Raw genomic sequence first — 164685 nt, forward strand, 5'->3', positions numbered from 1 at the left:
GGCCGGGTCATCGTCAACAACGTTGGCCGGCCGCGCACGGAGCGGCCGACGACGTCACTCCCTTGCCCGCGCTGAACCGCGGCGGGCCGCCGGGCACCCGCCGCAACCACCGACCGGCAGCGCAAAATTTCGCGCGCACCCGCTTGCCCAACCGCAACGACCCGCATACAATGCGCGACCTCGCCCGAATAGCTCAGCCGGTTAGAGCACTTGACTGTTAATCAGGGGGTCGTTGGTTCGAGTCCAACTTCGGGCGCCAAATATTTCAATGACTTAGGGTCGCTTCGGCGGCCCTTAGTTTTTTCCGGCGTAGCCAGAACGTAGCCGGGTGGGGACTCCTGCATTCGTACCTGCTCCGCGTAGCGCTTCAGGTCATCCATCCCGAGGTGCGCGTAGCGTTGCACCATCGCGGGCGTCTGCCATCCGCCAAGCTTCTGGAGGACATGCATCGGGGTTCCCCCCTGTGCATGCCAGCTTGCCCACGTGTGCCGGAGATCGTGCCAGCGGAAGTTCTCGATCCCAGCGCGCTTCAGGGCCTTTCGCCATGCCTTCGTGCTGGTCTTGAACTCGATTGGCCGACCCCGGAACGTGAACACCCACTCAGGGTCCTTTCCCAACTGTTCTTCGATGACCCGCATGGCTTCGGCATTCAGCGGAACAGGAATCGCCTTCTTGCCCTTGGCTTCCGTGGCCTCCACCCAAGCGCTTTGGCGGTCCAGATCGACCTTTGCCCACCGCAGCCCCTTGACGTTGCCCTGACGCAGCCCTGTGGCCAACGAGAAGCGCGCCATGGCCCGCAGGTGCTCCGGTAGCTCTGCCAGCAAGCGCCCGGCCTCCTCACGCGTCAGGTAGCGAACGCGGCCCTGTGGTTCCTTCAACAGCCGGAACCGAGGCACACGGTCGAGCCATTCCCACTCCAAGGCGGCCCGCCTGAGGATTGCGCGTAGCACCTGAAGGCGCCGGTTCGTCGTGGCATCGCTGAGTCCGCTGCGCTGGCTTTCCTGCTTGTACCTGTCCACCACGTCGCGCGTGATCTGGGTCAGGTCCATGCCCTCGAGCCGAGGTTGCCACCACCGAAGATGCAGCTTGTCATCGTTGACTGACTTCTTCTTCACCTCCTCATCCAAGTAGCGAAGAACTGCCTCATCCCACGAGCGGCGCGGCTTTACGCCGAGCCGTTGCTGCTCCCACAGTTCCGCCCGCCGCTTGTCGTGGTACTCCTGAGCTTGCCGCTTACTGGCAGTCCCAGTGCTTTCCGACACGCGATGACCGCTAACCGTGAGCTTGACCCACCAGTACGGTGAGTCCTTGCGTTTGTAGAGTGACATTCTGAAATCTCCGAGCTGTCACCCTGCAACGCTCGCCGTTTGTAGTGTGCCCGAACGTAGTCGATCAGGTCATCCTCGATGAACACCCAGCGCCGGCCAAGCTTGGCGGCGGGAATACGCCCATCGGCTGCACGCTCCGCAACCGTGACCGGGTGCAGCTTCAGAACCTCGGCGGCTTCTTGCAGGGTGAGGGTTTTCACCGCACGTTGTCCTGCGAACCTTTGAGTGCGCCGAGTGGCAGATGCTCGAGACGCTTCGGGGTGCCGGGACGCATGGCCTGCTCGAGGACGGCGAACGGATCGCCACCCTCAACCCCGAGCATCACGTTGAGCGCGGGACCGTATTGGCTCCGCAAGCACTCGACCATTCGGGTGTAGCTGATCTCGGCCGCCTTCGTGAGGGTCCGTACTTTGTCCTGACGCTGCGAGAGGTACGCGAGGCAGGGGTATGCGCCCGCAAGGTAATCGCTGGCCCTCAAGAGGACGTCGTGCGGAATGATCCGGGACTTGCCCCGGAACTCGACCTCGACACGGCACCAAGGACTTTGCGGGTCCCCTAGCTGCTTGCCCTTCTCGTACACCCGACAGAGCTTGCCGTTCTGGCGCTGACCGACGTAAAGCGTTTTGCCCTTGTCCGATCCGAGATCGTCCACCAGTCGCGCATAGGGCGTGCGCCCGCCCGTATTGAACTGCCCCTCATCAAACCATGCCCGCGCCTTGGCGATGCTCACCGTCTGACCTGTGAAATCATCGTGGGCCAGATCGACGCGCGTGATCCTCACGCCATAGGCTTCACACCACACGCGCACCGCGTTCCAATCTTCGATGCGCGCACAGCCATGCGCGTTGAGCTCGAGGTGCACCGTGCCGCGTTGATGCTCACCGCCATGACCGAGTAGCCCGAAGCCACCGAGGTCGATGCGGTGGTCGTAGCCCTGCCACCCGCTTGGACGCTCCTCCCAGTCGGATCGAGGAAGGAGGAAAACGGATTCGACGATTGCCAGTCCCGCACTACCCGGCAGGAACGTGCAGGCGAACCAGTCGATATGCGCTGTTGACTGATCCCGTGAGGGACTTTCGCCCCGTGTTACTGGACGGGGCTCGCACCCGCTAGCGCCGCCGCCCGCGCTCTCGCGCTCGACACGCGCGCCCGCGCAGGCCGCGGCTTGCGGCAAGGGTAAGGTTTGACTCGTTGACATGATCGTGACTCCGGTCTGCGCGGAGGAGTCACGGCAAGGCTTGAGGGCGCCCAAATGACTCCGCCGCATGGCTGCGGGAAATCACAAGGAGGGGGCAGGCCCTGTCAGGAAGGTTATTTGCCGTCTCAGCGCGGACCCTGCCTATTTCTGGTCCGTGCCTGTCTGGGCTGCGGTAGCTCCACATCGACCAAGGCCGGTGGTCCCGCGATTCAACGATCCCTTTCGGAACCGTCCCGACGCCATCTGCCAACGCGCCGGAGACTCAATGCAATGTAACTGCTTGTGTCAGGCGAACTTGCCATGCCAGGTGCTAGGCCGTCAAGCGAGCGTTACCCACCGACTCCGCAGCCTTGCTTCGCTCCGCGAAGCAACCCGCTCGGCGGCTCGGTTCGACGTAGCCGCCGAACCGCCGCCCGGGCTATGGGCTGTGGATTCCGTGGATAACGCCGAACACTTGCTACAACGCAAAAAAAGGGCCCGCCTTTCGGCGGGCCCTTTCAGACGCTCCCTCGATTACTTACCGGCTTTCTTGGGAGGGGGATTGTGCTCTTTGACTGTCGTTGCAGGATGCCGCTTCGCATAGCTCTCGGTTACGAAACGCCCAGTCTTGGCGCTTCTGAAATCCGGTGGGCTCTGTTTTTTGCTCATAACTGCTCCTAGGTTGATCGCCAAAAATGGCCGACCCGGCTATCGCACCGCTTGGGGCGTCGGTTCACCGACGCCCCTCCCCAATTCCATCGTGAGGCACCACCCAAGTTAGGTACTGGGCGGCGAGCGGAAGTGCTGACACACGTATTCCAGCCGGCCCATGCGGACGCGGGTGTATGCGTGGACGAACACTGTCTTGTTGCTGATAGCCATGTTGTCGACCTCGTTAAGAGGCGCAACAGACCGGAAGAGATGAAGCAAGCCGTTTGACAATTGTGGGACCTAAGTCACTAGGCATCCCGCTAACAGTCTTATAGGATACAAAGGTCCGCTCTCAGGACTCTTGTCATTGCTCCAAATCTGGTGTAGTGCGGATCGCCTCTTAGGCCTCCGTCTATCCCGGGCCGGATGTAGCGGTACGTTGGCGCGTACCGCCCCATCTGAATGACTGCTTTAGATTTTGAAAGATCGGTACTACCGAAGCCCCGCCCACAGTGGCGGGGTTTTCTTTTGCCGACGCATCATCATTTCACGCTTGGGGAGCGGTTTCGGCTATTTCGCACTCCGTTCCACAACGTGAAACACTAATTGCGCGCTTGTTCCACGAGATCAACCACTAGATCTAGTGGATTGGCTGAAACGACCATAGCCAGCGCTCTAAACGAAGTCAACGCCAAAAACCTGAAAAATCCGCTTGCATTTGGCCCCTAAGCGGTGACATGCGCTCAGGGCTTAGATTTCACGACACATAGCAGCGTAGCCAGATCGTAGCCAGCAGCGGCTGAAATTGGCTGATTTAGGCAGTCCCGGACTGTTGGCGAGCCTTGCAGGATGCGGGTTGTAGGGTTATCCGGGACAGCTGTTAATCAGGGGGTCGTTGGTTCGAGTCCAACTTCGGGCGCCAAATATTTCAATGACTCAGGGTCGCTTCGGCGGCCCTTAGTTTTTTCCGGCGGAGCCAGAACGTCGGCGGAGATTTTTCCGCAGCCACCCATGGACGTCGGCACGGATTCTCGGGATCCAGGGATCGCCCGGCGACCGCCGGGCCACCCTCATCCCAGCGACAGCGCGAACATGACCTGCGCCGCGTAATACAGCGGCAGTCCGCACGCCTTGTTCGCCGGCCCGGGCGCAACGAAACGGTTGCGGGCGACGGCAACATCGGAGGCGGCGAACGCCAGCGCACCGGCCGCGTAGCGCCAGTCGCCGCCAGCAGCGGTTGCCGAGATCGCTGGCGCCGCCATCGCCACCAACGCCGCAACGTAGGCGGTCACCGCCGGCCGGTAGACCGGCTTCAGGTGCGGCCACAGCCAGCGCAGCATCAACAGGCCGCTGGCAGCCAACGCCACGACCGCAGCCCATAGCGCCGGCATGCGCTGCGGCAGGATCAGGAACGCACCGGCGAACGCGACATGCGCGGCCAGGAAGGCGAACAGGCCGACCAGGAACACACGGCTGCGCGCGGACAGCAGCAGCGCGTCGCCCACCCAGCTCAAGGCGAATGCGGCCAGCAACCAACGGCCGTGGCGACTGGCCGCGGCGTCCAGCTGCCAGGCGATGGCGACGAAGGCGCTGCTGGCAACCAGCTTGGTCAGCGCGCGAACCGGCTGCGACCGGCGGAATTCCGCCCAGACCAGCACCGCAACCGCGAGCAAGCAAATACCGGTCAGCGGGACGACGGCATTCATGGCCGTCCCCGTACCCGGCGATGGACAGGCGGCGCTGGCGATGGCACGAACGAAGGCGTCATTTCTCTCCAATGGATGATTCGCGCCGGCCACGGCGCCGGTCTGCCCGCCGGGATGCGCGGCCAACGCCCGTCCGGCACCACAGCCGGCGCGGACAAAGAACCGCAACGGTAGACGATCCAGCGCGCGGATTCCCTGCCGGTGCGGTCACGCACCGCCGCTGATTTCGCCCCGACTTACCGCAGTCACCATTCACCCGCATACTGGGGATCTGGAATCCAATCCAAGCACGATGCGAACGGAACTCGAAATCACTCTCCTGCACTGCCGCAACCTGCCGTCGCCGCCAAGCGTCGCGATGCAGATCATCGCGCTTGCGCAGGACCCCAATGCCACCCTGGGCGCGGCTGCGCAGTTGATCGGCGTCGATCCGGCGCTGAGCGCGCGCCTGTTGCGGGTCGCCAATTCGCCTCTTTACGCCACCCGCCGGCGCATCGACACGCTCACCCAGGCCATGGCGATGCTGGGCCTCAACGCCACCTTGAGCCTTGCGCTGGGGTTTTCCCTGATCCACGGCCTGCGCGGCCACAACGGCACCGCCGAGCTGCAGGAACGAATCTGGCGGCGCAGCGTACTGGCGGCGATGGCCGCCCGGCAACTGGGACAGCAGACCAGCCTGAAACGCGCCGAAACCCTGATGCTGGCGGGGCTGCTGCAGGACATCGGCAGGCTGGCGCTGCTGCAGGCCATGCCGGAGGAATACGCCGCGCTGTGCGCCGGCACGGAGGACAACGCCACCCTGCTGGCACTGGAGCGCGAGCGTTTCGACGCCGACCACGCCGACGTCGGCGCCTGGCTGGCGCGCAGGTGGAACCTGCCCGACTATCTGGCGGAAGCCATCGCCGCCAGCGAGCTGGCCGACGCCGAAGACCCCTTCCTGCGCTGCATCCAGGCCTCCGGCGCCATTGCCGACCTGTGGTTGGCGCCGCCCGAGGCGGCCGAAGTCGCGCGCGAACTTGCCTGCGCCCGCATCGAATCGAGCATCGGCCGCGGCAAGGAAGTACTGGAAGAGGTGCTTTCGCAGCTCGCGGTCTCGCTGCCGGAAATCAGCACCCTGTTCGAGGTGCGGATCGACCAGCCCTCGCACCTGCAGGCCATCTCGGACGAGGCGCGGGAACTGCTGATCCTGCGCAACCTGCGGCAGATCCAGGATGCCTCGCAGTCGCACCAGGAAGCCCGGATCACCGAAGAGCGCATGCGCCAGCTGAGCGAGCAGGCGCGCCGCGATCCGCTGACCGGCGTCTACAACCGCCTGCACATGGAAGAGGTGCTGGAGCAGGAGTTCGCCGCCGCCGGCGTGCATCCGCTCACCGTGGCGCTGTTGGACCTGGACGATTTCAAGAAGATCAACGACCGGTTCGGCCATCTGGTCGGCGACCAGGTGCTCCGCCAGTTCGCCCAGACCGTGCAGCGCACCCTGCGCAGCACCGACCTGATCGCCCGCTACGGCGGCGAGGAATTCCTGCTGGTGCTCAACTATTCCAGCGAATCCTCCGCGCGGCAGGTGCTGCAGCGGTTGCTGGAAGAGGTTTCGCGCACGCCCATGGCCATTGTCGACGGTCAGCCCGTGTTCACCACCTTCTCCGCCGGCATCGCCACCCACAACGGGGAGCCGGAAAACCGCTTCAACAGCGTCCACGAACTGCTGCAGGCCGCCGACGACGTCCTCTATGGCGCCAAACGCGAAGGCCGCAACCGCGTCCGCCTGCACGGCGCGTGACCGCGGGCCCGTGCGCGGCTGAGCCGGCGCGCCGTTTCCGCTAGAATCCTCGGGTTTTCCATTGCCCGAGGCCTCCATGTCCAATCTCGCTTACCGCCGCGTCCTGCTGAAGCTGTCCGGCGAGGCGCTGATGGGGGACGAGGACTACGGCATCGACCCCAAGGTGTTGAACAGGCTGGCGCGCGAGGTCATCGAAGCCAGCGATGCCGGTGCCGAAATCGCGCTGGTGATCGGCGGCGGCAACATCTTCCGCGGCGCCGGCCTGGCCGCAGGCGGGATGGACCGGGTGACCGGCGACCACATGGGCATGCTGGCGACGGTGATCAACGCGCTGGCGATGCAGGATGCGCTGGAAAAACTCGGCGGCAAGGCGCGGGTGATGAGCGCGCTGAAGGTCAACGACGTGTGCGAGGACTACATCCGCCGCCGTGCCATCCGCCATCTGGAAAAGCGTCGGCTGGTCATCTTCGCGGCCGGCACCGGCAACCCGTTCTTCACCACCGACTCCGGCGCCGCCCTGCGCGCGATCGAGATCGGCGCGGACCTGCTGCTGAAGGCGACCAAGGTCGACGGCGTCTATGACAAGGACCCGAAGAAGCATCCCGATGCGGTCAAGCTGGACACCCTGACCTACGACGAGGTGATTTCGCGCAACCTGCAGGTCATGGACACCGCCGCCTTCGCGCTGTGCCGGGATGCCCGCCTGCCGCTGCGCATCTTCGACATGGCCGAGCCCGGCGTGCTGCTGCGGATCCTCCGCGGCGAACCGATCGGCACCCTGGTCCGCGCCCGCGACTGAGCCGCGCCCGGCGGTACCGGCCCCGCTTATAATCGCGGGTTTGCAGAACACCTCCGGAGCGCCGCATGTTGAACGAGATCAAGAAAGACGCCCAGGCCCGCATGGCCAAGAGCATCGAGGCGCTGCGCCACGCCCTGGTCAAGGTCCGCACCGGTCGCGCCAACGCCGGCCTGGTCGACAGCATCAAGGTCAACTACTACGGCTCCGAGATGCCGCTGTCGCAGGTCGCCAGCGTCTCGGTCGCCGACGCCCGCTCCATCGTCATCACCCCGTGGGAAAAGCAGATGGTGGGCGCGGTGGAAAAGGCCCTGCTCGCCTCCGACCTGGGCCTGACCCCGAACACCGCCGGCACCACCATCCGCCTGAACATCCCGGCGCTGACCGAAGAACGCCGCCGCGACCTGACCAAGGTCGTGCACAGCGAAGGCGAGGACGCCAAGATCGCCGTCCGCAACATCCGTCGCGACGCCAACCACCAGGTCAAGGAACTGCTGAAGGACAAGCAGATCACCGAGGACGAGAGCGCGCGCACCGAGGCCGAGATCCAGAAGATCACCGACGCCGCGATCAAGGACGTGGACGACGTGATCAAGGCGAAGGAAGTCGAGCTGATGTCGGTTTGAGCGACGTGGCAGGCGACCGCAATGCCCCGCCCGTGACCAGGCCGTCCCGTTGAACGGCACGGCCGACCCGCTTGCGCACGCGGGGCTGCCCGCAGCCGCCGGCGTGCCGCGGCACCTTGCCGTCATCATGGACGGCAACGGCCGCTGGGCGCAGCAGCGCCACCGCCCGCGCCTGATCGGCCATCGTGCCGGCGCGCGCGCGGTCAAGCGCAGCGTGGAGTTCTGCCTGGAGCGCGGGATCGGTGCGCTGACCCTGTTCGCGTTTTCCAGCGAAAACTGGAACCGCCCGGCCGAGGAAGTGGGCGGGCTGATGAAGCTGTTCCTCGGCGCACTGGAGCGCGAGGTCGAGGAACTGCACCGGCTGGGCGCGCGGTTGCGCTTCATCGGCGAGCGCAGCCGTTTCGACGGCGCAATCCTCGCCCGCATGCAGGCAGCGGAAACCCTGAGCGCCGGCAATACCCGCCTGCAACTGAACATCGCCGCCAGCTATGGCGGCCGCCAGGACATCGCTGCCGCCGCACGCGCACTGGCCGAGGAGGTGGCCGCCGGCCGCCTGCGTCCGGATCAGATCGACGAGGACGCGCTGGGCGCGCGCGTGGCGCTGGCCGACCTGCCCGCCCCCGACCTGTTCATCCGCACCGGCGGCGAAGTGCGGATCAGCAATTTTCTGCTCTGGCAGCTGGCCTATACCGAACTCTGGTTCACCGACGCCCTGTGGCCCGATGTCGACGCCACGTTGCTGCAGTCCGCGCTGGACGACTACGCCCGCCGCGAACGCCGCTTCGGCCTGACCAGCGCCCAGCTCGGGCAACCCGCCCCTGGAGAAACGATGTGACCAAGACCCGCATTCTGGCCGCCCTGGTCATGGCACCGGCCGTCATCGGCGCCGTCCTGCTGTTGCCCACCGGCTGGCTGATGCTGCTCAGCGCGCTGGTGTTCCTGGCGGCGCTGTGGGAATGGCTGAAGCTGGCCGACATCGAGGACGCGCTGGCGCGCAGCATCCTGCTGGCCTGCAACCTGGCGCTGATGGTGGCACTGGTCTGGGGCTCGCGCTCGCAGCATCCCGGCGCATTGCCGCTGTTCCAGCTGACCGTGGTGCTGGGGGTGGCCTGGTGGCTGCTGGCATTGCTGTGGCTGCGCCATTACGACTTCGCTTCCCGCCACGACGGCAACGCGCGGGTATTCAAGCTCGCCGCCGGCACCGCCGCGGTGGTCCCGGCCTGGTGCGCGCTGGCGGTGATCCATGCCAGCCAGCCCAACGGCCATCGCTGGCTGCTGCTGGCGCTCCTGCTGGTCTGGGCGGCCGACAGCGGCGCCTACTTCACCGGCCGCAAATTCGGCGGGCAATGGTTCGGCGGGCGCAGGCTGGCGCCGCGGATCAGCCCGAACAAGACCCTGGAAGGCGTCGCCGGCGGCGTCGGCCTGGCGATGCTGGTGGCGATCATCGGCGCGCTGCTGATTGGCGCCAAGGCCAGCCAGTTGCCGGCGGTGGCGCTGGCAGCGGCGGTCACGGTGGTGTTCTCGGTAGCCGGCGATCTGTTCGAAAGCCTGCTCAAGCGCCACGTCGGCGCGAAGGACTCCGGCACCCTGATCCCCGGCCACGGCGGCGTGCTGGATCGCGTCGACAGCGTGCTGGCGGCGCTGCCGGTATTCGCGCTGGCCAAGATCTGGCTGGGGTTCTGAACATGCAGCGGGTAGCGGTGCTCGGTGCCACCGGTTCGATCGGCACCTCCGCGCTGGACGTGATTGCGCGCCATCCGGATGCGATGCGCGCCAGCGTGGTGGCGGCCGGCAGCAGGGTCGACGCGCTGCTGGCGCTGTGCCTGGCGCACCGCCCCGAACATGCGGTGATCGCCGACCCGGCCGGCTATGCCGCGCTGCGCGACGGCCTGCGCGAAGCCGGGCTGGCCACCCAGGCACATGCCGGCGGCGAAGCACTGGAGTCTCTGGTCGCCGGCGATGCCTGCGATACCGTGGTCGCCGCGATCGTCGGCGCCGCCGGCCTGCCCTCCACGCTTGCCGCTGCCCGCGCCGGCAAACGCCTGCTGCTGGCCAACAAGGAATCGCTGGTGCTGGCCGGCGAGCTGCTGATGCGCGAAGCCCGCCGGGGCGGCGCCACCATCGTCCCGATCGACAGCGAGCACAACGCCATCTTCCAGTGCCTGGCCGACGGCAACGCGCCGGCGCGGATCACCCTGACCGCCTCCGGTGGCCCGTTCCGCGGCTGGAGCCGCGCCGCGCTCGCCTCCGTGACTCCGGCGCAGGCGGTGGCGCACCCGAAGTGGTCGATGGGGCCGAAGATCTCGGTCGATTCCGCCAGCCTGATGAACAAGGGGCTGGAAGTGATCGAAGCCCACCACCTGTTCGGCGTGCCCGGCGACGCCATCCGCGTGCTGGTGCATCCGCAGTCGCTGGTGCATTCGCTGGTCGATTTCGCCGACGGCAGCAGCCTCGCCCAGCTCGGTCTGCCGGACATGCGCACCGCCCTGGCAGTGGGCCTGGGCTGGCCGCGGCGGATCGCCTCCGGGGTCGGCCCGCTGGATCTGCTGGCGCAGGGCGGCAAGCTGGAGTTCGAGGCACCGGACCTGGACGCCTTCCCCTGCCTGGCGCTGGCATTCGGGGCGCTGGCTGCGGGCGGCACCGCGCCGGCAGTGCTCAACGCCGCCAACGAGGAAGCGGTTTCAGCCTTCCTTCAGGGCCGGATCGGTTTTCTGGGCATCCCCGATACGGTTGCCGCCACCCTCGACGCCATGCCGCCACAGTCCGCCGATTCGATTGATGCGCTGCTGGCCGCCGACGCCGGTGCCCGCGCTGCTGCGCGCGCGCGCATCGCCGCGCTGCCGGCGCACGGGGGCCGCGCATGAGCGATTTCTTCGGCTCGGTGTGGTGGTTGCTGGTCGCGCTGGGGGTGTTGGTCACTTTCCACGAGTTCGGCCATTTCTGGGTCGCCCGCCGCTGCGGGGTGAAGGTGCTCCGCTTCTCGGTGGGCTTTGGCAAACCGCTGTGGTCGAAAATCGGCAAGGACGGCACCGAGTACGTCATCGCCGCGATCCCGCTGGGCGGCTACGTGAAGATGCTGGACGAACGCGAGGGCGATGTCGCCGCGCACGAGCTGGATCGCGCGTTCAACCGCGCGTCGGTATGGCGGCGCATCGCCATCGTGGCTGCCGGGCCGCTGGCCAACCTGCTGCTGGCCTTCGGCCTGCTGTGGGCGATGCTGGTGATCGGCCGTCCCGATTACGCGCCGGTGGTCGGCAGCGCCAATGGCATCGCCGCGCAGGCCGGGCTGCAGCCGGGCGACCGCATCCTGGCGGTGGGCGAACGCGAAACACCCACCTGGAGCGAGCTGAGCATGGCGCTGTCGGTGGCCGCGCTGGATCGCCAGTCGGTGCCGCTGCGGATCCAGCGCGAGGACGGCGGCACCGCCATCCGCTCGCTGCCGCTGCAGAAGCTGCCGGCGCAGGCGGACGAACTGCGCGCGATCGGCGAGATCGGCCTGGTCCCCCGCCACCTGCTGCTGCCGGCGCTGGTCGGCAGCGTGCGCGAGGGCACGCCGGCCTGGGGCGTGCTGGCCGAAGGCGACCGCATCACCGCCATCGACGCCCATCCGGTAGCCAGTTTCGAGGACATCGCCCCGCTGGTGGCCCGGCTGGGCGCGCGCGGGGTGCCGGGCATGGTCGAGGTCGAACGCGACGGCGAGCGGCTGGCGCTGGAGCTGACCCCGCAGCGCATGGCCGGCGACGACGGCCAGCCGCGCTGGATCCTCGGCGTCGGCAACACCGCCCTCGGCCCGGCGCCGCACGACGCCACCCTGCGCTACGGGCTGCTGGCGGCGATCCCCGCCGCCGCGCGCGAGACCGGCTTCCAGGCCCGCCAGCTGGTGGACATGATCGGCCGCGCCTTCACCGGCCGGGTGTCGGTGCAGAACACCGTATCCGGCCCGCTGACCATCGCCCGCGCCGCCAACGACTTCGCCGCCCGCGGCCCGGCCTGGTTCCTGAACTTCCTGGCCCTGTTGTCGGTCAGCCTGGCCTTGATCAACCTGCTTCCGATCCCCGTCTTGGACGGGGGTCACCTGCTGTATTACCTTATCGAGCTTGTCATCCGCCGCCCCGTGGGCGAGCGGGCCATGGCTGTCGGCCATTACATCGGCCTTGCGATGATCGCAGGGCTGATGGGACTGGCCTTCTACAACGACATCCTGCACCTGATGTCGTGACCCCCCCCGGTTGGCGCTGCCCGCGCCGCCGCATTCCCCGCAACAGGGCGCTGCGATACTGCAACGCCGGACCAGGCAGCTCAACAGGATGTTCCGAATGACCCGACCCATGCACCGCCGCCTGCTTACCCTTGCCCTTGCCTCGGCGCTTTCGCTGCCGGCGCTGGCGCAGACGGCGCTCGCGCCCTTCACGGTCAGCGACATCCGCATCGACGGCCTGCAGCGCATCGGCGCCGGCACCGTGTTCACCTACCTGCCGGTGGAACGCGGCGACACCCTCGACCAGGGCAAGGCCGCGGAGGCGCTGCGCGCCCTCTACAAGACCGGCTTCTTCGAGGACGTGCGGCTGGATCGCCAGGGCGGCATCCTGGTGATCAGCGTGGTCGAGCGGCCGGCGATCAACAAGCTGACCCTGTCCGGCAACAAGGACCTCAAGACCGAGGACCTCACCAAGGGCCTGAAGGACATCGGCCTGGCCGAGGGCGAAACCTACAACCCGCTCAACCTGGATCGCGTCACCCAGGAGCTGACCCGCCAGTACAACAACCGCGGCAAGTACGGCGTGCAGATCAGCCCGTCGGTGGAGCGGCTGGACCGCAACCGCATCAACCTGACCATCAACGTCAAGGAAGGCAAGGCGGCCAAGATCCGCCACATCAACCTCATCGGCAACGAGAGGTATGAGGAAGAGGACATCACCAAGGGCTGGGAGTCGCATACCAGCAACTGGATGAGCTGGTACAAGCGCGACGACCAGTATTCGCGCGAGAAGCTGTCCGGCGACATCGAGAAGCTGAACTCCTGGTACCTGGACCGCGGCTTCGTCGACTTCAGCCTGGATTCCACCCAGGTGGCGATCAGCGGCGACCGCAAGGACATGTTCATCACCGCCGGCATGACCGAGGGCGAGGCCTACAATTTCGCCGACATCTCGGTGTCCGGAGACACGGTGCTGCCGAAGTCCGAGGTCGAAACCATCGTCAGCTTCATCAGGCCCGGCAACGTTTTTTCGCGCGGGCTGCTGGAAATGGCCACCAACGCGATCACCGCGCGCCTTTCCAACATCGGCTACGCCTTCGCCCGGGTCAACCCGGTGCCGAGCATCGACCGCGACAAGCGCACCGTGGCGGTCGACTTCCAGGTCCAGCCCGGCCCGCGCGTGAACGTGCGCCGGATCGTGTTCAAGGGCAATACCCGCACCGCCGACCCGGTGCTGCGCCGCGAAATGCGCCAGTTCGAGGGCAGCTGGTATTCGCAGGCGGCGATCGATCGCGGCAAGGTGCGCCTGGACCGGCTCGGCTACTTCGAGGAAGTCAGCGTCGACAGCGAACCGGTGGCCGGCACCGACGACCAGGTGGACGTGGTCTACACGGTCAAGGAAACCACGTCCGGCAGCATTTCGGCCGGCGTCGGCTATTCGCAGCTGTCCGGCCTGAACCTGTCGCTGCAGCTGCAGGAGAACAACTTCCTCGGCACCGGCAACCGCGTCTCCACCGCGATCACCCGCAGCGACTACCAGAAGCGCTACGACTTCTCGTACGTGAATCCCTATTTCACCGACGACGGCATGTCGCTGGGCTACAACCTGTGGTGGCGCGAGTTCGACTACTCCAGCTTCAACGTCGCCTCCTATTCCACCAACAGCGGCTCCTTCCAGGTGTTCATGGGGCTGCCGCTGAGCGAGAGTGACTCGATCTCGTTGATGGTCGGCCTCGACAGCAACGAGATCCTGGCGTTCGAAGGTTCGACCCCGCAACCGCTGGTCGACTACGTCAACGCGGTTGGCCAGCGCACTTTCCACAGCTGGCGCGCGCAGGTGAGCTGGGGCCGCGACACCCGCAACAACTATTTCACCCCGGTGGTGGGCGGCACCCAGAGCCTGTCCGCCGAGGTCGCTCTGCCGGGCTCCACGGTGGAGTACTTCAAGCTGCAGTACGACATCTCCAAGTACTGGCCGCTGCATCCGGCGCTGGTGGTCAAGACCGCGCTGAACCTCGGCTACGGCGATTCCTACGGCAAGGAGTACAACCGCAATATCTGCTTCACCGCGCCCACGCTGGTCGACACCAACAACGACGGCAAGGGCGACACCTGGGTGCCCGGCCCGGTCGGCACGGATCCCTGCCTGGCCACCTCGCCGGACTACGTCAAGTCGGTCCAGGCCAGCGGCCTGCCGTTCTTCGAGAACTTCTACGCCGGCGGCATTGCCTCCAGCGGGCGGGTACGCGGCTTCATGGACAACACCCTCGGCCCGGTCTACACCTCCAGCTTCGGCTACCGCCAGCCGTTGGGTGGCTCGGTGCTGCTGGCCGGTTCGGTGGAAGCGATCTTCCCGAAGCTGTTCGACAGCCCGTCGGCGCGCGTGTCTGCGTTCCTGGACGTCGGCAACGTCTACAACGGCTGGGACAACTTCGATGCCGGCGAACTGCGTGCTTCGGCCGGCGTGGCGCTGCTGTGGCGCTCGCCGATGGGGCCGCTGTCGATCAGCTACGCACTGCCGCTGCGCAAGAAGGACGGTGACCAGATCGAGCGGTTGCAGTTCAACTTCGGCGGCCAGCTCTGACGGCAACGCCGGCATGAACATGCCGACGTTCACCGCCGCCGAGCTCGCCGCGCGCTTCGGCCTGGAGCTGCGCGGGCAAGACCGTACGGTGGCGGGCGTCGGCACCCTGGCCGATGCCTCGCCGTCACAGCTGGGCTTTCTGGCCAATCCGCGTTATCGCAGCCAACTGGCGCAGACCCGCGCCGGCGTGGTGGTGTTGCGCGCCGACGACGCCGATGCCTGCACCGGCACGGCACTGCTGGCACGCGACCCTTACGTCGCGTTCGCGCGCATCGCCGCGCTGTTCGAGCCGCGGCCGGTGCACGCGTCCGGCATCCATCCCACCGCGGCGGTGGATGCCACCGCGCAGGTCGATCCCGGCGCCAGCATCGGCCCGCACGTCAGCATCGGCGCGCGCAGCAGGATCGACGCCGGCGCGATCATCGGCCCCGGCTGCTTGGTCGGCGAGGATTGCGAAGTCGGCGAGGATTGCGAGCTGCAGGCAAGGGTGACCCTGTGGACGCGGGTACGCCTCGGCAAACGCGTGCGCATCCTGCCTGGCGCCGTGCTGGGCGCGGCCGGCTTCGGCATGGCGATGGAAGCCGGACGCTGGATCAACGTGCCGCAGCTGGGCGGCGTGGTGGTCGGTGATGACTGCGAAATCGGCGCCAACACCACCATCGACCGCGGCGCGCTGGGCGATACCGTGCTGGAAGAAGACGTGCGCCTCGACAACCAGATCCAGATCGGCCACAACGTGCGGATCGGCGCGCATACCGCCATGGCCGGCTGCGCCGCGGTGGCCGGCAGCGCCAGAATCGGCCGCCACTGCCTGGTTGGCGGCGGTGCCGGCATCCTCGGCCATCTGGAGGTCTGCGACCGGGTGGTGATCACCGCGATGTCGCTGGTCACCCATTCGATCCGCGAGCCGGGCGAGTATTCTTCCGGCACGCCGTTGATGGACAATCGCAGCTGGCGCAAGAGCGCCGCCCGCTTCAAGCAACTTGACCGCATCGCCCGGCGCAGTCCCGGCGACGCGAAGGACACCGAATGACCGACACTTCCGCAACGCCGGCGCTGCCCGCCACCATCGCCGACATCCAGCGCCTGCTGCCCCACCGCTATCCGTTCCTGCTGGTGGACCGGGTGGTGGAGCTGGAGCCGAACAAGCGCGTGCTGGCGTACAAGAACGTCAGCATCAACGAGCCGTTCTTCCAGGGCCATTTCCCCGGCAAGCCGGTGATGCCCGGCGTGCTGGTGGTGGAGGCGCTGGCGCAGGCCGGTGGGCTGCTGACCCAGTTGTCCAACGCGGCCGGCGATCCGCAGGCGGAAACCTTCTACCTGGTGAAGGTGGACAACGCCAAGTTCAGCCGGATGGTGGTGCCCGGCGACCGCCTCGAGCTCGACGTCGAGCTCAAGCGCCGTATCCGCAACATGGCCCAGTACGTGGGCGTGGCACGAGTCGATGGCGAGCAGGTCGCCTGCGCCGAAATCCTGTGCGCGGCATCGCGCGACTGAACCTGCGGCAGCAACGATGAGCAGCCACGACGCCAGCGCCATCCACCCCACCGCCGTGATCGACCCGCGCGCGCGGATCGGTGCGGGCGTGCAGATTGGTGCCTATGCGGTGATCGGCGCCGAGGTGGAGGTGGGCGACAACACCCGCATCGGCCCGCACTGCCTGATCGAGGGCCCCACCCGGATCGGCCGCGACAACGTGTTCCACGGCCATGCCGCGATCGGCGGCGATCCGCAGGACAAGAAGTACCGCGGCGAGCGGGTGGCGCTGGAGATCGGCGACGGCAATTCGATCCGCGAATTCGTCACCATCAATCGCGGCACCGGCGAAGGCGGCGGCCTGACCCGCATCGGCAACCGCAACTGGATCCTCGCCTACAGCCACATCGCCCACGACTGCATCGTCGGCGACGATTGCGTGTTCTCCAACAACGCCACCCTGGCCGGCCATGTCACCGTCGGCAGCCACGTGATCCTGAGCGGGTTTTCCGGCGTCCACCAGTTCTGCCGGGTCGGCGACCACGCGTTCATCGGCATGGGGGCCTTCGTCAACGGCGACGTGCCCCCGTTCCTGATGATCGCGCAGGAAAAATACGCACGCCCGCGCGGGATCAATGCGGAAGGGCTGAAGCGGCGCGGCTTCGACGCCGGCCGCGTGGCCGCGATCAAGCGTGCCTACCGCGCGCTGTACATGGGCGAGGCGAAATTGGACGAAGCCAAGCTCGAGCTGGCGGAGATCGCCGCAGGCAGCGAAGACGTACGCGCTTTCCTCGATTTCATCGACGCGGGCGAGCGGCCGCTGCTGCGGTGAACATCATCGGCTTCGTCGCGCCTGCGGCGGGGGCGGACTCCAAGTCGCTCCACGTGATTCGCTTTGTTGGAGCCCGCCGCCACCACAGGCGCGACCCGATTTCATCGCAAGCGACAAGAACGCACAACGCTGCAATTCGCGACACAACCAGCGCCGTTGCGGGGGCAGCGGTGTGTCCCGACAAAGCGAGTATCGGGGAGCGACTCGGGATACACCGCTGCCCCCGCAACGGCGCGCCCCAGAAGCAACCAAGACCATGACAACGCGCATCGCCCTCTGCGCCGGCGAGACCTCCGGCGACCAGCTCGGTGCCGGGCTGATCGAAGCGCTGCGCGAACGCTTCCCGGATGCGCAGTTCGCCGGCATCGGCGGCGATGCCATGCGCGCGGCGGGCATGGACACCTGGTTCGATGCCAGCGAACTGGCGGTGATGGGGCTGACGGAAGTGCTGGCGCACCTGCCACGCCTGCTCAAGCTGCGCAAGGCGTTCCGCCGGCGCGTGCTGGATTGGAAGCCCGACGTGTTCATCGGCATCGACGCACCGGACTTCAACCTCGGCGTGGAGCGCTGGCTGAAGCAGCGCGGCGTGCGCACCGTGCACGACGTCAGCCCCTCGGTCTGGGCTTGGCGCGAGAACCGCGCGCTGAAGATCGGCGAAAGCGCCGACCGCGTGCTCTGCCTGTTCCCGATGGAGCCGCCGATCTACGCCCGGCACGGCGTCGATGCCGCCTTCATCGGCCACCCGCTGGCCGACGCCATTGCGCTGCAGCCCGATCGCGCCGGTGCCCGCGCCGCGCTGGGCGAATCCAGCGCTGCGCCGATCCTGGCCCTGTTGCCCGGCAGCCGGCTGGGCGAGATCCGGCGCATGCTGCCCGACTTTGCCGAAGCCGCGCGCCGGCTTGCCGCGGATGTCCCCGGCCTGCGCGTGCTGGTGCCCGCGGCGAATGCGCAGTGCCGCACCGCCATCGATGCGATCCTGGGCGATGCGCCGGCGTTCCGTGTCATCGACGGCCAGGCGCAGCGGATCGTGATCGCCAGCGACGCGGTGCTGCTGGCCTCCGGCACCGCCGCGCTGGAGGCGATGCTGTGCAAGCGGCCGATGGTGGTGGGCCACCGCATCGCGCCGCTGACCTACCGCATCGTCCGGCTGTTCGGCATGCTCAAGTCCGCCCACGTCAGCCTGCCCAACGTGCTGGCCGGCGAGGCGCTGATTCCGGAGCTGCTGCAGGACGACTGCACGCCGGACAACCTGCACGCCGCGCTGCTGCGCTGGTTCCGCGACGAAGAGGCGGTGGCAGCGCTGCAGCCGCGCTTCCTCGCCATCCACGAAACCCTGCGCCGCGACGCCTCGGCGCGCGCCGCCGAGGCGGTGGCGCAGCTCCTGCGGCAGCCATGAACCTGCGCGTTGCCGGCATCGACGAGGCCGGGCGCGGCCCGCTGGCCGGGCCGGTGGTGGTGGCCGCGGTGGTGTTCGCGCCGGGCCGCACCCCGGTGAACGGGCTCGACGACTCCAAGGCGCTGACCGAAAAGAAGCGCGAGCTGCTCTACCCGCGCATCCTCGAACGCGCGCTGGCGTGGAAAATCGTGTTTGTCGAAGCCGACGAGATCGACCGCCGCAACATCTTCCAGGCCACCATGCACGGCATGCGCGAGGCGCTGCTGGGTGTGGCCCACGTCGCCGACTGCGCGCGCATCGACGGCAACCGCCTGCCGAAGGACCTGCCCTGCCCGGCCGAGGCGTGGATCGGCGGCGACGCCCGCGACCGCAGCATCATGGCCGCCTCGATCCTTGCCAAGGTCACGCGCGATGCGCGCATGCGCGAGCTGCACGCCCACTATCCGCAATACGGCTTCGACCGCCACAAGGGTTACCCCAGCCCGCTGCATCTGGCGGCACTGCAGGCGCACGGCCCCTGCCCGCAACATCGGCGCAGCTATGCGCCGGTGCGTGCGGCGCTGGAACCCATGCCGCTGCAGGCGGAACTGCCGGGTTTGCCGCAGCCAGCCTGAGTCACGCACGGATCGCGTACTGTCAAGCCTTGCCCGCCTCCGCTGCGGGCCCTAACCTGCGGCTTCAACACCGCGACCACGCGATGCCCGCACGTTTCGTCCACCTGCACCTGCACACCGAATTCTCGCTCGCGGATTCCACCATCCGCGTGCCCGAGAAGCCGGACTATGCGCGGCCGGAAAAAGCCGGCGACCGGCCCAACCTGCTCAGCCGTGCGGTGGAACTGCAGCTGCCGGCGCTGGCGGTCACCGACCGCAACAACCTGTTCGCGCTGGTCAAGTTCTACAAGGCCGCGGAAAGCGTGGGCATCAAGCCCATCGCCGGTGCCGACGTGCTGGTCGCCGACGGCGGCGATGCGCCTTCGCAACTCACCCTGCTGTGCCGCGACCAGGACGGCTACCTCAGCCTGTCGCGCCTGCTCAGCCGCGCCTGGCTGGAAGGCCAGCGCGGCGACTGCGTGGCGATCGATCCGGAATGGCTGCGCGACGACCATGCCGGCCTGTTCGCGATCGCTGGCCGCACCAGCCTGGCCGGGCGGCTGGTGCAGGCCAATCGCCATGACGTCGCGGAGGCGCAGCTGGCGGAATGGCGGCGGGTATTCGGCGATGGCCTGCATCTGGAGCTGACCCGCACCGGCCGCGACGGCGAAGAAGCGTTCAACCAGTTCGCCCTGCACGCCTCCGGCAAGCTCGGCCTGCCGGTGGTGGCCAGCAACGACGTGCGCTTCCTCGATGCCGCCGGCTTCGGCGCGCACGAGGCGCGGGTGTGCATCTCCAGCGGCCGGGTGCTGGAAGATCCGCGCCGCCCGCGCGACTACAGCGCCCAGCAGTACCTGCGCTCGACCGAGGAAATGGTCGCGCTGTTCGCCGACGTGCCTGACGCGCTGGACAACACGGTGGCGCTGGCGCAGCGCTGCAACCTGCAGCTGAAGCTGGGCACCTACTTCCTGCCGGCCTATCCGGTGCCGTCCGACGAGACGCTGGACAGCTGGATCCGCAGCGAAGCCCGCCGCGGCCTGGAAGCACGGCTGCAGAAAAATCCCCTGGCACCCGGCAAGACCCGCGAGGACTACGAGGCGCGGCTGGAATTCGAGCTGGACACCATCATCAAGATGGGCTTCCCAGGCTACTTCCTGATCGTGGCCGACTTCATCCAGTGGGGCAAGAACCAGGGCATCCCGATCGGGCCCGGCCGCGGTTCCGGCGCCGGCTCGCTGGTGGCGTGGGCGCTGCAGATCACCGACCTCGACCCGCTGCCGTACAACCTGCTGTTCGAACGCTTCCTCAACCCGGAACGCGTGTCGATGCCCGACTTCGACATCGACTTCTGCATGGACCGGCGCGACGAAGTCATCGACTACGTCGCCCGCAAGTACGGGCGCGAGCGCGTTTCGCAGATCATCACCTACGGCACCATGGCCGCCAAGGCGGTGCTGCGCGACACCGGCCGCGTGCTCGGCTTCGGCTACGGCATGGTGGACGGGATCGCCAAGCTGATCCCCAACATCCTCGGCATATCGCTGAAGGATGCGATGGGCCAGGGCAAGGGCGGGATGGACGGCGAAATGGCATCGCCCGAGCTGATCCAGCGCTACGAGAGCGAGGACGACGTCCGCGACCTGATCGACCTGGCGCTGCAGCTGGAGGACCTCACCCGCAACGCCGGCAAGCACGCCGGCGGCGTGGTGATCGCGCCGACGCCGCTGTCGGATTTCTGCCCGCTGTACGCCGAACACGACCACGGCACGCTGGGCAAGAACCCGGTCACCCAGTTCGACAAGGACGACGTGGAAGCGGTGGGGCTGGTGAAGTTCGACTTCCTCGGCCTGCGCACGCTGACCATCATCGACTGGGCGGTGAAGGCGATCAACGTGCGCCGCGCGAAGGATGGCGCCGAACCGGTCGATATCGCCACGATCCCGCTCGACGACGCCAGCGTCTATCGCAACGTGTTCGCCAACGGCAACACCGGCTCGGTGTTCCAGTTCGAATCCTCCGGCATGCGCCGCGCGCTGAAGGACGCGAAGCCGGATCGCTTCGAGGACCTGATCGCGCTGAACGCGCTGTACCGCCCCGGCCCGATGGAGATGATCCCGTCGTTCGTGGCGCGCAAGCACGGCACCGAGACGTTCGAGTACCCCGACCCGCGCACCCGGGCCATGCTGCAGGAGACCTACGGCATCATGGTCTACCAGGAGCAGGTCATGCAGATGGCGCAGATCGTCGGCGGCTACTCGCTGGGCGGCGCCGACCTGCTGCGCCGTGCGATGGGCAAGAAGGTGCCGGCCGAAATGGCCAAGCACCGCGAGATCTTCCGCGAGGGCGCGGCCAAGGGCGATGTCAGCGCGGCCAAGGCCGACGAAATCTTCGACCTGATGGAGAAGTTCGCCGGCTACGGCTTCAACAAGTCGCACGCCGCCGCGTACTCGCTGGTCGCCTACCAGACCGCCTGGCTGAAGCAGCATTACCCGGCCGAGTTCATGGCCGCCACCCTGTCCAGCGACATGGACAAGACCGACAAGGTGGTGGCCTTCCTGGATGAGGCGCGCGGCCTCGGCCTGACCGTGCTGCCGCCGGACGTCAACGCGTCCAGCTACATGTTCGATGCCACCACCCCGGACACCATCCGCTATGGCCTCGGCGCGGTGAAGGGCGTGGGCCAGGGCGTCTGCGAGGCCATCGTCACCGCCCGCAATGGCGACGGCGTGTTCCGCGACCTGCTCGACTTCTGCCAGCGCGTCTCCGCCGCCGGCCTCAACAAACGCACGCTGGAAGCGCTGATCCACGCCGGTGCGATGGATGCGCTGGCGGTCAACCGCGCCTCCCTGATGCTGCAGCTGCCGGAGGCGATGAAAGCCACCGACCAGATGGCGAAGAACCGCGAAGCCGGCATGTTCGACATGTTCGGCAGCGGCGGCAGCAGCGACATCCGGATTGAACTGCCGGAAACCACCGAGTGGCCGCTGGCGCAGCTGCTGCAGGGCGAACACGACACGCTGGGCCACTACCTCAGCGGCCATCCGATGGACCCTTACCGCGACGACGTGCAGAAGCTGGTCGGCCACGACCTGTCGGCACTGGCGGAAATCTGGGAACGCGCCGCGCGCAACAGCCGCCCGCAGGAAGGCCGCAGCTGGCGCCCGATGGTGCAGACGGTGGTGGCTGGCCAGGTGATCGGCATGCGCAAGCGCGGCGAATCGCAGGCCTTCGTGCAGCTGGAGGACGGCCGCGGCCGGATCGAATGCGGCTTCTTCAACGAGCAGTGGCAGGAATTCGCCCCGCTGCTCACCCGCGACCGCATCCTGGTGGTCGAGGGCGGCCTGCGCGAGGACGAATTCAACGGCGGCTATTCGCTGCGCGCCGGCCGTTGCTGGGATTTCGCGCAGATCTGCGGCCAGCAGGCGCAGCGCATTTCCATCCGCATCGACCTGCGCGTGGCCGGCGCGCAGCAGCAGCTGGAACACGTGCTGAAGGCCCACGCCGGGCCGACCCCGGTGCTGCTGGAAGCCACCACCGTCGCCGGCATCGGCCGGCTGACCCTCGGCGGCGGTCGCGGCCTGCAGGTGGACGCCAGCCTGCCCGGCCTGCTGCGCAGCCTGCCGGGCGTCGGCACGGTGCAGGTGCAGCTGGCGCGGCCGTGGGCAACGCCAAAGTCCGAATGACGCCAGCGGCCGCCTTCTCCCCCTGCTCCGCGAGCAGGGACGGCAGCACCGTCCGGTTCGGTACGGCGACCCCGCTGGGATAAACTCCGCAGGATGAATCCGAATTACCTCGACTTCGAGCAGCCGATCGCCGACCTGGAAACCAAGATCCAGGAACTGCGACAGGCCAGCAACGGCCCGGCGCTCAACATCGACAAGGAAGTGCAGGCGCTGCGGGACAAGCTGCGCAAGCGCACCGCGACGATCTTCCGCGACCTCACCCCGTGGCAGGTGTCGCAGCTGTCGCGCCACCCGCAGCGGCCCTACACGCTGGATTACCTGCGGGTGATCTGCGACGAGTTCCAGGAACTGGCCGGCGATCGCGCGTTTGCCGATGACCAGGCCATCGTCGGCGGCCTGGCCCGCATCGACGGCCGCCCGCTGATGGTGATCGGCCACGAGAAGGGCCGCGACACCAAGACCAAGGTCCGCCGCAACTTCGGCATGCCCAAGCCTGAGGGCTACCGCAAGGCGCTGCGGCTGATGAAGATGGCGGAGCGCTTCGACCTGCCCGTCCTCACCTTCATCGATACCGCCGGCGCCTGGCCCGGCATCGACGCGGAAGAGCGCGGCCAGTCCGAGGCGATTGCCCGCAACCTGCTGGAAATGGCCGAGCTGCGCGTGCCGATCGTGTGCACGGTGATCGGCGAAGGCGGCAGCGGCGGCGCATTGGCGATCGGCGTGGGCGACCGCACGATCATGCTGGAATACAGCACCTATTCGGTCATCACCCCGGAAGGCTGCGCCTCGATCCTGTGGCGCGATTCCGCCAAGGCCAAGGACGCCGCGGAACAGCTGGGCATGACCGCCAGGCGCCTGCACGGGCTCGGGTTGGTGGACAAGGTGGTGCGCGAACCAACCGGTGGCGCCCACCGCAATCCGGTGCAGATGGCCAAGCGCCTGAAGGCGGTGTTGCTGCGCGAGCTGGACGCACTGGAAGGCCTGCCGGCAGAAGAGCTGCTGGAACGCCGATACCGCCGCCTGCGGGCCCTCGGCGCCTACGACCTCGCCTCCTGATTCCGCAACGCGGCGCCGGCCGCCCGCCGCGCAGGCGCGGCCCTACACTTGCGGCATGCGCCTGCCCGCCCCGCCACTGCCGTCCCCGATCCTGCTGGGTTTCAGCGGCGGCCTGGATTCCACCGTGTTGCTGCACCTGCTTGCGGCGGACGAAGGCATCCGCCAGCGCGGGCTGCGCGCGCTGCATGTCCACCACGGCCTGCACCCGGAGGCCGACGCCTGGGCCGCGCTTTGCCGGCGCGCCTGCGACGCGCTGGATGTGCCGCTGGAAATCGTCCGCGTCGAAGTCGACCTGACCGCCGGACTCGGCATCGAAGGCGCCGCCCGCGTTGCCCGCCACGCCGCCTTTGCCGCAGCGCTGGGCGAAGACGAAATCCTGACCCTCGCCCATCATCGCGACGATCAGGCCGAAACCTTCCTGCTGCGCGCACTGCGCGGCGCCGGCAGCGACGGGCTGGCGGCGATGCGGCGGTGGCGTCGCCACGCGCACGGCTGGTTGTGGCGGCCGCTGCTGGACGTTGCGCGCACGACGCTGCACGACTACGCCACGTCGCAGCGCCTGCACTGGCTCGACGACCCCGCCAACGCCAACACCGACTTCGACCGCAACTTCCTGCGCAACGCGGTGCTGCCGCTGCTGCGCCAGCGCTGGCCGGACGCCGCCGCCAGCTTCGCCCGCAGCGCCGCGCTATGCGCGCAGGCCGGCGAGCTGCTGGACGCCGAAGACGCAGCGGCGCTTGCCACCGCGCGTCGCGACCTGCGGACGCTGCTGGTTCCGCAGCTGCATGCGCTGCCAGCCGCGCGCCGGGCGCGCGTGCTGCGCCGCTGGATCGCGGATTTGCGGCTGCCGCCGCTACCCGGCAACGGCATTGCCCGGATCGAGCGCGAACTGCTGGCCGCGCGCCACGACGCCAGCCCGCGCTTCGACTGGCAGGGCGCGCGCGTCTGGCGCTGGCGCGGGCTGCTGCACGCGGACGTGCTGCACGAACCGCTGCCCGCCGGCTGGAGCCAGTCATGGGATGGCCGCGCGGCACTTGTGTTGCCGGGCGGCGGACGCCTGCAGCTGGTGCACGCAGCAGGCTTCGACGCGCCGCTGCGCGTGCATGCGCGGCAAGGCGGCGAACGCATCGTGTTGCCGGGCCGCAGCCATTCGCATGCGCTCAAGCACGTGCTGCAGGACAGCGGCATGCCGCCGTGGCAGCGCGCGCACCTGCCGCTGCTGTCCGACCCCGACGGCAGGCTGCTGGCAGCGGGCGATGCCATCGTGTCCGCACCACTGGCGGCATGGCTCGCGGCGCGGGATGCGCAGCTGCAGCAGCTTTCCCCTGCTCCCGATACGGATGGGGAGAGTGGCGCGGCCGCGCTGGCGTAAACTGCGCGCATGGCCAAGAAACCCGCCCCCGACATTTCCCCCGTTGCCGATTTCGAGCAGTCGATGCTGGCGCTGGAAGACCTGGTTGGCCGGATGGAAACCGGCGACATGACGCTGGAAGAATCGCTGGCCGCCTACGAGCGCGGCGTCGGTCTGTACCGCCGCTGCCAGGGTGCGCTGGAGCAGGCCGAGCTGCGCGTGCGCCTGCTCGATGACCCCGCCAACCCTGGCGATGCGCGCGAGTTCGATGCCGGCGACGATGGCAGCGCCTGACTTCGCGCCCTGGCGCGCGCGCGCGGAAGCCGCGCTGGAACATGCCCTGCCCGACCCCGCCACCGCCCCGCAACGCCTGCACGCGGCGATGCGCCACGGCGTCCTCAACGGCGGCAAGCGCATGCGCCCGCTGCTGGTGTATGCCACCGGCACCGCGTTGGGCGCATGCGAAGCCGATCTGGACGCCGCCGCCGCCGCGGTGGAACTGGTGCACTGTTATTCGCTGATCCATGACGATCTGCCGGCGATGGACGACGACGACCTGCGTCGCGGCCAGCCCACCGTGCATGTCGCCTTCGACGAAGCCACCGCGATCCTCGCCGGCGATGCGCTGCAAACGCTGGCATTCGAATTGCTGACCACTGCGCCGCAGCCAGCCGAACGGCGCGTCGCGATGCTGGCCGAACTGGCGCGCGCCTCCGGCGTGGCCGGCATGTGCGGCGGGCAGGCGCTGGATATCGATGCCACCGGAAAAGGGGGTCAGAGTGGCTTTTCACAAGTTAAAAGCCACTCTGACCCCCTTTTCCGCCTTGCCGACCTGGAGCGCCTGCACGCGCTGAAAACCGGTGCGCTGCTGCGCTGCGCGGTGCGGCTGGGTGCGTTGGCCGGCAACGCCACGCCGGCGCAGGCCGCGTTGCTGGACCGCTACGCCGATGCGCTGGGCCTGGCCTTCCAGATCCGCGATGACCTGCTGGACATCGAGGGCGATGCCGCCACCCTCGGCAAGACCGCCGGCAAGGACGCGGCGCAGGCCAAGGCGACCTTCCCGGCGCTGCTCGGCGCCGATGCCAGCCGCGCGCGGCTTGGAGAACTGTCTGCAGTCATGCAGCAGGCGCTGGCGGAACTGGATGCCGATACCGGTGCACTGCACGCGCTGGCGCGGCAGGTCGTCGAACGCAGCCACTGAACCGCGCCGCGGGTTCGGCATCGCACGCCCGCGCTAGGCCCGGTGCAGCCATGCCGGTCGCAGCAGTTTGCCGCGCCGATGCACCGACCGCAGCACCAGCACCACCGCGACCGCCACAGCCGCGATCACCAGCAGGGAATTCTCCGGGCCGAACATCCCGCCGGTCAGCCAGCCGGGGCCGGCAAGGCGGGTCTCGAGCGGCGCCAGCCCGCGCCAGTCCCCGATACCGGACAGCGGTACGCCGCTGAGCAGGATGGTGAAGTTCCACGCCGCATGGTGTGCAGCCGACACCCACAGGTTGCGGGTCAGCACGAACACCCCGCCCCACAGCAGTCCCAGCAAGGTGACCGAGACCAGCATGGCCCCCGCGTCGGCGCTGCTGCCGTCCTGCACGTTGGCCAGATGCGGCAGGGCGAACACCAGCGCCTGCACCGCCAGCGCAACACCGGTGCCCCAGGCTCGCTCCAGCACCTGCAGCACCAGGCAGCGGTACAGCAACTCTTCCAGGGTGGCGGCGATGCCGATCACCGCGGCAGCGCCAAGCAATCCCGACGTTGCCGGCCGCTGCTGCACCAACTCGTATGCGCCCAGCCCGAACAACGCCGCGATCGGCAGCGCCACCAACGCCGCCCCCGCGATGCCGCCCAGCGCCAGTGCCAGCGGCCGCAGCCGCAGCTCGCCCGCATCGCGCCTGTCGTGGACGCGCACGTAGGCCCAATAGCCCAGCAACGCGGCCAGGAAGATGCCGGCGCGCCGGATCGCGCTGAGTGGACCGGGGCCGGGCTGGAACATCGCATCGATCCACGGCAACAGCCCCTGCCGGAACGCGAACATCGCCCCCACCACCGCCGCACCGCCCAGCAGGAGCGCCCACAGCATCCGACCGTTGGCGCGCAGGTGGCGGCGGCCGGTCGTTCGTGCCGACCCGGTGTCCGTCGCCGCGGTATCGATGCCATCGACGGTCAAGCCGGCCACGGCCTTGGCCATGGCCGGCCCGCTCCGCCCGGTGTCCGTTCCGGTCAGGTCACTGCGCATGCCCGCCTCACAGCAGCCGCAGGGTGAACGGATAGCGATAGCTTTCGCCGTTCAAGGCCTTGAACGTGGCGATGACGCTGCACACCAGCCAGCTCACGGCCACCGCCCCCGCCAGCAGCAACAGCACCAGCCCGGCCGGCAGGGTAACGATGGCGCCCAGCCCCAGCGTCAGCACGGTGGCGCCCACCAGCACCACGCCGATGATCGCCAGCGCGCAGGTCAGCAGGAACATGGTCAGGTTGAAGTTGAACGCTTCGCGGGCGTGTTCGGCGACGAAGGCCGAATCGCTCTTCTTCAGGAAAAAGATCGCCAGGCCCGCCAGCATGCCGGCCACGCCGGCGCTCCAGCTGGTCATGAAGGCCAGCAGCAGGGCGCCCGCATGCGCGCCAGCGGCCCAGCCGCGCTCGCCCTGGGCGGTCGACATCGTCTGCATCTGCACGGTTTCCATCGTCGTCTCCTGCCGGAACCATCCCGGTCTGGATCGATGATGGCGGCGGCCGCCGGCCGCACAAGCCGGCGTGCGACGAAATCCGCGGCAGCGGCGACGGAAACCCATGCCGGAGCGGCGAATGCAGCCCGGAAACGGACGAGCCCGGGCATGCCCGGGCTCGTGGTCGTGCACTGTTGCCGCCGGCGCTTACTTGACCAGGCGGATCGTCAGCGGGTAGCGGTAGGCCACGCCCTCGTTGGCCTTGATCGCTGCCAGGATCACCAGCACCAGTGCACCGATGCCGACCACAAGCGCCACCGGAATCGTCAGCAGCGCGCCGATGCCGATGGTGAGGATGGTGAAGATCAGCAGCAGCAGGAAGATCGCCGACACGGTGATGTTGAAGTTCAGCGCTTCCTTGGCCTGGTCGGCCACGAACGGCATCTCGTCCTTCTTCATCAGCCAGATCACCAGCGGGCCGATGAAGAAGCCCCAGCCGCCCAGCGCCGACGTCAGCAGGCCGCCTACCAGCGCGGACAGATGGGCGAACATCGCCCACTGGCGCTCTTCCTTGGAAGGCCCGACGGGCGGCGGTGGCGGCGTGGCGACGGTATCGTTCTGGTCCATGAATATTCCCCGATTGGTCAAGACGGCATCAATTGCCGCGTTGCGGAGGATAACGCGAACCGATGACACATTCGGCCATCGCCAAAGCAATCAGCCCTCGCCCGCCACCGTCATCCGCCCGACCAGGATCGAGCCGGTGCGCACATGCGAACGCGGGTCCACGTCGCTGCCCACCGCTTCGATGCCGGCGAACATCGCCTTGAGGTTGCCGGCGATGGTGATGCCGTCGACTGGATAGGCGAGCTCGCCGTTCTCCACCCAGAAACCGGCCGCGCCGCGCGAGTAGTCGCCGGTGATCGCGTTGACGCCCTGGCCCATCAGCTCGGTCACCAGCAAGCCTGTGCCCATGCCACGCAGCATCGATGCCAGGTCGCCGGCATTGGCGCGCACGTTGAGGTTGTGCACGCCGCCGGCGTTGGCGGTGGTCGCCAGCCCCAGCTTGCGCGCCGAATAGCTGCCCAGCACGTAGCGCTGGACGATGCCGTCCTCCACCAGCATCGATTTACGGGTTGTCACGCCTTCGGCGTCGAACGCGGCGGAGCGGAAGCCGCGCGGCAGGAACGGATCCTCCTCGATCGCGAACCAGTCCGGGAACACCCGCGTGCCCGCGCTGTCGAGCAGGAAGCTGGCGCGGCGGTACAGGGCGCCGCCGGACACCGCGCCGATGAAGCTGCCCACCAGCGACCGGGCCATCTCCGCGGCGAACAGCACCGGCACCTGTCCGGTCGGCAGCCGGCGCGGATCCAGCCGCTCCAGCGTGCGCCGGGCGGCCCTGCGGCCGATGGCCTCGGGCGATTCCAGGTCACCCTGCGCCAGCGCCACGCTGTACCAGCCGTCGCGTTGCATCGCCTCGCCTTCGCCGGCGATCAGCGCGCAGCCGATGCTGTACGAGGTGGCGCGCTCGGCGCCCAGGAGGCCGTGCGAGTTGGCATACACGCTGAGCGAAGCGTTGGCGTTCATCGACGCGCCGTCGGAATTGCCGATGCGCGCATCCACCTCGCGCCCGGCCGCCTCGCAGGCGAGCGCGATGTCGATGGCGCGGTCGGCATCGAACGGCGCCGGGTGCCAGGTATCGAATTCGCGCAGCACCTGCGCCATCAGCGCGGCATCGGCCAGCCCGGCCGCCGGATCCTCCTCGGTATGGCGGGCGATCGCGCAGGCCTGCGCCACGGTGGCGGCAAGGCTGTCCTCGCGCAGGTCGGCGGTGCTGGCGCTGCCCTTGCGCTTGCCGAAGTAGACGGTCATCGACACCCCGCGGTCGCGGGTGGCCTCCACTGTCTCCACTTCGCCGAGGCGCACGTTGACCGCAAGGCCGGCGTCCTCGTCACAGGTGACTTCGCACTGGTCGGCGCCGGCGGCGCGGGCGCGGTCCAGCAACTGGCGGGCGACGGCGGACAGCTGTTCCAGCCGTTGCCGGCTGTCGTCGGCGGGCGCGGCAAGATCGACGGACGGGTTCAATGACCTGCTGTTCAATGGATTATCCTGTTGCAATGCGAGGACGTGACGAAGACACCGGTGAATTTCTCAGCCCCAGCCGCAGCGAGCAGCGTCGCGCGGCGCTGGACGTGCTGGAGCTGGGCGAACAACTGACGGCGATGACCGCCACCCAGTTGGGCAGGCTGCCGATTCCGGAGGAGCTGATGCCGCACATCCGCGAGACCCAGCGCATCACTTCGCACGGTGCGCGCAAGCGGCAGCACGCCTATCTGGCCAAGCAGATGCGCAAGCTGGACGACGACGAGCTGGAGGCGATCCGCGATGCGATGAGCAAGGACGGCGAGGCCGCGCGCCGCGAAACCGCCGCGCTGCACCGGGTGGAAGCGCTGCGCGACGCACTGCTGGGCGACGACGGCGACGCCGCGCTGACCGATCTGCTGGCCGCGCATCCGCACGCCGACCGCCAGCAGCTGCGCCAGCTGCTGCGCAACGTCCGCGAGGAGCGGGCGAAGAACAAACCGCCGCGCGCGTTCCGCGAGCTGTTCCGGGTGCTGCGGGAGCTGCAGGCGGAAGCCGGCGACGCCACCGGCGACGACGACGCGACGCTGGACGACGACAGCGACGCCTGAGCGCGGCATCACGCCTGCGTCCCGCCCACGGTCAATGCCGAAACCAGCAGGGACGGCTGGCCCACGCCGACCGGCACGCTCTGGCCGTCCTTGCCGCAGATGCCGACGCCGTCGTCCAGCGCCAGGTCATGGCCGATCATCGCCACCTTCTGCATGGTTTCCGGACCGTTGCCGATCAGGGTGGCGCCCTTCACCGGCGCGGTGATCTTCCCGTCCTCGATGAGATAGGCCTCGGTGGCGGAGAACACGTATTTGCCGCTGGTGATGTCCACCTGGCCGCCGCCGAAGTTGACCGCGTACAGGCCCTTCTTCACCGAGCGGATCATTTCCTCCGGGTCATGGCTGCCGGCGCGCATGTAGGTATTGGTCATGCGCGGCATCACCAGGTGGGCGAAGGACTCGCGGCGGCCGTTGCCGGTGGGCGCCATGCCCATCAGCCGCGCGTTGAGCGTGTCCTGCATGTAACCGACCAGGATGCCGTCCTCGATCAGGGTAGTGCAGGACGTGGGCGTGCCCTCGTCGTCGATGTTGAGTGAACCGCGGCGGCCATCGAGGGTGCCGTCATCGACGATCGTCACGCCCTTCGACGCCACCTGCTGCCCCATCCGCCCGGCGAAGGTGCTGGTGCCCTTGCGGTTGAAGTCGCCTTCCAGCCCGTGGCCCACCGCTTCGTGCAGCAGCACGCCCGGCCAGCCGTGGCCCAGCACCACCGGCATCACCCCGGCCGGCGCATCGATCGCGTCGAGATTCACCAGCGCCTGCCGCAGCGCCTCGCGGGCGAATTTCTCCGGTTTGTCGTCGGCCAGCAACTGCTCATAGGAATAGCGCCCGCCGAAGCCGGCGTAGCCCGATTCGCGGCGACCGTTCTGCTCCACGATCACCTGCACGTTCATCCGCACCAGCGGGCGCACGTCGCCGGCCAGCACGCCGTCGCTGCGCGCCACCAGCACGGTGTCCACGCCGCCGGACAGGCTCACCATCACCTGCTGCACGCGCGGGTCCAGCGCGCGCACCAGCGCATCCACGCGGCGCAGCGCCTCCACCTTGGTGGCGTTGTCGAGCACATCGATCGGATCGAGCGCGGGATACAGCGCTCGCCCATTGCTGCGCTGCAAGGCATGCGCACCGTGCGCGCGGCCATCGCGGGCGATGGCGCGGGCCGACTGTGCCGCGGCGAGCAGCGCCGGCGCATCCAGCTCGTCGGAATAGGCGAAGCCGGTCTTCTCACCGGAGATCGCGCGCACCCCGACGCCCTGCTCGATGCTGTGCGAACCGTCCTTGACGATGCCGTCCTCCATGCTCCAGCCCTCGCGGCGGGCGTGCTGGAAATACAGGTCGCCGAAGTCGATGCCGGGGCCCAGCAGGGTGCCGAACGCGCGCTCCAGCGCGGCGGTATCCAGCCCGGTGGGCAGCAGCAGGCGGGATTCGGCGAGGGAAAGATGGGGCATGGGGTTGTCCTGGTGCTGCGTGGATGGAGCATCGCGTGCGCGATGTGTGCCCGCCGGGGCAGGCAGGCGCATCAAGTTTGGATGCGCGCGCGCCGACGACATCGAGGAAATCAATGTCGTGGCGTTTGCGTCGAAATCAATCGCCGGGGGCTCGCCCGGCGGCGGCCTGCGCCGCGTTTTCGCGGGCGATGGCTTCCACCTTGGGCTCGGCCCACGGCCCGGTGACCCGGTAGGTCTTGGCGCCGATGCCGCGCATCGGCTTGTCCAGCACCGCATTGGCCACCGCGCCCACCGCCGCGCCGACCGGGCCGCCGGCCAGCGCGCCCACCGCAGTGAGCAGGCTGCCGGACTTCGGCCGCACTTCCACGGTCTGGTCGAAGCGGCGGTTGCGCAGGTCGGTGCTGCCGCGCACGTGGATCTCGGCGGCGGGACCGCGCACGGCCAGATCGTCGGTGCGCAGCTGGCCCTGCGCCAGCGTGGCATCGCCCTGGATGCGGTCGAAGGCGAAGCCCTTGCTGAAGAAGTCGCTGAAATCCAGGGTCAGCCGGCGGCGCAACTGGGCCACGCCGAGCAGACCCAGCACGCGGCCGGCGCCCGGCTCGATTTCCAGCAGCTGGCCGTCGCGCACATCGGTGCTCAGGCGCGCCTCCACGCTGGTGAGGCCGAACTCGCCCGGACCGCCGCGCCAGCTGGCTTCGGCGCCGAGCCTGCCCTTGCCGCCCGCCACCTGACCGCCGAAGCCGAACCCGTCCAGCAGCGCGCCGATGTCGTCGCTGGCCACGTCCAGCTTGAACTGGGTGCGCGCGGAACCGCCGCGCCCCAGCCAGCTGCCGCTGGCGCTGAGCCGCTGCTTGCCGCCGGCGGTGGTGAATTCGTCCATGCGCAATCCGCCCGCCACCGGCGTGCTGCGGAAGCGCGCGCGGCCCATCGCGGTCCTGCCGATGCGCAGGTCGGCCACGTCCAGCAGCAGCGGCGGCACCGCCGCGGGATCGGCAGCGCTGGCCGGTGCATTCGCCGGCGCGGGCGCCGCGTCCTTGTCGGCCACCGGCAGCGACCAGTGCAGGCGTTCGAAACGGCCGGCGATGGTGGCGCCGCCCTGCGTCGGCACCAGCAGCGCGCCGGAAATGCCCGCGCCCTGCACCTGCACCGAGGTGCCGCGCGGGGCCGGTACCACCACCATCCGCGCCGTGCCGACATCCGAACCCAGTACCTGCAGATGCGCGGCTTCCAGCTCGATCCGCCGCAGCGGCAGGTCGGCATTGCCGCTGCCGCCGGCAGCGATGCCGACCCAGTCCAGCGCATCCAATTGCTCCACCCGCCCACCGACCAGCAGGCCCGAGGCAGGTGGCGCGCCCGCGGGACCGCCGCCCAGCTGCAGGCGCAGGCCGGTGCGGCCGTTGCTGGTGCGGCTGCGCAGCGACAGCAGGTTGCCGAGGGTGGCTTCCACTTCGCCGCTTTCCAGCGGCAGGCGGATCTCGATTTCAGTCGCCAGCGCCTGCGCGGCGGGCTTGCGCAGCGGCGCCGGCAGGTCCAGCGCAGTGCCGACGAGGCTGGAGCGCAGCCGCAGCCGCGCCGGCTGCGATCCGGGGGTTGCAACGCGCGGCACAGCCAACTCGGTGGTCCAGCTGGAACTGCCGCGCACATGCGGTTTGAGCCAGTCCAGATTGCCGGCCTTGGCCAGCAGGCCGTCGATATCGGAAGCCGCCTGCAGTGTCGCCTCGAACGCATGCGCAGGATCGCGCACATGCGGCCCCGCACGCAGCGACAGCAACCCCGGCGCGCCGTCCTGGCGCACCTGCAGGTCGCTGGCATCGAAACCGCCGCGATCGAAACGGGCCTGTCCGCGCACCTGCTCGAACGCCACCTTCCAGCGCTGTTCGGCCAGACGCACGCCGCCCAGCGCCACCGTGCCTTCGATCCGCGAAGACGGCGGCTGCTGGTGGTGCAGCGGCAGCAGCAGCTGCACGCGCGCCTGCGCCGGCCCGGCCGCGCGCAGGTTGTCGAGGATGTCGCGGTGTTCCTTGTGCAGTGGGCTGGCGCGCAGCATGGCGAGGAAATTGCCGGCATCGCCGCCGGCTGCCGCATCCACCTGCAGCTCGGCCCTGCCGAAGCGGGCGATGCCGGCCTTGAGCGCGCTGACCGGCACGCCGGCCAGGTTGGCGCTGCCGGTCAGACTGAAGCCATCGGCCACGAAGCTGACGTCGGCATTCATGCGCTGCGCCGCCGGCCAGTCCGGCTGGAACTTCACCGTGCCGGTGTCGATATGCGCATCGGCGCGGAACACGCCGGCGCCGGCCATGCCCGGCTCGTTGCGGAACGGCCAGTCGTCGAGGTCGCCGGCCACCACCGCGTGGACGTTGCGCAGGACGCCGCCCTGCAGCGCCGCGTCCAGCCACTGCACCGTCGCTTTCGGCATCAGGTGGTGGACCCAGAAGCCATGCGCGGCCGACACCGGCACGTCGCCGATGTCCACCGCAAGGTCGAGCTGCGGGCGGCTGCCGTCGCCCTGGAAACCGATGCCGCCACGCGCCTGCAGCCGCAGCGGATCGCCGTCGAGGGCCAGCCCCGGCGTGCGCACCGTCCAGCCGTTGCCATCGCGCCAGAGCACGGCTTCGCCGTCCAGGGTGAACGCATGCACCACGCCGAATCCGGCCGGCCAGTCGAAGGCCACCTGCGCGGCGCGGTCGAAGCGCAGCCGCAGCCCGTCCTGGTCGGCCTGCAACCAGCCGCTGACCCCGCGCATGCCGGGCGCATGCCCGACCGGATCGAAGCGGAAGCCGTCGATGCGCGCACTGGCGCGCAGCCGGCCACCGCGTTCGCCGGCCAGCACGATGTCCTGCACCAGCGCGCCCGGCGCGGTGGTCCGCAACCAGTGCCGCAGCGACGGCGCCAGCGCATCGCTCAGCGCCGCCAGCTGCAGAAGCGGGGCCACGTCCACCCGCTGCGCGCGCAACGCGTAGCGGCGCTCGCCGCCGGCCAGCGCCAGCCCGTCCAGCGTCTGCCGGCGCGCGCCGTCGCCGATGCGCAGGCGCGGCAGGCGCAGCTGCCAGTCCTGCAGGCTGCCGGCCCAGCTGGCATCCAGCACCAGCTCGCCCAGCGCCTGCGTGGGCGCGGCGGCACCGGCCGCGGCACTGCCGCGCAGGCGCACGTCCAGCAGCCCGGCGTCGGCGCGCACCGCGACCACCCGATGTCCGCGCAGCTGGGCCCACCCGCGCAGGCGGCCGCGTCCCGACAGCGGCGAGACGCCTGCCACGTCGAACGTGCCGGCCAGCGCCGCCAGATCCGCCTGGCGGGTGCCGGCGTAGACGCGGCCATTGCCGGTGGCGCGGTCGAGTTCACCGGCGATATCGAAGGGCTGGGCACCTTCGCGCAGCCAGGCACGCGCACCGGCGCGCACCCGCTCGCCCTCCACGCGCAGACGCAGGTCGATGCGCGGCAGGCGCAGGTCGAGCCCGAGTTCCGGCGCCAGCACGTGCAGGCGCGCCTGCGCCAGCTGCAGTTCGCCCAGGTTCGACAGCGCCTCCAGCGGATCGCCGCCGGCCTGCTGGCCGGGCAGGCCGCGCACCTGCCACTGGCCGTCGGCGCTGCGTTGCAGGGTCAGGTCGACCCCGCGCAGGCGCAATTCGGTGAACGAACGGCCTGGCAGCAGGCCGGCGTACTGCGCCACCAGCACCTCGGCATCGCCGATCCGCAGCGGGTTGGCGGAATCACCGATGCGCAGGTTGTCCAACCGCAGCAGCGGCCCGCGCCGGGTCCACCGGGTGGTCACGTGGTCGAATGCGACCGGCCGGCCGGCGCGTTCGCCCAGCCATGCCGCGATGCGTTCCGGATGACGCTCCGCCAGCGGCAGCAGCTGGCTGCCGACGCCGTTGCCCAGCGCCGCCAGCACCAGCATCGCCGCCAGCGCGTACCAGGCGCCGCGGCGCAGCAACCGCAGGCGATGGCGCCAAGGCATGGTCACGGCGGCCTGCCCGTCATGCCCCCACGGGGCACCAGCCTAGGACAGGGAACGGCTGCCTTCATCAGAGCAGCACCACATCGAACTGCTCCTGCAGGTACTGCGCATCGGCCTGGAAGCGGATCGACTTGCCGATGAACTCCTCCAGCTCCGCCACCGCGTTGGATTCCTCGTCGGTGATCCGCGTCACCACGCTGGGCGATGCGATCACCAGCAGCCGCGCTGCGTCGAACTGGCGCACCGCGCGCACGATTTCGCGGAAGATCTCGTAGGTCACGGTTTCCGCGGTCTTGAGCATGCCGCGCCCGCCGCATTCGTGGCAGGGCTCGCACAGCTGGCGCTCCAGCGACTCCACCGTGCGCTTGCGGGTCATCTCCACGAGGCCCAGCGGCGAGAAGTCGTAGACCGTGGTCTTGGCGTGATCCTTGACCAGCGACTTCTCCAGCGTGCGCAGCACCTGCCGGCGGTGCTCGGCATCGTGCATGTCGATGAAGTCGATGATGATGATGCCGCCCAGGTTGCGCAGCCGCAGCTGGCGCGCCACCGCCTGCGCGGCTTCGAGGTTGGTGCGGTACACGGTTTCCTCGAGGTTGCGCTGGCCAAGGAAGCTGCCGGTGTTCACGTCGACCGTGGTCATCGCCTCGGTCTGGTCGATGACGAGGTAGCCGCCGGACTTCAGCGGCACCTCTTTTTCCAGCGCGTGCTGGATCTCGTCCTCGACCCCGTACATGTCGAACACCGGGCGCGCGCCGGTGTAGTGCTCCACCTTGTCCGCCAGCGCGGGCATGTAGCGCGCGGCGAACTCGCGCAGGCGCTCGCAGGTCTCGCGCGAATCCACCTTGACCTTGTCGACGTCGCGGCGGATCAGGTCGCGCACCGCGCGCAGCGGCAGGCTCAGGTCCTCGTAAACGCGGCTGCCGACCTTCGCCTCGGCGGCATTGCGCTCGATCAGCTCCCACACCCGGCCGAGGTAGGCGATGTCCTCGGCCAGCGCCTCGGCCGGCTGGCCCTCGGCATTGGTGCGGACGATGTAGCCATGCCCGGCGCCACCGGCGGTCAGCTCGGCCATCAGGGTCTTGAGGCGGGCGCGCTCGGCCTCGTCCTCGATGCGCGCGGAGATGCCGACCACTTTCGAGCGCGGCAGCAGCACCAGGTAGCGCGACGGAATGCTGATCTGCGTGGTCAGCCGCGCGCCCTTGCTGCCGATCGGGTCCTTGACCACCTGCACCACCACCTCGGCGCCGTCGCGCAGCAGGTCGGCGATGGGGATCTGCATCTGCGGCGGCGGCGCGGCCGGGGCGTCGTCGCCGGCCACCGCGTCCAGCGGCGCGCTGCGGAAGATGTCGTTGGCGTGCAGGAAGGCGGCCCGCTCCAGGCCGATGTCCACGAACGCCGCCTGCATGCCGGGCATCACCCGCTGCACCTTGCCCTTGTAGATGTTGCCGACCACGCCGCGCTGGCTGCCGCGCTCGATGTGCAGCTCCTGCAGCATGCCGTTCTCGACCACCGCGACGCGGGTTTCGCGCGGGGTCACGTTGACCAGCAACTCCTCGCTCATGGCAGCAGCCCGAACTGGCGCAGCAGGCCGGCGGTTTCGTGCAGCGGCAGGCCCATGACCCCGGAATAGCTGCCGTCCAGCCGCTGCACATGCGCCTCGAAGCGGCCCTGGATGGCGTAGGCGCCGGCCTTGCCCTGCCATTCGCCACAGGCCAGGTAGCGGGCGATGGCATCGTCCGACATCGTCTCCACGGCCACCCGGGTCAGCACCGCGGCCTGCGCTTCGCGCCCGGCCGAGACCAGCGACACGGCGGTCAGCACCTCGTGGCTGCGGCCGGACAGCGCGCGCAGCATCTCCGCCGCATCGGCAGCATCGGCCGGCTTGCCGAACACGCGGTCGCCGAGGATGACCTCGGTATCGGAGCCCAATACCACCGCGCCCGGCACCGCCACCACTTCCAGCAGCCCGGCGCCGGCCTTTTCGCGCGCCACCCGGCGCACGTAGTCGGCCGCGGGCTCGCCTGCCCCGCGCTGTTCGGGGACATCGAGGTCGAGGAGGCCGAATTCCAGCCCGAGGCGGGCCAGCAGTTCGGCGCGGCGGGGCGAACGCGAGGCAAGATGCAGCATCCCGGAAGTCTAACCCGTGGCTGACTGCGCACCGTACCGGCGCAGGCGCGCAACCCCGTTGCGGCTCACCGGCCGTTCACCCCCGGCAGGTACATCCTTTCCACCATCATCCACGGGAGTCCATCATGACCCTGCGTCCGCTGTTCCTCGCCCTCGCCCTTGCCACGGCCCTGCCCATGACCGCCAACGCACAGACCCCTGCCGATGTCGGCGCCGCCGCGCAGGCGGGCACGCTGCTGTCGGTTGCCGCCAGCGCCGAGGCCAGCCGCACGCCGGACATCGCCACCATTTCCACCGGCGTGGTGACGCAGGCCGGCGACGCCAACGGGGCGATGCGCGACAACGCCACCCAGATGGACAAGGTGATGGCGGCGCTGCGTGCGGCCGGGATCGCGGCGCGCGACATCCAGACCAGCGGGATCAACCTCAACCCGCAGTACAAGTACGTGGAGAACATGCCGCCGGCGATCGTCGGCTACCAGGCCAGCAACACGGTCAACGTCAAGGTGCGCGAGCTGGCCAAACTGGGCAAGGTGCTGGACGCGCTGGTGGCGCAGGGCGCCAACCAGATCAACGGGCCCAGCTTCGGCATCGACAAGCCGGAGGCGGCGCTCGACGAAGCCCGCGTCGCCGCGGTCAAGAAGGCGCAGGCACAGGCGCAGACCTATGCCGACGCGCTGGGCCTGAAGATCCGGCGCATCGTCAGCATCAGCGAAGGCGGCGCCAGCCTGCCGCGCCCGCCCATGCCGATGCTGCGGGCGATGTCGGCCGATGCCGGCTACGCCAAGGAAACCGCGGTGGCGCCGGGTGAAAGCTCGGTGTCCGTCAGCGTGGAGATGGTGTTCGAACTCGGCCGCTGACTTCCTCCCGCCGCGCATGCCACGACGCCCGCCTCGCGCGGGCGTCGTCGTTTGTGCCGCCAGCTGAACCCATGGCAACGGCCGCGCCGCGTCCGGTTGCCCATCGCGGAAGCGGCGGCGCAGCGTACAGGCGTGCGCCGGCCGGGCCGTAACCCCATCCACCCCGCCCGCCCGTTGCATGACTCGTGGTTCCCGCTTCCTCACCGGAAAGGAGATTGGCCATGATTCACGCATCCGTCCCCGCCCAAGTGCCTTCGCATGCGCCCCGGCTGCAGCCCGATCCCGCGCGCATCCTCACCCTCAGCGGCACCGTCGCGCTCAACCTGCTGGTGTTCGGCCTGCTGCTGGTGCCGGTCACGCTGCCGCCGCCGGCCGTGCTGGCGCCGGCCAAGCCGAACATGGCGATCCGCGACATCGTCAAGCCAGCGGAGCCGGTGGTGGTGGACATCGTCCCGATCCAACCGCCGCGTCCGATCACGTCCGCACCCAAGCTTGAGCGCCAGCAGGTGGCGCCGCCCACCCGCGATGCCGGCGTCACCGCCGTGATCAGCGATACCGGCAGCGAGCCGATCGCGGATGCCATTGCCGACAGCGGCGATATCGCTCCGCCAAGCGGCGACATCGGACCCGCCGGTGGCCCCGCGCCGATGCAGCTGGCCTACCGCAACGCCCCGGCGCCCGCGTATCCGCGCATCGCGCTGCAGCGGCAGTGGAGCGGCATCGTGCTGCTGCAGGTGCTGGTGGACGTGGACGGCCGTCCGCTGGAGGTGGGCATCGCGCGCAGCAGCGGCCACCGCGAACTGGACGAAGCCGCGCGCCAGCAGGTGCTCAAGCGCTGGCTGTTCCAGCCGGCCAGCCGCGACGGTGCGCCGGTGCAGGCGATCGGGCTGGTGCCGGTGGAGTTCAGCCTGCGCCGCTGAAGGTTCGCGACCCGGGCGGAAACGCCCTAGGATGGGCCGGCGTCACTCCATCAACGCGCGCTCCATCCATGCAGGAGGGAACATGTTCGACGGCATCCTCGGTTACATCTTCGGCGGTCTGGTGATCGGCGTTCTGGCCCGGATGGTCAAGCCCGGCGCGGACGCGATGGGCTGGATCATGACCATCGTGCTCGGCGTGCTCGGCGCGTTCGCCGGCGGCTGGGCGGCAGGCAACTTCGGCCTCGGCCGGGTCATGACCTGGGTGGTCGCCATCGGCGCGGCCATCGTGCTGCTCTTCATCTTCGAAGCGGTACGCAAGAAGAAGTCCTGACCCACCGCCTCCCGGCACCATCGGAACGCCCCGCCCGTGCGGGGCGTTCCTTTTGCGGAGGCGCCGCAGACCGCGCCTCCCTGCCCACGCCGCTGCCACCGCGCCGCCATATGCAGCCGATGCATATGCGCATGGCCCGCGATCCTTTCCGCCACGATGGCGCGACGCCTAGCCTGCCGGGACGTTCCCTGCCCCGGTCCCGCCATGTCGCAAGCCGCCGCTCCATTGCCTTCGCCGCTGACCGGCGACCAGGGCGCGCTGCTGTCCCGGTTTGCCGCCGATGCCGACAGCAGCGCGCTGCTGTGGGCGTCGGGCTATCTGGCCGGGCTGGCCCGCGCGCTCAGCCCCACCGCGCTGGCCGCCGCCACCGCGCCGACCGTTGCGCCGCAGCCGGCCACCGTCATCTACGGCAGCCAGACCGGCAACGCCCGCCGCGCCGCCGAGGCGCTGCATGCGCAGCTGCAGGGCGCCGGCCTGCCGGCGCGGCTGCTGCGCGCCGACGCCTATCCGCTGCGCGAGCTGGGCAACGAAACGCTGCTTTACCTGGTCATCAGCACCCAGGGCGAAGGCGACCCGCCGGACGATGCCATCGGCTTCGCTGAATTCCTGGACGGCAAGCGCGCGCCGAAGCTGCCGCAGCTGAAGTACGCGGTGCTGGGACTGGGCGACTCGTCCTATGCCGACTTCTGCGGCATCGCCCGCAAGCTGGACGCGCGGCTGGCCGAGCTCGGCGCCACGCGCGTGCAGACGCTGGGCGAAGCCGACCTCGACATCGACACCATCGCCGCGCCCTGGCGCGAAGCCGCGCTGGGCCATGCCCGTGAACTGCTCAAGCCGGCGCCGGCCGCGCACCTGGCCACGGTCACCCCGCTGCGCCCGCATGCCGCGCCGGCGTGGTCACAGGAGCGGCCCTTCCCCGCCGAGCTGCTGGCCAACCAGCCGCTGAGCGGGCGCGAGTTCAAGGGCACCGGCTTCCGCCGCTACGCCGCGCCGGACAAGGACGTACGCCATATCGAACTGTCGCTGGAAGGCAGCGGCCTTGCCTACGAACCCGGCGATGCGCTGGGCATCCACCATCGCAATCCGGATGCGCTGATTGCGGCGGTACTGGCGGCGACCCGGCTCGACGGCGATACCGTGGTCGAACACGACGGCGACGTCCTGCCGCTGTCGCACTGGCTGGCCGAGCGGCGCGAGCTGACCCGGCTGGCCAAACCCGTGCTTGCCGCGCTGGCCGAACGCGCGAATGCCCGCGAGCTGGCCCAGCTGCTGGAACCCGGCGCCAGCGGACTGGCCGCCTTGCTTGGCGACCACCAGCTGATCGACGCGCTGCGCCGCTGGCCGGCCGACTGGGACGCCGCGGAGCTGGTGGCCACGCTGCGCCCGCAGGTGCGCCGGCTGTATTCGATCGCCTCCAGCCGCAAGCGCGTCGGCGACGAAGCTCACCTCACCCTCGACGTGCTGCGCTACCACGCGCACGGGCATGACCACTTCGGCGCCGCCAGCGGCTTTCTCGCCACGCTGGAAGAGGGCGCGCAGCTGCCGGTCTACATCGAGCCGAACGAGCGCTTCCGCGTTCCCCTTGATTCCAGCCGCGACATCATCATGGTCGGCCCCGGCACCGGCGTCGCCCCGTTCCGCGGCTTCGTGCAGGAACGCGCCGAAACCGGCGCATCGGGCCGCAACTGGCTGTTCTTCGGCGCCCGCCATTTCAACACCGGCTTCCTCTACCAGAGCGAATGGCAGGACGCGCTGCAGAAGGGCGAACTGCACCGTCTCGACCTCGCGTTCTCGCGTGACCAGGCCGACCGCATCCACGTCCAGCAGCGCCTGCGCGAGCAGGGCCGCGATGTCTTCGACTGGCTGCAAAACGGCGCCCACCTGTATGTCTGCGGCGCCATCGACATGGGCAAGGACGTGCATGCCGCGCTGCTGGACATCGTGGCCGCGCACAGCGGCGGCGATGCCGAGGCGGCGGCGGATTTTCTTTCCACCTTGCAGCGCGAAGGCCGTTACGCACGCGACGTGTACTGAGCAGAAGGCCACCCCATGAGCCACCCATCCGTCGAAAAAATCAAACTGGAAAGCCGCCGGCTGCGCGGCACGCTGGCCGATGGCCTGGCCGATGCCAGCACCGGCTCGCTGTCGTTCGAGGACCAGCGCACGATCAAGTTCCACGGCAGCTACCAGCAGGACGACCGCGACCTGCGCGACGAGCGCCGCCGGCAGAAACTCGAACCCGCGCACCAGTTCATGATCCGCATCCGCGCCCCGGGCGGCGTGTTCACACCCAAGCAGTGGCTGGGGATGGATGCCATCGCCACCACCTATGCCAACCACTCGCTGCGCGTCACCACGCGCCAGACCTTCCAGATCCACGGCGTCATCAAGCGCGACCTGAAGCAGACGATGCGGGCGATCAACGCCGCCACCCTGGACACCATTTCCGCCTGCGGCGACGTCAACCGCAACGTGCTGGGCGCCAGCAACCCGCAGCGCTCAGGGCTGCACGCACAGGTGCACGACTGGACGCAGCGGCTGTCCGCGCGCTTCAAGCCGGCCACCCGCGCCTATTACGAAGTGTGGCTGGACGAGGAAAAGGTGGCGGAAAGCGGCGTCGAACACGAGCCGCTGTATGGCGACGCCTACCTGCCGCGCAAGTTCAAGATCGCGATTGCCGTCCCGCCGGACAACGACGTGGACGTGTTCGCCAACGACCTGGCGCTGATCGCCATCGTCGATGAAGCGGGGAATCTTGCCGGCTTCAACGTCGGCATCGGCGGCAGCATGGGCGCCAGCCATGGCATCGCCGCGCACTACCCGCGCGTGGCCAACGTGATCGGCTTCGTCACGCCGGCGCAGGTGTTCGCGATCGCCGAAGCCGCGATCAGCGTGCAGCGCGACCTGGGCGATCGCGACGACCGCAAGCACGCGCGCTTCAAGTACACCATCGACGACCACGGCGTGGAAAAAATCGTGGCGCTGATGCAGGAGCGCGCCGGCTTCGCACTGCAGCCCGCGCGTCCGTATCGCTTCGACCACAACGGCGACCGCTTCGGCTGGGAGCAAGGCGAGGACGGGTTGTGGCAACTGACCCTGTCGCTGCCTTCCGGCCGCATCGCCGATTTCCAGGATGGCCGCCCGCTGCTGACCGGCCTGCGCGAAATCGCGAAAATCCACAGCGGCGAATTCCGCCTGACCTGCAACCAGAACGTGATCGTCGCCGGGGTGCCGGCCGGCGCGCGGGCGCAGATCGACGCGCTGGTGGCGCAGTACGCGCTGGACGTGGAAAACCTCGCGCCCAGCGCACTGGCGCGCAGCGCGGTGGCCTGCGTGGCGCTGCCTACCTGCGCACTGGCGATGGCCGAAGCCGAACGCTACCTGCCCACCTTCCTGCGGGTGTTGCAGCCGCTGCTGGACAAGCACGACCTGCGCGAGCAACCCATCGTGCTGCGCATCTCCGGCTGTCCCAATGGCTGCTCGCGTCCTTACCTGGCCGAGATCGCGCTGGTCGGCAAGGCGCCGGGGCGCTACACCCTGTTCCTCGGCGGCGACCACCGCGGCACCCGCCTCAACACGTTGTATCGCGACAACATCGACGAAGCGCAGATCGTCGAGGCGCTGGACCCGCTGCTGGGCCGCTACGCCGGCGAGCGCGAAGCCGGCGAACACTTCGGCGACTTCCTGCATCGCGCCGGCATCGTCGCGCTGCCGCCCTATCCCACCCACGTCCGCGTCGATCCGGCGGAAGCCGCCTGATGCCGAACCACCCCACGAACGCCATGCACCTCCTCGACCCCGCCACCCTTCCTGCCGCCGAACTCGCCGCGATCAACCGCGACCTGGAGCGGATGGGCGCGCAGGCGCGCATCGCCTGGGCGCTGGCCCACCTGCCCGGCACGCAGGCGCTGTCGACCAGCTTCGGCGTGCAGTCGGCGGTCAGCCTGCACCTGCTGACCCGCGCGCGGCCGGACCTGCCGGTGATCCTGGTCGATACCGGCTACCTGTTCCCGGAGACCTACCGCTATGCCGACCAACTGGTGGAGCTGCTCGGGCTGGACCTGCGCGTGTACCGCCCCGGCATCGGCATCGCCTGGATGGAGGCGCGCTTCGGCCGCCTGTGGGAAGCCGGCAGCGACGGCCTGCGCCGCTACAACCAGCTGCGCAAGGTCGAGCCGATGCAGCGCGCGCTGGGGGAACTGCAGGTCGGCTGCTGGCACGCCGGCCTGCGCCGCGGCCAGTCCCGCAGCCGCAGCGGCATCGAGGTGCTGCAGGTGAAGGACGGGCGCTTCAAGTTCCACCCAATCGCCGACTGGACCGACATCGATGTCGGCGCGTACATGCTGCTGCACGACCTGCCGGAACATCCGCTGGTGCAACAGGGCTACGTCTCGGTGGGCGATGTCCACACCACCGCGCCGCTGCAGCCGGGCATGGACGCCGCGCAGACCCGCTTCTTCGGACTGCGCCGCGAGTGCGGGCTGCATTTCGACGAAACCGCCAGTTCCGCGGCGTAATTGCAAACGGGTGGAGTGAGGATGCTCACTCCTCCAGCGCCTACGCCTGCCAGCGCGGCGGCAGCGGCCATTCCGGGGCGAGATTGCCCTCAAGGATGCGGCGCAGGTCGCGCGGGTCGATCTGCGGCGCCAGCCCGTGCAGCAGCGCCAGCGCGTATTCGCGCAGCACCCGGCCACGCGGGACCACTGCCCAGGTGATGCATTCGGGCAGCTCCGGCGGCGCCGCGATCACCCGCAGGTCGTCGTCCTCGCGTCCGCCCACCGCCATCTCCGCCAGCAGGCCGGCGCCCATGCCGGTGCGCACATAGGTCTTGATGAGGTTGGCATCGCGCGCGGTCATCGCGATCAGCGGCGTCACCCCGCTAGCGGCGAACGCGCGCTGCAGCGACGATTCCGGCAGGGTCGAGGATTCATACGAAATCAGCGGATGCCGGGCCAGCTCCACCAGCGTCGGCGGCCGCCCCAGGCTGGCCAGCGGATGCGTGTTCTGCACCAGCAACACGCGCTGCCAGCGGAACAACGGCACCGCCATGCCGCTGGTGGGCGGCGGGCCGCCGGCGGTGCTGATCAGGCCGAAATCGGCTTCGCCCAGCTTCTCCAGCACTTCCGCATCGCCGGCCGCGAACAGGTCGACGCTGACCTTCGGATAGCGCCGGGTCAGCTCCGCGATCACCTTCGGCAGCACGTAGCGCGCCTGGGTGTGGGTGGTGGCCAGCAGCAGCCGGCCGCTGAATTCGCCGCGCTCGTTGGCGGCGTAGCTGCGGATATTGGCGGCCTCGGACAGGATCCGACGCGCGTGCTCGATCACCTTCACCCCCGCCGGCGCCACGCCTTCCAGGCTGCGGCCTTTGCGCAGGAACAGCTGGAAGCCCAGCTCGTCCTCCAGCTGCTTGAGCTGCTTGGACAGGCCGGGCTGGGTGGCGTGCACCTTTTCCGCCGCCTGGGTGATGTTGAACCCGGAATCGGCGATGGCGACGAGGTAACGGAGCTGGGTGAGAGTCATGGCGATGCTCTTTATATCGCTATATCTGCATACAGCGATGGAGTATACATGCGCAGCAGCGCATGCCCGCGGCTTGCTTATGCCGCTGAGGCATAAGCAGACATCCTGCCACCATTTCCCCCGCCCGGCCACGCCGCCTAGCGTGTCGGCATGTCCGCAGCCGTCGTCACGCCCGCCCTGTTTCCCCTGTTCCTGGACCTGCACGGCCGCCGCGTGCTGGTGGTGGGCGGCGGCGAGGTGGCCGCGCGCAAGGTCTTGGCGTTGTTGGATAGCGGCGCCGCGGTCGCAGTGGTGGCTCCGGCTTTGGCCCCCGCGCTGGCGGCGCTGGCCAAGGCGAACCGGCTGGCGCACATCGCTGCCGCGTTCGCGCCCGAGCAGCTCGACGGCAGCTGGCTTGCAATCGCCGCCACCAATGACAATGCGGTCAACCGCGCGGTGGCCGCGGCCGCGCATGCCCGGCGCATGTTCATCAATGTGGTGGACGACGCCGAACTCGCCAGCGCCCAGCTGCCCGCCCGCGTGCAGCGCGGCCCGCTGCAGGTCGCGATTTCCAGCGGCGGTGCCTCGCCGATGCTGGCCCGGCACCTGCGCGAACAGCTGGAAAACCGGCTCGACGAAGCGCTGGGCCAGCTCGCCGGCCTGCTGGGCGAACTGCGCGGACGCATCCGCATGCAGCTGGCCGACCTGGGCCAGCGCCGCGCCTTCTTCGAACGCGTACTGGCCGGCCCGGCGCAGTCGCTGCTGCGTCGTGGCGATGCAGTGGCGGCACGCCGCGCGGTGGAAGCGGAACTGGGATCGCGGCCAACGCCTGCCGCCGGCCGCGTCGCCTTGGTCGGTGCCGGCCCCGGTGACCCCGGCCTGCTGACCCTGCGCGCGCTGCGCCTGCTCAACGAGGCCGACCTGATCCTGCACGACCGTCTGGTCAGCGCCGAAGTGCTGGCGCTGGCGCGCCGCGACGCGCAGCGCATCGATGTCGGCAAGCGCGTCGGCGGCGACCACGACGCCACCCAGCAGCACATCCACGCCCTGCTCATCGAGCATGCCCGCGCCGGTCGCCGGGTGGTGCGCTTGAAGGGCGGCGACCCGTTCGTGTTCGGTCGCGGCGGCGAGGAACTGGAAGCGCTGCGCGAGGCCGGCATCGATTTCGAAGTGGTGCCCGGCATCACCGCCGCCACCGCCTGCGCCGCCTATGCCGGCATCCCGCTGACCCATCGCGCACATGCGCAGTCGCTGCACCTGCTCACCGCGCAGGCCCGCGACGGCGACGCCGACCACGACTGGCGCGCGCTGGCCAAACCCCAGCAGACCCTGGTGTTCTACATGGGCGTGCAGGGCCTGGCCCGCCTGCGCGACAACCTGCTAACGCATGGCCGCGCAGCATCCACCCCGGTGGCGCTGGTGGAGAACGGCAGCCGCCCGCAGCAGCGGGTGGTTGCCGGCACCCTGGCGCAACTGCCGGAACTGGCCGCGGCGCATGCCGTGCGCGCGCCGGCGCTGCTGGTGGTGGGCGAAGTAGCCGCTCTGGCCACCCGCCTGCACTGGTTCGGCGCCGCGCCGCTGGGCGGCGAACGCCAGCGATGTCCGCCCGACGCCCTCGCCCGCGCCGCCTGACCGTTTTCCACCGCATTCCAAGGATCCATCGCAATGACCATCTACAACAGCATCCTCGACGCCGTCGGCAACACCCCGATCATCCGTCTCAACCGCCTCGCACCGAAGCACGCGACGGTGTATGTCAAGGCGGAATCGTTCAACCCCGGCGGCTCGGTCAAGGACCGGCTGGCGCTGGGCATCGTCCTCGACGCCGAGCAGCGCGGCCTGCTCAAGCCCGGCGACACGATAGTGGAGGCCACCTCCGGCAACACCGGCATCGCGCTGGCGATGATCGCCGCCGCGCGCGGCTACAAATTCGTGGCGGTGATGACCGAAACCTTCTCGATCGAACGCCGCAAGGCGATGCGCGCCTACGGCGCCAAGGTCATCCTGACCCCGGCCGCCGCGCGCGGCACCGGCATGGTGGCAAAGGCGAAGGAGCTGGCCGAAAAGCACGGTTGGTTCTGGGCAAGCCAGTTCACCAACCCGGCCAACCCCGCCTACCACCGCCAGACCACCGCAGCGGAAATCCTGCGCGACTTCGCCGGCAAACGGCTGGACGTCTTCGTCAGCGGCTGGGGCAGCGGCGGCACCCTGACCGGGGTGGGCGAAGTGCTCAAGCTGGCGCGCCCGGACACCCGCATCGTCGCCACCGAACCCGCCGGCGCCGCCCTGCTCAAGGGCGACGCCTGGGCACCGCACAAGATCCAGGGCTGGACGCCGGACTTCGTGCCCGAGGTCATCAACCGCAGCGCCTTCGACGAACTGCGCACGGTCACCGACGAGGACGCCATCGCCACTTCGCGCCGACTGGCCGCCGAGGAAGGCATCTTCGTCGGCATCTCCGCCGGCGCCACCGCCGCCACCGCCCTGCAGATCGCCGAGACCGCACCCGAAGGCAGCGTGCTATTGGCGATGCTGCCGGACACCGGCGAGCGCTACTTCTCCAGTCCGCTGTTCGCCGACATCAACGAGGGCAGCGACGACGAGTGGCTGGCAAGCCTGGGCTGAGCCAAGCGCAATCCGAGGCACGCAAAACCCCTCCCGCGATGCGGAAGGGGTTTTCATTTCCGGCGCCGCGAATCCACCAGCCGCCTTCCCGCGCGCGCTGCCTGGAGCGAAATCAAGGAGGAGGCATTGGCCGATGGCCAATGCCGGAGGACATTCGCGGAAGGCAGCGCGCGCGGGAAGGCGGCCGCGAAAGAACGCACGCCGCACACACCCTTACGACCGCCCGTACACATCCTCGTAGCGGACGATATCGTCCTCGCCCAGGTAGTCGCCGGACTGCACCTCGATCAGCTCCAGCATCGCGCTGCCGGGATTTTCCAGCCGGTGCTTGGCACCGATCGGGATATAGGCGCTCTGGTTGGCGAACAGTTCGAATACGTCGTTGTCACGGGTCACCCGCGCAGTGCCGCGCACCACCACCCAGTGCTCGGCGCGTCGCTGGTGCGACTGCAGCGACAGCCGCGCGCCCGGCTTGACCTTGATCCGCTTGACCTGGAAGCCGTCGGCCATGTCGATGGAGTCGTAGCTGCCCCACGGCCGATGCACCTCGCGGTGCAGCACGGCCTGCGAACGCTGCCCGGCCTTGAGCTGCGCCACCACGTCCTTGACCTGCTGCACCCGGTCCTTGCGCGCCACCAGCACCGCGTCGTCTGTTTCCACCACCACCAGATCGTCCACGCCCACCAGCGCCACCAGCCGCCGCGCGTAGGCGTAGCTGTTGCGACTGTCGATGGAGACCACGTCGCCGTGATGCGCATTGCCGTCGGCATCCTGCGGACTCACCTCCCACAGCGCCGACCACGAACCGACATCGTTCCAGCCGATGTCCACCGGCAGCACGCAGGCGGCATCGGTCTTCTCCATCACCGCATAGTCGATGGAATCCGACGGACAGGCGGCGAACGCGGCCTTGTCCAGGCGGATGAAATCGCCGTCGCGCGCCGCGGCATCGAACGCCGCGCGCACCGCCGCCACGATGTCGGGACGGAAGCGCTGCAACTCATCGAGGTAGCGCGAAGCCCGCAGCAGGAACATGCCGCTGTTCCAGTAATAACCGCCTCCGTCCAGATAGCGCTGCGCGGTGGCAGCGTCGGGCTTCTCGACGAAGCGCAGCACCTTGCGCACGCCATCGCTCCCGTCGGCTTCACCCGCTTCGGCATGGATATAGCCGAAGCCGGTCTCCGGCGCGCCCGGCACGATTCCGAACGTCACCAGCGCGCCCGCCTCGGCCGCCGGCATCGCCTGCCGGACGGCGGCACGGAAGGCCTCGCCATCGCGCACCACGTGGTCGGAAGGCAGCACCAGCAGCAGCGGATCATCGCCCCCGGCCAGCGCCTGCAGCGCAGCCGCGGCGATCGCCGGCGCGGTGTTGCGGCCCAGCGGCTCCAGCACGATCGCCGGCGTGGGCGCACCGATCTGGCGCAGCTGTTCGGCAACCAGGAAGCGGTGGTCTTCTCCGGCCACGACGATCGGCGCGGCATCAGCGATCGCGGCTACCCGCAGCCAGGTGGCCTGCAGCATGGTGTCGTCGCCGGCCAGCGGCAGGAACTGCTTGGGATAGGCCTCGCGCGAGAGCGGCCACAAGCGGGTGCCGGAACCGCCGGACAACAACACGGGCTGCAACTTCGCCATATCTGCCTCGCTGGAATCGAAGCGGCAGTTTACCCTTTGCCCATGAGCAGCCCTGCAACCGACGACCGCGCCACCCTCCGCCTGCAATGGGCCCGCCATGCACTGGGAAATGCCGCCGCCGACCTTGAGCGCGCCTCCACCGATGCCGGCTTCCGCAGCTACTGGCGCAGCGTGGGCGCAGCGCCGTCGCGGATCGTGATGGACTCGCCGCCGGACCGGGAAGACGTGCGTCCATGGCTGCGCATCCGCGACCTGCTGGAAGCCGCCGGCGTGCGCGTGCCGCAGGTGCTGGCGCGCGATGTCGACGCCGGCTTCCTGCTGCTGGAAGACCTCGGCGGCCCGACCGTGGCGCAACTGATCAACGACGCCAACGCAGATGCGCACATGGACGCGGCGATCACCCAGCTGCTGCGACTGCAGTCGCTGGCGCTGCCGGCGGATGTCCCGGTGTTCGGCGAGGCCCTGCTGCAGCGCGATGCCGGCCTGTTCGAGGAGTGGTTCATCCGCCGCCACCTCGGCGTCGAGCTGGACTGCGGCGACAGCGAGCGGCTGGAGCTGGCGCAGCGCCGCCTGATGGACAACGCACTGGCGCAGCCACGCGTGCCGACCCATCGCGACTACATGCCGCGCAACCTGATGCCGGTCGAGGGTGGCCCGGCGGTGCTGGATTTCCAGGACCTGGTGCTGGGCCCGATCGCCTACGATGCGGTCAGCCTGCTGCGCGACGCTTTCCTCAGCTGGCCGGAAGCGCGCGTGGACGGCTGGCTGCGCCGCTACCACGCGCGCGCCGCCGCGGCGGGCCTGCCGGTGCCGGCGCTGGAGGTCTTCCTTCGCGATGCCGACTGGTGCGGTGTGCAGCGGCACCTCAAGATCCTCGGCATCTTCGCCCGCCTGCAGCATCGTGACGGCAAGCCGCGCTACATCAAAGACGCACCGCGCTTCCTCGGCTACCTCGACGCGGTGGTGCCGAAATACCCCCAGCTCGCGCCGCTCCGCGAGCTGCTGGACGACACCATCAAGCCCGCGTTCGCGAGGATGTCGGCATGAAGGCGCTGATCTTTGCCGCCGGCCTTGGCGAGCGCATGCGCCCGCTCACCGACACCACGCCGAAGCCGCTGCTGCGCGTCGGCGGCAAGCCGCTGATCGAATGGCATCTGGAGAAGCTGGCGGCGCTGGGCATCCGCGACGTGGTCGTCAACACCTCGTGGCTGGCAGACCAGTTTCCCGCAGCACTGGGCGACGGCGCGCGCTGGGGCCTGCGCATCCACTACGCGTTTGAAGGCGATACCCCGCTGGAAACCGGCGGCGGCATGTGGAACGCGCTGCCGCTGCTGGGCGAGGCCCCCTTCCTGCTGGTCAATGGCGATGTGTGGACGAACTTCGATTTCGCCGGTCTGCCGCGCGAACCGCGCGGGCTGGCGCATCTGGTGATGGTGGATCGGCCGCCGCAGGCGACCCACGGTGATTTCGCCCTCGACGCCGACGGCTGCGTGCGCGCCGATGGCGGACACAAGCTTACCTATGCCGGCATCGGCGTCTATCGCCCGCAGTTGCTGGACGGCTGGCGCGATGTCATTCCCGAACCGCTGCTCGCCAACGGCAAACCGAAATTCCCGCTGGCGCCGCTCCTGCGCGCGCACATGGCCGCCGGCGAGGTCAGTGGCGAACACCATCGCGGGCGCTGGACCGACGTGGGCACGCCGGAGCGATTGCAGGGACTGGACGCGGAGCTGCGCGGCTAGCCCTGGTCCGCTTCCAGCACCTGGCGCAAAAACGGCACGGTCAGCCGGCGCTGCGCGGCCAGCGAGGCGCGGTCCAGCCGCTCGAAGATCGCGGTCAGGCTGCCAAGGTCGCGGCTGCAGCGGCGCAACAGCCAGTCCAGCGCGGCCTCGTCGAGATCCAGCCCGCGCGCAGCGGCACGCTGGCGCAGCAGCTCGGCGCGGCCGGCATCGTCCAGCACCGGCAGCGCCCAGCGCGCGCACTGCGCCAGCCGCGAACGCAGGTCCGGCAACACCAGCGGCAGCGCGTCGGGCGCGGCATCGGCGGCGTAGAGGACGCCGCGCCCGGCGTCGTGCAGGCGGTTGTGCAGGTCGAACAGCGCCACCTCGTCGTCGCGGCTGCCGGCAATCGCGTCCACGTCGTCCACCGCCACCAGCTCGGCGCGCTCCAGTCCGTCCACCGCTGCGCGCACCCGCCCGTGCAGGCCGCGCAGGGTCAGGTAGGCGGCCTGCACGCCGGCCGCCTCCGCCTCGGCGCAGCTGGCCAGCAGCAGATGGGTCTTGCCGGTGGCGTGCGCGCCGTGCAGGTAAAGGCCGGCGGCGGCGCTGCCGACAGCCAGCGCCTGCAGGCTTTCCAGCAAGCCTGCGGGGGCGCCGACATAGCGCGACAGCCGCTGGTCCGGCGGCGCGCGCAGCGCCAGCGGCAGTTGTGGCACCAGTTCGATCATCTCAGGCGACGGGCGGCTCGCGTTCGGCCGGCTCGCTCGTCGGCGGCTCGACAGCCGCGGCTGCGGCTGCATTCCCATCGAGGACGATCACCGGCCCGTCGCCGGCATACAGGCGGCTGTGTCGGTAGCGATCCTGTGCGTAACGCAGCAGCACGTTCGCCACCGCCGCCACCGGCAGCGCCAGCAGCATGCCGAGGAAGCCGAACAGGGTACCGCCGGCCATCACCGCGAAAATCACCGCCATCGGGTGCAGGCCGATCTTGTCGCCGACCAGCTTCGGGGTCAGCCAATAGCTCTCGATGATCTGGCCGACGGTGAACACCACCGCCACCCCGGCCAGGTGCTGCCAGTCGCCGTACTGGACCAGCGCGGCGATGCCACCGAACACCACGATGGACGCCGGCCCCAGGTAGGGCACGAAAGTCAGCAGGCCGGCGATCAGCCCGATCAGGATGCCGAGGTTGAGGCCCACCGCCCACAGGCCGATCGCATACAACACGCCCAGGATCAGCATCACCGTCAGCTGGCCGCGCAGGAAGCCGCCCAGCACCTCGTCGGATTCGCGCGCCAGCCGGCGCACGGTGTCGTACTGGTCGCGCGGCACCAGCGCCCCGACGCGCTCGACCAGCAGGTCCCAGTCGCGCAGGAAGAAGAAGGTCAGTACCGGCAGCAGCACGATGTTGGCCAGCCAGCCCATCAGCGCGAAGCCGGAGCGCGAGACATAGCCCAGCACCGTCGCCGCCACCCCGCCGGCGCCCTGCCAGTGTTCGCGGATCAGCTGGAACAGGCGCTCCGGGTCCAGCCAGGACAGTATCTGCAGGCCGGTGCGGTGCTCGACCCACGGCAGCGCGGTCTGCACGAACCAGTCGCGGTAGTTCGGCAGCGATTCCACCAGGGTCACCAGCTGCTGCTCCAGCAGCGGCACCAGCAGAACGGCGACGATGGTCAGCAGCAGGGTCATCACGCTGAACACCAGCACCACCGCGGTATTGCGCTGCAGGCGGCGGGCTTCCAGGCGGTCGACCATCGGGTCGCCCAGCCAGCCCAGCAGCGCGGCGAACACGAACGGGCTGAGGATCGGCGCCAGCAGCCAGACCACCCACAGCACGCCCAGCGCCAGCGCGGCCCACTGCACGCGCCGATAGAACGCGGCGATGGTGGCCAGATCGTCTTCGCGATGCATGCTCAGCGCCCCGCCAACCGGAACGTGACAACACCCGTGGTGGCGTCGCCTTCGCCCGCGGAAACCGGCGACAGCGTGCCGCCGCGGCTGACGTAGCGTGAGAACCCTGCGATGCCCGATGCAAGATCCAGGTCGAGGTCGAGCGCGTCCGGGGCGGCGCCGGTCGGAGTGATGCGCCGGACGATGGAAATGTCATCCAAGTATCCGGCCAGGCGCAGGTAATCGTCGGCGCCGTCGATCCCCAGCACGCGCACGCGATACACGCCGGCCGGCCCGGCCGTGCCGGCCTTGGCATAGCGCTTGAACAGCGCATCCGCCGCGCCCTCAGCGCCGCCGGCCATCGCCTTGCGGGCGTCCATGCTGCTGGTCTGCCAGCTCGCCAGCACCCTGCCGCCGTCGACGAGGGTCCAGTCCGCGCGCCAGCCTTCGGCGCCGCGCTGCAGCTTGCCGATCAACTGCATGGGCGGGCTGTAGCGCTTCGACAGCGAGGCGATCGCGGCGGTGTCGCCGCGCCAGATCGCGCCAACCGCGGCCTGTTCGGCGGCATTGCCGGACGGCAGGCCCAGCGCGTAACCGCGCGATTTGGCCGCATCCAGCACCGAACGCGCCGCGTTCACCTGCCCCAGCCCCACCAGCCGCGGCCCGCGGCCGTCATCGATGGCGAGCCACAGCACCGGCTTGGGACGCGGCTGCGGCCAGCTGGGCAGGCCCAGCATCGCCACCAGATCGTCCACGTCCTGCTGGCGGAAGCGCACCACCAGTTTGGTCTGGAAGCTGGGCGCGCCGGTGGCCGATACGCCTTCGTCCTGGCGGTAGTCGTAGCCGTCCACGTAGTCCTGGGCCTTCGCCAGCTCCTCGCGCACGCCCGGCCGCTGGGCGGCGCCGTCGTCGCCGGTGACGTTGCCCAGCACCTGCGCCAGGGCGCGGGTAAAGGCCTTGTCGCGCTCGCCGTCGGTCTGGTTGCGCACCACCACTTCAGCCTGGTAGGCGCCCTGCGCCTGCGCCCGGTCGCCCTCGGTGCGTTGTGCCAGCGCCGCGCCCACCGGCAGCAGGCACATGCCGAGCAGCGCCGCCCAGAACCATCGGTTGCACCGTCGCATCGTCCCTTGCGGCTTCGTCTGCATTGCCATTCCTCGCCGGAAATCCCGGCCATCGCTACCGAAATGGTGCCGCAGCCGGGCGGGCGCGTCCATGTCCACGGCCTGCGGCTGTTAAAATCGCCGATTCACCACGCCCGTGCGAGTCCGCCGTGACGCCATCCACACCCTCCTCCCCCGGCCTGACCTACCGCGACGCAGGCGTCGATATCGATGCCGGCAACGAGGTGGTCGAACGCATCAAGCCGCTGGTGCGCCGCACGATGCGCCCGGAAGTGCTGGGCGGCGTGGGCCTGTTCGGCGGCCTGTTCGACCTCTCCAGCCGCTACCGGGAGCCGGTGCTGGTCTCCGGCACCGATGGCGTCGGCACCAAACTCATCCTGGCCAAGCAGTTGAACCGCCACGACAGCATCGGCCAGGACCTGGTGGCGATGTGCGTCAACGACGTGCTGGTGCAGGGCGCCGAACCGCTGTTCTTCCTCGACTATTTCGCCACCGGCAAGCTGGACGTGGAGACCACGGTGAACGTGGTCGGCGGGATTGCCAAGGGCTGCGAGATCGCCGGCTGCGCGCTGATCGGCGGCGAGACCGCGGAAATGCCCGACATGTACCCGCCGGGTGAATACGACCTGGCCGGCTTCACCGTCGGCGCGGTGGAAAAGTCGAAGCTCATCGATTCCAGCAGGCTGCGCGCGGGCGACGTGTTGATCGGCATCGCCTCCAGCGGCCCGCATTCCAACGGCTATTCGCTGGTGCGCAGGATCCTCGAGCGCGCCGGCAATCCACTGGACCTCGATCTCGGCGGCGTGACCCTGGCCGATGCGCTGATGGAACCCACCCGCATCTACGTCAAGCCGGTGCTGGAACTGCTGGCCAAGCACGACATCCACGCCATGGCCCACGTCACCGGCGGCGCGCTGGTGGAGAAGATCATCCGGGTGGTGCCGAAGGAATTCGGTCTGGAGATCGACACCGCCAGCTGGCCGCTGCCGGCGGTGTTCGACTGGCTGCAGCGCGAAGGCAATGTGGCGCGCGAGGAAATGTGGCGCACCTTCAACTGCGGCATCGGCTACGTGCTGATGGTGTCGCCCGACGCTATCGCCGCGATCGGCGCCGACCTAGACCGCTTGGGTCTGCCGCACTGGCAGATCGGCCAGGTCGTGCCGGCCTCCGGCGAAGGCGAGCGGTTGCACATCCGCTGATGCCGGTCCGCCTCGCCATCCTTGCCTCCGGGCGCGGCAGCAACCTGCAGGCGATCCTCGATGCGATCAAAGCCGGCGTGCTGGACGCGCGCATCGCCGGCGTGTTTTCCGACCGGCCCGATGCGCTGGCCCTGCAGCGGGTCCCGGAAGCGCTGCGCTGGTCGCGCACGCCCAAATCCTGCGGCGGCCGCGAGGCCTTCGACGCGGTGCTGGCCGATGCAGTGGCCGTCTGCGAGCCGGACTGGGTGGTCTGCGTCGGCTACATGCGCATCCTTGGCGAAGCCTTCGTGCAGCGCTTCGCCGGCAAGATCCTGAACATCCATCCCTCGCTGCTGCCCAAGCACAAGGGCCTGCATACCCACCAGCGCGCGCTCGATGACGGCGATGCCGAGCACGGAGCCAGCCTGCACTTCGTCGACCCCGAGCTGGACGGCGGCGCGGTGATCGCACAGGCACGGGTGCCGGTACTGCCCAACGACGATGCCGACACCCTGGCCGCGCGGGTGCTGGCAGTCGAACACCCCCTGCTGCTGGGAGTGCTGCAGCTGGCCGCCTCCGGCCGGCTTGCTGAACGCAACGGACAGGCGACCCTGGATGGTCAGGCCCTGTTTACGCCGCTGTCGCTAGAGTCGATGGCGACCTGACGCGATTGCGTCGGTAACGAACAGGTATCCCGCATGAAAGCAGTCCGCATCGCCTCCGCCCTGACCCTGCTGCTCGCTGCCTCGCAGGCGTGGGCGGTCAAACCGTTCGTGGCCGATTACGAGGCCAGCTGGAAGGGCGTGCAGGCGAACGCGCAGATCAGCCTGAACCGCGGCGCCGACAACCGCTGGAACTACCAGCTGAGCGTCAGCAACCAGCTGGGCAGCTCGCGCCAGACCACCGTGTTCGAGGAGCATGGCGGCAGCTTCCGCCCGCTTTCCGGCGTCGATGCAACGCAGGTGCTGTTCAAGCGCTCGCAGAAGAACGCCAGCTACGACTGGGCCCAGCGCGAGGCGCACTGGAGCGGCGACGTGAAGGCCGACCGGGTGGGCCCGGTGAAGCTGGAGGACGGCGACCTCGACGGCATGCTGATCAACCTGGCCCTGGTCCGCGACGTGGCCGCCGGCAAGCCGCTCAGCTACAGGCTGGTGGACAACGGCGTGGCACGGCCACAGCGCTTCCAGAACCTCGGCAAGGACACCGTCACCATCGGCGGCAAGCAGCAGACGGCCACCAAGGTCTCGCGCAGCAGCGACGACAAGCAGGTGATCGTGTGGATCGTCGACGGCCTGCCCACCCCGGCGCGCATCCTGCAGCGCAAGGATGGCAAGGACGAGCTGGAGCTGACGCTCAAGTCGGTGCGCTGAAGCGGACGACACAAGGCGCGGCTGCGTCCGCGCCCGGATTTTTGCTGTTCTACGTGCGGCGGAGCTTGCTCCGCCGCGTTCGCGCGCAGTCGGTTCTGCAAGCGCCACTGCGCCGCAACCGCACAGCCAGGACGCTTTCAGCGCGCGGGCAGATAACCCTGCGGATTGACCGGCTTGCCGTTGTAGCGGATCTCGAAGTGCAGCATGTCGCGCGCGGCGCCGCTGCGGCCCATTTCCGCGACCTGCTGGCCGGCCTTGACCAGCGCGCCTTCGTTCACCAGCCGCGCGCGGTTGTGCCCGTAGGCCGACAGCCACTGGTCGTTGTGCTTGACGATCACCAGCTCGCCATAGCCCACCAGGCCCGAGCCGGAATACACCACCACCCCATCGGCGGCGGCGCGTACCGGTTGCCCGGCCTTGCCGGCGATGTCGATGCCCTGACGGGTGGGATCGCCGCCCGCAAAGGTGGTCACCACTGCGCCTTCCGCCGGCCAGCGCCAGGCCAGTTCGCTGGCCGGAGGCGCTGCCGGCGCGGTCGCCTGACGCTGCGGCGGCGTGGTGGACGGCTTCGCAACAACGGGACGCGCGGGCGGATCACGGCGATCGCTCGGATACAGGCGCAGGCGCTGCCCAGGATGGATGGTGTAAGGCGGCGGGATGTCGTTCCACAGCGCCAGATCCAGCGCGGTGATGCCGTTTTCGGTGGCGATCCGGTAGACCGTCTGGCCGCGCTGGACCACCGCGGTGGCGCCGTATTTCGGCTGCGATACCCGCACCGGCGGCAGCGCGCCGGCACTGCCGCGCGCGCCGCGATGCGGATATTCGCGCACCACCCGGCTGCGCCCGCAGCCCGCGAGCACGACCACCGCCACCACCACCGCCAGCACCCGATATCCGCGCATGCCGCCCATCATGCCGCAGGCCCGCGCAACAGCAGCCAACCGACCAGCGCAGCCAGCAGCACCATCGCCGCCCAGCCCAGGTGTTCGATCCAGCGATGCAGGGCGCGCTCGGCGCGCTCGCCACCCACCCGGATCACCAGCGCCAGCAGGTAGACCCGCTTGCCGCGCCCCACCAGCATCGCTGCGAGGAACGGCAGCATCGGCACCCCGACGATGCCGCTGGCCCAGGTGAAGATCTTCAGCGGAATCGGCGTGAACCCGGCCAGCACCAACAGCCAGAACGCCCGCCACGGCGAATGCGCGACGATCCCGCGCAAATCCGCCACCTCGGCCTCGATCCGCGTCAGCCAGCCCAGCGCGGCCAACCCCGGCTTGACCACTTCGTAGGCGTAATGGCCCAGCAGGTAGCCGACCACCGCGCCCAGCAGCGAGAACAGCAGGCTGATGCCGGCGAAGCGGAACGCACGCCTCGGTTGCGCCAGGCACATCGGTGCCAGCATCACTTCCGGCATCACCGGGAACACGATGGCCTCGGCGAAGCTCAGGCCGCCCAGCAGTGCCGGCGCCTTCGGATGCCGCGACCAGACCAGCGCGCGCTGGTAGAGCGGGCCAAACAGTTTCATCGATCGGTCATCCCCGACAGCAGCGGCACGAACACCACCGCGCCCAGATCTTCCTGCACGATGCTGCCATCGGCCTGCTTGCGCAGGCACAGCAGCGACTGCCCGCCGGAGGCGCCCACCGGTGCCACGAGCACTCCCCCCGGCGCCAGCTGCGCGATCAGCGCATCCACCAGCGCAGGACCGGCGGCGGTGACGATGATGGCGTCGAACGGTGCTTCTTCCGGCCAGCCGATGCGGCCATCGTCATGCTTGCTGCGCACATGCAGGCCAAGGCTGCGGAAGCGCTTGCGCGCGGTGCGCAGCAGGTCGCCGATGCGCTCGACGGTGAAGACATCAAGCCCCAGCGCAGCCAGCACCGCGGCCTGGTAACCCGAGCCGGTGCCCACTTCCAGCACCTTGTTCGGCCCGTCGCGCAGCAGCGCCTCGGTCATCTTCGCCACCACGAACGGCTGCGAGATGGTCTGCCCATGCCCGATCGGCAGCGCGTTGTTCTCGTAGGCGCGCGAAGCCAGCGCCTCGTCCACGAACTGGTGGCGCGGCACCGTGCGGATCGCGTTGAGCACGCGCTCGTCGGTGATGCCGCCCTTGCGCAGGTCGTCGATCAGGCGGTCGCGCACGCGCTGGCCGGTCAGGCCCATGCCGAGGTCGGCCGGCTGCAGGCGCATCCGCGCGATCACGATGCCGCCTCCAGCGACGCGGCCAGTCCGCCGACCCAGCTGGCGACCTGTTCCAGCGCTTGGTAGCGGGTCAGGTCGACGTGCAGTGGGGTGATCGCGATGTGACCGCTGCGCACCGCGTTGAAATCGGTGCCGGGCCCCGCGTCCTGTTCGTCGCCGGCCGCACCGATCCACCACCACTGGCGCCCGCGCGGATCTTCCTGCGGCATGCACGGCTCGGCGCGGTGGCGATGGCCGAGGCGGCTGGTCTCGAAACCGCGGATCTCGTCCCACGGCAGATCCGGCACGTTCACATTGAGGATGGTGGACGCCGGCAGCGGGTCGCGGCGCAGACGCTCGACGATTTCCACCGCCGCGCGCGCCGCGCTTTCGTAGTGCTTGCCCTGGTGGGCCTCGGTGACCAGCGACATCGCCACCGCCGGCAGCCCCAGGAAGCGGCCTTCCATCGCCGCCGCCACGGTGCCGGAATAGATCACGTCGTCGCCGAGGTTGGCGACGTTGTTGATGCCCGATACCACGATGTCGGGTTCCAGCCCCAGCGCCTCCAGCATGCCGGTGACCGCCACGTGCACGCAGTCGGTGGGGGTGCCGTAGACCTTCCAGGTGCGCGGATCGAGCTGCACCACCCGGATCGGTGCATCCAGCGTCAGCGAATTGCTGGCGCCGCTGCGGTCGCGGTCGGGCGCCACCATCACCACTTCGTGGCCGGCGTCGCGCAGGCCCTTGGCCAGCGCGTGGATGCCGGGGGCGTCGACACCGTCGTCGTTGCTGACCAGTACCCGCATCACGGCATCGGAACATTGTGCATGTGGCCATGATACCGGATGCGCACAGGCGCTTCGCGGTAACCTGAGCGGCATGCGCAAGGCCCCGCCCGACATTCCTCCCGAGCAGGACGACCGCGACGACGCCAGCCTGTTCCGCGCCGCCATCGGCGCCGACCGGGGCAAGGTGCGGGCGCTGCCGGAGGCCACGCCGCCGCCCGCCGCCCCGAAGCCGAAGCCGTCCGCGAAGATGGCCCGTCGCGACGAGGAAGCCGCCCGCGAGGAGTTCCGCCACATGCTGGTGTCCGCACTGGAAGCCGGCGACGAGATGAGCTACCGGCGCGAGGAAATCACTCCGCGGGTGCTGAAGAAACTGGCGCGCGGCGAATACGCGGCGCAGGAAGAACTCGACCTGCACGGTCTGCCCGCCCGCACCGCCGAAGCACTGCTGCGCGAATTCCTGCGCGACTGCCGCGCGCACGGCCTGGGTTGCGTGCGGATCGTGCACGGCAAGGGCCGCAATTCCGAAGAGCGGTTGCCGGTGCTGAAGAACCTGGTGGACCGGCTGCTGCGCCAGCGCGCCGACGTGCTCGCCTTCCATTCGCCGCCTGCGGCGCAGGGCGGCACCGGGGCGGTGCTGGTGTTGCTGGAGAAGCGCTGAAGCTGCCGGCACGGATCGTTCCCGCGACGACGGGAAAAATAGCGGTTACCGGGATTGTGCGGAATCCACGATCTCGCCCAACTCGCCCAGCACCGTGGTCGCGTAGCAGCCCGGCGGCAACGCGAAGCGCAGCTCCAGCGCGCCGTCATCGCGCCATGACCACGCCAGTTCGGCCGGCCGCAGCCGCAGCGCGCGGCGCTCCTGCTTCAGGCCTGCGCGCTCCAGGCCCGCGCGCAGGCGCGAGGCGGTATCGCCGGCCAGCGCGGCCAGCTCCAGCTCGCGGGCGGCGCCGGTGCTGCGCAGTTCGCCCTCGCCCCACAGCGGGCCGCTGGGATGGATGTCGAACGCCTCCAGCCGCGCCTGCAGTTCCGGGGTGAACGGCTCGGGGCCGAACACGCTGCGGCTGCCGTCCAGCATCCACACCTCGCCGTCCAGCGCCGCGTCCCAATTGCCCGCCTCGACCCGCGCCGCCAGCACCCGGTTGAACAGCTCCGAACGCGCGGCGGAGAGCAGCATCGTGCGCTCCTCGCGCTTCACCCGGCCGCCGGCGAACATCGCCACCGCCTTGCGCACGTTGTCGCCGCCACGGCCGAAGCGCTGTTCGCCGAAGTGGTTGGGCACGCCGCGCGCCGCGATCGCGGACAGCCGCGCATCGACGGCATCGCGCTCGCCTTCAAGCGCCCGCAGCACCAGCACGAAACGGTTGCCGGCCAGCGCGCCGCGCGGCAGCTTGCGTGAATGCCAAGCGTGTTCCAGCACCCGCAGTTCGTCCGTCTGCAGTGCGTCGACGTCCGGTGCGATCTTTTTCGGCAGCCACACGCTGAAGCGCTGGCGGGTCACCGCATGGCGATCCTTCAGCCCGGCATAGCCGATCGCCGATTCGTCCACGCCCGCCCATTGCGCAATGGTTTTCGCTGCGAACGCGGTGTTCATGCCGCGCTTCTCGATGGTCAGCAGCAGGTGCTCGCCGGCGCCGCTGGGCTCGAAGCCCGGCAGTTCCTCGACGAAGAAGTCCTCGGCACTGCTGCGGATGCGCGCGGCCAGCACCGGCGCGCCGTGGGCGCGCACAGGCGCCGTCACGCGCGCACCAGCAGGCACGCCGCCTGCGCCGCGATGCCTTCGCCGCGACCGGTGAAACCCAGCCGCTCGCTGGTGGTCGCCTTGACGCTGACCGCATCGATGTCGATGCCGAGGTCGGCGGCGATCAGCTCGCGCATGGCCTGCGCATGCGGCCCGACCTTCGGCCGCTCGCAGATCACGGTGATGTCGCAATTGCCCACCCGCCAGCCGCGCTCGAGGATCAGCGCGTTGCAGTGGCGGACGAAGGCGCGGCTGTCGGCGCCCTTCCAGCGCGCATCCGACGGCGGGAAATGCACGCCGATGTCGCCCAGCGCCAGCGCGCCCAGCATGGCGTCGCACAGCGCGTGCAGCGCCACGTCGCCGTCGGAATGCGCCAGCACGCCGCGCTCATGCGCGATGCGCACGCCGCCCAGCATCACGTGGTCGCCATCGCCGAAGGCGTGCACATCAAAGCCCTGACCGATGCGGATATTCATGACTGCCTCGCCAGCAGGAATTCGACCAATGCCAGGTCCGCCGGCGTGGTGACTTTCAGGTTGTCCTCGCGGCCTTCGACCAGCGCGGGATGCAGACCCAGCCGCTCCACCGCCATCGCCTCGTCGGTCACCATGACGCCCGCCGCACGCGCCGCTTGCAGCGCACGCAACAGCAGGTCGCGGCGGAAGCCCTGCGGGGTCAGCGCGCGCCAGAGGCGCTCGCGCGGTTCGGTGGCCTCGATGCGGATTTCGGCATTGGCGCGCTTGAGGGTGTCGCGCACCGGCGCGGCGAGGATGGCGCCGTCGGCGCAGGCCGTCGCGGCGTCGATCAGTTTGTCGATGTCATCCGCGCGCAGGTTGGGCCGCGCGGCGTCGTGCACCAGCAGCAGCGCGTCTTCGGGCACGCTTGCCGGCAGTGCGCGCAACGCGGCCAGCACCGAATCGGCGCGCTCAAGGCCGCCCAGACATGCAATCACCGGCTTGCCGTGCAGGCTGGTCCAGCCCGGCCAGTGCGGATCGTCCGCCGCCAGCGCCACCACCGCGCCGTCGATGGCCGGATGCGCCAGCAGTGCGCCGAGTGCATGCGCGATCAGCGGCTTGCCGGCGGCAGCCAGGTACTGCTTCGGCACCTCGCCGCCGAAGCGGCGTCCGCTGCCGGCGGCGGGCATCAGCGCCCAGCTCATGGCTGCGGCGCGGCCTCGCCCGCCGGCGCGGCGGATGCGGGCGCGGCCTGCGCGCCATCGATCACCCGGTAGAAGATCTCGCCCGGCTTGACCATGCCCAACTCGCTGCGCGCACGCTCTTCCACCGCTTCGCCGCCAGCCTTGAGATCGGCGACTTCCGCCGCCAGCGCATCGTTGCGCGCCTGCAGGCGGCGGTTCTCGGCCACCTGTGTCTTCACCTGCGCGGTCAGCGCGGCCACTTCGTGCTGGCCGCCGCTGCCGTACCAGAGCTTGTACTGCAGCGCCGCCAACAGCAGCACCAGCACGACCAGCAGCACGGGCAACGGCTTCGCCACGACGGCGTGCAGGCTCAGCGCTTCAGCGAGACGAAGGCGTCGCGACCGGCGTAACGCGCGGCCGCACCCAACTGCTGTTCGATGCGCAGCAGCTGGTTGTACTTGGCCACGCGATCGGAACGGCACAGCGAGCCGGTCTTGATCTGGGTGGCGGTGGTGGCCACCGCGACGTCGGCAATGGTGGTGTCCTCGGTTTCACCGGAGCGGTGCGAGACGATCGCCGCGTACTTCGCCGCGTCGGCCATCGCGATGGCTTCCAGCGTCTCGCTCAACGTGCCGATCTGGTTCACCTTGATCAGGATGGCGTTGGCCACGCCGCGGCTGATGCCGTCCCTGAAGATGCGCGGGTTGGTGACGAACAGGTCGTCGCCGACCAGCTGCACCTTGCCGCCGAGGCGGTCGGTCAGCAGTTTCCAGCCGTCCCAGTCGTCTTCGGCCATGCCGTCCTCGATGGTGACGATGGGGTACTGCGCGCACCAGTTGGCGAGGAAGTCGACGAACTGCTCCGAGGTCAGGCGCTTGCCTTCGCCGGTGAGGTTGTACTTGCCGTTCTCGAAGAATTCGGTGGACGCCACGTCCAGGCCCAGCAGCACGTCTTCGCCGGCCTTGTAGCCGGCCTTGCCGATGGCTTCGAGGATGGTTTCCAGCGCCTCTTCATTGCTGCGCAGGTCGGGGGCGAAGCCGCCTTCGTCGCCCACCGCGGTGGACAGGCCGCGCGCCTTCAGCACCGACTTCAGCGCGTGGAAGATCTCGGTGCCGCTGCGCAGCGCTTCACTGAACGAATCGAAGCCGACCGGCAGCACCATGAACTCCTGCAGGTCCACGTTGTTGTCGGCGTGCGCACCGCCGTTGATGATGTTCATCATCGGCACCGGCAGCACCGGCGCCGCGCCGGTCATGCCGGCGAGGTACTGCCACAGCGCCTGCTTGCGCGAGGCCGCCATCGCGTGCGCGGCCGCCATCGACACGCCCAGCAGCGCGTTCGCGCCCAACCGGCCCTTGTTCTCGGTGCCGTCGAGGTCGATCAGGCGCTTGTCAAGCCCGCCCTGGTCGGCGGCGTCGAAGCCCTGCAGCGCGTCGGCGATCACGCCGTTGACGTTGCCGACAGCCTTCTGCACGCCCTTGCCGAGGTAGCGGGTCTTGTCGCCATCGCGCAGCTCCACCGCTTCCTTGCTGCCGGTGGAGGCGCCGGACGGCACCGCGGCGCGGCCGAAGCTGCCGTCGGCCAGCGTGACTTCGGCTTCAAGGGTGGGATTGCCGCGGCTGTCGAGGATTTCGCGGGCGTGGATCCGGGTGATCGTGGTCATCGTGGGAAATCGTCTCGGGAATCAGAAGGAGGATTCGAGGAAGCCGCCGCGCTTGGTCACGGCGTCCAGTTCCAGCAGGGTTTCCAGCAGTGCTTCCATCTTGCCCAGCGGCCAGGCATTGGGGCCGTCGGACAGCGCCTTGCTCGGGTCGGGATGGGTTTCCATGAATACGCCGGACACGCCCACGGCGACCGCGGCGCGCGCCAGCACCGGCACGAACTCGCGCTGGCCGCCGGAGCTTGCGCCCTGCCCGCCCGGCAGCTGCACCGAATGGGTGGCGTCGAACACCACCGGGCAGCCGGTGTCGCGCATCACCGCAAGGCTGCGCATGTCGCTGACCAGGTTGTTGTAGCCGAAGCTGGCACCGCGCTCGCAGACCATGATCTGCTGGTTGCCGGTGGACTTGGCCTTCTCCACCACCGGCTTCATGTCCCACGGCGACAGGAACTGGCCCTTCTTGATGTTGACCGGCTTGCCGGTGGCGCAGACCCTGGTGATGAAATCGGTCTGCCGCACCAGGAAGGCCGGCGTCTGCAGCACGTCGACGACGGAAGCCACTTCGTCCATCGGCGTGTATTCGTGCACGTCGGTGAGCACCGGCACGCCGAGCTGACGCTTCACCTCGGCCAGCACGCGCAGGCCTTCTTCCATGCCGGGGCCGCGGAAGCTGTTGATGGAGGTGCGGTTGGCCTTGTCGAAGCTGGACTTGAAGATGAAGTTGATCCCGAGCCTGGCGGTGATCTCCTGCAGTCGTCCGGCCACGTCCAGCTGCAGCTGCTCGCTTTCCACCACGCAGGGGCCGGCGATCAGGAACAGCGGTTGGTCCAGGCCGACTTCGAAACCGCAAAGATCCATGGGTGCGCTCACTTCTGCTGGGCCGCCTTGCGTTCGCGGGCGGCGCGGATGAAGCCGACGAACAGCGGGTGACCGCTGCGTGGCGTGGACAGGAACTCGGGATGCGCCTGGCACGCCAGGAACCACGGATGCACGGCCTGCGGCAGTTCCACCATCTCCACCAGCAGGTCATCCATCGACTTGGCGGAAATCACCAGCCCGGCGTCTTCCAGCTGGGTGCGGTAGCGGTTGTTGAACTCGTAGCGGTGGCGGTGACGTTCGCCCACCACGTCCTTGCCGTACAGCGCGTGCGCCAGCGTGCCTGGCTTGACGCGCTGGTCCTGCAACCCCAGGCGCATGCTGCCGCCGAGGTCGGAGCCCTCGCTGCGGCGCTCCACTTCGCCGCTCTGGGTGCGCCACTCGGTGATCAAGCCGATCACCGGATGCGCGGAATCGCGGTCGTTCTCGGTGCTGTTGGCGCCGGCCAGCCCGGCCTCGTGGCGGGCCATGTCGACCACAGCCGCCTGCATGCCGTAACAGATGCCGAAGTACGGCAGCCTGGTAGCGCGCGCGTACTTCGAGGTCAGCACCTTGCCTTCGAAGCCGCGGTCGCCGAACCCGCCCGGCACCAGCACGCCGTCGACGTCGGCCAGCAGCGCGGCGGCGCCCTCGCGCTCGAGGTCGCCGGCCTCCAGCCACTTCAGGTTCACGCGGGTGCGCTGGCGGATGCCGCCATGCTTGAGCGCCTCGCCCACCGATTTGTAGGCGTCCTTGTGGTCGACGTACTTGCCGACCACGGCGATGGTGACCTCGTCGTCGGGATGCTCCGCGGCGTCGACCACCGCGTCCCATTCCGACAGGTCGGCGGCATGCGCCTTGTCCTGCAGGCGCAACTGCTCCACCACCAGCTGGTCCAGGCCCTGCGCGTGCAGCCAGCGCGGGATCTTGTGGATGTTGTCCAGGTCGATGGCGGAAATCACCGCCTTCTCCGGCACGTTGGTGAACAGCGCGATCTTGCGGCGCTCGCCGTCCGGCAGCGGCTTCTCGCTGCGGCACATCAGCACGTCCGGCTGGATGCCGATGCCGCGCAGTTCCTTCACCGAATGCTGGGTGGGCTTGGTCTTCAGCTCGCCGGCGGCGGCGATGTACGGCACCAGGGTCAGGTGCATGAACATCGCATGGTCGGCGCCGCGCTCGATCCGCAGCTGGCGGATGGCTTCGAGGAACGGCAGCGACTCGATGTCGCCGACGGTGCCGCCGATCTCGACGATGCCGACATCGAAGCCGGCGGTGGCGGCGTCGATGCAGTGCTTGATCTGGTCGGTGACGTGCGGGATCACCTGCACGGTGCCGCCGAGGTAGTCGCCGCGGCGCTCCTTGCGGATCACGGCGTCGTAGATCTTGCCGGTGGTGATCGAGTTCAGCCCCGACAGGCGGGTGTTGACGAAGCGTTCGTAATGGCCGAGGTCGAGGTCGGTCTCGGCGCCATCGTCGGTGACATAGACCTCGCCGTGCTGGAACGGGCTCATCGTGCCCGGATCGACGTTGAGATAGGGGTCCAGCTTCATCATCGTGACCTTCAGGCCACGGGCTTCGAGGATCGCCGCCAGCGAAGCGGCGGAAATGCCTTTGCCGAGCGAGGACACCACGCCCCCGGTCACGAAGAGAAGGGGCGTATGGGTAGCAGGGGAAGTCATGGCGGCAGCGCGGCGCTGGAAACCCGCATTCTAGCGGCAAGACGCGCGGGCGTACATGGCCGCGCGCCCCCTGTTCCGGCACAAGTCATTGATCCGGAATGGAAACACGCTTTTTGCGAAGACCGCAGCCGGGTCTTGCAGACGCGACCCGCGCCACCGCAACGCCGCTTGCCGGCGCTCAGTCGCGTGGCCGCGCCGCGTGCCAGGCCGCCGCGCCGATCAGGCCCAGATCGCCGTGCTCCAGCGCGTGTACCGGCACCTCGCGCAGGCTGTCGGACAGCACGCCCTTGTCGAGGAAGCGACGGATGAAGTCGCCACGACCGAGATGGCGCTGCAGGTGCCCGGTCAGGCCTCCGGCCAGGCAGACCGAACCGGCGCGGAAGGTCAACGCCAGGTCGCCGGCGAAGCTGCCCAGCCATCCGCAGAACAGCGCGATGCACTCGGCCGCAAGCGGGTCGCTGCCTTGGTCCGCGGCTTCCACCAGCTCCGCCGGCGTTTGCCAGCGCGGCTGCATCTCGCGCAGCGCGCACAGCGCCAGGTACAGGTTCACCAGCCCGGGGCCGGAGAACACTCGCTCGCTGGCCACGTGGCCGAAGCGCGCCTGCAGCAACCGCACCACCTCCAGTTCCAGCGGCGTACCTGCGGCAAGCGCGGCCTGCCCGGCTTCGCTGGGCTGCACGGCGGGCCGGCCGTCCTGTTCCACCAGCAGCGCGGCGCCCAGCCCGGTGCCCGGGCCCAGCAGCAGCGTCGGCAGCGGCAGGCCACCCGCGGCACCCAGCGGCTGCAACTGCGCCTGCGGAATCCGCGGCAGCGCCCAGGCCAGCGCCTCGAAATCGTTGATCAGGTGCAGATGGCCGATGCCGGCGTCGCGACGGGTCGCGGACAGCGACACCGGCCACGCCAGGTTGCCGTTGAGCAGATGATCGCCTTGCAGCACGCCGGCAATCGCCACCACGCAGGCGTCCGGAAACGCGGTCTCGCCGGCGCCGACGGCCTCGTCGCGGAAACGGCGCAGCACCGCGGCCAGGCTGGGGAAAGCTGCGCATTCGTAGCGGCGGTGGAAACCGACGCTGAACCCGTCGCCGTCCGGATCGACCAGGCCCAAGCGGGCGTAGGTGCCGCCGACGTCGGCGGCAAGCAGGCGCCTCGCCGATGACTGCGCGGTCACGCCTGCCCCATCCAACACTGTGTCGCCATGCATCTGCCGCCGTCGCCTGCCTTCGGAAAGGATCCACCAACGCGGCGACCCGGCGGCAATTGTAGGCGGGGCCGCCGGCGCCCGCGCGCCTTCCCGCCATCCACCCGCGACGTGGCACGGTTCGCGGCCGCGTTCAACCTTGACCGCGGCAGGCGGGGCGACCATCCTGCGCCGTCCCCCTGCAGCACGCACGCATGAACACCCGCTACAACGCCGCCGACATCGAAGTCCTCTCCGGTCTGGACCCGGTCAAGCGCCGGCCCGGCATGTACACCGACACCACCCGCCCGAACCACCTGGCGCAGGAAGTCATCGACAACGCGGTGGACGAGGCGCTGGCCGGGCATGCCCGCGGCATCGAGGTGACCCTGCACGCCGACGGCAGCTGCGAAGTGTCCGACGACGGCCGCGGCATGCCGGTGGACATCCACCCGGAGGAGAAGATCCCCGGCGTCGAACTGATCCTCACCCGCCTGCACGCCGGCGGCAAGTTCAGCAACAAGAACTACACCTTCAGCGGCGGCCTGCATGGCGTCGGCGTCAGCGTGGTCAACGCGCTGTCGAACAAGGTCGACGTGTTCATCAAGCGCGACGGCAGCGAATACCACATGGCCTTCGCCGACGGCGACCGCGCATCGGCGCTGTCGGTGGTCGGCAGCGTGGGCAAGAAGAACACCGGCACGCGGCTGCGCTTCTGGCCCGACCCGAAGTATTTCGACACCCCGAAGTTCAACCTGCGCGCGCTCAAGCACCTGCTGCGCGCCAAGGCGGTGCTCTGCCCCGGCCTGACCGTCAACCTGTTCGACGAGGCCAGCGGCGAGCGCCTGCAGTGGTATTACGAGGACGGCCTGCGTGACTACCTGAAGGGCGAACTGGACGGCCGCGAGCTGCTGCCGCCGGAGCTGTTCGTGGGCAGCCTGAAGAAGGACACCGAGGTGGTGGACTGGGCGGTGGCCTGGTTGCCGGAAGGCGAGCTGGTGCAGGAAAGCTACGTCAACCTGATTCCCACCGCCCAGCACGGCACCCACGTCAACGGCCTGCGCAGCGGCTTCACCGACGCCCTGCGCGAGTTCTGCGACTTCCGCAACCTGCTGCCGCGCGGGGTCAAGCTGGCGCCGGAGGACGTGTGGGACCGGGTCGCCTTCGTGCTGTCGCTGAAGATGACCGACCCGCAGTTCAGCGGCCAGACCAAGGAACGCCTGTCCTCGCGCCAGGCCGCGGGTTTCGTCGAGGGCGCCGCGCACGACGCCTTCAGCCTGTGGCTCAACGCCCACACCGAGTTCGGCGAGAAGATCGCGCAGCTGGCCATCGAGCGCGCCTCGGCGCGGCTGAAGACCGAAAAGCAGATCGTCCGCAAGAAGGTGACGCAGGGCCCGGCCCTGCCCGGCAAGCTTGCCGACTGCATTTCGCAGGACCTGTCGCGCACCGAGCTGTTCCTGGTCGAAGGCGACTCCGCCGGCGGCAGCGCCAAGCAGGCGCGCGACAAGGATTTCCAGGCCATCCTGCCGCTGCGCGGCAAGATCCTGAACACCTGGGAAGTGGCTTCCGGGCAGGTGCTGGGCTCGCAGGAAGTGCATGACCTGGCGGTCGCCATCGGCTGCGATCCCGGCAAGGACGAGATCGACGGCCTGCGCTACGGCAAGGTGGTGATCCTGGCCGACGCCGACAGCGACGGCCTGCATATCGCCACCCTGCTCACCGCGCTGTTCCTGAAGCATTTCCCCGCACTGGTCGCCGCCGGACACGTGTTCGTGGCGATGCCGCCGCTGTTCCGCGTGGACGTGGGCAAGCAGGTGTTCTATGCGCTGGACGAAGAGGAAAAGCGCCTGCTGCTGGAGAAGATCCAGCGCGAGAAGCTCAAGGGCCAGATCAACGTCACCCGCTTCAAGGGCCTGGGCGAAATGAACCCGCAGCAGCTGCGCGAGTCCACCATGCACGTGGACACCCGCCGGCTGGTGCAGCTCACCGTCGACGACGACACCGCCACCCGCTCGCTGATGGACATGCTGCTGGCCAAGAAGCGCGCCTCCGACCGCAAGAGCTGGCTGGAACAGAAGGGCGATCTGGCGACGCTGGAAGTCTGATCCGCAGCGTCGACGCACGCTGCGCCGCGATGCCGCGCAGCGCTAAGCGATCCAGCCGCTGACCCAGCGGATCAACGCATGCAACCGCGCCACCAGCCAGCCAGCGGTGGCGTGCAGCTCGGACGGGAACAACTTGCCCAGCAGCCAGTAGACCAGCCAGGCCGCGGCGGCGAGGATCGCCAGCGCCAGCAGGCGCATGCGGAAGTCACTGCGGGCCTTGCTGGTGGTCATCATCGGGCTCCCTGGCAGATCAGGCGAACCGCACCGGATCGAATGGCGCCGGGTTCACGCAAGGCGTGCGGCCGGCGATCATGTCGGCCAGCAGCTGGCCGGTGCTGGCGCTCATGCTCACCCCCATCATGCCGTGGCCGACCGCCATCCACAGGTGCGGATGGCCGGGGGCGCGGCCGATCAGCGGGATGTCGTCGCGGCTCATCGGCCGCCAGCCGCACCACTTCTCGCGCACCTCCGGACCGACCGGATGGTGCAGGAACTGCGCCGCGCCGCGCTCCAGCGCGCCCAGCCGCTTCTCGTTGAGGCTGTCGTCGAAGCCGGTGAATTCCATCGTGCTGCCCAGCCGGTAGCCGCTGCCCCAGGCGGTCACGCAGACCGAGGGTTCATACAGGATGACCGGCCGCTTCGGCGCCAGCGGCGGCGAGCTGTAGGTGATCGAATAACCCTTGCCCGGCTGGATGGTCTTGCGCAGCCACGGCAGGCCGACCGCATTGGCAATCTGCGGCGACCATGCGCCGGTGGCCAGGATCACGTCGCGCGCGCGCAGCCGCCCCTGCGCGGTGGTGGCCAGCACGCCCTGTGCGCCGGAGTCCAGCGACTGCAGCGCGCAGTGTTCGATGACCCGCCCGCCGCGCTCGCGCACCACTCGCGCCAGCTCGGCCACGTAGCGGTCGGGGCGCAGCGCGGCGTCGCCGCGGAAGCACATGGCGCCGGCCAGGCCGGGCTTGAAGGCAGGGTCGCGCGCTTCGTAATCCCGGCCTTCGACGATCTCCACGTCCACGCCCAGCTCGCGCAGCAGCGGCACGTCGCCCAGTTCGCGATCCATGTCACGGCGGGTCTTGAACACGTAGTCCTCGCCGGTCTCGGCGAACTCGCAGTCCAGCGCGTAGCGTTCCACCCACTGCTGGATGCGCTGGCGCGAATCCGACAGCAGGGTGTACTTGGCGCGGGCGCTGGCCACGTAGTCACGGTGGTTGCAGCGCTGCATGAAGCCGAGCATCCAGCGCAGGGTGTCGGGGTTCAGCGTCGGCTTGATGTACAGCGGTGCGTCGGGGGTGAACATCCAGCGCGCGGCGCGCAGCAGCGTATTCGGCCCGGCCAGCGGCGGCGCGTGGCTGGGGGTGAGCGTGCCGCAGTTGCCATGCGATGCGCCGGCGCCGATCTTGCCGGCGTCGATCACCGTCACTTCGCGGCCATCGTCGAGCAGCGCCAGCGCGGTGGCCAGCCCGGACACGCCGGCTCCGACCACGAGGCAATCGATGGATTCTTCGGCGATGGTTGCGCTCACGATGTTCGGCGTCCGCTGGAAAGATCGCCCATTATCACGGCCCCAAGGCCGGCGGGACAGCCCACCACCTGCCCGCAGCGGCATGGCGCCATGTCCGCGATCCGTAAACGCGAACGGCCCGCATTGCGGGCCGTTCGCGATGATGCTTTCATCCAGCCCCCTGAGTCAGGGGGCGATTCGCGCCGTAGGCGCGAATGGGGGTCTGGCCGCTAACAGCCGGGGCCCGAAGTTTGCACGGCAAACTTCGGCATTGATCCATGCTGCGCATGGATCAATGCGCGTGGCCGCCCTCGCCATGCACGTGGCCGTGGGCGATTTCTTCCTCGCTGGCCTCGCGCACTTCGATGATCTCGATGTCGAACTCCAGGTCCTTGCCGGCCATCGGGTGGTTCAGGTCCACGTCGACCACGCTCATGCCCACCTTCTGGATGGTCACCGCGCGCGGGCCGAAGTTGGTGTTGAGCACCACCTGCATGCCCGGAGCCAGCTTCTGCTCGCCGAAGTGCTTCTTGGGAATGCGCTGGCTCAGGCCGTCGCGGCGCTCGCCGTAGGCATCGCTGGCGGTGACCGCGGCCTTGAAGCTGTCGCCGGCTTCGCGGCCGTCCATCGCCTTTTCCAGACTGGGGATGATCTGCCCGCGGCCGAACAGGATGGCCAGCGGCTCGCCCACCACCTTCGAGCTTTCCAGCTGCTCCTTGCCGGCTTCGGCCACGGCGTAGTGGAAACGGACAACGCGGTCTTTTTCGATCTTCATGATGTGCCTGCCAATCGGTTGGGCGCTTGCCGCCGCATGCGGTTGCGGCAACACTGCGAGGGATGGAACCAGCCGACTGCATCCAGCGACCGGGCGCGCATTATCGGCGCTGCGCCGCGCTTGCGCCATTGCCGGCCCTGCTGCTGGCCGCCGTGCTGGCCGGCTGCGGCGGCGGCGAAACCACCCGTCACGCGCCGCCACGCGCCGTCGTGCGCGACTGGCCGATGGTGGAGCCGGCCGATCCGGCCAGGGCCAACGCGGTGTTGATGCGCGCCATCAGCCTGGTCGGCACCCCCTATCGCTACGGCGGCAATACCCCCGAGGGCGGCTTCGACTGCAGCGGCCTGGTCGGCTACGTGTTCCGCGACATGCTGGACCTGCGCCTGCCGCGCACCACCCGCGAACTGGCGGCCTTGCAGGGCCCGCGCATCCGTCCGGAACGGCTGGCCGGCGGCGACCTGGTGTTCTTCGGCAGCGCCGGCCAGGTCAGCCACGTCGGCATCTACGTCGGCCAAGGCCGCTTCGTCCATGCGCCCAGCAGCGGCGGTACGGTCCGGCTTGATTCCTTGGACGGACACTGGTGGATCGACCATTACTCCGGGGCGAGACGGCTGCTGAAGTGAAACGTGAATCCCGTCACGAAAGCTCGCATCCCGATGATGGATATGTGAATTCCTGCCTATTCATCTTGCGCCAGCTAACAGTTTCTGAACTTCCCGACCCGTCATCGCAGGCATAGTCGCCCCTGTTTTTGCTTCGTGATGACCGCGTGAAGACAGCGAACCTGCACCACGGCCATTCCGCACCGCGCTCCCGCCGCGTGCTCCGACTGGCCCTTGCCCTGGCCCTCGTGGCGGGCAGCCTGCCGGCACTGGCGATGAATCCCGCGATTTCCAAGGCCGATCCTGCACCGCAGGCCGCATCGGCCGCTGCGCTGGCGCTGCCGGCCCCGGCCGCAATCGCCACCCCCGATACCGCGCCGCTGGCTGCCCAGCTGGCCATCCTGCAGAAGGCCAAGGACGCGCCGACCAGTCCGTCGCTGGTCAAGACCGTGCTGCAGCGCGCGTTCTCCCTGCTCGGCACGCCGTATCGCTGGGGCGGCAGCTCGCCGGAAAGCGGCTTCGACTGCAGCGGCCTGGTGGGTTACGTGTTCCGCACCATCGGCATCGACCTGCCGCGGGTGTCGCGCGCGATGGCCGATGAAGGCACCAAGGTCGCCAGCCGCGACGCGCTGGCCGAAGGCGATCTGGTGTTCTTCGGCAAGCGCGGCCACATCGACCACGTCGGCATCTACATCGGCGAGGGCAAGTTCCTGCACGCGCCGCGCACCGGCCGCGACGTCACCGTCTCCAGCCTGACCAGCGGCTATTGGGCACAGAAGTATCTGGAAGCGCGGCGCGTGGCCGCCGGCAGCTGAGCCGGCAGTCTCCAATCCGTGCCGATGACGCCGCCTGCGGGCGGCGTCACTGTTTGCGGGCGTCGACGGCGGCCTGGCGGTAGCGCGCCACCGCCTGCTCCACGTCGCGGCCCAGCGCCATCACTTGCTGCGCGTATTCGGCCAGCTTGCGATCGTCCTCGCTGCGCGGCTGCCACGGCGGCACCGGCACCGGCGCGCCTTCCGGCGCATCCAGCGCCACGAACACGATCACGCAGTGGGTGCACAGCCGCGCATCGGCCTCGTCGGCGCGCGGGTCACGGGCGCGCACGTCCACCGCGAAATGCATCGAGGTGGTGCCGGTGTGGATCAGGGTGGCCTGCACCGCGACCAGATCGCCGATCCGGATCGGGGCGACGAAGCGGATCCCGCCCACCGCCACCGTGACGCTGTAGTGGCCGCTCCAGCCGACCGCAGCGGCATAACCGGCCTGGTCGATCCAGCGCATCACCTGCCCGCCGTGCACCTTGCCGCCGAAGTTCACGTCCGACGGCTCGGCGAGGAAGCCCATGCTCAACTGGCGCTGGCGTCCGCTCATGCTCAACTCCCGGCCGCGCGAGGCGCGGCGGCAGGTAGGTCCTAGAACGGGATATCGTCGTCGAACGGCACGTCGTCGAAGGCCGGCTTGGCCGGTGCCTGCGCCGGTTCGCGGCGCTGGGCCGGAGCGCTGCGCTGCGGACGGTCGCCGCCGTAGGCACCACCACCGCCGCTGCCACCGCCACGCTGGTAGCCGCCGCCTTCGCCGCCGCCGCGCTGCTGGTAGCCACCGCCACCCTCGCCGCCACCGCGCTGGCCCTCACCGCCGCCGATCATCTGCATCTCGTCCGCGATGATGTCGGTGGTGTAGTGCTTGACCCCGTCCTTGTCGTAGGAGCCGTACTCAAGGCGTCCCTCGATATAGACCTGGCGGCCTTTCTTCAGGTACTCGCCGGCAATCTCGCCGAGCTTGCCGAACAGCTTGACCCGGTGCCATTCGGTCTTCTCGATCTGCTGGCCGTCCTTGTCCTTGCGCACGTTGGTGGTGGCCACGCTCAGCGTGGTGATCGCCATCCCGCCCTGGGTGTACTTCACGTCGGGATCGTTGCCGAGGTTGCCGACCAGGATCACTTTGTTCACGCCGCGTGCCATGTGCTGCCTCGCTGTTTTTTCATCTCGCCCGGGGTGGACGATGGCATCGAAGTATAGCCGGCGCCAGCCGGCCGACGCCGCGCCGCGGGGTCGGAAAACCACCCTACCGCTTATACTTCGGCATTCCCCGCCGATCCTGCCCATGACCGCTCCCGACCTCGCGCATGCCGCGCCCGACCTTACGGCGATCCAGGCCCTGGCCGCGCCCGACATGACCGCGATGGACGCGCTGATCCGCCGCCGGCTGGCCTCGGACGTGGTGCTGGTCAACCAGATCGCCGAGTACATCGTCGGCGCCGGCGGCAAGCGGCTGCGGCCGATGCTGCTGCTGCTGGCGGCCGGCGCGCTGGGCCATCGCAGCGCCGATGCCCACCAGCTGGCCGCGGTGGTGGAATTCATCCACACCTCGACCCTGCTGCATGACGACGTGGTCGACGAATCCGACCTGCGCCGCGGCCGCAGCACCGCCAATGCGGTCTGGGGCAACGCCGCCTCGGTGTTGGTCGGCGATTTCCTGTATTCGCGCAGCTTCCAGCTGATGGTGGAGCTGGAGCGGATGGACGTGCAGAAGATCCTTGCCGACACCACCAACATGATCGCCGAGGGCGAGGTGCTGCAGCTGCTGCACGTGCGCAACCCGGACACCGACGAAGCCGCCTATCTGCGCGTGATCGAGCGCAAGACCGCGATCCTGTTCGCCGCCGCCACCCGCCTGGGCGCGCTGCTGGCCGGCGCCGACGCAGCCAGCCAGCAGGCGCTGCGCGATTACGGGCTGGCGCTGGGCTACGCCTTCCAGATCGCCGACGACGTGCTGGACTACGCCTCCGACGCCGCCACCCTGGGCAAGAACCTTGGCGACGACCTGGCCGAAGGCAAGATGACCCTGCCGCTGATCCACGCGATGGCGCACAGCGACGACAACGTGCGCGCCGAGCTGCGGCGGATCGTCGAGCACGGCGACCTGGACGGGCTGGCCACGGTGCAGGCGGCGATTGCCCGCTGCGGCAGCCTGGACTACAGCCGCGCGCGGGCAATGGAATACGCCGATGCCGCCGACGCCGCGCTGGCGGCGCTGCCGGGCAATGCCCATATCGATGCGCTGCGCGGGCTGGCTCGTTATTCGGTCAACCGCGACCACTGACCCGGCCCGCGGCAGCGGGCACGCCGGCTCACTGCTGCCCTACAGCGCGAACCGCTCGCGGAAGAAGTCCGCCATCATCCGGTAGGCGCGCCTGGCCGCGCGCTCGTCGTAGCGGCAGTTGCTGGCGGGATCGCTGCCGGCCGACGGCTCGGCGAAGCAGTGCACCGCGCCGCTGAAATCGACGAACTGCCAGTCCGCGCCGGCGCCGTCCATCTCCTGCTCGAAGGCGACGATGTCGCTGTCGGGAACCGCTTTGTCGTCGGCGCCATTCAGCACCAGCAACGGCGTCTTCACCGCCGCGGCAGTCGCCGATTTCGCGCCGGGCGCCAGCCCGCCGTGCAGGCTGACCACGCCGGCCAGCTCGGCGCCGCTGCGCGCAAGCTCCAGCACGGTGGACCCGCCGAAGCAGAAGCCGAACGCACCGATCTTTTCCGCATCCAGCGGCGCACTGCCAGCCTGCGTTTTCAACGTGGCCACGGCGGCGTCGATGCGGGCGCGCAGCGCGCTGCGATTGTCGCCGCGCAGGCCGCCGGCCAGCTTGCCAGCCTCGCCCGCGTTGGCGGGCTGACTGCCCTTGCCGTACACATCCGCCACCAGCACCACGTAGTCGGCCCCGGCCACCGCCTTGGCGCGCGCCACCGCATCGTCGGTGACGCCCATCCAGTTCGGCACCATCACCAGCCCGGGCCGCTTCGCCGTCGACGCATCGTCATAGACCACGTAGCCGCTGAAACGGTCCTTGCCCACCGTCCATTCGACCGGCTTGGCCTGCATGGCCGCGAACGCGGGCAAGGCGGCAAACGAAAGCGCGAGGGCGAGCAGCGAACGACGCATGGCGGGGCTCCCGATGGATGACCGGCTTACGCTACCCGAATCCGGTTCAACCACCGTGAAATTTTGCCTTGCCCGCCGGGGTTCGAGCTGCGCAGCACACGCCAACGCCCGCCGCCTCGGACATGTCCGAGGCTCAGGCGATGCCCATGCCCTGGATGCCGGAAATCGCGTCCGGATCGAAGCCGGCCAGCCGCGCGAAGTGGCGGCCGCGTTCGACGTAATTGCGGTACGGCCCGAAGCTGGGCGCACCGGGCGAGAGCAGCACCACGCCGCCGTCGGGCAGGGCCGCGCGCGCCTTGTCCATTGCCTCGGCCAGATCGCACGCGGCTTCCAGCACGAAACCGGCCTGCGCAGCGACCAGCATCAACAGCGCGTGGATGCGCGGCCCGTTCTGGCCCATGGTGATGACGGCGCGCGGCGCACGCACGCGCATCGCGTCGCTGAACTCGTCCCAGGGCAGGCCACGGTCATGGCCGCCGACCAGCACCGCGACGTCGCGCCCGGCATACAGGTCGAGCGCCGCCTGCGTGGCCATCGGCGTGGTGCTGATGGAATCGTTGACGTAGAGATAGCCGTCCTTTTCGCCCAGCGGCTGCAGCCGGTTGGGCAGCGGCTGGAAGCTGGCGGCGTGTGCGGCCAGCGCGGCGGCATCCAGCCCGAAGGCTTCCAGCGCGGTCAGCACCGCACACAGGTTGCTGCGGTTGTGACGACCGGGCAGCGGCAGCGCGACGGTGTCCATGATGAAAGCTTCGCCGCGATACAGCGCGTCCTCGCGCAGATGCCAGCCGCGTGCATCGCCATACCAATGGATCTCGCTGTCGGGCAGCTGCAGCTTCGCCAGCAGCGGGTCGGCGGCGTTGAGCACGGCGATGCGCGGCTTTGCCTGCGTCACCAGCGCCAGCTTGTCGGCGATGTAGCGCGCCTCGCTGCCGTGCCAGTCCAGATGCTCCGGGTGCAGGTTGGTGACGATGGCGATGCGCGGGCGTGCGCCGGAAGCGGCAACGTCGCGGGTCTGGTAGCTGGACAGTTCGATGGCCCAAGCATCGGCATGGCCGTCCAGCAATTCCAGCAGCGGCACGCCGATGTTGCCGGCCAGCGCCGTGCGCAATCCCGCCGCGCGCAGCAGGTGCGCCAGCAGCGAGGACGTGGTGCTCTTGCCCTTGGTGCCGGTCACGCAGATGGCATTGGCCACTTCGCCCGCGGCATCGGCGCGCTCGGCGAACCACAGCGCGGTGCCGCCGATGAAGCGGGTGCCCTGCTGCGCGGCATAGGCCGCTTCGGGCTGGTACGGGCTGATGCCGGGCGACTTCACCACCACGTCGAATGCGGCCAGGCGCTCGCCCGTGGCGGCGTGTTCGATGGACAGCAGCGGATCGCCCAGCGCGGCCACTTCCGCAGCCTCGGCTTCGCTGCAGAACAGCGTCAGGGATTGCTGCGGCAGGTGCGCGCGCAACGCCGCACGGGCAGCGCGGCCTTCATGACCCCAGCCCCACAGCGCCACGCGGCGGCCGGACAGGTCGGCGATGCGCAGCCGCTCAGGCAGCGAAGCGGGCACGCAGGCGCTCCCACAGCGCGGCGGGGATGCGGTGCTCATCGTCCAACGCCAGCAGCGGCTCAAGCGCGAGCGGGCCAGCGTCCAGCTGCGGCAGGATCTGCCGCGCGAAGCGCCGGATCACCGCGTCCTCGCGCCAGTCCGGACGCTGCGCCAGCAGCGCCATCGCCGCGCGCGACTCGCGGCCTTCGCCCACGCATTCGAACGGCTTGTGGTCGCCGTATTCCAGCAGCGCGTCGAAGCCGGGGACCTGCGCCGGGTCGTCCAGCAGGTTGCGGCCGACGATGCCGACCAGGCGCAGCTTGGGCAGGAACGGCGCCAGCGCCAGGAACACGAAATGGCACTTCGGGCAGACCCCGCACCAGCGGCTGGTGGGCCGCTCGCCAAGGATGTGGAAGTTGCGGTTGCAGCTGGAAAAATGCGCGTCGTAACGGTCGGTCCTGGCGAACTGCCGCGCCACCGCCAGCTCGCTCAGCGGGCGCAGCAGCGAGTAGTAGTGCAGGTCGGCGGCCACGTGCGACTGCAGGTAGTCGCCGAACGCGGACTCGAACGCCCAGCCCTTCGACCACTGGTGGTTGACCTCGCCGGTGCCGGGGATCTGCGAGCCGTAGCTGGCCGACCGTTCGTTGGAGAACACCACCTGATCCACGCCCAACAGCACCGCGGCGAAGGCCATGATCGCCGAGTTCACCGCGGTCACCGGGATATGGCCGTTCCACGCGCCCTGGCGGTTGTAGTCGAACAGCTGCGGCGCCAGCTGGCGGCCGATGTTGAGCGTGGGCAGGCCGGTGTGTGCGGCACAGGCGGCGATCAGCTGCGAACCGCCGATCCACGTCACCGTCTGCTCCACGCCCTCGGCGCGCAGCGCCTCGATGCTGACCAGCGAATCCTTGCCGCCGCCGATGGCGACCAGCGCGTGCGCGCGCAAGCCGAGTGCTGGCACGGGCTGCGACGGTGCAGCGTCAGCCGGAAAGCGGATCTTCCCGCGCAGGTCCAACCCGTTGCGGTAGGCGAATTCGCCCAGCCCGTTGCGGTAGACGGTTTCCAGCAGCGCCGCGGTGTCGGCGTCGATGGCGTAGCCGTCGATGCGGATCTCGCCCGCCACCGCCGCCTTGTAGTAGCTCACCCCGGCGATCAGATGCAGCAGGCGCAGCGCGCGTTGCGCGGCCTCGGTGCGGGCCGCGTCCAGCACGAATGGCGCGCCGGGCACGGTGACGGTTTCGGTCAGCTCGGGGCCGTCGTCGAAGGCATACACCAGGTGCGCCACGCCGGTCTGCGCGTCGAAGGCGCAGCGGACGAAGCGGAAGGTGCGGATGGCGTCGCGGTTGAAAATCCAGTCGGTCATGGTTGCTCGTTGATTCGCTGTGCGGCTCAAGCCGCATCCGGAAGGACGGTTTCCGCCGGCAGCGCCCGCAGATTGTAGGCGCTGGCCATGCTGAAACCGTAGGCGCCGGCGTCGGCGATCAGCATCACGTCGTCCGGCGAAGTGGCGGCGGGCAGCTTGACCCGGTGGCCGAACACGTCGCTGGACTCGCAGATCGGCCCGACCACGTCGAAATCGCGCAGCGCGCCGTCGTCCAGCCGCGACAGGTTGTGGATGTCGTGCCAGGCGTCGTACAGCGCCGGGCGGATCAACGCGTTCATGCCTGCGTCCAGCCCGACCCGCAGCACCTCGTCCTTCTCCACCACCTGGGTGGCGCGCGCCAGCAGCACGCCGGCTTCGGCCACCAGGAAGCGGCCGGGCTCGATCGCCAGCTGGAAGGCCGGATGCACCGCCTTGATTTCGGCAAGCCCGGCTGCCCAGGTATCGAGGTCGAAGGGCTCGTCGTCGTCGGTGTAGGGAATCGGCAGGCCGCCGCCGATGTCCAGTACTTCCACGCTGCCGATGCGGCGGGCGAAGCCGGCCAGCTCGTCCACCACCTCCTGCCAATGCCCGATGGTTTCGATGCCGCTGCCCAGGTGCGCGTGCAGGCCGGTGATGCGCACGTCCAGCGCGCGCGCGGCATCGACGAATTCGTCCACCCGCTGCGCCGACAGTCCGAACTTGGCCTCCTTGCCGCCGGTGTTGACCTTCTCGTGGTGGCCGTCGCCGTGGCCGAGGTCGATCCGCAGCCACAGGGCGCGGCCGCGGAACACTTCCGGCCAGCGCTGCAGCAGCTCGACGTTGTCCACCGTCACCGTGACGCCACGCGCCAGCGCGGCTGCGTATTCGCCGATGGGGGCGAAGCTGGGGGTGAACAGCACGCGCTGCGGATCGAGGCCGGGCAGCGCTTCGAACACGCGTTCGATCTCGCCCAGCGATACGCATTCCAGGCCGAAGCCCTCGTCCGCCAGGGTGCGCAGGATGTCCGGGTGCGGGTTGGCCTTGATCGCGAAATAGCGCCGGTCCACCGCCGCGATCGCCTTCAGCTGGGCAGCGCGTGCGCGCACCGTGGGCAGGTGATAGGCATAGCGCGGCGTACCCGCCTGCGCCAGCCGCAGCAGGGCCTCGCGCTCGGCCGGGGCCTGCCACCACGGCGCCGGCCGCGGCCGGAACGTGCCTTCGATCTCGCGCCAGCGCGGGCCGAACACATCCGTTTCGTGCACCGGCATTGCGCCGGAGTCGATCAGCGCTTCGTGCAGCTTGGGCAGCATGCCGTCGGCGGCGGCTTCATCCACCACGAAGGTCAGGTTGAGGTCGTTGGACGACTGCGAGATCAGGTGCACGTTCTCGCGCCCGAACATCGCCCACACGTCCTGCAGCTTGTGCAGCAGCGAGCGCATGCCGCGCCCGACCAGGGTGATCGCCGCGCAGGGCGCGATCACCTTGACCCGGCAGACCAGCGCCAGGTCCGCCGACAGCCGCGCCAATACGTCGGTGGAAATCAGGTTTTCCGACGGGTCCAGCGACACCGTGACGTTGGTTTCGGCCGAACCGATCAGGTCCACCGACAGGCCGTGTTGCTTGAACAGCGCGAACACGTCGGCAAGGAAGCCGACCTGCTGCCACATGCCGATGCCTTCCATCGACACCAGCACGATGCCGTTGCGGCGGCTGATCGCCTTCACCCCCGGCACCGGCGCGGCGGTGTCATCGATGCTGGTGCCGGGCAGGTGCGGGCGCTCGGTGTCGAGGATGGCCATCGGCACGCAGGCGTTGCGACAGGGCCGCAGCGAACGCGGGTGCAGCACCTTGGCGCCGGTGGTGGCGATTTCCTGCGCTTCGTAATAGTCCAATCGCGTGAGCAGGCGTGCGTCCGGCACTTCGCGCGGGTTGGCGCTGAACATTCCGGGCACGTCGGTCCAGATCTCCACCCGGCGGGCGCCGAGCAGCGCGCCGAAATAGGCGGCCGAGGTGTCCGAGCCGCCGCGCCCGAGGATCGCGGTGCCGCCGTCCTGATGCCGCGCGACGAAGCCCTGGGTGATCAGCAGCCGGGTGGGCTGGGAGGCGAAATGCACCCGCCAATCGGCGCTGCCCTGCCAGCGGCAGTTCACCGACAGCCGCTGCGCCCAGGCGCTCTGGTTGGGCTGCGGCGGCAGCGCATCGAGCCAGTCACGCGCATCCATCCAGCCGATGTCCAGCCCCTGCGCGCGCAGGTAGGCAGCCCCGATCGTGGACGACAGCAGCTCGCCCTGCCCCAGCACTTCGGCCTGCCAGTCCAGCGTGCGCGTGGCTGCGCGCGGGTCGGCCAGCAGGCCGTGCAGCGCGGCCAGCCGCTCACCCAGCACCGTGTCGGCATCGAGATCGAGCCCGGCGACAAAATCTCGATGCCGCGCGTCGAGCTTGGCCACCCGCTCCGCGCTGTCGGCGGCGCCATCGGCGATCGCGGTCAGCTCGTTGGTGACGCCGGACAGCGCCGACACCACCACCAGCACCCGCGCATCGTTGTCACGGGCGCGTCCCGCCGCCAGTTTCCCGATGTTGTCCCAACGCGTGCGTTTCGAAACCGAGGTGCCCCCGAACTTGAGGACAAGCCAGCGATCATCGGGCGCGTGGGAGGAAATGGACATGGGTCCTGGGTCGAAATGAGGGAAAGATGCCGCTCGCGCGGGCCTGCGGCATTCTAGCGGCCTCTTCCGCCACCTTGACGCATCGCAACATGGCACGTCGCTATATGCAGCTGGACGTTTTCGCCGCCCGCCCCGGCCAGGGCAATCCACTGGGCGTGGTGCTGGACGCGCAGGACCTCGACACCGCGTCGATGCAGGCGCTGGCCGCCTGGCTGAACCTGTCGGAGACGGTGTTCTTCCTGCCGCCCGACGCCGGTGCCGACTACCGCATCCGCATCTTCACCCCCGGCAGCGAGCTGCCGTTCGCCGGTCATCCCAGCGTGGGCGCGGCGTGGGCGGCAGCGCAGCTGGACCTGGCGCAGCCGCGCGACGGTGCGCTGGTGCAGCAGTGCGGCGCCGGGCTGCTGCCGGTGCGGATCGAAGCGGAAGGCACGCGCCTGCTGCCGTCCGTGCGCAGCCCGCGTGCGCGCGAGCTGGCCCGCCACCAAGGAACGCTGCCGGCCGGGCTGGAGGCGCTGGCCGCGCCGGGCAGCACGGCCGCGCTGTGGGACAACGGCCCGCGCTGGTGGCTGCTGGAGGCCGCGTCGGCCGCCCAGCTGCGCAGCCTGCGCCCGGACTTCTCCGGGATCGCCGCATGGAGCAACGCCACTGCGTCCACCGGGGTGGCGGTGTTCGCCTTCGAGGATGGCGACGACCATCAGCTGGCAGTCCGTGCGTTCTGCCCCGGCGATGCGGTGAACGTGCCGGAAGATCCGGTGACCGGCAGCGCCAACGCGGCCATCGGCGCCTGCCTGCACCGGCAGGGCCGGCTGCCCGGTGGCGGCCACGCCTACGTCGCCAGCCAGGGCCGCGAACTGGGCCGCGATGGCCGCGTGGCGGTGCGCGTGGATACCGACGGCGAAGTCTGGATCGGCGGCCGGGTGCAGCAGGTGATCGCCGGCACGCTGGACTGGTAACCTGCGCGGCCCCTCAGGCACCCCACCGCCATGCCGCGTCGCTACGTGCAACTCGATGTGTTCGCTTCCCGTCCCGGCGACGGCAACCCACTGGCCGTGGTGCTGGAGGCGCAGGGACTGGACGACGCCACCATGCAGGCGATCGCGCGCTGGACGCGGCTGCCGGAAACCACCTTCGTGTTCCCGCCCACCACGCCGGACGCAACCCACGCCATCCGCATGTTCAGCCCGCGCCGGGAGGTGCCATTCGCCGGCCACCCCAGCGTCGGCACCGCCTATGCGCTGCTGGACGCGGGGCTGGTGGCACCGCGCGACGGACTGCTGGTGCAGCAAGGCATCGCCGGCAACCTGCCGCTGCGCGTGCATGGCGAGGGCGCCGCACGCACGGTGGCGGTGCGCACGCCGCGCGCACGCGTGCAGGAAATCGCCGCGGCCGACGACACCCGCCTGGCCGCCGCGCTGGCCGGCCTGCAGCTGGGCGCGCTGCCGCCGGTGCTGATGGACGGCGGTCGCCGCTGGTGGCTGGTGGAACTGGCCAGCGAAGCGCACCTGCGCAGCGCCGAACCCGATTGGGACGCCATCGCCGCGCTGGCCGAGGCCAGCGACAGCATGGGCCTGTTCGTCTATGCGCGCAGCGATGATCCGGTCTACTACTACGCCGTGCGCGCCTTCGTCGGCGCACCGGCGCGCTTCGAGGACGCCGCCTCCGGCGCCGCCAACGCAACCCTGGCCGCGTGGCTGGCCGAACGCGACGCCCTGCCCGGCGGCAACGGCTTCTACCGCGTCAGCCAGGGCCGCGAAGTGGGCCATGACGCCATCATCGAACTCACCGTCGATGCCGACGGCGAAGTCTGGTCCGGCGGCCGCGCGGCGATGGTGGTGACGGGCGTACTGGAGTGGCCGGAGGCCTGATCTTCCGGCGGGTGGCCGCTGCGGCGCGGCGGTCGTCCTGCCGGGGCGTGTGAGATTTTCCGCGCTGGCGCGAATCATGGAATCGAGAGGCGCGAAGGCCGCGCCGGGGTTTCCATGACTACACTCACCTCCATTGCCGCCATGACCACGCCCGACGCCCGCGCCGCCTTCGGCACGCTGTTGCAGCAACACGCCGGGATCGTGTTCAAGATCGCCGGCAGCTATGCGCGCGGCGCCGAGGACCGCGCCGACCTTGCGCAGGAAATCGCCGCGCAGCTATGGCACGCCTGGCCCAGGTACGACCCGGCCCGCAGCGTCAGCACCTGGATGTACCGGATCGCGCTGAACGTGGCGATCGGCCATCTGCGCCAGCAGGAACTGCGGCGCCGGCACGACGCCGTGCCGCTGGACGATGCCCTGCACGACGTGGCGGATGCGAATGCCGCCGACCCGGAACAGGCACAGCACCTGCGCCTGCTGCAGGGTTTCATCGCCCGCCAGCCGCCGCTGGACCGCGCCCTGCTGCTGCTCTACCTCGACGACCGGCCGCAGCGCGAGATCGCGGAGATCCTCGGCATCAGCGAAAGCAATGTCTCCACCAAGATCGGGCGGCTGAAACAGCGCATCCGCGACGCTTTCTGAGCAACGACCATGCACACGACGATGGACACCGCCATGGAACTCGACGACTTCAAATCCGCCTGGCAGGCGCTGGACGCACGACTGGCCCGCCATGACCGCCTGCAGCTGGAACTGCTGCGCGAACACCGGCTGCACCAGGCCCGCCGCAATCTGCGCCCGCTGCATATCGGCCTGTTGTTCCAGGCGCTGCTCGGGATCGGGCTGGTGCTGCTGGGCGTGGCCTGCTGGAAGCGCAACCTCGACATCCCCGGACTGCTGGCGGCGGGCATCACCCTGCACGCCTTCGGCGTCCTCAACATCGCCTTTGCCGGAATCCTCACCGGGCTGGCCGCGGGCATCGATCTCGCCGCGCCCGTCCTCGCCATCCAGAAGCGCCTGCGCCTGCTGCTGCGGCTGCAGATGCTGAACTCGAACCTGTGCGGCGCGCCGTGGTGGATCCTGTGGGTGGTGGTGGTGATCGGCTTCGCCGGTTTGGCGCCGACACCGCCCGCCGCGACCACCCCGGCCTGGATCTGGATCAGCCTGGGCCTGGGCGTGGTCGGCACGCTGGCGACCTGGGCGTGGGCCGCGCGCGCGGCGGGCAAGCCCGACAGCCTGCATGCCCGCATCGACGACGGCACCGGCGGCATCCGCCGCAGCCTGCACCTGCTCGACGACCTCGAGAATTTCGAGCGCGACTGAGTCCGCACTGACGCAACATCGTCCGAAAAAAGAAGCCGGCCGCAATCGCGGCCGGTTTCGTTCGTCATCCACGCGGCAACCGCCGCAGCGGCCCCGGAATCAGGGCGCCTTGACCGGCACCAGCCGCAGGTCCTGGAAGTCGAAGCTGAAGTCGGTCAGCGGCGAGATCGGCTCCATCCGCAGCTCGCGGATGTTGCCGTCGGGATCCAGCGCGAAATTGACGAAGGCATCGGCGTTCAGGCCGCGGTCGCGCCAGCGCACGATGAAGCTGTCGTGCTGCCAGTGCTCGATGTCACCCAGCAATTCTGCGGTCTTGCTGAACTGCATCTCCAGCCCGTTCTTGCCTTGGCGCACAAGCACGTCCCCGTACCACGGGTCGCGGTAAGTGCCGGCATACTTCGCCAGCGGCAGCGAAGGTTTGCTGTTGGCATCGCGCGCGGCGACGTGCTTCTGCCAGTCCTCGTCGGCGTTGCCCTGGGCCTTGGCGAACGCGGCGGCATAGCCCTTCAGCCAGTCGTTGCCGGTCTTGCCCAGCATCATGTCCATGGCTTCGTAGGTGATCGCGTTGAAGGCCACGCCGACCTCGGCGCTGGTCAGCACGATCACGCCGAGCTTCCGCTCGGGCACCAGGGTCAGCCGCGACACCTGCCCCGGCCAGCCGCCGGTGTGCCAGACCAGCCTGTGGCCGGCGTAGTCGGACAGCTGCCAGCCCTGCCCGTAGCCGACGAAATTGGCCGCCGCCGGCATCAGCTCGGGGATCGACGACTTGCCGGACGGAATCGGCGTCAGCACCGTCCACATCTCGCGCTGGCGCGCTTCGGAAAACAGCCGCCTGGCCTTGTCGCCTTCGCCTGAAATGATCCCGCCGGCCAGCTGCACGTTCATCCACTTGGCGATGTCGTGCACGCTGGAATAGATGCCGCCGGCGCCTGAGACATTGCGCCAGCTGGTCACGCCGACCGGGCGCAGGTCCTTGAAGTCGAACTTGGCGTTACCCACCGCCACGTTGTCGCCGGGCTTGAGGCCGTCGCTGTTGAAGCGCGTCTCCTTCATGCCCAGCGGGTCGAAGATGCGGGTTTCCAGGAACTTCTGGAACGACATGCCGGAGGCTGCTTCCACCACCAGCCCGGCGACGCCGAACAGGATGTTGTCGTAGGCGTACTGCTCGCGGAAGCCGCCCGTCAGCGGCACGTCCTTCAGCCGCTCCGCCACCTCGCGGGTGGTGTAGGTGGTGGTGGGCCAGTACAGCAGGTCGCCCGCGCCCAGGCTGAGGCCACTGCGGTGCGCCAGCAGGTCGCGGATGCGCATCTCGCGGGTCACGTAGGCATCGCTCATGCGGAACCACGGCAGGTGGTCGATGACCCGGTCGGTGGTCTTCAGCTTGCCCTCGTCCTGCAACATGTTCAGCGCCGCGGCGGTGAACGCCTTGGTGTTGGAGGCGATGGCGAACATGGTGTGCTCGTCCACGCTGGCGGGTTTGCCCAATTCGCGTACGCCGTAGCCGCGCGCCATCACCACCTGGCCGTCCTTGACGATGGCCACCGCCACGCCGGGCACGTCGAACTGCTTCTGCACCGCTTCGACGTAGGCATCGAAGCGGGCCAGCCGCGCCGCATCCGGCAGCGGCGCAGCCAGCGGCGCGCGGGTGTCGTCGATCAGGAACGGCCGCGATACCGTGCGCTCGGCCTGCTGCGCCGACACCGGCGCGGCGGTGGCAAGGGTCAGGGCCAGGGCGACGGCCAGCGGGGCGATGCGCATGACGGGGCTTCCTCGAGGATAGAAAGCGCCGAGTATGCCGGCGCGGATGATCCGGCGCGATGCGCCATCGGTCATGCGCGCTATGCTGCGGCGATGGACATGTTCGATGACGGCGTCGCTGCGATCGACGGCATCCGGGTCGGCATCGGCGGCTGGACCTTCGCGCCGTGGCGGGCCAATTTCTACCCGCAGGGGCTGGTCCAGCGGCGCGAGCTGGAGTACGCCAGTCGCCAGCTCAGCTGCATCGAGATCAACGGCACCTACTACGGCACCCAGAAGCCCGCGACCTATGCGAAGTGGCGCGATGAAACGCCGCCTGGCTTCATGTTCTCCGCCAAGGCGCCGAAGCGGATCATGCAGGCGCGCGCGTTGGAGAAGACCGGGCCGCAGATCGAGGATTTCGTCGCCGGCATCGCCGAACTGGGCGCCAAGCTGGGCCCGCTGGTGTGGCAGTTCGATGCCGGCACCCGGCTGGAGGCCGGGGCGTTCGAAGCGTTCTGCGCGCTGTTGCCGAACAGCGTCGGCAACCGTCGCCTGCGGCACGTGCTGGACGTGCGCGATCCGGGCTTCGTCGATGCCGGGCTGGTGGCGCTGGCGCGCAGGCACGGATTCGCCACCGTGTTCACCGATTCGCCCGAACACCCCTCGTTCGCGGACCTGTCCGCCGACTTCGTCTATGCCCGCCTGATGCGCTCGCAAAGCGCCATCGCCAGCGGCTACAGCCCGCAGGCGCTGGCGCAATGGCTGCAGCGCGCGCGCCTGTGGGCGGCAGGTGGCGAGCCCACGGACCTGCCGCGGCTGTCGGCCGACCCGCCGCCGCCCGCGAGTGCGCGCGACGTCTTCATCCTGTTCATCAGCGCCGCCAAGGAGCGCAACCCGGCGGCCGCGATGGCCATGATCGGACTGCTGGGCGGCCGACGCGGGTAAGCGCAGGCGGGTCGTTGCCCGCGATAATGCGCGGATGCGAAACCCCGACACCACCCGCGCCCTCTGGCAGATCCACTTCTGCGTGCTGCTGTGGGGCTTCACCGCCATCCTCGGAAAACTCATCACGCTGCCGGCGCTGCCACTGGTGTGGTGGCGGATGCTGATCGTGGTGGCGGCACTGGCGCTGCTGCCCAAGGTCTGGCGCGGACTGCGCGCGATGCCGGCGCGCAGCCGCTGGGCCTATGCCGGGATCGGCGCACTGGTGGCGCTGCACTGGCTGACCTTCTACGGCGCGATCAAGCTGGCCAACGCCTCGGTGGCCGCCACCTGCATCGCCTTTGCCACCCCGATGACCGCGCTGATCGAGCCGCTGCTTACCCGGCAGAAGTTCCAGCCGCGCGACCTGCTGTTGGGGTTGGCCTCGCTGCCGGGGATCTGGCTGGTGGTCGGCGGCGTGCCCGCCGGCATGCATGCCGGGATCGTGGCCGGCGTGGCCTCGGCCGCGCTGGTGGCGCTGTTCGGCACCCTCAACAAGCGCATGGTCGACGGCGGCGATCCGCTCACCGTCACCGCGCTGGAACTGGGCGCCGGCACCCTGATGCTGACCCTGCTGGCGCCGTTGATGCCGCTGCTGGTGCCCGCCTTCTCCGGCCCGCTGCTGGTGCTGCCCTCCACCACCGACACGCTGTGGCTGGTGCTGCTGGCGCTGGCCTGCACGCTGCTGCCGTTCGCGCTTTGCCTGGTGGCGCTGCGCCACCTGTCCGCCTTCACCGCGCAGCTGTCGGTGAACCTGGAGCCGGTCTACGCCATCGTGCTGGCGGCGGTGCTGTTCAATGAACAGCAGGAGCTGTCGCCGCGCTTCTACCTCGGCGTCGCCATCATCCTCGGCGTGGTGTTCGCGCAGGGCCTGCTGGCCGGCCGTCGCCAGCCGGCGCATGTCGAACAGGTCGGCGTGAGCGAATCCCACCACCTCGCCGACTGACACCGCATCCCAACGCATCGCCACGGAGCACCAACCATGCAGGCAACCCAGGCCATCGATTTCGAACTGGACCGCGACTACATCGAGCTGAACCAGCTGCTGAAGCTCGCCGGCCTGTGCGATTCCGGCGGCGCCGGCAAGCAGCTGGTGGCCAGCGGCGCGGTGCGGGTGGACGGCCTGCCGGAACAGCGCAAGACCGCCAAGATCCGCGCCGGCCAGACCGTGCAGCTGGGCGACGTGCTGATCCACCTGCGCGACATCAGCTGACCCCGCAAACACGAACACGCCGGGCACGGCCGCCTCGTTTACCCTTGCCACTGGCAATCGCGGACGACTGGCTATGACCCTGTTGGCACTGGTGATCCTCGCGGCGCTCGCGGTCTGGGCGATGCTGGCCTACAACCGGCTGGTGCGGCTGCGCAACCAGCACCGCACCGCCTGGGCCGATATCGACGTGCAGCTGCAGCGCCGACACGATCTCGTGCCGCAGCTGGTGACCGTGGCGCAGGCCTATGCCGCGCACGAGCGCGCCACGCTGGAGGCGGTCACCGAACTCCGCGCGCAGGCGCAGGCGGCGCACGGCGCGGCCCGGCAAGGCCAGGCCGAAGCGGCGCTGGAACAGGCGCTGGGCCGGCTGATCGCGCTGCGCGAGGCCTATCCCGACCTGAAGGCGAACCAGAACTTCGCCCAGCTCTCGTCCGCGCTGGTGGAGGTCGAGGAACACCTGCAGTACGCGCGCCGCTTCTACAACGGCGCGGTGCGCGACTACAACGACGCCACCCAGCGCTTCCCCGCGCTGCTGCTGGCGCGTGGCTTCGGTTTCGCCGCGGCGGAATTCTTCCAGGCCGAAAGCGACAGCCGCGCCGCGCCGAAGCTGGAGCTGGCGTCGTGATCCGCGCGCTGCTGCTGGCCACGTTCGCCCTGCTGTCGGCGCTGCCGCTGCAGGCGCGGGCACAGGAACGCATCCTGTCCTACGACAGCACGGTGGCGGTGAACGCCGACGGCAGCATGGACGTGGAGGAACGCATCCGCGTGCGCGCCGAGGGCGAGGCGATCCGCCGCGGCATCTACCGCGACTTCCCCACCCGCTATCGCGACCGCCACGGCAACCGCGTGGTCGTCGACTTCACGGTAAAGGACGTGCTGCGCGACGGCCGGCCGGAGCCGTGGTTCACCGAAAGGCAATCCAACGGCGTGCGCCTGAATACCGGCAACGACGACTTCCTGCCGGTGCCGGCGGAATACACCTACACCCTGCGCTACCGGACCAGCCGCCAGCTGGGCTTCTTCGCCGACCACGACGAGCTGTACTGGAACGCGATCGGCACCGGCTGGGCCTTCCCCATCGAGGCCGGCAGCGTGGACGTGCGCCTGCCGCGCACCGTCGCCAGCGGCGAGCTGCGGGCCGAGTGCTACACCGGCGCGCAGGGCGCGCAAGGTCAGGCCTGCATCGGCAGTGCGACGGCAGCCGGCGAAGCGCATTGGAAGCTCACCGGGCCGCTGGCACCGCAGGAAGGCCTGACCATCGCGCTGTCCTTTCCCAAGGGCGTGGTAGTTGCGCCCACCGCGGGGCAGAGGACGTGGTGGCTGCTCAAGGACAACCGCGGCGTGCTGGTGGCGCTGGCCGCGCTGCTGGCCATGCTGGCCTACATGCTGCGCCGCTGGCGGCAGGTCGGGCGCGACCCCGCGCCGGGGATCGTGATTGCCCGCTACCAGCCGCCGGCCGGCTATTCGCCTGCGGCGCTGCGCTTCATCCGCCGGATGAACAGCGACACCCGTTGCATCACCGCCGACCTGCTGGCGCTGGCGGTGGCCGGCCACCTGCGCATCGAGCGCGAGAAAGGGCTGTTGAAGGACGACTGGACCCTGCATCGTCTGCCCGGCGGCGACGTGGCGGCGCTGGCGGAATCGCCGCGGGCGCTGCTGGCCGGGCTGTTCCGCGACGGCGACACGCTGGAACTCAAGAACAGCAACCACGCCCTGCTGCAGGCGGCCATCGCCGCGCAGAGCAAGGCCATGGAAAAGGCCTATGCCGGGCGCATGTTCCAGCGCAATTACGGCAGCATGGGCATCGCCTTCGCGATCGGCGCGGCCGGACTGGCGCTGGCCGCAGTGCTGTCGGGCGGCGCCGGCATCCTGTTGATCGCGATCATCGGCGCGCTGATGCTGGCGGCGGTGATCACCTTCGCTTTCCTGGTGCCGGCGCCGACCGCGGAAGGGCGCAAGCTGCTGGACGAAATCGAAGGATTGAAGCTGTATCTCGGCGTGGCCGAACGCGACGAACTGGCGCGGCTGCCGGGCCCGGACGCGCCGCCTCCGCTGGACGCGCAGCGTTACCAGTTCCTGCTGCCCTACGCGCTGGCGCTGGACGTGGAAGCCGCATGGACGGAGAAATTCACCGTCGCAGTGGGCGCTGCGGCCGCGGAAGCGGCGACCGCCAACATCGGCTGGTACCGGGGTGGCAACCTGACCAGCTTGAACCAGCTCACCAGCAGCCTTGGCAGCAGCCTCGGTTCGCAGATCGCCTCCGCGTCGTCGCCGCCCGGCAGCTCGTCCGGTAGTGGTGGTGGTGGTTTCTCCGGCGGCGGCGGCGGTGGCGGCGGCGGCGGCGGACGCTGACGCCCGGCAAACCGGCCGCGCGGCGATCGGTCGCGGCCGCAGCGGGATTTACGGATGGGCCACGCTGGTGTCGTCGCCGGCGGCGTGTTCGGCGGCGTCGGGCGCAGCGGTGCCGGTGTCGCCGCCCGCCGCGACATCCGCGGGCGCCGGTTCCGCAGGCATCGCCAGCACCGCGCCGTCCAGTTCCGCCATCGGGCTTTCGATCGGGCACTGCGGGTCGGGGAAACCGTAGCGCGTGCGCAGGGTCAGGCCACAGGCGTTGATGTCGGCCACGTCCTGGTGGGCCGCATCGGCCGGCTGCACGCACTGCGCCTCGTAGGCGCGGCGGAAGCTGTCGCGGCGGCGCAGGAACTCGGTGCCGCAGCGGCGCGCCAGGCGGATGCGGTCGAGGTCGTCCTCCACCGCGTTGGAGCCGGCCAGGCCGAAATCCTCCAGCTCCTGGTCGGTGAGGATGCGCAGGGTGCGGTTGGGCACCGTGGTCATCAGGTCGTAGACCTCGGCGGAAGCGCCGTTGCGCTCCAGGTAGTTGCGCAGGTCGTCGCTGATCCTGCGCAGCTCTTCGCCCAGCTCCTTGCGCGAGGTGGCGGTGGAACGCAACCGGATCATCCGGTGGATGCCCACCGACCCGACGATCACGCGCATGTCGCCGGCCGCCAGCAGGAGCACGCAGGCACTGTGGCAGACCGAATCGCCGCGCACCCAGATGGCCCAGTCGTTCTCGCCGATGGCGTCGCCGGCGCGCATGGCCGACTCCACGCTGCCGCCGCCGGAATCGATATCGAGGATGCGCTTGCCGATGCCCAGATCGCCCGCCACCTTGCCGGCGCGCTCGGCCAGCGCGGCGAAACTGGCGGTCACCCGGCCCTTGTAGCGCAATCGCATCAGGCCGGTGGCGCGGCAGTCCTGCATGGCCGCACGCAGGTCGACATAGGCCAGCGACAGCACCGGCCGGCCGTCGCCCTGGCGATAGTCGGCGCCGCAGTCCACCCACGCATCGCCTGCTTCCAGCCGCTCCGGCGACCAGTCGATCTCCGCCTGCGGCTTGCGCTGCACGGCCGGCGCCGGCGCCTCCAGCGCATCGGTGCTGGCGCTGGTCTGGACATCGGGGGCGCCACTGCAGGCGGCCAACAGCAGGCAGGCCGCGAACGGGATCCAGCGGAGGCTCATCGAACGCATCGCGTGGTGGTCGGGGCCGTCCAGTCTAGTGCTGATGGCCGCGCTGCCGCCGAACCGGCGATGAATCGGCGCCACTGTCCGCCCCGGCCCGCGCTTGCCGTTGGCCACGGGGGACCCCCCGGAGCCGCGGCATGAGCGCCTCGACCTTCCTCAATGAACTCAAGCGCCGCCAGATCTATCGCGGCGGGGTGATGTACGTGGTCGCCGGCTGGGTGATCGTGCAGGTGGCCAGCACCGTGTTCCCGGTCTTCGACATCCCGGGCTGGACGATCCGGCTGGTGGTGGTGGCGATCATGCTGGGCTTCCCGCTGGCGCTGGTCGGGCTGTGGATGTTCGAGAGCCACGCTGCCCGCAGCGCGCCGACCCAGGCGGCTCCGGCGGAGCGCCGCCGCGGCAGCGACCGCGACGGTGCGGCGCTGGCCAAGCTGGTCGAGAGCGAGCGCGCCGAGCGGCAACGCGCCAACGAGGAACTGCTGGCCGCGCTCGGGCGGATGCAGGGCGCCCCGCCGTCCTCGCACGCCTTGCCGGCGCGATCCGCGGCCGACACTCCGCCGCCGCGCCGTTCGCGCATCGGCAGCGTGCTGCTGGCGGTGTTCGTGAGCGTGCTCGCCGCCTGGGGCATCTGGATCCTGGTTGCGCCGTCCGGCGCGGTGCCGCAGGTCGACGATGCCGGCAAGCTCACCCAGCAATACGTGCTGCCGGCCTACCGGCAGATCGAACAGCTCGGCGCCGCGCTGCTGGCGCCGCTGCTGCGCAAGCTCGGCCTCGGGATACCGCCGGAACGCGCGTTCAGCGCGCTGATGCTGCTGCTCGCCCTGCTGGTCCTGCGCCACCTGTACCGCTCGATGGCGCACGCGCGGCGCCAGCAATCCCGCTGAGCAACCGGCGCGGCGATGTCCGGTGACTGCCCGGACGCCAACGCCGCACGCCCCGGACAGAGCCGCTGCCGGTCAACGCGCCATGCAGGCCTTCCAGCGCGCGTCCACCCGCCCGGCAAACCAGGCGGTGGTCAGCGCACGGGTGATCTTGGGGCTCCGCAGCGCGATGTCCGGCACCCGCGCGCGCGGCACCGGCCGGCCTGCGCCGGCGTGGTCGGCGATCGCGAACACGCTGCGATACAGCGCCGTGTCGGTGAACCCGGCGGTGCGGCCCTTGGCGAGGTCTGCGCGGATGCCGGCGGCGTCCATCGCCAGCCGTGCGTCGATGCTGCGCAAAGCCGCCTCGGTCGCACCCGGCCTGTCCATCGGCGCACCCGGCACCAGCAGGTCGCCATCGCCCACCAGCCTGACCCCGCTGGCGATCGCCGCCGCCTGCTGGAAAGCGGCGTTGCGGCTGGCGTACCAGCCGGCGTTGAAATCGGCGAAGCGATACAGCGGCCGCGGGTAATCGGCCGGATAGCCCAACAGATGCTTGATGCCGAAATACAAGCCGCCGCGGCGGTCGAACACCTCGCGCCGGATCGAACCGTCGGGGGTGTACGGATAGCCACGTGCGTGGCGTTCGGCAAAATCCACCCGCACCTGCATCGGCCCGCCGGTGCGCACCGGGTTCAGCCCGGCCAGCAGGCGGCCGCTGCCCAGCGGCAGGCGCGCGATCATCGCTTCGTACAGCTCGCTCATCTCGCGTTCGCTGCGCAGCGCCTGCAGCTGCTGCGCGTAGCTGCGGCCATCCGGCCCGCGCAGGGCCAGCGCCGCATCCACCACGAAGCCCGGCACATGCTTTTCCGCCGCCCGCCGCCGGATCTCCGCGATCGCGATGCCGCCCAGCCCCGGCACCGGCGGATCGGCGCGATAGCCCGACTCCTGTTCCACCACCGCCAGCACCGCGCACAGGTTCGACGAGGACGGTTCGATCCGCTGGGTCGAAAACGCGGTCTGGATGTCGCGCGCCCAGCCTTCGCGGTCGTGCAGGGTGGCAGGCAGCTTGCGCAGCAGCTCGGCGTGCACCTGTTCGGGGCTGCGCTGCGACCGGCATGCGGAAAGGCCGGCGATGGCCATGCACAGCGCGGTGGCGGCAAGCCATCCGGAAGATCGAAGCATCAGCGTCATGCGGCGCGGCCGGGGAAGTCCGGCGCAGGCTAGCAAACCGGGCTGAACGGCATCCGCTGGCCCGGCAGCCGGGCCAGCCAGCGAATGCGGGCCAGCGGCCTGCACCAGCGATAATGGGCGATGACCACGCCCATCACTTTCGCCGACCTCGCCCTTGCGCCCTCGCTGCGCGCCGGTCTGGACGCGCTCGACTACAGCATCCTCACGCCCGTCCAGGCGCAGGCGCTGCCCGCCATCCTGGAAGGCCGCGACCTGATCGCGCAGGCGCCCACCGGCAGCGGCAAGACCGCCGCGTTCGGGCTGGGCCTGCTGCAGGCCATCGACGCCAGCGCCGTGCGCACGCAGGCGCTGGTGCTCTGCCCCACCCGCGAACTGGCCGACCAGGTGGGCAAGCAGCTGCGCAAGCTGGCCACCGGCATCGCCAACCTCAAGCTGTCGGTGCTGTGCGGCGGCATTCCGCTGGGCCCGCAGCTGGCCTCGCTGACGCATGCCCCGCACGTGGTGGTGGGCACGCCCGGACGGGTGCTGGAACTGGTGCAGCAGGGCGCGCTGGACCTGCGCGGCGTGCGCATGCTGGTGCTGGACGAGGCCGACCGCATGCTGGACATGGGCTTCGACGAGCCGATCCGCGCGCTGGTCAAGCGCACCCCGAAGGACCGCCAGGCGCTGCTGTTCTCGGCCACCTTCCCCGACGCCATCCGCGCGCTGGCAACGGCCATGCTGCGCGACCCGCTGCAGGTCAGCGTCGACGGAGGCGCCCAGCCTGCGACCATCGAGGCGCATTTCTTCGAGGCCGAACCGGCCCGCCGCGCGCCGCAGCTGGCCGCGCTGCTGCTGCAGTTCAACCCGGAATCCACCGTGGTGTTCTGCAACATGCGCAAAGACACAGAGGAAGTGGTGGGCTCGCTGGCGCACTACGGCTTCACCGCACTGGCGCTGCACGGCGACATGGAGCAACGCGACCGCGAGGAAGTGCTGGTGCGCTTTTCCAATCGCAGCTGCAACGTGCTGGTGGCCAGCGACGTGGCCGCGCGTGGGCTGGACATCGACGACATCGGCGCGGTGGTGAATTACGAACTGCCCACGGATGCGGACACCTACCTGCACCGCATCGGCCGCACCGGCCGCGCCGGCCGCGACGGGCTGGCGTTGAGCCTGGTCGCGTCGGGCGAACGCAACCGCGCCGCGCTGATCGAGGAACGCCAGGGCAACCCGATCCGCTTCGAATCCATCGCCCCGCTGGAGGGCAAGCCGCGCGGCGTGCCGCAGGCGACCATGGCAACGCTGCGCATCGACGCCGGCCGCACCGACAAGCTGCGCCCCGGCGACATCGTCGGCGCGCTGACCGGCGATGCCGGGCTGCCGAAGGAAGCGATCGGCAAGATCGACGTGTACGCCACCCGCAGCTACGTGGCCATCGCCCGCGGCCAGGCCGACCGCGCGCTGGAGCGCCTGCGTGCGGGAAAGATCAAGGGCCGGCGCTTCCGCATCCACCGGCTGTAGGCCAGGCGGCACGGCGCGCGTACCGGTTATGCCGGCACGCTCGGCTCCGGCGCGGCATGCCGCGGCAGCGCCAGTGAAATCGCTGCCGCCACCGCGATGAACAGCGCCGATATCGCCAGGCATGCGCCCAGCCCCGCCAGCTGGAACACCCAGCCGGACAGCACCGTGCCAAGCAGGCGGCCCAGCGCATTGGCCATGTAGTAGAAGCCCACGTCCAGCGACACGCCGTCCTCGCTGGCATAGCTGACGATCAGGTAGCTGTGCAGCGACGAATTGATCGCGAACAGCACGCCGAACACCATCAGGCCGATGATGAGCACGGCCTGCGCCGCGTACTCCCGTGCCAGCAGCGCCGCCATCACCGCCGGGATGATCGCCAGCAGCGTTGCCCAGCCGAACGCCGCGCGGCCGTCGGGGACTTCGCCGCCGCGTCGGCCGGTGACATACGGCGCCAGCGACTGCACCAGCCCGTAGCCGATCACCCACGCGGCCAGGAACCCGCCCACCTGCCAGAAATCCCAGCCCAGCGATTGCGCCAGGAACACCGGCAGGGCGACCACGAACCACACGTCGCGGGCGCCGAACAGGAACATCCGCGCCGCCGACAGCAGGTTGATCGCGCGGCTCTTGGACAGCAGGTCGCGGAACTTGGGTTTGTGCTTCGCCTTGCCCAGGTCGCGCTTGAGCAGGGCCAGGCTCGACAACCACACCAGCGCCAACCCGATGGCCATCGCGGCAACGGCCGCCCGGAATCCGACCGTGGTCAACAGCGCGCCGCCGAGGAAGAACCCGATCCCCTTCAGCGCGTTCTTGGAGCCGGTGAGCGCGGCCACCCAGCGATACAGCGTGCCCTGCGCCTCGCCCGGCACCAGCAGCTTGATGCTGCCCTTGGCGCTCATCTTGTTGAGGTCCTTGGCGATGCCCGACAGCGCCTGCGCCGCCATCACCCACGGCACCGTCAGCAGCGTCGATGGCACCAGCAGCATCGACAAGGCGATGACCTGCATCGCCAGCCCGATGTTCATCGTGCGGTTGAGGCCCAGCTGCGCGCCCAGCCAGCCACCGACAAGGTTGGTGATGACGCCGAAGATCTCGTAGAACAGGAACAGCATCGCCACCTGCAGCGGCGAATAGCCCAGCTGGTGGAAATGCAGCACCACCAGCATGCGCAGCGCGCCGTCGGTCAGGGTGAATGCCCAGTAGTTGCCGGTGACCAGCAGGTACTGGCGGACGTCCGACGACAGCCGCGCAAGCATCGGCTCAGCCCGCCTTTCCAACCAGCCGCACCAGCTCGGCGGTGCGGTTCACGTAGCCCCATTCGTTGTCGTACCACGCATAGAGCTTCACCTGAGTGCTGTTGATGACCATCGTGGAGAGCGCATCGATGATGCTGGAGCGCGGGTCGGTCTGGAAATCGATCGACACCAGCGGGCGGGTTTCATAGCCCAGCACGCCCTTGAGCGCGCCTTCGGCGGCATCGCGCAACAGCTGGTTGACTTCCTCCACCGTGGTCGCGCGCTCCACTTCGAACACGCAGTCGGTCAGCGAGGCGTTGGTCAGCGGCACGCGCACCGCGTGGCCATTCAAGCGCCCCTTGAGCTCCGGGAAGATCTCGGCGATGGCGGTGGCGGAACCGGTCGAGGTCGGGATCAGGCTGCTGCCGCACGAGCGCGCGCGGCGCAGGTCCTTGTGCGGGGCATCGACGATGACCTGGGTGTTGGTCAGGCTGTGGATCGTGGTCAGGCTGCCGTGGCGGATGCCCAGGCCTTCGTGGATCACCTTGACCACCGGCGCCAGACAGTTGGTCGTGCACGAGGCCGCGGACACGATGCGGTGCTGCGCGGGGTCGAAGCGTTCGTGGTTCACGCCCATGACCACGTCCAGCGCACCGGGCGACTTGACCGGCGCGGTCACCACCACGCGCTTCACGCCCTGGTCCAGGTACGGCTGCAGCACATCGGGCTTGCGGAACTTGCCGGACGCCTCGATCACCACGTCGCAGCCGGACCAGTCGGTGGCGGCCAGCTCCTTGTTGCGGCTGACCGGAATGCGGATGCCATCGATGAGCAATGCATCGCCATCGGCGGTCGCCTCGCGCGCCCAGCGCCCGTGCACGGAATCGAAATTCAGCAGGTGCGCCAGCGTCGCCGCATCGCCGGCCGGATCACTGATGCGGACGAACTGCAGCTCGGGATTGCCCCAGGCCGCACGCAGGGTGAGGCGCCCCATGCGGCCGAAGCCGTTGATGCCGACGCGAACAGCCATGCTCCTGTTCTCATCCATTGCCATGCGATCCATCGTCATGGGCCAGGATCAGGTCTTCGATCGACTTCGGCGCCAGCACCCGCCCGGTCGAGACGACGACATCATCGATTGCGAGGCCGGGGGTGGACATCACCCCGAGCATCGCGATTTCGGCGAAATCGGTGACTTTCACGATCTCCGCATCGCGGCCCATGTTGTCGAGGGCACGCCGCGTGTTGTCGGCCAGCATGATGCACTTGGAGCAGCCGGATCCCAGAATCTTGATGCGCATGGCGCCGTCCTCGGTCAGGTGAAAAAAGATGCGGTGGCGTTGAACAGCAGGCCGATCACCACGATGCCGGCAACGACGATGGCGAAGAAGGTCGCCAGCAGGCGTGCCTTGACCACCCGCTTGAGCATGATCAGCGACGGCAGCGACAGCGCGGTGACCGCCATCATGAAAGCAAGCACGGTGCCCAGCCCGACGCCCTTGGCGACCAGCGCCTCGGCGATCGGCAGGGTGCCGAAGATGTCCGCATACACCGGCACGCCGGCCAGCACCGCCACCGGCACCGCCCACCACTTGTCCTGGCCCAGCAGCGTGGTGATCACGTCTTGCGGGATCCAATTGTGGATTGCGGCGCCGATGCCTACGCCGATCAGGACGTACAGCCATACCCGGCGCACGATCTCGAAGACCTGGTCCCGCGCATAGGCTGCACGCTCACGCCTGCTCATTGCTTGCGGCTCCACGCCCACCGCCGGCGCGCGGGTCACGAAAGACTCTATCTGTCCCTCCATCCGCAACGCACCGATCAGGGTGCCCCCCGCCACCGCCAGGACAATGCCAACGACGACGTAAGCGATCGCCACCGTCCAGTTGAAGATGCTGGCCAGCAGGATCATCGAAGCCAGATCCACCAGAGGCGAGGAGATCAGGAACGAGAACGTCACCCCCAGCGGCAGCCCGGCGCTGGTGAAGCCGATGAACAGCGGGATCGACGAGCACGAACAGAACGGCGTCACCGTGCCCAGCAGCGCGCCTACCGTATTCGCCTTCACCCCGCGCATGCCGCCCAGGATCCGGCGCGTGCGTTCCGGCGGGAAGTGACTCTGGATCCAGGACACCACGAAGATCAGGACCGCCAGCAGCAGGAAGATCTTGATCGTGTCGTAAATGAAGAAGTGCACCGATCCACCCAGCCGGCTGGAGGTGTCCATCCCCGCCTTTCCCAGCAGCCATGCCACCAGGTCGGACAGCCACTGCATCCGCAGCAGTTGTTCATTCAACCAGCGCAGGATTTCCATCAGCGGATGCTCCGGGCTCTTGCAGGCGGCGCTGTTGCCTCTGCTTTCCGGCCCGCAACCGGTGCGCACTGCGCACTGTCACCGCCACAGCAGTTGCGGGTGAGGAAAGCGATGAGATCGGCCATCCGCCGGAAGTCGGCGCTGTATCGGATGCACCGGCCCAACTGCTCGCCGCGGATCAACCCGGCGGCGCTCAGCTCCTTCAGGTGGAACGACAGGGTGGCCCCGGGCAACGACAGTGCCTCGGCGATATCGCCCGCCATGCGGCCCTCCGGGCCCGCCTCGACCAGCAGACGGAATACCGAAAGGCGGGTGGCCTGCCCCAGCGCCGACAAGGCGAGGGTTGCATCTTTTATTTCCATGTTTCTAGAATATTGGAATCACCGAATCGTAGCAACCCGCCATGACAGAAATGCGACTGCCCGATGTTGCACCGCCGGCCATGGCCGCGCCGACTCCGGGCGGACGCCGGGCGTGCGCCGCAGCGTCGCCTTCTGAAGCCAGCGAGCGCCTGAACGCGGAGTGTTTTTGCGTGGGCCTGGACGACGACGCCCTGCGCGCTGCGATCGAAGCGGCCAGCCCGCGGCCCGGATTCCTGGCGCTGCTGCAGGAGCGCTGTCCGTACGCGTTTGCCGCGCATCCGGTGTTCGTTTCGGCGCGTCAAAGCGCAAGGATGACGGCGCTGGTCGGCGCGATCGAATCGGTGGTGGCGCTGCCTGCCTATCAGGATGAAGTCCTGGCGCGCGCGCCTGCCATCGCGCGCTACCAGCCGGGCGCAAGCGGCGTGTTCTTCGGTTACGACTTCCATGTGAGCAACACCGGCCTGGGCCTTATCGAAATCAACACCAACGCCGGCGGCGCGATGCTCAACGCCCTGCTTGCCCGCGCGCAGCGGGCCTGCTGCGCCGCGGTGCAGGACCTGCTGCCGGCCGCCGCCACGGTGGAGGCATTCGAGTCGGGCATCGTGGCGATGTTCCGCAACGAATGGTCGCTGAGCGGGAAAACCCGCCCGCTGCGCAGCATCGCCATCGTCGACGACAACCCCGAAGCGCAGTACCTGTACCCGGAGTTCCTGCTGTTCAAGCAGCTGTTCGAGGCCAACGGGCTGCGCGCAACCGTCGCCGCGCCGGAGGCGCTGCAGCTGCGGGATGGCGTGCTGTATTGCGGCACCGAAGCGATCGACCTGGTCTACAACCGGCTCACCGATTTCTACTTCGAGACCGATGCCAGCGCGGCGCTGCGCGAGGCCTACCTGTCCGACGCCGCGGTGGTGACGCCCCACCCCCGCGCGCACGCGCTGTACGCGGACAAGCGCAACCTCGCCCTGCTTTCCGATCCCGACGGACTGCGCCGCCTCGGGGTGCCCGAGGACACGCTGGCGCTGCTGCTTGAACACATCCCGCGCACCGAGATCGTGACCATCGAGAACGCCGAGCGCCTGTGGGGCGAGCGCAAGCGGCTGTTCTTCAAGCCGTTCGCGGGGTTCGGCAGCCGGGCCGCCTATCGCGGCGATAAGCTCACCCAGCGCGTGTGGCAGGAGATCGCCGCGGGCGGCTACATCGCGCAGGCGCTGGTCGCCCCCGGCGAACGCATGCTGCCGGACCACGATGCCGCGCCGGCGCTCAAGTTCGACCTGCGCGAATATGTCTACCGGGGGCAGGTGCAGTGGACCGCGGCGCGGCTGTACCAGGGCCAGACCACCAATTTCCGCACCCCCGGCGGCGGCTTCGCCCCGGTCTACGAAACGCCTGACGCCTGCCTGGATGCGCTTGGAGCCGCGATGCCGGGTGCCTGCGAGGGCATCGGCTGCACGCTTCCTGGCGTGGACTGAAGCATCACCCTGTCGCGCGGGCGCGCGAGCGGGGATCGCCAGCGCCGTCCGGACCGAAGCTTCAGCCCGCCCCGACCGCAATCTCGCGCAGCGCGCGCTCGAACACCTCCGGTGGCTGGCCGCCGGAAATCAGGTGCTTCCGCTCCACGATCACCGCCGGCACGCTGCTGATGCCCAGGCCCTGGAAGAACTTCTCCGCATCGCGCACGGCGTCGGCGAACTCGCCACCTGCCAGCACCGCGCCTGCCCGCTCCGCATCGAGGCCGACACCAGCGGCCACGTCCGCGAGCACCGCGTGGTCGCTGATATCGCGGCCTTCGCTGAAGTTGGCCACCAGCAGCGCCCGCTTCAGCGGCAGCTGACGCTCCTGGGCTTCCGCCGCCGCCCAGTGCAGCAGGCGGTGCGCATCGAACGTGTTCCAGGTGCGGCTGCGGGCGTTGAAGTCGAAGCTGAAGCCCAGCTCGGCGCCGCGGTCGCGGATTCGCGCCTGGTTCTCGGCCAGCTGCGCGTCGCTCATCCCGTACTTGCGCTTGAGGTTGTCGGCCACGTCCATGCCGCCGGCCGGCATGTTCGGGTCCAGTTCGAACGGCTGGAAATGGAGTTCCGCCTCCACCTCGCCCTGCAGCTGGCGCAGCGCCTGCTCCAGCGAGGCCAGGCCGACCGCGCACCACGGGCAGACCACGTCGGACACGAAATCGATGCGCAGCTTGCTCATTGCGGAATCCTTGGACGAAAGAAGCGCAGAGTGCCACGCCGTCGCCGCGGCTTCACCGCCTGCGCTGCAACGCACTGTCGCGGCTCAATTGCCGGCGTGCATCCACTCCCGCAGCGCCTGCGCGAAACCCGCGCCCTGCACCGGATCCACGCCGAGGTAGAAATCCGGCTCGATCAGCTCGGCCTCCATCAGCAGCCAGCGGCCGTCGGCATCCGGCAGCACGTCGATGCGCGCGTACAGCAGCGGCTCGCCGATGGCCTCCAGCACCTGCCGCGCAAGCGCCAACGCCGCGGCCGGCGGCGTCGGCACCAGCGTGTATTGGCCGCCGAATTCTTCCTGGATGCGGAACTCGCCCGCCACCGGCCGCTTGTTCACCGCGTGGCTGAGATGGCCGCCGAAATACAGCAGCGAGGTTTCGCCCAGCGTTTCGATGGTCGACAGGTAAGGCTGCAGCAACATCGGCATGGGCTCCGCCGCATCGACGACATCGCCACGCCGCAGGCGCCGGGTTTTCCACGCGCCGCCGGAAATCGCCGGCTTGGCGATCAGCTCATCCGCGCCGGTGTCGGCGAACGCGCACTCCACCGCTGCCTGCGACAGCGCATCCACGAAGGTTGTGGGCGCAATCGCGACGCCACGCTCGGCCAGCTCGCGCAGGTAGCGCTTGTCGGTGTTCCACGCCAGCACCTTGGCCGGGTTCGCCAGCGGCAGGCCTTCGCGCTGCCAGGTGGCGCAGGCGCGCTGCCAGCGGGCGGCGTCGTGGTGGTAGCCCCAGGCCAGCAGCGGCAGCACGCAGGCGTAGCCGCGCAGACCCGACGCATCGTCCACGTGCGCCGTCCACGGCGTCGGCGTGGCGTCGATACCTGCCGTGTCCAGCGCGCGCCGCAGGCGTGCCAGCACTTTCGGCCACAACTCGGGATACGCGGCTTCCGCCGGATCCGGCGTCAGGATGGCGACGCGGGTCATGCCTTCAAGCCTTCAAACCTGCCAGCACTTCCGACACGCTCAGGCCGATCTCCAGTTGCACGCGTACGTACTCGCGCTCCTTGCGCGAAAGCGGACGTCCGACTTCCAGGCGGACATCCTCCGCCTGCAGGATGCGCATGATGCGCGGCAGGGCCGAACCGATGGCGTCGGCGCCGTAGCCGGCCTCGCGCAGGGCAGCCTTGATCAGTTCTTCAACGTCCATGGCACATCCGATGGGTCTGGAAACCACGCATTGTGCGCCCAACTCGATGGTGGCCCACGTTCGCCGTGGCGGGATTCACAGCATCGGCAGCTTCAGGCCCTGCTCACGCGCACAGTCCCTGGCGATCTCGTAGCCGGCATCGGCATGGCGCATCACGCCGGTGCCGGGGTCGTTCCAGAGCACGCGGGCGATGCGCTTGTCGGCGGCCTCGCTGCCGTCGCAGACGATGACCACGCCGGAATGCTGCGAGTAACCCATGCCGACGCCGCCGCCGTGGTGCAGGCTCACCCAGGTCGCGCCGCCAGCGACGTTGAGCATGGCGTTGAGCAGCGGCCAGTCGGAGACGGCGTCGGAACCATCGCGCATGGATTCCGTTTCGCGATTGGGCGAGGCCACGCTGCCGGAATCCAGATGGTCGCGGCCGATGACGACGGGCGCCTTCAATTCGCCGTTGCGCACCATTTCGTTGAACGCCAGGCCCAGCTTGTGGCGCAGGCCCAGGCCCACCCAGCAGATGCGCGCCGGCAGGCCCTGGAAGCTGATGCGCTCGCGCGCCATGTCCAGCCAGTTGTGCAGGTGGGCGTCGTCCGGGATCAGCTCCTTGACCTTGGCATCGGTCCTGTAGATGTCTTCCGGATCGCCACTGAGCGCCACCCAGCGGAACGGGCCGACGCCGCGGCAGAACAACGGGCGCACGTAGGCCGGCACGAAGCCGGGGAAGGCGAACGCGTTTTCGCAGCCGACGTCGAACGCCATCTGGCGGATGTTGTTGCCGTAGTCCACGGTCGGGATGCCGGCGGCATGGAAGGCCAGCATCGCCTCCACGTGCACGCGCATCGACTGCTTGGCTGCGTCGCGCACCCTCTCCGGGTTCGCCTTCTGTTCGGCCAGCCACTCGTCCAGCGTCCAGCCGATCGGCAGGTAGCCGTGCACCGGGTCGTGCGCGCTGGTCTGGTCGGTCACGCAGTCGGGGCGCACGCCGCGCTTCACCAGCTCCGGCAGGATTTCCGCGGCGTTGCCCAGCAGGGCGATGGACTTGGCCTCGCCGGCCGCCGTGTATCCGGCGATGCGGGCCAGCGCGTCGTCGATGTCGCTGGCCTGCTCGTCGACATAGCGCGTCTTCAAGCGGAAATCGATGCTGCTCTGGCGGCATTCGATGTTGAGGCTGCTCATGCCGGCCAGCGATGCCGCCAAGGGCTGCGCGCCGCCCATGCCGCCAAGCCCGGCGGTCAGCAGCCATTTGCCTTTCAGCGATCCGCCGTAGTGCTGGCGGCCCATTTCCACGAAGGTTTCGTAGGTGCCCTGCACGATGCCCTGGCTGCCGATGTAGATCCAGCTGCCGGCGGTCATCTGCCCGTACATCATCAGGCCCTTCTTATCGAGCTCGTTGAAGTGCTCCCAGTTGGCCCAGTGCGGCACCAGGTTGGAATTGGCGATCAGCACGCGCGGCGCATCGGCATGGGTGGGGAACACGCCGACCGGCTTGCCGGACTGCACAAGCAGGGTTTCGTCGTCGCCGAGGGTCTTCAGCGTTTCGATGATCCTGTCGTAGCAGTCCCAGTCGCGCGCGGCGCGGCCGATGCCGCCGTACACCACCAGCGAGGCCGGATCTTCCGCCACTTCCGCATCCAGGTTGTTCTGCAGCATCCGGAACGGCGCCTCGGTCAGCCAGCTCCTGCAGTGCAGCTGGTTGCCACGCGGCGCGCGGATCGAACGGGATGGATCAAAGCGGTTGCTGGTGGTCATGGGCGCTCCAACGGCGAACTGGAATGGTGAAAAGTCTGCGCCGCATCCTCGCGCGTCGCCAGCACGCAGGCCGCGGATTCGGCGGATTCCGGTCCGGAGTTGCGCGATTTCCGCCGCTTTGTTTACGCTGTAAACATGACCCACCCCGATACCGCCACCCGCATCCTCAACGCCGCGCGCGCGCTGTTCGAGCGCGAAGGCGCAGACAGCGTGAGCATGCGCAAGGTGGCAGACGCGGTGGGCATCACCCCGACCGCGATTTACCGGCATTTCCGCAGCCGCGAGGCGCTGCTGGGAAAGATCAGCGATGACAGCTTCGACGAGATCGCCCGCCACTGGGACGCGCACCGCCAAGGCAAGGACCCGCTCGCGCGGCTGCTGGCGACCCAGCAGATCTACCTCGACTACGCGCTGGCCTACCCGCACCTGTTCGACCACGCTTTCCTCGCGCGCCGCCGCAACGCGCGGCGCTTCCCCGCGGATTTCATCGCAGGACAATCGCCCACCGCCAATGTGATGCACGAAGCGGTGGTGGAGGCGCAGGCGCGGGGCCAGCTGCGCGGGGGCGATGCCTGGGCGCTGACCATGACGGTATGGGCGCATGCGCACGGCCTGATCGCACTCCAGCGCGCCGGCCGCTTCAGCTTCGACGAGGCCGGCTTCCGCGCCTTTTTCACCACCTCCCTGCATCACCTCCTGGACGGCTTGCGCCCCTGATCGCGCGATCAACCGTCTTCCGCCTTCGCTATCATCCCGAGGATGCGAATCCTCTTCCGTACCGGGCTGCTGGCCTGCGCGCTGCTGGTCTCCGCCTGCGCAAGCCGCCCCCTTTCCACGACCCCGGCCGCAGCGCAGCCGGCCACCCTGCTGCTGGTGTCCGTGGACGGCCTGCGCCCTGCCGATATCACGCCAGCGCAGATGCCGGTGCTCGACGCCCTGGGCAATGCCAACGTGCGTGCGGAAGGCATGCGGCCGTCCTATCCCAGTCTCACCTTCCCCAACCACTACACCCTGGTCACCGGGCGACGGCCGGATCACCACGGCATCATCCACAACAGCATGGAGGACGCCCACCTGGGGGAATTCCGGCTGAGCAATCGAGATGCGGTGGGCAACAGCGGCTGGTGGCAGGGGGGCGCGCCGGTGTGGGCCAGCGTGCAGCGCGCCGGCCTCCGCGCCGCCACCATGTTCTGGCCCGGTAGCGAGGCGGAGATCGATGGCGTACGGCCGTGGCGCTGGCGCGCCTACGACGGCGCGATCAGCGATGCCGACCGCGTGGCCCAGGTGCTGGAATGGCTGCGTCTGCCCGCCACCGAGCGGCCGCGCTTCATCACCCTGTACTTCGACGTCGTCGACCACGTCAGCCACGATCACGGCCCCGGTTCCGACCAGGCCCGCGCCGCGCGTGCCGACGTGGATGCGGCGCTGGGACAGTTGCTGGACGGCCTGCGCGATGCACGGCAGCTCGACACCACCAACCTGGTCATCGTCTCCGACCATGGCTTCGAAACCGTCCCGCCGGGCCACAGCATTGCGGTCGACGACATGGCCCCGCGCGAACTCGCGCAGGCGGTCAGCGTGGGCCAGGTGATCGGCTTCACGCCGCGCGCCGGCAAGACCGCCGACGTCGAGCGCCTGCTGCTGGGCCAGCATGCGCAGTACCAGTGCTGGCGCAAGGGCGAGTTGCCCCCGGATTGGCATTACGGCAGCCATCCGCGCATCCCCGCCATCATCTGCCAGATGGCGCCCGGTTGGGATGCCCTGTTCGCGAAGGCACACGCCACGCGCCAGCAGCAGGAACACGCGCGCGGCTCGCATGGCTACGATCCGTCGCTGCCGTCGATGCGCGCGACCTTCATCGCCGCCGGGCCCGCATTCCGCCCCGGCACCCGCCTGCCGGTGTTCGACAACGTCGATGTCTATCCGCTCCTGATGCGCCTGCTGGCGCTGCCGCCGGAGGACAACGACGGCGACATTTCCCCGCTGCTGCCGGCGCTGGAGCCTGCGCGGTGATCCTGTGCCGCCGGATCGACAGCCCGGTGGGGCCGCTGATGCTGGCGGCGGATGCCAGCGGGCTGCGCCACATCGAGTTCCGCCACAACCGCCATCCCGCCAACCGCGCCGACTGGCACGGCGGCGACAACGAGGTGCTGCAGGCCGCCGAGGCGCAGCTTGGCGAATATTTCGCCGGCAAGCGCCAGCGCTTCGAGCTGCCGCTGGCGCCGCAGGGCACCGGGTTCCAGCTGCGGGTGTGGTGGGAGCTGGCGCGGATCCCGTTCGGCGACACCATCAGCTATGCGCAGCTGGCGCAGCGGTTGGACAACCCCAACGGCACCCGCGCGGTGGGCGCGGCCAACGGCCGCAATCCCCTGCCGATCGTGCTGCCCTGCCACCGGGTGATCGGCGCCGACGGCGCGCTGACCGGCTTCGGTGGCGGCCTGCCGGTGAAGGAAGCGCTGCTGCGGCTGGAAGGCGCACTGCCGCCGGCTGCCGACCTGTTCGGCCACGTGCCGCCCACCGGCGGCCTGCTCTAGCGTCGGCCGCGCGGCTGCGCTCCGTGCCGCAAGCACGGCCTATGGCGCGCGCGCGGCCTTCATCGCCGCATGCGCCACCCGGTGGATCAGGCGCGCGGCGACGCGCGCGGTGACGTTGTCGCGATCCAGCGGCGGCGACAGTTCCGCAACGTCCATCAGCATCAACTTGCCGGTGGCGGCGACGGCGTCGAGCAGCGGCTCCACCACCTCCATCGGCACCCCGCGCGCGGCCGGCGCGCTGACCCCGGGGGCCATCGCGTGCGGCAGGCCGTCGATGTCGATGGTCAGGTAGATCGCATCGACGTCGGCCAGCTTCTCCTTCAGTTCGGCCAATCGCTGCGGCAACTCGAGCAGGCCGAGTTCGTCGTCGCGCACGTAATGCACGCCCAGTGCGTTGGCGGTATCGAACAGCACGCGGGTGTTGGCGGCGGCGCTGATGCCGTAGGCCAGATAGTCCAGCGGCAGGCCGCGTTCGCGCGCATCTTCGATGGCCTGCAGGAACGGCGTGCCGGAGCTGCCCTGGTCCTGCCGGCGCAGGTCGAAATGGGCGTCGATGTTGACGATGGCCAGCCGCGGCCGGCGCGCGCGCAGATGCCGCGCCAGGCCCAGGTAGCTGGCGAAGGCGATCTCGTGGCCGCCGCCCAGCCCCACCGCCAGGTGACCGGCGTCCAGCAGCGCCGCCATCGCATCGGCGTAGCGCGTCTGCGCGCCTTCCAGATCGCCATCGGCGCAGGCGACGGTGCCGGCGTCGTACAGCGGGGCGTCGTCCAGTACCGGCAGGTTGGACAGCATCCTGCGCAGCGCCGCCGGTCCTTCCGCCGCGCCCACGCGGCCGTGGTTGCGGCGCACGCCTTCGTCGCAGGCGAAGCCCAGCACCGCCACGCCCGGCTCACTGCCCGGCTGCGGCGCCCGCACCCACTGATGCCAGCGACGGGTCGATGCATCCTCGGGCAGGTCGATGCGGCCGCTCCAGCCTTCGATGGCGCTCATGCCGACGGCTCGCGGGCGGTGAAGGGATGCATGGCGAACTCCTTGGCTTCGATGCGCCATTCTAGGAAACGCCGCGGCCCGATGCCGGCTTCCGCCACCGCACCGATCAGGCAACCGCGTTTGCGATAATCCCGAACCGCACGCGCATCAGGGAGTCGTCGCCATGCCGGCCCACCGCTGGGATCTGCTGCTTACCCACGCCACCCTGGCCACGCTGGACGGCGAGGCGCCGTTCGGGCTGGTGGAAAACGCCGCGCTGGCGATCGCGGATGGCCGCATCGCCTGGCTGGGACCGATGGATGCCTTGCCGAAGCGCACCAGCATCGGCCGCAGCGAAGACCTCGGTGGTCGCCTGCTCACCCCGGCGCTGGTCGACTGCCACACCCACCTGGTGTTCGCCGGCAACCGCGCCAACGAGTTCGACATGCGCCTCAACGGTGCCAGCTACGAGCAGATCGCGCGTGCCGGCGGCGGCATCCGCTCCAGCGTGGCGGCCGTGCGGCAGGCCGACGAGGACGAGCTGCTGCGGCAGTCGCTGCCGCGCGCGCGTGCGCTGCTGGGCGACGGCGTGGCCACGCTGGAGATCAAGTCCGGCTACGGGCTGGATCTCGACAACGAGCGCAAGATGCTGCGCGTCGCCCGGCGCATCGGCCAGCTGCTGGGCATCGGCGTGCGCACCACCTATCTGGCCGCGCACGCGCTGCCGCCGGAATACCGCGATGACGCCGACGGCTACGTCGATGCGCTGATCGATTGGCTGCCACAGCTGCATGCGGAAGGGCTGGTGGACGCGGTGGACGCGTTCTGCGAAAGCATCGGCTTCTCGCCGGCGCAGACCCGCCGGTTGTTCGAAGCCGCGCGCACGCTCGGCATCCCGGTGAAGCTGCACGCCGACCAGCTCAGCGACCTCGGCGGCGCCGCGCTGACGGCGGAATTCGGCGGCCTGTCCGCCGACCATGTCGAATACACCGGCGAAGACGGCGTGCGCGCGATGGCGAAGCGCGGCACGGTGGCGGTGCTGCTGCCCGGCGCCTTCCACGTGCTGCGGGAGACGAAGCTGCCGCCGATCGCGCTGCTGCGCGAACACGGCGTGGCGATGGCGGTGGCCACCGACTGCAACCCGGGCACGTCGCCGCTGCTGTCGCTGCGGCAGGCGATGCAGCTGGCCTGCACGCATTTCCGGCTGACCCCGGAAGAAGCGCTGCGCGGCGCCACCGTCAACGCCGCGCGCGCACTGGGCCTGGCGGACCGCGGCATCCTGCGGAAGGGGCTGCGCGCCGATCTGGTGGCCTGGGAAGTCGCCCACCCCGCCGAACTGTGCTATTGGCTTGGCGGTCAACTGGCCACGCGCATCTACGTGGCCGGCCAACCGCTTTCCTGATCCGGAGATCCCGATGCGCCTCACCCTGCTTGCCGCTGCCTGCTTGCTGTCCGCCCCCATCGTCGCCCACGCCCAGGCCACCGACGCCGCGCGCAAGCTGGCGCAGGACGCGATCATCGTCGACACCCATATCGACGCACCCGGCGTGCTGACCGACAAGTGGGCCGACCTTGCCGGCGCGCACAAGGACCGCGAGTTCGATTACCCGAGGGCGCGCGCCGGCGGGCTGGACGTGGCGTTCATGTCGATCTACACCTCCCCGCGGCAGGACGCCGACGGCAGCGCCTGGCAGGCCGCCAACGCGATGATCGACGGCGTCGAGGCGCTGGTGCAGCGGCATCCCGGCAAGTTCGCCATCCTCACCTCGCCGGGCGATGCCACGCGCCTGCTCGAAGGCGGCCGCGTGCTGCTGCCACTGGGCATGGAGAACGGCGCGCCGCTGCAGGACAAGCTGGAGAACGTGCGGTTCTTCTTCGACCGCGGCGTGCGCTACATCACCCTCGCCCACAGCGCCGCCAACCGGTTGGCCGATTCCTCCTACGCCGCCGAGAAGAAGTGGAACGGGCTGAGTCCGTTCGGCCGCGAGGTGGTGGCGGAGATGAACCGGCTCGGCATCATGGTGGACGTCTCGCACCTGGGCGATGCCTCGGCGCTGGAGGCGATCCGCCTCAGCAAGGTGCCGGTGATCGCCAGCCATTCGGCCTTCCGCCATTTCACACCCGGCTTCGAGCGCAACATCAGCGACGAGATCGCCAAGGCGGTGGCAGCGCGCGGCGGCGTGGTGCAGGTACCGTTCGGCACCGCCTTCATCAACCCCGACAGCGCCGCCGACCTGCAGGCGCAGTTCCGCGCGCGGGTGGCGTTCGACCAGCGCAATCTGGAGCTGAAGGCGCAGGGCAAACCGCAGGAAGACCGTGCGGCGTTCGAAAAGGCGTGGGAGCAGGCGCATCCGGTGCGCAGCAGCACGCTGGCGCAGGTGCTGGACCAGATCGACTACGGGGTGAAGCTGCTCGGCGTCGACCACGTCGGCATCGGTTCGGATTTCGACGGCGTGGGCGGCGAGCTGGCCAATGAACTCAAGACCGTGGCCGACTTCCCCAATCTGGTGGCCGGCCTGCAATCGCGCGGCCATTCCGATGCCGACATCCGCAAGATCCTCGGCGGCAACCTGCTGCGCGCCTGGGCGGCGATCGAGGCCGGCGCCGGCAAGTAAGCTCGCGATCCTGCGCGCCCGGCCATCCGGGCGCATGGCCCTGAAACGCGAAGACCCCGCCGAGGCGGGGTCTTCATCGTCACGGCAGCGCCGGGATCAGGCAGCGGTCTTCTTGACCGCCTTCTTCGCCACGCTCTTGCTGGCGACCTTCTTCGCGACCGGCGCAGCGGCGGTGCCGGCGGCCTTGGTCACGGTCTTCAGTCGCGCATTGCCGTAGCTGGCGTTGTAACGCTTGCCCTTGGCGGTCTTGCGGTCGCCCTTGCCCATCGTGTTGCTCCTGGATCGATACGTGTCGGTGGATCGCGCCGCGCGCGAGAACCGGGGATTCTAGCACGGCGCCCGGGCGGCACGCGGTGGGCCGGAAGGCGCGGGCTCGTTCAGTGCGAATGCGCGCAGGTGGCGTCGTGGACGTGACCGTGGTTCAGCCGCAGGTTGGCCAGATGCGCCAGCCCCACCAGGGTGCCGCCGAAGGTCATCACCACGGCATGCAGCACCACCGAGTGGTGCAGCGGCGGGTACAGCACCGCCAGCCACAGCGCACCCAGCCCGGGCAGCAGCAGCCCCAGCGCGCGCATCGTGCGGTGGCGGCGGTAGCTCCAGACCAGCACCGACAGGCCGAACAGGCTGGCAAAGGTCACGAACGCCGTCTCGAAGCCATCGTCCAGCCACAGCGCCACGCCCAGCGACGGCAGCAGCGCGACCGCCAGCGGGATCAGCGCGCAGTGGATGGCGCAAAGCAGCGAACCGGTGGCGCCGAGACGGTCCAGCAGCAGGTGCAGGCGTGAATTCATCGGGGCATGACGTCCGGCAGGGGGGAGTGCGATTTGTTATGTTATAACATTATCCCCGTCGGCGCACTCCTCTTTCCAACGGACCCGCATGTCATATCCCGCCCCCACCCTCCGGCCCGCCCTGCTTGCCTCCGCACTGGCGCTGGCGCTTTCTCCCGTCCTCCACGCTGCCGATGCGCCGCAGCAGGCCAGGCACGACAGCGCACCCAAGAACCTGAGTGCGGTCGAAGTGCATGCCACGCCGCTGGCGGACACCGCCGAGAACCTGACCGCGCCGGTGGAAGTGCTGGCCGGCAGCAAGCTGGACGAAGCCAAGGCAGGCACCCTCGGCGAAACCGTGGCCGGCCTGCCCGGCGTGCAAACCTCCAACTTCGGCCCCGGCGTGGGCCGTCCGATCATCCGCGGCCTGGACGGCGCACGCGTGCAGGTGCTGAGCGACGGCCTGGGCTCCGGCGACGTGTCCACGGTCAGCGTCGACCACGCGGTGAGCATCGAGCCCTTCCTTGCCGACCAGATCGAAGTGCTCAAGGGCCCGGCGACCCTGCTCTACGGCAGCGGCGCGATCGGCGGCGCGGTCAACGTGGTCGATGGCCGGATCCCGATCGTCCGCGCCGACGCCCCGCTGTCCGGACGCGCCGAATTCCGCCACGACGGCGTCAGCGATGGCAACACCGGCACGGTCCGCATCGACGGCGGCAGCGGCAGCATCGCCTTCCATTTCGATGCCCTGCATCGCGAAGCCGGCGACTACCGCATTCCCGGCTTCGCCGAGAGCGCCGAACACCGCGCCGAACTGGGCGAAACCCCGTCGCCGGACGAAGCCGGCATCCTCGCCAACAGCGCCGTGCGCACCGACAGCGCTGCACTGGGCATTTCCTGGATCGGCGAGCGTGGTTTCCTCGGTGCCGGCTACAGCCTGTACAACACCCGCTACGGCATTCCCGGCGGCCACGCGCATGGCGCCGGCGAAGATGACCACGCCGACCACGCCCTTGAAGAGGCGGGTCCGGTTCACGTGCAAATGGACCAGCGTCGCAACGAACTGCGCGGCGGCCTGGACGACCTCGGCCCGTTCGCCTCGCTGCGGGTGAAGGTTGCCGACACCAGCTACACCCACACCGAATTCGAGGGCGATGCGGTCGGCACCGTGTTCAACAACCGCAGCCGCGAGGCGCGGGTGGAGCTGGTGCACCAGCCGCTGGCCGGCTGGAACGGCGCGTTCGGCCTGCAAGCCAGCCAGCGCGATTTCACCGCGATCGGCGACGAGGCCTTCGTGCCCGGCACGGTGGCCGACGACACCGGCCTGTTCTGGATCGGCAAGCATGCGTTCGGGCCGATGCAGCTGGACCTGGGCCTGCGCCACGACCGCAACCACGTCGACGTCGACCGCGCTGCGTCGGCCGCGCCGGACCGCGATTTCAGCACCACCAGCGTGTCCGCCGGACTGGGCTGGGAGATCAATGATGCGCTGCACTTCAACCTCGGCCTGGACCGCGCGCAGCGTGCGCCGACCGCGGAGGAGCTGTATTCGTCGGGCCTGCACGTGGCCACCGGCAGCCATGAACTGGGCGACGCCGGGCTGGACACCGAAACCGCCAACCGCATCGAGCTGGGCATGCACCTGCACCACGGCCCGTTCGAACTGCAGCTGTCCGGCTGGCATGCCCGCTACGACGACTTCATCTATCTGGCCAACGCCGACATCAGCGTGGACGGCGCCCCGCTGCGCCTGTGGCGCCAGGACGACGCCCGCCTGAGCGGGTTCGAGGCCAAGCTGGACTGGGACATCGTCGACAACGGCAGCGGCCGCTGGTCGCTGGGCCTGTTCGCGGACAGCGTGCGCGGGCGGTTGGCGGCAGCGGCCGGCACCACCGCCGCGGTCTCGGTGGAGGTGCCGCACGGCGACCACAGCCACGTCGAGCAGGCGCAGGTTGCCGCCGGCGGCAACCTGCCGCGGATCGCCCCGTCGCGCACCGGCGTCCGCCTGCGCTGGGAACGCGACGCCTGGCGCGCCAGCGTCGGCGCGGTGCGCCATGCACGCCAGGACAAGGTGGCGGCGTTCGAGCACGCCACGCCCGGCTACACCCTGGTCGATGCCCACCTGGCCTGGCATCTGGATACCGCCGGTGGTCGTGAGTGGGAAGTGTTCCTCGATGCCGCCAACCTCACCAACCGCGAAGCGCGCCCGCATACCTCGTTCCTGAAGGACGTGGTTCCACTGCAGGGCCGCAACCTGGCGTTCGGCGTGCGGATGTTCTTCTGACCGAAGCTTCCGCGCGTCAGCTGCGCGCAGGCGGGGGCGTCACCCGGCTTCCCCGCCCGCGCAGCGCGCGCACAGGCCGTGCACTTCCAGCGTCTGCGCCTGCGGCGCGAAGCCCAGCGCACGCGCCGCCGCATCCAGCGTGGCGACGATGCTGGCGTCTTCCAGCTCGGTGGCCGAATGGCAGCGGTTGCAGATCAGGAACGGCACCGAATGCTGGGCGGCGTTGGGATGGTGGCAGGCCACGAACGCGTTGATCGACTCCAGCTTGTGGATGAAGCCGTTGGCCAGCAGGAAATCCAGCGCGCGATAGACGGTGGGCGGCGCCACGTTGGCGCCATCCTCGCCGGCGCGGAAGCGATCCAGCAGGTCGTAGGCCTTGATCGGCTGCCCGGCCTGCGCGATCAGGCCCAGCACGCGCGCGCGCTGCGCGGTCAGGCGCAGGCCGCGCTCGCCGCAGGCGCGCTCCACCGCGGCCACGAACGCGTCGGCGTCGTCGACATGGTGGTGCGGATCGGTGCAGGCATGTGATTTACCCATGCACCGATGATGCGGGCTGGAATGGCCCAGCTCAAGCCGCGGCCGTCGACCCCGCATCAACCGCGCGCGCCAGCGCGGCGGTCAGCACCGCTCAGCCGATCCGCGCGATGGCCGCATCGATCCGAGCCAGCGCTTCGTCGCGCCCGCACAGATAGACCGTCCAGCCGATATCCGGGCTGACCTGGGTGCCGGTGATGGCCACCCGCATCGGCTGCGCGATCTTGCCCATGCCGATGCCAAGGGCCTCGGACACCGCCTTCACGACATCGTGAATCGGATCGGGCGACCAGTCGACCAGTGCGGCAAGCCGCGCCCGCATCTGCGCCAGCGGTTCACGCGCGGCTTCCTTGAGATGCTTGGCCACCGACGCTTCGTCGTAGACGGTCAGCGGACCGAACCAGACCGCCGATTTCTCCGCCATTTCCCTCAGGGTCTGCGCGCGCTCGCGCAGCGCCACCACGAGGTCGGCCGGCTTCGGACCCTTCGCCAGATCGTATCCGGCCTGTTCCAGATGCCAGACGAGGTGCCTGGCCACGGCATCGGGAGCGTCGGTCTTCAGGTACTGCTGGTTGAGCCAGCCGAGCTTGGCCATGTCCAGCCGCGCCGCCTTGGCGTTGACGTCGGCGAGGTCGAACAGCGACTGCATCTCGGCGATCGAGAACACTTCCTGGTCGCCGTGCGACCAGCCCAGCCGCACCAGGTAGTTCAGCAGCGCGTGCGGCAGGTAGCCGGCATCGCGGTACTGCATCACGTCGGCCGCGCCGGTGCGCTTGGACAGCTTGGCGCCCTGCTCGTCCAGGATCATCGGCAGGTGCGCGAAGTGCGGCACCGGTGCACCCAGCGCCTTGTAGATGTTGATCTGGCGCGGCGTGTTGTTGACGTGGTCGTCGCCGCGCACCACGTCGGTGATGCGCATGTCGATGTCGTCCACCACCACCGCGAAGTTGTAGGTGGCGTAGCCATCGCTGCGGAAGATCACCAGGTCGTCGAGTTCGCTGTTGGCGATCTCGATGCGACCCTTGACCTTGTCGTCCCAGGCCACCACGCCGTCGTGCGGATTGCGGAAGCGGATCACCCGGTTGGGATCGTCGCGCCAGCCGGCGTTGGCATCGCGATAGGCGCCGTTGTAGCGCGGCTTCTCGTTCGCGGCGATCAGCGCTTCGCGCATCGCCTCGAGCTCTTCCTTCGACTCGTAGGCGTAGTAGGCGTGGCCGGACGCGACCAGCTGTTCGGCGACTTCCTTGTAACGATCCAGGCGATGGGTCTGGTAGATCGGGCCTTCGTCGTAATCCAGGCCCAGCCATTCCATCGCCTGCAGGATGGCGTCGATGGCCGCCTGCGTGCTGCGCTCGCGGTCGGTGTCCTCGATTCGCAGAACGAACTGCCCGCCCTTGCGGCGCGCTTCCAGCCAGCAATACAGCGCGGTGCGCGCGCCGCCGATGTGCAGGTAGCCGGTGGGAGAAGGGGCGAAGCGGGTGCGGACGGTCATGGGGACAGGGCAATAGAGCGGAATCGTGCATTTTAGCTTGTCCTCCCTCCCCTTCCTTGAAGGGGAGGGTTGGGGTGGGGTTGTGCCCCCCGCGCAAACGCCTCCTGCTGCCGGGACTTACAATTTCCGCATGACCACACTCTTCGTCTCCGACCTGCACCTCGACCCGGCGCGCCCGGACATCACCGCGCTGTTCGGCCGCTTCCTCGACGGCGAAGCACGCGGCGCCGATGCCCTGTACATCCTCGGCGACCTGTTCGAGGCCTGGGTCGGCGACGACGATCCATCCCAAGCCGGCGCGTTGGTGGCGGACAGGCTGCGCGCACTCGCCGATGCCGGCGTGCCGGCGTACTTCATCCGCGGCAACCGCGACTTCCTGCTGGGCGAGGCCTACGCCGCGCGCTGCGGCATGACCCTGCTCGACGACCCCACGGTGGTCGATCTGTACGGCACCCCCACCCTGTTGCTGCACGGCGACCTGCTGTGCACCGACGACACCGCCTACCAGCAGTTCCGCGCGCAGACGCGCAGCCCGCAGTGGCAGGCGCAATTCCTGGCGCAGCCGCTGGCGGGACGGCTGGCGTTCGCCGCGCAGGCGCGCGCGGCCAGCCAGGCGCGCTACGGCGAGCTGGTGGCGAAAGGCATGGCGGAAACCATCGGCGACGTGGCACCGGCCACGGTGCAGGAGTGGTTCGCGCGCCATGGCGTGCAGCGCATGATCCATGGCCACACCCATCGCCCGGCGTTCCACGACGAAGGCGAAGGCCGCAGCCGCATCGTGCTGGGCGACTGGTACGAACAGGGCTCGGTGTTGCGCGTCAGTGCGGACGGATGCGATCTCGCCCGCCTGTAGCGCGTCACTTCGCCGCTTCGCCGCAACCGCCGAAGTCGATGTCGCCGAAGTGGAACCTCGCCGCCAGCGCGTAGTTGTTGCCGGACATGCCGTCGCTGCACTCATCCTCGATGACCGTCAGCACGAATGAGCGGCCGTCATGGCTGCCCGCGATTTCCACCCCACCCGGGATGGCGCGACGCCGCCCCTGCAACACCAGGCCGGCGGGGTCGTCCGGGGTGCTGTAGGTCAGCCTGTCGCCCTCGATACTGGCGTTCCAGAACGGCTCGTTGCCGAACACGCGGAACACCTGCAGCGGCGCAGCCAGATCGCCTGGCGCCCGCTTTCCCATCGCCACCGCCTCCGGGGTAGCCGAAACAGGGCCGGCGGCGCTGGTACCCGATGCAGGCGTGGAGTCGGACGGCTGCGGCGCGCTGCATGCCGCCAGCAGCAGCGACAGGACGGCAATTGAGAGCTTCATGGCGGGCTTCCGGAGACGGGTAGCCAGTGTGCCGCAACCGTCGCCACGGCGCGGCATCGGGGCTCAGTCCGCCTCGGCCAGCAGGCTTTCCAGCTCTTCCGGATCGAACCCCGCCTGCAGCCGCGCCTCGGTATTGAACGGCTTGTGCAGCACGCCGCTGGCGTATTCGCGCAACAGTGCGCGGAAACGCGCGCGCGGCTCGACGCCGGCACGCTCGCAGTACCAGCGGTACCAGCGCGAACCGGCGGCGACGTGTGCCACTTCCTCGCGCAGGATGAGTTCCAGGATCGCGACGGTGGCCGCATCGCCCAACGCGCGCAGCTTCACGATCATCCCCGGCGTCACATCCAGCCCGCGCGCTTCCAGCACGCGCGGCACCAGCGCCATGCGTGCAAGGCCATCGTGGGCGGTCTTTTCCGCCATTTCCCATAGCCCGTTGTGGGCATCGAAATCGCCGTAGTCATGGCCCAGCTCGCGCAGCCGCGCGCGCAGCAGGTTGAAGTGGCGGGCTTCGTCGCTGGCCACCGACACCCAATCGGCCTGGAACGTGGACGGCATGCCGCGGAAGCGATACACCGCGTCCCAGGCCAGGTCCATCGCGTTGAACTCGATATGCGCCACCGCGTGGATGAAGGCGGCGCGGCCCTCGTCACTGCCGAAGCCGCGCCGCGGCAGGTCGCGCGGATGCACCAGCGCCGGGCGCGCTGGCCGGCCCGGCATGCGGATCGGTTCGGGTGGCGGGGCGTCGTCATCGACTACCAACTCACCGCGTGCAAATGCGGCGGCCATCTCCAGCGTCAGCGCGGGCTTGTCGTCCGCGGTGGCAGCGTCAAGGCAGGCGCGGGCGGCGGTGAAGAGGCTTTTCGTCACGATTGCGACCATCTCACAAGGCGAGTGCCGGGATGCGTTTCAACCAAGCGAATCACGTGGAGCGACTTGAAACGCATCCCGGCACTCGCCTGCGGGAAATGCACGCTTGCGGGGAACCACGTCGTGTCGCGGCTGCGTAGGCCCGGCCTCGCAAGTCGCTTCAGGTGATTCGCTTGGTTGCGAGGCCGGGCCTACGCAGCCCCACACACCGTCACGCCCGATCAGGAAGCCCGCCGCTTCTTCTTCGCCTCGTCCGAGCGCTGCTGCTGGATGCGCTCGAAATAATCGGCATCGATCCCGGTCACGTATTCGCCGTTGAAGCACGAACTGTCGAACCTGCGGCCCGGGAACTTCGGCCCGGCCACCGCGGTTTCAAGGTCGGCAAGGTCCTGGTAGATCAGCCAGTCGCAGCCCAGCAACTCTTCGATTTCCTTCTCGCTGCGACCGTGCGCCACCAGCTCCTCGCGCGACGGCATGTCGATGCCGTACACGTTCGGGTGGCGAACCGGCGGCGCGGCGGAAGCCAGATAGACCTTCTTGGCGCCGGCATCGCGCGCCATCTGCACGATCTGCTGGCTGGTGGTGCCGCGCACGATGGAATCGTCCACCAGCAGCACCACGCGGTTGCGGAACTCCAGCGGGATCGGGTTGAGCTTGCGCTTGACCGACTTCGCCCGCTCGCCCTGCCCCGGCATGATGAAGGTGCGGCCGACGTAGCGATTCTTGATGAAGCCTTCGCGGTACTTCACGCCCAGCGTGTTGGCGATCTCCAGCGCCGAGTCGCGGCTGGTGTCGGGGATCGGGATGACCACGTCGATGTCGTGGTCCGGCCGCTCGCGCAGGATCTTCTCGCCCAGCGTCACGCCCATGCGCATGCGCGCCTTGTGCACCGAGATTTCCTCCATCATCGAGTCGGGCCGGGCGAAATACACGTACTCGAAGATGCAGGTGGCGTGCGGCGCGGCGGGTGCGCACTGGCGCGCGAACAGCTCGCCACTGTTGGTGATGATGATGCCCTCGCCCGGGGCGACGTCGCGCACGCGCTCGAAGCCCAGCACGTCCAGCGCCACCGACTCCGAGGCAACGATGAATTCATCGCCGGCGGCGCCGCTGCGCTTGCCCAGCACCAGCGGGCGAATGCCGTGGGGGTCGCGGAACGCCACCAGACCCAGCCCCAGCACCGTGCAGACCACGGCGTAGCCGCCCTTCACGCGCCGGTTCACGCCTTCCAGCGCGGCGAACACCGCGTCCGGCGTCAGCGCGTGCTGGCTGTCCAGCTCGTGCGCGAACACATTCAGCAGCACTTCCGAATCCGAGCCGGTGTTGACGTTGCGGCGGTCCTGTTCGAACACCTCGCGGCGCAGCGCATCGGCATTGGTCAGGTTGCCGTTGTGCGCCAGCGCGATGCCGAACGGCGAGTTGACGTAGAACGGCTGCGCCTCGTCGCTGCCTTCGCTGCCCGCGGTCGGGTAGCGGCAGTGGGCGATGCCGACCTGGCCTTCCAGCAGGGCCATCGACTTGGCGTCGAACACGTCGCGCACCAGCCCGTTGCCCTTGTGCACGCGCAGATGCGAGCCGTGCACGGTGGCGATGCCGGCCGCGTCCTGGCCGCGGTGCTGGAGCATGGTCAGCCCGTCATACAACAACCCGGCCACTTCGCTGTGGCCGACGATACCCACGATGCCGCACATGCTTGGGACTTCCTGTTGGTTTGGCTCAGGGATGCGGACGGACCATGCCGTCCTTGCCTGCGGCCTTGAGTTTGGCCTTCAGCGCATCGGCTTCGGCGCGGGTCATCACCGGGCCCACCCGCACCCGGGTGAGGGTGCCATTCGGACCGGGCACGGAATCGGTGAACGCATTGAAACCGGCCTTGCGCAGCGCGTCGCGCTGGGCCAGCGCGTCCGGTGCCGAGGAGAACGCGCCGATCTGCACCACGAAACCGGTGCCGGCGGGATTGGCCGGCTTCGCCGGCAGCGGCTCGGGCTTGGCTGCTGGCGCGGTGGCCGGCTTGGCTGGTTCGGTCTTGACCGGCTCGACCTTGGCCAGCGGCTTGGTTTCGATCTTCGGTTCCGCCGATGCGGGCTTGGTCGCCGCCGGCGGCGCCGGTGCGGCCGGCGCGGCGGTGGCCGCGGCATCCAGCGCCAGCACCTTGGCATCCACGTCGCTGCGCACCTGGCCGGCGCGCAGGCGCGCCGATTCGGCGGTGGCGCGGTCGGCGAACGGCCCGATGCGCACGCGCTGTGCCTGGCGATCACCCAGCGCCACCGCTTCGCGATAGCCCGGCAGGCCGGCAGCAGCCAGCGCAGCAATCACCTTGTCCGCATCGGCCGAGCTGGCGTAGTTGCCGAAGCTGACCGCGAAGTCGCCGGCCGCGACCGCTGCCAACGGCGCCGCGTCAGCCGCAGGCGCCTCGGAGGCGGCGGGCATCGCGCTCGGCATGCCGGAAACACCTCCCGTGGGTGCAGCCGCGGGGGCCACCAGCGGCAGGTCCTGGGTCACGGTGCCGTCGGGCGCCTTCGGTTCCGGCGGCACGCGCAGCGACACATCGGAGACGCCACTGTCAGGCGCGGGCCCCTTGACCAGCAGCGGCAGGAAGATGACGGCCAGCGCGACCAGCACGGCGGCGCCGACCAGGCGCTGTTTCAGCGACGTATCCATCGGCATTCCGTGGGGCCAGGGCGCGGTGGGAGGACGGATTATACCGGCATGCCGGCGGCGGTCAGTCCGCGGCGTTCAGGTAGCGCAGCGCTTCCGCGGCGGCGTGGAACGAGCCGAACGCCAGCACCCGGCCGTCGGGCGCCGCCCGCGCCAGCGCTGCCGCCAGCGCGCCCGCCACGTCGGCGTGGCAGCCCGCAGCAGCGGCCGTGCCCGCCAGTCGCTGCGCCAGCGTCGCCGCATCGCTGCCGCGCGGGCCGGCGTCCAGCGAGCCGGCCAGCAGCCAGCCATCCACTTCATCGGCCAATGCGGCCACCACGCCGGCGGCGTCCTTGTCGGCGAGCGCCGCGTACACGGCCACGGTGCGTCGCTTCGGCTGGCTGTGCAGCCAGCCGGCCAGCGCGGCGGCAGCCTGCGGGTTATGGCCCACGTCGACGACGATTTCCACGCCAGCGCGCTCGAACCGCTGCAGCCGCCCCGCGACCGCGGCATCGGCCACGCCGCGCGCCAGCGCCTCCTCCTCCAACGGCAGGTCGAGCGCACGCAGCGCGGCGATCGCACAGGCGGCGTTGCGCAGCTGCACCGGTGCGCCCTGCGCCTGCATCGGCAGCGGCAGGATCATTTCGTAGCCGACTTCGCGCCAGCGCCAGTGCCCGGCATCGACCGGCTCGGCGAAGAAATCGTTGGCGATCCGCCAGGCCGGCGCGCCGATGGCGTAGGCGTGGCGCAGCACGCTGGCCGGCGGGTCGTCGTCGCCCAGCACCAACGGCTTGAAGGGGCGCGCGATGCCGGCCTTCTCGAAGCCGATCGCCTCGATGTCGCCACCCAGCCAGTCCTGATGGTCCAGACCTACCGTGGTGACGATGGCGGCGTCGGCATCGACGATGTTGACCGCGTCCAGCCGCCCGCCCAGCCCCACCTCCAGCACGACCAGGTCGAGCCCGGCGCGCGCGAACAGCCACAGCGCGCACAACGTGCCGTATTCGAAATAGGTCAGCGGGATGTTACCGCGCGCAGCCTCCACCGCCTCGAAGCCTTCGATCAGTGCGTCATCGTCGACGTCGCGGCCGTCGATGCGCACGCGCTCGTTGTAGCGCAGCAGGTGTGGCGACGTGTAGGCGCCGACGCGCAGCCCCTGCGCGCGCGCGATCGCCTCCACGAATGCCACCGTCGAGCCCTTGCCGTTGGTGCCGGCCACCGTGACGACATGGGGAGCCGGCTTGCCCAGCCCCATCCGCGCGGCGACATCGCGCACGCGCTCCAGGCCCATGGCGATGGCATTCGGATGCTGGCGCTCGATGAAGGCGAGCCAGTCGGGAAGCGTGCGTGACATGGCGATATTGTAGGAGAGCGCCGACGCGCCAGCCGGGCTGCGCTTACAGCGCGCGGTGCTTGGCCTCGCCGAAGAACGGCGTATGGTGGGCGCAGTCGTTCAGGCGCACCACTTCCAGCGAATCCACGTCCGGGCCTTCGAGCAGGTTCAGCGTGGTGGGGGCCTGGCGGAAGCTCCACAGCCTGGTCAGCGGCAGGCCAAGGATGCGCGCCAGCAGTACCCGGTTGACCGCATCGTGGGCGACCACCAGCAAGGTGTCCTCGGCGCCCAACCCTTCGCAGGCCCGCGCCAGTGCAACCCAGGCGCGATCCAGCACCATCTGCAGCGATTCGCCGCCGGCGCCCGGCATCAGCACGGTGTCCGGCGCCTCGCGCCAGGCGCGCAGGCGCTGGGGATCGCGTTCGGCGATCTCGCTGGCCAGCAGGCCTTCCCATTCGCCGTGGGCGATTTCAAGGAAGCCATCGTCGAAGCCCAGCCGCGACGCGCGCGCAACGCCCAGCGCCAGCTGCGCGGTGCGGGTGGCGCGTGCCAGCGGCGAGGCCACGGCGCGGTCGATGCGCAATGACATCAGGCGTTCGCCCAGGGCCGTCGCTTGGGCGATGCCCAGGTCGGAAAGGGGAATGTCCACCTGGCCCTGATAGCGGCCTTCGGCGTTCCACGGGGTTTCGCCGTGGCGGGCAAGCAGGATCTTCATGCGCGGCGCGCTCAGCGATTGTGCAGCGCACAATCCTAGCAAGGTTGCACGCGGTTTACACCGGGCGCGGTAGGCTTGGGTTTCCGCAGACAGGAGTCCGGGACATGCAGGCCACAGGCGAGTTCGAAGTCACGCGCATCCCGCAGGAAGAACTGGAGATCGGCGAGGGCGCGACCATCGGCCATTCGCGCTTCGAAAAGCGTTTCCGCGGCGGGCTGGAGGCCTCCAGCGTGGTCCACATGCTGGCGCTGATGTCGCCCGTGCAGGGCTCCGGCGCCTACGTGGCGATCGAGCGGATCGAGGGCACGCTGGACGGCCGCCGCGGCAGCTTCTTCGCCCAGCACAACGGCACCATGGATCGCGGCAAGCCGTCGCTGGACGTCACCGTGATCCCCGACTCCGGCACCGGCGAACTGGAAGGCCTGCACGGGCGCATCCGCATCGACATCACCGACGGCAAGCATTACTACACGTTCGATTACGACTTCCGCGACGCCTGACCCGGCCCGCCGGGCAAACGAAAACGCCGGCGCGAGGCCGGCGTTTCCAGTTGCGGGCAGCGGCGCTTACTTCTTCGGCGCCACGCCCAGTTCCTGCAGCAGCTGCGGCGCCGGCATGACCTCCTGCATGATCCAGCGCATGTAGCGCTGGTCCACCGAGATCATGCGGGTCATCACCGGCTCGAACACCCAGTTGCTGGCCACGGCTTCCTGGATGCCGTCGAAGGCCAGGCCCACCAGCTTGCCCTGCGCGTCCAGCACCGGCGAGCCGGAGTTGCCGCCGGTGATGTCGAGGTCGGACAGGAAGTTCACCGGCACCGTGCCCAGGCGCTTGTCGGCCAGCCCGCCATGGCGCTTGGCGGCCACCGCGTCGAGCAGCGCCTTCGGGTTGTCGAACGGCTCGGCGCCGGTTTCCTTGGCCGCCACCTGTTCCAGCAGGGTGAACGGCTGCTGCACGCTGCCGTCCAGCTTGGTGTAGCCCTTGACGGTACCGAAGGTGATCCGCAGCGAGGAGTTGGCGTCCGGATAGACCGCCTCGCCCTTGCTCTTCTTGTAGTCGGCCATCGCCTGGAGGTACAGCGGGCGGGCCTGCAGCGCGGTGCCGTACACCGCCTTCGACTTCTTCTCCATCTCCATCAGGGTGGGCATCACCGCCACCGCATACTGGATAGCCGGATCCGTGCTGGCTTCGAAGGCTGCCTTGTCGGCGTTCAACCACTTCAGCCGCTCGTCCAGGCTGGCCAGTTTGCTGCCGTCCAGGCGCGCCAGCGCCTTGTCTGCGGCGGCCTTGTCGCTGCCACCCAGCCAGCCGTCCACCGCGGCGACGTGCTGCGCCGAAGGCAGCGCCACGTAACGGTCCAGCCAGTACTGTTGCAGCTGGCGGTCCATTGCCGGCACGTAGCGGCGTTCCATCTGCTTGAGGCTGCCCTCGATCACCGGCAGGTCGCGCTGCTGGTAGCCGGACTCGCGCTCGGCATCGGGCTTCTGCTTTTCGATGGCGAGGCGGTACAGGCTGACCGCGGTACCCAGCACGCCGCTGCGGTTGAAGCTGCCCAGCACCAGGTCGCGTTCCTGGGTCAGCTTGGCATCGTCCACCAGCTTCACCAGCGTGGCGTGCGCGGCCAGCGCCGGCTTGCCGGCCTCGCCCTGCGCCCGCAGCCAGTTCAGCACTGCCGCTTCCTCATTGCGCTTGAAACCCAGCACGTCGTTGCGGGCGAAGCCTTCCAGCTGGCCGTCGAAGTTCTTGCTGGTGTTGTTCCAGCCGGCCATCGTGGCGGCGTACTTCACCGCGATGTCGGGATTGTCCTTTCCCGCCGCCTCGACCAGCGCGATCTGATCCTTGTAGGCCTTGGAAATGGCCGGATAGCGCCATGCCTGGGTGTTCTCGAACTCCGCCGCCAGCGCGTAACGATCAGTGCGGCCCGGATAGCCCGCCACCATCACGAAGTCGCCCGCGCCCAGCGGCTTGTCGGCGATCTTCAGCCAGTGCTTCGGCTGGTAGGGCACGTTGTCCTTGCTGAACGCCGCCGGCTTGCCGTCCTTGCCCACGTAGGCGCGGTAGAACGAGAAGTCGCCGGTGTGGCGCGGCCACATCCAGTTGTCGATGTCGCCACCGAACTTGCCGACGCTGGCGGGCGGTGCGTAGGCCAGGCGCACGTCCTTGATCTCGAGGTTCTTGAACAGGCGCCAGGTGTTGCCGCCCATGAAGCTGTAGACCCGGCAGCGGTAGCCGGCATCGGCTTCGCAGGCGCTGGTGGTCTTCTTCTCGAAGGCTTCCAGCGCGTCGGCGCGGGCGACCGGGTCGCTGCCCGCCGCCGCCATCGCCACCTTGGCGTCCGCGGTGACGTCGGTGATGTCTTCCAGCACGTAGATGCGCGCGTTCGGACCGGCCGAGAGTTCATCGGCCTGTGTTGCCGGGTTGAAGCCGTCGCGGATCAGGTTCTTCTCGGCGGTGGAATTCAGCTGGATCGCGCCGTAGGCGCAGTGGTGGTTGGTCGCCACCAGGCCCTGGGGCGAGACGAAGCTGGCGGTGCAGCCGCCCAGCGACACCACCGCGCCCATCGGATCACCGGTGAGGTTGGCCAGCTGCTTCGGGTCCAGCTTCAGGCCGGCCTTCTTCAGCGGGCCGGCGATTTCCGGCAGCTGCTGCGGCACCCACATGCCTTCGTCGGCATGCACGGCGGCGGCGAAGCTGGCGGTGGCCGCGGCGATGCCGGCGGCGAGGAGGGTCTTGCGCATCGTTGTTGTCCTTGGTGGTTGCATCGGGGGAACGCGGGAATCGGGCTTACTCGGCGGGCAGCTGCATTTCCTGCAGCAGGTGCGGCGCCGGATAGACCTTGGCCAGCAGCCAGCGCAGGTAGCGCATGTCCACGTGGATCGCACGCTTGTAGCGCGGGTCGAACATCCAGCTGGCGCTGACCGCCTCCCAGTTGCTGTCGAAGTTCAGGCCGATCAGCTTGCCCTGCGCATCCAGCACCGGCGAGCCGGAATTGCCGCCGGTGGTGTCGAGGTTGGTCATGAAGTCGACGGTCTGGGTCTTCAGCTCCGGATCGGCGGTGCTGCCGAAATCGCCCTTGGCGATCGCGTCCAGCAGCGGCTTCGGCGCATCGAACGGCTCGACTCCGGTCGCCTTCTCGACGATGCCGGCCACCGTGGTCAGCGGGCGGTAGTCCATGCCGTCGCGCGGCGACAGCGGGCTGACCTTGCCGTAGCTGATGCGCAGGGTGGAATTGGCGTCCGGGTAGACCGCCCTGCCCTGCGAATTGCGATAGGCGATCAACGCCTGCATGTAGGCCGGGCGCAGCCGCAGCAGTTCACCGGCGCGCTGCTTGGCTTCCGCTTCCAGACGCAACAGCGCCGGCTGCAGGGTGGCGGCGGCCTTGAGCAGGGCGTCGTCCGATGCCGCAAATGCGGAGGCGTCGAGCTTCAGCGCGTCCAGACGCGTGGCTTCGTCGCCGAGCCGGGTGCCGGCATACAGCGCGTCGAGCCGCTGCGCGGCCTCGGCTTCGTTGCTGCCGAACACGGCATCGAACTCGGCCACGCGCTGTCCGGCCGGCAGCGCGAAATAGCGTTTCAGCGCGTAACGCAGGGTGGCCTTTTCCACCTCCGGGTCATAGCGGCGCTGCAGCTGCTTCAGGCCGCCCTCGATCAGCGCCTCGTCGCGCTGCTGGAAGCCGGTTTCGCGCTGCGCATCCGGCTTGCCGCGCTCCAGCGCCAGCCGCTGCAACGTCACCGCCGAACCCAGCAGGCCGGGGCGCAGGAACGGGAGAATGAAGTCGCGTTCGCGGTTGGCGTCATCGGCATCCAGTTCCGCCTGCATCGCGCGGATGCCGGCCAGCTTCGCCTTCGCCCCGGGCTGCTTGCCCAGCCACGCCAGCATCGCCGCCTCGTCCTCGCGCCGCACCCGCACCGCGTCGCTGCGGCGCAGGCCTTCCAGTTCGCCCTGCGCACGCTTGAGCGTGTTCTTGTAGCCGGCGACGCTGGAGGCATAGGCCACCTGCTTGGCCTTGCTGCCGGCGCTGGCCTGCTCGACGGTATCGATCAGGCCGTCGTACATCGCCACCCGGGTGGGCAGCAGCCAGTCGATCTGGCCAGCGAATTCGGAAGCGGTGCGATGGCGGAAGGTGCGGCCGGGATAACCCGCCAGCATCGCGAAATCGCCCGCCTTCACCGGTGCGGTCGATACCGTCAGGTGCGCGGGCGGCGCATAGGGGACGTTGTCCTTGCTGTACGCGGCCGGCTTGCCATCCTTGCCGACGTAGGCACGGTAGAAGGTGAAATCGCCGGTGTGGCGCGGCCACATGAAATTGTCGATCTCGTCGCCGTAGTTGCCGATCGCGCGGGGCGGCGCGTAGACAAGGCGGATGTCCTTCAGCTCCAGCTGCTTGATCAGATAGAAGTCGCTGCCGTAGTACATGTCGGCGACGCTGCAGCGATGGCCGGCATCGGCCTCGCACTCGGCGACCGCGGTCTTCTTCGCCGCATCCACGGCATCGTAATAGGCGCGCCCGGTCTTGCCCTTCGCATCGGTCAGGATGCGGTCGGTGATCTTGTCGAACCCCACCGTCACCCAGATCCGCGAGGCGGGGCCGGCCGAGACCTCATCGGCGCGGGTGGCGGCGATGAAGCCGTCCTGGATCAGGTTCTTCTCCGCGGTGGAATTGAGCTGGATCGCACCCATCGCGCAGTGGTGGTTGGTCACCACCAGCCCTTCCGGCGAGACGAAGCTGGCGGTGCACCCTCCCAGCGACACCACCGCGGCCAGCGGCGGCTTGGTCACGTCGGCCAGCTGGGCGGGGTCGCCCTTGAAACCGGCGGCCTGCAGCTGGGCGGCCAGCTGCGGCAGCTGCGAGGGCATCCACATGCCTTCGTCGGCATGGGCCGCGCCGCCGGCAAGGGTCATCGCCAGGGCGACGGTCAGGGTGCGTTTGCGCATGGTCGGGGCTCCGGGAACGGCAAACCCGTATTAGACCATCCCCGCCCCGCGCCGGCCCGTGACCTTGGTCAGGCCGGCATGGACGGGAACGGCGGTAAAATGGCGGTCTTATCCCGACCGGTCATGGACATGACGCAAGCGAACACGATGCGGGCGCTGGTCAAGCGCGAAGCCGCCAAGGGCATCTGGATGGAACAGGTGCCGGTGCCGGTGCCGGGCCCGAACGAGGTCCTGATCAAGCTGGAAAAGACCGCCATCTGCGGCACCGACCTGCACATCTACCTGTGGGACGACTGGAGCCAGCGCACCATCCAGCCGGGGCTGACCATCGGCCACGAGTTCGTCGGCCGCATCGCCCAGCTCGGGTCGGCGGTCACCGGTTACGAAGTCGGCCAGCGCGTCTCGGCCGAGGGCCACATCGTCTGCGGCCACTGCCGCAACTGCCGCGGCGGCCGCCCGCACCTGTGCCCGAACACGGTGGGCATCGGCGTGAACCGCAACGGCGCCTTCGCCGAATACATGACCATGCCGGCCAGCAACCTGTGGCCGATTCCCGACCAGATCCCGTCCGAGCTGGCCGCGTTCTTCGACCCCTACGGCAACGCCGCGCACTGCGCGCTGGAGTTCGACGTGATCGGCGAAGACGTGCTGATCACCGGCGCCGGCCCTATCGGGATCATCGCCGCCGGCATCTGCAAGCACATCGGTGCACGCAACGTGGTAGTCACCGACGTCAACGACTACCGCCTCAAGCTGGCCGCCGACATGGGTGCCACCCGCGTGGTCAACGTCGCCAACACTTCGCTCAAGGACGTGATGGCGGACCTGCACATGGAAGGCTTCGACGTGGGCCTGGAGATGAGCGGCAACCCGCGCGCCTTCAACGACATGCTCGACTGCATGTACCACGGCGGCAAGATCGCGATGCTCGGCATCATGCCCAAGGGCGCCGGCTGCGACTGGGACAAGATCATCTTCAAGGGTCTGACCGTGCAGGGCATCTACGGCCGCAAGATGTACGAGACCTGGTACAAGATGACCCAGCTGGTGCTGTCCGGTTTCCCGCTGGGCAAGGTGCTGACCCACCAGCTGCCGGTGGAGGATTTCCAGAAGGGCTTCGACCTGATGGAAGCGGGCAAGGCCGGCAAGGTGGTCTTGAGCTGGAATTGACGAGACTGGTCGGGCATGAGGCGGCCGGGGCTGCCTGTGCACGACCATCGCCGGCATGGACGCCGCCGATGAGCCTACATGGACGTATTCACGGCGTGTCGGGCACAGGCAGCCCCGGCCGCCTCATGCGTACGGAACAATCATGTCCCTGACCCAACCTGCTCTTACCAGGCGTTTTGCCGACACCCTCGACGAGATCCGCGCCGCCGGCCTGTTCAAGTCGGAGCGCATCATCATCTCCCCGCAGTCGGCCGAGATCGAACTGGCGGACGGCCGCAAGGTGCTGAATTTCTGCGCCAACAATTACCTCGGGCTCGCCGACCACCCGGAGGTGATCGCCGCCGCCAAGGAAGCGCTGGACAGCCACGGCTTCGGCATGGCCAGCGTGCGCTTCATCTGCGGCACCCAGGACCTGCACAAGCAGCTGGAACGGACCATCGCCGACTTCTTCGGCACCGAGGACACCATCCTCTACGCCGCCTGCTTCGACGCCAACGGCGGGCTGTTCGAGCCGCTGCTGGACGAGAACGACGCGATCATTTCCGACGCGCTCAACCACGCCTCGATCATCGATGGCGTGCGCCTGTGCAAGGCCAGGCGCTACCGCTACGCCAACAGCGACATGGTCGACCTCGAGACGCAGCTGCAGCAGGCCAAGGCGGACGGCGCGCGCACCATCATGATCACCACCGACGGCGTGTTCTCGATGGACGGCTTCATCGCGCCGCTGGACGAGATCACGCGGCTGGCGAAGCAGTATGGCGCGCTGGTGCATATCGACGAATGCCATGCCACCGGCTTCCTCGGTGCGACCGGCCGCGGCAGCGCCGAGGTCAAGGGCGTGCTGGACCGGATCGACATCTTTACCGGCACCCTCGGCAAGGCGATGGGCGGCGCACTCGGCGGCTTCACCACCGCGAAAAAGGAAGTGATCGAGCTGCTGCGCCAGCGCTCGCGCCCCTACCTGTTCTCCAACTCGCTGCCGCCGCACGTGGTGGCCGCGGGCATCAAGGCCTTCGAGATGCTCTCGTCCGCGGGCGAGCTGCGCGACCGCCTGCGCGAGAACACCGCCTATTTCCGCGAACGCATGACCGCCGCGGGCTTCGACATCAAGCCGGGCGTGCACCCGATTTCGCCGGTGATGCTGTACGACGCCCCGCTGGCGCAGCGCTTCGCCGAGCGGCTGCTGGAGGAAGGCATCTACGCGATCGGCTTCTTCTTCCCGGTGGTGCCGAAGGGGCAGGCGCGCATCCGCACGCAGATCTCGGCGGCGCATACCCGCGAACACCTCGACCGCGCCATCGATGCGTTCATCCGCATCGGCCACGAACTGGGCGTGCTGAAGGCCTGAGGCTCAGCCGCCGCCAAGCGCGGCGACTTCCTGCGCGGTCAGCTCCCGCCATTGGCCCTTCGGCAGTTCGCCCATGGCCAGCGGCCCGATCGCCACCCGCAGCAGCCGCAGCACGCCGATGTCGAAGGCCGCCAGCAGCCGCCGGATCTGGCGGTTCCGGCCTTCGTCCAGGGTGATTTCCAGCCAGGCATGCTTCGCGCCGGCACGCAGCAGGGTGACGGACGCGGCGCGCAGCCATTCGCCTTCCACCGCCGCGCCGGCCTGCAGCGCCGACAGCGTTGTCGCATCGGGGATGCGGTTCACCTGCACGTGGTAGGTCTTGCCTGGGCCGCGCGCCGGATCGGTGATGTGCGCCGCCCACTGCGGGTCATTGGTGAACAGCAGCAGGCCTTCGCTGGCCTTGTCGAGGCGACCGACCGGGGCGATCCAGCCGAGGCCTGCGCCGTCGAAGCAGCGGTATACCGTGTCGCGACCGCGCTCATCGCTGGCCGTGGTGACCAGCCCGCGCGGCTTGTTGAGCATCAGGTAGCGCGGCGCGGCCTGTTCCGGCGCGGCGCCGTCGATGTCGATGCGGGCTTGGGTCACATCGGTCGGATGCTCGGGATCACGCACGACGCGCCCATCGAGGCGCACGCGGCCGTCACGAATGAGCCGTTCGGCCTGACTGCGCGAGCACAGCCCGCGCTTGGACAGCACCCGTGCCAGTCCGTGGCGCGCGCCCATGCGAAGCGGCGCCGGTCAGTTGGCCGTCTTGCTCTCCGCCGCGGGAGCCGTCTCGGGCGCGGCGGCTTCCGCAGCGTCCTTGCGCCCGACCACGCGCACGCCACGCGACTTCATCCACGCGTCGAACTCGTCGGCAGTCATGCGCTTGCCGTTCTGGGTCATGTTGAAGCGCCACGGCGTGTTGTCGAACGCGGTCTGCGGCTTGTAGGCGGCAGGGTCGATGCCCGCGGCACCCGGCGCTACTGACTTCGCCATTGCGCGGCAACCATCGACGCGGATCCGCGCCAGCACGTTGTCCACCGACAGCGCCTCGTCGAACGACTGCGCCAGCACGCCACTGGCACCACCCAGCTGGGTGATCGCCGGAGCGAACTCGGTGGCGACGGCGGAAATCACGGTCGGGCGAACCGGCACGGCCGAGACGACACCGGTTGCGCACACGTCGCCGCCTGCCTGCGCCAACCCTGGAACCGCAAGCAAGGAAAGCACACAGGTGCGAAACATGGACGACATGGCACAGACTCCCCAACGGACAGCGACAGTGTAGGCGCTGGCTGCGCCGCACCGCAATTGAATGCAACCGCAGCGCCCCAAAAAAAACGAAGCCCGGCACTTGGCCGGGCTTCGATACCTCGCGAACGACAGCCGGAATTACAGGCTGTTCAGCTCGGTGCGGCGGTTGGTCTCGCTCTTGCAGCCCGGCAGGGTCTGGCCCTTGTCTTCCAGCGGACGGCTCTCGCCGTAACCGGTCGGACCGTTCATGCGGCCGGCATCCACGCCGTTGCTGGTCAGGTAGTCATAGACCGCCTTGGCGCGACGCTCGGACAGGCTCTGGTTGTAGGCGTCGGTACCGCACTGGTCGGTGTGGCCGGCGACTTCAACCTTCAGCTCCGGATAGCGCTTCAGGATCTCGACGGCCTCGTTGAGGATCGCCACTGCGTCGGAGCGCAGGGTCGACTTGTCGAAATCGAAGTTCACGCCCTTCAGGTCGATCGAGACCGGCACCGGGCAGCCGTCCGGACCGATGGTCTGGCCAGCCTGCGAACCGGGGCACTTGTCGTTGCAGTTGTTGACGCCGTCGCCGTCGTCATCCATGTCGGCGCAGGTCTGCTGCGGCGCCGGGGCCGGAGCGATCGGGGCAACCGGCTCCGGGCCGAGCGCGATGGTCAGGCCGACCGAAGCCAGCAGGTCGGTGAACTGATCCTGCTGCTCGCCCAGACGGGCCTGCTGGTCGTCGAAGTCGACGCGGGTGCCGATTTCGGTGCGCAGATCCATGCGGCCGAAATCGAACTGCAGGCCGGCGCCGAGGTTGACCGCCAGGTTGGAATCCTTGTGATCCGCCGGCGAGGTCGGCAGGGTGGTCACGAACTCTTCCTCGTGACGCTGCCAGCCCAGGCCGCCGCGCAGGTAGGGCCACCACTTGGAGTCGGCGTTGCGGAAGTGGTAACGGCCGTCCAGCGAGACGCCGTACTGGCTCCACCACAGGTTCGGGTTGATGGTCTTGTCCGGGTTCTGGTAGTTCAGCTCGGTTTCCAGCGAGAAACGCTGGGTGAGGAACTTGCCGAAGCCGATGGTGCCGAAGAGGGCGTCTTCAGTGCCACGATCCGAGTCCTGGAAATTCACACCGGTCGAACCGGAAACGTACCAGCGATCGTCGAACTCCTGGGCAGACGCAGCCTGCGCCAGACCCAGACCACCCAGAAGGGCGGCGCAGAGGAGTTTCTTGTTCATGTTCAGCTCCTTGATTCAGTGAAAGAAACCGTGACGCAGATTTTTAAAGCGCTTGCTCCAGACGGCAGTTCCGGCGCTTGGCGCACGTTACAGCCGGGCACGTGAAAGCCGTGTTAACACTAACATAACGGATAAATGCCTGCAAAGTTGAGTGTGCCGGCGCCAGCCTTGCCCGCCCGCATGCAACCGACCATACGTGACGGTATGCTGCGGCGATGACGACCTCCTACCCGCATCTGCTGGCCCCGCTCGACCTGGGCTTCACCACCCTGCGCAACCGCGTCCTGATGGGCTCGATGCATACCGGGCTGGAAGACCACGCCGCCGACTTTCCCAAACTGGCGGCATATTTCGCCGAGCGCGCACAGGGCGGCGTCGGCCTGATGGTGACCGGCGGATTCGCACCCAATATCGTCGGCTGGCTCAAGCCGTTCGCCGGACGGCTGTCCCTGCCCTGGCACGTGCGCCGGCACCGCCAGGTGACCTCCGCGGTGCATGCCCATGGCGGCAAGCTTTGCCTGCAGCTGCTGCACGCCGGCCGCTATGCCTATCACCCGTTGTCGGTGGCGCCATCGCGATTGAAGTCGGCGATCAATCCGTTCACTCCGCGGGCGCTGTCGGCGCGCGGCATCGAACGCCAGATCCGCGATTTCGCCACCGCCGCGGCGCTGGCGCGCGAGGCCGGCTACGACGGCGTCGAGATCATGGGTTCGGAAGGCTATCTGCTGAACGAATTCACCACTCCGCGGGTGAACCGCCGCAGCGATGGCTGGGGCGGAGACGCCGCCAGGCGGATGCGCTTCGCCGTCGAAATCGTGCGCCGCGTGCGCGAAGCCTGCGGGCCGGACTTCATCCTCATCTACCGGCTGTCGCTGCTTGACCTGGTCGAAGGCGGCAACGATTGGGACGCCATCGTCGCCCAGGCCAAGGCGGTGGAAGCCGCCGGCGCCACCATCATCAACAGCGGCATCGGCTGGCACGAGGCGCGCGTCCCCACCATCGCCACTTCAGTGCCGCGCGCCGCCTTCGCCGGGGTGACCGCCAGGCTGAAGCCTCATGTAACGCTGCCGCTGGTTGCCAGCAACCGCATCAACATGCCGGACGTAGCCGAAGCGGTGTTGGCCGCGGGCAGCGCCGACATGGTGTCGATGGCCCGCCCGCTGCTGGCCGATCCTCAGTGGGTGAACAAGGCGCGCGCCGGCCGCAGCGATGCGATCAACACCTGCATCGCCTGCAACCAGGCCTGTCTGGACCACGTGTTCGAAAGCAAGCGCGCGAGCTGCCTGGTCAATCCGCGCGCCTGCGCCGAGACCGAGCTGAACTTCACCCCGACAAGCACGCCGAAAACCATCGCCGTGGTCGGTGCAGGCCCCGCCGGCCTGGCCTGCGCCACCGAGGCGGCCGGACGCGGCCATCGGGTGACCCTGTTCGATGGCGGCAGCGAGATCGGCGGCCAGTTCAACCTGGCCAAGCGCATTCCCGGCAAGGAGGAATTCCACGAACCGCTGCGCTATTTCCGCCATCGCATCGAAGAGACCGGCGTGGACCTGCGCCTGAACACCCGCGTGGACGCGGATGCGCTGGAAGGGTTCGACGAAGTGGTGGTTGCCACCGGCGTCACTCCACGCGGGCTGGATATCCCGGGCGCAGACCACGCCAGCGTCGTCAGCTACCTGGATGTGCTGGAAGGCCGGGTCGATGTCGGCGGCAGGGTGGCAATCATCGGCGCCGGCGGCATCGGTTTCGATGTGGCCGAGTTCCTGGCCCAGGCCGGCGGTTCGCCAACGCTGGATCCGGCGCGCTGGATGGCCGAATGGGGCGTGGACCCGACCTTCACTGCGCCGGGCGGGCTGGCGCAGCCGCATCCGGAACCGCCGGCACGGCAGATCTGGCTGCTGCAGCGCTCGTCCGGCAAACCGGGCGCCCGGCTGGGCAAGACCACCGGCTGGATCCATCGCGCCACCCTCAAGGCCAAGGCGGTCAAGATGCTGGGCGGCGTGGAATACGTGGGCGTGGACGACGAAGGCCTGCACATCCGTGTTGACGGCAGCGCGCAGACGCTGGCGGTCGACCACGTGGTGGTCTGTGCCGGCCAGGAGCCGCGGCGCGTATTGTTCGATGCGTTGTTGGCGCGCGGGCGCAAACCGCATCTGATCGGCGGCGCAAAACTCGCCGCCGAGCTGGATGCCAAGCGCGCGATCGACGAAGGCAGCCGGCTGGCGGCGGCGCTCTGAGATCACCCGAAGTGCTTTGGCCACCCTGGAACCGCGACCCAAGTCAACAAATTTCGGCACCCGCCCATTCAGCTTGTGTTGTGTAACCGGCGCCTACCTTGCGCCAACTTTTGGCCTGACCCACCGCCCATTCGCGTGATTGTCAGGTACACCGGCACGCCGGCCGAACCCATAACGGGACGGCGCGCCCGGGCAAAGGCCGCCATCAGAGCAGCCGCCCTCCCCAGTACGCCATGACGCAGGCTGCAGCATCCGCGAGATGCCCGCCCTGCGCCGCAACGGAGCAAGGAGTCCGACATGAAACTGGCGTGGATACTCTGGCTGTCGCACGTGTTGCCGCAGCCGGCCGCAGATTCGCTGTGCCTGTCCACCACTGTCTACCTGGAAGCGCGCGACCAGTCCGTCCTTGGCCAGCAGGCCGTGGCGGAAGTCGCACTGCGCCGCCGCGACAGTGGCCTGTGGGGTCATAACCTGTGCCAGGTGGTGACCGCACGCAAGCAGTTCGCCCCCACCATCGTCTCCCCGCAGACCCGCCTGTCCAACATCCAGGCCTGGTCGGAAGCGGTGGGCGTCGCGCTGGAATCCGAGCGCAACTGGGCGCTGCCGCGCGACCAGCGCAAGCTGGTGGTCCCCGGCGCCAGCCACTTCGCCGCCCACGCCATCGCCAGCCCGAGCTGGAATAGCGCCTTCCAGGTGGCGACCATCGGCGACCACACTTTCTATAAGGTGCAGAGCCTGCGGCCGGCCAAGCGCGGCTGATCGAAACGCGCGGCACGCTGCGTTGCGCGCAGCGGCATCGACGTGAAGGCTCGGATTGCGGATAGTCGTGGGCCTTCTCCGACTAGGCCACATGATGAAGCTCTACAGTTCGCCAGGCGCGTGCTCGCTGACCGACCACATCGTCCTGCAGTGGATCGGCGCGCCCTTCGAAGTGCAGCTCGTCTCCCGCGAGCAGCGCAACACCCCGGAATTCCGCGCCATCAATCCCGCCGGCGCGGTGCCCGCGCTGCAGGTGGGCGACTGGGTGCTGACCCAGAACTCGGCCATCCTGCACTACCTGACCGACCGCTTTCCCGAGGCTGGCCTGTGCGGCGATGGCAGCCCCGAAAGCCGCGCCGAGGTCAACCGCTGGCTGGCCTTCGTCAATGCCGATCTGCATCCGGCGTTCAAGCCGCTGTTCGGCGCCACTGCCTATCTCGAGGACCCGGCGCTGATCGCGAAGTCGCATGACGCCGCACGCAAGCAGCTGCGCGCGTTGTTCGAGCGCGCCGACGCCCAGCTGGCGGGTCGCGACTGGCTGGCCGGAAGCCGCTCGATCGCCGATCCCTACCTGTTCGTGGTGACGCAGTGGGCGAAGAAGACCGGCGTTGACCTGTCCGGCCTGGACAACCTCGCCCGCTTCGACGCACGCATGGCCGCCGACCCCGGCGTGCAGGCGGCGATGAAGGCCGAAGGCCTGCTCTGAGCCACCGCCATCCTGTTTGCGATGCAATGAAAAAGGCCGCGTGGAAACGCGGCCTTTTTCGTGGATCGCGCGGGGCTCAGCGCTGGTCGATCGGCACGAACTTGCGGTCTTCCGGACCCGTGTAGTTGGCCGACGGGCGGATGATCTTGCCGTCGATGCGCTGCTCGATCACGTGCGCGCTCCAGCCGGAGGTGCGCGCCAGCACGAACAGGGGGGTGAACATCGCGGTGGGCACGCCCATCATGTGGTAGCTGACCGCGCTGAACCAGTCGAGGTTGGGGAACATCTTCTTGATGTCCCACATCACCGACTCCAGGCGCTCGGCGATGTCGTACATCTTCGTGTTGCCCTGCTCCTCGGACAGTTCCTTCGCGACCTGCTTGATCACCTTGTTGCGCGGATCGGACACGGTGTAGACCGGGTGACCGAAGCCGATCACCACTTCCTTGCGCTCGACGCGGGCCTTGATGTCGGCCTCGGCCTCGTCCGGCGTCTCGTAACGCTTCTGGATCTCGAACGCGACCTCGTTTGCGCCGCCGTGCTTGGGCCCGCGCAGCGCGCCGATGCCGCCGGCAATGCACGAATGCATGTCGCTGCCGGTGCCGGCGATGACGCGGCAGGTGAAGGTGCTGGCATTGAACTCGTGCTCGGCGTACAGGATCAGCGAGGTGTGCATCGCGCGCACCCACGATTCCGGCGGCGGCTCGCCGTGCAGCAGGTGCAGGAAGTGGCCGCCGATGGAATCGTCATCGGTCTCGACGTCGATGACCCGGCCGTTGTGGCTGTAGTGGTACCAGTACAGCAACATCGAGCCGAAGCTGGCCATCAGCTTGTCGGCGATGTCGCGCGCGCCGGGATGGTTGTGGTCGTCCTTCTCCGGCGACACGCAACCCAGTACCGACACGCCGGTGCGCATCACGTCCATCGGGTGCGCCGACGGCGGCAGCTCCTCCAGCGCGGCCTTGACCGCCGCCGGGATGCCGCGCAGCGCCTTCAGCTTGGCCTTGTAGGCGCGCAGCTCGGCCCGGTTCGGCAGCTTGCCATGCACCAGCAGGTGGGCGATCTCCTCGAACTCACTGGTGGTGGCGAGGTCGAGGATGTCGTAGCCGCGGTAGTGCAGGTCGTTGCCGCTGCGACCGACGGTGCACAGCGCGGTGTTGCCTGCGGCGGTCCCGCTCAGGGCGACGGATTTCTTCGGCTTGAACGCGGGGGTTGCGGTCTGTTCGCTCATCGATGTGTCCTCCGGCTTATTTCGTCTGCGCAAACAGCGTGTCGAGCTTGTCCTCGTAGGCGTGGTAGCCCAGGAAGTCGTACAGCTCGGCGCGGGTCTGCAGGGTGTCGATGATGTTCTTCTGGGTGCCTTCGCGGCGCACCGTCTCGTAGAAATGCAGCGCCGCCTTGTTCATAGCGCGGTAGGCGCCGCAGCAGTACAAGGCGATGTCGACGCCGGCATCGCGCAGCTCGTCAGTGGTGAAGAACGGCGTGCTGCCGAACTCGGTGAGGTTCGCCAGGATCGGCACTCTCACTGCCGTCTTGAACTTGCGGTAGTCGTCCAGCGTCCTCATCGCCTCGGGGAAGATCATGTCGGCGCCGGCCTCGACGTAGGCCACCGCGCGCTCAATGGCGCTGTCGATGCCCTCCACCGCGGCCGCGTCGGTGCGCGCCATGATGACGAACTCGCGATCGGTGCGCGCGTCCACCGCGGCCTTCACCCGGTCGACCATCTCGTCCTTCGTCACCACTTCCTTGCCGGGACGATGGCCGCAGCGCTTCTGCCCGACCTGGTCTTCCATGTGCACGGCGGCCACGCCGATGCGCTCGAAGTTGCGGATGGTGCGGCCGATGTTGAACGCCCCGCCCCAGCCGGTGTCGATGTCGACCAGCAGCGGCATGCCGGTGGCGTCCACGATCCGGCGCGCGTCGGTGAGCACGTCTTCCATGGTGCTGATGCCGAGGTCGGGCATGCCCAGCGAATTGGCCGCCACGCCGCCACCGGACAGGTACAGCGCGCGGTAGCCGGTGCGCTTGGCCATCAGGCCGGCGTAGGCGGTGATGGCGCCCATCACCTGCAGGGGGGTTTCTTCATTCAGCGCCGCGCGAAAGCGCGCACCGGCGGATTGCGTGTTCATGGCCACTCCTTGCGAATCGTGCATTTTAACGCGGGCACCGGCGGCTGCCGGAAACGAAAACGCCGGGCAGGGCCCGGCGCTTCGTGGCTCGTGATGGCATACCGCTCAGAGCAGGTGGGCAACGCCCGCGCGCTCTTCTTCCAGCTCGGCCAGCGTCTTGTCCATGGCGGCGCGGCTGAACTCGTCCACCGGCAGGCCTTCGACGCGGGTGTATTCGCCGTTGGCGCAGGTCACCGGCACGCCGTACATCACGGTTTCCGGGATGCCGTAGCTGCCGTCGGACGGCACGCCCATGGTCACCCACTTGCCGTTGGTGCCCAGCGCCCAGTCGCGCATGTGGTCGATGGCGGCGTTGGCGGCCGAAGCCGCCGAGGACAGGCCGCGCGCCTCGATGATGGCGGCGCCGCGCTTGCCGACGGTCGGGATGAAGGTATTCGCGTTCCACTCGGCGTCGTTGATCTTGTCCTTCAGCGACGCGCCGCCCACGGTGGCGAAGCGGTAGTCCGGGTACATCGTCGGGCTGTGGTTGCCCCACACGACCAGCTTCTCGATGTCGGCCACGGCCACGCCGGCCTTGTTGGCCAGCTGCGACAGCGCGCGGTTGTGGTCGAGGCGCAGCATCGCGGTGAAGTTCTTGGCCGGCAGGTCCGGCGCCGACTTCATCGCGATGTAGGCATTGGTGTTGGCCGGGTTGCCGACCACCAGCACCTTGACGTTGCGGCTGGCCACCTTGTTCAGCGCGGCGCCCTGGGCGGTGAAGATCTTGGCGTTCTCCAGCAGCAGGTCCTTGCGCTCCATGCCAGGGCCGCGCGGACGCGCGCCCACCAGCAGGGCGTAGTCGGCGTCCTTGAACGCGACTTCGGCGTCATCAGTACCGACCATACCGGCCAGCAGCGGGAACGCACAGTCTTCCAGTTCCATCATCACGCCGCGCAGCGCGGCCTGGGCCTTCTCCATCGGCAGTTCCAGCATCTGCAGGATCACCGGCTGGTCCTTGCCCAGCATTTCGCCGGAGGCGATGCGGAACAGCAGGGCGTAGCCGATCTGGCCGGCGGCGCCGGTGACGGCAACTCGAACGGGGGCTTTCATGTAATGGACTCCTGTGGGGTGGCGGGGCCAAGCCCGCCGGAGGATGGGATGGATCCGGGCTCAGCTGAGCTCGGCGAAGAATTCCTGGAACCGCGCCAGGCCGGGGGCCAGCTGCGGGGTCGGGCAGGTGTAGCTGATGCGAAGCGCGCGCGGCTCGCCGAAGGCCGAGCCCGGCACGCAGGCCACGCCCTTGGCTTCCAGCAGCACGTTGCAGAAATCGACGTCGTTGTCGATCTTCGCGCCGCTCGGGCCGTGGGTCTTGCCGAACGCGCAGCTGATGTCCGGGAACACGTAGAACGCACCCTGCGGACGCGGGCAGACCACGCCGGGGATGGCGTTCATCACCGCCATCACCTGGTCGCGCTTGGCCTGGAACTCCACCCGCTTCTGGTCCGGCACGTCTTGCGGGCCGGTCAGCGCGGCGATGCCGGCGGCGTTGACCACTTCCGGCACGTTGGTGATGTGGTTGGAGTTGAGCGTGACCAATGCCTTCGCCACGACTTCCGGCCCGACCATGAAGCCCAGACGCCAGCCCGGCATGCCGTAGGTCTTGGACAGCGAATCGAGGAAGATCACGCGGTCGCGCAGTTCCGGGCGGGCGAGCACGAAGTTGTAGTACTCCAGCCCGTCGAACAGCATGCGGTTGTAGATGTCGTCGGCGATGATCCAGGTGTCCGGATGCTTCACCAGCACGTCGGCCAGCGCGATGACCTCGTCCTTGGTGTACACCATGCCCGTCGGGTTGGACGGGTTGTTGAACAGGAACACCTTCGGCTTCGAAGCCAGCGCTTCGTCCAGCTGCTGAGGGGTCAGCTTGTAGTCCTGGCTGGCCGGGCACGGCAGCAGCTGGATCTTCGCATTGACGATCTCGGCGATGTCCACGTAACTGGTCCAGTACGGCGCCGGGAAGGCGATCGTGTCGCCCTCGTCCAGCAGCGCTTCGGCCAGGTTGTAGATCACGTGCTTGGCGCCGATGCCGGTGGCGCAGTTGGCGCGCGTGTAGCCGGTCAGGCCGATCTGCTCGATGTGCTTGAGCAGCGCGTCCAGCAGCGCATCCGGGCCGCGGTTGCTGCCGTACTGGCCACTGTCCTTCTCCACCGCCTGACGCGCCGCCTCGTACACATGCGGGCCGGGCAGGAAGTTGGGGACGCCGATGGAGAAGCTGATGATGTCGCGGCCTTCGGCCTTCAGGCGCTTGGCCTTTTCGGCGACCTGCATGATCACGCTGGGCTTGGCGCGAGACATGCGCCGGGCGAGCTGAGGCATCGTGGGGAACCTCGAAAAATGGCCGCGGACGCGGCAATGGACGTGGGGAAATAGCCCTTCGATGTTAGCACAGCGCCCCGCCCCGCCCGTACCCCGGCAATGCCCGGAAACCCAGTCACCCCGGCGCTTGTGGCGGCTGCCGCGGCGGCTGGCGACACTGCCGGGGCCTGCGCTGGCCGGGGCCGATATCCGGCAAACGGGGCCCTCATCGCGCAGCGGTACAGCTACCTGCGCCATACAACCCGGCGGCGTGGCGACGACCGCGCCACGCCGCTGGCAACCAGACCGTCAGGCAGCCAGGATCTTGTTCCACTCCGCCACGCGGTCGGCCTTGGCGGCCAGTGCGGCTTCGGCATCGCCCTCGATCTTCAACGACTTGATGACGTCGCCCTGCTGGACGGCGTCCACCACCTCGATCCCTTCGATCACCTTGCCGAACACGGTGTGCTTGCCGTCCAGCCAGCCGCAGGGCACGTGGGTGATGAAGAACTGGCTGCCGTTGGTGCCGGGACCAGCATTGGCCATCGACAACACGCCGCGCTCGTGGCCGAGGCCATTGTTCGCCTCGTCCTCGAAGCGGTAGCCCGGGCCGCCGCGACCGGAGCCCTCGGGGCAGCCGCCCTGGATCATGAAATCGGCGATCACGCGGTGGAAATTCAGCCCATCGTAGAAGCCGCGCTTGGCCAGGTTGACGAAGTTGGCCACGGTCAGCGGCGCCTTGTCGGCGGCCAGTTCCACGCGGATGGTGCCGCGGTCGGTGTCGAAATTGGCGATCAGGCTCATCTTGTTCATCTCCGGGCGCCCGGATGGGCACATGAACCCTATATAATAGCCGGCTTCCCATCCGTCATTTCCGCGCCCTGCCGTCTCGTAGACGGTACCCGGGTGCGGTTTCCACGAGCCCTTCCGAATGTCCGTCGAACGCCTCCGCAACATCGCCATCGTCGCCCACGTCGACCATGGCAAGACCACCCTCGTCGATTGCCTGCTGAAGCAGTCCGGCACCCTCAACGAGCGCACTGTGCTGGCCGAACGCGTGATGGACAGCAACGACCAGGAAAAGGAACGCGGCATCACCATCCTGGCCAAGAACACCGCCATCACCTGGCAGGGCAACCGCATCAACATCGTCGACACCCCCGGCCACGCCGACTTCGGCGGCGAGGTCGAGCGCGTGCTGTCGATGGTCGACTCGGTGCTGATCCTGGTGGATGCGATGGACGGCCCGATGCCGCAGACCCGCTTCGTGACCCAGAAGGCGTTCGCGATGGGCTTCAAGCCCATTGTCGTCGTCAACAAGGTCGACCGTCCCGGCGCGCGCCCGGACTGGGTGATCGACCAGGTGTTCGACCTGTTCGACAAGCTTGGCGCCACCAACGAGCAGCTGGATTTCCCGATCGTTTACGCCTCCGGCCTGAACGGCTATGCCGGCATGGAAGACACGGTGCGCGAAGGCGACATGACCCCGCTGTACGAGGCGATCATGAAGTACGTGCCGGCCCCGGAGGTCGAGGCCGAGGGCCCGTTCCAGATGCGCATCTCGCAGCTGGACTACAACAACTTCGTCGGCGTGATCGGCATTGGCCGGGTCCAGCGCGGCACCCTGAAGAAGAACATGCCGGTGACGGTGATCGACCGCGAAGGCAAGAAGCGCCAGGGCAAGGTGCTGCAGGTGCTGGGCTTCATGGGCCTGGAGCGGATCGAACAGGACAGCGCCGAGGCCGGCGACATCGTCGCCATCTCGGGCATTTCCGAGCTCAGCATCTCCGACACCGTGTGCTCCATCGACGCGCCCGAGGCGCTGCCGCCGCTGACCGTGGACGAGCCCACCATCTCGATGACCTTCCAGGTCAACAACTCGCCGTTCGCCGGCAGCAAGGACCTCTCCGGCGGCAAGTTCCTGACCAGCCGCCAGCTCAAGGACCGGCTGGAGCGCGAGACCGTGCACAACGTGGCGCTGAAGGTCGAGCAGCTCGAGGACGCCGACAAGTTCCTGGTCTCCGGCCGCGGCGAGCTGCACCTGTCGGTGCTGATCGAGAACATGCGCCGCGAGGGCTACGAGCTGGCGGTGTCGCGCCCCGAGGTCATCATCAAGGAAATCGACGGCCAGCTGATGGAGCCGATCGAGCAGCTGGTGGTCGATGTCGAGGAAATCCACCAGGGCGGCGTGATGGAGAAGCTGGGCACCCGCAAGGGCCAGCTGAAGAACATGGAATCCGACGGCAAGGGCCGCGTGCGCCTGGACTACATGATCCCGGCGCGCGGCCTGATCGGCTTCCAGAACGAGTTCAAGACCCTGACCCAGGGCTCGGGCCTGCTGTTCCACGTGTTCGACCACTACGGCCCGAAGGAAACCGGCGCCATCGCCAAGCGCCTCAACGGCGTGATGATCGCCAATGCCGCCGGCCCGACCCCCGCCTATTCGCTGGGCCCGCTGCAGGAGCGCGGCAAGCTGTTCGCCGCCGAGGGCGACCAGGTCTACGAAGGCCAGCTGGTCGGCATCCACAGCAAGGACAACGACCTCACCGTCAACGTCATCAAGACCAAGCCGCTGACCAACATGCGCGCCTCGGGCAAGGACGACGCGATCCAGCTGACCCCGGCCACCAAGTTCTCGCTGGAACAGGCGCTGGACTTCATCGACGACGACGAGCTGGTCGAGATCACGCCGAAGGAAATCCGCCTGCGCAAGAAGCAGCTGACCGAGAGCGACCGCAAGCGCGCCAGCCGCGCGTCGTAAGCCCGCGGCGACCCCGGCATGAGCGTTTTCCTGGGCTGGCTGCCGGATGCAGCCACGCAGGCCGCGCTGGCCGACCTCCGCCTGCGGGTGGAGGCGGCGCTGCCGGCCGCCGCGCCGCGCCACGACTGGCGCAGGCCGGCGCAATGGCACATGACCCTGCGCTATCTCGGTGAGCAGCTCGATGAGGTGGCGCGTGCGCGCATTGAATCGGCCATGGCCGGATTCGCGGCCACCGCCGCGCCGGCCGACGCCACGATCACCGGCACCCAGCACTGGCCGCACGCGCGCGTGCTGGTGGCCAGGATCGACGCTTCGCCCGCGCTGAAGACCCTGTTGAAACAACTGGAAGCCGATGCGCAAGGCAGCGGCTTCCCGAAAGAACGCGCGCAGACCGCGCACATCACTCTCGCCTACCTGCCGCGCGGCGCCACGCCGCCGGCGTTGACCGGCATCGACGCCAACATCCCGCTGTACATCGAAAGGATCGACCTCCTGCAGACAGTCCAGGGCGGCTACGACACGTTGGCTTCCTGGCCGCTGACGGGTTCGCGCACCGCATGAGCACCAGCCCGCACGCCGCCGCCGAAGAACACCGCGGCCTGCACGCGGTGGCACTGTTCGAGGCCGCCAAGGGCGCGCTGGCGCTGCTGGCCGCGACGGGGATGGAGTGGCTGGGCCCGGCGCCGCTGCAGCGCGCACTGGATGCGCTGCTGGCACTGCTGCACCTGGACCCCGCGCACGGCAGCCCGGCCTGGCTGGCGCATGCGCTCAATCCCGATGCCGTGCACTTGGCGGCGGCGGTTGCCCTGCTGTACGGCGCGGTGCGCCTTGCCGAGGCCTGGGGGCTGTGGCGCGCCAAGGCCTGGGCGTCATGGCTGGGCCTGTCCGCCGCCCTGTACCTACCGTTCGACCTGTATGCCTTCGCCCTGCATCGCCACTGGCTGGAAGCAGCGGCCGTGGTGATCAACCTGGTGGTGGTCTGGGTCCTGGCGCGCGACCTGTTCAAGCGCCGCCACTGAGGCGGATTGCCCGCGAAGGCCAGCCGGGCGATGCTTGCGCGTCCTCCCGGGAGTCTCGCCGATGCGCCACCTGCCGCTTGCCCTCGCCCTCGCCGCCCTGCTCGGCGCCTGCCAGCCTGCCCCTCAGGCTCCCACTGAAGGCACGGCCAAACCCGCCGCAGCGGCGCCGGCATTCGCGTTCGAGGAGGCCGACATCGTCGATCTGCAGCGCCGGATGGCCGAAGGCACGGTGACCAGCCACGCGCTGACCCAGGCCTATCTCGACCGCATCGCTGCCATCGACAAGGCCGGCCCGGCACTGAATTCGGTGATCGAACTCAACCCGGACGCACTGCAGGAAGCCGACGCCCTGGACGCCGAGCGCAAGGCCGGCAAGCTGCGCGGGCCGCTGCACGGCATCCCGGTGCTGTTGAAGGACAATATCGACGCCACCCCGATGGTGAATTCCGCCGGCTCGCTGGCGCTGGCGGAACACCGACCCAATTCCGATGCCTTCCTGGTCGCCAGGCTGCGCCAAGCCGGCGCGGTGATCCTGGGCAAGACCAACCTGTCGGAATGGGCCAACTTCCGCTCCAGCCGCTCCACCTCCGGCTGGAGCGGGCGCGGCGGGCAGACCCGCAACCCCTACGTGCTCGACCGCAACCCCTGCGGCTCCAGCGCCGGCAGCGGCACCGCGATCGCCGCCAACCTCGCCACCGCCGCCATCGGCACCGAAACCGACGGCAGCATCATCTGTCCCTCGGCGGTGGCCGGGCTGGTCGGCCTCAAGCCCACGGTGGGGCTGGTCAGCCGCAGCGGCATCATCCCGATCTCCGCCTCGCAGGACACCGCCGGACCGATGACCCGCAGCGTCGCCGACGCCGCCGCACTGCTCACCGCGATCGCCGCGGCCGACCCCGGTGATGCGGCCAGCAGCGAGCGCCCGCAGTCGGCACCGGTCGATTACACCGCCCACCTCAAGGCCGACGCGCTGAAAGGCGCGCGGATCGGCGTGGTGCGCAAACTGATGGGCTACCACCCCGATACCGACGCCACGATGGAGCGCGCGATCGCCGCGATGAAGGCGGCCGGCGCCACCGTGGTCGATGCTGAAATCCCCACCCTCGGGCAATGGGATGCAGCCGAGTACGAAGTGCTGCTGTATGAATTCAAGGATGGCCTGAACGCCTATCTCGCCGGCAGCGGCGCGCCGCACAAATCGCTGGAGGCGCTGATCGCTTTCAACAACCAGAATGCCGCGAGCGAAATGCCGTTCTTCGCCCAGGAGATCTTCGAGCAGGCCAATGCCAAGGGGCCGCTGAGCGACAAGGCCTATCTCGACGCCCGTGACAAGGCGCGCCGGCTGGCCGGCCCGGAAGGCATCGATGCGGCGCTGAAGAAGCATGGCCTCGACGCGCTGGTGGCGCCGGCGATGTCTCCGGCGTGGCCGATCGACCCGGTCAACGGCGACCATTTCCTCGGCGCCGGCTACGGCGCTGCCGCAGTGGCCCGTTATCCCAGCCTGACCGTGCCGATGGGCGAAGTGCACGGCCTGCCGGTCGGCATCGTGTTCATGGGCACCGCCTGGAGCGAACCCAAGCTGATCGAACTGGGTTACGCGTTCGAACAGGCCAGCAAGGCGCGCAAGCCGCCACGCTTACTGCCCACCATCGCCACCGATTCGCCGTAAGCCACGCCCTACCGGGTTCGCTCCGCTTGCGGAGCGGACCCGGTCGCGCCCTACTCCCCGATCGCCCCGCGCTTGCGCACGATCAGCATCGCGATCTCCAGCGCCTGTTCGTAGTTGAGGCGCGGGTCCACGGTGCTGCGGTAGTCACGCTGCAGATCGACCTCGGTGAGCTCGCGGGCACCGCCGAGGCATTCGGTGACGTTCTCGCCGGTCATTTCCAGATGCACGCCACCCAGATGGGTGCCGGCGGCCGCGTGCAGGTCGAACGCCTGCTCGATCTCGCTGCGGATGTTGGCGAAGCGGCGGGTCTTGTAGCCGTTGCTGGTGGACTCGGTATTGCCGTGCATGGCGTCGCAGATCCACAGCACCCGCCGGCCCTCGCGCTGCACCGCGTCCAGCAGCGCCGGCAGCTTGTCGGCGATGTGCCCGGCACCCATGCGGTGGATCAGGCCCAGCCGGCCCGGCTCGTCGTCCGGGTTCAGCGCGTCGATCACCCGCAGCAGCTGGTCGGGGGTCACCGACGGCCCCACCTTGACCGCCACCGGATTGCTGATGCCGCGGAAATACTCCACATGCGCGCCGTCCAGCGCGGCGGTGCGCATGCCGATCCACGGGAAATGCGTGCTCAGGTTGAACCAGCCGTCCGCGCGCGGCACCTGCCGGGTCTGGGACTCTTCGTAATGCAGCAGCAGCGCTTCGTGCGAGGTGTAGAAATCCACCCGGTTGAGGCTCTGCATGCGCCGCCCGGCCAGCGTTTCCATGAAGCGCACCGCATCGCCGATGCCGGCCACCATCTTCTGGTAGTCGGCCGCATGCGGCGACTGGCTGACCCAGCCCAGGCCCCAGTATTCGGGATGGTGCAGGTCGGCGAAACCGCCGTCGATCAGCGAGCGCACGAAGTTCATCGTCATCGCGGAGCGCGCGTGCGCCTTGACCATCCGCCGCGGATCGGGAATCCGCGCCTGCGCGTCGAAGTCCGGACTGTTGACGATGTCGCCGCGATAGGTGGGCAGGGTCACCCCGTCGCGCGTCTCGGTGTCGGCCGAGCGCGGCTTGGCGTACTGGCCGGCAAAGCGACCCACCCGCACCACCGGCAACTTCAGCCCGTGCACCAGCACCAGGCTCATCTGCAGCAGCACCTTGAGCCGGTTGGAGATGACGTCGGAACTGCACTCGGCGAATGTTTCTGCGCAATCGCCGCCCTGCAACAGGAAGCGCTTGCCTTCCTGCGCCTCGGCGAGCTGCTGCTTGAGCGCCAGGATTTCCCGCGACGTCACCAGCGGCGGCAGCGCCCGCAACTCATCGCTGGTCGCCGCCAGCGCGTCGGCATCGGGATAAGTCGGCATCTGCAGCGCGGGCTTGCCGCGCCAGCTGGAGGGCGACCAATCTGCGGCAGGGGCTGCGGCGGGTGGAATTGCGCTTGCGGGGGTCATCGACATGTGGGGAACCGGGATCTGCTGCATTGCATCATCACGCCCCGGCCCCGCCGTCGCAACCGTTACCTGCGGAACCGATGGGCATGACGGTGCAGGAATCCGGCATACAGCGCGCCGAAGCCCAGCACCACGAACCACAGCAGCGCCCACATCGGCATGCTCAGGCCCAGGAACCGCCAGTCGATGCTGCTGCAGTCGCCGTTGGCCAGCAGCACTTTGCGCACCACGCCCAGCCACGAATTCTGTTCGACCAGAAAGTTCCAGCCCGGTGCGCAGGTAGGCAGCTCCGGCGGATTCAGTTGCACCCACGAATGCCGCCCCGCCACGCCCATCCCGGCGGCGGCGGCGGCGAACGCCAGCACGCCCCAGACCTTGCGGCCGCCCGACGCGCGCGGCGCGTGCATCGCGCCCAGCAGGAACACCAGCCCGAGCGCGGCGAAGCAGATGCGCTGGAAGATGCAGAACGGACAGGGCTGGATGCCCAGCTGGAACTGCACGAAGAACGCGTAACCCAGCAGCGCCGCGCAGATGACGAAACCAAACAGGAACTGTTGGCGGAACGACCAGCGGAACGGATTCATGCGCGCGCCTTCGGGGAATCCGTTCGATTATGGCGCAGTCGGCCAAAAACGAAAAACCCCGGCACTGCCGGGGTCTTCCATCGCATCGCGGTGGCGAGTCGTCTTACTCGGCGGCCTGCGGGCGGTCCACCAGCTCGACGTAGGCCATCGGCGCATTGTCACCAGCGCGGAAACCGCACTTCAGGATGCGCAGGTAGCCGCCCGGACGCTGCGCATAGCGCGGGCCCAGCACGGTGAACAGGGTGCCCACCGCTTCCTTGTCGCGCAGGCGCGAGAAGGCGAGGCGGCGATTGGCCACGCCGTCGGTCTTGGCCAGGGTGATCAGCGGCTCGGCGACGCGGCGCAGTTCCTTGGCCTTCGGCAGGGTGGTGCGGATGATTTCGCTCTTGATCAGCGAGGCCGCCATGTTGGAGAACATCGCGCCGCGGTGGGCGCTGGTGCGGTTGAACTTGCGGCCGGATTTCTGGTGACGCATGACGTTGGATTCCTAGGTCTATGGAAGATTGGATCTGCTGAAAATCGCTGTCGCCTTCCAGGCGTTGACGCTGCGGACTGCGGTTGGTCCTGCCGACCCATTCCGTGGATCGGAACGCCGCGGGGTTCGCCCCGTCGGCGGTGTTGCGGGTGTTGCGGATTTCGACGAGGGCAAGTGCGAGAAGCCGGAGCCGCGGCTCGCGCCGCGATTGCCCCCCGGCCCTCGCGCCTGGCGCTCGGGCGTTCGTCGCCGCGCGAACTGCCGTTAAGGCAGTTCGCAGCAGCGGCGACTCACCCCATCATGCCGTGGGCGGAAACGCCGGCCGGCGGCCAGTTTTCCAGCTTCATGCCCAGCGACAGGCCCTTCTGGGCCAGCACTTCCTTGATTTCGGTAAGCGACTTCTTGCCGAGGTTCGGGGTCTTGAGCAGCTCCACTTCGGTCTTCTGGATCAGATCGCCGATGTAGTAGATGCTCTCGGCCTTGAGGCAGTTGGCCGAACGCACGGTCAGCTCGAGGTCGTCGATCGGACGCAGCAGCAGCGGGTCGACGCCGGTGCTGGCCTGCGGCTTGGCGCCGCGGTCGCGGTGGGTGAAGTCACCGAACACCGACAGCTGATCGGTGAGGATGTCGGCGGCGGTGCGCACGGCTTCCTCGGCATCGATGGTGCCGTTGGTCTCGATCTCCAGAACCAGCTTGTCCAGGTCGGTGCGCTGCTCGACACGCGCGGCTTCCACCGCGTAGGCGACGCGGCGCACCGGCGAGAACGACGCGTCCAGCATCAGCCGGCCGATCGTGCGGGTTTCCTCATCCGGACGACGGCGCGCGGCGGCCGGCTGGTAGCCGAAACCGCGGCTGATGGTGAGGCGCATGTTCAGCGCCACGTCCTTGGTCAGGTTGGCAACCACGTGGTCGGGGTTCAGCACCTCGACGTTGTGGTTGGTCTTGATGTCGCCCGCGGTAACGACGCCCGGACCCTGCTTCTTCAGCTCCAGGGTGTCGGTGTCGCCGCTGTGCATGCGGATGGCGACGTCCTTGAGGTTCAACAGGACTTCGAGCACGTCTTCCTGCAGGCCTTCGACCGTGGTGTATTCGTGCAGCACGCCATCGATCTCGACTTCGGTGATCGCGAAGCCGGGGATCGAGGACAGCAGCACGCGACGCAGCGCGTTGCCGAGGGTGTGGCCATAACCGCGTTCCAGCGGCTCGATCACGACCTTGGCGCGGTTGTCGGCGATGCGCTCGATCTGCGGTCCGCGCGGACGCAGCACTTGGGTGGCGGTAACCGTCATTCGTGGTGTCTCCTGCTGGCCTGCGCCGGGGGGGCGCAGGCCGGTGGCAATGGCTTACTTCGAGTACAGCTCGACGATCAGCGCTTCGTTGATGTCGCTGGGCAGGTCGCCGCGGTCCGGCACGGCCTTGAACACGCCGGCGAACTTGTTCGAATCCACCTCGACCCACGAGGGCGACAGATTCATTTGCTCGGCAAGGGTCAGGGACTCCTTGACGCGCATCTGCTTCTGGGCCTTCTCGGACAGGGCGATCGCGTCGCCGGCCTTGACGGCATACGACGGCAGGTTCACGGGCTTGCCGTTGACGGTGACGCCGCGGTGGCTGACCAGCTGGCGTGCCGCCGGGCGGGTGACCGCAAAACCCATGCGGTAGACGACGTTGTCCAGGCGGGTTTCCAGCAGCTGCAGCAGGTTCTCGCCGGTGTTGCCCTTCTTGGTCGCAGCCTTCTTGTAGTAGTTGCGGAACTGGCGCTCCAGCAGACCGTAGATGCGCTTGACCTTCTGCTTCTCGCGCAGCTGGGTGGCGTAGTCGGACAGCTTGCCCTTGCGGGCGGTGGCGCCGTGCTGGCCGGGCTTCTGCTCCAGCTTGCACTTGGAATCGAGCGCGCGGGCCGGCGACTTCAGCGAGAGGTCGGCGCCTTCGCGACGGGCGAGCTTACAGGTGGGACCGATATAACGAGCCATGTTCTAGTGCTCCCGCGCGTCAGACGCGACGCTTCTTCGGCGGACGGCACCCGTTGTGCGGGATAGGCGTCACGTCGATGATGTTGAGGATCTTGTAGCCGACGTTGTTCAGCGAACGAACGGCGGATTCTCGGCCCGGACCCGGACCCTTGATGCGCACTTCCAGCGCCTTGACCCCGTAGTCCAGCGCGGCTTTGCCAGCCTTCTCGGCGGCAACCTGCGCGGCGAACGGAGTGGACTTGCGAGAGCCGCGGAAACCCGCGCCGCCCGAAGTCGCCCAGCTCAGGGCGTTGCCCTGGCGGTCGGTGATGGTGATGATCGTGTTGTTGAAAGAAGCGTGGACATGCGCAATTCCGTCGGTGACGACGCGCTTGATCTTCTTCTTGGTCTTGGTTGCTGCCGGCTTGGCCATGATGTCTGTTCCTTACTTCCGGATGGCCTTGCGCGGGCCCTTGCGGGTGCGCGCATTGGTGCGGGTGCGCTGGCCACGCAGCGGCAGGCCGCGGCGGTGGCGCAGGCCGCGATAGCAGCCCAGGTCCATCAGACGCTTGATGGCCATGCCGACTTCGCGGCGCAGGTCGCCTTCGACGATGAACTTGCCGACTTCGGAGCGCAGGCGCTCGACTTCCGGCTCGGACAGGTCACGGATCTTGGTCGACGAGTTGACGCCAGCCGATTCACAGACCTGCTTGGAACGGGTACGGCCAATGCCGTAGATGCTTTGCAGCCCGACCCAGACGTGCTTCTGGGCAGGCAAGTTGACGCCCGCAATACGCGCCATAAGGCGATCTCCGATAAACGAAATGACGCCGAACCGAGAGATTCGACGTGGGAAACGTGAAATTGTAACCCAATCCCGACTTGTCAGGAAGCCAAGGCAAGCCCTGGCCCGGCATGGGGAGTGTGCCCATGCTCCGGCGATGGCCCCGGACTGGCAGCGCCCGGCCCTTGCGGGCCCGGCCTGCCCGCGCGCTACTCTGGCGCGCGGATCGGTCCGGGGCCACCCGCACGCGGGATCGTCGCGCGGGTCGCCCATTTGCCGGTTCGCGCGTTCGTCGAACCGGCGGTTGTCACTTGCCCCGCAGCGGATGCGGGGACGGATGCGCGGCCCCGCTCAGCGGGCGCCGCGCCCCTTGAGGTTGGCCTTCTTCAACAGGCTCTCGTACTGGTGCGACATCAGGTGCGCCTGGATCTGCGCGATGAAGTCCATCACCACCACCACCACGATCAGCAGCGAGGTGCCGCCGAAGTAGAACGACGCGCCCATTTCGGTACGCATCACTTCCGGCAGCAGGCAGACCAGCACCAGGTAGGCCGAACCGGCCGCGGTCAAGCGGGTCAGCACGCCATCGATGTACTCGCCGGTGGCCTTGCCCGGACGGATGCCCGGAATCAGCGCGCCGGACTTCTTGAGGTTGTCCGCGGTCTCCTGCGAGTTGAACACCAGCGCCGTGTAGAAGAACGCGAAGCCGACGATCAGCGCAGCCAGCAGGATCATGTGCAGCGGTTCGCCAGGCGACAGCATCTGGCTGACCTTCTGCAGCCACACCGTGGCGGAGCTGCCGGACTGGCCGAACCACGTCGACGCCGTGGCCGGGAACATGATGATCGACGATGCGAAGATCGGCGGGATCACGCCCGACATGTTGAGCTTGAGCGGCAGGAACGAGCTCTGGTTCTGGTAGCCGCCGCGGGCGCCCTGGCGACGCGCGTAGTTCACCGTGATGCGGCGCTGGCCGCTCTCCATGAACACCACGAACCAGGTCACCGCCAGCACGATCGCCAGGATGAAGAACACCGTGATCCACTGCATGTCGCCGCTGTTGGCCTGCTGCAGGGTGTTCAACACCGCGCCCGGCAGACCGGCGACGATGCCGGCGAAGATGATCAGCGACACACCGTTGCCGATGCCGCGCTCGGTCACCTGCTCGCCCAGCCACATCAGGAACACCGTGCCGGCGGTCAGCGAGACCACCGCGGTCACCACGAAGCCGAGGCCCGGGTTGTAGACCACCGGTACGCCGCCGCTCGCGCCCTGCCCCTGCAGCGCGATGGCGATGCCGGCGGCCTGGAACACCGCCAGGAACACCGAACCCACGCGCGAGTACTGGGTGATCTTGCGACGGCCCGACTCGCCTTCCTTTTGCAGCGCCTTCAGGCTGGGCAGGATCTGCACCATCAGCTGCATCACGATGGACGCGGAGATGTAGGGCATCACGTTCAGCGCGAACAGGCTGAAACGCGCAAGCGCGCCGCCGGAGAACATGTTGAACATGTCCACCACGGTGCCCTTCTGCGAGTCCATCAGCTGGAGCATCGCCTCGGGATTGACGCCCGGCACCGGAATGAAGCAGCCGATGCGATAGACGATCAGCGCACCGATGACGAACAGGAGGCGCGAGCGAAGTTCGGTGAACTTGCCCGCGCCCATCAGGCCTGCCAATGCTCCAGCACTGCGCGACATGCCTTTCTTACTCCGCCAGCTTGCCGCCGGCCGCTTCGATCGCGGCCTTGGCGCCGGCGGTCGCAGCGATGCCCTTCAGCACGTAAGCCTTGGTCACTTCGCCCTTGGCGACGACCTTGGCGCGCTTGGCGGTGCTCGGCACCAGCTTGGCGGCACGCAGGGCGGCGAAATCGATCTCGCCGGCCGGCAGCATGTCCAGCTTGTACAGCAGCACTTCGGCGCAGTCGTTGGCCATCTTCGAGCGGAAGCCGATCTTCGGCAGGCGGCGCTGCATGGGGATCTGGCCGCCTTCGAAACCGGCCTTGATCTTGCCCTTGCCGGAACGCGCGAACGAACCCTTGTGACCGCGGCCACAGGTCTTGCCGAGGCCGGAGCCGATGCCGCGACCGACGCGACGCGGTTCCTGGCGGGCGCCGTCCGCGGGCTTGAGTGTATTGAGCTTCATGTGATTACTCCTCCACCTTCACCAGGTAGTGGACCTTGTTGATCAGGCCACGAACCTGCGGGCTGTCCTTGAGTTCGCGGACGCTGTTGAGCTTGCCGAGGCCGAGCGCCTTGACCGACAGGCGATGGCGCGACTGGGTACCGCGCAGGCCCTTGACCAGGCGGACCTTGATGGTCTTGTCATTAGCCATTGATCAGATCCTCCACCTTCTTGCCGCGCTTGGCCGCGATCTTCGCCGGGGAGTGCATCGACTCCAGGCCCTTGATCGTGGCGCGCACCAGATTGATCGGATTGCGCGAGCCGACCGCCTTGGCCAGCACGTTCTTCACGCCAACCGCTTCCAGCACGGCGCGCATCGCGCCGCCGGCGATCACGCCGGTACCTTCGGAGGCGGGCTGCATGAACACGCGGGCAGCGCCGTGTCCAGCCTTGACCTGATGGAACAGGGTGCCGTTGTTCAGATCGACCGAGCTCATGCCCTTGCGAGCCTGCTCCATCGACTTCTGGATGGCGACCGGCACTTCGCGCGCCTTGCCATAGCCGAAACCGATCCTGCCGGCGCCGTCGCCCACCACCGTCAGCGCGGTGAAGGTGAACTGACGGCCGCCCTTGACGGTCTTGCTGACGCGATTGACGGCGATCAGCTTCTCGATCATGCCGTCATCGACTTTTTCCTCGCGGGGACCGCGATCGCGGCCGCGGGATTCGCGTTGTTCTGCCATTTCGATGTCTCGATTGTTGAGGGGATTTGCGGCTTTGCCGCTTATGGTTGTGGAGTGCTGCGGGTGTTCCGCCATCGCCGCAACCGGCGGTGGCGCCCGATGCGAGCCGCATCGGCAGCAGACAGCGGAAGGCAAGGAGCCGGAGCCCCTCGCCTTCAGGCCCTTAGAACTGCAGGCCGCCTTCGCGCGCGGCGTCGGCCAGCGCCTTGATGCGCCCGTGGTAGCGGTAGCCCGAACGGTCGAACGCAACGCGCTCGATGCCGGCGGCCTTGGCGCGCTCGGCGATCATCTGGCCGACCTTGGCGGCAGCCTCGGCGTTCTTGCCATTCTTCAGGCCGGCTTTCACGTCGGCCTCGACGGTAGCGGCCGACGCCAGCACCTTGGCGCCGTCGTGGGTGAACAGCTGGGCGTACAGGTGCTGGCCGGTGCGCAGCACCGACAGGCGCGGCACGCCGAGTTCGCGGATGTGTGCACGGGTCGACTTGGCGCGACGCAGGCGGGCGATCTTCTTTTCCATGGTCTTCTTCTCCGAAAGCTGAAGGCTGTGCTTGCCCCGAAGTGTCCGCACGAGGATGTGCGGGCTCTTGCCGGGGATGCGCGATTACGCCTTCTTGGCTTCCTTGCGGATGATGGTCTCGTCGGAATACTTCACGCCCTTGCCCTTGTAGGGCTCCGGCGGGCGGTAACCACGGATCTTGGCGGCAACTTCACCCACCAGCTGCTTGTCGGCACCCGCGACCAGGATTTCGGTCTGGGTCGGCGTGGTGATGGTGATGCCAGCCGGCGGCGCAAACAGGATGGGGTGCGAATAGCCCAGCGACAGGTTGAGATCCTGACCCTGCATGGCGGCGCGGTAACCCACGCCGACCAGCTCGAGCTTGCGCTCGAAGCCGGAGCTGACGCCGTGCACCATGTTGGCGACGATCGCGCGCAGGGTGCCGGCGAGCGGCACCAGCGACGGATCGTTGGCCGACAGCTGCGCGTGGCCGTCTTCGATCTTGACTTCGATGCCGGCCGGCTTGGCGACGGTCAGGGTGCCCTTCGGGCCCTTGACGCTGATCGCGTCCGACTGGACGTTGACTTCGACGCCCTTGGCGAGGACGACGGGCTTCTTGGCGACTCGGGACATGTTCGTTACTCCCTTAGGCCACGATGCACAGGACTTCGCCGCCGACGCCGTGCTGGCGCGCCTGCGAGTCGGTCATGATGCCCTTGGAGGTGGAAACGATCGCCACGCCGAGGCCGTTCAGGACCTTCGGCAGCGCATCCTTGCCACGATACTGGCGCAGACCCGAGCGCGACACGCGCTTCAGGGTCTCGATCACCGGCTTGCCCTCGAAGTACTTCAGGGCGATTTCAAGCTCGGCCTTGGCGCCGTTCGGGGTCACGCGGGCGTCGGCGATGTAGCCTTCGTCCTTGAGGACGTTGGCGATCGCGACCTTGACCTTGGAGGACGGCATCTTCACCGCCGGCTTGCCGACCGCGGCCGCATTCCTGATGCGGACCAGCATGTCGGCGATAGGATCAGTCATGCTCATATGGATTCACCTGATGAGTAGCACCGATATCCGCTTTCGCGAAAATCTTTCGGATTGTGGACGCCGCGAAACTGGAACGTCGCGGCGCTGTTGCAGGCGCAAACCCCGCATCGCTGCGGGGTTCGGGAGCCGCCACCGCCGCTTTCGCGACAGGTAGCGGATCAGTATAGCAGTTTTTTTTACCAGCTCGCCTTGCGCAGGCCAGGCACGTCGCCATTCATCGTCGCCTTGCGCAGCGCGTTGCGGCCCAGGCCGAACTTGCTGTAGACCGCACGCGGGCGACCGGTCAGGGCGCAGCGGGTGGTCTGGCGGGACGGTGAGGAGTCGCGCGGCAGCTTCTGCAGCTTGGTCGCGGCCACCATCTTGTCCTCGTAGGACGCGTCCTGGCTGGCGATGACCTTCTTCAGCGCGTCGCGCTTGGCGGCGTACTGCTTGGCCAGTTTGGCGCGCTTGGCTTCGCGGTTGATCATGGAAGTCTTGGCCATGACGTGTCCTTTAGTTGCGGAACGGGAAGCGGAAGGCTTCGAGCAGGGCCTTGGCCTCGGCGTCGGTCTTCGCGGTGGTGGTGATGGCGATGTCCATGCCGCGCATCGCATCAACGGCGTCGAAGTCGATCTCCGGGAAGATGATCTGCTCCTTCACGCCCATGTTGTAGTTGCCACGGCCGTCGAACGAACGGCCCGACACGCCGCGGAAGTCGCGGACACGCGGCAGCGAGATGTTGATCAGGCGATCGAGGAACTCGAACATCTGGGCGCGGCGCAGGGTGACCTTGCAACCGATCGGCCAGCCGTCGCGGATCTTGAACGAAGCGACCGAGACGCGCGACTTGGTGACCACCGGCTTCTGGCCGGAAATCTTGGTCATGTCGGCGACAGCGTTCTCAAGCACCTTCTTGTTGGTCGCCGCTTCGCCCACGCCCATGTTCAGCGTGACCTTGACGAGCTTCGGGACCTGCATCGGATTGGTGTAGCCGAACTGCTGCATCAGCTTCGGCACCACTTCTTCCCTGTAGAACTTTTCGAGACGGGTGTTCATGTCAGATAGCCTCGCCGCTGGAGCGGAACACGCGGATGCGCTTTCCATTCTCGAGCACCTTGGTGGCAACGCGTTCGCCCCTGCCCGTCGCCGGGTTGAGCAGCATCACGTTGGAAATATGGATCGACGCCTCGCGCTCGACCACGCCGCCGGGCTGGCCGGCCTGCGGGTTGGGCTTGGTGTGGCGCTTGATCAGGTTCAGGTTGGCAACGTAGACGCGCTCACCATCGACGCGCACGACTTCGCCGGTCTGGCCCTTGATCTTCTTGTTGCCGGTGGTCACTACCACCTGGTCGCCCTTGCGGATACGGTTCATGTTCTTCCTTCCTCCGCTCAGAGCACTTCAGGCGCGAGCGAGACGATCTTCATGAACTTCTCGGTGCGCAGCTCACGGGTCACGGGCCCGAAGATGCGAGTACCGATCGGCTCTTGCTTGTTGTTCAGCAACACGGCGGCGTTGCCGTCGAAGCGGATCAGCGAACCGTCAGCGCGGCGCACGCCCTTGCGGGTGCGCACCACGACGGCGTCGTAGACGTCGCCCTTCTTCACCTTGCCGCGCGGAATCGCTTCCTTCACCGACACCTTGATGATGTCGCCGATGCCGGCGTAACGGCGCTTCGAGCCGCCGAGCACCTTGATGCACATCAGTTCCTTGGCACCCGAGTTGTCGGCAACGTCGAGAAAGCTCTGCATCTGGATCATGGCTGTCTCTCCTGCTTACTCGGCGGCACGCGTGATGATTTCCACCACGCGCCAGTTCTTGGTCTTGGACATCGGTGCGCATTCCGCCACGCGGACGACGTCACCTTCGCTGCAGGTGTTGTCGGCGTCATGGGCGTGCAGCTTGGTCGAGCGACGGATGTACTTGCCGTACAGCGCGTGCTTGACCTGGCGCTCTACGAGCACCGTCACGGTCTTGTCCATCTTGTTGCTGACAACGCGGCCTTCGACCGTGTGCAGCTTCTTGGTTTGTTCAGTCATGTCTGCCGTTCCTTACTTCGACGCACTGTTTTGCAGCGCGCCAAGCAGCGTATTGACGCGAGCAATCTCGCGGCGCACGCGGCGGGGCTCGTTGGTCTTGGACGGGGGCAGCTGGCCGGTGGCCTTCTGCATGCGCAGCGCGAAGCGCTCCTTCTGCAGGTCGACCAGGTGGGCCTTCAGCTCGTCCGCCGACTTCTGACGCAGTTGCTTGAGTTCCATCAGCGCACCGTCCGGGTCACGAAAGTGGTGGTGACCGAGAGCTTGGCCGAAGCCAGGCGGAACGCCTCGCGCGCGATCTCCTCGCTGACGCCCTCGATCTCGTAGATCATGCGGCCGGGCTGGATCTGGGCGACCCAGTACTCCACGTTGCCCTTACCGGAGCCCATGCGGACTTCGATCGGCTTCTTGGTGATCGGCTTGTCGGGGAACACGCGGATCCACATCTTGCCGCCACGCTTCACGTAGCGGCTGATGGAACGCCGCGCGGCCTCGATCTGGCGAGCGGTGAGCTGACCGGTGGCGGTTGCCTTCAGGCCGAACTCGCCGAAGCTGACCGCGTTGGCGCTCCAGCTCAGGCCTTCATTGCGGCCCTTGTGGACCTTGCGGTATTTGGTTCGCTTGGGTTGCAACATGATTTATTCCCTCGCTTCGCCGCGCTCGGCGCGGTCGCCACGGTCACGGCGCGGACCACGCGGACGCTCACGGTCGCCGCCACGCGGCGCCGGGCTGTCGTCCTGCTTCTCCTGGCCAACCTGGGAGAAATCGAAGATCTCGCCCTTGTAGACCCACACCTTGATGCCGATGATGCCGTAGGTGGTCTTCGCTTCCGCGAAGCCGTAATCGATGTCCGCACGCAGGGTGTGCAGCGGCACGCGGCCTTCGCGGTACCACTCGGAACGGGCGATTTCCGCACCGTTCAAGCGGCCAGCCACGTTGACCTTGATACCCAGCGCGCCGAGACGAATCGCGTTGCCGACCGCGCGCTTCATGGCGCGGCGGAACATGATGCGGCGCTCCAGCTGCTGGGCGATGGACTCGGCCACCAGCTGCGCGTCGAGTTCCGGCTTGCGGACTTCGGTGACGTTGATGTGCGCCGGCACGCCGAGCACATCGGACACTTCCTTGCGCAGCTTCTCGATGTCCTCGCCGCGCTTGCCGATCACCACGCCCGGACGGGCGGTGTGGATGGTCACGCGGGCGTTGTTGGCCGGACGCTCGATCAGGATCTTGCTGATGCCGGCCTGGGCCAGCTTCTTGCGCAGCATGTCGCGGACACGGAGGTCGGCCGACAGGAACTCGGCGAACTGCTTCTTGCCGGCATACCACTTGGAGTTCCAGTCCTTGGCGATGCCCAGGCGGATGCCGATCGGATTGACTTTATGACCCATGATTACTTGCCCTCGCCCACGACCACGGTGATGTGGCTGGTGCGCTTGGTGATGCGCGTGCCACGGCCCTTCGCACGCGCCATGAAGCGCTTCAGCGAGGGACCCTCATCGACCATGATGGTCTTGACCTTGAGTTCGTCCGCATCGGCGCCGTTGTTGTTCTCGGCGTTCGAGGCAGCCGAGAACACGACCTTGTAGATCATGCCGGCGGCCTTCTTGTCCGAGAACTTCAGCAGGTCGAGCGCACGGGCCACGGGCAGGCCGCGCACCTGGTCGGCGACCAGGCGAACCTTCTGGGCGGAGATGCGCGCACTGCGCAGGACGGCTTTCGCTTCCATGGTCATCTCCTTACTTCCCCTTCTTGTCGCCGCCATGACCCTTGAACGTACGGGTCACGGCGAATTCGCCAAGCTTGTGGCCGATCATGTTCTCGTTGATCAGCACGGGGACATGGTTCTTGCCGTTGTGCACGGCGATGGTGAACCCGATCATTTCCGGCAGGATCGTCGAGCGACGCGACCAGGTCTTGATCGGCTTCTTGCTGCTACCCGCGGTCTCCACCTTCTTCTGCAGATGGTGGTCGATGAACGGGCCCTTCTTGAGTGAACGTGCCATTGCCGATTAGCTCCTGCGATCGCGCACGATGAACTGCTGGGTGCGCTTGTTCTTGCGGGTCTTGTAACCCTTGGTCGGCACGCCCCACGGGGTGACCGGATGCGGGTTGCCCTGGCCTGCCTTCGCCTCACCACCGCCGTGCGGGTGATCGACCGGGTTCATGGCAGCACCACGAACGGTCGGCTTGACACCGCGCCAGCGGGCGGCGCCCGCCTTGCCGAGCTTCTGCAGACCGTGCTCGTCATTGCTGACTTCGCCGATGGTCGCGCGGCACTCGGCCGGCACCTTGCGCATTTCGCCGGAGCGCAGGCGCAGGGTGGCGTAGACGCCTTCGCGGGCGACCAGCTGCACGCCGGCACCGGCCGCGCGGGCGAGCTGCGCGCCCTTGCCGGGCTTCATCTCGATGCAGTGGATCGTGGAACCCACCGGGATGTTGCGCAGCGGCAGGGTGTTGCCGGCCTTGATCGGGGCGTCGCGGCCCGCGATCACCTGGTCGCCGGCCTTGAGGCCCTTCGGCGCGATGATGTAGCGGCGCTCGCCGTCGGCGTAGCACAGCAGCGCGATGTGCGCGGTGCGATTGGGATCGTACTCGATGCGCTCAACGCGGGCCGGGATGCCCTCCTTGTCGCGCTTGAAGTCGATGATGCGGTAATGCTGCTTGTGCCCACCGCCGATGTGGCGGGTGGTGATGCGGCCGTGGTGGTTGCGGCCACCGGTCTTGCTCTGCTTCTCGACCAGCGGCGCGTAGGGCGCGCCCTTGTGCAGATCCGGCGTCACCACGCGGACCATCGAGCGACGGCCGGCAGAGGTGGGCTTGAATGTCATCAGTGCCATGGACTTGTTCCTCAGGCCGAGGCCGTCATCACGTCGATCGCCTGGCCTTCGGCCAGGGTGACGTACGCCTTGCGCCAATCGCCGCGGCGGCCCTGGCGAAACTTGAAGGACTTGGTCTTGCCCTTCACGTTCACCACGTTGACCGCCTCGACCTTGACGTCGAAGATCTTCTCGACCGCCGCCTTGACATCAGCCTTGGTGGCGGTCTTCGCGATTTCGAAGACGTATTGGTTGGAGACTTCCTGCAGGCGCGCGGTCTTTTCGGACACACGCGGCGCACGGATCACTTCGTACAGGTTTGCGGCGCTCATGCCAGCCACTCCTCGATCTTCTTCACCGCGTCGGTTGTCACCAGCACGGTATCGGCGCCGACCAGGGCGACCGGATCCAGGCCCTGCACGTCACGCACCTGCACGTAGGGCAGATTGCGCGCGGACAGGTACAGGTTGTCGGTCGCTTCCTCGGTGACGATCAGCGGGCGCCGGCCGGCCTTCAGCTCGGCGAGCTTGGCCACCAGACCCTTGGTCTTCGGTGCATCGATGTCGAACGACTCGATCACGGTGATACGGCCCTGACGATTCAGCTCGGACAGGATCGACGCGATCGCGGCGCGGTACATCTTGCGGTTGACCTTCTGCGCGAAGCTGCGCGGCTTGGCCGCGAAGGTCACGCCACCGCCGACGAAGATCGGGGCCGTCAGGGCGCCATGACGCGCGCCGCCGCCCTTCTGCTTCTTCGACTTCTTGGTGGTGCCGTTGACTTCCGAACGCGTCTTCTGCGCCTTGGTGCCGGCACGACCAGCGTTGCGGTACGCCACGACGACCTGATGGATCAGGTCTTCACTGAAGGCGCGATCGAACACCGCCTCGGAGACCGCCAGCTTGGCGCCGCCATTGATATTCAGTTCCATGATCAGACTCCCTTGCTCGTCGGGCGCACGATCACATCGCCGCCCGGCGCACCCGGGATCGCGCCACGCACGGCGATCAAGCCGCGCTCGGCATCGACCTTCACGACCTGCAGGTTCTGCGTGGTCTGGGTGACGTGGCCCATGTGGCCGGCCATCTTTTTGCCCGGGAACACGCGGCCCGGCGTCTGGCGCTGGCCGATCGAGCCCGGCGCGCGATGCGACAGCGAGTTACCGTGGGTGGCATCACCCATCTTGAAGTTCCAGCGCTTGATCGTGCCCTGGAAGCCCTTGCCCTTGGTCACGCCCTGGACGTCGACGATCTGGCCTTCACTGAAGATGTCGGCCTTGATCTCGCCGCCCACTTCGAAGCCACCGATCTGGTCGGCTTCGACGCGCAGCTCCCACAGGCCACGACCCGCTTCCACCTTGGCCTTGGCCAGGTGGCCGGTGGCCGGCTTGGTCAGCAGGCTGGCGCGCTTGACGCCCGCGGTGACCTGCACGGCGCTGTAGCCGTCGGTTTCCACGGTCTTGATCTGGGTGATGCGGTTCGGCGTGGCTTCGATCAGGGTCACCGGCACGGCCTTGCCGTCCTCGGTGAACATGCGGCTCATACCGGCCTTGCGACCGACGATGCCGAGCGAATACTTCTTCGCGCTCATCTCGGTACTCCTCAGGTCAGCTTGATCTGGACATCAACGCCAGCCGCGAGTTCGAGCTTCATCAGCGCGTCCACGGTCTTGTCGTTGGGGTCGACGATGTCGAGCACGCGCTTGTGCGTGCGGGTCTCATACTGATCGCGCGCGTCCTTGTCGACGTGCGGCGAGGTCAGGATGGTGTAACGCTCGATCTTGGTCGGCAGCGGGATCGGGCCGCGCACTTGCGCGCCGGTCCGCTTGGCCGTCTCGACGATCTCGCTGGCCGAACGGTCGATCAGACGATGATCGAACGCCTTCAGCCGGATGCGAATCTTCTGGTCCGCCATGGGAGGAATGCCTCATGTTCTAAAGAGCGACAGGTGCGACGGCGTTGGGTGCGCCACACCCCGTGAATACAACGGGTCTTGCGGGTTTTCGCTGCGTCCTGCATGCGAATTGGCGAGCCGGATGCCCGGCCCGCCAGAGCAGGTTTCCATGAACGCGCCGAAAGGCCCCGCCGATGTGTCCCGGAAACTTCCGGAACGGACGAGGCCTTGCCACGCGACATCTCCCTGTCTGGCGAACACGAAGCGCATCCTGCGCTTCATTTCGCGCCCCGACCGGAACTCAGATTCCGCTGGGGTCGTACATTCTAACGGGGGTTTGCTGGACTTTGCAAGTCCGGATTCCCTTTTGTTTCCGCACGTCATTCCCGCCCGGCGGGAATGACGCTTCGAGCCGGACCCCCGCCTGCGCGGGGTGATGTTCTGGCCAACCGCGCGCCGAAGCGCGCGGGGCCTCGCATCACTTGATGATCTTCGCCACCACGCCGGCGCCGACGGTGCGGCCGCCTTCGCGGATCGCGAAGCGCAGGCCTTCGTCC

The 164685-nt window shown here is 68.8% G+C and carries 167 protein-coding genes, 1 tRNA gene and 1 pseudogene (1 of these 169 only partly in view); 68 read left to right on the forward strand and 101 right to left on the reverse strand.

Annotated elements, in window-relative coordinates; all coding sequences use genetic code 11:
- Positions 1–75, forward strand: the final stretch of a protein-coding gene (locus E5S66_RS08690) for a GspH/FimT family pseudopilin (protein WP_171033511.1). 456 nt of this gene lie to the left of the window's left edge; 75 of the gene's 531 nt are visible here — the last part of the coding sequence; its start codon lies beyond the left edge, outside the window; it ends in the stop codon at positions 73–75.
- Positions 76–182: 107 nt separating this feature from the next.
- Positions 183–259, forward strand: a tRNA-Asn gene (locus E5S66_RS08695).
- Here E5S66_RS08695 and E5S66_RS08700 read toward each other — a convergent pair.
- From E5S66_RS08700 to E5S66_RS08715, 4 genes and pseudogenes are all read right to left on the reverse strand, one after another.
- On the reverse strand, positions 222–1328 hold the full coding sequence (locus E5S66_RS08700) for a tyrosine-type recombinase/integrase (RefSeq protein ID WP_138348867.1): 1107 nt from the start codon (positions 1326–1328) through the stop codon (positions 222–224). The two genes, E5S66_RS08695 and E5S66_RS08700, sit on opposite strands and share 38 nt — an antisense overlap.
- Before the next feature lie 56 nt (positions 1329–1384).
- Positions 1385–1528, reverse strand: a pseudogene (locus tag E5S66_RS13925) (helix-turn-helix domain-containing protein); the annotation flags it as partial.
- A complete protein-coding gene (locus E5S66_RS08710; protein ID WP_171033512.1) occupies positions 1525–2526 on the reverse strand; it encodes a replication initiation factor domain-containing protein in 1002 nt (333 codons plus the stop codon). The gene E5S66_RS08710 and the pseudogene E5S66_RS13925, both read right to left, overlap by 4 nt.
- Positions 2527–4226: 1700 nt before the next feature.
- The gene (locus E5S66_RS08715) at positions 4227–4862 is read right to left on the reverse strand and encodes a lysoplasmalogenase family protein (protein ID WP_138348869.1); all 636 of its coding nucleotides are present in this window, start codon (positions 4860–4862) and stop codon (positions 4227–4229) included.
- 292 nt (positions 4863–5154) lie between these two features.
- Between E5S66_RS08715 and E5S66_RS08720 the strand changes: the two genes are divergently transcribed.
- The 18 genes from E5S66_RS08720 to E5S66_RS08805 all read left to right on the forward strand — a co-directional run bounded on the left by E5S66_RS08720 (position 5155) and on the right by E5S66_RS08805 (position 26434).
- Positions 5155–6642 (forward strand): GGDEF domain-containing protein, encoded by a 1488-nt coding sequence (locus E5S66_RS08720; protein ID WP_138348870.1) that lies wholly within the window; start codon positions 5155–5157, stop codon positions 6640–6642.
- A 76-nt stretch (positions 6643–6718) separates the two neighbouring features.
- A complete protein-coding gene (gene pyrH / locus E5S66_RS08725; RefSeq protein WP_138348871.1) occupies positions 6719–7441 on the forward strand; it encodes a UMP kinase in 723 nt (240 codons plus the stop codon).
- Positions 7442–7506: 65 nt separating this feature from the next.
- Complete coding sequence (gene frr / locus E5S66_RS08730; protein WP_028839014.1) at positions 7507–8064, forward strand: ribosome recycling factor; 558 nt, start codon at positions 7507–7509, stop codon at positions 8062–8064.
- Positions 8065–8113: 49 nt separating this feature from the next.
- Positions 8114–8899 carry a polyprenyl diphosphate synthase gene (uppS, locus tag E5S66_RS08735; protein ID WP_425472194.1) on the forward strand — a complete coding sequence of 262 codons (786 nt, stop codon included), beginning with the start codon at positions 8114–8116 and terminating at the stop codon, positions 8897–8899.
- Positions 8896–9747: a phosphatidate cytidylyltransferase gene (locus E5S66_RS08740; RefSeq protein WP_028839012.1), complete on the forward strand. Its 852-nt coding sequence runs from the start codon at positions 8896–8898 to the stop codon at positions 9745–9747. Before uppS ends, E5S66_RS08740 begins: the two co-directional genes overlap by 4 nt.
- A 2-nt stretch (positions 9748–9749) precedes the next feature.
- The gene (gene dxr / locus E5S66_RS08745) at positions 9750–10928 is read left to right on the forward strand and encodes a 1-deoxy-D-xylulose-5-phosphate reductoisomerase (RefSeq protein WP_425472195.1); all 1179 of its coding nucleotides are present in this window, start codon (positions 9750–9752) and stop codon (positions 10926–10928) included.
- Positions 10925–12283, forward strand: coding sequence for an RIP metalloprotease RseP (rseP, locus tag E5S66_RS08750; RefSeq protein WP_138348872.1), 1359 nt, complete (start codon positions 10925–10927; stop codon positions 12281–12283). The genes dxr and rseP overlap by 4 nt, the downstream gene beginning before the upstream one ends.
- Positions 12284–12380: 97 nt before the next feature.
- On the forward strand, positions 12381–14846 hold the full coding sequence (bamA, locus tag E5S66_RS08755) for an outer membrane protein assembly factor BamA (RefSeq protein WP_138348873.1): 2466 nt from the start codon (positions 12381–12383) through the stop codon (positions 14844–14846).
- Positions 14847–14859: 13 nt separating this feature from the next.
- Positions 14860–15879, forward strand: coding sequence for a UDP-3-O-(3-hydroxymyristoyl)glucosamine N-acyltransferase (gene lpxD / locus E5S66_RS08760; protein ID WP_138348874.1), 1020 nt, complete (start codon positions 14860–14862; stop codon positions 15877–15879).
- A complete protein-coding gene (fabZ, locus tag E5S66_RS08765; protein ID WP_138348875.1) occupies positions 15876–16343 on the forward strand; it encodes a 3-hydroxyacyl-ACP dehydratase FabZ in 468 nt (155 codons plus the stop codon). Before lpxD ends, fabZ begins: the two co-directional genes overlap by 4 nt.
- 16 nt (positions 16344–16359) lie before the next feature.
- Positions 16360–17154, forward strand: coding sequence for an acyl-ACP--UDP-N-acetylglucosamine O-acyltransferase (lpxA, locus tag E5S66_RS08770; protein ID WP_138348876.1), 795 nt, complete (start codon positions 16360–16362; stop codon positions 17152–17154).
- A 256-nt stretch (positions 17155–17410) separates the two neighbouring features.
- A complete protein-coding gene (gene lpxB / locus E5S66_RS08775) occupies positions 17411–18550 on the forward strand; it encodes a lipid-A-disaccharide synthase (RefSeq protein WP_138348877.1) in 1140 nt (379 codons plus the stop codon).
- Entirely contained in the window at positions 18547–19164 is a 618-nt protein-coding gene (locus E5S66_RS08780; RefSeq protein ID WP_138348878.1) for a ribonuclease HII, read from the forward strand. The genes lpxB and E5S66_RS08780 overlap by 4 nt, the downstream gene beginning before the upstream one ends.
- Before the next feature lie 83 nt (positions 19165–19247).
- Complete coding sequence (gene dnaE, locus E5S66_RS08785) at positions 19248–22826, forward strand: DNA polymerase III subunit alpha (protein ID WP_138348879.1); 3579 nt, start codon at positions 19248–19250, stop codon at positions 22824–22826.
- Positions 22827–22919: 93 nt separating this feature from the next.
- Positions 22920–23882: an acetyl-CoA carboxylase carboxyltransferase subunit alpha gene (locus E5S66_RS08790; protein ID WP_138348880.1), complete on the forward strand. Its 963-nt coding sequence runs from the start codon at positions 22920–22922 to the stop codon at positions 23880–23882.
- Between the two features lie 55 nt (positions 23883–23937).
- Positions 23938–25254, forward strand: coding sequence for a tRNA lysidine(34) synthetase TilS (gene tilS / locus E5S66_RS08795; protein WP_138348881.1), 1317 nt, complete (start codon positions 23938–23940; stop codon positions 25252–25254).
- Between the two features lie 9 nt (positions 25255–25263).
- Entirely contained in the window at positions 25264–25527 is a 264-nt protein-coding gene (locus E5S66_RS08800) for an exodeoxyribonuclease VII small subunit (protein ID WP_028839004.1), read from the forward strand.
- Positions 25514–26434, forward strand: a complete 921-nt coding sequence (locus tag E5S66_RS08805; protein ID WP_138348987.1) for a farnesyl diphosphate synthase — start codon at positions 25514–25516, stop codon at positions 26432–26434. Before E5S66_RS08800 ends, E5S66_RS08805 begins: the two co-directional genes overlap by 14 nt.
- A 33-nt stretch (positions 26435–26467) precedes the next feature.
- Here E5S66_RS08805 and E5S66_RS08810 read toward each other — a convergent pair whose 3' ends face one another.
- The 4 genes from E5S66_RS08810 to pmbA form a co-directional block, all read right to left on the reverse strand.
- Positions 26468–27421 carry a CPBP family intramembrane glutamic endopeptidase gene (locus E5S66_RS08810; RefSeq protein WP_171033513.1) on the reverse strand — a complete coding sequence of 318 codons (954 nt, stop codon included), beginning with the start codon at positions 27419–27421 and terminating at the stop codon, positions 26468–26470.
- A 55-nt stretch (positions 27422–27476) separates the two neighbouring features.
- Positions 27477–27917 (reverse strand): DUF4870 domain-containing protein, encoded by a 441-nt coding sequence (locus tag E5S66_RS08815; RefSeq protein WP_171033514.1) that lies wholly within the window; start codon positions 27915–27917, stop codon positions 27477–27479.
- A 189-nt stretch (positions 27918–28106) separates the two neighbouring features.
- Positions 28107–28526, reverse strand: a complete 420-nt coding sequence (locus E5S66_RS08820; RefSeq protein WP_212745338.1) for a DUF4870 domain-containing protein — start codon at positions 28524–28526, stop codon at positions 28107–28109.
- Positions 28527–28616: 90 nt separating this feature from the next.
- Positions 28617–29984, reverse strand: a complete 1368-nt coding sequence (gene pmbA / locus E5S66_RS08825; RefSeq protein ID WP_138348989.1) for a metalloprotease PmbA — start codon at positions 29982–29984, stop codon at positions 28617–28619.
- Positions 29985–30016: 32 nt separating this feature from the next.
- Between pmbA and yjgA the strand changes: the two genes are divergently transcribed.
- Positions 30017–30592, forward strand: coding sequence for a ribosome biogenesis factor YjgA (gene yjgA / locus E5S66_RS08830; RefSeq protein ID WP_138348884.1), 576 nt, complete (start codon positions 30017–30019; stop codon positions 30590–30592).
- An 8-nt stretch (positions 30593–30600) separates the two neighbouring features.
- Here the strand turns inward: yjgA and tldD are convergent, their stop codons facing one another.
- The 4 genes from tldD to E5S66_RS08850 form a co-directional block, all read right to left on the reverse strand.
- Positions 30601–32040, reverse strand: a complete 1440-nt coding sequence (gene tldD / locus E5S66_RS08835; protein ID WP_138348885.1) for a metalloprotease TldD — start codon at positions 32038–32040, stop codon at positions 30601–30603.
- A 136-nt stretch (positions 32041–32176) separates the two neighbouring features.
- Complete coding sequence (locus E5S66_RS08840) at positions 32177–35995, reverse strand: YhdP family protein (protein WP_171033515.1); 3819 nt, start codon at positions 35993–35995, stop codon at positions 32177–32179.
- A 67-nt stretch (positions 35996–36062) separates the two neighbouring features.
- Complete coding sequence (gene rng, locus E5S66_RS08845) at positions 36063–37556, reverse strand: ribonuclease G (RefSeq protein WP_138348887.1); 1494 nt, start codon at positions 37554–37556, stop codon at positions 36063–36065.
- Positions 37553–38122, reverse strand: coding sequence for a Maf family protein (locus E5S66_RS08850; protein WP_138348888.1), 570 nt, complete (start codon positions 38120–38122; stop codon positions 37553–37555). The genes rng and E5S66_RS08850 overlap by 4 nt, the downstream gene beginning before the upstream one ends.
- Before the next feature lie 125 nt (positions 38123–38247).
- Between E5S66_RS08850 and E5S66_RS08855 the strand changes: the two genes are divergently transcribed.
- The 6 genes from E5S66_RS08855 (at position 38248) to E5S66_RS08880 (ending at position 44750) form a co-directional block, all read left to right on the forward strand.
- Positions 38248–38982: an SIMPL domain-containing protein gene (locus E5S66_RS08855; protein WP_171033516.1), complete on the forward strand. Its 735-nt coding sequence runs from the start codon at positions 38248–38250 to the stop codon at positions 38980–38982.
- A 221-nt stretch (positions 38983–39203) separates the two neighbouring features.
- On the forward strand, positions 39204–39902 hold the full coding sequence (locus E5S66_RS08860; RefSeq protein WP_138348889.1) for an energy transducer TonB: 699 nt from the start codon (positions 39204–39206) through the stop codon (positions 39900–39902).
- A gap of 82 nt (positions 39903–39984) precedes the next feature.
- Entirely contained in the window at positions 39985–40233 is a 249-nt protein-coding gene (locus E5S66_RS08865; protein ID WP_138348890.1) for a GlsB/YeaQ/YmgE family stress response membrane protein, read from the forward strand.
- A 204-nt stretch (positions 40234–40437) separates the two neighbouring features.
- Positions 40438–42267, forward strand: coding sequence for an assimilatory sulfite reductase (NADPH) flavoprotein subunit (locus E5S66_RS08870; RefSeq protein WP_138348891.1), 1830 nt, complete (start codon positions 40438–40440; stop codon positions 42265–42267).
- Between the two features lie 15 nt (positions 42268–42282).
- Positions 42283–43992 (forward strand): assimilatory sulfite reductase (NADPH) hemoprotein subunit, encoded by a 1710-nt coding sequence (gene cysI / locus E5S66_RS08875; protein WP_138348892.1) that lies wholly within the window; start codon positions 42283–42285, stop codon positions 43990–43992.
- A gap of 23 nt (positions 43993–44015) precedes the next feature.
- Positions 44016–44750 carry a phosphoadenylyl-sulfate reductase gene (locus E5S66_RS08880; RefSeq protein ID WP_212745339.1) on the forward strand — a complete coding sequence of 245 codons (735 nt, stop codon included), beginning with the start codon at positions 44016–44018 and terminating at the stop codon, positions 44748–44750.
- A 40-nt stretch (positions 44751–44790) separates the two neighbouring features.
- Here the strand turns inward: E5S66_RS08880 and E5S66_RS08885 are convergent, their stop codons facing one another.
- The gene (locus E5S66_RS08885) at positions 44791–45753 is read right to left on the reverse strand and encodes a LysR substrate-binding domain-containing protein (RefSeq protein WP_138348894.1); all 963 of its coding nucleotides are present in this window, start codon (positions 45751–45753) and stop codon (positions 44791–44793) included.
- Positions 45754–45903: 150 nt separating this feature from the next.
- Here E5S66_RS08885 and cysG point away from each other — a divergent pair, with 150 nt between their 5' ends.
- Entirely contained in the window at positions 45904–47364 is a 1461-nt protein-coding gene (cysG, locus tag E5S66_RS08890) for a siroheme synthase CysG (RefSeq protein ID WP_138348895.1), read from the forward strand.
- 33 nt (positions 47365–47397) lie between these two features.
- Positions 47398–48357, forward strand: coding sequence for a cysteine synthase A (gene cysK / locus E5S66_RS08895; protein WP_138348896.1), 960 nt, complete (start codon positions 47398–47400; stop codon positions 48355–48357).
- Between the two features lie 213 nt (positions 48358–48570).
- On the opposite strand, the gene E5S66_RS08900 is transcribed toward cysK, so the two are convergent.
- Positions 48571–49989: a mannose-1-phosphate guanylyltransferase/mannose-6-phosphate isomerase gene (locus tag E5S66_RS08900; RefSeq protein ID WP_138348897.1), complete on the reverse strand. Its 1419-nt coding sequence runs from the start codon at positions 49987–49989 to the stop codon at positions 48571–48573.
- A 42-nt stretch (positions 49990–50031) separates the two neighbouring features.
- Between E5S66_RS08900 and E5S66_RS08905 the strand changes: the two genes are divergently transcribed.
- Together E5S66_RS08905 and murU are read left to right on the forward strand one after the other, a co-directional pair.
- Positions 50032–51036, forward strand: coding sequence for an aminoglycoside phosphotransferase family protein (locus E5S66_RS08905; RefSeq protein WP_138348898.1), 1005 nt, complete (start codon positions 50032–50034; stop codon positions 51034–51036).
- Positions 51033–51731: an N-acetylmuramate alpha-1-phosphate uridylyltransferase MurU gene (gene murU / locus E5S66_RS08910; RefSeq protein ID WP_138348899.1), complete on the forward strand. Its 699-nt coding sequence runs from the start codon at positions 51033–51035 to the stop codon at positions 51729–51731. The genes E5S66_RS08905 and murU overlap by 4 nt, the downstream gene beginning before the upstream one ends.
- On the opposite strand, the gene hda is transcribed toward murU, so the two are convergent.
- Genes hda through E5S66_RS08925 form a run of 3 tightly spaced genes read right to left on the reverse strand, consistent with a single transcriptional unit; the run spans position 51728 to position 54718 of the window.
- Positions 51728–52435 carry a DnaA regulatory inactivator Hda gene (gene hda, locus E5S66_RS08915; RefSeq protein ID WP_038053076.1) on the reverse strand — a complete coding sequence of 236 codons (708 nt, stop codon included), beginning with the start codon at positions 52433–52435 and terminating at the stop codon, positions 51728–51730. The genes murU and hda overlap by 4 nt on opposite strands.
- A 1-nt stretch (position 52436) precedes the next feature.
- Positions 52437–53618, reverse strand: coding sequence for an AI-2E family transporter (locus E5S66_RS08920; protein WP_138348900.1), 1182 nt, complete (start codon positions 53616–53618; stop codon positions 52437–52439).
- 2 nt (positions 53619–53620) lie between these two features.
- The gene (locus E5S66_RS08925) at positions 53621–54718 is read right to left on the reverse strand and encodes a DUF2066 domain-containing protein (RefSeq protein WP_171033517.1); all 1098 of its coding nucleotides are present in this window, start codon (positions 54716–54718) and stop codon (positions 53621–53623) included.
- A 149-nt stretch (positions 54719–54867) separates the two neighbouring features.
- Between E5S66_RS08925 and purM the strand changes: the two genes are divergently transcribed.
- From purM to E5S66_RS08940, 3 genes are read left to right on the forward strand one after another with little or no spacing between them, the layout of a single operon-like run.
- On the forward strand, positions 54868–55917 hold the full coding sequence (purM, locus tag E5S66_RS08930) for a phosphoribosylformylglycinamidine cyclo-ligase (protein WP_246037188.1): 1050 nt from the start codon (positions 54868–54870) through the stop codon (positions 55915–55917).
- Positions 55917–56561, forward strand: coding sequence for a phosphoribosylglycinamide formyltransferase (purN, locus tag E5S66_RS08935; RefSeq protein WP_138348901.1), 645 nt, complete (start codon positions 55917–55919; stop codon positions 56559–56561). The genes purM and purN overlap by 1 nt, the downstream gene beginning before the upstream one ends.
- 33 nt (positions 56562–56594) lie before the next feature.
- Complete coding sequence (locus E5S66_RS08940) at positions 56595–57266, forward strand: DUF3108 domain-containing protein (protein WP_138348902.1); 672 nt, start codon at positions 56595–56597, stop codon at positions 57264–57266.
- A 137-nt stretch (positions 57267–57403) separates the two neighbouring features.
- On the opposite strand, the gene E5S66_RS08945 is transcribed toward E5S66_RS08940, so the two are convergent.
- Genes E5S66_RS08945 through surE form a run of 4 tightly spaced genes read right to left on the reverse strand, consistent with a single transcriptional unit; the run spans position 57404 to position 60253 of the window.
- The gene (locus tag E5S66_RS08945; protein ID WP_138348903.1) at positions 57404–58168 is read right to left on the reverse strand and encodes a peptidoglycan DD-metalloendopeptidase family protein; all 765 of its coding nucleotides are present in this window, start codon (positions 58166–58168) and stop codon (positions 57404–57406) included.
- A gap of 8 nt (positions 58169–58176) precedes the next feature.
- A complete protein-coding gene (locus E5S66_RS08950) occupies positions 58177–58791 on the reverse strand; it encodes a YqaA family protein (protein WP_138348904.1) in 615 nt (204 codons plus the stop codon).
- A complete protein-coding gene (locus E5S66_RS08955; protein WP_171033518.1) occupies positions 58788–59468 on the reverse strand; it encodes a protein-L-isoaspartate(D-aspartate) O-methyltransferase in 681 nt (226 codons plus the stop codon). The genes E5S66_RS08950 and E5S66_RS08955 overlap by 4 nt, the downstream gene beginning before the upstream one ends.
- Positions 59465–60253 carry a 5'/3'-nucleotidase SurE gene (gene surE / locus E5S66_RS08960; protein WP_138348994.1) on the reverse strand — a complete coding sequence of 263 codons (789 nt, stop codon included), beginning with the start codon at positions 60251–60253 and terminating at the stop codon, positions 59465–59467. Before surE ends, E5S66_RS08955 begins: the two co-directional genes overlap by 4 nt.
- Before the next feature lie 73 nt (positions 60254–60326).
- On the opposite strand from surE, the gene E5S66_RS08965 reads away from it, so the two are divergent.
- Positions 60327–60893, forward strand: a complete 567-nt coding sequence (locus E5S66_RS08965) for a Smr/MutS family protein (protein ID WP_138348905.1) — start codon at positions 60327–60329, stop codon at positions 60891–60893.
- 45 nt (positions 60894–60938) lie between these two features.
- On the opposite strand, the gene truD is transcribed toward E5S66_RS08965, so the two are convergent.
- The 8 genes from truD to E5S66_RS09005 all read right to left on the reverse strand — a co-directional run bounded on the left by truD (position 60939) and on the right by E5S66_RS09005 (position 68506).
- Positions 60939–61973 (reverse strand): tRNA pseudouridine(13) synthase TruD, encoded by a 1035-nt coding sequence (gene truD / locus E5S66_RS08970; protein ID WP_138348906.1) that lies wholly within the window; start codon positions 61971–61973, stop codon positions 60939–60941.
- Positions 61970–62449 carry a 2-C-methyl-D-erythritol 2,4-cyclodiphosphate synthase gene (gene ispF / locus E5S66_RS08975; RefSeq protein WP_138348907.1) on the reverse strand — a complete coding sequence of 160 codons (480 nt, stop codon included), beginning with the start codon at positions 62447–62449 and terminating at the stop codon, positions 61970–61972. Before ispF ends, truD begins: the two co-directional genes overlap by 4 nt.
- Positions 62446–63132, reverse strand: coding sequence for a 2-C-methyl-D-erythritol 4-phosphate cytidylyltransferase (gene ispD / locus E5S66_RS08980; RefSeq protein WP_138348908.1), 687 nt, complete (start codon positions 63130–63132; stop codon positions 62446–62448). Before ispD ends, ispF begins: the two co-directional genes overlap by 4 nt.
- Positions 63129–63467: a cell division protein FtsB gene (ftsB, locus tag E5S66_RS08985; protein ID WP_028838970.1), complete on the reverse strand. Its 339-nt coding sequence runs from the start codon at positions 63465–63467 to the stop codon at positions 63129–63131. Before ftsB ends, ispD begins: the two co-directional genes overlap by 4 nt.
- Positions 63468–63481: 14 nt before the next feature.
- Positions 63482–64774, reverse strand: coding sequence for a phosphopyruvate hydratase (gene eno, locus E5S66_RS08990; protein WP_138348909.1), 1293 nt, complete (start codon positions 64772–64774; stop codon positions 63482–63484).
- A gap of 21 nt (positions 64775–64795) precedes the next feature.
- A complete protein-coding gene (kdsA, locus tag E5S66_RS08995) occupies positions 64796–65629 on the reverse strand; it encodes a 3-deoxy-8-phosphooctulonate synthase (RefSeq protein ID WP_138348995.1) in 834 nt (277 codons plus the stop codon).
- 8 nt (positions 65630–65637) lie between these two features.
- Complete coding sequence (locus tag E5S66_RS09000) at positions 65638–67305, reverse strand: CTP synthase (RefSeq protein WP_138348910.1); 1668 nt, start codon at positions 67303–67305, stop codon at positions 65638–65640.
- Between the two features lie 178 nt (positions 67306–67483).
- The gene (locus tag E5S66_RS09005) at positions 67484–68506 is read right to left on the reverse strand and encodes a glucokinase (protein ID WP_138348911.1); all 1023 of its coding nucleotides are present in this window, start codon (positions 68504–68506) and stop codon (positions 67484–67486) included.
- A gap of 191 nt (positions 68507–68697) precedes the next feature.
- On the opposite strand from E5S66_RS09005, the gene parE reads away from it, so the two are divergent.
- Positions 68698–70587, forward strand: coding sequence for a DNA topoisomerase IV subunit B (parE, locus tag E5S66_RS09010; RefSeq protein WP_138348912.1), 1890 nt, complete (start codon positions 68698–68700; stop codon positions 70585–70587).
- Between the two features lie 42 nt (positions 70588–70629).
- On the opposite strand, the gene E5S66_RS09015 is transcribed toward parE, so the two are convergent.
- The 3 genes from E5S66_RS09015 to E5S66_RS09025 all read right to left on the reverse strand — a co-directional run bounded on the left by E5S66_RS09015 (position 70630) and on the right by E5S66_RS09025 (position 72863).
- Positions 70630–70818: a hypothetical protein gene (locus tag E5S66_RS09015; RefSeq protein ID WP_138348913.1), complete on the reverse strand. Its 189-nt coding sequence runs from the start codon at positions 70816–70818 to the stop codon at positions 70630–70632.
- A gap of 19 nt (positions 70819–70837) precedes the next feature.
- Positions 70838–72097, reverse strand: coding sequence for an NAD(P)/FAD-dependent oxidoreductase (locus E5S66_RS09020; protein WP_246037201.1), 1260 nt, complete (start codon positions 72095–72097; stop codon positions 70838–70840).
- A gap of 283 nt (positions 72098–72380) precedes the next feature.
- On the reverse strand, positions 72381–72863 hold the full coding sequence (locus E5S66_RS09025) for an FKBP-type peptidyl-prolyl cis-trans isomerase (protein ID WP_138348915.1): 483 nt from the start codon (positions 72861–72863) through the stop codon (positions 72381–72383).
- A 62-nt stretch (positions 72864–72925) separates the two neighbouring features.
- Here E5S66_RS09025 and E5S66_RS09030 point away from each other — a divergent pair, with 62 nt between their 5' ends.
- Positions 72926–73486 (forward strand): C40 family peptidase, encoded by a 561-nt coding sequence (locus E5S66_RS09030; protein WP_138348916.1) that lies wholly within the window; start codon positions 72926–72928, stop codon positions 73484–73486.
- A gap of 146 nt (positions 73487–73632) precedes the next feature.
- The gene (locus tag E5S66_RS09035) at positions 73633–74280 is read left to right on the forward strand and encodes a C40 family peptidase (protein ID WP_246037189.1); all 648 of its coding nucleotides are present in this window, start codon (positions 73633–73635) and stop codon (positions 74278–74280) included.
- 46 nt (positions 74281–74326) lie between these two features.
- Here E5S66_RS09035 and E5S66_RS09040 read toward each other — a convergent pair whose 3' ends face one another.
- Positions 74327–74836 (reverse strand): acyl-CoA thioesterase, encoded by a 510-nt coding sequence (locus tag E5S66_RS09040; RefSeq protein ID WP_138348917.1) that lies wholly within the window; start codon positions 74834–74836, stop codon positions 74327–74329.
- A 41-nt stretch (positions 74837–74877) separates the two neighbouring features.
- Positions 74878–75426, reverse strand: a complete 549-nt coding sequence (gene ssb, locus E5S66_RS09045) for a single-stranded DNA-binding protein (RefSeq protein WP_138348918.1) — start codon at positions 75424–75426, stop codon at positions 74878–74880.
- A 142-nt stretch (positions 75427–75568) separates the two neighbouring features.
- Here ssb and E5S66_RS09050 point away from each other — a divergent pair, with 142 nt between their 5' ends.
- Positions 75569–76567 (forward strand): polyprenyl synthetase family protein, encoded by a 999-nt coding sequence (locus E5S66_RS09050; RefSeq protein WP_246037190.1) that lies wholly within the window; start codon positions 75569–75571, stop codon positions 76565–76567.
- 39 nt (positions 76568–76606) lie between these two features.
- Here E5S66_RS09050 and E5S66_RS09055 read toward each other — a convergent pair whose 3' ends face one another.
- The 4 genes from E5S66_RS09055 to E5S66_RS09070 all read right to left on the reverse strand — a co-directional run bounded on the left by E5S66_RS09055 (position 76607) and on the right by E5S66_RS09070 (position 82943).
- A complete protein-coding gene (locus E5S66_RS09055; RefSeq protein ID WP_138348919.1) occupies positions 76607–77401 on the reverse strand; it encodes a dienelactone hydrolase family protein in 795 nt (264 codons plus the stop codon).
- Positions 77402–77534: 133 nt separating this feature from the next.
- Complete coding sequence (gene murD / locus E5S66_RS09060) at positions 77535–78932, reverse strand: UDP-N-acetylmuramoyl-L-alanine--D-glutamate ligase (RefSeq protein ID WP_138348998.1); 1398 nt, start codon at positions 78930–78932, stop codon at positions 77535–77537.
- A gap of 4 nt (positions 78933–78936) precedes the next feature.
- Positions 78937–80298: a UDP-N-acetyl-alpha-D-muramoyl-L-alanyl-L-glutamate epimerase gene (murL, locus tag E5S66_RS09065; RefSeq protein WP_138348920.1), complete on the reverse strand. Its 1362-nt coding sequence runs from the start codon at positions 80296–80298 to the stop codon at positions 78937–78939.
- A gap of 26 nt (positions 80299–80324) precedes the next feature.
- Positions 80325–82943 carry a bifunctional aspartate kinase/diaminopimelate decarboxylase gene (locus tag E5S66_RS09070; protein ID WP_138348921.1) on the reverse strand — a complete coding sequence of 873 codons (2619 nt, stop codon included), beginning with the start codon at positions 82941–82943 and terminating at the stop codon, positions 80325–80327.
- Between the two features lie 89 nt (positions 82944–83032).
- On the opposite strand from E5S66_RS09070, the gene E5S66_RS09075 reads away from it, so the two are divergent.
- The 4 genes from E5S66_RS09075 to E5S66_RS09090 all read left to right on the forward strand — a co-directional run bounded on the left by E5S66_RS09075 (position 83033) and on the right by E5S66_RS09090 (position 86134).
- A complete protein-coding gene (locus E5S66_RS09075) occupies positions 83033–83899 on the forward strand; it encodes a PhzF family phenazine biosynthesis protein (protein ID WP_138348922.1) in 867 nt (288 codons plus the stop codon).
- A gap of 30 nt (positions 83900–83929) precedes the next feature.
- On the forward strand, positions 83930–84811 hold the full coding sequence (locus tag E5S66_RS09080; RefSeq protein WP_138348923.1) for a PhzF family phenazine biosynthesis protein: 882 nt from the start codon (positions 83930–83932) through the stop codon (positions 84809–84811).
- Positions 84812–84925: 114 nt separating this feature from the next.
- Positions 84926–85453 carry an RNA polymerase sigma factor gene (locus E5S66_RS09085; RefSeq protein ID WP_138348924.1) on the forward strand — a complete coding sequence of 176 codons (528 nt, stop codon included), beginning with the start codon at positions 84926–84928 and terminating at the stop codon, positions 85451–85453.
- Between the two features lie 21 nt (positions 85454–85474).
- Positions 85475–86134 (forward strand): hypothetical protein, encoded by a 660-nt coding sequence (locus tag E5S66_RS09090; protein ID WP_138348925.1) that lies wholly within the window; start codon positions 85475–85477, stop codon positions 86132–86134.
- 99 nt (positions 86135–86233) lie between these two features.
- Here E5S66_RS09090 and E5S66_RS09095 read toward each other — a convergent pair whose 3' ends face one another.
- Positions 86234–87892 carry a serine hydrolase gene (locus E5S66_RS09095; protein ID WP_138348926.1) on the reverse strand — a complete coding sequence of 553 codons (1659 nt, stop codon included), beginning with the start codon at positions 87890–87892 and terminating at the stop codon, positions 86234–86236.
- A 93-nt stretch (positions 87893–87985) separates the two neighbouring features.
- Here E5S66_RS09095 and E5S66_RS09100 point away from each other — a divergent pair, with 93 nt between their 5' ends.
- The 5 genes from E5S66_RS09100 (at position 87986) to E5S66_RS09120 (ending at position 92420) form a co-directional block, all read left to right on the forward strand.
- On the forward strand, positions 87986–88819 hold the full coding sequence (locus E5S66_RS09100; protein WP_138348927.1) for a DUF72 domain-containing protein: 834 nt from the start codon (positions 87986–87988) through the stop codon (positions 88817–88819).
- A gap of 34 nt (positions 88820–88853) precedes the next feature.
- Positions 88854–89801 carry a DMT family transporter gene (locus tag E5S66_RS09105; protein WP_138348928.1) on the forward strand — a complete coding sequence of 316 codons (948 nt, stop codon included), beginning with the start codon at positions 88854–88856 and terminating at the stop codon, positions 89799–89801.
- Positions 89802–89837: 36 nt separating this feature from the next.
- The gene (locus E5S66_RS09110; RefSeq protein WP_028839626.1) at positions 89838–90068 is read left to right on the forward strand and encodes an RNA-binding S4 domain-containing protein; all 231 of its coding nucleotides are present in this window, start codon (positions 89838–89840) and stop codon (positions 90066–90068) included.
- A gap of 73 nt (positions 90069–90141) precedes the next feature.
- Positions 90142–90693, forward strand: coding sequence for a LemA family protein (locus E5S66_RS09115; RefSeq protein ID WP_138348929.1), 552 nt, complete (start codon positions 90142–90144; stop codon positions 90691–90693).
- Positions 90690–92420, forward strand: coding sequence for a DUF2207 domain-containing protein (locus E5S66_RS09120; RefSeq protein WP_138348930.1), 1731 nt, complete (start codon positions 90690–90692; stop codon positions 92418–92420). Before E5S66_RS09115 ends, E5S66_RS09120 begins: the two co-directional genes overlap by 4 nt.
- A 48-nt stretch (positions 92421–92468) precedes the next feature.
- Here E5S66_RS09120 and E5S66_RS09125 read toward each other — a convergent pair whose 3' ends face one another.
- Positions 92469–93587, reverse strand: a complete 1119-nt coding sequence (locus E5S66_RS09125; RefSeq protein WP_138348931.1) for a hypothetical protein — start codon at positions 93585–93587, stop codon at positions 92469–92471.
- Positions 93588–93727: 140 nt separating this feature from the next.
- Between E5S66_RS09125 and E5S66_RS09130 the strand changes: the two genes are divergently transcribed.
- On the forward strand, positions 93728–94474 hold the full coding sequence (locus E5S66_RS09130) for a hypothetical protein (RefSeq protein ID WP_138348932.1): 747 nt from the start codon (positions 93728–93730) through the stop codon (positions 94472–94474).
- Between the two features lie 72 nt (positions 94475–94546).
- Here E5S66_RS09130 and E5S66_RS09135 read toward each other — a convergent pair whose 3' ends face one another.
- A complete protein-coding gene (locus E5S66_RS09135) occupies positions 94547–95644 on the reverse strand; it encodes a DUF1615 domain-containing protein (protein ID WP_425472197.1) in 1098 nt (365 codons plus the stop codon).
- 120 nt (positions 95645–95764) lie between these two features.
- Between E5S66_RS09135 and dbpA the strand changes: the two genes are divergently transcribed.
- The gene (gene dbpA, locus E5S66_RS09140; protein ID WP_138348934.1) at positions 95765–97147 is read left to right on the forward strand and encodes an ATP-dependent RNA helicase DbpA; all 1383 of its coding nucleotides are present in this window, start codon (positions 95765–95767) and stop codon (positions 97145–97147) included.
- A gap of 26 nt (positions 97148–97173) precedes the next feature.
- Here dbpA and arsJ read toward each other — a convergent pair whose 3' ends face one another.
- Genes arsJ through E5S66_RS09165 form a run of 5 tightly spaced genes read right to left on the reverse strand, consistent with a single transcriptional unit; the run spans position 97174 to position 101061 of the window.
- Positions 97174–98403, reverse strand: a complete 1230-nt coding sequence (gene arsJ / locus E5S66_RS09145) for an organoarsenical effux MFS transporter ArsJ (protein WP_138348935.1) — start codon at positions 98401–98403, stop codon at positions 97174–97176.
- 4 nt (positions 98404–98407) lie between these two features.
- The gene (locus E5S66_RS09150; RefSeq protein WP_138348936.1) at positions 98408–99412 is read right to left on the reverse strand and encodes an ArsJ-associated glyceraldehyde-3-phosphate dehydrogenase; all 1005 of its coding nucleotides are present in this window, start codon (positions 99410–99412) and stop codon (positions 98408–98410) included.
- A 10-nt stretch (positions 99413–99422) separates the two neighbouring features.
- Positions 99423–99683 carry a thioredoxin family protein gene (locus tag E5S66_RS09155; protein WP_038053598.1) on the reverse strand — a complete coding sequence of 87 codons (261 nt, stop codon included), beginning with the start codon at positions 99681–99683 and terminating at the stop codon, positions 99423–99425.
- 14 nt (positions 99684–99697) lie between these two features.
- On the reverse strand, positions 99698–100699 hold the full coding sequence (locus E5S66_RS09160) for a permease (RefSeq protein ID WP_138348937.1): 1002 nt from the start codon (positions 100697–100699) through the stop codon (positions 99698–99700).
- Positions 100699–101061 (reverse strand): ArsR/SmtB family transcription factor, encoded by a 363-nt coding sequence (locus E5S66_RS09165; protein ID WP_138348938.1) that lies wholly within the window; start codon positions 101059–101061, stop codon positions 100699–100701. The genes E5S66_RS09160 and E5S66_RS09165 overlap by 1 nt, the downstream gene beginning before the upstream one ends.
- 170 nt (positions 101062–101231) lie before the next feature.
- Between E5S66_RS09165 and E5S66_RS09170 the strand changes: the two genes are divergently transcribed.
- The gene (locus E5S66_RS09170; RefSeq protein WP_212745340.1) at positions 101232–102530 is read left to right on the forward strand and encodes a hypothetical protein; all 1299 of its coding nucleotides are present in this window, start codon (positions 101232–101234) and stop codon (positions 102528–102530) included.
- Between the two features lie 61 nt (positions 102531–102591).
- Here the strand turns inward: E5S66_RS09170 and E5S66_RS09175 are convergent, their stop codons facing one another.
- From E5S66_RS09175 to hutU, 4 genes are all read right to left on the reverse strand, one after another.
- On the reverse strand, positions 102592–103245 hold the full coding sequence (locus E5S66_RS09175) for a DsbA family oxidoreductase (protein WP_138348939.1): 654 nt from the start codon (positions 103243–103245) through the stop codon (positions 102592–102594).
- An 84-nt stretch (positions 103246–103329) separates the two neighbouring features.
- Positions 103330–104211: an ATP-grasp domain-containing protein gene (locus tag E5S66_RS09180; RefSeq protein ID WP_138348940.1), complete on the reverse strand. Its 882-nt coding sequence runs from the start codon at positions 104209–104211 to the stop codon at positions 103330–103332.
- Positions 104212–104215: 4 nt separating this feature from the next.
- Positions 104216–104434 carry a hypothetical protein gene (locus E5S66_RS09185; RefSeq protein ID WP_028839614.1) on the reverse strand — a complete coding sequence of 73 codons (219 nt, stop codon included), beginning with the start codon at positions 104432–104434 and terminating at the stop codon, positions 104216–104218.
- Positions 104435–104509: 75 nt separating this feature from the next.
- The gene (gene hutU, locus E5S66_RS09190; RefSeq protein ID WP_138348941.1) at positions 104510–106180 is read right to left on the reverse strand and encodes a urocanate hydratase; all 1671 of its coding nucleotides are present in this window, start codon (positions 106178–106180) and stop codon (positions 104510–104512) included.
- Between the two features lie 135 nt (positions 106181–106315).
- On the opposite strand from hutU, the gene E5S66_RS09195 reads away from it, so the two are divergent.
- The 3 genes from E5S66_RS09195 to E5S66_RS13770 are packed head-to-tail and all read left to right on the forward strand — an operon-like array spanning position 106316 to position 108714.
- The gene (locus E5S66_RS09195; protein ID WP_138348942.1) at positions 106316–106897 is read left to right on the forward strand and encodes a TetR/AcrR family transcriptional regulator; all 582 of its coding nucleotides are present in this window, start codon (positions 106316–106318) and stop codon (positions 106895–106897) included.
- Positions 106898–106939: 42 nt separating this feature from the next.
- Positions 106940–108193: an alkaline phosphatase family protein gene (locus E5S66_RS13765; RefSeq protein WP_246037191.1), complete on the forward strand. Its 1254-nt coding sequence runs from the start codon at positions 106940–106942 to the stop codon at positions 108191–108193.
- The gene (locus E5S66_RS13770) at positions 108190–108714 is read left to right on the forward strand and encodes a methylated-DNA--[protein]-cysteine S-methyltransferase (protein WP_281278271.1); all 525 of its coding nucleotides are present in this window, start codon (positions 108190–108192) and stop codon (positions 108712–108714) included. Before E5S66_RS13765 ends, E5S66_RS13770 begins: the two co-directional genes overlap by 4 nt.
- A gap of 39 nt (positions 108715–108753) precedes the next feature.
- Here E5S66_RS13770 and hutG read toward each other — a convergent pair whose 3' ends face one another.
- Positions 108754–109704 (reverse strand): formimidoylglutamase, encoded by a 951-nt coding sequence (hutG, locus tag E5S66_RS09205; protein ID WP_138348943.1) that lies wholly within the window; start codon positions 109702–109704, stop codon positions 108754–108756.
- A 163-nt stretch (positions 109705–109867) separates the two neighbouring features.
- On the opposite strand from hutG, the gene hutI reads away from it, so the two are divergent.
- Complete coding sequence (hutI, locus tag E5S66_RS09210) at positions 109868–111085, forward strand: imidazolonepropionase (RefSeq protein WP_028839608.1); 1218 nt, start codon at positions 109868–109870, stop codon at positions 111083–111085.
- Between the two features lie 13 nt (positions 111086–111098).
- On the forward strand, positions 111099–112298 hold the full coding sequence (locus E5S66_RS09215; protein ID WP_138348944.1) for a dipeptidase: 1200 nt from the start codon (positions 111099–111101) through the stop codon (positions 112296–112298).
- A gap of 96 nt (positions 112299–112394) precedes the next feature.
- Here E5S66_RS09215 and E5S66_RS09220 read toward each other — a convergent pair whose 3' ends face one another.
- Positions 112395–112565, reverse strand: a complete 171-nt coding sequence (locus tag E5S66_RS09220; RefSeq protein ID WP_083961121.1) for a 30S ribosomal protein THX — start codon at positions 112563–112565, stop codon at positions 112395–112397.
- Positions 112566–112675: 110 nt separating this feature from the next.
- Positions 112676–113089 (reverse strand): MerC domain-containing protein, encoded by a 414-nt coding sequence (locus tag E5S66_RS09225; protein WP_028839606.1) that lies wholly within the window; start codon positions 113087–113089, stop codon positions 112676–112678.
- Positions 113090–113177: 88 nt separating this feature from the next.
- Between E5S66_RS09225 and E5S66_RS09230 the strand changes: the two genes are divergently transcribed.
- Positions 113178–115352 carry a TonB-dependent receptor gene (locus E5S66_RS09230; protein WP_138348945.1) on the forward strand — a complete coding sequence of 725 codons (2175 nt, stop codon included), beginning with the start codon at positions 113178–113180 and terminating at the stop codon, positions 115350–115352.
- Between the two features lie 39 nt (positions 115353–115391).
- Here the strand turns inward: E5S66_RS09230 and E5S66_RS09235 are convergent, their stop codons facing one another.
- Both E5S66_RS09235 and gltX read right to left on the reverse strand, forming a co-directional pair.
- Positions 115392–115889: a transcriptional repressor gene (locus tag E5S66_RS09235; RefSeq protein ID WP_028839604.1), complete on the reverse strand. Its 498-nt coding sequence runs from the start codon at positions 115887–115889 to the stop codon at positions 115392–115394.
- Positions 115890–115980: 91 nt separating this feature from the next.
- On the reverse strand, positions 115981–117378 hold the full coding sequence (gene gltX / locus E5S66_RS09240) for a glutamate--tRNA ligase (protein ID WP_138348946.1): 1398 nt from the start codon (positions 117376–117378) through the stop codon (positions 115981–115983).
- 130 nt (positions 117379–117508) lie between these two features.
- On the opposite strand from gltX, the gene lpxH reads away from it, so the two are divergent.
- Positions 117509–118231: a UDP-2,3-diacylglucosamine diphosphatase gene (gene lpxH, locus E5S66_RS09245; RefSeq protein WP_138348947.1), complete on the forward strand. Its 723-nt coding sequence runs from the start codon at positions 117509–117511 to the stop codon at positions 118229–118231.
- 4 nt (positions 118232–118235) lie between these two features.
- Here lpxH and E5S66_RS09250 read toward each other — a convergent pair whose 3' ends face one another.
- The 6 genes from E5S66_RS09250 to E5S66_RS09275 form a co-directional block, all read right to left on the reverse strand.
- Entirely contained in the window at positions 118236–118691 is a 456-nt protein-coding gene (locus E5S66_RS09250) for a COG3650 family protein (protein WP_138348948.1), read from the reverse strand.
- 63 nt (positions 118692–118754) lie between these two features.
- Positions 118755–119561 (reverse strand): ferritin-like domain-containing protein, encoded by an 807-nt coding sequence (locus E5S66_RS09255; RefSeq protein ID WP_246037192.1) that lies wholly within the window; start codon positions 119559–119561, stop codon positions 118755–118757.
- A gap of 221 nt (positions 119562–119782) precedes the next feature.
- Positions 119783–121252, reverse strand: a complete 1470-nt coding sequence (purF, locus tag E5S66_RS09260) for an amidophosphoribosyltransferase (protein ID WP_138348950.1) — start codon at positions 121250–121252, stop codon at positions 119783–119785.
- A 25-nt stretch (positions 121253–121277) separates the two neighbouring features.
- Positions 121278–122222: an SPOR domain-containing protein gene (locus tag E5S66_RS09265; RefSeq protein ID WP_138348951.1), complete on the reverse strand. Its 945-nt coding sequence runs from the start codon at positions 122220–122222 to the stop codon at positions 121278–121280.
- 61 nt (positions 122223–122283) lie between these two features.
- Positions 122284–123552 (reverse strand): bifunctional tetrahydrofolate synthase/dihydrofolate synthase, encoded by a 1269-nt coding sequence (gene folC / locus E5S66_RS09270; RefSeq protein ID WP_138348952.1) that lies wholly within the window; start codon positions 123550–123552, stop codon positions 122284–122286.
- A gap of 43 nt (positions 123553–123595) precedes the next feature.
- Positions 123596–124246: a histidine phosphatase family protein gene (locus E5S66_RS09275; protein ID WP_138348953.1), complete on the reverse strand. Its 651-nt coding sequence runs from the start codon at positions 124244–124246 to the stop codon at positions 123596–123598.
- Between the two features lie 104 nt (positions 124247–124350).
- On the opposite strand from E5S66_RS09275, the gene E5S66_RS09280 reads away from it, so the two are divergent.
- Positions 124351–124746: a DUF3224 domain-containing protein gene (locus E5S66_RS09280; protein WP_138348954.1), complete on the forward strand. Its 396-nt coding sequence runs from the start codon at positions 124351–124353 to the stop codon at positions 124744–124746.
- A 66-nt stretch (positions 124747–124812) separates the two neighbouring features.
- Here the strand turns inward: E5S66_RS09280 and E5S66_RS09285 are convergent, their stop codons facing one another.
- Complete coding sequence (locus tag E5S66_RS09285) at positions 124813–126906, reverse strand: S46 family peptidase (RefSeq protein WP_171033521.1); 2094 nt, start codon at positions 126904–126906, stop codon at positions 124813–124815.
- A 124-nt stretch (positions 126907–127030) separates the two neighbouring features.
- On the reverse strand, positions 127031–129181 hold the full coding sequence (locus E5S66_RS09290) for a S46 family peptidase (protein WP_138348956.1): 2151 nt from the start codon (positions 129179–129181) through the stop codon (positions 127031–127033).
- Positions 129182–129328: 147 nt separating this feature from the next.
- Here E5S66_RS09290 and tdh point away from each other — a divergent pair, with 147 nt between their 5' ends.
- Both tdh and kbl read left to right on the forward strand, forming a co-directional pair.
- On the forward strand, positions 129329–130351 hold the full coding sequence (gene tdh, locus E5S66_RS09295; protein WP_138349000.1) for an L-threonine 3-dehydrogenase: 1023 nt from the start codon (positions 129329–129331) through the stop codon (positions 130349–130351).
- A gap of 142 nt (positions 130352–130493) precedes the next feature.
- On the forward strand, positions 130494–131702 hold the full coding sequence (kbl, locus tag E5S66_RS09300) for a glycine C-acetyltransferase (RefSeq protein WP_138348957.1): 1209 nt from the start codon (positions 130494–130496) through the stop codon (positions 131700–131702).
- A 3-nt stretch (positions 131703–131705) separates the two neighbouring features.
- Here kbl and E5S66_RS09305 read toward each other — a convergent pair whose 3' ends face one another.
- From E5S66_RS09305 to E5S66_RS09315, 3 genes are all read right to left on the reverse strand, one after another.
- A complete protein-coding gene (locus tag E5S66_RS09305; RefSeq protein ID WP_138348958.1) occupies positions 131706–132425 on the reverse strand; it encodes a pseudouridine synthase in 720 nt (239 codons plus the stop codon).
- 15 nt (positions 132426–132440) lie between these two features.
- Positions 132441–132929, reverse strand: a complete 489-nt coding sequence (locus tag E5S66_RS09310) for a hypothetical protein (protein ID WP_425472200.1) — start codon at positions 132927–132929, stop codon at positions 132441–132443.
- A gap of 147 nt (positions 132930–133076) precedes the next feature.
- A complete protein-coding gene (locus E5S66_RS09315) occupies positions 133077–134156 on the reverse strand; it encodes an OmpA family protein (protein ID WP_138348960.1) in 1080 nt (359 codons plus the stop codon).
- Positions 134157–134371: 215 nt separating this feature from the next.
- Between E5S66_RS09315 and E5S66_RS09320 the strand changes: the two genes are divergently transcribed.
- The 3 genes from E5S66_RS09320 to E5S66_RS09330 all read left to right on the forward strand — a co-directional run bounded on the left by E5S66_RS09320 (position 134372) and on the right by E5S66_RS09330 (position 137855).
- Entirely contained in the window at positions 134372–136390 is a 2019-nt protein-coding gene (locus E5S66_RS09320) for an NADPH-dependent 2,4-dienoyl-CoA reductase (RefSeq protein WP_138348961.1), read from the forward strand.
- A 297-nt stretch (positions 136391–136687) separates the two neighbouring features.
- Positions 136688–137149, forward strand: a complete 462-nt coding sequence (locus E5S66_RS09325; RefSeq protein ID WP_028839587.1) for a cell wall hydrolase — start codon at positions 136688–136690, stop codon at positions 137147–137149.
- 94 nt (positions 137150–137243) lie between these two features.
- A complete protein-coding gene (locus tag E5S66_RS09330; RefSeq protein ID WP_138349001.1) occupies positions 137244–137855 on the forward strand; it encodes a glutathione S-transferase family protein in 612 nt (203 codons plus the stop codon).
- A 76-nt stretch (positions 137856–137931) separates the two neighbouring features.
- Here the strand turns inward: E5S66_RS09330 and prpC are convergent, their stop codons facing one another.
- From prpC to E5S66_RS09355, 5 genes are all read right to left on the reverse strand, one after another.
- Complete coding sequence (prpC, locus tag E5S66_RS09335; protein ID WP_138348962.1) at positions 137932–139086, reverse strand: bifunctional 2-methylcitrate synthase/citrate synthase; 1155 nt, start codon at positions 139084–139086, stop codon at positions 137932–137934.
- A 16-nt stretch (positions 139087–139102) separates the two neighbouring features.
- On the reverse strand, positions 139103–139984 hold the full coding sequence (gene prpB / locus E5S66_RS09340) for a methylisocitrate lyase (RefSeq protein ID WP_138348963.1): 882 nt from the start codon (positions 139982–139984) through the stop codon (positions 139103–139105).
- A gap of 105 nt (positions 139985–140089) precedes the next feature.
- Positions 140090–141073, reverse strand: coding sequence for a malate dehydrogenase (locus E5S66_RS09345; protein ID WP_138348964.1), 984 nt, complete (start codon positions 141071–141073; stop codon positions 140090–140092).
- Positions 141074–141133: 60 nt separating this feature from the next.
- Positions 141134–142318 (reverse strand): pyridoxal phosphate-dependent aminotransferase, encoded by a 1185-nt coding sequence (locus E5S66_RS09350; RefSeq protein WP_246037194.1) that lies wholly within the window; start codon positions 142316–142318, stop codon positions 141134–141136.
- Between the two features lie 309 nt (positions 142319–142627).
- Entirely contained in the window at positions 142628–143122 is a 495-nt protein-coding gene (locus E5S66_RS09355; RefSeq protein WP_138348966.1) for a peptidylprolyl isomerase, read from the reverse strand.
- A gap of 127 nt (positions 143123–143249) precedes the next feature.
- Here E5S66_RS09355 and typA point away from each other — a divergent pair, with 127 nt between their 5' ends.
- The 4 genes from typA to E5S66_RS09375 all read left to right on the forward strand — a co-directional run bounded on the left by typA (position 143250) and on the right by E5S66_RS09375 (position 147767).
- Positions 143250–145079, forward strand: coding sequence for a translational GTPase TypA (typA, locus tag E5S66_RS09360; RefSeq protein WP_138348967.1), 1830 nt, complete (start codon positions 143250–143252; stop codon positions 145077–145079).
- An 18-nt stretch (positions 145080–145097) separates the two neighbouring features.
- The gene (locus E5S66_RS09365; RefSeq protein WP_138348968.1) at positions 145098–145640 is read left to right on the forward strand and encodes a 2'-5' RNA ligase family protein; all 543 of its coding nucleotides are present in this window, start codon (positions 145098–145100) and stop codon (positions 145638–145640) included.
- Complete coding sequence (locus E5S66_RS09370; RefSeq protein WP_138348969.1) at positions 145637–146098, forward strand: DUF2127 domain-containing protein; 462 nt, start codon at positions 145637–145639, stop codon at positions 146096–146098. Before E5S66_RS09365 ends, E5S66_RS09370 begins: the two co-directional genes overlap by 4 nt.
- Positions 146099–146159: 61 nt before the next feature.
- Positions 146160–147767 (forward strand): amidase, encoded by a 1608-nt coding sequence (locus E5S66_RS09375; RefSeq protein WP_138348970.1) that lies wholly within the window; start codon positions 146160–146162, stop codon positions 147765–147767.
- A gap of 50 nt (positions 147768–147817) precedes the next feature.
- Here E5S66_RS09375 and E5S66_RS09380 read toward each other — a convergent pair whose 3' ends face one another.
- From E5S66_RS09380 to E5S66_RS09525, 30 genes are all read right to left on the reverse strand, one after another.
- Positions 147818–149200 (reverse strand): class II 3-deoxy-7-phosphoheptulonate synthase, encoded by a 1383-nt coding sequence (locus E5S66_RS09380; RefSeq protein ID WP_425472201.1) that lies wholly within the window; start codon positions 149198–149200, stop codon positions 147818–147820.
- Positions 149201–149265: 65 nt separating this feature from the next.
- Positions 149266–149784 carry a disulfide bond formation protein B gene (locus E5S66_RS09385; protein WP_138348971.1) on the reverse strand — a complete coding sequence of 173 codons (519 nt, stop codon included), beginning with the start codon at positions 149782–149784 and terminating at the stop codon, positions 149266–149268.
- Positions 149785–149887: 103 nt separating this feature from the next.
- The gene (gene rplQ, locus E5S66_RS09390) at positions 149888–150259 is read right to left on the reverse strand and encodes a 50S ribosomal protein L17 (protein ID WP_138348972.1); all 372 of its coding nucleotides are present in this window, start codon (positions 150257–150259) and stop codon (positions 149888–149890) included.
- Positions 150260–150549: 290 nt separating this feature from the next.
- A complete protein-coding gene (locus E5S66_RS09395) occupies positions 150550–151548 on the reverse strand; it encodes a DNA-directed RNA polymerase subunit alpha (RefSeq protein WP_138348973.1) in 999 nt (332 codons plus the stop codon).
- A gap of 54 nt (positions 151549–151602) precedes the next feature.
- Complete coding sequence (gene rpsD / locus E5S66_RS09400; RefSeq protein WP_138348974.1) at positions 151603–152232, reverse strand: 30S ribosomal protein S4; 630 nt, start codon at positions 152230–152232, stop codon at positions 151603–151605.
- 19 nt (positions 152233–152251) lie between these two features.
- Positions 152252–152644, reverse strand: a complete 393-nt coding sequence (rpsK, locus tag E5S66_RS09405; RefSeq protein ID WP_028839572.1) for a 30S ribosomal protein S11 — start codon at positions 152642–152644, stop codon at positions 152252–152254.
- A gap of 12 nt (positions 152645–152656) precedes the next feature.
- Positions 152657–153013 carry a 30S ribosomal protein S13 gene (gene rpsM / locus E5S66_RS09410; protein ID WP_028839571.1) on the reverse strand — a complete coding sequence of 119 codons (357 nt, stop codon included), beginning with the start codon at positions 153011–153013 and terminating at the stop codon, positions 152657–152659.
- Positions 153014–153346: 333 nt separating this feature from the next.
- Positions 153347–154696 carry a preprotein translocase subunit SecY gene (gene secY, locus E5S66_RS09415; RefSeq protein ID WP_028839570.1) on the reverse strand — a complete coding sequence of 450 codons (1350 nt, stop codon included), beginning with the start codon at positions 154694–154696 and terminating at the stop codon, positions 153347–153349.
- A 7-nt stretch (positions 154697–154703) separates the two neighbouring features.
- On the reverse strand, positions 154704–155141 hold the full coding sequence (gene rplO / locus E5S66_RS09420; RefSeq protein ID WP_028839569.1) for a 50S ribosomal protein L15: 438 nt from the start codon (positions 155139–155141) through the stop codon (positions 154704–154706).
- A 4-nt stretch (positions 155142–155145) separates the two neighbouring features.
- Positions 155146–155331 (reverse strand): 50S ribosomal protein L30, encoded by a 186-nt coding sequence (rpmD, locus tag E5S66_RS09425; protein ID WP_028839568.1) that lies wholly within the window; start codon positions 155329–155331, stop codon positions 155146–155148.
- The gene (gene rpsE, locus E5S66_RS09430; RefSeq protein WP_038053588.1) at positions 155324–155863 is read right to left on the reverse strand and encodes a 30S ribosomal protein S5; all 540 of its coding nucleotides are present in this window, start codon (positions 155861–155863) and stop codon (positions 155324–155326) included. Before rpsE ends, rpmD begins: the two co-directional genes overlap by 8 nt.
- 163 nt (positions 155864–156026) lie before the next feature.
- Entirely contained in the window at positions 156027–156380 is a 354-nt protein-coding gene (rplR, locus tag E5S66_RS09435) for a 50S ribosomal protein L18 (protein ID WP_028839566.1), read from the reverse strand.
- A gap of 84 nt (positions 156381–156464) precedes the next feature.
- On the reverse strand, positions 156465–156992 hold the full coding sequence (rplF, locus tag E5S66_RS09440; protein ID WP_028839565.1) for a 50S ribosomal protein L6: 528 nt from the start codon (positions 156990–156992) through the stop codon (positions 156465–156467).
- 13 nt (positions 156993–157005) lie between these two features.
- Positions 157006–157401, reverse strand: a complete 396-nt coding sequence (rpsH, locus tag E5S66_RS09445; protein WP_028839564.1) for a 30S ribosomal protein S8 — start codon at positions 157399–157401, stop codon at positions 157006–157008.
- A gap of 179 nt (positions 157402–157580) precedes the next feature.
- Entirely contained in the window at positions 157581–157886 is a 306-nt protein-coding gene (rpsN, locus tag E5S66_RS09450; protein ID WP_028839563.1) for a 30S ribosomal protein S14, read from the reverse strand.
- A 10-nt stretch (positions 157887–157896) separates the two neighbouring features.
- Positions 157897–158439 (reverse strand): 50S ribosomal protein L5, encoded by a 543-nt coding sequence (gene rplE / locus E5S66_RS09455; RefSeq protein ID WP_138348975.1) that lies wholly within the window; start codon positions 158437–158439, stop codon positions 157897–157899.
- Position 158440: 1 nt separating this feature from the next.
- Positions 158441–158755 (reverse strand): 50S ribosomal protein L24, encoded by a 315-nt coding sequence (gene rplX, locus E5S66_RS09460; protein WP_138348976.1) that lies wholly within the window; start codon positions 158753–158755, stop codon positions 158441–158443.
- Between the two features lie 17 nt (positions 158756–158772).
- On the reverse strand, positions 158773–159141 hold the full coding sequence (rplN, locus tag E5S66_RS09465) for a 50S ribosomal protein L14 (protein WP_028839560.1): 369 nt from the start codon (positions 159139–159141) through the stop codon (positions 158773–158775).
- Positions 159142–159156: 15 nt separating this feature from the next.
- The gene (rpsQ, locus tag E5S66_RS09470) at positions 159157–159420 is read right to left on the reverse strand and encodes a 30S ribosomal protein S17 (RefSeq protein WP_138348977.1); all 264 of its coding nucleotides are present in this window, start codon (positions 159418–159420) and stop codon (positions 159157–159159) included.
- 12 nt (positions 159421–159432) lie between these two features.
- Positions 159433–159639 (reverse strand): 50S ribosomal protein L29, encoded by a 207-nt coding sequence (gene rpmC, locus E5S66_RS09475; RefSeq protein ID WP_138348978.1) that lies wholly within the window; start codon positions 159637–159639, stop codon positions 159433–159435.
- The gene (gene rplP / locus E5S66_RS09480; protein WP_028839557.1) at positions 159639–160052 is read right to left on the reverse strand and encodes a 50S ribosomal protein L16; all 414 of its coding nucleotides are present in this window, start codon (positions 160050–160052) and stop codon (positions 159639–159641) included. Before rplP ends, rpmC begins: the two co-directional genes overlap by 1 nt.
- Positions 160053–160055: 3 nt before the next feature.
- Complete coding sequence (rpsC, locus tag E5S66_RS09485) at positions 160056–160808, reverse strand: 30S ribosomal protein S3 (protein WP_138348979.1); 753 nt, start codon at positions 160806–160808, stop codon at positions 160056–160058.
- Positions 160809–160810: 2 nt separating this feature from the next.
- Positions 160811–161146, reverse strand: coding sequence for a 50S ribosomal protein L22 (gene rplV, locus E5S66_RS09490; protein WP_138348980.1), 336 nt, complete (start codon positions 161144–161146; stop codon positions 160811–160813).
- Positions 161147–161156: 10 nt separating this feature from the next.
- Entirely contained in the window at positions 161157–161423 is a 267-nt protein-coding gene (rpsS, locus tag E5S66_RS09495; RefSeq protein ID WP_028839554.1) for a 30S ribosomal protein S19, read from the reverse strand.
- Between the two features lie 6 nt (positions 161424–161429).
- The gene (gene rplB / locus E5S66_RS09500) at positions 161430–162257 is read right to left on the reverse strand and encodes a 50S ribosomal protein L2 (RefSeq protein WP_028839553.1); all 828 of its coding nucleotides are present in this window, start codon (positions 162255–162257) and stop codon (positions 161430–161432) included.
- 11 nt (positions 162258–162268) lie between these two features.
- Positions 162269–162568, reverse strand: a complete 300-nt coding sequence (gene rplW / locus E5S66_RS09505; protein WP_028839552.1) for a 50S ribosomal protein L23 — start codon at positions 162566–162568, stop codon at positions 162269–162271.
- Positions 162565–163167 (reverse strand): 50S ribosomal protein L4, encoded by a 603-nt coding sequence (rplD, locus tag E5S66_RS09510; protein WP_028839551.1) that lies wholly within the window; start codon positions 163165–163167, stop codon positions 162565–162567. Before rplD ends, rplW begins: the two co-directional genes overlap by 4 nt.
- A gap of 2 nt (positions 163168–163169) precedes the next feature.
- Positions 163170–163826, reverse strand: coding sequence for a 50S ribosomal protein L3 (gene rplC, locus E5S66_RS09515; protein ID WP_028839550.1), 657 nt, complete (start codon positions 163824–163826; stop codon positions 163170–163172).
- 11 nt (positions 163827–163837) lie between these two features.
- Positions 163838–164149, reverse strand: a complete 312-nt coding sequence (gene rpsJ / locus E5S66_RS09520) for a 30S ribosomal protein S10 (protein WP_024891232.1) — start codon at positions 164147–164149, stop codon at positions 163838–163840.
- Between the two features lie 457 nt (positions 164150–164606).
- The coding region (locus E5S66_RS09525; protein ID WP_454651434.1) for an EF-Tu C-terminal domain-related protein at positions 164607–164685 on the reverse strand (79 nt) is incomplete at its 5' end.

This window comes from Thermomonas fusca, assembly GCF_005862345.1.
GTDB lineage: Bacteria > Pseudomonadota > Gammaproteobacteria > Xanthomonadales > Xanthomonadaceae > Thermomonas > Thermomonas fusca.

Bases quoted from the DNA above. Each gene is read 5' to 3' on its own strand.
- E5S66_RS08700 (WP_138348867.1), bottom strand. From the start codon at position 1,328: ATGTCACTCTACAAACGCAAGGACTCACCGTACTGGTGGGTCAAGCTC.
- E5S66_RS08710 (WP_171033512.1), bottom strand. From the start codon at position 2,526: ATGTCAACGAGTCAAACCTTACCCTTGCCGCAAGCCGCGGCCTGCGCG.
- E5S66_RS08715 (WP_138348869.1), bottom strand. From the start codon at position 4,862: ATGAATGCCGTCGTCCCGCTGACCGGTATTTGCTTGCTCGCGGTTGCG.
- E5S66_RS08720 (WP_138348870.1), top strand. From the start codon at position 5,155: ATGCGAACGGAACTCGAAATCACTCTCCTGCACTGCCGCAACCTGCCG.
- pyrH (WP_138348871.1), top strand. From the start codon at position 6,719: ATGTCCAATCTCGCTTACCGCCGCGTCCTGCTGAAGCTGTCCGGCGAG.
- frr (WP_028839014.1), top strand. From the start codon at position 7,507: ATGTTGAACGAGATCAAGAAAGACGCCCAGGCCCGCATGGCCAAGAGC.
- dxr (WP_425472195.1), top strand. From the start codon at position 9,750: ATGCAGCGGGTAGCGGTGCTCGGTGCCACCGGTTCGATCGGCACCTCC.
- rseP (WP_138348872.1), top strand. From the start codon at position 10,925: ATGAGCGATTTCTTCGGCTCGGTGTGGTGGTTGCTGGTCGCGCTGGGG.
- bamA (WP_138348873.1), top strand. From the start codon at position 12,381: ATGACCCGACCCATGCACCGCCGCCTGCTTACCCTTGCCCTTGCCTCG.
- lpxD (WP_138348874.1), top strand. From the start codon at position 14,860: ATGAACATGCCGACGTTCACCGCCGCCGAGCTCGCCGCGCGCTTCGGC.
- fabZ (WP_138348875.1), top strand. From the start codon at position 15,876: ATGACCGACACTTCCGCAACGCCGGCGCTGCCCGCCACCATCGCCGAC.
- lpxA (WP_138348876.1), top strand. From the start codon at position 16,360: ATGAGCAGCCACGACGCCAGCGCCATCCACCCCACCGCCGTGATCGAC.
- lpxB (WP_138348877.1), top strand. From the start codon at position 17,411: ATGACAACGCGCATCGCCCTCTGCGCCGGCGAGACCTCCGGCGACCAG.
- E5S66_RS08780 (WP_138348878.1), top strand. From the start codon at position 18,547: ATGAACCTGCGCGTTGCCGGCATCGACGAGGCCGGGCGCGGCCCGCTG.
- dnaE (WP_138348879.1), top strand. From the start codon at position 19,248: ATGCCCGCACGTTTCGTCCACCTGCACCTGCACACCGAATTCTCGCTC.
- E5S66_RS08790 (WP_138348880.1), top strand. From the start codon at position 22,920: ATGAATCCGAATTACCTCGACTTCGAGCAGCCGATCGCCGACCTGGAA.
- tilS (WP_138348881.1), top strand. From the start codon at position 23,938: ATGCGCCTGCCCGCCCCGCCACTGCCGTCCCCGATCCTGCTGGGTTTC.
- E5S66_RS08800 (WP_028839004.1), top strand. From the start codon at position 25,264: ATGGCCAAGAAACCCGCCCCCGACATTTCCCCCGTTGCCGATTTCGAG.
- E5S66_RS08805 (WP_138348987.1), top strand. From the start codon at position 25,514: ATGGCAGCGCCTGACTTCGCGCCCTGGCGCGCGCGCGCGGAAGCCGCG.
- E5S66_RS08810 (WP_171033513.1), bottom strand. From the start codon at position 27,421: ATGGCCAAGGCCGTGGCCGGCTTGACCGTCGATGGCATCGATACCGCG.
- E5S66_RS08815 (WP_171033514.1), bottom strand. From the start codon at position 27,917: ATGGAAACCGTGCAGATGCAGACGATGTCGACCGCCCAGGGCGAGCGC.
- E5S66_RS08820 (WP_212745338.1), bottom strand. From the start codon at position 28,526: ATGGACCAGAACGATACCGTCGCCACGCCGCCACCGCCGCCCGTCGGG.
- yjgA (WP_138348884.1), top strand. From the start codon at position 30,017: ATGCGAGGACGTGACGAAGACACCGGTGAATTTCTCAGCCCCAGCCGC.
- tldD (WP_138348885.1), bottom strand. From the start codon at position 32,040: ATGCCCCATCTTTCCCTCGCCGAATCCCGCCTGCTGCTGCCCACCGGG.
- E5S66_RS08840 (WP_171033515.1), bottom strand. From the start codon at position 35,995: ATGCCTTGGCGCCATCGCCTGCGGTTGCTGCGCCGCGGCGCCTGGTAC.
- rng (WP_138348887.1), bottom strand. From the start codon at position 37,556: ATGAGCGAGGAGTTGCTGGTCAACGTGACCCCGCGCGAAACCCGCGTC.
- E5S66_RS08850 (WP_138348888.1), bottom strand. From the start codon at position 38,122: ATGCTGCATCTTGCCTCGCGTTCGCCCCGCCGCGCCGAACTGCTGGCC.
- E5S66_RS08855 (WP_171033516.1), top strand. From the start codon at position 38,248: ATGACCCTGCGTCCGCTGTTCCTCGCCCTCGCCCTTGCCACGGCCCTG.
- E5S66_RS08860 (WP_138348889.1), top strand. From the start codon at position 39,204: ATGATTCACGCATCCGTCCCCGCCCAAGTGCCTTCGCATGCGCCCCGG.
- E5S66_RS08865 (WP_138348890.1), top strand. From the start codon at position 39,985: ATGTTCGACGGCATCCTCGGTTACATCTTCGGCGGTCTGGTGATCGGC.
- E5S66_RS08870 (WP_138348891.1), top strand. From the start codon at position 40,438: ATGTCGCAAGCCGCCGCTCCATTGCCTTCGCCGCTGACCGGCGACCAG.
- cysI (WP_138348892.1), top strand. From the start codon at position 42,283: ATGAGCCACCCATCCGTCGAAAAAATCAAACTGGAAAGCCGCCGGCTG.
- E5S66_RS08880 (WP_212745339.1), top strand. From the start codon at position 44,016: ATGCACCTCCTCGACCCCGCCACCCTTCCTGCCGCCGAACTCGCCGCG.
- E5S66_RS08885 (WP_138348894.1), bottom strand. From the start codon at position 45,753: ATGACTCTCACCCAGCTCCGTTACCTCGTCGCCATCGCCGATTCCGGG.
- cysG (WP_138348895.1), top strand. From the start codon at position 45,904: ATGTCCGCAGCCGTCGTCACGCCCGCCCTGTTTCCCCTGTTCCTGGAC.
- cysK (WP_138348896.1), top strand. From the start codon at position 47,398: ATGACCATCTACAACAGCATCCTCGACGCCGTCGGCAACACCCCGATC.
- E5S66_RS08900 (WP_138348897.1), bottom strand. From the start codon at position 49,989: ATGGCGAAGTTGCAGCCCGTGTTGTTGTCCGGCGGTTCCGGCACCCGC.
- E5S66_RS08905 (WP_138348898.1), top strand. From the start codon at position 50,032: ATGAGCAGCCCTGCAACCGACGACCGCGCCACCCTCCGCCTGCAATGG.
- murU (WP_138348899.1), top strand. From the start codon at position 51,033: ATGAAGGCGCTGATCTTTGCCGCCGGCCTTGGCGAGCGCATGCGCCCG.
- hda (WP_038053076.1), bottom strand. From the start codon at position 52,435: ATGATCGAACTGGTGCCACAACTGCCGCTGGCGCTGCGCGCGCCGCCG.
- E5S66_RS08920 (WP_138348900.1), bottom strand. From the start codon at position 53,618: ATGCATCGCGAAGACGATCTGGCCACCATCGCCGCGTTCTATCGGCGC.
- E5S66_RS08925 (WP_171033517.1), bottom strand. From the start codon at position 54,718: ATGCGACGGTGCAACCGATGGTTCTGGGCGGCGCTGCTCGGCATGTGC.
- purN (WP_138348901.1), top strand. From the start codon at position 55,917: ATGCCGGTCCGCCTCGCCATCCTTGCCTCCGGGCGCGGCAGCAACCTG.
- E5S66_RS08940 (WP_138348902.1), top strand. From the start codon at position 56,595: ATGAAAGCAGTCCGCATCGCCTCCGCCCTGACCCTGCTGCTCGCTGCC.
- E5S66_RS08945 (WP_138348903.1), bottom strand. From the start codon at position 58,168: ATGCGCGGATATCGGGTGCTGGCGGTGGTGGTGGCGGTGGTCGTGCTC.
- E5S66_RS08950 (WP_138348904.1), bottom strand. From the start codon at position 58,791: ATGAAACTGTTTGGCCCGCTCTACCAGCGCGCGCTGGTCTGGTCGCGG.
- surE (WP_138348994.1), bottom strand. From the start codon at position 60,253: ATGCGGGTACTGGTCAGCAACGACGACGGTGTCGACGCCCCCGGCATC.
- E5S66_RS08965 (WP_138348905.1), top strand. From the start codon at position 60,327: ATGCGCAAGGCCCCGCCCGACATTCCTCCCGAGCAGGACGACCGCGAC.
- ispF (WP_138348907.1), bottom strand. From the start codon at position 62,449: ATGAATATCCGCATCGGTCAGGGCTTTGATGTGCACGCCTTCGGCGAT.
- ispD (WP_138348908.1), bottom strand. From the start codon at position 63,132: ATGAGCTGGGCGCTGATGCCCGCCGCCGGCAGCGGACGCCGCTTCGGC.
- eno (WP_138348909.1), bottom strand. From the start codon at position 64,774: ATGACCACGATCACCCGGATCCACGCCCGCGAAATCCTCGACAGCCGC.
- kdsA (WP_138348995.1), bottom strand. From the start codon at position 65,629: ATGGATCTTTGCGGTTTCGAAGTCGGCCTGGACCAACCGCTGTTCCTG.
- E5S66_RS09000 (WP_138348910.1), bottom strand. From the start codon at position 67,305: ATGACTTCCCCTGCTACCCATACGCCCCTTCTCTTCGTGACCGGGGGC.
- E5S66_RS09005 (WP_138348911.1), bottom strand. From the start codon at position 68,506: ATGCATGGCGACACAGTGTTGGATGGGGCAGGCGTGACCGCGCAGTCA.
- parE (WP_138348912.1), top strand. From the start codon at position 68,698: ATGAACACCCGCTACAACGCCGCCGACATCGAAGTCCTCTCCGGTCTG.
- E5S66_RS09015 (WP_138348913.1), bottom strand. From the start codon at position 70,818: ATGACCACCAGCAAGGCCCGCAGTGACTTCCGCATGCGCCTGCTGGCG.
- E5S66_RS09025 (WP_138348915.1), bottom strand. From the start codon at position 72,863: ATGAAGATCGAAAAAGACCGCGTTGTCCGTTTCCACTACGCCGTGGCC.
- E5S66_RS09030 (WP_138348916.1), top strand. From the start codon at position 72,926: ATGGAACCAGCCGACTGCATCCAGCGACCGGGCGCGCATTATCGGCGC.
- E5S66_RS09040 (WP_138348917.1), bottom strand. From the start codon at position 74,836: ATGAGCGGACGCCAGCGCCAGTTGAGCATGGGCTTCCTCGCCGAGCCG.
- ssb (WP_138348918.1), bottom strand. From the start codon at position 75,426: ATGGCACGCGGCGTGAACAAAGTGATCCTGGTCGGCAACCTCGGCAAC.
- E5S66_RS09050 (WP_246037190.1), top strand. From the start codon at position 75,569: ATGACCGCTCCCGACCTCGCGCATGCCGCGCCCGACCTTACGGCGATC.
- E5S66_RS09055 (WP_138348919.1), bottom strand. From the start codon at position 77,401: ATGCGTCGTTCGCTGCTCGCCCTCGCGCTTTCGTTTGCCGCCTTGCCC.
- murL (WP_138348920.1), bottom strand. From the start codon at position 80,298: ATGACCGACTGGATTTTCAACCGCGACGCCATCCGCACCTTCCGCTTC.
- E5S66_RS09070 (WP_138348921.1), bottom strand. From the start codon at position 82,943: ATGTCCATTTCCTCCCACGCGCCCGATGATCGCTGGCTTGTCCTCAAG.
- E5S66_RS09075 (WP_138348922.1), top strand. From the start codon at position 83,033: ATGGCACGTCGCTATATGCAGCTGGACGTTTTCGCCGCCCGCCCCGGC.
- E5S66_RS09080 (WP_138348923.1), top strand. From the start codon at position 83,930: ATGCCGCGTCGCTACGTGCAACTCGATGTGTTCGCTTCCCGTCCCGGC.
- E5S66_RS09085 (WP_138348924.1), top strand. From the start codon at position 84,926: ATGACTACACTCACCTCCATTGCCGCCATGACCACGCCCGACGCCCGC.
- E5S66_RS09090 (WP_138348925.1), top strand. From the start codon at position 85,475: ATGGACACCGCCATGGAACTCGACGACTTCAAATCCGCCTGGCAGGCG.
- E5S66_RS09095 (WP_138348926.1), bottom strand. From the start codon at position 87,892: ATGCGCATCGCCCCGCTGGCCGTCGCCCTGGCCCTGACCCTTGCCACC.
- E5S66_RS09100 (WP_138348927.1), top strand. From the start codon at position 87,986: ATGGACATGTTCGATGACGGCGTCGCTGCGATCGACGGCATCCGGGTC.
- E5S66_RS09105 (WP_138348928.1), top strand. From the start codon at position 88,854: ATGCGAAACCCCGACACCACCCGCGCCCTCTGGCAGATCCACTTCTGC.
- E5S66_RS09110 (WP_028839626.1), top strand. From the start codon at position 89,838: ATGCAGGCAACCCAGGCCATCGATTTCGAACTGGACCGCGACTACATC.
- E5S66_RS09115 (WP_138348929.1), top strand. From the start codon at position 90,142: ATGACCCTGTTGGCACTGGTGATCCTCGCGGCGCTCGCGGTCTGGGCG.
- E5S66_RS09125 (WP_138348931.1), bottom strand. From the start codon at position 93,587: ATGAGCCTCCGCTGGATCCCGTTCGCGGCCTGCCTGCTGTTGGCCGCC.
- E5S66_RS09130 (WP_138348932.1), top strand. From the start codon at position 93,728: ATGAGCGCCTCGACCTTCCTCAATGAACTCAAGCGCCGCCAGATCTAT.
- E5S66_RS09135 (WP_425472197.1), bottom strand. From the start codon at position 95,644: ATGACGCTGATGCTTCGATCTTCCGGATGGCTTGCCGCCACCGCGCTG.
- dbpA (WP_138348934.1), top strand. From the start codon at position 95,765: ATGACCACGCCCATCACTTTCGCCGACCTCGCCCTTGCGCCCTCGCTG.
- arsJ (WP_138348935.1), bottom strand. From the start codon at position 98,403: ATGCTTGCGCGGCTGTCGTCGGACGTCCGCCAGTACCTGCTGGTCACC.
- E5S66_RS09150 (WP_138348936.1), bottom strand. From the start codon at position 99,412: ATGGCTGTTCGCGTCGGCATCAACGGCTTCGGCCGCATGGGGCGCCTC.
- E5S66_RS09155 (WP_038053598.1), bottom strand. From the start codon at position 99,683: ATGCGCATCAAGATTCTGGGATCCGGCTGCTCCAAGTGCATCATGCTG.
- E5S66_RS09160 (WP_138348937.1), bottom strand. From the start codon at position 100,699: ATGGAAATCCTGCGCTGGTTGAATGAACAACTGCTGCGGATGCAGTGG.
- E5S66_RS09165 (WP_138348938.1), bottom strand. From the start codon at position 101,061: ATGGAAATAAAAGATGCAACCCTCGCCTTGTCGGCGCTGGGGCAGGCC.
- E5S66_RS09175 (WP_138348939.1), bottom strand. From the start codon at position 103,245: ATGAGCAAGCTGCGCATCGATTTCGTGTCCGACGTGGTCTGCCCGTGG.
- E5S66_RS09180 (WP_138348940.1), bottom strand. From the start codon at position 104,211: ATGACCCGCGTCGCCATCCTGACGCCGGATCCGGCGGAAGCCGCGTAT.
- E5S66_RS09185 (WP_028839614.1), bottom strand. From the start codon at position 104,434: ATGGACGTTGAAGAACTGATCAAGGCTGCCCTGCGCGAGGCCGGCTAC.
- hutU (WP_138348941.1), bottom strand. From the start codon at position 106,180: ATGACCACCAGCAACCGCTTTGATCCATCCCGTTCGATCCGCGCGCCG.
- E5S66_RS09195 (WP_138348942.1), top strand. From the start codon at position 106,316: ATGACCCACCCCGATACCGCCACCCGCATCCTCAACGCCGCGCGCGCG.
- E5S66_RS13765 (WP_246037191.1), top strand. From the start codon at position 106,940: ATGCGAATCCTCTTCCGTACCGGGCTGCTGGCCTGCGCGCTGCTGGTC.
- hutG (WP_138348943.1), bottom strand. From the start codon at position 109,704: ATGAGCGCCATCGAAGGCTGGAGCGGCCGCATCGACCTGCCCGAGGAT.
- hutI (WP_028839608.1), top strand. From the start codon at position 109,868: ATGCCGGCCCACCGCTGGGATCTGCTGCTTACCCACGCCACCCTGGCC.
- E5S66_RS09215 (WP_138348944.1), top strand. From the start codon at position 111,099: ATGCGCCTCACCCTGCTTGCCGCTGCCTGCTTGCTGTCCGCCCCCATC.
- E5S66_RS09220 (WP_083961121.1), bottom strand. From the start codon at position 112,565: ATGGGCAAGGGCGACCGCAAGACCGCCAAGGGCAAGCGTTACAACGCC.
- E5S66_RS09225 (WP_028839606.1), bottom strand. From the start codon at position 113,089: ATGAATTCACGCCTGCACCTGCTGCTGGACCGTCTCGGCGCCACCGGT.
- E5S66_RS09230 (WP_138348945.1), top strand. From the start codon at position 113,178: ATGTCATATCCCGCCCCCACCCTCCGGCCCGCCCTGCTTGCCTCCGCA.
- E5S66_RS09235 (WP_028839604.1), bottom strand. From the start codon at position 115,889: ATGGGTAAATCACATGCCTGCACCGATCCGCACCACCATGTCGACGAC.
- gltX (WP_138348946.1), bottom strand. From the start codon at position 117,378: ATGACCGTCCGCACCCGCTTCGCCCCTTCTCCCACCGGCTACCTGCAC.
- lpxH (WP_138348947.1), top strand. From the start codon at position 117,509: ATGACCACACTCTTCGTCTCCGACCTGCACCTCGACCCGGCGCGCCCG.
- E5S66_RS09250 (WP_138348948.1), bottom strand. From the start codon at position 118,691: ATGAAGCTCTCAATTGCCGTCCTGTCGCTGCTGCTGGCGGCATGCAGC.
- purF (WP_138348950.1), bottom strand. From the start codon at position 121,252: ATGTGCGGCATCGTGGGTATCGTCGGCCACAGCGAAGTGGCCGGGTTG.
- E5S66_RS09265 (WP_138348951.1), bottom strand. From the start codon at position 122,222: ATGGATACGTCGCTGAAACAGCGCCTGGTCGGCGCCGCCGTGCTGGTC.
- folC (WP_138348952.1), bottom strand. From the start codon at position 123,552: ATGTCACGCACGCTTCCCGACTGGCTCGCCTTCATCGAGCGCCAGCAT.
- E5S66_RS09275 (WP_138348953.1), bottom strand. From the start codon at position 124,246: ATGAAGATCCTGCTTGCCCGCCACGGCGAAACCCCGTGGAACGCCGAA.
- E5S66_RS09280 (WP_138348954.1), top strand. From the start codon at position 124,351: ATGCAGGCCACAGGCGAGTTCGAAGTCACGCGCATCCCGCAGGAAGAA.
- E5S66_RS09285 (WP_171033521.1), bottom strand. From the start codon at position 126,906: ATGTGGGTGCCGCAGCAGCTGCCGGAAATCGCCGGCCCGCTGAAGAAG.
- E5S66_RS09290 (WP_138348956.1), bottom strand. From the start codon at position 129,181: ATGCGCAAACGCACCCTGACCGTCGCCCTGGCGATGACCCTTGCCGGC.
- tdh (WP_138349000.1), top strand. From the start codon at position 129,329: ATGCGGGCGCTGGTCAAGCGCGAAGCCGCCAAGGGCATCTGGATGGAA.
- kbl (WP_138348957.1), top strand. From the start codon at position 130,494: ATGTCCCTGACCCAACCTGCTCTTACCAGGCGTTTTGCCGACACCCTC.
- E5S66_RS09305 (WP_138348958.1), bottom strand. From the start codon at position 132,425: ATGGGCGCGCGCCACGGACTGGCACGGGTGCTGTCCAAGCGCGGGCTG.
- E5S66_RS09310 (WP_425472200.1), bottom strand. From the start codon at position 132,929: ATGTTTCGCACCTGTGTGCTTTCCTTGCTTGCGGTTCCAGGGTTGGCG.
- E5S66_RS09315 (WP_138348960.1), bottom strand. From the start codon at position 134,156: ATGAACAAGAAACTCCTCTGCGCCGCCCTTCTGGGTGGTCTGGGTCTG.
- E5S66_RS09320 (WP_138348961.1), top strand. From the start codon at position 134,372: ATGACGACCTCCTACCCGCATCTGCTGGCCCCGCTCGACCTGGGCTTC.
- E5S66_RS09325 (WP_028839587.1), top strand. From the start codon at position 136,688: ATGAAACTGGCGTGGATACTCTGGCTGTCGCACGTGTTGCCGCAGCCG.
- E5S66_RS09330 (WP_138349001.1), top strand. From the start codon at position 137,244: ATGAAGCTCTACAGTTCGCCAGGCGCGTGCTCGCTGACCGACCACATC.
- prpC (WP_138348962.1), bottom strand. From the start codon at position 139,086: ATGAGCGAACAGACCGCAACCCCCGCGTTCAAGCCGAAGAAATCCGTC.
- prpB (WP_138348963.1), bottom strand. From the start codon at position 139,984: ATGAACACGCAATCCGCCGGTGCGCGCTTTCGCGCGGCGCTGAATGAA.
- E5S66_RS09345 (WP_138348964.1), bottom strand. From the start codon at position 141,073: ATGAAAGCCCCCGTTCGAGTTGCCGTCACCGGCGCCGCCGGCCAGATC.
- E5S66_RS09350 (WP_246037194.1), bottom strand. From the start codon at position 142,318: ATGTCTCGCGCCAAGCCCAGCGTGATCATGCAGGTCGCCGAAAAGGCC.
- E5S66_RS09355 (WP_138348966.1), bottom strand. From the start codon at position 143,122: ATGAGCCTGATCGCCAATTTCGACACCGACCGCGGCACCATCCGCGTG.
- typA (WP_138348967.1), top strand. From the start codon at position 143,250: ATGTCCGTCGAACGCCTCCGCAACATCGCCATCGTCGCCCACGTCGAC.
- E5S66_RS09365 (WP_138348968.1), top strand. From the start codon at position 145,098: ATGAGCGTTTTCCTGGGCTGGCTGCCGGATGCAGCCACGCAGGCCGCG.
- E5S66_RS09370 (WP_138348969.1), top strand. From the start codon at position 145,637: ATGAGCACCAGCCCGCACGCCGCCGCCGAAGAACACCGCGGCCTGCAC.
- E5S66_RS09375 (WP_138348970.1), top strand. From the start codon at position 146,160: ATGCGCCACCTGCCGCTTGCCCTCGCCCTCGCCGCCCTGCTCGGCGCC.
- E5S66_RS09380 (WP_425472201.1), bottom strand. From the start codon at position 149,200: ATGACCCCCGCAAGCGCAATTCCACCCGCCGCAGCCCCTGCCGCAGAT.
- E5S66_RS09385 (WP_138348971.1), bottom strand. From the start codon at position 149,784: ATGAATCCGTTCCGCTGGTCGTTCCGCCAACAGTTCCTGTTTGGTTTC.
- rplQ (WP_138348972.1), bottom strand. From the start codon at position 150,259: ATGCGTCACCAGAAATCCGGCCGCAAGTTCAACCGCACCAGCGCCCAC.
- E5S66_RS09395 (WP_138348973.1), bottom strand. From the start codon at position 151,548: ATGACGGTTACCGCCACCCAAGTGCTGCGTCCGCGCGGACCGCAGATC.
- rpsD (WP_138348974.1), bottom strand. From the start codon at position 152,232: ATGGCTCGTTATATCGGTCCCACCTGTAAGCTCGCCCGTCGCGAAGGC.
- rpsK (WP_028839572.1), bottom strand. From the start codon at position 152,644: ATGGCCAAGCCGGCAGCAACCAAGACCAAGAAGAAGATCAAGCGCGTC.
- rpsM (WP_028839571.1), bottom strand. From the start codon at position 153,013: ATGGCGCGTATTGCGGGCGTCAACTTGCCTGCCCAGAAGCACGTCTGG.
- secY (WP_028839570.1), bottom strand. From the start codon at position 154,696: ATGTCGCGCAGTGCTGGAGCATTGGCAGGCCTGATGGGCGCGGGCAAG.
- rplO (WP_028839569.1), bottom strand. From the start codon at position 155,141: ATGAAGCTCAATACACTCAAGCCCGCGGACGGCGCCCGCCAGGAACCG.
- rpmD (WP_028839568.1), bottom strand. From the start codon at position 155,331: ATGGCTAATGACAAGACCATCAAGGTCCGCCTGGTCAAGGGCCTGCGC.
- rpsE (WP_038053588.1), bottom strand. From the start codon at position 155,863: ATGGCAGAACAACGCGAATCCCGCGGCCGCGATCGCGGTCCCCGCGAG.
- rplR (WP_028839566.1), bottom strand. From the start codon at position 156,380: ATGGAAAAGAAGATCGCCCGCCTGCGTCGCGCCAAGTCGACCCGTGCA.
- rplF (WP_028839565.1), bottom strand. From the start codon at position 156,992: ATGTCCCGAGTCGCCAAGAAGCCCGTCGTCCTCGCCAAGGGCGTCGAA.
- rpsH (WP_028839564.1), bottom strand. From the start codon at position 157,401: ATGAGCATGACTGATCCTATCGCCGACATGCTGGTCCGCATCAGGAAT.
- rpsN (WP_028839563.1), bottom strand. From the start codon at position 157,886: ATGGCCAAGACTTCCATGATCAACCGCGAAGCCAAGCGCGCCAAACTG.
- rplE (WP_138348975.1), bottom strand. From the start codon at position 158,439: ATGAACACCCGTCTCGAAAAGTTCTACAGGGAAGAAGTGGTGCCGAAG.
- rplX (WP_138348976.1), bottom strand. From the start codon at position 158,755: ATGAACCGTATCCGCAAGGGCGACCAGGTGGTAGTGACCACCGGCAAC.
- rplN (WP_028839560.1), bottom strand. From the start codon at position 159,141: ATGATCCAGATGCAGAGCTTTCTCGACGTTGCCGACAACTCGGGTGCC.
- rpsQ (WP_138348977.1), bottom strand. From the start codon at position 159,420: ATGACTGAACAAACCAAGAAGCTGCACACGGTCGAAGGCCGCGTTGTC.
- rpmC (WP_138348978.1), bottom strand. From the start codon at position 159,639: ATGGAACTCAAGCAACTGCGTCAGAAGTCGGCGGACGAGCTGAAGGCC.
- rplP (WP_028839557.1), bottom strand. From the start codon at position 160,052: ATGTTGCAACCCAAGCGAACCAAATACCGCAAGGTCCACAAGGGCCGC.
- rpsC (WP_138348979.1), bottom strand. From the start codon at position 160,808: ATGGGTCATAAAGTCAATCCGATCGGCATCCGCCTGGGCATCGCCAAG.
- rplV (WP_138348980.1), bottom strand. From the start codon at position 161,146: ATGGAAGCGAAAGCCGTCCTGCGCAGTGCGCGCATCTCCGCCCAGAAG.
- rpsS (WP_028839554.1), bottom strand. From the start codon at position 161,423: ATGGCACGTTCACTCAAGAAGGGCCCGTTCATCGACCACCATCTGCAG.
- rplB (WP_028839553.1), bottom strand. From the start codon at position 162,257: ATGGCACTGATGACATTCAAGCCCACCTCTGCCGGCCGTCGCTCGATG.
- rplW (WP_028839552.1), bottom strand. From the start codon at position 162,568: ATGAGCGCCGCAAACCTGTACGAAGTGATCCGTGCGCCGCGTGTGTCC.
- rplD (WP_028839551.1), bottom strand. From the start codon at position 163,167: ATGGAACTGAATATCAATGGCGGCGCCAAGCTGGCGGTCTCCGAGGCG.
- rplC (WP_028839550.1), bottom strand. From the start codon at position 163,826: ATGAGCGCGAAGAAGTATTCGCTCGGCATCGTCGGTCGCAAGGCCGGT.
- rpsJ (WP_024891232.1), bottom strand. From the start codon at position 164,149: ATGGCGGACCAGAAGATTCGCATCCGGCTGAAGGCGTTCGATCATCGT.